Raw genomic sequence first — 230,686 nt, forward strand, 5'->3', positions numbered from 1 at the left:
CCGAACGGGAAGTCATGCCGCTAGGCGCTAACACGCCAGTAAAAATCGACATTCGCGTTATTACAGCAACCCATCGCCATATCGAAGAAATGATTCAGCAAGGGGAATTCCGCGAAGACCTCTATTACCGGCTTAACGGCGCGCAGCTGCGCTTACCCGCATTACGTGAACGCGCCGATAAACTGTATGTTATTCGCCGCGTGTTTGAAGATGTCGCCGCCGAACGCGCCGCGCAAATATCGCCGCGCCTGCGCGCAGATGCTATCAGTGCGCTGCTCGCGTATTCATGGCCCGGCAATATCCGTCAACTTAAAAACGCTCTCGCTTTTGCCCTGGCAACCTCAGAAAGTGACGAAATCACCGTTCACGATCTGCCAGAACAGTGCCTTAGCCAGCGAATTACTCGCCACGAAGCGCCGCAGCTTGTAGCCGATGCCAGTGAATCTCAGACAGGCTCACTTACCCAACTGCTCAAGCAACACCACTGGAATATTAGCGCGGTCGCACGTGAGCTAGGCGTTTCACGGCCTACGGTCTACCGGCAAATGCAGCGCCAGGGAATTGTGCCACCCAACTGGCAGGGCGGTTAGCAAGTCTCTTTATCCACTAGTTGGCCTTGAGGTTTACCCTCACGTACACTTGTTTGAATCTATTTTTAAAACTCGTTTCGACAAGCCGAGGCACTCCCCCATGGCGTTTGATTCTACTTCTTCTTACATCGCAACTGATGCACTCAAACAGGCGGTCAATGCCGCTGTTGTGCTGCAGCGTCCGCTGCTCATTAAAGGCGAACCCGGTACCGGTAAAACACTGCTGGCCGAGGAGCTCGCTGAATCCCTTGGCACTAAGCTGATTACTTGGCACATCAAGTCCAGTACCAAAGCGGCCCAGGGGCTTTATGAGTACGATGCGGTTAGCCGCCTGCGCGATTCCCAACTGGGCGTTGAAGGCGTGGAAAACGTAGGTAACTACATTAAGCCAGGCAAGCTATGGGAAGCGTTTACCGCAGGCGAGCGTGTCGTCCTACTGATTGATGAAATTGACAAAGCGGATATCGAGTTTCCCAACGACCTGCTACAAGAGCTGGATCGTATGGAGTTTCATGTTTATGAAACCGGCGAGACCATTCGTGCCGAACAACGCCCAATTATCGTGATCACCTCGAATAACGAAAAAGAGCTGCCCGACGCCTTCCTACGCCGCTGCTTTTTCCATTACATCGAATTCCCTGATCGCGCGACCATGCAAGCAATTGTGGATGTCCACTTCCCGGATATCGCCCCCAGGCTGGTCGGCGAAGCCTTGGAAGTCTTTTTTGATCTACGCAACGCCCCAGGGCTCAAGAAAAAACCTTCCACCTCGGAGCTGGTGGATTGGTTAAAGCTACTGATGAGTGATGAGCTTGCCCAAGAAGCGCTCTATAACCGCGACCCAGCCAAAGCCCTGCCTCCGATGGCCGGTGCGCTGGTCAAAAACGAGCAGGATACACAATTACTGGAGCGCTTGGCCTTTATGCTGCGTCGCCAGAAAGGCTCAGGCCGTTAAACGATGTTTATCAGCCTGTTCGACACACTAAAACGCGCTGGTGTGCCCGTCTCACTCCGCGAACTACTTGACCTCCATGCGGTGGTTGAACGTGGCGTCGTGTTTGCCGATATGGAAGCGTTTTATCAAGTCGCCCGCACCGTAATGGTCAAAGATGAGCGCTACTTCGACCGCTTCGACCGCGCCTTTGCCGCCTGGTTTAAAGGCATTGAGGATATGGACGCCGCCATTGAGGCGCTGATCCCCGATGAGTGGCTACGCCGGGAGTTTGAGAAACAGCTCAGCGACGAAGAGAAAGCCAAAATTGAATCCCTAGGCGGACTTGAAGAACTGATCGAAACCTTCAAAAAACGGCTCGAAGAGCAGAAAGAGCGCCACGCCGGCGGCAACAAGTGGATTGGCACCGGTGGCACCAGCCCTTTTGGTGCCTACGGCTACAATCCGGAAGGCATTCGTATTGGTCAGGATGGCTCGCGCCACCGCCGCGCCACCAAGGTATGGGACGAACGGCGCTTTCGCGATTACGATGATTCACTTGAACTCGGCACTCGCAATATCAAAATGGCCCTGCGACGGCTACGCAAGTTTGCCCGCCAAGGGGCGCTTGAAGAGTTTGACGTGGACAGCACCATTCGTGAAACCGCTCGCGATGGCGGCTTGTTAAATGTTCAAATGCGTCCAGAGCGCCACAACGCGGTTAAAGTGCTGCTGTTTTTGGACGTTGGCGGCTCCATGGATGACCATATACGCGTCTGCGAAGAGCTGTTTTCAGCCGCGCGTTCAGAGTTCAAGCATCTGGAGCACTACTACTTCCATAATTGCCTGTATGAAGGCGTGTGGAGAAACAACCTGCGCCGGGGCAACGAGCGCATTCCCACCATGGATGTGCTGCACACCTACGGCGCAGATTACCAGGTAGTGATTGTCGGCGACGCCGCTATGTCGCCCTATGAGGTCACTCACTCAGGCGGCAGTGTGGAGCACTTTAACGAAGAGGCGGGTGGCGTGTGGCTTAAACGCCTTTGCGACACCTTTCCCCGTTTGGCGTGGCTAAACCCTATGCCGCCCCGGGCCTGGGAGTACACCTACTCGACTCAGCTAATCCGCGAAATCATCGAAGACCGCATGTATCCGATGACGATGGAAGGTTTAGAAACCGCCATGCGTCAGTTGGCTAAGTAGAGGGCTAAAAAAGCGCGCTCCGCTGGTAATGCGAGGCGCGCTTTCAATACGCTGGGTTAGAATAGCCAGGTCAGTAACGCTTACCAATTACGCCATACGCTTTAGCACATCATGATTAGTTAGCCTGCGGTGCATAACCGCCATTACGATATGGCCGACGATCAGCGCTAACATCGCCCAGCCTAGCTCGCCGTGTAGCAAGCCGCCTAGGTCTACCATCCAATCAATACGCTCACCCTCAAAACCCGGCATTAGATTGACGCCAAAAACATCCAATGCCCGGCCCGAGCCATATTGGCGTATTAAGGCAATCGTGGGCACAGCAACCATTAAGCCGTACAGCGCCAAATGACCTAGTTTTGCCATCACGCTCACTGAAGGCGGACGGCGCGATGCATTGATGAGCGCCCACACAATGCGTAACAAAATAAGCGCCATAAGCATTACGCCCACAGTACGGTGCGTACCCCATAAGAAAGATTCCAGCGCAGTATCTTCCAAAAGCACTCGCGCCGTGGCACCGCTAAACTGCCATAAAAAAAGCAGTGCCATCGCCCAATGCAGCGCCCTACTCACCAAACCATAGCGGGAGTGGGTATCCCTTATCGCTAACGCCATACGCCTTTACCTCTTAAGTAACAGTTAACACACCTATATTTTACTGGGCTAAACACGCAACATCATGACAACACTCAGTATTTTTGTTGCTTAAACTCGAACGTGTTGTTGCAAAAAAAACCGGCAGGTCTATAAAGACTGCCGGTTTTTTTAACAGCTTGTATTAGTGCAGCGTCTTACCTAACTAATCGGTTTTTCCTCCACCTCGACCACCGCATCTTCTTCCACGTGGATAGGCTCATCAGCCTCATCTTCCGCATGGCTTCGCGCACGGTGTTCAATCATAAAGTAGAGAATCACCCCAATTCCCAGCCCCCACGCAGCGCCGTGTGTAGCCAGCACCACACCCATAATGCCAGCGACCCCCATGGCCGTTGCGTTTTTAATCTGCTCTACCGCAACCGCAATACACAAATAACCGGTAATCAGCAAAGTAATCGAGAGCGCAATGGGCAGTACCGGGCGGAAGAGCGTTACCAGCGGCAGTAAGAATAGCGCCAAAAAGCCCACTATCCAGAATACCGACGCCCCCGAATAAATAGTATCCATGGCGCCGCGGCCATACCGGTAGCGCTCAGCAATAGTGGCCATTGCCCCGGTAAAGAGCGGCCCGGCAAGGCCTGGGTAAGGAGCAAACATAGAGTGCATTAGGTTTCGCAAGCCCGTGATCAGGTGAACACGATCAACATTCACTTCGATTTTCTCATCCGGCCGCAAATGATCCACACGCTTGATCAAGCTCTGACCCACAATGATGTCACCAAAGGCAATTATGTAAGCGATGATAGCGGTAGGTATAGCGGTGACCAGTAGATCAATACCCGGCGCACCAATGGTAAACGGCAGGTAGGCCCAGATGCCGCCAAAGTCCGGCACGGCAATGCCCCACTCCACCGTAGGCATCGGGTACTCCGCTACCCCCCAGCCAATCGCCATGGTAATTAACATACCGGGCACCATGCCATAGGCGGCGATATTACGCGCCCAACGGAATTTTTCAGTCAGGTCGCGAAACGAAAGTGAAAACAGGACATACAGGGTAATTAAACCACCAATACCCAGTGAAATAGGCGTTTCATAAAGCCTCCCGCCAACGCTAATTTCGCCACTTATCGCGGCGATACCAGCGCCCAACAAAATGCCCGCCTTGATGGAGTCCGGCACGCTGTTAACCAGCTTCGTACCTAAACGCGTCACCGCCATAAATAGGAAAATCGCCGTGACCATTAGCTGCAGTGCCACCATCGCGCGGATAGCTTCCGGCCCTGGCTCAAACTGACCAATAAACAGCAGTACCACGGGAATAGCGGGCGTAATCCACCCCGCCACAAAAGGCACCCCGAGCAACGGGGGAAGAATAAAACCGATACCACACACCACGACATACGCTAGTGCCACTTCATAGGGCAGCCCTAGATACTGCTCCAAAAGCGGAATCATCCCCAGCCCGATAACAAACATGACCAGCGCCTGAATGGTCTCGGGTATTTCCCAGCGGAAATGGATAAAGGGCAAACGAACTTTGAAGGGGCCAACGGGCCAGTAGGGATGTTCTTCCCCGTATTTACGTTTGAGCAGCACAGCGTTTCCTCACGGTGTCTGGTTATTCATTATTAATATCCTTGAGTATTGTTGTTGTTAGTTGAGTGCTTTTTACTCAGCTATTAATCAAGATAACATTCGACCTTTCGTGCATGGCCCAGCTAAAACGCACCTAATATTGCAGTAACTGCAAAAGCGCAAACCGCTAACAAGGCAGCAAAAACCACTAAAATCGGCTAAAACTTGTTAAGATAACGCTTACATGCAGACAATAGCCCACCGCAAAATGACGTCAACGTAAACGTCATCTTTTAGTCTTATAGGCAAGGCCGCCCTCTTAACGCGGCGGCATTAAATTCAAAACGTGCTGGGAAAGTTATTTAAGCCCGACAGAAAAGCCTCTTTAGCGTCAGAAAATGCGTTGGGGTCATGCTTAAAACGGCGCAAAATTAGCGCTTCGTCCAGATGGAGGGTGGGCACCAGCTCATCACTGCTTTTAGCAGGATGACGCGCGCCTAAACCGATCCGCTTACCTTCACTATCAAACCAGCGTTTAATACCGCACTGCTGGTAAAATGCTTCTTCTTTGTCGCTAGCCACCTCAACACGCAGCGGTGCTTTTAAGCTGAGCTCACTGATTAAGCGCGCTTTAGCGCCTTGTTTAAATTCGCAGGCATGGGTGACGGTCATACCCTGACCTTTTTCATCCAGCACCAGCAGTGCAAGTGCTAGAGGCTTCCCTTCACCGTCAACGCCTGCCAATAAACGTGCAGCCTCTTGGGCAAACAGCACGTTTTTTGTGCCTGTAAATACCACCAACGGCGTTAGCCCTGCCTGCTGACCGTAAACTTCGGCACATAGGGTTGCCAAACTCGCATCGCGCGGGCCGCTCTGACTAATATGAACTACCTTCATTACGCTCTCTCTTTGCGCTTGATCATGACGCCAAAACGACTCTGGCGCGTTTTAAAAGCCCGCCAGCGTAGAGCAAAGCCACCGCCAGCACCACCCTCTTAATAGAAGGGAACCACATTCAACAACCACAGTCGCACTAAAGGCAAAACGGCTATTTTGTCGTTAAGGAGAACGAATGCCACAGTTTAATAACGACCCGACACTGCCTAAGCCCAGCTTTCCAGGAAGCCACATGGTCATTGACGACCATTATGTGTTTATTTCGGGACTTACCGTTGCCGATATTTCTAATGGTCAAGCTGTCCGCGGCAATATTAAAGAGGAAACACAGTTAGTTATGCACGAACTTAAGCGCATGCTGCAGCAAGAAGGCGGCAGCTTAGCGGATGTTTTACGAGTGGATATACATTTAGCAGATTTAAAACAGATCAACGCGCTAGACAGTATCTATGCTGAATTTTTTGAGCCTGGTCGTTACCCCGCGCGCACCTGCACGGAGTCGCCACACCTCTGTGGTGGCAGCGCTGTCGAAATCACCCTAATGGCCACGCGCCAGCGCGATTAACCAGCACCCATCTTTGTGGCTCGTTTAGCTAACATTGAGCATTTTGAGTATCGCGCCTATATCCAAGTGAGCTTCTAGCGTGTCCGCCAAACGATCCAGCTCTTTCTCACGGTGGGCGCGGTAATCGACCTCCACCGTATTTTTTAATCCTAAGTGCGTGAGCAACGCTCGGCAGGCTTCCGGGTGGTCAAACACGCCGTGCACATAGGTACCTAATATCTGGCCGTCGCTACTGATTGCCCCATCCCGATGGCTGCCTAGGTCAAGCAGTGGCTGGTTTAGAGCGGCTCCTTCACTAATCCCATTGTGAATCTCGTAGCCGATCACTGCCGCGTCCTGCCCCACCATCGTGCCACTAACATTGCGTAACTGCTTGCCAGCCACCATTCGCGTGGTCATCGGTAGCAGTCCAAGCCCAGCAACTTTTCCTGGACTGCCTTCTAGCCCTTCTGGATCATCTACCCATTCACCCAGCATTTGGAAGCCACCGCAAATACCCATCACTTTGCCACCATAGCGCAGGTGGCGAGTAATCGCTGCCTCCCAGCCTTGGCGCTTAAGCCATGCCAAGTCGCTGGCCGTACTTTTGCTGCCGGGCAGGAGAATCACATCCGCTGGGGGGATCTGCCGGTCAGGTCCTACAAACGTCAGCGATACCTGCGGGTGCAGGCGCAGTGGGTCGAAATCCGTGTGGTTACTCATGCGCGGTAGCGCGGGAACGATAACGTTGAGGGGCTGGCTTGCCTGCGGGGCCTGAGTTAAACCAATACTATCTTCCGCGTCCAACAGTAACCCCTGCACATAGGGCAGCGTACCCAGTACCGGCTTGTCAGTGCGCGCCTCTAGCCACTCAAGCCCAGGCTCCAGCAGCGCAATATCTCCCCGAAAACGGTTCACGATAAAACCTTTGGTGCGCGCCTGCTCGCTGTCACTTAATAGCGCCAGCGTACCTACGAGCTGAGCAAAGACGCCGCCACGATCAATATCGCCCACCAGCAGTACCGGGCAGTCGGCAGCTTCAGCAAAGCCCATATTGGCGATATCGCCTTTACGTAGGTTGATTTCCGCAGGGCTACCCGCGCCTTCGGCAATAATCACGTCATAGCGCTGCTCTAAGGCCTGCCACGCTGCCATGACGCTCTCTTTCGCTGTGCGCTTAAACGCATGGTAATCCAGTGCATCCATATGGCCATGCACCTTGCCGCGCAGAATCACCTGGGCGCCGCGATCAGTTTCCGGCTTCAGCAGTACCGGGTTCATATCGCTATGGGGAATGACGCCTGCAGCCTGGGCCTGTAGCGCGGTGGAGCGGCCAATCTCGCCGCCATCGCTGGTCACCGCGCTATTCAGGGCCATGTTCTGGGGCTTAAACGAGGCCACCGACATCCCCCTGCGCTTGAGAACACGGCACAGACCCGCCACCACGGTGCTTTTTCCTGCATCCGAGGTGGTGCCTTGAATCATTAGTGTGGTCATAGCGCGCCTATTACCAAGCGTAGATGTAGTTCACCATGGCCGCTGAGTCGCTCGGTGCGCCAGCATCGTGACCAGGGTCTCGGGTATGCAGCATGTTAACCTGCCACTGGCTGTGCTCACTGGTCGAAAACCCATACCCCAATTCGATATCGAGCTGGCGACCTGACGGCTCCAGAGAAGCGCTTCGCGTTTCACGCACAACGCTGCCATCCAAACGACGACCCACCGGCACATCGAAAGTGGCATTCGCGCTATCGATGCGAAGCGGTTGGCGTAGCGTTAACGCCCAGCGTTCAGAACGTGCGCCCTGCCCTTGCCACTGAATGCCCAATGCCATTTGCTGCGCACTAATGTCATCAACGCTGGACAATAAGCCACGTCCTGAGGCACTACCACGGCCCTGCTCAAATTCAGCAAAGCCGCTAATGTTATCAAACTGAGCTTGAACGCTTAGCCCAGCAAAATCCATTTGATTATCGTCGCCAAGGCTAAGGGCGCCACTACCGCTAGCCCCCAGCAGACCCTGCTGCTCTGTCAGCTGGCCAACATAGCTATTGACGCTCAGTCCAGGCATTATTTGCCAAGTAAGCCCCAGACCCGAACGCCGTGCTTGGTAGTCGCTGACAGCATCGTCGCCAGAATCCCCCGCCCAGTGGGATGCCGTCATACTGAGCCGTTGGCCCAGCGCATAGCGGGTTTCGATACCCTCCACCGTATCGAATGCTTGGGTAAGCGCCGACCCCGTTTGAAAAGAGATCATGGGCATCACACCCAGCTCTGCGACATTGCCCATAGGGCTTGGCTGGTTACCTGCAAAGCTAAACGCACTCAATTGAGTATTGCCAAAAGCCCCGTCAAAGCGGCTAGCCAGTAAATCACCGGCAACATTACTGCGGGCGGTGAAGCGGTAATTGCCGTCGATAGCGGTATGCGTCTCAGTAGCAGACGAAGTGGCTTTTGCCATCTGCTGCATCTGCCCGCGCCGCTGCGTGGCCTGTGCGGTGCGCGGCAGCGTATTGCGCCCCAAATCAATGGCGTAATCCCGGCCCAGCGCGTCAAACGCAACCACATTCTCCAGCACACCAGAAGTGGCTATAGAATTGCCATAGGCCTCGGAAAGCTGCAAGAAAGACGCATCGGCCAGCGCCCCGCCCTCTGCCACACGCTGGCTTTGGCTGACCAGTAGATCGCCTTCAGGCGCAAGTGCAGCGTCGATATCAGCAATACCTTGGCCTAAATAGAAGGCACCGCAGTTCAGCGTGCCGCTAGCGCCGCAGTTATTCTGCTGAAACAACGCGCTCTCCTGGCTCGCCGTATCCAACAGTCGCTGGCTAGCCTGCTGAGCCGTTAAATGTGGCCATTGCCCCACAATACCCGCGGCATACTCAGAAATTTGTGCCGCTGAAATCGACGTGCCCTGGGCACCCACCCTTCGGTTGACGAACCCCGTTCCAATGGAGCGTGCCTGCAACCGAGCATCATCTCCTGGATAGCTACTTGAAGGGTGAATTCTGCCATCCGACGTAGTGCCTACCGCGATAAGCATCATCTCGTAAAGCCCAGGCTGGCTTGTGTAAATTGGGTTACCTCGGGTATCAATGGCGCGGCCAGTATTGCCTGCGCTAACGACGTAAATGGCGCCTTTGCCACCGTTAGCATTGACAACACGCTGGTACGAGGTAGCCGAGGTCACCCCATTAAAAGAGAGCCTGGGGTCGCTGGCCTCTAAGCGGCGGGAAAAGCTGGCGTTAATTACTCTGGCACCGCGACTGGCCGCTTCACCAATAGCGTAATCGAGTGCGTTGCTGAAGGTGTTACCTAGGCTATCCTCTACTTTCAGCAGGTCTAAGCGGGCATTACCCAAATTTCCGCTAGTAATCGCGGAGGAAACGGCATTGCCGTGCCATTCATCAAAACCGCTAACATCTGATGTGCCGCTATAGACATCTAAGCTGTCGATCACTCGCTCGCTATTAGTGATAGAGGCGACATCGAACGCACTATCTGCCACCGCCACTCTTACCAAACCAGGCCCAAGCGGTATGGGGAGTTGGCCGGCACTCAGGTTAGGAGAAGAGCCGCCAGGGGTATGCACACCCTGGCTGCTATCGCCACCGCCGCCGCTTGAACCACATCCTGATAATGACAGAGTGCCGAGCGCGATCCCTACCGCCAGGAAGAGAGGGCGGCGCTCAAGCATGAGGGCCACTTAGGTATTCAATGAAAGAAAACATGAGATTCGTTACCAGTTTCGATGCAGGGGATGAGATGCTGAAGCATTAAATACTGATAAAAATAACGAATCAAGTTAATAAAAGTATTAAAATACTCATCAAACAGCACACTTAGTAAAATTAAAAACAGCTGATTAATGTTGTATTTACAAATAAAGCGTCTAATTAAGCTATCGTTTATTCTAACTATTACTTGTCCGATAGTGACGGACCACCTCTTAAAACGATAAGAAAGAATGCCACCCAAAATGCCATATAGCGCTTAAGTAACTTAGGGGTTACGTCTTAGGAGGCCCCTTCGGCACTTGCCAACATCAAGGTCACTCTAAACGGGCCTTATACCGTGTTGAATGGGCACACATCAGCAGACAGATTCAGCATTTTCCGCTAGGGTAGCGGCCCCCACGCTACCAAACGACGATGGATTTCATGCAAGAGTTGCTTAACGACATTGCCACCCAGCTAGCCCTGGAAACCGAGCGGGGCAAAGTAGCGGACTACATCCCACAATTAGCCCATGTCGACCCAAACCAATTTGCCATTAGCTTGGCAACAGTAGATGGCCAGCGCTTCTCTGCGGGCTGCGCCAACACGCCGTTCTCAATCCAGAGTATTTCCAAAGTTTTCACACTCACCATCGCACTGGGCAAATGGGGCGATGGGCTGTGGTCTAAGGTTGGCCGCGAGCCATCTGGCGACCCGTTCAATTCCATTGTGCAGCTTGAACATGAAGGCGGTAAACCGCGTAACCCGTTTATCAACGCCGGGGCCATTGCAGTAGTGGATGCCATTATGATGGGCCACGAACCTAAAGAGACCCTGGCGGAAATATTGAGCTTTGTGCGTTACATTGCTGACGACAACAGTATCTGCTTTGACCATCAAGTCGCCGCTTCGGAAATGCAGCACAAAGACCGCAATGCATCGCTTGCCCACTTTATGAAAGCCTTTGGCCACCTGCGCCACGATGTCGATAAAGTGCTGGGCACCTACTTCCACCAGTGCGCCATCGCCATGAGCTGCGAGCAGCTTGCCCATGCGGGGCTGTTTTTGGCCTCAGATGGCGTCAATCGCCCCAGCAATCTGCGCGTGGTATCACCCCAGCGGGCGCGACGAATTAATTCACTTATGATGATGTGCGGCCACTACGATGCGTCAGGGGAGTTTGCTTTCCGTGTTGGCTTACCTGGCAAAAGCGGCGTAGGCGGCGGCATTTTAGCGGTTGCCCCTGGTCGCGGCTCGTTGGCCGTATGGTCACCGGGGCTGGATAAATTTGGCAATAGTCTGCTAGGCACGCGCGCCCTGGAAATGTTTGTCCAACACACTGGTTGGTCGGTATTTGGGCACTAATTCAGGGTTAGTGCGGTTCAAGCAAGGGGGAGTGCCGGGCCGCTTCCCACGCCTGCACCTGCAGCTTGGTTTCAACGCCCCAACGGTAGCCACCGAGAGCACCGCTTTGTTGAATCACCCGGTGGCAGGGAATCCACAACGCGATGGGGTTAGCGCCCACGGCATTGCCCACCGCACGGGAAGATTTAGGTGCCCCAAGCGCCTGGGCAATATGGGAATAGCTGGCCAGCTGGCCTTCGGGAATGGTAAGCAACGCTCGCCAAACATTAATCTGGAAGTTTGTACCGCTAACGTGCAGCCGTAGCGCCCCCGACGCGGCGCTTTGTTGAGGCTCAAACAGCGCATCCACCACGTGGTGCGTGGCGTCTGGCTGGTGGTTAAGCGAGCTGCGGGGCCAATCGGCGGCTAGTTGGGCTAGCATCTCCTCTTTTGGTGTCGCCGCAAGAAAGCCCATGCGGCAAATACCTCTGGGAGTCGCCGCCACCAACACCTCGCCAAACGGCGTAGGGTGCACGCCATAAGCAATCTCGACGCCCTGCCCTTGACGCTTAAACTCCCCGGGTGTCACCGCCTCCAGCGTGACAAAATGATCGTAAAGCCGCGAGCCGCCGCTTAACCCCAATGCCTGGGCAGTATCGGTAAGGCTCTGGGCAGATGCAATTAGCTGCTTACCCCGCGCCAGCGTCAGCGCCTGCAAAAAGCGCTTAGGGCTCACGCCTGCGTAGCGGCAAAACAGCCGTTGGAAATGGAACGCGCTCAAATGTACCTGCGCCGCCACTGTTTCCAAACTGGGCTGCTGGGTGGCATTCGCCACCATAAAGGCCATGGCTTTCTCGATACGGGCATAGTCTGTCACAGTGAGTCCCCACCTAAACGCAGAGCATGCGCCAAGCTTAACCAGCCACGCCCGCTTGTCCTACCCGAATCTTGCGCAAAAGAGCATCGCTTACTGTTTCAGCGGCAAAATGCCGTACTCCTTCACCGGTTGAATCGCAAAGTTGCTGCGAATATCGCTCACTCCAGGCAAGCGTAGCAGCGTATTGGTTAAAAACGCGTCGTAAGCCGTCAGGCTCGGCACGACCACTTGTAACAAAAAGTCTGATTCACCGGATACCAGGTGAGCGGTGACTACTTCAGGCAGCTTTACCACGGCGTCGCGGAAGGCGTTTGCCTGCTCTTCATGGTGTCGCTCCACCTTAATACCAACAAACACGGTTAACTCTAAGCCAACGCTTCGGCGATCAAGCTCTGCATGGTAGCCGCGAATAATGCCACTCTCTTCCAAGCGCCGCACACGGCGTAAACAAGGAGACGGTGACAAGTTCACCTTCTCTGCTAGCTCTACATTTGTTAAACGCGCATCGCCTTGGAGTAACGCAAGCAGTCGGCGGTCGGTAGCATCCAACTTGCAATTTGGCATATGTGAGTATTTCCATTATTAAAATTGGCACAAAATACTAAAAAATTAATTTTCATGGGTGTAAATGGCAAGAAAATGCTTAGCACTTTAACGTTACCATGAGTCTCTTCTCAAGACGATTTAGCACTCACAGGACGCAGCCATGGAGCTCGGGCTTTTTATCGGCGCTTTAGCCATTGTTTATCTAATTCCCGGCCCTGATATGCTGCTCGTTCTGCATACCAGCAGCACCCTTGGTCGTGGCCACGGGCTGGCTACTGCGCTCGGGCTGGCAATTGCCAGAGGCGCGCATGTCGCCTTGGCAGGGTTAGGATTAGCAGCACTTTTTATTGCGGCTCCGTGGCTATTTGATGTGGTTCGCTACGCCGGTGCCGCCTACTTGGTTTGGCTAGCTTTGCAGCTTATCCGAGCACGGCCTAGCCCCCGTACCAAACAGCACGCAACACTGAACCGCCCCGGTTATTCCGGAGACCGGTTTGTTTGAGTCAGGCAGCTTCACCCGACTCCTCCAGTTGACGATAATACGTCCTTTCTCGTTCTGCTGGTGGAACGTTTCCGATGGGTTCCAGTAGTCGGCGATTGTTGAACCAGTCAACCCACTCCAGCGTGGCATACTCAACGGCACCCAGCCCTCTCCATGGGCCACGATGATGGATCACCTCCGTTTTGAACAAGCCGATTATGGTCTCGGCCAGCGCATTGTCGTAGGAGTCGCCGGTGGTGCCGACTGAGGCATTGATACCCTCGTCAGCCATACGCTCGGTGTAGCGGATCGAGAGATATTGGCTTCCCCTATCACTATGGTGGATCAACCCTTGTCTGTGTTTTCGTGCCCACAGAGCTTGCTCCAGAGCGTCCAGCACCAGTGCCGTTTTCATCGACGTCGCTACACGCCAACCCACGATACAGCGTGCATAAACATCGATAACGAAAGCAACGTAAACGAAGCCAGACCAGGTAGCGACATACGTAAAATCGGCCACCCAAAGCTGATTAGGACGCATGGCCGTAAAGTCGCGTTTCACTAAATCAGGTGCTCGTTTCTGGCCGGGATCACTGATCGTCGTGAAAGGGCGTTGGCCTCGCACTACGCCGCGAATTCCCAGGCGTCGCATGAGTCGTTCTACGGTGCAGCGAGCAATATTAACGCCCTCACGGCGGAGTTGCCGCCAGACCTTACGAGCACCGTAGACGCAGAAATTTTCTTCCCACACTCGCTGAATCTCAGCGGTAAGAAGCGCATCCTGCCGATATCGATCTGCCCGCCGCTCAGGATCGGTCTCAAGTGCCTTGTGGTGGTAATACGTCGATGGGGCGATTGGCAGCTGGCTACAAATCGACTCGACCCCGAACTGAGCACGATGCTCGTCGATAAATGACACCATCAGTTGGGTTTGCGGTCGAGCTCCGCCTGGGCGAAAAAAGCAGCCGCCTTACGGAGAATTTCATTGGCGCGCTTCAATTCGACGTTTTCACGCTCTAGCTGCTTGAGTCGTTCATTTTCAGGCAGGTTAACCGAGCTATCTTCCTGCATGAGTTCTGAGCGTTTGCACCAGGCTCTTAAGGTCTCTGGTGTACAGCCAAACTTGCTGGCAATGGAGCAGATCGCCGCCCACTTGGACGGGTATTCGCCTTGCTGTTCAAGGACTAATCGAACAGCTCGCTCCCGGACTTCTGGGGAATATCGTTTTGGTGAGTTCATAACTCCATCCTCTCAAGATATGGAGTCTCCGGTAAAGCCGGGGCGGTTCAACACCGCTTAAAGGAAGCTATTACATGGCCTTGCGGCGCGGACTGCTGACCAATCTACTGAACCCAAAGTCGCTGCTTTTTTGCTCGGTGCTACTGCCCCAGTTTGTGCATGCAGAACAAGGTGCGGTTGCACTTCAATTCACGCTGCTAGGGGCCATGCTGGTGGGCGTAGGGCTAATATATGACGCGTTTTATGCTTGCATTGGGGCAAAAATGCAGCGCTGGGTTGCAGGCAATCAAAAAAAGCAAAAAATACAGAACTGGGTATTTGGCACGCTGCTAATTGGCTTCGCACTGCGCTTAGCCTCTTAGCAGACCTGCTGTTGAAGGGTCAGCGCTGGCGGCAAGCATTATGTATCGTCTTGTGTATTATTCGACCTTGTCGCTTTATGTGCCTTCATATCTTTAAACGCTTCCATGATATCCATGGGTAGCGGGAAAATAATGGTTGAAGCATTTTTATTGCTCATATCGCTCATGGTTTGCAGGTAACGTAACTGTAGTGCGGCAGAGTTTTCCTGCATCACATTGGCGGCTTCCACTAGCTTTTTGGACGCTTGCAGCTCGCCCTCTGCGTGAATTACTTTGGCGCGACGCTCCCGCTCAGCTTCTGCTTGGCGAGCAATGGCGCGAATCATGCTCTCATCTAGATCGACGTGTTTGATCTCAACGTTCGCGACCTTAATGCCCCATGCTTCGGTCTGGGTGTCGATGATCTCTTGAATGTCATCGTTAAGCTTATCCCGCTCTGAAAGCATTTCATCAAGGTCATGCTTACCCAGCACTGAGCGAAGGGTCGTTTGCGCCAGCTGGCTGGTAGCCTGAGTGAAGTTCTCCACCTGAATAATCGCTTTTTCAGGGTCTACTACACGGAAGTAGAGCACTGCATTCACTTTAACCGTCACGTTATCCTGGGAAATAACGTCTTGCTCTGGAACATCCATGGTAATAACGCGCAAATCCACGACTTCCATTTTCTGAACCCCAGGAATCACGATGACAAGCCCTGGTCCTTTCACCGTTTGAAACCGCCCAAGGAAAAACACAACCCCACGTTTATACTCCGGTAAAATACGAATAGAGGCAGCGAATAGCATCACTACCAACACTACGGGAACCAAATATGAAAGCATCATTGCACACCTCGTCTCGCCGTTGGTTTTGATTAAGAGGGCGTTACATGCACGGTTAGCCCATCAAGCCTTACTACCTTTAAGGTATCGCCTTGCTTAACGGGCACATCACACACCGCATTCCAGCGCTCGCCGTGCAGGCGCACATGGCCCTGAATATTAAAGTCATCTAACGCCACCGCGTGCGCCCCAATCAGCTGTTCTGCCCCACTGTGCACAGGCCTTCTACGCAGTGTGGCAAACCGAGTGAGTGTCCATAGCATCAAACTTGCTGAAAGTAGCGCCACTCCACCGATTAGTGGTAGCGAAATAGCCAAGTATTCAGCATCCATCAGCATGACCGAGCCAAGCACAAAGGCTACAATACCGCCTGCCCCTAATATGCCAAAACTGGGTAGTAGCGCTTCTCCCACCATCAGTATTAGCCCCACCAAGACCAGTGCAAGGCCCGCATAATTGATGGGCAGAACCTGAAAGGCAAAAAGCGCTAATAGCAGCGAAATAACGCCGATGGTGCCGGGAAATAAGCTACCAGGGCTTGAGAGTTCGAAAATCAGCCCGTAAAAACCGATAATCATTAAGAAGTAGGCAATATTAGGATTAGTGATCAATGACAGCAGTTGGGTACGCCAATCAGGGTCAAAGCGCTCAACGATCAGGTTTTCCGTCGCTAATGTGACATCTCCCCGCTTCATCACCACCGTCATACCATCCAACTGCGCGAGCAGGTCGTCGATATCTTTTGCGACAACATCAATTACATTCTGCTCTAGTGCTTGATTAGCAGTGAGATTCACCGCGTCGCGTACCGCTTCTTCCGCCCAATCTGCGTTGCGTCCGTGGCGCTCGGCCAGGCCCCGAATAAAGCTAACGGCGTCCTCCAGTACCTTTCGATCCATCGCACTGCCTTCACGCTCAGACTCTTTTGCATCACCTTCGTCTGTGTCTTCCTCCCCGCTAGCAACGCCAGAGCCAACCATTTGCACTGGCGTTGCCGACCCTAAATGGGTGGCAGGTGCCATGGCCGCCACATGGCTGCCATATAACAAATAGGTGCCAGCACTTGCCGCGCGTGCGCCGCTTGGCGACACATACATAACCACGGGGGTTTCGGAATTGAGCATGGCTTGGATCATGTCACGGGTAGTTTCAACCAGCCCGCCAGGCGTGTTTAACTCAACAATAACCAGATCACTGTTCTGCTCTTGAGCCCGACGAAGGCCACGCCCAAAGTAATCCTTCGTTGCAGGCCCAATGGCACCCTCAATGTTGAGCACCAGTGCCTTACCACCACTATTTTGCGCCATCGCCTGCCATGTAAAAGACGATGTGGCCATGATGACGCCAGCGAGAAGCATCCAGAGCCAGTGCGATTTGAGAGAAAAGGCTTGCATGATCGCTCCTCGCGCTTCGCGCCATCACCTAAGTCTTACAACAGTGACCACTACCACACCGCTTAGTTTCACAAAACCTATACAGCATGTAGGAACCGGAAAGCAGCTGTTAATATCAGAACCTCTTTTTAACGTAGCACCTCTGGGTGGACTCGCCATAAATTAAGTAAAAGTAAGCACTAATTCTTACGCTGTTTATCCTTTTTGAGTGAACCAGACTCTTATACAGAAGTCGTACTACCAGATAAATTCAGATAAGGAACATAATGATGCGCACCACCAACGACCGTTCAACCGAAAGCGACACGAAGCAGACCCACTATCAACCGCGCGGATTTTCTGACCGCATTGCATATCGGTTAGTACGCTTTATGCGCTTTTTTGCAGATGTTTTTTTTGCAGGCCGCTATGGCCATCGAGCGGTAATTTTAGAAACCGTGGCCGCGGTGCCAGGTATGGTAGGAGGCGCCATTCAGCATCTACATGCCCTGCGGCGAATTAAAGATGACGACGGCTGGATTCGTACGCTGCTGGATGAAGCTGAAAATGAGCGTATGCACTTGATGACGTTTATCGAAGTGGCCAAACCTAACCGCTTTGAGCGTTTCATTATTATGTTGGCGCAAGGTATTTTCTTTAACCTGTTTTTCTTGCTTTACCTCTGCTCCAGCAAAACTGCCCACCGGGTAGTGGGTTACTTAGAAGAGGAAGCCGTTTATAGCTACACCGAGTACCTAGAAGGGATTGATCGCGGCGAATACGAAAACATTCCCGCTCCGCAAATTGCTATCGACTACTGGAACTTGCCTCAGGATGCTCGGCTGCGTGAGGTGGTGGTTGCAGTAAGGGCGGATGAAGCAGACCACCGCGACACTAATCATGATTTTGCGGATCAGCTTTCTCAATAACTCTCTCAGTAACTCTCCCAATAGCGCTGTCTAAGCAGTTCTATTTCAATCATTATACTCAGCTGTTTCCACTACTGGTTGAGTTGGCGCCGCTGGATTAGCGGCGCTATTGTATCTTCCGCCACGTCTGCCCTGTCCTTATTCGATATAATAGCCGCTAACGCGCCAAGTGCCGTTTTCAAGGTGGGGCGTTACCACCTCCATAACCCTGGGGTTATTTTCAAAACGTGTTTGAAACGTGAACTCCTTATAGTCCCCTCGTGGAGCACCGGGCATAGACGTATATTGCGATACCCTTACACGGCGTCGCGTTTCCGCTGCACCAAAGTCCCGCCGGGACAGCGAAATAGTGCGCTGAAGCATAGCCGCAGAAAGTGGCGCTTGTAGCAGCGGCGATGCCTCATCCCACGCCTGCTGGTATTCCCCTCTATCTACCGCCGCTAACCATGCCAGCGCAGCCGCTTCGGCCGCCTGCACAGAAGCTTTAGCATAGGCCGGAAGAGTGAGTAATAGCGTTGTAAAACAAAGGGCAAGTAGTTTGCGCATAGCGGGCTCTTGTGGTGACGTTAAGATTACCTACCTGTGAGGTGTTATCGGGAAGTAGCCGGATTTCTTTAGCCGTCGTCCCGCCCTCGCTTCTCAATTCCTACCCGCTCGTTTACTATGCGCCATCCCTTTTATTCCAGCTTCCATCACTAGGCGACCATGTCTGTCAACGCACTTTATACTGATCTTTCTGGCTACTACGATTTGATGTGCGTAGACATCGACTATCAAGCGCAAAGCAACGCCATCCGCAGGCTGCATCAGATATTTGGCAACGGTGGCACCACCCACTTGGATTTAGCCTGTGGTACCGGCCCCCATGTGCGCCATTTTATCGACGCGGGCTATACCAGTAGTGGGCTAGACATTAACCAACCGATGCTGGATATCGCCGCCAAGCGCTGCCCAGAAGCGCACTTCTCGCTGCAAGATATGAGCACCTTTGAGATTAACGAACCCCTCGATCTCATCACCTGCTTTTTGTACTCAATCCATTATAACGATGGTATTGAAAAGCTAACGGCGTGCATTGCCAGCGCCCAACGCGCACTGAACGCAGGCGGCGTCTTCTATTTTAATGCCGTCGATAAAGACAAAATCGACAACGGTTTATGCGTTAAACACACCGCCAAGCAGGCAAACAATACCTTTACCTTTCGCTCTGGCTGGCATTACTGCGGGCACGGAGAAAGACAGTCACTCAGGCTGAGTATCGAAAAAACGAACGATGAAGAGACGCAGGTTTGGAATGACGAGCACCCCATGGTGGCAGTGAGTTTTGCAGAATTAAGCGCCCTATTGGCGCCTTACTTCGAGGTGCATGTGTTTGAGCACAACTACGACACCATCTCGCCGTGGGATAACGCCTCTGGCAATGCGATTTTCGCTTGCGTGAGGCGCTAGCTTTTTAGCACTTTAACTCTCGGCGTTGGGCCGTAGCTGACGCTGAACGCCGAGCAGGAAGTTACGTAGCATTTGGTCTTTGCACTCGCGATAGTTCTTATGGCTGGGCTTCCGGAAAAAAGCGCTTAGCTCGTGACTGCTTAAGGGCAAGCCCACCAGCTCAAAAATCTCTAAAATGTCATCCGCTTTTAAATTCAGCGCAATACGCAGCTTCTGGAACACCATATTATTGTTCAACTGCGCTTCCGGCGCGGGCTGCGGGCCTTCGCGCTTACCCCGCTTAAAGCTGATAAAGCCATTCAGAAACGACGCCAGCTCCCTGTTCTTCATTGTGACAAAGGCGTCATCTTCATCCTTTTTCAGCCAAGCGGTTACTTGCTCTTGTGTCACCTCAACCTCTGCAAGAGCGAAGATATTCACGATGGTGTTATCTTTTAAATCAAAGGTATAGCGAATACGGCGAAAAATATCGTTATTGGTCAAGAGCGAGCCCCTAGTCTTAGGTATGTTCAACACCATCAGCTGTTAGCTGAACCTGTGTCTGTCATCAGTGGTTGGTACATCAAGAAAGCAGTTTAGCCTGCAGTTAACGTTTCAAGCAGTTCATCTATTTCTGCTTTCAATTCGTTGTCTTCAATTCGACGTGCGCTCTCTTTTGCCTCTTGGAGGTTTTTGATAGCCGCGTCTGTTTGGCCCAGCTCCACTTGCAACATTGCCATGGAAAAACCGATGGATGACAGATGGTCTTTCGAATCTATCGCACTGGCTTTTGCTAACGCTTTTTCGTAGAGGGCCAGCGCATCTTCCAGCTCTTCGGTGAAGTCCGCCAAGGTTTCCCACTGCTCTGGGTGATCTTTATCGGTATTTTCATGCTCGCTGCAAATCGCCTGTAGCTCGGCATACAGCGCTTCAAAGGTGGCGCGATCATCTTTGGCGGCGGCCTTCATCAGCTTTTCAGCAAGTTCGTAAACTGCCTTGTATATTTTGGTATTAATCATTAACCACTACCTTTCTCTATTTAAAAAACAGTAACAAGTAAAACAAATCTGCTGAACGCCAACGTTTGTAACACAGTCACTTCACCGCAACCGGCGACATTATACCCCTTAGGGATGGCCCCCGGGGCGGTCATTTATGGCTTTATGGTGGGGGGGGTAATGAGGCCCTTCCTAGGGGTGCTTTTACGCTATACTGCACCACTTTTTATTTTCGACACCCCTTACGACCCTTTGTCAGAGCGTCTAATGCCCTTTTCAAAACTAGGCTTATCCAGCCCACTCGTTCAAGCAATTACTGAACTCGGTTACAAAGCACCCACGCCCATCCAGGAACAAGCGATTCCTGTCATTCTTTCGGGTAAAGACTTAATCGCCACCGCACAAACCGGCACAGGTAAAACCGCTGCCTTTGTGCTGCCACTGCTGGAAAAATTCAGTAAAACAGCCGAACCGCTGCGCGGCAAACGCATTCGTGCGCTGATCCTGGTGCCGACCCGCGAGCTGGCAGTTCAGGTTGAAGCCAGTGTGGCGCAATACTCAAAGCATACCCAACTCACCTCAATGGCCGCGTATGGCGGCGTGGATACCGCGCCGCAAAAAGAGCGCTTAATCGAAGGCGTGGACATTCTGGTCGCCACACCGGGCAGGCTGCTGGATTTGGCGCATCAGCGCGCGCTGCACTTTGATGAACTGCAAGTCATGGTGCTGGACGAAGCGGACAGAATGGTCGACATGGGCTTTGTCGATGATATCCACAAAATCATCGTGCGCCTGCCGGAGAACCGGCAGAACCTATTGTTCACGGCCACCATGACCAACGACGTGCGCGCCATCGCCCACGCGTTTTCAGACAGCAAAATGACCGACTTGGCGGCTGACATTTCCATTACACCCAATGTCCGCGCCGCCGCCACGATCAAACAGTGGCTGATCACGGTCGACAAAGACACCAAGTCCGCCCTGTTGAGCCACTTGATCAACCAGCAAGCGTGGGATCAGGCGCTGATTTTTGTCGAGAAAAAACACAGCGCCGCCAAGCTGGTGGCTCAGCTGGAAAAACGCGGCATCCAAGCGGATTCCATCCATGGCGGCAGAAGCCAGGCCATGCGTGAAAAAGTGTTGGATCAGTTCAAATCGGGCGAACTGAAGTACCTAGTAGCTACGGGCGTCGCCGCTCGGGGACTGGATATTGGTGAACTCAGCCGTGTAGTGAACTACGACTTACCTTTCCAGCCAGAAGAGTACATCCACCGCATTGGCCGCACCGGCCGTGCGGGTGCCTCCGGTGAAGCCATCTCGCTGGTCGATATCAGTGACTTTAAAAACCTGTGCGCAATTGAAAAGCGTTTGAAAAATACAATTGAGCGCAAAGAAATTGAAGGCTTCCCGGTTAAAAAAACCGTGCCCGCGTCTAACTTAAACCACGTCAAAAAAAGCAGCCGTTAAGCGTTAACAAAGAAGCTCACTCTTGTATTCGTTTCAGAGGTGAGCTTCTCCTCTACTCAGCCGGTGAAAAGGCATCCAACAGCTCGGCATTCGTGGGGTATTTCTCCAACAGTGCAAGCAGCTTCTGCGCGCCTTCTATGGGCTTAAGCGGTGTTAACGCTCTGCGCAGTGTGCGTACTTTTTCAGTATCTTTTGCATCGATCAACAGCTCTTCACGGCGGGTGCTGCTTTTGGCAATATCGATCGCCGGGAAAATCCGTTGATTAGCCACGTCCCGTGATAGCACTAGCTCCATATTGCCCGTGCCTTTGAACTCCTCGAAAATCACCTGATCCATACGGCTTCCCGTATCCACCAGCACGGTGGCCAGAATGGTGAGCGAGCCGCCGTTTTCGATTTTTCGCGCCGCGCCAAACAGTTTGCGAGGGATTTCCATCGCCCGGGAATCCAGCCCACCCGACATGGTACGCCCATTGCCCCGCTGCTCGGCATTATGAACCCGCGAAAGCCTTGTGAGTGAATCGATCACGATCATCACATCGTGCCCCTCGCCTGCCTGCTTGCGCGCTGTATCTAGTAGCTGATCGGCCATCCGCACATGGTTCGCGTAGCTTTCATCGGACGACGAGGCATGCACTTCAGCCGACACGCTGCGCTTAAAATCGGTGACTTCTTCCGGGCGCTCATCAATCAGCAAGGCATACAACTTTATATCCGGGTAAGCCTCGGCCACGGCTTGGCAGATATGCTTTAACAGCGTCGTTTTGCCAGAACCCGGCGGTGCCACAATCAACCCCCGCTGCCCCATACCAATGGGCGTGATCAAATCCATCGCCCGCACAGTGCGCGGCTGATCACTCGGCGCTAGATACAGGCGTGGGGAAGGATGGATGGCGGTGCCGTTTAGGAAGCGTGTTATGGGGTCGTTAGAGGATAGGTCTTCGACTTTTTCGGTGGGTTTGGGCTCTGTTGGCCTTTTGGTTTTTAGGCTTAGGGTTTTGCGGGTCATGGTAGGGTGGATTGCCTTTTAAATTTGGGTGTTTGTTGTTGGCCACTCAACAACAGATTTCCCGCAGGTTCTGGAATCGCGAACGTGTAGGGGTGCGGTGGAAAAGTTGGTTGGAAAACAGAGCTAATACGCCAATAATCAATTCCGAGCTAATGGGCGCATTGAGTAGTGGATTACGCTAAGGCTCTCAATAAGGCCTGAATTTCTTTGGTCACAATAAACGAGAATTTTACCGTTGAGCGGTTTATTAACGCCTAAGCCCGAAATCCTCGCGAATGACTTCAGGATGACGAAAAGCAATCTCGATTAACGCCTTGGCTGGCCCAGACGGCTTGCGCCGCCCCTGCTCCCATTCCTGAAGCGTACGCGGAGAAATATGCAACACCTCGGCAAACTCTCGCTGCGTAAGGCCAGTTTTCCCTCTCGCTTCTGCCACCTCATTAGGCTCAACATGGCTAACCCGTGCGGTTTTGCCCGCTTTCATTTCTTTAACTGATTGAAGCAGCTTGTTGCCAAGCTCCTCAGCGCTAAGAAGCATCTCTTTACTCATTTTCCAATACCTCACGAATCGCCTTCAGGATATGCGCGGGTATATTCTCCCGAACGGCCTTCTTGTAGATCACCAACAACCAAATTTCACCATTTGCCAACCGGGTGAAATAGATGACGCGCACGCCACCGCGCTTTCCAGAACCCGCTATCGACCAGCGAACTTTTCTACATCCGCCGCTGCCTGGAATGGGATCACCCACTTCAGGATTAGCCGCCAGCCAGGCGAAGAAGCCAATTCGCTCCTCCGCCGTCCAGATTTTGCTGGCATCCGCTTCGAATGTGGGGGTTTCAATGATGGTGAACATAATTACCAATATACGTCATTGACGGATTTTTGCAACGCTCCCTCTTGATGTATAACGCCTTGCTCACCGGAAAATTAGGAGCGCAGCGAGTAATTTTTCCGAGTGCAGCAAATTGTTATGCATTTTTCTCCCGACAGGCATCAATAAAGAGCTCACCCAACTCTGTGAGAATCGTTGATGTGTCTGTGTCGATTTCAATATCAAAGTCTACAGATGCGTAAGATGAGTCTCGATCACCAATCGGCACTTCTATGCTATGGGTCCCAGCACTTGCCTCATAGACAACCTTAGCCAACCCAAGCCGAATTATATTGGCAATCTCGAACTCTTTAATGTTCTTCTCTGGAATACTTTCTGGCGCTGCAATTTGCCTCCTGAGCATAAATTCCTTGTATTCAAGGGAACGAATCTCTCTTTCCTTTGATCGAGCCGAAGACCTCAACTCCATGGCCTCTGCTGAATAAACCTGCTTCCCGTCTGGTGACAAACTCTGCAGTTTCTGGCTGATTTCATCAACCTCGGATTTAAGTCTGATTTCTATCGCTGACCTATTTTCCAAGAACTCTGACAACTCCCCTTCTAACTCTGACACTCTTCTTTCTTTTTCAATAAGAACCGACTCAAGAAGTTTGAACTCATCACTTGATAACTGACTTAAAATATACGGAAACACGTGATTCTGAATGTTTTGTTGAGAATCAACCATATTTACTAGCAATATTGCCCACTTATCCTGAAGTTCATCATCATCTTCCAAAGATGCATGCTCTAGATATGGGCAGAGAAGCTTCGGAGGAATTGCCTTAACGCTTACGTTGTTCTTCTCGCATACTGCCTTTGCCTTATTCAGAATTCGAACTTGATTATTGAATCTCCAGAGTGAGATTTGATCCTTTATCAGAAGGCCAAGTTCTTCAGCTGGCGGCAAAACAAGCTTGTCAATAAATCCCTTTGCAACATCAATCCCTTTCTCAATAGCTGTAGATGTGACGTCTATTTTTCTTTGATTGCTATCATCGCTCATTTTGCTATCCATAATTGTGCATAACAGTGATTATATAGCCTGCCGCATAACACCATTGAACGTGACTGCGCGTTTATTGATGTTATATAGCCCTCTCAAAATTTTTAAACCACTGTTTTAAAAGGTTACGCTCCTCAATTGGCAGCATACCCAAAATTCGCGTGCCGGCTCGTTTTTACGATTTAATCATACTTTATTGATAAATTTGGCTTAGGTCACGTGATGCTGCAAAAAATATTGAGCTCGCGCAGTTTTTGGCTGCAGGGGAGCATGGGGAAGGGCTCGCACTACAGCGCCCTGCCACCACTACTCCTCCCAGCCGTAGCGGTAAGGAGCTTCCGTATCTTACAACTCACTCCTCACACTCAAAGCTCAATGCCTTTCTGGGCTTTGATGCCTTGGTCTTTGAAAGCGTGTTTGACCACTTTCATTTCGGTGACGGTGTCGGCAAGCTCAATGAGCTGTTGGGGGGCGTAGCGGCCGGTGACGATGGCGTGCTGCATCTCGGGGCGGGCTTGTAGGTCGTCGAGGACTTGGTCTAGGTCGAGGTACTCGTAGCGCAGGGCAATGTTGAGTTCGTCGAGCAGTACCATGTGGTAGCTGTCGTCTTGGAGCATGCGCTTGGCTTGTTCCCAGGCGGCGTTGGCGGCGGCGACGTCGCGTTCGCGGTCTTGGGTGTCCCAGGTGTAGCCTTCGCCCATTACGTGGTAGTCCACGTTGGGCAGGTTGCGGAAGAAGGCTTCTTCGCCGGTGCTGAACGCGCCTTTAATAAACTGCACCACGCCAACCTTCATGCCGTGGCCTAGGGCGCGGGCGAGCATGCCAAAACCGGAGCTGCTTTTGCCTTTGCCGGGGCCTGTGAGCACCAGCAAGATGCCCTGCTCTTTATCGGCGCGGGCAATGCGCTCGTTCATGATTTTTTGCTTGGCCGCCATGCGCTGGGCATGGCGTTCCGGGGTTTTGGCATTTTCGCGCATGGGGTCTCCTTGGGGTGTTCTACGTTTTACGAGCTACGCTTTCAGCACGTAGCGCAGGGTTTCCACGACCTGATCGGTGGTGGTGCACCAGGCTTGTGCTTGGGCGTCGACTTCTTTCAGCGGGTGAACAATCTCTTCACTGTGCAGCGTGATGTAAGGCTTGGCCAGTGCCGCGCAGTAGCCTGCGTCAAAGGCGGCGTTCCACTGCTTGTACTTGTCGCCAAAACGTACAACAACCAAATCCGCCTGTTCAATCATCGTGCGGGTGCGGATGGCGTTCACTTTAGAAGACTGGTGGTCGCGCCAGAAGCCGTTCTCCGGTTTGCCCAGGTGGTCGCCTGCAGCATCAGAGGCGTCGTGATCGGTCACGGGTGCGGTGAAGACTACATCCAGCCCTGCCGCTTCTGCGCCGCGCTGGATCTCTTCACGCCAGTCAGTGTGAATCTCGCCGGAAAGGTATACGTAAAAGCTCATGGTGGCTCCTTAATAGTAAATGTGGGTATTTAGCCGCCCTATCATAGCCCACATACGCTTTATGAAAAAACATTCCAAAAAAATTACTGGGTCGCGATTTGCAGTGTTTGCTCGGTAAAAATATCCGCGACCAGCTTGGGGGCAGAGGGGAAATAGCCGTGGAAGTAGCTGGCTACCAGCGCGCCCTCTCGGTAGATAGGTTCGGCTTCGCTGCCTGCCAGTTTGCGGGTGCGGGCCAGCGGCTGCATGGATGTTTCCAGCAGCGAGTGGTGGTAGGTGTGGCCGCGCAGTTCGCCATTTTGGGTGTGCAGGCTTTGTAGCCCCAGCGCGGTGAGTTTACCGGCCATTTTGGCGGTGCCGGGCAGCAGCCCCATCATCGTGTGGCTTGTGCCTTCGCCATCCACCAACTGCTCTACACAGCTCATTAGCCCGCCGCACTCGGCGAGTATGGGTTTGCCTGCGCGGTGGTGGGCGCTTATCGCGTCGCACATGGGCTGGTTGGCGCTGAAGCGGGCGGCGTGCAGTTCTGGGTAGCCGCCGGGTAGCCATAGGGCATCGCATTCTGGCAGCTTAGTGCCATGGAGTGGTGAGAAGAAGTGCAGCGTCGCGCCCATCTCTTCTAATACATCAAGATTCGCGCGGTAGATAAATGCAAAGGCGTCGTCTTTGGCGATGGCGATACGCACACCGCTTAGGTACTGCGGGGCGGGCGTGGGGGCGTCAGCGCTTAACGTCACTTTTTTGGGTAGGCGGCCTAATCCGGCCTCTTCTAGCACCTTGGCGGCGGCATCTAGCTGGGCGTCCAGGCCGCTGAGTTCGCTGGCTTGAACCAAGCCTAAGTGGCGGTCGGGGATTTTCATGGCATCGTGGCGAGGAATCGCGCCCAGCAGCGCAATGCCTTCCGGCATGCTCTCATCCAGCAGTTTGCCGTGGCCGGGGCTGCCGATACGGTTGGCAATCACTTCGTGAATAGCGAGATCCGGGTGGTAGTTGGCAAGGCCTTGGGCCACCGCGCCGAAGGTTTGCGCCATGCCCCAGGCGTCAATGACCGGCAAAGCGGGGATGCCTGCCAAGATGGCTAAATCAGCGCTGGAGGGCGAACCATCAAACAGCCCCATGGAGCCTTCCACCAAAATCACGTCGGCCTCTTGGGCGGCTTTCGCCAAGCGCCAGCGGCATTCGTGCTCGCCGGTCATCCAGGGGTGAAGCTGATAGACCGGCTGGCCGGAGGCGATCTCTTGCACCATGGGGTCTAGGTAGTCGGGGCCGTGTTTGAACACCCGCACAGTGCGGCCCGCATTACGGTGCAGCCTTGCCAAAGCGGCCGTTACCATGGATTTTCCCTGGCCAGAACCGGGGGCGCTGATTAACGCCGCGTGCGCTTCACCTTGCAACATGACCTTTCCTCTTTTACACACGCTTGTCAACTACAAGCTTTTTGAATTTATCGAGACGTCAGGTGTTACTGAATAGGTACAAACACCGGCGCACCCTCAACCTGTACCGTGGCTAAGCGCTGCTGGTAGAGCCTTTCCAGTGCACTGGGCACCAGCATGGAGTCTCGCCGCCCCCAGCAAGCTTCACCGTTGGGATATAGCAGCAGAATGTGGTCACACCAGCGGGCGGCTAGATTTAAATCATGCAGGCACATCATTACCGCACTCCCCTGGGCGGCCTGCTCCGCCATTAGCGCCATCACCGCGCTTTGGTGATGTAAATCGAGATGGTTGGTGGGTTCGTCTGCCAGCCAAATCTTCGGCGCTTGGGTGAGTACCGTGGCCATCGCCACCCGCTGACGTTCGCCGCCGGAAAGTGTGCTCACCAAACGGTCGCGGAGGTGCGCTACATCTAACCTTTCCAGTGCCGCTTCAGCCTGCGCGTAGTCATCGGCCCCCTCCATCTGCCACAAAGAAAGGTAGGGGTGACGACCAATCAGCGCGGTTTCTAGCACCGTGGCAGGAAAGCCATCCAGGCGCTCTTGAAACACTAAGCCAAGCTCACGGGCGATATGGCGGCGGCGCAGTTGAGTAAGCGGTGATTGATTGAGCAGCACCTGCCCAGCCCGTGGGGCATTCAGCCCTGCCAGCGTGTGCAGCAGCGTGGTTTTACCTGCGCCGTTAGGGCCTAACACGCCCCAAACTTGACCCGGCTCAAGGGTAAGGTTCAGCGCCGTGCCACTTTCGCGATCGGGCACGTCGATGATGAGGTCGCGGGTAGAAAGGTCGCTCATCAGCGGCTCCGGTAGAGCAAAAACAAGAAAGTGGGCACGCCTAATAGCGCGGTAATCACGCCCACGGGCAGCTGTTCCGGTGCAATCATGGTGCGGGCGAGCGTATCCGCCAGCACCAGCAAAGTGCCCCCTGCCAGGGCGCAGGCCGGTAAAATTAAGCGCTGGTCGTTGCCTAGCAGCAGGCGCAGCAGATGCGGCACCACCAAGCCAACAAAGCCAATGCTACCTGCGGTGGTGACCGCTGCCGCCGTGAGTAGGCTGGCAACGATATAGATACCCCACTCCAGCGGGCGCACATCCACCCCCAGCGCGGCCGCCTGCTGTGGGCCGCGGGCCAGCACATTCAAGCTTCGCCCAAGCGGTACAAGCACAATGCAAATCGTTAATAAAAGCAGCAACGGTGGCCACGGGGTGCGGGCGTAGGAGAGATCGCCCATTAGCCAATACAGCATGCCCGGCAGCCGCTCGGCAGGGCTTAGCGCAAGCATCAGGGTAATCACCGCGCCCCAGCCTGCAGCCACCACCACCCCCGTCAGCAGCAGCCGTGAAGGCGTCCAGCCACCGCTGCCGTGGGCAAGGCCAAACACTAAAAACGTCGAAAACAGCGCACCGGCAAACGCCGAGCCGGAAATCAACACGCCGCCCACGCCTGCCAGCATGGCCGCCAACGCGCCAATGGATGCCCCGCCGGAAAGCCCTAACACGTAAGGGTCCGCAAGCGGGTTACGCAACAGCACCTGCATCAACGCCCCCGCCACTGCCAGAAGCCCCCCCACCGCAAAGGCGGAAAGCGCTCTGGGCAGGCGTAAATCAATCACCATGGTGCGCGCCAGTGCGTCGCCCTGCCCTTGAGCCACCGCCCAAAGTTGACCAATGGAAAGCTGCGCACTGCCCACCGCTAAGGCGAACAGCATAGCGGTCATGGCAATCAACACCAGTAGGCCAAGGGGTTGCCACAGGCGCGCGGCCACTATGAGGCCCTGCGCTTCTGGCGGGATTGTTCGAGTTTGTCACACAGAATCTGCACGCCTTCCAGCAAGCGCGGTGTGGGCCGCTGAATGAGGGAGGGCGGTACAAAATAGAGACTCTCTTCTGCAACGGCCGTGAGGTTCGAGTACTGCTCCCAGTGGGTCAGCCAGTGGTGGTTCTCTTCGCCCATGCCCCCGGCAATGATGGCTTCCGGGTTGGCGGCCAGCACGGCCTCGTCGTCCAGCCGTGGCACTAATCGCCGCTGATCGCCAAACACATTCTCGCCGCCGCACAGCTGAACTACCTGGCCAATGAGATGCTCGTCATTAACGCTCATCAATGGTTCATCCCACACTTGGTAGAATGTACGTACTGGCTCGCGTTCAGCGTAGCGTGTGGTTAATTCGGCCATCCCTGCTCTGAACTCATCGGCAACGACCTGCCCGGCGGCTTCGGTGCCCGCTAGGTGCGCTAGGCGCTCAATGGTATCGGCAACGTTTTCCACCGTGCGGGGCTCGATATAAAACACCGGCATACCCAAGGCCTCTAACGTTTCTAACTGCTCGGCGGGGTTACCGGTTACCCAGCCGATGACTAAATCGGGTGCAAGCCCCACTAGGGCTTCTAAATCAATCCGCGTATGGCTCCCCACCGACGCAACCTCTTTAGCTTCTGGGGGGTAGTCGCTGTAGCTCACCACGGCTACAACGTGATCACCTGCGCCTGCGGCGTAGGTGAGTTCCGTTGCCCCTGGGGAAAGCGTGGCAATACGCCGCGCAGCGTTGTGCAGGCATACTTCGCGGTCACGATCATCCACCACGCAGCGTGAATGGTCGTGGCCCTGGGCGGGTATGGTTATGAGCAAAAACGCGAGGCCCAAGGCCCCGCGCATCAACCTACGTTGGCTACTGGCCAAAGTGAACACTTAAGAACCCTGCTCGGCCTGCGTTGATGTAGTCAGCGCCATCAAACGAGCGCGTTGTCACATAGTCTTGATCAAGCGCGTTTTCCAGCGTGACACGGGCGCTCCACAGCGGAGCAAATTGCCACCCTGCGCGAAGATTCACCAGACCATAGCCACTCAAACGGTCTTGGTTTTGCGCATCACGGTACCGGTGATTTTGAGCTACCCAAGAGCCGCCTACCGACCACTCGCCTAGTTCACGATCCGCGTCTAAGCGAATGCTTTGAGAGGCACGGTTCTGCAAACGCTTACCAGTCAGCCGGTTTTCAGGGTCGGTGTAAGTCAGCGCAGCTGCCAGTGTCCAATCGCTGACTTCCACACCAGCGGCCAGCTCTGCTCCACGAATGCGGGTTTCAGGCACGTTAAACTGAAGCCCCTGGCCGGTTATCAAATTATCGATGTCTGTTTGGTAAAGCGCCGCATCCCAAAACCAACTGTCGAACTGGCCACGCACGCCAACTTCAACGGTTTCGGAGGTTTCTGGCTCTAAGTCGGGATTGCCAAACCCAGGCCAATAGAGTTGGTTGAACGTTGGCGCTCTGAAGGCGGTGCCGTAGCTGGCATGCAGCGTGTGCTGGGCATCCAGGTCATAACCCAGCGCCAAGCTGCCGGTCACTTCGTCACCGTAAGCCTCGTTGTCGTCGAAGCGCAGGCTGGCCTGGACAGCAACAGGGGAGAAATCGAGCAGCGCTTGGCTGAAAACAGCCTTGTTATCGCGATCCTCTATGTCATAAGGACCATCCCAAGGCTTGCTCCCTGTGGTACTACCGGCCACACTATCGTTCATATACTCCGCGCCGATTATCAGCTCATGGGCACCCGCGCTAAACGTATTCTCCCAGCGGGCCGTGCGCGTCTGCGTGTCGAGAATAGAGTCATAGGCATAGTTGTCACTCTCATCGCGTGCTTCGCTAAGTGTCAAACGGCTACGCCAATTGTCGGTAATCGGCAACTCACTATAAATACCGGCTACCTGCTGCACATAGTCCGTCGTGGCCAACGAGCCACTTTCGTCATACTCGGTGGTACCACGTGCGCGCAGCGCCAACACGCCAGCTTCAGCTCCGTTATCGAAGGTGTGAGAGACTCGCGCCAGCGCTGAAGTATTGTCGTAGCCTTTGTCGTCACCATCACGGCGCACGGGCTGCCCGTCGGTCGTAAGATGGCTGCCGGAGAAACTGTAACGAGTGCCGCCCTCTCTCCCGCTAATGCCCGCACTTAGCCGCTGGGTATTGAACGAGCCACCGCCTAAGGAGATGCGCGGCTGCGGGCCCTCTTCACGGCCTTCAGGGGTAAAGAGCTGAATCACACCGCCCATGGCATCGGCACCGTAAAGGCTGCCACGGGGGCCACGTACAATTTCAGCGCGGTCGAACATGCGTGGCTCTAAGTATTGCCAAGCGGCACCGCCAGTGGTGGCTGAACGCAGGCGAATGCCGTCAATCAGAAGTACATTTTGCGCGCTGCCAGTGCCGCGGATAAACACGCTGCTGTTTTTACCGAAGCTTCCGTCACTGGAGACATCAACTCCAGGCTGGCCACGAAATAGGTCAGTGATGCTAACAGGGTCTTGGCGGCGCAACGTGGCTTCATCCAGCACGGTGACCGATGAAAGACTCTCATTAGCCGTGCGCGGGGCTAGTGCAGCGGTAACCACGACAGGATTAAGCGAATGGGAGGAAGTTGAAGCTGCCTGCGGCTGGGTTGGCGACTGTGCTTGAACAGCCATAGGTAGCGCAGCCAGCGTAAATGCTGCCAGCGATTGGGCGTGAAGACGGTTTAACATATTGAATCCCTTGCTCACTGTGCTCACCCGCACAGCGTGTTTTTTTGACCGAGCAGGGGGAAACCAAGGGAATATGGGCAGTTTGAAAACCGCCGGCATCACCCTGAGCCGCCCTCCGCGTCTCGGTTTGAAGTGGTTCATTTAGAACCATCACTCTTAGGCCGGTCTCCGGGCTGACAAGCGAAAGGGGCAACTTTACATAAGCGCCGTGTCTTTCCGAACGACCACCTTCCCATGCATTAGCACAGTGGCGTCTTATAGCCGTTCTTATCTCGATCACCGTTGCGGGGGCAGCGTTGGATTTACACAACTCATTGACAGAGCTATGTACACCAACTTCCCGTTTAACTGATGGTGGCAGCCACCATCAGCACCTGAGAGTGCGCGTAAGCTAGCAACTTGCTGGGGGTTGGTCAATTTTACTGCCTAGCCCTTAAGCAGCTGAACTAGGCCGTGCCTCACATACCACACCTGCTCGGCTTGGGCGGCTGCATCTTGATTAAACCAGCCGTTTACATCGCGCAGGCGACGCTGTTCGGGCTGCATAGGCACAATACCTCGCCCCACTTCCGTGGTAATGACAATCAGCGACGCGCCTAGCTCGTGGGCACGCTGGCCTAGCGTGGCTAACTCGCGCTGCCACTGCGAGCGTAAGACATCGTGTTCAGTGGCGTCGAGAACGGAGGCTAGCCACTCAAGCACGCCAGTGATAACCAGCGGCTGTTCAGCTTCCAGCGCTTGATGGCAATCGCTCAAGGGGTGAGCATCATTAAGCCGCCACCAACGCGCTGCAGGAAAACGAGCAGTTACCGTGTCTCGCTTTCCTGCGCAGGCACCGCCGATGAAGAGCTGCATTGCCATTCCCCTGTTCCCAGTGCGTTTTGCTGATAAATAAGCTGCCAGCGTCGGCCTTGGGCTTGATGCACAATGCCATCCCAAAAACCAATCGTTTCAAAACGCCGGCGCAGCTCGCGAATCACACCGCCATGGGTGACGGCGAGAATCTTTTGGTGATTTCCCGCGTGTGCATTGGCGGCAAGGTCGTCGAGCCAGGCATCCAGGCGCGCTCGCAGCTGGCCGGAGGACTCACCGCCAGGAATTTGCAGCTCACCTACGCTATCAATCCAGGCGCGGTAGTGCGGAAGCGCTTTTAATTCGTCGTACACTTTGCCTTCGTAGTCACCAAAATCCAGCTCGCGCAGGCGCGGCTCCAAACTTACCGCCGTGCCCGGCGTTGCCGCCCGAGACCACGAAAGGGTTTGTTGGCAACGCTGTAAATCGCTTGAGTAGATAGCGTCAAAGCGCTCATCGGCAAGCGTATCGCGTAGTGCCAGCAGCCCTGCTTCAGCGTCAGGAAACAGCAGCGGAATATCTTGCTGGCCTTGATAGCGGCGCTCTAAATTCCAGGCGGTGATACCGTGGCGAACTGCCACCAGCTCCACACTAAGATCAATAGCCAAAGCTCTCCTCCTTCAATGGTGGCGCCAACCATATCGCCGTTAATCCCGTTAAACAGTCGCAGCATAAGCCAGCGCATTAGTACCACAAAAGCGATGGCCATTAGCCACATCAACACGACGGCAGGTGCCAACAGCGCAAGCAACGCCAGTGGCAATAGCGCAAACGCGACGTCTTGACCGCGAAGCGACTGCTGCCAGCTCCACGCCAAGCCTTTTTGCTGAGCACAGGGTGTTAGCACCAGTAACGCAACGCCTGCCCAACGCCCTAGCCCGGGCACTATCAAGAGCCACCACAAAGGCGCCTGATAGGCCACCAACGCCCACAGCAGCACCCCCTTCCAAGCGAGCAGAAATACCAGCGCCAGTATTCCAAAGCTGCCGATTTGAGGGTCTTTCATGATCTCCCAGCGACGCGCCAACGGCTGATTACTGCCTAGGGTATCGGCGATATCCATCACACCGTCTAAATGCAGCCCCCCCGAAAGCGCCACCCACACACTTAATATGGCTAGCGCAGTGATAGGTGCAGGCACGTTTTGCATAGCGAACGCTATTAGCGCCAGCACACTGCCTATCAGTAGCCCTACTAGCGGGTAGGCGCGCACGGCCCAGCGTCGGGTGTCGGGTGTCCAGGGAACGGCTATTGGAATCGGAATGCGGGTGAGAAATTGCAGCGCCAGCAAGAGACCTAATAAAGCATTTTTCACCGTGGCAGCTCCTTGTTTTGCTTCCACTCCAGTGCGCAGCCCGCGACGACTTCGAGTACGGAATCCGCCTCTGCCGCTACCCAGCAGTGAGCCCTCTGGAGAAAAGCCAGATAGCGCCAGGTTTCAGCATCGGTGGGCGGCAGCGCTTCGTTGATATCGTTAGAAACAATCACTAAATGCACGCGGCGTGCTCGGGCATCAGCAAGTGTCTCTGCCAGCAGCGCTAAACCCTCCTCTTCGCTTAGCCCGCTGGCATACAAGACCTGGCTGGCCCATAGCGTTAAGCAGTCCAGCAGTACGGCGCCTCCGCTTGGCACGTTGGCAATTGCTTGATCAACCCGTAGCGGCGCCTCTAGGGTTTTCCATTCCACACCCTGCCACTGCGCTTGCCTGGATTGACGGTGACGGGCCACTCGCTCGGCCATCTCGTCGTCGTACACATCGGCGGTGGCTAGGTAGTAACAGGGCGAGTTACTCGCAGCGCTTACTACCTGCTGCTCAGCAATCTCACTTTTGCCGGAGCGCGCCCCGCCGCTAACGAACACAATCATTGAGCACCTTTCTCAACACGCTGATCAACCGCTGATTTGCAGGGGCATCGCGCAGCGCTATTCGCAGCCATTCACCGCTGAGCCCTGAAAAATTGTGGGTGTGGCGCACCAGTACCCCGTGGCGCAGCAAACCTTCAAACAGCGCATCGCTGGTAATCTCCGACCGGCGCTGCTCAATGCCGGGGCGAATAAGAAAGAAACAAGCGTGGCTGGGCACTACGTCCAAACCTAGCTGTGTCAGCGCCTGCTCCATGGCCGGGCGCTCGCTGGTTAGCCACTGCGAGGTGGCGTTGGCGAACGCTTTGTCCGCCAGCAGCGGCGCCACCAATTCAGCCGCAAGGTGGTTAACGCTCCAGGGCGGCTGGTGAATCGCTGCCGTTTGAATCGTCGCCTCACTTCCCAACAAGTAGCCCAGCCGCAGGCCCGGCAAGGTATAAAACTTAGTCATGGAGTGCAGCAGCATCACATGCGGATAGCGCGCCAGCAAGGGTGCCAGGGAAGCCTGTTGTGTGCTGTCGCCTGCCATATCGACAAACGCCTCATCGACCACTACATGACACCCCATTGGCACCGTGCGCTCCAGTAAGGCTTCCATTGCCGAACTCTCAATAAGCGTGGCGGTAGGGTTGTTCGGGCGGCATAAAAACAGCACTTCGATGCCGTCCAGCCCTGCCATTAGCGCGTCTACCTCAAGCGTAAAGTGCGGCGGGCGCAGCGCGATTTCGCTGACGGTAAGCCGGTGGGCGCGGCAGGCGCGGGCATATTCGCCAAAGCTTGGAGTAACAATCGCCGCATGTTTGCCCGCATGCAGCGCGGCGGCCAGAAAAATAGCCTCTGCACCTCCGTTGGTTAGCAATACCTGGTCAGGCTGAAGCTGATGATGGGCGGCGATAGCCTGCCGGGCAGTGGCGTAGTCCGGCGCGGGGTAGCGCTCAAGGCCGTCCAGCTGCTTTGTTAGCCAGCCTCGCACCCAAGCGGGTGGGCCTAGTGGATTGAGGTTGGCGCTAAAGTCTTCCACCGGGTGGTCTGCGGGCAAACCAAAATGCGCTAGCAATGTTTCAGCCTGACCGCCATGCGCGGGCCATGGCGAGCTGATAGATGAAGAGTTGGCCCATGCAAGACCAGGCGCACTCATAACAGCCCTCGAAGAGTAAGCACCAGCACAGTGACGCCAACCGCTAGCAGCATAAACAGCAGCCATGCGCCGTGCATTAAACGTACGGTGGCAGTGATATGCGCTAAGCGCAGCGGCTCAAGGGGTTCACCTAGCGTGGCGCGGTGGGACGCCACGCCCTGGTAGAAATTGGTGCCACCTAACCGCACGCCGAGCAAACGGGCCACCATGGCTTCTGGCCAACCGGCATTGGGGCTTGGGTGGCGCGGCGCATCGCGGCGGGTGCCCTGCATCGCACCCTTCCAGCGTAGGGGTAAAACACCCGAAATACTCAATAGCAGGCCAGCGACCCATAGGCACAACGCGGTTAAGCGCGCGGGAATCCAGTTAGCCACATCGTCCAGCTTGGCAGAGGCAAAGCCAAAATCGCCATAGCGTTGGTTTTTGTAGCCGACCATTGAATCCAGGGTATTCACCGCCTTGTACGCCAGCGCCAGCGGTGCCCCACCGATAAGCGCAAAAAACAGCGGCGCGGTGATGCCATCGACGGTATTTTCCGCCACGGTTTCCACTGTTCCCCGGGTGATTTCCGCTTCATCTAAGCTTTGGGTATCGCGCCCTACAATCATTCCCAGTGCTTGGCCTGCAGCGGGCAAGTCGCCTTTGCTAAGCGGCTCTACCACTGCGCGGGCCGCATCTCCCAGGCCTTTAATCGCCAGCGTCGTGGAAAGCAGCCAAAGTTCGGCAAGCAACGCCAACCCAGGGTGCAGCCTGGCTAACAATACGAGAAGTAACCAGCTAGAAAACCATACACCGCCGACCATCGAAACGGTTAAGAAGGCGCCGCTTAACCTGCGCTGCTGCGCCGTGCCTCGGTTCCAAAGCCGCTCATACCAGCTGATCGCCCGCCCCATCAGCACCACCGGGTGCGGCAACGTGCGCGGGTCGCCAACGATCAAGTCAATAACAATCGCAATGGCAACCAGCCCAACGGTTGAGAGTAATAACAGCGTTAGCACGCTGACGCCCTCTTTTGTGAAAGTGACAGCGACCCCAACGTTGCTTGGTAAACCGCCTGGCCCAGCGCTCGCCCAAGCGGGGTGCCAGATCCGGCATAAGGAGTGGCGTCGCCACGCTGGGTTGCCGCAATGGAGATGCAATCGGTAGAAGTGCCGGTAGCGGGCGTACCGCTGTAAGGATCTGTTACCCCGACCTGCCGGAGCGCCTGCACTTTTGCTTCCGTTACCGACAAACAAGCGTTGACTAACGCGCCATCGGTTAACTGAGCATCTAAGAACGCAAATGTATTGATGGTGCCAACCTTTGGCGCGGCGCGTAGCGCCAAGCGGGGGTCGTCTTGGCTTGGAACGCTAATATCAACGGCATTGCCCACCCCCGCCGTCACCAGCGCCATCACGCCATGGGGTAAGTTACCCAGCGGCAAACTAACTATACAGGCACTGTTTAGCTGAACGGCAGTCATCATGGCTACCGATGTTAGCGGTAAGCCTTGGGCCAATAACCACTGCGCTAAATCTTCGTTTGGCGAGTGGCCATCGTAGTGCTTATCAACGTGGAAATTCGCAAAATGACGCACCCTGCCAAAGCCCTCTCCCACTAACGCACTGCTAAGCACACGCAGCGGCATCGCAGAGGTGATCGCTAGGCAGTGCTCGCTGCGGGCAAGCAATAAAGGCTGGCCAAACGGCAGCGTTTCCAAACGGCTCACTGCGCCGCTTTGTTGCTAACGCCCGCATCGGCAAAAGAGGCCATTTCGCTGAGCATGGCGGCTGCCGCCTGCAGTAGCGGAAAAGCCAGCGCCGCGCCGCTCCCTTCACCAAGGCGCATGCCTAGTGAGAGCAGTGGTTTAGCGTCAAGTGCTTCTAGCGCTGTGGCGTGGCCTGGCTCGTGTGAACGGTGACCAAAGATCAGGTAATCGCGCACTAATGGGCAGAGGCGGCAAGCCGTGAGTGCTGCCACCGTGGCAATAAAGCCATCCACAATCGCGGGGGTGCGATGCGCTGCTGAGGCGAGGTAAGCGCCTGTCATTGCGGCAATCTCAAGGCCGCCCAATTTGGCGAGTACGTCTAGAGGGTCGTCGGCGTTGGCTTGGCGGGCGCTTAGCGCGCGCTCAATCACCGCGACTTTATGCGCTAACTGAGCGCTATTAATGCCGCTGCCGGCCCCGACCACGTGGGCAACGGGTGCGCCGGTCAAGGCCGATAGCATGGCACTACTGGCAGTGGTATTGGCAATCCCCATTTCGCCCACAATCATGCAGCGTGCCCCTGCCTTTTTTGCGCGCTCAACGGCCGCTATGCCATGCTCAATCGCCGCTAAGGCCTGATCGGCGTGCATGGCATCTTCCACCACCATGTTAGCCGTGCCCGCCCGCACTTTCGCCTGGGTAATGCCAGACAGCGTTAACGTAGATGCGACGCCCACATCGACGATTTCCACATCAGCGCCAATTTGTCGCGCAAATACATTAATGGCAGCGCCCCCCTGGGTAAAGTTGGCCACCATTTGCGCGGTGACTTCCTGGGGAAAGGCTGAAACACCCTCGCTGGCCACCCCGTGGTCGGCGGCAAACACCACAATGCGCGGCGGCGTCACGCTGGGTTTAGCCATGCCGGTGATGGCGCTCAATTGAATCGCCAAGGCTTCTAGCTCACCTAAGCTGCCAGGAGGCTTGGTCAGCGTATCTAGGTATGCGCGCGTGTGTTCAGCAGCATCACGGTTAATGGGTTCTATTTGCTTAACGATGGGGTGCATAGCGGCTCCAGAACAACAAAACGGCCCCAGTTACCAAAGAGTAAAAGATCAGCCGTTTAAGGACGCCGAATAGTAACAAAACTGAACCATTTTGGTGGTTTGATTGTTGAGCCTTACTGGTCGGCCTGCCATCCACCCCCTAGCGTTTTAAATAGTGTGGCTGCCGCGGCTAACTGCTCACGCCTTACATCGGCTTGTTCCAGGCGCGCGGAAAGCAAGTTACGCTCGGCATCTAAGCGTTCAAGCTGACTCACCTGGCCCTGCTCATACATCAATACGGCAAGGTCACGGGCGCGCTGTACTGCGCCCATCTGTTCTTCCACCGCTGTGGCCCGTTGGGAGGTAAACTCATAGCTGTATAGAGCGTCACGCACTTCATTAAAGGCCGTCAATACGGTTAGGCGATACTGCCCTTCAGCCTGTTCAACCCGAGCTTCAGCGCCTTCAACACCCGCACGGGTGCGGCCAAAATCAAACAGCGGGCCCATAACAGAAGCACCGCCCCCCCAAGTTCGCGCTGCATCGCTAAATAGATCACCACCACTTGCCGCACTTGTGCCAATAAAAGAGGTTAAGTTAAGCGATGGCAGGCGGTTTGCTTCAGCGACACCTACCTGGGCCGTTGCTGCGATGAGCGACGCTTCAGCCGAGCGAATATCGGGCCGACGCTGAAGTAGCTCAGAGGGCATCACTTGGGGAATTCTTTCCGGATGGGCGATTTCCGCAAGCTGGGTATCACCAGTATCCAGCGCGCTGATTAGTTCTTGGGGCGACATGCCCACTAAAACGCCTAACGCCCCGCGCAACGCCTCCACTTGCCTGGCTAATGCGGGCCGCTCTACGCGCAGTCCCTGTAGCTCGGCTTCTGCTCGCCGAACGTCCAGCTCGCTAATATCGCCATGCTCAAAACGCAGGCGCTGTAAACGATAGGTCTCTTCATAAGAGGCGATGGTTTCATCGAGTAGCTGGCGCTGCGCCTCAGCGCTCTTTAGATTGAAATACGTCGTCACCACATCGCCAATGACACCTATTTCTGCCGCATCTCGGGCAAACTGGCTTTGTTGAAGGGCTGCGGTGGCCGCCTCTCGCTCGTTAGCTAAACGCCCCCACAAATCAATCTCGTACTCTAGGCTAGCGGCTAGCGAGTATTGATTGTTAGTGGAGGTAATTAAATCTTGAATAGGTTCAAAATCAATGGGGAATGCTGCCCCAGGCGTGCGCTCTCGTGTAGCTTCCGCTTGAAAGCCTACGGTCGGAAACTGATCCGCATCTGCAAACCCTAACTGGGCGCGGGCTTCTTGAATGCGCGCCAATTGGATGGTGAGCTCTAGATTATCGTGTGTGGCCCGCGACACTAACTGGTTCAGCGCCGGGTCGTTAAACTGGCGCCACCAGTTGCGCCAATCATCCCGCTCCGTTTGGCTTAAGGTGATGTGCTCAGGCCAGGTATCGGGTAGCGCGATCTCCGGTGCCTGATACTCAGGCCCGAGCGCGCAGCCGCTTAGAATCAGCGCTAACGCCACCCCTAACCAACTGCGCTTTTGGCTACCCTTGCTGGGTGTCGCTTTTGAGATACGTTTTTGCATACTCCGCTGCACGCTCGCCATCCTTAGTGTTAATCATCGTTTTTTTGCATTGGGCTAGTTTAAACTGTGCCGTTTTCAGCGGTCACGTACAGCAAAAAACCAAACGTCTGTTCGAATGTGTTAAGAGTACCTATTATAGTGGGTAGTTTAAACAAGCCGTGGGCTGAAGACCCAGATATCATTAACCCACATTACGACATACCAATGATTAATCGCCTGCAGGGAGGCATTGAATGAGGCCCAACGTATTATGGATAGTATTAATAGCAGCGGTACTGCTTGTCGGCTGCTCCAACGATGAAGCGCCTCCAGAGCCTCCCGTGCAAGTCATTAAGCTGCTTGAAACCGATCAACAGGACTTTTTCCCTAGTCGGCGTTTTATTGGGCGCGTAGAAGCCAAAAGCACCGTTAACCTCGCCTTCCGTGTCGGCGGTCGGATAGAAACCTTTCCTGCCGTCCAAGGAACGACAATTCCCCGCGGTGAACTCATTGCTCAGCTAGACCCTACCGACTACGCATTGCAAGTACGCAGCGCTGAGGCAGAAGTGGAACAAGCGCGTAAGCACCTTAATCGACAGCGCAACCTGTATTCGCACAATGCGGTGTCTGAAACAGTGCTGGACGCAGCACGTGCCGATGCGGAGTTAGCCGAAACGCAGCTGGAAAATGCTAAGCAACAGCTGGCCTACACCACGCTAAATGCGCCTTTTGATGCGCTAGTTACTCGACGCCTGGTAGAAAACCACACGACCGTGCCACCCAACGCAGAGGTGGTACGTATTCAGGACATTTCCGAGCTACGTGTCCGTATCAATGTGCCTGAAGCGCTAATGCAGCACTTGGAGTCAGGTAGCGCCTTCAATATCGAAGCAGAAATTGCCACCTTGCCAGGCGAGCGGATTCCGCTGGTTTATCGTGAACACGTCACTGAACCTGATGTGGTCGCACAAACTTATCAAGTTGAGTTTGCCCCTGCTGACGGCGTTTCACCTATCGCTCTTCCGGGCACCACCGCCACTGTTATTATTGAGTTAGAGGAGGCGCTAACGACCTCCGTGGTCGCAGTACCGAGCAGCGCGCTGGACCACACCGAAGAGGGCGTCTTTAGAGTCTGGGTATATGATCCAGAGACAGGTACAGTTTCCCCCCAGCAAGTCGTCGTGGGTGAAGTTACCAATGACCTTGTGATTATTGTTGCAGGCCTTGCGCCGGGCGTGCCAATAGCAGCCACTGGTGTGCAGTTACTGCGCGACGGCATGCGTGTAAAACCGCTCGAAGCTGCGCTTTAGGAGGCCTTATGAATATCGCTAAGCTGTCCATTGAACGGCCTTTAAACACGTGGCTTATCGTCTTAATTTGCTTTTTTGGTGGCCTGTGGGGCTATAACACCGTCGGCAAACTCGAAGACCCCTCCTTTACCATCCCTAACGCTATTATTAATACGCCCTATCCTGGCGCTACCGCCGCCGAAGTGGAAGATGAGGTTACCGAGCGCCTTGAACGAGCTATCCAGGAAATGGAGCAGATTGACATTATCGAGTCGAAGTCACTGCCTGGACGCTCGGAAATCAAAGTAGAAGTGCACTCTAGCTACCATAGCAATCAGCTACCGCAAATTTGGGATGAGCTGCGTAATAAGATCAACGACGCCCAAGCTGACCTCCCAAGCGGTGTGCTCGGCTCACAAATAAATGACGATTTTGGTGAGGTTTACGGGCTATTTTATGCGGTAACTGCTGATGGTTTTACTACCCGCGAAATTCGCGATATATCAACCTTTTTACAGCGAGAACTGCTAGCTGTACCCGGCGTTGCTAGAGTCACCACCGCTGGCGAGCGTGAAGAAACGATTTACATCGATATATCAAATGAACGCCTCAACACCCTTGGCATTCCAATTGAACAGGTGATCAATACGATTCAAACGGAAAACTCCGTAGAACATGCAGGAAGCCTACGCATTGGCGACCGCCAAGTGCGCTTGGTGGCGCGCAGTGATATTGATAGCACCGCGTTAATGGAAGCCATACGCATAGGCCGCCCTGGTACAACAGAGCAAATCTCGTTAGTCGATATTGCCGACATTTATCGCCAACCAAGCGAACTGCCCAGGCACCTCATTCGCTACAACGGCCAAAGCGCGTTCACTATCGGCATTGCAGGTCTGGCCAACGCAAACATTATTGAAGTAGGTGAAGCCGTTGAAGCTCGCATGGAGGAGCTTAAGAGCAGAATCCCGCTTGGTGTAGAGCTTCACCCCCTTTACGAGCAGCATCATGTGGTTAACGATGCCATTAACGACTTCTTGCTCAACCTGTTGATGTCGGTGGCCATTGTCATTGGCGTGCTGTGTCTCGTCATGGGATGGCGGGTTGGCGTGGTGGTCGGCAGCACCCTGCTGCTTACCGTGCTAGGTACGCTGCTGTTTATGGGCCTGTTGGGCATCGATATGGAGCGGGTGTCACTCGGCGCGTTAATTATTGCCATGGGGATGCTGGTCGATAACTCCATCGTGGTTGCCGAGGGCATGGTCAGCAACATCAAGCGAGGCGAGCGCGCCAAAGAAGCCGCCAGCAAAGCCGCTAACCGTACTCAGCTACCGCTTTTAGGGGCAACGGTGATTGGCATTATGGCGTTTGCTGGCATAGGGCTATCAGACGACGTGACCGGTGAATTTCTTTTCTCACTGTTCATCGTTATTCTAGTTTCTCTGTTATTAAGCTGGCTACTTGCCATTACGGTTACGCCGCTATTTGGCTATTACCTACTGCGCAAAGAAGAAACAAACTCTGACAACGAAGCGAGCCAACAAGAGGACAGCAGTGACGAGGACCCTAGCAAAAGAGAGCTCTATGGCGGCTTGCTTTATCGGGCATACCGAAGGTTGCTCATACTTGCGCTGCGTTTACGCATTATCACGGTCTCTATATTGGTAGTGGTAACGGCTGTTTGTATATGGGCCTTTACGCATCTACCCCAGTCGTTCTTTCCACAGTCAACAACGCCGCTATTTTTAGTCAATGTTGAACTTCCTCAAGGCAGTGATATTCGTGCAACCGCCAATCATGCAGAAGAAATCGAAGCCTATATATTAGAGCAGGAAGGCGTCTCTTCAGTGGCTAGCTTTATTGGTCAGGGCGCAACCCGCTTCATGCTTACGTATGCCCCAGAACTGCCAAATTCCGCTTATATACAGTTGATGGTGCGTACCGAAGACATAGACGTTATACCGGATCTTGATCGCCAGTTTTACCGTGAACTCAACGAAGCGTTTCCTGATGCCCAGGTACGCACGCAGCGCTTACAGTTTGGCCCGGGCGATGGCGCGGATATCGAGGCTCGCTTTCAAGGGCCTTCGCCAAAAATATTGCGCGAGTTAGCAGCAGAGGCCGAACGTCGTATAGCTGCTAGCCCCTACCTAATCGACCCCAGGCATAATTGGCGCCAACAAGAAATGGTGGTAGTACCACACATTAACGAAGAGCGTGCTCGCATTGCGGGCGTATCTCGGGAAGATATTGCACAAGCGCTACAATTTGCCTCATCAGGTGCGCGTGCTGGCACTTACCGTGAAGGCGAACACTTACTGCCTATCGTTGTTCGGCCACCCTTACCCGAACGCGACGACGTAGCGCTACTTCAAGACCGTAATGTGTGGAGCGCCGCTCAACAGCGTTTTATCCCGCTTAGCCAAGTGGTGACCTCCTTTGAGTTACAAAGCGAAGAGGCACTGATACAGCGGCGCAACCGGATCCGCACTTTAACCGTTGGCGCAGACCCAGCAGAAGGCTACACGGCAGCGCAAGCCTTCGATGCCATTCGAGGGGAAATCGAGTCAATTGCCCTGCCACCCGGCTATCGGTTGGAGTGGGGTGGAGAGCATGAAGATTCTGGCGAAGCCCAGGAAGGGTTAGCGCGGCAGCTACCGATAAGTCTGCTAGTAATGCTACTCATCTCAATTCTGCTGTTTGGCAAACTAAAACAACCGCTTATTGTCTGGCTAGTAGTACCAATGTCAGTATGTGGCGTGGTGATCGGCCTGCTGGTCTCGGGCTTACCATTCTCTTTCACAGCGCTTTTGGGCATGCTGAGCCTATCTGGCATGCTAATGAAAAACGCCATTGTGTTAGTGGACGAAATAGATGGGCAGATCAATGAAGGCAAAGCGCGCTTCACTGCGCTGATAGATGCCAGTATCAGCCGTTTACGCCCCGTGTTCCTTGCCGCAGGCACCACTATTTTAGGTATGCTGCCACTGCTTGTAGATGCATTTTTCAACAATATGGCCGTCACTATTATGGGGGGCTTGGCGTTCGCCTCGTTACTTACCCTAGTGGCGGTTCCTACTCTTTATGCCATGCTGTTCAGCATAAAAAGCGACGAAGTAGAGAGCTAAACCACTAAGATGGCCCGCCTAAGCGACGTAAGTGGCTAGGCTGGCCTTTTGCTACCCCTGCCAACAATATGGTAATAAAACTACAATAATGGCTTTTTTTACCTTAAAATATCTCTTAAAGGCTGTTAAATATGTAAGATAACTACAAATCCAGTTTGTCGCCCCCACAGCGCAGAGGTCAATATGCCTGGTTCAACTCCACTTAGCTCAGCACCCGCCACCTTAAATGAGACCGTTGCCGAGGTTACCCAACGCATTCGTGAGCGCTCTGCCGAGCGGCGTGCCCTCTACGAGCGCCGCATGGCCGACCAGCACAAGCGCGGTGTTCACCGCTCTGAGCTCTCCTGCGGCAATCTGGCCCATGGTTTTGCTGCCTGTAGCGCCCAGGAGAAAGACTCCCTGAAGCTGATGAACAGCGCCAACCTGGGGATTATTTCTTCATACAACGACATGTTGTCGGCCCACCAGCCGTTTGAAACCTTCCCGGAAACCATCAAAGCGGCCGCCCGAGCCATGGGTTCTACTGCCCAGTTTGCCGGTGGCGTGCCCGCTATGTGCGACGGCGTAACTCAAGGCCAACCGGGCATGGAACTCTCGCTGTTTTCTCGGGACTTGATCGCCATGGCCGCGGCCGTGGGGCTTTCTCACAATATGTTCGATGCCGCCATTTATCTCGGCGTGTGCGATAAAATTGTGCCTGGCCTATTTATCAGCGCCGCCCGCTTTGGCCATCTGCCCGCCATGTTCGTACCCGCAGGCCCCATGCCCAGCGGCTTGCCCAACAAAGAGAAAGCGCGCATTCGCCAGCTCTACGCCGAAGGCAAAGTAGGCCGCGAGGAGCTGCTGCAGGCGGAGTCCGACTCCTACCACAGCCCTGGCACCTGCACCTTCTACGGCACCGCTAACTCCAACCAGCTAATGATGGAAGTGATGGGCCTGCACCTGCCGGGCACCTCGTTTGTGAACCCCGGCACGGAAATGCGCGAAGCGCTGACCCGCTACGCCACCGAGCAAACCATCCGCAACACCGAACTCGGCGGCGAGTATCGCCCGTTCTACAAGCAGATCGACGAGCGCGCCATTGTGAACGCCGTGGTTGGCCTGCTGGCATCTGGCGGCTCTACCAACCACACCCTTCACCTGATTGCCATGGCGGCAGCGGCGGGTATTACGCTCAACTGGGACGACTTCACAGACCTTTCAGCGGTAACGCCCAGCATCATGAAGGTCTACCCTAACGGTCAGGCGGATATTAACCACTTCCAGGCAGCGGGCGGCATGAGCTACCTGTTCCGCGAGCTACTGGGCGCGGGCCTGCTCCATGGCGACATCCCCACCGTGTTTGGCACCGACCTCACCGCCTACACCCAAGAGCCCTTCCTGGAAGATGGCAAAGTGGTATGGCGTGAAGGCCCGGAAAACAGCCTGGACGAAGAAGTGCTGCGCCCGGTCGCTGCGCCCTTCGCTGCCACGGGCGGCCTCACCGTGATGAAAGGCAACCTGGGCCGTGGCGTGATCAAGGTTTCGGCGGTAGCCGAAGAGCACCGCGTGGTAGAAGCGCCGGTGAAGATCTTTGAAGACCAGAACGAAATGAAAGCGGCGTTTGAGTCGGGCGACCTGGACCGCGACGTGATTGTAGTGGTTCGCTTCCAAGGCCCCAAAGCCAACGGCATGCCCGAGTTGCACAAGCTGACGCCGTTCCTGGGCGTACTTCAGGACCGTGGCTTCAAGGTCGCACTTGTTACCGATGGCCGTATGTCTGGTGCGTCGGGTAAAGTGCCCGCCTCTATCCACATGAGCCCGGAAGCGCTGGACGGCGGCCCGCTGGCCAAACTGCGCGATGGTGACGTGGTTCGCCTGGATGCCAACACCGGCACCCTGGAAGCCAAAGTGGATGCGGCGACCTGGGCCGACAGAGAGCGCGTGGTGGCGAACCTAGACCACTACCACGTTGGCCTGGGCCGTGAGCTGTTCTCGGGCTTCCGCCACCTGGCGATGCGCGGTGAAGAGGGTGCAGGCTCGTTGGGCGGCTTCGAAGCCGACGACCTCGCCCGCCAAGAAGGCCAGATTTTGCAAGAGGACGCCTGATGCGACCGGCACTGATCGGCGATATCGGCGGCACGAATGCTCGCCTGGCGTTGGTCACGCCGGGCGGAGTCACGCCCCACGATATTCTGAATCTGCCCTGCGCCGACTACCCCGGCGTCATTGAAGCGATTCAGGACTACCTTGCCCGTGTAGGCGCAACGGGCGATAACGCCCCGCAAGAAGCCTGCTTGGCATTTGCCTGCCCGGTTCACGCCGAGCGGGTAAAGATGACCAACAACCATTGGGACTTTATGAAAAGCGACGTTCAGCAGGCGCTGAATTTATCGCTATTTAAAGTCATCAATGACTTCACCGCCCAAGCGCTGGGCGTGCCCCACGTGGGCGAAGACAACCTCGTGGAAGTGCAGCCTGGGGCTGCCCAGTCACACTCGACGCGTTTGGTTATTGGCCCCGGCACCGGTCTAGGCGTGGCCGGGGTATTCCCTGGCCAGCACGCCTGGATTCCGCTGCCCACCGAAGGCGGCCACGTCACTTTTGCGCCCACCGATACCACCGAGCGGGCGCTGCTGGATGTATTTCTAAAGCGCTACCAGCGGGTGAGTGTGGAACGCATTCTGTGTGGCCATGGGTTGTTAGAGCTGTACCAAGCCCACTGCACGTTAGAAGGCCAAGTGCCGCGCTGCGAGACGCCTGCAGAAGTTACCCAAGCGGCTAACCAGGGCGACGCCATTGCCACCGCCACCCTGCTGCGCTTTCTGAAAATTCTCGGTGACGTATGCGGCGATGCCACGCTGACCATGGGCGCACGCGGCGGCGTCTACCTCTGCGGCGGCATTCTGCCCCGCCTATTGGAGTGGCTGCCCAAGTGCGAACTGCGCGCAAGCTTTGTTAACAAAGGGCGCATGGGCGCGTACAACGCCGATATCCCGGTGTGGATTGTGACCCACCCCTGGACCGGCCTGCTGGGCGCCGCCGAAGCGCTGCATAATGAAGAAGTCTTTTAACGAATTGGAACACGCCATGGCTGCTGTAACGTTCAACGTGCCGTTTGTGCTCGGCATGATGCGCCTGCATGAAGCGCAAGAGATGCACCAAGCAAGCCATCTGGCCGACTGGATTGAAGCCCGCCTTGAGCAGGGTTTGCACTGGTTCGACCATGCCGACATCTACGGCAACGGAGCATGCGAAACGCTCTTTGGCCAAGCGCTGCGCGCCCGCCCGGCACTGGCTAAGCGGCTAAATGTCGTCACCAAAGCCAGCATCGCCAACGACAACCCGACCCCCGGTTCCGGCAAGGTAAAGCACTACAATGCCAGCCCGGACTACTTAGGCCGCGCCATTGATGATGCGCTGGGCCGCTTGGGCGTTGAACGCCTTGACCACTTTCTGATTCATCGCCCGGACCTGCTGATGGATGCCGCTGCCACGGGGCGCGCGCTGGATGATGCCATCGAGGCAGGCAAAATTGGCGCGGCGGGTATTTCTAACCACCTGCCCAGCCAGTGGCGCAGGCTGCAACGCCATATGCATCATCCGCTTCAGGCCAATCAAATTGAGCTGTCGATTGCCCATAACGCACCGCTGTTTGACGGCAGCTTTGACGACCTGGGGGCCGATGGCCACGCGCCCATGACGTGGTCTCCGCTGGCGGGCGGCCAGTTGATGCAGGGCGAGGTTAGCCGCGTGCTGAACCGTTTAGCAGGCGAGCTGAACAGCACGCCCAGCGCGCTGGCGCTGGCATGGCTGCGTACGCTGCCCAGCCGCCCTGCTCCCGTAGTAGGCAGTATCAAACCAGAGCGTATTGCCGACATGCTGAATGGCCCGGAAACGCTGCCCCGAGAAGCCTGGTATGAACTATTAGAAGCCGCCCGCGGCCACTGCGTCGCTTAGGCCCGCCACCCACTCAACATTGATGCTAATAACGATAAGGAACGACCTATGACGCCGGTGATTGCGTTCGGTGAAGCGTTGATTGATATGCTCTCTAGCCGCCTGGGTGATGCCAAAGGGCCAGAGACGTTCACCCCCTACGCAGGCGGCGCGCCTGCAAATGTGGCGGTGGCCTGCGCACGGCTGAACGTACCTAGCCAGTTCTTGGGCATGGTGGGTGACGATACCTTTGGGCACTTTTTGATTAATGAGCTGAAAAGCCACGGCGTGGATACCCACGGGGTCGTGCTTACCAAAGAGGCCCGCACGGCGCTAGCGTTTGTTTCTAGAGACAGCAGCGGCGAGCGCACCTTTGATTTCTACCGCCCACCCGCGGCCGACCTACTATACCGCCTGGAGCACTTGCCCCACGGCGTGTTTGAGCAGCCTGCCATTGTTCACATGTGCAGCAACAGCCTAACCGACCCAGAGATCGCAGACACCACCCTGGCGATTGCCGCCATGGCCAAGCGGGCGGGCTGCCTAGTGAGTGTGGACGCCAACCTGCGCCACAATTTGTGGGCGGATGGTTCAGCGGACGTATGGCGGGTCACCGAGCTGATCGACAGCGCCGAGCTGGTGAAAGTATCTCTAGAAGAGCTGGACTACCTGCGGGGCGACCTCCCGCAAGACGCGTGGATTGCTCAGCGGCTCGCCGCAGGCGTCAAAGTGGTGGTGATTACCGACGGCCCGAATAATGTGGTGCTCAAAGGCATCGGCATTGACCAAACCGTGACGCCGCCCAGCGTAACGGCAGTGGATACCACCGCCGGTGGCGATGCCTTTATTGGCGGTCTGCTCGCGGAGCTCTCCCGCTACGGCCTAACAGACAACTGGCACCAGGACAGCGCGTTTCTCACCCGCGCGGTAGATATCGCCTGCCGCTGCGGCGCCCACGCGGTCACCCGCCCCGGCGCTTATGCCGCCCTGCCCACCCACGCCGATATTGAAGCCCTGCGCAGCTCGGCAGGCTAGCTCACAGCATCATCGCAAAATGCGCAGCCCTCTTCAAACGTAGGCACTAAAAAGCCCGAGCATGGTGACATGCTCGGGCAAACGTCTTGCGCACACGAACCGATATCAGTGAGGCAAGTGACGAGAGTGCTCTATACGGTGTTACAAATTAGTGGTGGAAACGCTCGGCAGCTTGGCGGGCCAGTTCGCGGATGCCGTCCCAATCTTCGGCTTCAATCATCGCTTTCGGCGTTAGCCAGGAGCCGCCGACACACATTACGTTGGGCAGCGAGAGGTAAGACTCTGCATTATCCACGGAAATGCCGCCAGTGGGGCAGAAGCGCGCTTCAGGAATCGGTGCGCCAAACGCTTTAAGCGCTTTGGCACCGCCGCTGGATTCAGCGGGAAAAAACTTGAAGCGGCGGTAGCCAAACTGCCAGCCGGTCATCAGCTCAGAAATAGTCGATACTCCCGGCAACATCGGCACCGGGCTCTCAACACCGTAGCGGTAAAGCGCTTCAGTGGCACCCGGCGTCACTACGAAATCAGCGCCTACCTGCTCGGCCTGGCGGTACTGCGCAGGCGTGAGCACCGTGCCCATCCCAATACTGGCGCCCGGCAGCGCTTCTTTCATGCGCTTGATGGCTTCTAGGGCACAGTCGGTGCGCAGGGTAATTTCCAAAACGGTCAGACCACCCTCCACCAGAGCACGGCCTAGTGGTACCGCGTCTTCAAGGCGCTCGATGGTAATCACCGGGATCACTTCTGCCTTTAAGCAGATGCTGTCTAGCTCGGCGGTGCGCGTTGAGGGTAGCTGTTTATCGATGGTCATGAGTGAGTCTCCAAGCAATTTATTATTGGCGAAGGCGTCGCATTAGGGCGCCCAATAGATCGCCAACGGGCAAGATAGAAAGGCGCGAATGGGCAGTGTACGTACATCGTCGCCACTCATGGCGTTCGCCAATACGGCACGCTTATTGTCGCCGGTGATATGTAGAATATGGCGCTTCGCCTGATGCAGGCGGGCCGCCGAAAACGTAATGCGCGGCTGCGGCTGGCTCGGGGTGCGCACGGCGACCAGCGGCTCATCGGTGGAGAGCGCCAGGCCCAGCTCTTGGCTATCTGGGAACAGCGAAGCCGTGTGACCATCGCCGCCCATACCTAAAATTACCACGCTCGCAGGCCAGGCAAGTCCTGCGGTAGCTTCTGCCACGGCTGCTACGCCCTCTTCCGGCGTACCGGCATCAGAGGTCAGCGGTACAAACGTAGCCGCCGCTGCGGGGCCTTGCAGCAGGTTGTCGCGCACGAGCTTGGCATTGCTGTCGCTGCTCTGCTCATCCACCCAGCGCTCGTCGGCCAGGGTGATATCTACCCGCGCCCACGCCAGTGGCTTTTGCGCCAGCGCCTTGAAAAACGGCACGGGCGTTGAGCCACCGGAGACCACCAGTAGCGCACGCGCTTGGTGGGAAAGATCGTCGGCCAGGGCCTGATAAACGGCTTCTGCCAGCTGCTCCGCCAGCGCTTGTCGTGTGTTGCTCATATTAATAATCCTCGTACCAGCTGCGGCCATCCTGGGTAATCATGGCAATGGAGGCAACCGGCCCCCAAGAGCCCGCCGGGTAGCGGCGCGGCGGGGTTTCGCGTGTTTTCCAACCACCAATCAGCTGGTCGCACCAGCGCCATGCGTGCTCCACTTCATCCCGGCGTACAAACAGGTACTGCTGGCCTTTCATGACTTCCAGCAACAGACGCTCGTAAGCATCGGGAATACGCGATTTGGGGAAAGCGTTGTTGAAATCCAGGTGCAGCGGCCCTGGGCGCAGGCGCATGCCTTTATCCAGGCCGCTATCCTTGGTGAGCACCTGAAGAGCAATGCCCTCTTCCGGCTGCAGGCGAATAATCAGCTTGTTAGCGGCAATATTGCGCTGATCCGGGTCGAAAATGTAATGAGGCTGCTGACGGAAGTGAATCACGATTTGCGACAGCTTCTCTGGCATCCGCTTGCCGGTACGCAGATAAAACGGCACGCCCGCCCAGCGCCAGTTGGACACTTCGGTTTTCATCGCCACGAAAGTTTCGGTTTGGCTCTGGGTGTTGGCGCCCTCTTCTCCCAAATAGCCCGGCACAGGCTGACCATCACTGGTTCCCGCAATGTACTGGCCACGCACCACGTCGCGGCCAAGCGCTTCGCCGGTAAACGGTTTGAGCGCCTTAAGCACTTTTACCTTCTCATCGCGGATAGCGTCGGCATCTAGATTCGAAGGTGGGTCCATGGCAATCAGGCACAGCAGCTGTAGTAGATGATTCTGCACCATATCGCGCAGCTGGCCCGCATCGTCGAAGTAGCCCCAACGGCCTTCGATGCCGACCTTTTCGGCTACAGTAATCTCGACGTGGGAGATATGGTTCTGGTTCCACTGCGTGCCAAACAGCGGATTGGCAAAGCGCAGGGCGATCAGGTTCTGAACCGTCTCTTTACCCAGGTAGTGGTCAATACGATAGATGCGCGATTCAGGGAAAACAGCGCCAATAGCGTCGTTGATCTGCTCGGATGAGGCCAAGTCATAACCAATCGGCTTTTCAACAATCACGCGGGTGTCGTCATCCAGGCTATTGCTTGCCTGCAAGTTGTGGCAGATATCGCCATAGATGCGCGCCGCGACGGATAGATACACTACCATGGGCTGCTTGGAGCCTTCGCGCCACTGGCGAATGGCGTCGTAGCCATCTACCGTTGCGAAATCGAGCTTCAGGTACTCCAAGCGGTTTAAGAAGCGCTCAAGACTCTCTTTATCCTGCTCGTCTTTTTTCAGGCGCTTTTGCAGTGAACCACTGACCAATTGACGAAACGCAGCAATGTCGTGCTCCTGACGCGCCAGCCCCATGATCCGCGTGTTTTCGGGCATTAAGCCCTCGCGGTCAAGATGATACAGCGCAGGGAACAGCTTGCGCATGGCAAGGTCGCCTAACGCCCCGAACAGCGCTAAATCAATCGCATGACTGGGGTCGCCCAGCGGTGCATGTGACTGGCTCATCTCAACTCCTGTTTATAATTAGGCCATCTAATGTAGTTAGATTACCTAAAATTTATCTGATTAAAGGCATTATACGCAATATATTATGTAATTTTACTACAAAATATTGTCTACTGCCGTCCTTTCCAGACACTGTTTGCCTACAAATTAGCCTCTCCTTCTACCTTTACTCTACGCCCCTGGGATACGCCACCCCTACTCCCCCTAAGGAGGAGGTGACCTTGCACCGAATTAGCGACGCTGGCAGGGAACAAAGCACGTCAGTTTAGAGCGTGCACGACAACAAATTCATAAAAACAACGTCACAATGAGGTATGCACATCATGGCAATGGTTCGTCCGTTTTTCACGCCGCTGCTCGCTGCTACGTTAGCAGCCACCGCAACACTCCCAGCCTTCGCCTTTGAGGATGACCGCTTAACCATCTGGATGGGCGACAATAAAGGCCAAGAAGGCATCCGCACGGTGGCTGAACAGTTTCTCAAAGATACCGGCATTGAAGTAGAGGTGGTGTTCCCTGACAACCTGACCGACCGCTTCCAGCAGGCAGCAGGCAGTGGTCAAGGCCCGGATATCGTGATTTGGGCCCACGACCGCATGGGTGAATGGGCGCAAAGCGGCCTTCTGAAACCTGTGGCCCCCAGCGACTCCTTCCGGGAAGCCTTTTACGACTTTACCTGGGACGCAGCGCTGTGGAATGGCGAGACCTACGGCTACCCCATCTCCGTTGAATCCCTCGGCCTGATCTACAACAAAGCGCTGGTAGAAACGCCCCCCGAAAGCTTTGCCGAACTGATGGAGCTGGATGCCACGCTGGCCCAAGAGGGCAAAAAAGCCATTCTGTTTGATTACAGCGAGCCCTATTACGGCTGGTCCCTGCTCGCGGCCAATGGCGGCTACCCGTTCAAGCAAACCGATAGCGGCTATGACGTGGGTGATATTGGCGTCAACAATGAGGGCGCACTGCAAGGCGCAGAACTGCTAGTCGAGCTGATCGAAAGCGATGTACTCCCCCGTGGCACCGACTACAACCTCATGGACACCCGCTTTAACCGGGGCGAAGTGGCGACCATGATCAGCGGCCCTTGGGCATGGCCTAACCTGGAGCGCAGCGGCATTGATTACGGCGTGGCGCTGCTGCCTAAGGTAGGCGATGAACACGCGAAACCGATGTTTGGTGTGATGACCGCCATGATCAACTCCGCCACCCCCAACGATTTTCTGGCCGTTGAGTTTTTAGAGAACTACCTGCTCAGCGAAGAGGGGATGCGTACCTTCAACAGCGACGGTTCGCTGGGTGCGGTGGCCCATATCGATTACCAAGCCGAGCTGGCGGACAACCCCAACATTGCCGCCACGCTGGAAAACGCCGAAGTAGGCATGCCAATGCCTAATATTCCTGAAATGGGAGCCTTCTGGGCGGCCATGGAGCCCGCGCTGCAGAACATTGGCAGCGGACGTCAATCGCCCCAGGAAGCGCTGGATGCCGCTGCTCGCCGGATGCGCCAGTAGCTCCTCTTTTGCCCTTGCTGCCCGGCGATGTAAGCGCCGGGCAGCCTTCAGGATGTCATCATGTATACCACCAACGCGTCTCGTGGCCTGCCCCGCCACCGCTCTCGCCATCTTACCGAACGCTACACCCGCTGGGCCCTGCGCGCCGTGATAGCGGCCCTGGTTATCGCTCTGCTCTGGCTGGTGCTGGCCTTTCATTTGAACGGGCAGTGGATGTTCGCACTGCTGTTTTTGCTCCTCGGCGGCTCGCTGGGCGTGGTGTTCACCAAGCGTTCGCTGATGAGCCACCGCTATATTTTCCCAGCCGTAGCAGGGCTGGGAGTGTTCGTCATTTTTCCGCTGATCTACACCTTTGGGATCAGCTTCAGCAACTACAGCTCCACCAACCTGCTCTCGGAAGAGCGTGTGCGCAGCCAGTTGATGAGCCAGACCTATCAGGAAGACGATGACGCTTTCGACCTCACGCTTTATGCCGAAGGCGACCTGGTGCGTTTACGGCTGGAAAACGAGCGCCAGCGCTGGATGTCGTCACCGCTGAATCTGGCCAATGTGGAGTCTCGCCAGCTAGGCCTGCAGGCGGCCAGTGACGCTCCCACCGCAGACCCGCTGCCCATGCGCGACATCGTTCAAGCGCGCAGTGCCCTGCAGGGGCTACGCCTGATCACTCCCGAAGGCACCGAGCTGCGCATGGCCGGTATACGCCAGTTTGCGCCCATGCTCGACCGCTACGAGACTCAGGAGGATGGCACGCTATACGACCGCCGAGACGACCGCCTGCTGACACCGGATCACACCATCGGCTTTTTCGTCGCCGACGATGGCCAGCGCATCACTCCGGGCTGGCCGGTCAATGTAGGATTCAGCAACTACACCAAGATTTTTACCGATCCGGATATTCGCGGCCCGTTCATGCAGATTTTCGTGTGGACCTTCGTGTTTGCCGCGCTCACCGTGGTGTTTACCTTGGCGGTTGGCTTTGTGCTGGCGTCGCTGCTGCAGTGGGATCAGCTTAGGGGGAAAGCCGTTTACCGGACGCTGCTGATTCTGCCCTATGCGGTGCCTGCGTTTATTTCTATTTTGATTTTTAAAGGCATGTTCAACCAGCACTTTGGTGAAGTGAACATGATCCTAGATACCCTCTTCGGCGTGCGACCAGAGTGGTTTACCGACCCATGGCTTGCCCGCAGCATGCTGCTGATTGTGAATACCTGGTTAGGCTACCCCTACATGCTGCTGCTCTGCATGGGCTTAATTCAGGCGATTCCCCAGGATTTATACGAAGCCTCGGCGGTGGATGGCGGCGGGCCGCTCACCAACCTGTTCAAAATCACCCTGCCGCTGATTATCAAGCCATTAACGCCGCTGCTGATTGCTGCCTTTGCGTTCAACTTCAACAACTTTGTACTGATTGCGCTGTTAACCGGCGGCAACCCAGATATTTTGGGCGCCAGCACCCCAGCGGGCACCACTGACTTACTGGTGAGCTACACCTACCGCATTGCCTTTCAGGATGCCGGGCAGAACTTTGGCCTAGCGGCCGCTATTGCCACCCTGATTTTCCTTCTGGTGGCGGGCATGTCGTTACTTAATTTGCGCCTTTCCAAAGTGAAGGTTTAGGAGGTTACTGATGGCGATGGTTCAACCCCGCTCCGTTGGCGCGCGCCGCCTGGGGGCACACCTGGCGCTGATCTGCTTTGTGTCGCTGATTGTGTTTCCGCTGCTGCTGGTCATCTCAATTTCATTCCGGGAGGGCAACTTTGCCACCGGCAGCCTCATACCAGAAAACTTCTCGCTAGAGCACTGGTCGCTGGCGCTAGGCATCCCCTGGGAGCGCGCTGATGGCACTATTGTGCAGCCGCCCTTCCCCGTACTGCTGTGGCTGTGGAACTCCATCAAGGTGGCGGTAGTATCATCGGTGCTGATTCTAATGCTCGCCACCACCAGCGCCTACGCGTTTGCCCGCATGCGCTTTAAAGGCAAGGAGCCGCTGTTAAAAGGCATGCTGATTTTTCAGATGTTTCCAGCGGTACTCTCGCTGGTGGCGCTTTACGCCCTGTTCGACCGGCTAGGGCAGTTTGTGAGCTGGCTGGGGATCAATACCCACGGTGCGCTCATTGTGGCCTCGCTCGGCGCGGTGGCGCTGCATATCTGGACGATTAAGGGCTATTTCGAATCCATCGATGGCTCACTTGAGGAGGCTGCCATGGTGGATGGTGCCAGCACTTGGCAGGCGTTTCGCTATATCTTGCTGCCGCTCTCTATCCCGATCTTAATGGTGGTGTTCATCCTGGCGTTTGTGATGAGCATTATGGAGTACCCCATGGCGTCGGTGTTGCTGGTAGATGAGCACAAACTGACACTCGCCGTGGGCGCGCAGCAGTACCTGGCCGACCACAACCAGCGTTGGGGCAATTTTGCTGCTGCTGCGGTGCTTTCTGGCCTGCCTATTACCGTGGCGTTTCTGATCTGCCAGCGCTGGATTATTGGCGGGTTAACGGCTGGGGGCGTCAAAGGGTAAGCTTAACCTACTCCCGCTTCCTCGCTTGGGCACTTTGCTCGTCACCGGCCCTATTGATGGGGCCGGTTTTTATAACCCGTTTTCCCCGCCTTTTACATACCGCCGCACAGTGGGGATATACGCACAGAGATTGGCGTTTAACTCTTTCAAAAAAGGATAAAAAGCACCCCGAGTCAAAATCCAGGGTGCTTTGTCGTGTTTAGTGTGTCGCGTTGCTTATAGCACGCTACTGGCTAACGCCGTCTACTTCAATTTGCCGAGGGCAAGCATTGCCCTGAGTATCAAACAGGTGGCAATGCTGGCCTGACAGCCCTAGGCGCACCGTTTGCCCCTCCTCCAGGTGGGTCAAACCATCTAAGCGCTGGGTTAGCGGCACGTCGATGGCTGCTACCCGCCAATGCGCCAGAGTTTCGTAACCCAGTTTCTCTGCCACCAGCAAGGTGGCATCTAATGTGGCTTCGGCTTGCTCGTTCTTCATAAAATCCTCTGCCCGCAGCCCAAGAGTGGCGCTATCACCTGCTTGCAGCTTTTGGCCATTTACCGCCACTGCCAGCGTTTCACCATTATGAAGTCGCACCACGGTTTGGCGCTCGCCGGGATCGACCACGGTGACCGGGAACGTATTGATACGCGGGGAGCCAATAAACTCCGCTACTTCCAGAGTATTGGGAAAGTGATACAGCGATAGCGGTGCGCCTACCTGGGCAATGCGCCCCTTGGAGAGCAGCACGATGCGATCCGCCAGGGTCATCGCCTCGATCTGATCATGGGTGACATAAATCATGGTGGCGTTTAAGCGCTTATGCAGCGCGGCGATCTGTACCCGCATATCCACGCGCAGCGCTGCATCGAGATTAGAGAGCGGCTCATCAAAGAGAAACACGGCAGGCTCTTTCACCAGCGTACGACCAATGGCCACCCGCTGGCGCTGGCCACCCGAGAGGTCTTTGGGCTTGCGCTCCAGAAGCTCTGTCAAATGCAGCATGTCAGCGGCGTGCTGCACGCGGCGGCGAATTTCCGCTTTGTCGGTACGCGCCAACTTCAGGCCAAACGCCATATTCTCGGCCACGCTCATATGGGGGTAGAGCGCGTAGGATTGGAACACCATGCCGATGTCCCTCTCCTGGGGCGGGATCTCGTTAATCCGCTGGCCATCTAACTGCATATCCCCTTCGGTAATATCCTCGAGCCCTGCAATCATGCGCAACAGCGTGGATTTACCGCAGCCGGAGGGGCCAACAAACACCACGAACTCGCCATCTTCAATGGTGAGGTCGATATCCCGTGAAATCTCAACGCCATCAAAGGATTTACCAATACCACTAAGGGTTAAACGTCCCATGGCGCATCCTCCTGTGTTTGCGGGCAGCGAGCAATGGCCACCCCAAAGGGCGGCAGCGTCAGCGTACCGGCCTGCCATTCACCGTTTAGCCACGCAGGCGCAGCGGCTACTGCTTCTGCGCTCTCGGGAACGGCGCGAGTGATAGGCTGGTCGCTAAAGTTGAGTGCTACCAACAAGCGCGTTTGTTGATAGGTGCGTTCAAAACAGAGCACGTCGTTGCGCACCGGGTGGTAACGCACATCACCTTTGACCAACGCGGGCTGGGTGCGGCGAAACGCTAAAAAAGCACGGTAGGCGTTTAGCAGCGAATCGGCATCCTGCTCTTGCTGATCCACCGCCAAGCTTGCGTGGGAATTGGGTACTGGTAGCCAAGGCGTTGCGCGGCTAAAGCCTGCATGGCGAGCATCTGCTTGCCAGGGGTGTGGGGTGCGGCAGCCATCACGGCCTTTATAGGCGGGCCAGAAGGTAATGCCGGCCGGGTCAACGAGCTGCTCAAAGGTGAGCTGTGCTTCCGGCAGGCCCAGCTCCTCCCCTTGATAGAGACATACGCTGCCCCGCTGGCTGAGCAGAAACACCATATACAGACGCAGCTTATCGAGCTGCCCTTCCGCCTGCCAGCGGGTTGCCAGCCGCGTCACGTCGTGGTTTCCCAGCGCCCAGCAGGGCCAGCCGTCGCCAATGCGCGCTTCCATTTCGGTGAGCGTTTCATGCAGGTAGCCGGGGTTGGCTTTATCGGTCAGCAGGTTAAACGAGTAGCACATGTGCAGGCGCTTGCCGCCCTGGGAGTACTCTGCCATTACGCCGAGGGCGTCGTCATCGCCTACTTCGCCCACGCTGGTGGTGCCAGGGTACTCATCCAGCAGCGCTCGCAGACGCTCTAGAAACACTAGGTTTTCCGGCTGGGTTTTATCGTATTGGTGAAGCTGATAGCCGTAGGGGTTGTCGGGGCGAACGCCCAGGAAGCTCTCGGTCATTTCCTGACGCGGCGGGTTATCTTTTAACTCACCGTGGGTGCAAAAATTCACCGCATCCAACCGAAAGCCATCCACGCCGCGCTCTAACCAAAAGCGCACTTCTTCCAGCATGGCGTCTACCACTGCTGGCGTGCGGAAATTCAGGTCCGGCTGGCTGGCCAGGAAATTATGCAGATAGTACTGGCAGCGGCGGGTATCCCACTGCCAAGCGCTGCCGCCAAACACCGACTGCCAGTTGGTCGGCGGCGCGCCGTCAGGCTTGGGGTCGGCCCACACGTACCAATCGGCTTTGGGGTTATCGCGGCTTTGGCGGCTCTCTTCAAACCAGGCGTGCTGGTCTGAGGAGTGGGACATCACCTGATCAATCGTCACCTTCAGCCCTCGCGCATGGGCCGCCTCGACGAGGCGGTCGAAGTCTTCCAACGTGCCGAACATCGGATCGACATCGCGGTAGTTGCTGATGTCGTAGCCAAAGTCTTTCATCGGTGAGGTGAAAAACGGCGAGAGCCAAATTGCATCGACGTTCAATGAGGCGATGTAGTCGAGCTTCTCAATCACTCCTTTTAAATCGCCAACCCCTTCCCCCGTGCCATCGCTATGGCTATCCATAAAGCTACGGGGATAAATCTGGTAGATCACGGCCCCGCGCCACCAGTCGGCCCCTTGGCTGCCAACGTAGTGAGAAGTAGACGGTGTCTGCATCATGGTGAGTCCTTATCTTTGTTATTGCCGACGGTTTTATAAACGACTGAGTATTACCGATAGAAGGCATGATGCAGGCTGCGGGGGGAGATAAAATCCTCCCCCGGGGGTGGTGCTAGGCGTAGACGCGAGGAGTAGTTGCTGAAGAACCATGGCTAGCCTCACTCCCCCTGTATATGTGCCAACAGCTGACCGGCCAGGGCAATCGCTTCATCCCGGCGGCGAATATTCTGCTTTTGGTAGAGGCTGCGGATGTGGGTTTTGATCGTGGTCGGTGCCACCGACAGCTGTTCGGCGATTTGCTCGTTAGAAAGCCCCGCGTGAATGAGCCCGAGAATTTGCCATTCGCGACGGGTCAGCGGTGACGTGCGGATCAGCTCGGGAACATCCGGCCTTGCCACGATATCGGCAATCACCGTTTCATCCAGCATCAGACGCCGAGCGCTGCCAAAATCCTTTTGTCGGCCTACCAGCGTCAACAGCCGCTCCGCCCTGGCCTGCTCTAAGGCAGGTAGTTCACCGCGGGCCATCAGCCCGGTTAGCAGCGCTCTTAACGGTTTACCCAAACGTAAAAAACTGCCGACCATGGCAGTACGTGACGCCAAGCTTAGCGCTTGCTGCAGATGATGGCGGGCCGCCTCCTCCCTGCCTTGGTGCCAGGCGGCGGCCGCTAAACACAGCTGATTGCGGTTAGCATCGGTCACTAAACCTAAACGCTGGGTGTGTACCTCAAGCGCCTCTAGCAACGTGCGGGCCTCATCAAAATGGCCCAACAGCGTTAACGCCCGGGCGTGGTTGCGCACATTGCACTGGGCAAAGTGGTTGGTGGCACCGTCGGTGATAGGGGCTGGCGCTTCCTGACGCCAGCGCTCCACTGCTTCTAGATCCTGGGTAGAGTGCCACCAGGAAAGCAGCGTGGCATGTGCATTAGCCACCCAGTCGATATGGTAATCGCCTTCAGCGAGGATTTTACGCAGCCGCCGAACATGGTCGGCACACTGAGCCTGGTCGCCTCGGCTTTGCGATACTTTCGCCAACTGGATATGGCACTGCAGCGTCCAACGCTCGCCTTGGTTATCCAGCACGGCAATGCCTTTTAAAGCGGCCTGCTCGGCTTCATCCAGGCGGTGCCACTCCCAGAGCACTTGGCTGCGAATCCGGTAGAGGAATTCCGCCACGGGCAGGTGCTCAAGCTCTGCACGCTCTAAGTGAGCGAAGGCACGCTCTTGAATATCGTAGGCAGCCTGCAAGCGCCCCTGAGCAACCAGGGTCTCTGACTGGTGGCAAAACGACCACAACAATCGCTGATGATCATTGCCCTGTCGGGCCTCTCGCTCCACTTCCCGCACCCGCAGCAACGACTCCTCCAAATGGCCTTGCACAAACCGCGCCTCGCTTAATATAGCGGTGGCCGTTAGTGGCGTTGAGGCTAAATAACGGGCAGGCATGGCCAAGGCCTGCTCGGCGAGCGGCGCGGCCCGCTCGGCATTACCTTGATTGATCGCCAGCTGGGCACGCAGAGTGGCAAATTCGGCATGCAGCCACTGCCACTCCGGGGCTTCCAGCTTTGACTCAATCCAACCAATCACCCGGGCGGTGGTATCAAACTGAAACTGAGCGTGGGACACCCAGCCATACAGCAACGCGAGCTCTGGTCGTTGTGAGAGCGAAAGCTCCCCTATCAGCCCCAGCCCCTGAGCCAAGAGCGCGTAGGCACCGCTTGCCAACAGCGCAGGCCCCTGCGACACCAGCAGGCTGGCCACATCCTCCGGCGCTTCGGCAAGAATGGCTTGGCGCAGCGCCATGACCGGGTCGTTGAGCGCCAGCCACGCCTGGCTGGCACGCCGGTGGAGCGTGCGCTGGGTCGCCAGGCTAAGCTCGTGACGTCGATGGCGCAGGTACTCACCAAACAATCGCTGAAAGCGGTACCACTGGGCGTGGGGGTCGGGGCGCTCAATAAACAGCCCCGCCTGCTCAAAAGCGTCAAACCGCTGGGTCAAACGCTCGCCTTCTAATAAGCGCGCCATTAGCTCCGGCGAGAAACGCTCAAGCACCCCCAGCTGCAGCATCAGCTCACGCTCATCTGACGGGAGCGCCTGGGCAAGCAGTTCATCAAACCAGGCGACGAAATCAGGGTGAGCACCATTTAAGCGCTCGACCAGCGCATCAAAGCCGGCGCGGGTCGTGGTGCGCTCCACCAGCCAGTTGAGCGCCATCACCCAACCGCCGCTGCGGCGTAGCGCGCGCTCCAGACTTACCCGTGTAGGTGGAAAGCTAAGCTGTTCGGCACACAGGGTGTGTGCCTCTTCACTGTCGAATGCCAGGCTATGCAGGTCGATCTCTTCCAGCTCACCGCGCAGCCGCAGGCTGGCAAGCCCCAGTGCCGGGCGTGACCGGCTGGCCAGCGTCAAGGTCAGCCAGGGCGGCTGATGGCGCAGCCAGTGGGCCAGCGCGGTGAGAATCTCGGGGTTGGCAAGATGCTCGAAGCCATCCACGACCAGTCGGCAAGGCGCGTGCTGTTCGGGTAGCTCCGTCAACCAGCGCTCCATGTGGGCAATGCATTCACTGTCATCCCCCGGCGTCAGCGTGACCAAAGGGGCCAACAGAGTGTCCATGGCCGCCTGCCAGTAGGCCAGAAAGCGGTGCGTCTGATTATCCTGCTCGTCCAGCCGCAGCCAGCTTGCCTGCTGCTCCAGGACGGGCAGCCGCTCGGCCAGCAGCGTGGTCTTGCCATAGCCCGGTGGCGCCTGAACCACCAGCAGGCGCACCTGCTCGTTCAACGCGAAGTGGTCGTTCAAACGCGGCCGCGCCACCGTACAGGGAGGTAGCGGCGGCGCCTTCAGTTTTTCCTTGAGCAGCAGCATCGGTGCCTCCCTGGGTCGAGTTTAACGAGCAAAAAGCCCGCGACGGAGCGCGGGCAATCGGCATTGGTGAAACAGGTAAGGAAACCTGCCAGGCATGGTGCGATGGGTTAGAACCAGATTTCGCTCTGCACGCCAAAGCTCCACTGGCCACCGGTAAAGCCATCGTTACCAAACGAGTCTTCCATCGTGTAGCCGTTCAGCTCGGCATCCCAGTCAGTATAGGAGGCGAACAGACGAATTTCAGGACGCTTCCAGAAGCCACCGACATCCGGCTTGAAAGTGGGCGCAATGGTCAGCTTGCCGAAATTGCCGCTGACGGCATTGCGGCCATTGAAGCCATTGGGATCCAGATCCATGTACTGGTAGCTACCCTCGTACTGCATCTCGAAGTTCTGGGTAATCTCGTTGGCCAGACGCACGTTCAGCGTGGCCCAGGAGTAGCTGTCGCCATCGGCAAACCGGTCGTCGCTGACCTCTGCCAGAATCGAGGGCGCAATGCGCCACTGCGGGGCAATGTAGGTGGTACCGTAGACCGCCAGGCGGGTCGCCGTGGCGTCGTCGGTCAGGTCGCCATTGCTACCCAGCCCTTTCACTTCCGCACCCAGCCCTTGGCCGTGCAGCAACGCCGCCTTGAAGTTACCCTCGCCCAGGCCAAAGAAGCTGTCGCCGTGGTACGCCACCATGGTATGCCAGCCACTGTCGGCAGCGGTCTGGCCTACGCCGATGTCGCGCTCGTCGTTGTCGGCGGCCGACATCACGTTCGCCATGACCTGCCAGTTACCGAAGTAGTTGTTGGAGGTCAGGATCAGGTTGTCGGTGTTGCTGCCATCGCCTTCCAGGCCGGGGTTTTCGCGGTTGATGACGTCAAAGTCACTGAAGCTACGGCCATACAGCGAGAAGTTGGACTTCCAGTTATCGGCCAGTTGAATATCGTAGATACCGCCACCGGTACCGGCCAGGAACACGACATCGCTGTCCAGCCAGTGGATATCGAAGTTATCCCGGTCGAAGCGCTTACCCGCCCAGATGGAGGCATTTTCGAAGGCCCCGGTGAAGCTGGGCAGGTCGCTGAACTCGGCATAGGCCTGACGGACGTTGAGGTTGGTATCGTCGCCGACCCAATCGTTGCTGGAGTTGGTGCCAGCGGCCAGCATGGTGGTGTAACGGGCGCGGGCGCCGTTATCGAACTGCATGCGGTAGTTGAGAATGGCTTCGGTGTAGGTATCGGGCTCGTTGCCCAGACGACCCACGGCACCGCCCAGGTTACCAGCTGGGGTCACGTAGGGGCCGCCATCGATGCTCTTGCGATCTTCGCCCAGCAGCAGGCCAGAGCGGGCGTAGACGTTGAACGAGAAGCCCTCTTCACCGCTGGCCTGGCGCTCTACTCGTGCCAAGCGCTCTTCGAGGTCGGCATCGGTGGTGGCGGCCGCTGGGGCGCTGGAAGGCGGTGGCGTGGCTCCCTGCTCGGCCAGATCGGCGCGGCGCTCTGCGGCGTCTGCGCGCTGTTCGGCCGCCGCGATGCGCGCCTCCAGCTCAGCAAAACGCTCTTCGAGGGACAGGTTGGCACTGGCCAAACCGCTCATGCCCAGGCTGGCAGCCGCCACCGCAATGGCCAACGGCGTCTTGAACGCTGTCTTGTGCATTGTATTAAATCCTATTGTTTTTAAACGCGAGGCTCTTGAAAAACGATTGTTTTTAAAGCGCTATTGTTTTGATCGTATTGCCTGCTCCAGGCACTGACTTTCCCTTCACGTACTTTCCCTTGAATGTTGCAAAGCAACTCATTTTTCGAGCCAGCAAGCAACAACCACTAAAACTTAATCGATTAAGTGTTAGTAAACCAACATGCTTTTGCTAATTATCGACCAATGTCTAACCTGCTATTTAGCCTTGGAAAAAACACCCAGCACGGGGTTAGACAAAAGTCGCTATTGAACTTCATGACAACAGACGGCTAACTGGCATCTCAACTTAATCGTTTAAGTTTGCGCTGTCAGCGCCTTGTGACTTCACTCCCATAACAATAAACGTCGAGGAATACCGTTATGAAAAAGACGCTTCTTTCATCTGCGATTGCCCTGGCCAGCCTGGCCAGCGCCAGCGGTGCGGTCCAGGCCGCCGATCTGACCATCTCCTGCGGAGCCGTGGGTGCAGAGCTGACCCTGTGCCAGGAGGGTGTCCGCGCCTGGGAAGAAAAAACCGGCCATCGGGTGGACGTCGTCTCTACGCCCAACTCATCTACCGAGCGCCTGTCACTCTACCAGCAGATTCTCTCGGCCAACTCCAGTGATATCGACGTCATGCAGATCGACGTGGTGTGGCCCGGTCTGCTGGCCAACCACCTGATCGATCTTCGCGAGGTATTGGGTGACGACGCAGACGAAGGCCACTTCGAAACGATCGTGGTCAACAACACCATCGATGACCGGCTGGTCGCCATGCCCTGGTTTACCGATGCAGGCGTGCTTTACTACCGGGAAGACCTGCTGGAAAAGCACGGTCATGACGTTCCGACCACCTGGCAGGCACTCACCGAAACGGCACGCGAGATTCAAGCGGCCGAACGTAACGAAGGCAACAGCCGCATGCAGGGCTTCGTGTTCCAAGGGCGCGCCTATGAAGGGCTGACCGTCAACGCGCTCGAGTGGGTTGCCAGCTTTGGTGGCGGCACCGTGGTCGATAACGACGGCGAAGTGACCATCAACAACGAGCGCGCCGCGCAGGCACTAGACCTTGCCGCCTCTTGGATTGGTGATATTTCCCCAGAAGGCGTGCTGAACTATACCGAAGAGGAAGCCCGCGGGGTTTTCCAGGGCGGTAACGCGGTGTTCATGCGCAACTGGCCCTACGCCTGGGCCCTGGCCCAAAGCGATGACAGCGACGTACGCGGCAAGGTGGGTGTGGTCCAACTGCCGGCCGGTGGTGATGAAGGGCAAAGTGCTGCTGGCCTGGGCGGCTGGAACCTGGCGGTCTCTCGCTATAGCGACAACCCCGAACTGGCCGCTGATCTGGTGGCCTTCCTGACCGGCGAGGAAGAGCAGAAGCGCCGCGCCATTCAGGCGTCCTACAACCCCACCCTGGATGCGCTCTACCAGGACGAGGAAGTGCTGGAAGCGGTGCCCTTCTTCGGCACACTCTACGACACGTTCACCAATGCCGTCGCGCGCCCGTCTGCGCCTACCGGTGATGCCTATGGCCGCGTCAGCAACGCCTTTTTCAGCACCACTCATGACGTGCTTTCCGGCAGCAAGGATGGCGCTCAGGGCGTTGCCGATCTGGAAGGCGAACTGCTGCGCCTGAAGCGTCGTAACTGGTAATTGCGGAGACTCCCATGCCGAGCACTTCTCACCACGACGCGCCCTCCGGGGCGCGTTCCATAGCGCCCCCAAGGCGCCAGCGCGGCACCAAGGTGCGCCGTCAACGGGTCAAGGCGGCCTGGCTGTTCCTGGCCCCCATGCTGATCGCCCTGACCCTGGTGGCTGGCTGGCCGCTCCTGCGCACGTTCTTTTTGAGCTTTACCGATGCATCGCTATCGGACCTGGGCGCGGCCAACCTGATCGGTTTCGAAAACTATCTGGTCTATGAGGACGGTCGCTGGTTCGGCGTACTGGCCGACCCCATCTGGTGGCGCTCGGTCTGGAACACGGTCTACTTCTCGGTGGTATCCGTGTCACTGGAAGTCATCTTCGGCGTTATCGTGGCGCTGATCCTGAATGCCGAATTCAAGGGCCGGGTGATCGTTCGGGCGGCGGTGCTGATCCCCTGGGCCATTCCGACCATCGTCTCTGCCCAGATGTGGGCATGGATGCTCAACGACCAGTTCGGCATCATCAATCATATGTTGATGGCCGTCGGCATCATCGACAACCCGATTGCCTGGACCGCCAGCGCCACCTACTCCATGTGGGCGGTCATCATGGTGGACGTATGGAAAACCATTCCCTTTGTCGCGCTGCTGGTACTGGCCGCGCTGCAGATGCTGCCCAAGGATTGCTACGAAGCCGCCGAAGTGGACGGCATTCATCCGGTACGCGTGTTCTTCAAGGTCACGCTGCCACTGATCACACCCGCGCTGATGGTGGCGGTGATCTTCCGCCTGCTGGATGCGCTGCGCGTGTTCGACGTGATTTACGTACTGACCTCCAACTCCACCAGCACGATGTCGATGTCAGTATACGCCCGCCAGCAGCTGGTCGAGTTTCAGGATGTCGGTTACGGCAGCGCCGCCTCCACGCTGCTGTTCCTGATCATTGCGCTGGCCACCATTGCCTACCTCTATCTGGGCCGCAACAAAATCCAACTGGGAGGTGACTGATGACCACTCGTCAGCTAGCTAAAATAGCCAAACGCGTCGGTTTCTGGGCACTGATTGCGCTCATCATGGTATACGCGGTCTTCCCCTTCTACTACGCTGTGATCACCTCGATCAAACCCTCCAGCGACCTGTTTCGCGTGGAACTGTGGCCCTCCGACTGGAACATGAACAACTACGTTCAAATTTTCAGCCAGACCAGCTTCCTGCGCGCCATCTTCAACTCGATCATTATCGCCTTCAGCGTGGTGTTCATTGCGCTGCTGCTGGGCATTACCGCGTCCTATGCGCTTGGACGAGTGCGTTTTCGCGGCCGCTCCACGGTACTGCTGGTGATCCTCGGGGTTTCCATGTTCCCCCAGGTGGCGGTGCTGTCGGGGCTCTTCGAGGTCATTCGCGCGCTGAACCTTTACAACAACCCGGCGGGCCTGATTCTCAGCTACACCATCTTCACCCTGCCGTTCACCGTCTGGGTGCTGACCACCTTCATGAAACAGCTGCCCATGGAACTGGAAGAGGCCGCGATCATGGATGGTGCCACCCCCTGGGTCACCATCACCAAAGTGTTTTTACCGCTGATGTGGCCCGCCATGGCCACCACCGGACTGCTGGCTTTCATTGCCGCCTGGAACGAGTTCCTGTTCGCACTGACCTTCACGCTCACCGATGCACAGCGCACGGTACCGGTTGCCATCGCGCTGCTGTCTGGCGGTAGTGCCTATGAGCTGCCCTGGGGGCCGATCATGGCGGCTTCTGTGGTAGTCACCGTACCGCTGGTGATTTTGGTGATTATTTTCCAGCGCCGCATTGTGTCGGGCCTGACCGCGGGTGCCGTCAAAGGCTAGTCCACGCGACAAATCTATTGATGAGCTGATGTTGATTCTTCAGCCACTGTTTTTAAGGAACAAATAATGCAAGACAAAATGATGTGGTGGCGCGGCGGCGTTATTTATCAAATCTACCCGCGCAGCTTTCTGGATAGCCGTGGCGACGGCGTTGGCGACCTGAACGGCATCACCGAGAAGCTGGACTACGTGGCATCACTCAACGTGGACGGCATCTGGCTCTCGCCCTTCTTTACCTCGCCGATGCTCGACTTTGGCTATGACGTTAGCAATTACTGCGACGTGGACCCGATGTTTGGCACGCTGGATGATTTCAAAGCGCTACTGAAAAAAGCTCATTCGCTAGGCCTGAAAGTGATGATTGATCAGGTGATCAGCCACACGTCCGATCAGCACCCCTGGTTTAAAGAGAGCCGCCAGGATCGTACCAATCCGAAAGCAGACTGGTTTGTATGGGCAGACCCGAAACCCGATGGCACACCGCCCAACAACTGGCTGTCGATTTTTGGCGGCTCCGCGTGGACCTTTGACTCCCGCCGCCAGCAGTACTACCTGCACAACTTCCTGACCAGCCAGCCGGACGTGAACTTCCACAATCTGGAAGCGCGTCAGGCGCAGCTCGACAACATGCGATTCTGGCTGGATTTGGGCGTCGACGGCTTCCGCTTGGATACGGTCAACTTCTACTTCCACGATGCCGAGCTGCGGGATAACCCGCCAGTACCGAAAGGCGAAGCTAAAACCCTGGGCGCACCAGAAGCGAACCCTTACACTTGGCAGCGCCACGTCTACGATCTCAGCCGCCCAGAGAACCTGGACTTCCTCAAAGACCTGCGCGCGCTGATGGATGAGTATCCCGGCACCACCACCGTGGGCGAAATAGGTGATGACAACCCGCTGGAGCGCATGGCGGAGTACACCGCCGGCGGCGATAAGCTGCACATGGCGTACACCTTCGATTTGCTCAACATGCCCCACTCCGCCAGCTACCTGCGCGAAGTGATTGAGCGCTTCCAACGTTTGGCGGGAGACGCCTGGCCCTGCTGGGCTACCTCCAACCACGACGTGGTGCGCAGCGCCACTCGCTGGGGCTCCGAAGAAGACCCCCACGCCTACCCGAAAGTCATGCTCGCTATGCTGTTCTCGCTGCGCGGTAGCGTGTGCCTTTATCAGGGCGAAGAGCTGGGCCTGCCGGAAGCCGATGTACCCTTTGAACGCATTCAAGACCCCTACGGCAAAGTGCTATGGCCTGAGTTTAAAGGCCGTGACGGCTGCCGCACGCCCATGCCGTGGACCGACGGCGACCAGGGCGGCTTCTCCCCAGTAGAGCCGTGGCTGCCGATGGAAACCCGCCATTTGGATTTGGCCGTTAGCCGCCAGCAAGACGACCCGAATGCCACACTCAATACCGTGCGTGCTCTGCTGGCGTTTCGCAGTAGCCACCCAGCGTTGTTTGATGGTGACTTAACGCTGGTGGATGTGGGTGAGGAACTACTTGGTTTCACCCGTCAAAAAGGCGACGAGACGCTACTGTGTGTCTTCAACCTGACAGGGCAAGAGCAGCACACTACGCTGCCGGTTAACGTTGCCAGCGACCACTCGGTTGCCAACTTTACCGCTGCGCGAGATGGCAGCAAGCTCACCCTGCCTGCGTATCAAGCCGCCTTTATGCAGGTCGCCTAAAGCCGCCCATAATAGTTAATAACGATAGCCGGCCCGCGACGCTCTTGAGGCCGGTAAGGAGTTTCCATGGCAAGTGTTACGCTTGAAAAGGTCAACAAAGTATTTGGCCGAGATCACATTATTAAAGACGTCGATCTCTCCATTGGCGACGGCGAATTTGTAGTATTTGTCGGCCCTTCCGGCTGCGGTAAATCGACTCTGCTGCGCCTGATTGCCGGACTGGAATCCATCAGCGACGGCGATCTCAACATTGGCGGCACCGTGGTCAATGATTTACCGCCACGAGAACGCGGCGTGGGGATGGTATTTCAGTCCTACGCGCTCTACCCGCACATGACTGTTTACGACAACATGGCGTTTGGCCTGAAGCTGGCCAAGACCAACAAAGAGACGGTGCATGAACGGGTAATGAGCACAGCGAAGATCCTTCAGCTAGAAGAGCTCTTACACCGTAAGCCCAAAGCGCTCTCTGGTGGCCAGCGCCAGCGGGTGGCCATGGGCCGCGCCATGGCCCGCGAGCCGCGTATTTTGCTATTTGATGAGCCACTCTCTAACCTGGATGCCTCGCTACGGGTGCAAATGCGTAACGAAATCGCCCGCCTGCATAACCGCCTTGGCTCTACCATGATTTACGTCACCCACGATCAGGTAGAAGCCATGACGCTGGCAGATAAAATCGTCGTACTTAACCGCGGCCATGTGGAGCAAGTGGGCAGCCCTCACGAGCTGTACCAACGCCCAGCCACGAAGTTTGTCGCTGGCTTTATTGGCTCACCCACCATGAACTTCTTACCCGCAAAACTACTCAGCGGCGCCGCTGACGGCTGCCGAGTTAACGTTGCAGGATTAGGTGACGTGACCCTGCCCCAAGCGGGCGACGGCTACGCGCAAGGCAGCTCGCTAACGCTTGGCGTGCGGCCCGAGCATCTGCGTTTGGAAGCGCCGCAGGGAGATAACTGCTTTGATATCGTTAACGTCGAATACCTGGGCAACGAAGTGTACGTTTATCTGGAGCCAAAAGAGGGCACAACGCTGCTGATCCACCGCAGCGAAGCGCCCAGCCAGTGGAAAGAGGGTCAGCAGGTATCACTGGTGCCAGATACCGCGCACGTGCATCTCTTTGACGAGAACGGTGCTGCGCTGATGCTCTCAGACGCTCGCTCAGCCGCTTAACTCGTCACAGAACGACCCATTACGGCCTTGGCGGTGAAGACAACCTTTCATGTGAGGGTAGTCGGCATACCACCAAGGCCGTTATTCTTGTGCGGGACCATTCAATAATTAGCCTGCGCTATAAAAAAGCCTAGGCATTGCACTTTTTCAGTCAACGCTTTTCACCTGTTTAGGAAGCTCCGTGACCGCCCCTCGCCGAATGACTCTAAAGGATCTTGCGCTCGAACTCGGCGTCTCTACCGCGACGATTTCCAACGCGTTTAACCGACCCGACCAGCTCTCCCCGCTGCTGCGTGACCGCATTCTCAAAGAAGCCAAGCGGCTGGGGTATAGCGGCCCCGATGCCAAAGCCCGCAGCCTGCGCACCGGTCGCTCCAGCATTGTGGCGGTGATTCTGGCCGAAAGCCTGACCTACAGCTTGAACGATGCCGTGGCCAGCGAGTTTCTTTCTGGTGTGGCCGAAGTGCTGGATGCTCACGGCCACACCCTGCTGCTGCTACCGGGCCGTGGCCACGCGTCCCAGCCGCCCGGCTCGGCCAACATTGCTGATGGGTTTATCGTTTACGGCCTTATGCCCAACAATAAGCTGCTGGATGAGCTTCCCTCTCAGCGTCCGCTGGTATCGGTGGATTTCGATATTGACGGCTGCCCCACGGTGCATATCGATGACCGCGACGCTAGTTACGATATGGCGATGCACGCGCTAAAACAGCGCCCAAAGCGCCCAGCGATCATCAACCTGCGCTTAACCAAAGAGCAGTGCAACGGCCGCGTGACGAAAGCGCACACGATGCTGCCGGATAGCAGCACCATCAGCCGCGCACGTTTAGACGGGTTTCACGCAGCGCTTAAAGAACATGGCTTCGATACTGGCGAGATCCCGCTGTGGAACATTGAAGAGAACGTGTTTGACGTGTGCTCACCGGTGATTACCGAGATCATCGACTTGCCCGCCGAACAGCGGCCTGACTTACTGCTGTGCATGTCGGATCGAATTGCGCTCACCGCGCTGACGCTGGCCGAGCAGCGGGGCATTCAGGTACCAGGAGAGCTGCGGATTACGGGGTTTGATGGCATTGCGGAAGGGCAATACCGCGCCCCGCGGTTAACCACCGTGCGCCAGGACAGCGCAGGTAAAGGGCGCGTGGCGGCCAACATGATCCTAGGGCGAATACCCAAAACCCAGCAGCTACTCAAAACCGAGCTGCTGCTGGGGGATACCTGCCCTTGAGGAGTGAGCCAAGCGTTATTGAGCAGCTTTCTGCATCGCGATAGCGGTATCTAACATACGGTTGGAGAAGCCCCACTCATTGTCGTACCACGCCATGATTTTCACTAAGCGACCGTTCACACGGGTGTGGTTGGCGTCGAAGGTGGACGAGTGCGCATCGTGATTGAAGTCGATAGACACCAGCGGTTGAGCATTAACGGCCAATACCGGAGAGCTGGCGGCGGCTTTCTCAACAATCGCATTAATCTCTTCCTTGGTGGTATCGCGACCCGCGTTGAACGTTAAATCCACCAGGGAAACGTTAATTACCGGCACGCGCACGGCCAAGCCATCGAACTTACCCGCCAGTTCCGGCAATACCATACCTACGGCTGCCGCCGCGCCGGTTTTGGTCGGAATCATGGAGTGGGTGGCGCTACGCGCACGGTAGGGGTCGGTATGGTAAACGTCCGACAGGTTCTGGTCGTTGGTGTAAGCGTGAACGGTGGTCATTAGGCCATTCTCGATACCGACCGCATCGTTCAGCGCTTTGGCAACAGGGGCTAAGCAGTTGGTGGTGCACGAAGCATTCGATACTACGGTGTGCTCTGCGGTCAGGATGTCGTCATTTACACCGTACACAATGGTGGCATCCGCATCAGGGCTCGGCGCTGAAATCAACACCCGCTTGGCGCCAGCCGCGATGTGCTTAGCCGCTGCATCGCGTTTGGTAAACAGACCAGTACACTCCATGACTAAATCAATGTTCATGGAGGCCCAAGGCAGGTTGGCCGGGTCACGCTCGGAGGAGATCGCAATACGGTCCCCATCCACGCTGATGCTCTCTGCATCATGCTCAACCGCAAACGGAAAGTGCCCATGAACGGTGTCGTGGCGCAGCAGATGAGAATTGAGGGAGGGGTCGCCCAGATCATTAATCGCAACGACCTGCACACGATCACGGTAGCCGTTCTCGTACAGCGCACGCAGCACATTGCGACCAATCCTTCCAAAACCGTTAATGGCAACTCTTATTGTCATGGTAGCACCTCAATCAAGCAGTGGTCGTAGATGGCGTATTCTGTAAAAAAATTACTAAAAATACGTATTTAATCACCTCTAGGCCGATTTAAACCTGCTGCAACCGCCTAAAGAGGCTAAAAACCATCCAATATGTAGTAAAATTACTATATAAAGACTATCTTAGTCCAATACTTAATCAACGATTCATCCGCCCTTTTTCCGGGCTTTGTTCAGCCCATGCTGCTCATCAGGAGTCACTACCATGTCCAACACCCCGCTCCCTGCCCCTCTCCGTCGTACCAAAATCGTCGCCACGCTTGGCCCAGCCAGTGACCGCCCCGGAGTGTTGGAAGCCATGCTAAAAGCGGGCGTGGATGTGGTGCGGCTGAACTTCTCTCACGGCTCCGCTGATGATCATCGCCGCCGTCTCACCGAGGTGCGCGAGATCGCTCAGCGCCTGGGCCGCAGCGTCGCGGCACTCGGTGACCTGCAAGGGCCTAAAATCCGTATTTCCCGCTTTACGGAAGGCGCCATCCACTTAGACATCGGCCAGGCGTTTGTGCTCGATATGTCGATGGATGCCAATAGCGGCACCGCCGAGCGTGTGGGCTGTGACTACAAAGCACTCATCGATGACGTCGCCCCTGGCGACCGTCTGCTGCTGGACGATGGTCGCGTCGTATTGGATGTCACCACTATTGTTGGGCAAGAAGTTCACACCCGAGTTCACGTGGGCGGCAAACTGTCCAACAATAAAGGTATTAATAAGCAGGGCGGCGGCCTGTCTGCACCGGCGCTCACCGATAAAGACAAGCAAGACCTGAAAACAGCGATCGACATTGGCGTGGATTATTTAGCCGTCTCTTTTCCGCGTCACGCCGCCGATATGCAAGAAGCCCGCGCGCTGCTGGGTGACGAAGGCAAAGAGATTGGCCTAGTCGCCAAGCTGGAACGCGCAGAAGCTGTGGCTAATGATGAGACGCTTGATGCCATTATTGAATCCTCAGAAGCAGTGATGGTGGCGCGTGGCGACTTGGGCGTTGAAATTGGTGATGAAGCGCTGATCGGCACGCAAAAACGCATTATCAAGCATGCTCGCTCACTGAATCGCGCGGTGATTACCGCCACACAGATGATGGAATCGATGATTGAGTCGCCGCTGCCCACCCGCGCAGAGGTCTTCGACGTGGCTAACGCCGTACTCGACGCCACCGATGCGGTCATGCTCTCTGCAGAAACGGCAGCGGGCAACTTTCCGGTGGAAACCGTGGAAGCCATGGATCGCGTTTGCTTAGGCGCTGAGCGTGAGCGGGTTGCTCAAGCCTCCGGACACCGCATTCATGAAGGCTTTGAGCGCATTGATGAAACCATCGCACTGTCCGCCATGTACGCGGCTAACCACTTAACGGGCGTACGCGCCATTGCCTGCATGACCTCCACCGGTTACACGCCGCTGATTGCCTCGCGCATTCGCTCAGGCTTACCAATTGTGGGTTTGGCTCACAGCCCCATCGCCCAGCGGCGCATGGCGCTTTATCGCGGTGTGGTCTCGATCCCGTTTGATACCACTCACATGGAGGCCGCCGACGTCAACAAAGAAGCCATTAAGCTGCTGAAGGCACATGGATTGGCACGCCCTGGCGAGCATGTCATCCTTACTCGCGGCGACCATATGAACGCCCACGGCGGCACCAACACCATGAAAGTACTGGCCGTTGACGCCGAATAATTTTTCTTCAGGAGACCCCACCATGACTGACGCCCGCCCTCCCCGCCAAGCCGTGCGCACGCTGCAACCGCGCAAGCGTATTGCGCTGATTGCCCACGATGGCAAAAAAACTGAGATGCTGGAGTGGGCGACGCGCTGGCAAGATACACTGAGCCAGCATACGTTGATTGGTACGGGCACTACCGCCGAGCGGCTTAAAACCGCCCTGGGGCTAGAAGTAGAAGGCTTAATGAGCGGCCCGCTGGGCGGCGACCAGCAGATTGGCGCGCGCATTGCCGAGCAGCAGCTCGACGTGCTGATTTTCTTCTGGGACCCCTTTGCCCCGCAGCCCCACGACCCGGATGTGAAAGCCCTGCTGCGCTTGGCGGCGCTATGGAACGTACCGGTGGCGTGTAACGCCGCAAGCGCCGACTTCCTGCTCTCCTCGCCCTATCTTAGCGAGCGCTACGACATGTCGATTCCCGATGCGGACGCCTGGGCCAAGGCACGCACGGTATAGCCTCCCTGAAACTCTATCGGGTACGCAGGTGACGCGATACCACCTGCTGCCCGCACTGGTAGGTTCCATTCATCGCACCCAGCACGCACTGCAGCGTTAACTCCGCAATTCGATCGTAATCCTGCAACGCAGAATTCACCGGTTGGGGCAGGAAATCTAACAGGCGGTGGTCACCAAAGGTGGCTAACCGCAGCGTCTCTGGCAGCCCACCCTGGGCAAGCAGCTCATCAAACACACCCTCCATAAGCGCGTAGGAGGCCGTCACCAGCGCATCAACCTCACCTACCGCCAAGGCTTGCTTAGCCAGCTCAACGCCCAGATCACGCTCGTAACGCTCGCCGCTAAAGGTGACTGCCTCAACTCCCTGACCTTCTAACGCCGCCAGGAAACCGGCGCGGCGCTCGCGGCTCACCGACAACTCTGGCATGGCATCTAACCAGGCAATGCGCCGCGTTGAACTCGTCATCACCGAACGTGTTAGCGCATAAGCCGCTTCATGATCATTGCTCACCACGCTGGCAAAGCGCTCGGGCGTCAGACCACGGTCCATGCCCACCACGCTCCACCCTTCATCGGCTAAATCCGCGTAAAAGGTGTCGTTTTCGGGCAGGCAGCTCGCGGTAATCAGCACTTCACAGCGCTGGGCGCGCAGCGCTAGGGCCAGCGTGCGCTCGCTGTCTGCGCAGTCGTCAGAACTCACCACCAGCAGCTGATAGCCGCGCTCGCGGGCGCCGCGCTCCAAGCGTTTAGCGAGGCGCGCATAGCTGATGTTTTCCAAATCCGGCACGATCAGGCCAATCAAACGGCTAGCGCCACGGCGCAGCGCAGCGGCCTGGGGGTCAATGTGGTAACGGTGCTGACGCACCACGGCCATGACTTTGTCGATGGTGGCTGAACTAATGCGCCGCTGTTCAGCTTGGCCGTTGATTACATAGCTTGCCGTGGTGCGCGAAACCCCGGCGAGCCGGGCAATATCGGCAAGTGTCATGCTGGTTTCTCCCTAAATGAAGACGGCAGTTTAGCAGCCGTTTTACCCTCTTCAGACAAAAGTCTAAAGAAACAACCCTTGTGCCTAAAAGTGAATCGATTCAGCATAGCCAACTAACCACAGGTGACACGATTCATCCAGCTAACCTTAACGATCTACGACTAACATCTTATGCGCGCACCTTCGCCGCCAATCGCAGACGTTGCTGTTGCCTGACCGCGTTTACAGGAGACCCCTATGTTGACACTCGGCCCCGATGACATCTTGCTCGACCGCCATGCGGACCACTGGCAAGCTGCGCTCGACAGCGCCGCCAACGCGCTAGCGGATGCTGGCTTGGTGGCGGCCGAGTACCGCGACGGCCTCCATGACCGTGAAGCGCAGTCGTCCACTTATCTAGGCAACGCCATTGCGATTCCACATGGCACGCCTGACAGCCGCCGCCATGTAAAGCGTACCGGGGTGCGGGTGCTGCAGTTTCCGCAAGGTGTTGAGTGGCACGATGGCAACACGGTGTACGTACTGGTCACCATTGCAGCGCAAAATGATGAGCATCTGGACATTCTGCGCCAGCTGACCCACGTTCTCGACCGCGATGGTGTAGCCACTAAGCTGGCCAGCGCCAGCTCCGCCGCTGATGTGGCTCGACTGCTATCCAAGCCGACACTGGCACCTCGCCTGGATGCCGATACGCTATGCATTAACTTTCCCGCCCGAGACCCGCAGGAACTGGCCCTAGCGGCGGCAGCGCGGCTACGCCAAAGCGGCTGTGTGGATAACGGCTTTATCAGCGCAGTTGCTGGCACCCAGCCCCAGTGGCTGGGCAAAGGCCTGTGGCTTTCAAGCCACGCCCAAGGTGTCAACCATCCTGCACTAGGTGTAGCGACGCCCGCCGACACCACGCTTGAGCATAGCGGCCACCCGGTTCATGCGCTGTTCTGCCTCGCCGCCAGCGGCGATGCCCACCGGCCGCTGCTTGAGCAGCTCATGGCGGTACTAGAGAACGGCGAAAGCGAGAGCTTTGTAGGCAAAAACAGCGCCCAGCTTCTTGCGGCATTGGCTGGAGAAACCGCCAGCACTCACACCCGGCGCGTGCGCGTATTGAACCCCCACGGCCTGCATGCTCGCCCGGCCAAACAGCTGGTACAGATCGCCCGTGCCCAGCCCATGCCCATTAATGTGCGCCTGGAAGAAGGCAGCGCCACCACCGTCTCTGCCGCCAGCCTGACCAAAGTGATTGGTTTGGGTGCGCGCCGCGGCCAGTGGCTGACTTTCTCCGCCGAGGGCGAACAAGCGAGCGCCGCGCTAGACGCCATGGCCGCCGCCGTCGAAGAGGGCTTGGGTGAAAAAGTCACGCCGTTCGACGGGGGCCGCGATGCCACGCCCGCCGCCAACGCCAGCAAGCCTGCCGTGGAGCCGCTGGCCGCCGATAAACCGCACACCGGCGTGGCAGCCTCGCCAGGGTTAGCGATTGCCCCGGTGTTTGTTATTCGCCCAATGCAGTTTGATTACCCTGAGCATGCCAGCGACCCCACCCAAGAGATCGCACGCTTAGAGGCCGCCCTCAAAGAGGGCGCTGCCCAGCTGCAGGCGCTGGTACACAACGCCCCTGGCGGCGAAGTAGCCGATATTCTCTCCATGCACGAAGAGATGCTCGACGACCCCGAACTGCACCAGGCGGCGATTGACGCCATCCGCGAAGGCCGCTCGGCGCAAGCGGGCTGGTGGGAGGCCATCGACACCGCCGCCCACGCCCAAGAGATGCTGGCCGACCGCCTGCTGGCGGAACGCGCTGCCGACCTGCGCGATGTAGGCCGCCGCGTGCTCGGCGTGCTGTGCGACGTTACCCTGCCCGAGCCGCCCGACCACCCCTATATTCTGGTGATGGACGATATCGGCCCCTCTGATGTGGCCCGCCTAGACACCTCCCGCGTGCGCGGCCTGCTGACCGTTCGCGGCGGCGCGACCGCCCACAGCGCCATCTTGGCACGTGCGCTGGGCATTCCTGCCGTGGTAGGCGCCGGTGAAGCGGTGATGGCGCTGCATAACGGCGGCATGATGATTCTGGATGGCGAGCGCGGCCGGGTGACCTCGCAGCCTTCCGAGGAGCGCCTGCGCCGCGCCGAGCAGCAGCTGCTCGACCAGCAGCAGCGTGAAGCAGATGCCTGGGAGCTGCGCTTTGAGCAAGCGCAAACCCGCGACGGCCACAAGGTGGAGGTGGCTGCCAACCTGGGCAACACTGCCCACGCCACCGATGCGGTAGAGCGCGGCGCGGAAGGGGTCGGCCTGCTGCGCACCGAGTTCCTGTTCATGGCCTACTCCAGCGCTCCGGATCTCGCCACGCAAATTGCCGAATACCGCGAAGCCACCGATGCGCTGAATGGCCGCCCGCTCGTCGCCCGCACCCTCGACGTTGGCGGCGACAAGCCGCTGCCCTACTGGCCGGTGCCCCAGGAAGACAATCCCTTCCTTGGCCTGCGCGGTATTCGCCTAGCGCTAACCCAGCCGGACGTACTGGAAACCCAGATTCGCGCACTGCTGATAGCGGCCGTGGGCAAACCGTTGCGCATCATGCTGCCGATGGTCAAAGATGTGGCCGAGTTCCGCGCCGCGAAGGCGATCTATGACCGCCTGCTGAGCGAAATCGCCCCCCAGCAGCGCGCCACCGACGTACAGCTTGGCGTGATGATTGAGGTGCCCTCAAGCGCCCTATTAGCGCCAACACTCGCCGCAGAAGTCGACTTCTTCTCCGTGGGCACCAACGACTTAACGCAATACACCCTCGCAATTGATCGTGGCCATCCGGAGCTTTCTGCCCAAGCCGATGGCCTGCACCCGGCGGTACTGCGGTTGATTCAAATGACCGTCGAAGCCGCCCACGCACAAGGCAAATGGGTTGGTGTGTGTGGTGAGCTGGCTTCTGATGCCATGGCCGTGCCGGTTCTGGTGGGCTTGGGTGTTGACGAACTCTCCGTCAGCGCACGCCAAATCCCGCTGGTCAAATCCCGCCTGCGCGAGTTTGATCTTGCCCAAGCCCAGGCGAGCGCCCAGTTAGCGCTGAGCAAAGCCACCAGCGATGAAGTCCGCGATGCTCTGGAGGCCAGCTAATGGCAAGAGTCGTCTGTATTACGCTGAACCCAGCGCTAGATCTCGCCTTCAACCTGGATGCGCTGACGCTGGGGCACGTCAACCGCCCCACCGGCGCGCAGCTGGAGGCCGCAGGTAAAGGGGTAAACGTCGCGCGGGTATTGGCAAGCCTGGGCCACGAGGTGGTCGTGAGCGGCTTTTTAGGCGAAGAGAACGACGCCCCTTTCAGCCTCGCCTTCCCCCGTTACGGCGTCGAAGATGCTTTCGTCCGGGTGCCGGGTAACACGCGCATCAACGCAAAACTGGCCGAGCAGAGCGGCCGCGTGACCGACATCAACGGCCCCGGCATGCCCATCGAAGCCACCCATCTGGATGCTTTACGCACCATGTTAAGCAGCCTGTTTGAAAGTAGCGCGCCGCCTCAATCCGTGGTGGTCGCAGGTAGCCTGCCTCCCGGCATCGACCAGTACACGTTTAGCGAGCTGCTCACCTTTCTAAAAGGTTTCGGAGTACCACTCTGGGTAGACACCAGCGGCCCGGCGCTGCTCACGGCGATTGCCGCGCAGCCTGCAGCCGTGAAGCCGAACGAAACTGAGCTGGCCGACTGGGCGGGCAGCGCGCTTGATAGCGACCAGCAGCGCCAAGCGGCTGCCGAGCGGCTGCACGCCAGCGGTATCGAACACGCGCTGATTTCAGCAGGTGCCGAGGGTGTTCTATGGGTGAGCCAGCACGGCACTTGGCAATCCACGCCACCCACCGTCATCGCCACCAATACCGTTTGCGCGGGTGACACCTTTGTGGCGGGCATGCTCCACGGGCTGCTGAGCCACCACTCGCCCGAAGACACGCTTCGCTTCGCCACGGCGCTGTCTGCCGACGCGGTACGCCATGTTGGTGTGGGCACGCCCCACGCCGATGATTTTGACTCACTCCAACAACAGACCCGGGTACGGCGTCTTGACGACACCCACACCGAGGGAGCCACGCGATGAACCTGATTCTGATTACCGCCTGCCCCAGCGGCATGGCGACCACTTTTCTAGCCGCTAAGCGCTTAGAACAAGCGGCCACACGGCTGGGCTGGCACGTCCATGTGGAGATGCACGGCGAGATTGCGCCGCTGCAAGCCGCCAGCGCCGAGCAAATTGCTAACGCCGACTTAATTGTCGTAGCCGCCGACCACGTGCCCGCTCCAGAACGTTTCGAAGGTAAGCGGCTGTTCCAGGCCCCCATTGCCAGCGCCCTGCCCGACCCCAGCGCCTTTTTAAGCCAGGCCAAGCGGGAAACGCCGATTTTCAGCGCTCCGGCAGCCACAGCGGCTACCCAGGCAAGCAGCGCGGGCGGCAAAAAAATTGTCGCCGTCACCGCCTGTCCCACCGGCGTTGCCCATACCTTTATGGCAGCAGAAGCGCTGGCGGAGGCGGGTAAAGCCATGGGACACCAGATTCGCGTGGAAACCCAGGGCTCGGTGGGCGCACAAAACAAACTGAATGAAGAAGAGATCGCCGCCGCCGACGTGGTCGTATTAGCCTGCGATATCGAAGTGGACCCCACTCGTTTTGCGGGAAAACGTATTTATCGTACGTCCACCAGTAACGCCCTGAAAAAGCCACGCCCGACGCTTGAAGCCGCCTTTACCGACGCTGTGGTGGAGCACGGCACCAGCGCCGCCAATGGCGCATCGGCCAAAAAAGGCATGAAAGAGAAAGGCGTCTACAGGCACCTGCTTACTGGTGTTTCCTTTATGCTGCCCATGGTGGTGGCAGGCGGCTTGTTAATTGCCCTCTCGTTCGTGTTCGGTATCGAAGCGTTCCAAGAAGAGGGAACGCTTGCCGCCGCGCTGATGCAAATTGGTGGTGGTACCGCGTTTGCCCTGATGATTCCCGTGCTGGCAGGTTATATCGCCTACTCCATTGCCGACCGCCCTGGTATCGCTCCCGGTATGATTGGCGGCATGCTGGCCGCCAATATTGATGCTGGCTTTATCGGCGGCATTTTGGCCGGTTTCTTGGCAGGCTACGTGGCCTTGGCCGTGACTCGGTACGTTAAGCTGCCCGCGAGCATCGAATCCCTCAAGCCCATTCTGATTATTCCCTTTGTGGCCAGCCTCGTCACAGGCCTGACCATGATCTACGTGATTGGGGAACCCGTGGCCGCCATTATGGCCGCCCTAACCGGCTTCCTCTCCTCTATGGGGTCTACCAATGCGGTGCTACTGGGGATTTTACTGGGTGCCATGATGTGCTTTGACCTAGGTGGCCCAGTGAACAAAGCGGCCTACACCTTTGGCGTGGGCCTGCTCGCATCACAAACCTATGCGCCCATGGCAGCCATTATGGCAGCGGGCATGGTACCGGCCATTGGCATGGGCATTGCGAGCTTCGTGGCGCGCAATAAGTTCTCGGCCCCCGAGCGGGAAGCCGGTAAGGCGTCTTTCGTACTGGGCCTGTGCTTTATTAGTGAAGGGGCGATTCCGTTTGCGGCAAAAGACCCGCTGCGGGTGATTCCCGCGTGTATCGCCGGTGGCGCGGTCACGGGTGCACTCTCCATGCTAGTCGGTGCCAAGCTTATGGCCCCTCATGGCGGCATCTTCGTCCTGCTGATTCCTAATGCGATCACCCCGGCCCTGCTCTACCTGGGTGCCATTGTCGTAGGCTCTCTGATTACGGGCCTTGGCTACGCGTTTATCAAACGTGGTGCCGCACAAGTGGCCGTTGCCAGCTAAACGCTGCACACTGAGGGCGAAATGTTCTTGCCCTTTTGCTTCTGCTTTTATGTTGATTGGGCGGCCATATTAGAGCCGCCCACCCCTTTAGCGTTTTATTCACTACTTTTCTTACAATTAATCGTTTCTAGGTGTTTCAAACAGCTCAACATGTAGTATTTTTACATAAATAATAGCGACGTTACGGGGAGTGTTTTCGCCCTCGCCAGTGATAACGATGTACACCAGATGCAAAAACAACAGGACCGCCCGTTATGTTTCAACTCACTCGCAGTGTCACTTGGCAGGCTCTTGAGCGCCTGCGCGACAAAACGACTCAAGACCGTATCCGAGATTATTTCACCAACGACCCACAGCGCTTTGAAAAAATGAGCCTGCGCGTCGGCGGCCTATTTCTCGATTACTCAAAGCACCACGTTTCTGACGAGGTGCTCGCTAAGCTGATTGAGCTAGCTGACCACTCTGCACTGGTACAGCGACGTGCCCAGATGTTCTCGGGGGACATTATTAACGTCACCGAAAACCGTCCCGTACTTCACACGGCTCTCCGCCATTTAGGCGATGAGCCCGTGTATGTGGATGGCGAAGACGTGATGCCCGAAATTACCCGTACCCGCGAGCAGATCAAAGCGTTCTCCGAAGCGGTGCGTAACGGCGAGTGGAAAGGCTATGACGGCCAGCGCATTAAAGACGTAGTGAATATCGGTATTGGTGGCTCTGATCTAGGCCCCAATATGGCGGTCCGTGCCCTGTTGAAATACCGCCACCCAGAGCTGCACTTCCACTTTGTTTCCAACGTGGACGGCACTCATATTCAGAAGGTGCTATCACGACTCAATCCCGCCACCACGCTCTTTATTGTTTCTACCAAAACCTTCTCCACCCAGGAAACCCTGCTAAACGCCAAGACCGCACGGCGCTGGTTCCTGGAAAACGCCGGAGAAGACGCCGACGTCGGCGCGCACTTTATTGCCGCCTCTACCAACCGCAAAGCGGCGATGGAGTTCGGCATTCGTGAAGAGAACGTGTTCGAGTTCTGGGCCTGGGTAGGCGGCCGCTACTCCATGTGGTCATCCATCGGCTTGCCCATTGCGCTCTCTATTGGCTTTGAAGGCTTTATTGAGCTGCTGGAAGGCGCTCACGAGATGGACCGGCACTTTATCGAAGCGCCCTTCGCCCAGAACATGCCGGTACTGATGGCGCTGATTGGCATTTGGTACATTAACTTTATCGGTGCCGAGACCCAGGCCATCGTGCCCTACGATCAGGCGCTGAACCAGTTGCCTTCCTTCCTGCAGCAATTGGATATGGAGTCTAACGGCAAGTCGGTGGATATTTTCGGTCATCCGGTCAATTACAAAACCGGCCCGATTGTGTGGGGCCAAACCGGCTCTAACGGCCAGCACGCGTTCTTCCAGCTGCTACACCAGGGCACCCGCTATGTGCCCATCGACTTTATCGCCTCGCTCAAGCCGGAACCCGGCGTGGAAGACCACCACTTCGCGCTGCTCACCAATATGCTGGCACAAGCCAACGCCTTTATGGAAGGCAGCCAAGGCGACAGCAAAGAGCTCAGCCAGCTCGACCCCTATAGCTGCCCAGGCAACCGCCCTTCCAGCACGCTGCTACTCGACGAGCTGACGCCGAAAAACCTCGGCGCGCTGATTGCGCTCTACGAACACAAGGTGTTCGTCCAGGGCGTGATTTGGAACATCAATTCGTTCGACCAATGGGGCGTGCAGCTGGGCAAGCGCATCGCCGGAGAGATCAGCGAGCGCATCGACGCCAACGCCGCCGACTTCGATGCTTCTACCCAGGGGCTGCTAGAGCTGGTGCGTGCTCACTTTCCCAGCACGGCGCATCAAACCCAACATGCAGAGCCAGCGAGCAGTGATAAAAAACCGGCGCGGAAGAAGCGCTAGGCTAAAAGGTAAGTAAACACAGCGCCTTGGCAGACTGCCAGGGCGCTTCTGCAATATCTCTTGTCATATTGTACGAGGTGAACGTCATGCAGCATCTTCACCAAGCCATCCAACGCTGCCCGAGAGTTGCGGTATACGGCACGTTAAAGCACGGCCATCGCAATCATCATTGGTTAAACGGCGCTGGCATTCTGGGCCAAGACCATTTAACAGAGATCACTCTTTACGACCTTGGCCCCTACCCAGGCGCTAAGCTCACGCCTTCTACAGGCGTTGTGGTGGAGGTGTATGCCATTAACGCTGATCAGCTAGCGCGGCTCGATGAGCTAGAAGATTACCTGCATCACTCTCCTGCAAAAGGGATGTACGACCGGACGGTGTTAACAACACAGTATGGCGATGCATGGTGCTATATCTACAACCCAACGGTTGATGCAACGTCGTTGATCAAGAGCGGAAAGTGGTAAAACAGTTTAAAGAAGGGCCAGCGCCTCTTCTGTACTCACAATCTCTGCATACTCCCCGTCTAAATTCGCCAGCGACATCGCATGCACCTCATAGGCAGTACGATAGGTGCCGGCGTAATCTCGCTTTGCAAACGTGAAAGTGGCTGTACTGACCGCTTGGTTGCGGTGCTGCGCAAACCTCATATACTGTATTTATGAACATATATGTTGATACTACGTACGAGGTGGCAGATGACATCACTAGATCCCTCTCGCGCGACCGTGCATAAAGGGCGCGGTGCAACCTATGACCCGCATAACCGCTTTGCCCCTACCCACAGCGTGGCGGAGGATGACGGCTGGTGGCAGGAAGAAGCCTCTAGCTCGCTGGCAACAGAAGTACGCGAGGAAGCCAGTAAAAGCGCACTCTCTTGGAACAACTCGCCAGATTTGCCTTTTGATCGTTCGCTTAACCCTTACCGTGGTTGTGAACATGGCTGTGTCTACTGCTATGCGCGCCCCTCCCACGCTTATTGGGATTTTTCGCCAGGGCTGGATTTTGAAACCAAGTTGATCGCCCGCAGCGGGCTGGTGGAACACTTAAAAGAGGAGCTTTGCCACCCTCACTACGTTTGCCGCCCGATAAACCTATCCGGCAATACCGACTGTTATCAGCCGCTAGAGGCCACCTACCAAACCACCCGCCGTTTGCTGGAATTACTGCTGGCTTGCCGCCACCCTGTCACGCTTGTGACAAAAAGCACACTGGTGCTGCGGGATTTGGATCTCTTGGCAGAAATGGCCGAGCATCGCTTAGTGCGGGTATTTGTCAGTTTAACCAGCCTGGATGCCAACCTTAAACGCACGTTAGAACCCCGCGCGGCATCGCCTCAGGCGCGTTTGAAGGTGATCCGACAGCTAAACACAGCGGGCATACCGGTGGGCACGTTGGTGTCACCGATTATTCCGGGGCTTACCGACCACGAAATTGAGCGAATTTTGGAGGCTGCAAGCCGTGCAGGGGCGCGCACCGCCACTTGGATGCTGCTGCGACTCCCCAATGAAGTCGCTCCCCTATTTGAAGCTTGGCTGGAAGCCCACTACCCCGAGCGAGCGGCTAAAGTGATGAGCCTCATTCGCCAGTGCCGAGGCGGCCAGAACTACGACGCGCAGTTTGGTAAGCGCTTTCGCGGTAAAGGGATATTTGCCGACTTGATCGCCCAGCGCTTTAACCGCGCAAGTCGCCAGTGGAACATGCAGAACCGCACCGAACAGGGATTAAACACTCGGGATTTTTGCCCACCCCGGGCACAGGGGGATTTATTCATTTAAGCTAGGCAGCACACTGATTAGTTGCCGCCAAGGAAACCGAATGCCCCCGCTCAGCAAAACCAAGTCGAGTTTTTACCGCCGCTTATATGTGGCACATTTAATTGCGCAAGGTGTCGCGAGCGTGCCCGCCCTTATTGAAGCCACCGGCATGCCAAGGCGTACCGCGCAAGATACCATCACCTCCCTGGCAGAACTGGATATCGAGTGTGTGTTCGAGAAAGGCGAAGGCGAACGGCATAATATTGGCCACTACACCATAAAACACTGGGGCGCCATTGACTCGCATTGGGTAGCCGTTAATGCGGAGCGTTTGGGGCAAGCGCTGGGCTATCGTTAACCTCGTCAGTTTCCGCCCACGCTAGCCTTGCCGCATTGAGTGTAACGCTAAGCGAGCTGGCTGCCATGGCCAGCACGGCCACCAACGGCGGTATCGCCATCACCACCACTAACCCCAGGGCTAAAGTGTTGTAAAGCGCTGAAAACGCAAGATTTTGCACCATTGCCCGACGTGTACGCTTGGCAATGCTTAGTAGCCGCACCACGCCACCCACTCCTGGCGTTAGCAACTGCGCAGCGGCCCCCTCCCGAGCAGCCTCGCTTGCCTGCATAGGGGCAACACCAACTCCTGCGGCAGCCAAACTGAGTGTATCGTTAACACCATCTCCCACGTAGAGCGTAAGGGATGGTAGCGCAGTTAGGAGTTTTGCTTTAGCTTCCGGTGAGCGCTGCGCGTAGCACGCTTCTTTGGGTAGCCCTACCTGCTGACCCAGCCAAGTCACGGGACCTTGGCGGTCACCGCTGATCATCGCCAGCCCATAACCTGAAATTTGTAACTGCTGTATGGTTGCTTGGGCATCAGATACCGGCTGATCAGCTAGGTATAGCGTGGCAAGCCAGCCTTGACTGTCAGCCACTACCACTTGAGAGGCAAAGTCGTAAGTGGGGTCTTGGGCGCGCTCAGGCAAGTCTTGGCCTTGCTGTTCAAGCTGCCCCCCCACCCATGAGGCGCTGCCTAAAGACCACTGCTCACCGTTAGTAAACGTCATTCGCTGACCTTTACCAGGGTACTCTTCTAGCTCCTCTAACTGCGCAACCTTATCGTTTGCATGGCTTTCAGGATTAGTTGCCCAACGCAGCAGGCCGTAAGCGAGTGGATGCTCACTTTGCCTAACGGCGGAACATAACATCTGCTGAAAGTCGGCTTGGTCTTTGGGGTGACGCAGGACAGCATGCAGCACGCTATGCTGACCACGGGTTAGCGTGCCGGTTTTATCAAAAGCGATGGCACGCACGTTGGCGAGAATTTCCAGAGCCGCGGGGTCGCGTAGGGCAACACCTTGCTGCATCGCTTGGCCACTGCCGGCTAGGCTTGCCAGCGGCACCGCAAGGCCTACCGCGCAGGGGCAGGCTACCACTAATACAGAAAGCGCACGCACGGTGGCTTCTTCCCACCCCACCCCAAATAGCAACGCAGCAGGCAGCGTCAAAACCCCAAGCACCAGCGCGGCAGGGCTTAACCAAGCGGCAAACCGTTCGGCTAAGGTTTGTAGTTCGCCCTTTTGGGCCTGAAAGCGGCGCATTTGTTCGCACAGCTTATCTACCCGCCGCTGTCCAACCGGTGCAGTGACCCGAAGTTTAAGGGGAGCTGACCCACTTAAGTAACGGCAGCCCGCATACACCTGCTGGCCCGTAGCAAAGAAGCGCGGCACGCTTTCGCCGGAGAGTGTCGCAGTATCTATCCAACCAGATGTTTCCAGCGTACCGTCCAGGGGAATTGCCTCACCTGGGAGCACGTCTATTTGTGCGTCCAGGGCAATTTCTTCAACGGGTAACCTTACCGGCTGACGATCCTGCCAAACAGTCACCTCCACGCTGGGTAGCGCTAGCGCATCGAATGCCTTTAACCCCCGTTGCCGGCAAAAAGTCTCTACTAGGCGACCAACCAAAAGCAGCACAATCAGCATCACGGCGGTATCAAAATAGACCTCCACTGAGCCACGCCATAAAAGCCCAGTTGAAACCACTACCGCCCCCACAACCCCTAAACTGACCAGCACATCCATACCTGGGCGCTTGGCAAGCAGCGTGCGCCAACCGGCTCGGTAGAATGGCAGACCAGCATAAAGCACCACGGGCAGCGCAAACGCCCCAGAGATCCACGCCACTACACTCTCTATCTGAACAGTGGGCAGCGCACCGGCGTATATCAGCAGTGAAGCCAGCATGGTCCACATGCCAAACACGGAGCCAACGATTAAACGAAGCGTCAGGTAGCGGCTCTCTTGCTCAAGGCGCGCATGGGCATCACCAACCGCCTCCAGCGCGGTTAACCGATAGCCAATTTTTGCCACGTGAGGCGCGAGCACCGCTAGCCGAATAGTGTCGGGCACTCCTTTAATCCACACCGTGGCAGTTGGGTAGTGAACGCTAACCTCTGAAACACCCACCAGGCGTTTTAGCACCCCCTCTACAGCCAGTGCACAGCTGGTACACCACATGCCGTGGAGGGTATAGAGTGGCGCTTCAATGACCTCTTCGCACCGAGGCTGCTCTTTATGCATGGCGCAGCCAAATCCCTAGAGACAAGGGGGCACCCCAATGATAGGCAGCGCGACAAACACAACGCTAAGTGCTGAAAACAGGTATAGCCCCGCAGAAACTGCCGCATTAAATCGCGCTCGCCCATGGTGTTGCTTCACTGCTTGCCAACACCCCCAGGTGAGGGCCACCAGCACGGCAGTGGTCAATAGACTGATCAGCAGTAGCCCTCCATTCAGCAGGGTAAATACCCCCTGGTCCGGCGCGGGCGGCGCAGCTTCACAGGCTACTGCGTGCCCTCCATAAACCGCGACAAACCAGATACACCACAGCGTCAAACCAATCACAAAGTGAAGGGGATGGGTTAAACGCAAACGCTCCATTAGAGTTGTCATAGTGCTTAGCCCCCTATCACACGGGGCAGAACAGCAAGCGCCCCTGCTAACACCCAGAAGGTAACCACGTTATAGCGCCATAGCTGTATCACCACCGCAGGCTCAAAAGGCGCATGAACACCCACATAGCCATAACCCACGCGCAACCCTTGCATCACGGTAAGAATAACCGCTAAGCCGCCGTGAAACAGGACGTAGATAAGACCGACCAGCATGATCGCATCGTGGGTGGTTTGGGTTGGCGATAGGTCGGCGCTGTACAGCGCCCAACCCGTCAAGGCTACCTGCAAGGCACCTAGTGCGCCTGCCAAGTAAAAGCCTGAACCCAAACCAGCATCACGCTGCTGCCGAAGCCCGCGTATTAGTTTTACCATCACGCCATAGCCCGCCAGCACTGCAATACCAGCGCCAGCCAAAATACCTAATGAGAGCGGCGGTACCGCTGGCATGCTCCACTCGGGCGACACTGTCCAGAGATAAAACCAGCCAAATAAATAGGAGAGGAAAAAGGAGCCGTTGGCAATCAAAAAGGTGGCCATCGCCCAGACCCCAGGCCCATCCATGGTACGAGAGTGAAGCGGCGGGTCGCCTGGCGCCACGCCCGCTTCTGGTGCGGCTTTGGGGTGCGCGCCATTTTCCCACGACCAGCGCAGCAGAAACACACCCGCAATCAGCGCAAAGATACCTGCTAACGCGTACACGCGGACTAAGAGGCTAATACATACCACTGCCAGCGCTGCTGCTGCGAATAGCGGCCACCAAGAGTTGCCCGGCAGGTGAATAATTTCACGCACTTTGCCCGTAATGGGGTCGGTACCCCACATTTCCCGCCGACCATGGGAAGCAACCGCCAGAGAGTGTTTACCTTCGGCCATGGTGTAGGGAAGGTTAGGGTCATCCCAAAGGGGGTGACGCGTTTTGATGTTGGGCAGGCTGACAAAATTATAGGCACTTGGTGGCATTGTATTAGCCCACTCAAGCGTGTCGGCACTCCATGGGTTATGCTTGGCAGGCTTACCAAAACGGAAGTGCAGCGCGATATCCAGCAGCACCATGGCAATACCAGCTGACATCACAAAGCTACTAACCGATGAGAGCAGGTTATAAATATCCCATCCCATTCCCGTATCGTAGGTATAAATACGGCGCGGCATGCCCAATAGCCCTGTCCAGTGCATAATCAGGAAAGTACCGTTGAAACCCAGGAAAGTGAGCCAGAACCCCCAGCGGCCTAAATTTTCTGATGGCATACGCCCAGAAAAGAGCGGCAGCCAATAATAAAGCCCAGCAATTAACGGGAAGAACATGCCCCCCACTAGAACGTAGTGCATGTGGGCCACCACAAAGTGGGTATCGTGCACTTGCCAGTTAAACGGAACCAACGCCAGCATAACGCCCGTCAAACCGCCGCAAACAAAGATAATCAAGAAGCCCATTACCCAAAGCATTGGCAGTTTCATTTTGGGCTTGCCTAACCACAGCGTCGCCAGCCAAACAAATACTTGAATGGCGGTGGGCACCGCCACCAACATACTGGCGGCAGAGAAAAATGCCTGTGCAAGCTGGGGTATGCCCACAGTGAACATGTGATGCACCCATAACCCGAAGCTAATAAACCCTGTCACGATAATCGCGAATACCACCCAGCCATAGCCAACAATCGGCCGCCCGGCAAATACCGGGATGAGCGTGGAAACAATGCCCGCCGCGGGCAGGAAGATGATGTAAACCTCAGGGTGGCCAAAAAGCCAGAACAGGTGTTGCCATAAGATAGGATCACCGCCGGCCGCCACTTCAAAAAATGGCATGCCCACGGCACGCTCAAGTTCAAGCAATACACTGGCTAAGATTAACGGTGGAAACCCCACCACAATCATTAACGCCATAGCGAGGATATACCAAGCAAATAGCGGCATTTTATGCAGCGCCATCCCCTGGGTTCGGGTACGCAGGATAGAAACGACAATTTCAACCCCTGCCGACAGCGCAGAGATCTCTACAAAGGTGATGCCCAACAGCCAGAAGTCTGAGCCTAAGCCTGGGGAAAATTCGCTGCTACTCAACGGGGTGTACATAAACCAGCCGCTGGACGGCGCCATCTCCAAAACAAGGCTAGACATAAGGATGATGCCGCCAAACAGGTAGCACCAATAGCCTAACGAGGTCAGCCTTGGGCAGACCAAATCTCGCGCGCCGATCATCTTGGGAATCATATAAATCGCCAGCCCTTCCAACATGGGGATAGCGAACAGGAACATCATCACCGTGCCATGCATGGTGGTAACTTGGTTATAGATGTCCGGCGACATGAAGTCTTGATCAGGCATCGCAAGCTGGGTGCGTATAAGCATGGCAAGAATGCCACCCATCAAGAAAAACACCATCCCCGTGACCATAAAACGTAGGCCCAAGGTGGTGTGATTCACAATCGTTAGTGCTTTAAGCCCTTTTGGATTGCCCCAAATGTCGTGTAGGTCATCGTGTAGCTGCTGGGGGTCATGCTCAATGGCTTTATCGTTGACTGTGCTCATGGGCTCAAGGTCTCCAACCAAGCACCAAGGGCATCCAAGGTGTCCGTTTCTATATCGTCATGGGATGGCATCCTATTCCCAGGCTTTAGCGATTGGTGATATTTTAACCACCGACTCACTGCGCCCTCCTCCATAGCCATAACGCCCGCCCCCACCGTCGCGCGGCTGCCCATATCAGATAAGTTCGGTCCCGTCGTAGCACTACTGATGCCAGCTATCTGATGGCAGCTGGCACAATGGGTCATAAAAGCATCGCGCGCGTCATCGTGGCTGGCGTCGGCGGTGGCCACCGCACTAAGCTGCTCTTCTTGGCGCTCCGCTAACCAAGCGTCGTACTCCTCTCTAGGAAGTGCTTCAACAAATAGGTGCATATGCGCATGTCCAACGCCACAAAACTCCGCACACTGAGCGCCAAAAACAGCGGGGATATTGGCTTCTAGACGGATTCTATTCACCCTACCGGGGATCATGTCCACCTTGCCGCCCAGGCGTGGTATCCAGAAGGCGTGAATCACGTCCGCACCGGTCACATGGAAATCAACCGGCTCGCCTACGGGCATGACCAGATGGTTCGCGGTTACCACCTCCCCACCTTCAGCGTTGGGATAGCGCACTTCGAACCACCACTGGTGACCAATCACTTCAATGACTTCCGCTGAATCGTCAATCGCCAGCATGCGCTGCCCGGCAGGTACGCCAAACGCCAACAGTGCGATAATGCTGGTCACGGGCAGCACGATACCACCGCCTAGAATCCAGCGGCGAGCAATGCGCCGCTCCTCAACCGGGGTACGCGTTACCTCCCGGGGCTTAAAAGCGTAAAGCCATAGCGCCGTCACGGCGACAAGCACAACCGTTCCGAAACTCAGCATGATCCACCAAATCAGCGCCACATCACGTGCAGCTTGCCCAGCGGGGTCTAGAATAGATTTATCACCTGCACAACCAGCGGTTAAGCCAGCAGCGGCGAGCACTGTCACTAACGCTATTTGGTTGACCCGTTGGCGCGATACGCGTTGAATATTCCGTGAGGCCGTGTAGCAGTTGCGTTCCCTCATTTGCTATTTCCCTTTGTCTGCCCACAGGAAGTGACCATGGCACCAACTCCCCAACGATCGATAAAAAGCCGAGCTTCTCTGGCTGGCCACCCATTGCATCCTGTAATGATCCACTTTCCTGTAGCCGCCTTGATGGCACTGGTAGCAAGCGACCTGGCTTACTGGTACACCAACGACCCCTTTTGGCTGCGTAGCGGCCTTTGGCTGGCGGGCGTAGGCGCTTTTGGTGGCTGGATAGCGTCTATCGCAGGAATCATTGACCTGGTAACCGTTGCCCGCATCCGCCGACTTATCACCGGCTGGAGCCATGCGATTGTGGCGGTTGTAATGCTCTCGCTGGCGTCGTTTAACTGGCTGCTGCGGCTTAATGAACCCAGCGCCATTCTGCCCTGGGGCCTGGCCGTATCGCTGCTCACTGCCGCACTTATTGCGCTGGCTGGCTGGTTGGGAGGCCAACTGGTGTACGAGCACGCAGTAGGCGTGGATGTTGATTAGCAGCCAAGAAGGCGCACTAAGACTTTTCATAAACACTTAACTCCAGTCCAAGGGCTTGGCCAACACAAACCCCAGTACTGCTAAAATACCCGCCACCGCTAGCAACAATGCAAGCAGCGTGGCGGATTTCACACCTTTATGGATTCCCAGCTCCAAGCGTAAAATTAGCCAGCCAAAGCAGCCGTGGGCAGCCACCATCGCCACCACAGCGCCAAGTTTTAGAATTAACCAGCCGCCTAACAACCCATGCAACAGAAATAGCAGCGTGCCCGAAGCAATCGCTGCAAGCGCTGCTGGCGTCGCTACCGAATTGTAGAAAAACCGCGGCATCGGCGGAGCGCCTTGAGCAAAGCCAGCATCTTTACGAAGCTGAAGTGCCTGGCTAAGCAGCGCCGGCAAATACAGAAGTGAGCCGCACCAGATAACCAGCGCGGCAATGTGGAGCAGTTTTAGCCAGGGCATTGCGGCTTCCTTGCGTTGCATTGGGCAGGGATATTTTTACACCATTAACCTTAGTCAACCCAAGCCACTCTGGCTAGCCGTTTAACGCACCGTAATTTCGTAACCTGTGAATTTCCGTAGATTAATAACGCCTGTATCAAACATCAAATACTGCCCTTTCACCCCCTGTAGCACACCTTCAACCAGAGGCTTCTTATCAAAATTATGCGAGACTACCTTGCGAGGGAAAGTGTCGACGGGGTAATGAAAGTGCAGCGGCTTTTCATCCAACGTGCGAATGGCTCCGGCTCCGTGAATCTCACGCAGCTGGGCTAACCCATCAGCCAGCTGCTGAAAAAGCTGGTCGCGCTCTGCGGCTAAATCTAGCGTTTCCACCTCACCCTTGAGCATCGCGCGCCAATTAGTGCGATCAGCCACCCGCTCTTTAAACAGCATTTCGACAAGGCCAGACTGTTGACGCGTATCCACTTCCAGTATGGGTAGCGCTTGAATGGCTCCCTGATCTAACCAACGGGTGGGCATTTGAGTTTTGCGGGTAATACCCACCTTCAGCCCTGATGAGTTTGCCAAATAGACAATATGCGGCTGGAAGCAGTGCTTTTCACCCCACTCAGGCTCACGGCAAGTGCCTAGGTGATAGTGGCAGGTTTCCGGCTTCATAATGCACGTATCGCACTGCGCCAAGCGTTTAAAGCAGGGGTAACAGTGGCCTTGGGCAAAGCTTTTTTTAGTCGCCCGTCCACAGTGAGTGCAAGCAATCGCGCCGCTCCAGGTAAGGCTGAGCCGCTCCCCAATCAACGTATTGAGCAAAAGACGCTGCTCGCCTGCCCGCAAGTGGTAAACCACTGAATCGTCTGGGCTAGCAGGCAGTGCCGCTGCCATTTTAGTTAAGCAACCCTGGGCAGTGGGTGGTTGAGCATTCAGTGACTGGGAAGAGAACAGACTGTCAGTCACGCGTGGCATCCCGGGCTAGTCCTGCCATTTCAGGGGTAACGCCAGCGCCCGTCGCACCCGCCCCGCAGGTGCGGTGCTCAAGGTAGCCAACACGGTTCTCTTCAGGCACATTATTTTCAACCTCAAAACGCATTACTGCTTCCAGGCAAAGCTCTGTCTGTTCTGGCGTTAGGCGACGGCCATCAGGCCATTTACGCAGCGAAACCGCCTGCTTAAGGCTCTCATAAATTGCGGGGGTCATTTGGTTGATCATACGATCAAAAGTCATATCGCTCATCGCAAGCTCCTCGCTCAGCGTTTTCTTCGTTTGGATGAATAATACCAGCCTGACGCCAGCCCCACGAGCAGTCCACCCAAGTGCGCTTCATTGGCAACATTGCCAAAACCTACGCTTCCCGCGACATCCATCATGGTGAACACCATCCAACCCAGCATAAATACCACAAGCATTTGCGGCACAAAAAAGCCGCTACGTGGCACACGGCGGGACATCAGCCATACATGGGCAAGCAGTGCGTAAACAACGCCAGACATGCCGCCAAACAGAACGGTGCCGGTAACATATTGGGCTAAATTGGCTCCAATACCAGCCACCAGAAGCAGCAGTAACATGGTGCGGCTACCTTGAAGCTGCTCAATTTGGCGGCCGAAGTACCACACCCACATCAGGTTGAATATCAGGTGCATCCAGCCAAAATGCAAAAACGCTGGCGACAACAACCGCCATACCTGCCCAGAAGCAAGCGTGTCGCCAAGTGAGCCGTACACTAGTTGCCCACCCGATACGCCCACCGGCACGATGGTGAGCGCCACGATCAGTAGGTCACCAAAAACGCCGGTTAACGCAAAGATGAGCACGCTTATACCGATCATTAAGGCGGTGACGGGTAACTGGCGGATTATCGCAAAAATATTGCGTGACGCAGGTGGACGGGCTTTGGGGGCATCAACAATTAGCGTTTCTCCCCGCTCCCAACGCGCTACTAGGCTCGTTAACTCCGTGTGCTGGCGTGGGTCAGCGACCCACAGCAGCTGTCCATCGGCTTCATCAGTAATGCGGTGCCCAATGCGGTAGTGCCACAATGCCTTACGCAGCTCGCTGGTATCTGCACCTAGGGGTAAAAGCGTTACTGGATGCATGGCGACTTCCTTATTTGCATTTAGGTATTCCCAGCGTCTGCAATCGGTTTGGCCAGCGTACAAACAAAAAAAAACCGGCGGAGGGGGCCGCCGGGTAAAAAGCAAGGGATCATTCAAGGGAACACTTACTCTGATAGCCGGCAACAGGGTTAGTTCAGCAGTTTTGCAAAAAATATGTAACCGTATGTATACTTTGTTATCTTTACTTAATCAAAATCGATTTCCCACGGCTTAGGTAGCGCCCGCTCCTCTTTAGGCACTTGAATCCAAACGAAATGATCAGCGTTCAACGTTTCTTCACCACTCCAACGATAAGCCACTAATCGTCCGTATTTTACTGCACTATAATCCAGGCAGGCGATATTATTAGTGGGCAGCGCTGGAATTCCCTCGCACCAGTAGTGGCCAATAAACAGTGGCGGCTTTTCAGGCCCGTAGTAGCTTAGCCGCTCACGTTCCTGGGGCGTTAAGCTTCGAGACTCCAAGTTTCCAGGTAGGTTATCGGGTTGAAAAACCACGTCCCCCCACTGCTGAGGGTTAGCTGACCAAAAGTGCGCACGAAAACTCTGCCGTGTAAACCCATCCCCTGAGTGAATGGCCACGCCCGGGGGGAGCGGTATATGGGTGCCGCGGGTCAAGCGATCCAGTATCCGAAATGCTTGGGTGGAGGGGTCGGTGGATTCAACTAAGAAGCGGCTGTCCATTCGGGCATCCGGAGCACGCGCTGTTAGCTGGCTAATTAGCTCGTCATCCCAGCAGGCATGCACAACTCGAATACCGTCTAGCTCTAAAAATAGAGGGATCGTTTTGAACCACGCCAGCGTGTCTTCCCACTCGTTGGTGTAGTCCCTATATTGGGCCAGGGTGTCTTCAATAATTCGGTTATGCCGTGGCGTATGCTCCCGTAGCCAGCGCCGGTTACCCCCCGGAGGAGCCGGATGTGTGTAGGCCAGAGCGTTATATTCGTGATTACCCATCACGATGTGTGCTTCGCCCTCCTCCACCATCCGCCGAGCAATAGTCACCGCTAGGCGAATACGCGGGCCGCGATCAATCAAATCACCCAGGAAAATAACCTTTCTGCGCGGGTGGCGGTATACCCCACCGCGCTGGTGATAGCCTAGTTTTTCCAGCAAGGCCGCCAGGGTGGCGCCACAGCCGTGCACATCACCAATTAAATCGTAACCCTCCATACTCAATCCCCTAACCGATGGCTCCAGCCAAGCTTGCTGCGCAGCACTTCATAAAAGTTGTGTCCAATGGGATGCACCAACTGAACACGCTCTGGCTTACGCTTAATCACCAATACATCATCAGGCTTAGCCACTGCTCGGGTTTGTCCGTCGCAGCTAATATGGGGGTAGGAGTGATTAGTTTCACCAATATGTATGCGTATTTCACTGGCAGCATCAATCACGATGGGGCGGCTTGAAAGCGTATGGGGAAACATGGGCACTAGCGTTACCACATCCAGCTTGGGGTGCATAATCGGCCCACCGCCAGAAAGTGCATAAGCGGTAGAGCCGGTAGGCGTGGCGATAATCAGGCCGTCACTACGCTGGCTATAAACAAACTGACCGTCAATAAACAGCTCAAACTCAATCATGCGCACTGCTTTGCCAGGATGCACCACTACTTCATTAAGCGCATCGCCATTACCTACCGCAACACCGTTACGGTAGAGCACCGCGTCCAACAAGAAGCGCTCTTCAACCTCAAACTCCCCCGCCAGTACTTCTCCTACCCGGGTTTCAAGCTCAGACGGTGAAATATCGGTCAGAAAGCCTAAACGCCCACGGTTCACGCCTAAAATCAGCGTACCGCTGCGGCAGAGGGTACGAGCAGCGCCTAATAAACTGCCGTCTCCACCGACCACAATCACTAAGTCACACAGCTCACCCAGCATGCGGCGGCTGGCTTCTGGCTGACCGTGGTCTGGAACAACCGTGGCGGTACGATCTTCAATCAGCACTTTGTAGCCGTGAGAAACTAAGTAAGTAACCAGGCGCGTTAGCGAGTCAACCACCCCATTACTGCCAAGGCGGCCGATTAAACCAATCGTTTTGAACGGCTTACCCTTTCGCGCAAAATCCACTGGTGCAATATGTATCGACGGAGTATCAGGCATGGGCGGCTCTCGCTAGCATCAGCCGACATTATGTAGAGTCGGGCGGTATCGAGCAAATAAGTCGCCTGCCGGCTTTCTGAAGTAACAGGGTCATTATGCTGCGGCTGGGGTTCTACGCTTTAGCCACCATTGATTGAGCCAAAGCGAAGCCATCATGATCACCGCGCCTAAAATAAGCTTGGCAATATCGGCATCGCGATTCCAGATCACGAGATTGACCACCAAACCTGCTGGCACCAGCGCATTGTTCATCACTGCCAGCGTGCCGGCATCCACCTTAGCAGCTCCTTGGTTCCAAGCGAAATAACCAACGCCTGAGGCTACGAGGCCTAGCCAAGCCAATACCCCCCACTGAACGAACGTCGTTGGTAAGGCAGCGGTATTACCAAACAGCAGGAAGGCAGGCAGGGCAATCACCATAGCACCGACAAAGAACCAGCCAAACACGCTATGCCAAGGCAGCGTGGGCGGAAGGTCGGCGGCCAAGCGCCGATACCCAACCTGCCCAATGGCAAAACAGAGGTTAGCGCCCTGTACTACCAAAAATCCTACCCAAAAACCGCTGTCCACACCGTCGTAGCGGATCACACCAGCACCCAGTACGGCCAGCACGGCGGTAACGAGATAGATAGGAGTGAAGCGGCCAAACATAAGATCATCCAGCAGCGCTATATAGACAGGCGTAAAGATGGTAAATAGCAGTACCTCAGGCACTGATAGCAGCAAAAATGACTGATAAAAGAACACATACATAACACCCAACTGCACAGCGCCTAGGGCCATGAGCGCCAAGCGCTGCTTGCCACGAAGCAAGCTGGGGCGCAAAAAGGGAAGGAACACCAGCATAGCCAGGGTAACCCTTACCAAAACAGCGAAATAACTATCTACCTGGCCCGCCAGGTAAACACCAATTAACGAGAATGAGAACGCCCAAAGCGCCGTCACTCCGACAAGGTAGCCCATCGTAAACCTCTTTGTGTATAAAAGTTGACAGTAATTATACGCCTATCAAACACGCTGCCAATGGGCAAATCTGGCTTAATACCCTTTCAACCCTTCTTTTATCGCTGTTTTAACCAGCCAAGTGCATAAATAACCCCAGGCACCCACGCCAATAGTGTTAATAAAAGTGCCATCGTCACACGCTTTCCCCCTCCCCCGGTCAATCCAACCGCAAGAGGTGGCAGCAGTACCGCCAGCGCACTATAGGCAATCTGCAGCGAGGCAGGTTCTGAGACAGGCTGGGGATTCACTGACGCTTTGGGCTTAACAGCCGCCCTTTGCTGAGAGGTTGGCATTGTCGATGAGGGGGGTGTGGGTGGGATAAAGTGTTCTACGGACGATTGAGCAAGTTCCGCTTGCTCCCTCTCCCGCGCCAGCGCTTTACGGTGGGCTTCCTTATCGATTTTCTGCTCTAAGGTATCAGCCCCTTCTGCCAGGTCATCATGATGGCGCTCCCAATCCTGCCAGTCGTGAGGAGTGCCAGACTTAGGGCGTTGACTCCCCGCCCCACGGGCACGCTCCCAGGCTTTCTCCTCCAAGGTGTTAGGCCGCTCTTGGTCGCGATCAAGACCAACGCCTTGGCGATTAAGATACTCACGTGCGTCCATTTCAGACTCCTTACACCCGTTAAAAAGAACAAAAGCGTTGAAAAACAGCTTAGGAGGAGCAACGCAGAACCCGTTAAATCTCCTACAGTATGAAAAGCGTTGGCCCGTTTTGTTTCCGAAAAGTGATTCACTCTCTTAAACAAACTGGCAGGCGATGCACCTTCCCATCATGGGTTGAATAGCATGTCGTAAGGAGTGCCACCATGAATAAGAAGACCCCCGATACTGTTCGCGATATTATGTCTCGTGACTGCTATCGTGTCTCGCCCGAGACCTCGATTACCACGCTCGCACAGGGATTAGCCCTTCACCGCTTGCCCGGTGCGCCCGTCGTGGACGCCTCTGACCAGTTAATTGGCTTTATCTCAGAGCAAGACGTGCTCGGTCGCGTATTAGACAGTATTTACCATGATGATGAGGCGCCTCTGGTTCGCGAATTAATGCGCCAGGAAGTGCTTACCACGACACCGAATAAGAGTATCACTGATCTAGCCCAGGAAATGATGGGGGCCAAACCAAAGATTTATCCCGTCGTTGAGCAGCGGCGGTTAGTGGGTACGGTCACCCGCCGGGATATTTTAATCGCCTTACTGACGATTCGTCGCCATTGAGCACAACCTGACCTTTTATGACTCAATAAGCGCTTATCAAGTTAAACGTTAACCAAAAAAAACCGCTGCTTAATTTAATAAGCAGCGGAAGCAAGGGATCGAAAACAATAGCCAGAACAACACTATTAGCGACTGCTATCACTATGTTGCCTGTACACTCTCAGACACTTTGCTCAGAAAAAGTTCGCAAAACCGCAAAATTTTCGTCTCTCCAAGTGCAGGCGTATACTAGCCGTCACTATCACCGGAAATTATAGGGAGCTAAACATGGCGCTTTATTTGCTGGTGCTAGGGGTCTGCTTACTGGTTATAGGCTGCGTTTTTCTAGCACTAATATCGGTGGGAACGCCTCGTTACCGCACCGAGCCCAAAGATTTAATAGCACTGTTTGATAAAGCACTAGAGAGCCAAGTCAGTGAAACTGAGTGGAATACCATTATCGGCTACCCCATTAGGCACGATGAGTACCTAGACAGCATACGTCGCCGGGCCATGCATTTAATGGATACCCATGGGCGGCGTTGGCAAATTGCCCAAGGGAAATCGTTGCTTAACCAAGAAGGCCATGCGGAGCTTACCGTGCTGCGCGATCATCTAGCCGCCCATACAGCACTGCGAGAGTCTCAGCAACGTTAAGCGCTGGTTTACGCCATAGCCCGTAATAGTCACGAGGAGATCATTATGCCTGGCAGCACTATTCGGCACATCCCGTTGGAAAGTGCCACTAAGCACCACTCCCATGATTTCCATCAAATCGTGATTACGCTGTGTGGCTCTTCAGAATTTGAAATTGAGGGGCTAGGCGGGCGCGTGAACGCTTTTTCAGGCTGTATCGTGCCTGCTAACCATGAGCACTACTACTCGGGCCATGGCCATAACCGCCAGCTTATTCTCGATTTACCAGAAGATGCCCCCGCACTCACCGGTGAGCATCGTGAACTAGTCGCCCTTTTTGATGCTCCGCGTTTTTTCGCCTTGGATAATCCACTTCGCCACTATTTAGCATTTGTCGAGAGCGAGCTGACCCATGGCTTTGACACGCCATCCACCTCTTTCCAACAAGACCGCCTTGCTGCCACGTTATTAGGCTCATTAAAAGCCCGCCTGGGCTCAACTCCTAGCGCTGCCCAGCGCCGCCTTGATCTTGACCTAATCGATCGTTTTATTCGCCAACATTTGGCCGACGAGCTACGCGTGGCCGATTTAGCCAAACTTGCCTGCTTGAGCGAAGCACATTTTTCAGAACGCTTTCGCGCCCAAACGGGCCTTTCACCCTGGCAGTACGTAAAAAGACAGCGCTTAAATGCCGCTAGGCAACTTATTGTTCAAAGCCGGCTCCCGCTGACCGATATTGCCATTCAAACCGGTTTTGCCAACCAAAGCGCGCTCTCTCACGCGTTTCGGCGCAGCTATGGCTTATCGCCCCGTAAATTGCGCCAGGGGGCTACTACGCCGATTGCCTCTCACCCTTCATCATCATTTTCTACTATTTTGCCTACTCCCTTACAGCCGTGAAGCATAGCCGTTGAAGAGTCGTTGGAAAGCCCTAAGAAACTAAACTAAAGTCTAAACAACATCCATCTTGCCGTGAAATTGACACGTTTTGCCATGAAAACGACATACACCCAAGGACGGGGCGTTCTACATTCGGGCGTTAGCTTGGGCACTATGCCCTGCCATCTACTGATCTAGTGCAGAATCAAGGGGGCCTCAATGCTCAATGCCAAAAAAATGCGTGATCCTGCCATCTGGCAAACCGACCTTGATATGTTGATGCAGCGTGTTAGCGACCACTACATCGTGGATGAAGACGCGTTTGTTGGCGAACTGATCAAGGTACTGGATGCCGATCGCGAAGATTTCGCACGCATTGAGACTAATACCGCAGCGCTGGTGCGCGATGTGCGCAAGATGGATACCGCCGTCGACACGATCGACGAACTATTGCAGCAGTACAGCCTGGATACCCACGAAGGCCTGATGTTGATGTGTCTTGCGGAAGCCATGCTGCGTATTCCTGACAAAGCCACCGCTGATGCGCTGATTGAAGATAAGCTTGGCCCGGCTGATTGGCAGTCGCATGTAGGTAAAAGCGAATCTTGGATGGTCAATGCCTCTACCTGGGGCTTACTAATGACCGGCCGCGTGCTTAAGCTTGACCACCCTAAAGAGGGCCAACCGGCTCACTTTATTAATCGCATGGTCAACCGCCTGGGCGAACCCGTTATTCGTCGGGCTATGTACGAAGCAATGAAAATCATGGGCAAGCAGTTTGTCCTGGGGCGCGACATTAATGAAGCCCTGAAGCGCTCCAAACCTCTGTTTAATAAAGGCTACACCTACTCCTACGATATGCTGGGTGAAGCGGCCCGCACCCGCGATGATGCCAAACGCTATTTTGATGACTACGCGCGCGCTATCGAGCAAGTCGGTAAAACCTGTAAATCATTAAGTGATAAGACCCCAGCGCCATCGGTTTCTATTAAGCTTTCCGCCCTACATCCACGCTATGAGTTTGGCCGTCGCGAGCAGGTGCTGGCAGAGCTGGTTGATACCGTCATCACGCTGGTTACCAAAGCGCGTGAGTTGGATGTTGCGGTCACCATTGATGCCGAAGAAGTGGATCGCCTAGAGCTATCCCTTGAGGTTTTCCGCGCGGTGTATTCAAGCAGTGCTGTAAAAGGCTGGGGCCACTTTGGTCTGGTTGTCCAAGCTTACTCCAAGCGGGCCTTGCCAGTTCTTCACTATATTAATCGCTTAGCGGATGAGCAGGGCGACGAGATCCCACTGCGCTTGGTGAAAGGCGCCTACTGGGATAGCGAAATAAAAGAGTCTCAACAGCTTGGCGTTGACGGTTACCCGGTATTTACCCGTAAAGCATGTACGGACGTGGCTTATCTAGCATGTGCTCAGTTCCTGCTGTCGAGCGACACCCAGGGGCGTATCTTTCCTCAGTTTGCTACACATAACGCCCATACCGTTACGACCATTCTTGAATTAGCGAACCACGACAGCCGTCCATTTGAATTCCAACGCCTGCACGGCATGGGTGAAGCGCTCTATGACGCCGCCCTTGAGCGTGCGCCGAAAGGCACTTACTGCCGCATTTACGCCCCGGTAGGCGCCCATAAAGACCTACTTCCCTACTTAGTACGGCGCCTACTTGAAAACGGCGCGAACTCCTCCTTCGTCCACCAAATTGTGGACCCGGATGTGCCGGTAGAATCGCTTTGCCAGCACCCCATTGAGACACTGCGCCAGCAAAAAACGCTCTACAACAAGCGTATTCCGCTACCTAAGGATATTTTTGGCCCGAAACGCCGAAACTCCCGCGGGATTAACCTCAATATCCGCAGCCATTACTACCCGATTAAGGAGAAAATGGCTGAGTTTATGGACAAACAGTATGCGGCCAAGCCGCTGCTGGCATTCGAAGTCAATGACGACGCTGCTAACACTCACAGCGTGACGGTACCATTTGATCGCAGACAAACCGTAGGTAGCGTGCAATGGACCAGTAAAGAGCAAGCAGCGAAAGCCCTAGACGCAGCTTGGGAAGCCTTCCCCCGCTGGGATGCGACACCGGTTGCTGAGCGTGCTGCGATTCTGCGCCGCTTGGGCGACCTGATGGAAGAGCACATGGCCGAGCTGATGACGCTCTGCTCCCGCGAAGGCGGCAAACTGCTCACTGATGGCGTGGATGAAATTAAAGAAGCTGTTGATTTCTGCCGCTACTATGCGATGCGCGCTGAAGAGTCGTTTGGCGAAACCATTGAACTGCCTGGCCCCACCGGTGAATCCAACCGTCTAATGATGGGGGGTAAAGGGGTATTTGCCGCCATTAGCCCCTGGAACTTCCCAGTCGCCATCTTCTGTGGGCAAATCGTTGCAGCGGCGGTTGCTGGCAATACCGTATTGGCAAAACCCGCAGAGCAAACCTCAATTGTCGCCCACCGGGTGATTGAGCTGCTTTACGAAGCGGGTATGCCACGCGACGTGGTGCAGCTACTGCCTGGCGACGGCCCCACCGTCGGTAGCGTGTTGACCTCCGACCCGCGTATCACCGGCGTAGTATTTACGGGTGGCACCGACACAGCACAAATTATCAATCGCGCCCTCGCTGCACGTGAAAACGCACCACTGCCAACGCTGATTGCTGAAACCGGCGGCATGAATGCCATGATTGTCGATTCCACCGCCCTACCCGAGCAGGTGGTCGTCGACGTGATTCAGTCGGCGTTTCAAAGTGCCGGGCAGCGCTGCTCAGCACTTCGCGTCCTTTACCTGCAGGATGACGTTGCCGACCGCGTTATCGACATCTTAAAAGGCGCCATGAACGAACTGCACATAGGCGACCCTCGCGACTTGGGCACCGACGTGGGGCCAGTGATTGATGAAGATGCCCGTAAAAGCCTGCTTGCCCATATCGAAAAATTAAAAGGTGAGAATCGCTTAGTCGCTGAAACACCCATGGCGGCAGAGCACACCCAACACGGTACCTTTGTCGCGCCGGTTGCGTTTACGATTGACAGCATCAACGCCCTTACCCAGGAACAGTTCGGCCCAGTGCTGCACATTGTGCGGTACAAGGCCAGCGAGCTTAAACGTGTGATTGACGACATTAATGGCCGGGGTTATGGACTAACATTTGGGGTACATAGCCGTAACGAATCATTTGCCGCTGAAATAGCGCAGAAAATTCGTGTAGGTAATGTGTACATCAACCGTAATATCATCGGCGCAGTGGTTGGCGTTCAACCCTTCGGTGGTCAAGGGCTTTCCGGCACCGGCCCAAAAGCCGGTGGCCCGCACTATCTGCAGCGCTTTATTACCGAAAAAACCATTACGAACAACACCGCCGCCCTAGGTGGCAACGCGTCGCTGCTGGCGCTAGGCGATGAGTGATCGGCTCATCAATACTTCTAACCTGAACTCCTGAAAAGGAACCGTCTCATGGTTGAAAATAATAGAGCGATTGCCTTCACATTCACGGCCTACCCAGGCCGTGTACTAGGCACAGGGAACATTGCACACAAGCAAAACCACAACCTTTCTGACCACCTTCTTAGCAGGCGCTCTTCGGGGCCAGTAACGTGAAAGAGATAAAGGGTTAACAAAAAAAGACGGCGTTCTTACCGAGCGATACCCGGTAAACACGCTAAACCTGTCGGAGCTAGGGTTGTACGAAAAGTCGGCTAACGCGGGTATTTTTCGACAAAGCCTAGGTCCGTTCTGACGAACTGGAGAAGTTTCATGGCTACTGGTGTTTGGATTAGCTTATTGGGTTACTTTGCGCTAATGATCGCCATAGGCGTTTACGCTATGCGCAAATCTACGTCTTCCTCTGAAGATTACATGCTGGGTGGCCGAACCCTCAGCCCCCAAGTGGCGGCCCTCTCGGCCGGCGCTTCGGACATGAGTGGCTGGTTGCTCCTAGGCTTACCCGGCGCAATGTTTGTCTCTGGCTTGGGGTCGGCCTGGATTGGTATCGGCCTGCTGGTAGGTGCACTCTTCAACTGGATATTGGTCGCACCACGCCTGCGTGAACAGACGATTCACTACGGTAATGCAATTACCATTCCTGCTTTTCTAGCGAACCGTTTCCCAACGCGCGCGCTGGCTCTGCGCACAGTATCAGCTATTGTTATTGTGATCTTTTTCGCCGTGTATACCGCGTCAGGCCTAGTGGCAGGCGGCAAGCTGTTTGAAAGCGCGTTTTCCGGCATATACAACTTCGGTGATATGAGCAACTACGGTATGGGTGTCATGATTACACTCGGCGTGGTGCTTATTTACACCGTTGTTGGCGGCTTCCTAGCCGTGAGCATGACGGATTTCGTGCAGGGCTGCATCATGATGCTGGCATTGGTGATCATGCCTGCAGTAGTTCTATTTGGCGAAGGTGGCGGCGGTTTCTCTCAAGCGTCAGAAACACTCAATAGCGTAGATCCCACGCTGCTATCTTGGACATCAGGACTGACCTTCATAGGGTGGCTGTCTGCCGTTACCTGGGGGCTTGGCTATTTTGGGCAGCCGCATATCATTGTGCGCTTCATGGCTATTCGCTCGCAAAAAGACGTGCCTGTTGCCCGTAATATTGGTATGGCCTGGATGCTTGTCTCGCTAATTGGTGCCGTTTCTCTGGGTATCTTTGGCCGTGCCTTCGCCATTCGTAATGGGTTAGATGTTCAGGATCCAGAAACAATCTTCATTATTTTGGCGGACTTGCTGTTCCATCCATTGATCACCGGCTTCCTCTATGCTGCTCTGCTGGCTGCCGTGATGAGCACGATCTCTAGCCAACTGCTTGTATCATCGTCATCGCTGACCGAGGACTTCTATCGCTTGTTCCTGCACAAAAAAGCGACTGAGCAGCAGTGTGTGGCTGTCGGCCGTGTTTGCGTGGTTCTTGTGGGCGTGGTTGCCGCTATTATCGCTTCTGACGAAGACTCTCAAGTACTGGGGCTGGTCAGTAACGCCTGGGCAGGCTTTGGCGCGGCGTTTGGGCCTCTGATCATTCTGTCGCTCATGTGGTCACGTACAAACGGTGCAGGCGCCCTTGCAGGCATGGTAGTGGGTGCTGTCACCGTCATGCTCTGGATTACCTTGGGTTGGAACGGTGAGTTCATGGGTGGCCCGGGTGTATACGAGATCATTCCAGGCTTCATCGCGTCCTTCATCGCCATCCTAGTGGTGAGCAACATGACTGACGACGCTGGTGAATATCAGCATATTGATCGCTAGTAACACGCCGTGAGGCGCAGAGCGTAGAGCGCATTCAACGTATCGAGAGGGCTCCCGCGGGAGCCCTCTCGTGTAGCAAGGAGAGACCCTGTATGAACGAAGCCAATCATCACCTGCAGAGCGACGTGAGTGAACTACGCTCCCGCATTCGCAGCAACTACGACGCCAATGAGGCAGATGTGTTGCACGGGCTTATTGAGCGTATCAAGCTGTCGGAGGACGACCGCAAAAAGGTCGCCGCCATTGGTGCCAAGTACGTAGAGCGTGTGCGTAAGGAAAGATCTCCTTCAATGATGGAGGCATTCCTGGCCGAGTACGGACTCTCAACCACCGAGGGCGTCGGCCTGATGTGTCTGGCAGAAGCGCTGCTGCGTGTGCCCGACGCGGAAACCATTGACGACCTGATCCACGACAAGATCGAGCCCTCTGACTGGGGCGCCCACCTAGGCAAGTCCTCCTCCTCAATGGTCAATGCTTCAACCTGGGCACTGCTATTAACCGGCAAGGTGCTGAGTGAAGACCCCAAAGGTCCTACGCGGGCACTACGCGGGCTGGTACGCCGCATGGGCGAACCGGTGGTGCGTAAGGCGGTTGGCCAGTCTATGAAGATTCTTGGCCGCCAGTTCGTGCTCGGCCAGACCATCGAAGAAGGTATGAAGAACGCCCGCGAACTGGAGAAACAGGGCTACACCTACTCCTACGACATGCTAGGTGAAGCAGCGCGTACCGATGAGGACGCCATCCGCTATCACCAGGCCTATGCCAAAGCGATCACCGCCATTGCAGAGCAAGCCAAGGGCGATGTGCGCGGCAGCCCCGGCATCTCGGTAAAGCTCTCTGCGCTGCATCCACGCTACGAATACACCCACCGCGATACGGTAATGGCGGAACTGGTGCCGCGCGCCAAAGAGTTGGTGCAGCAGGCCGCCAAGGCCAATATCGGCTTCAATATCGACGCCGAAGAACAAGACCGTCTGGACCTCTCTCTCGATGTGATTGAGGCACTAATGTCAGACCCAAGCCTAGATGGATGGGATGGCTTCGGCGTCGTGGTGCAGGCCTATGGCCGCCGCGCCGCACCCGTGATTGAAGCACTTTACGAACTGTCCGAACGCTTTAACCGCAAGATTATGGTACGCTTGGTGAAAGGCGCTTACTGGGATACTGAGATTAAGCTGTCCCAAGAGATGGGCGTGAAGACCTTCCCGGTCTTCACGCGCAAGGTCAATACCGACGTCAGCTACATGGCCTGCGCCCAAATGCTGCTCGACCGTCGCGACCGCATCTACCCGCAGTTCGCTACGCACAACGCCCATACCTGTGCCGCTATAGCACAGATGGCAGGCAGCGACAAAGACAGCTACGAGTTTCAGCGCCTGCATGGCATGGGCGAATCGCTGCACCACATCGTTAAAGAGACAGAAGGCACACACTGCCGCATTTACGCCCCGGTCGGCGCGCACCGCGACCTGCTGGCCTACTTGGTACGCCGCCTGCTAGAGAACGGGGCAAACTCCTCGTTCGTTAACCAGGTGGTAGATAGCTCTATTCCGCCCAGTGACGTCTCAAAGGATCCGATTGAAGGGTTTAAGCAGCTCGGCAACGATGTTTCAAGCCCGCTGATTCGCCAGCCCGGCGAGCTGTTCGCGCCGGACCGCAAGAACTCAAAGGGCTATCGTATCAACGAACCCGCCTCGATCCTGCCACTGCTCAACGCCCGCGAAGCGTTTGCAGATACCACCTGGACAGCTGGCCCTATGCTGGTGGGCAATCCCGCCCCTCAAGGCCCGGCGCGAGATGCCCACTCCCCTGCCGACGGCAAGCGTGTGATTGGCAAGGTGCATGAGGCCACCCCAGAAGAGGTCGCCACTGCGCTTGACGCCGCCGAGGAAGGCTTCCGCGAATGGTCGGCGCGCCCCGTGGCCGAGCGTGCGGAGATACTGCGCCGTACCGCCGACCTCTACGAGGAGCACATCGCCGAGCTCACCGTGATCACTACACGAGAAGCTGGCAAAATGATGTTCGACGGCATCGCAGAAGTGCGTGAGGCCGTGGATTTCCTACGCTACTACGCCAACGAAGGCGAGCGCCTGGAAGCAGAAGAGCCCGGCAGCGCCCGTGGTATCTTCGTGTGTATCAGCCCGTGGAACTTCCCGTTGGCAATTACGACTGGCCAGATCGCAGCAGCCTTGGTGGCTGGAAACGCGGTGCTTGCCAAGCCCGCCGAGCAAACGCCGCTAATCGCCGCCCGTGCGGTAGAGCTAATGCGTGAAGCGGGTCTGCCGGAAGCAGCACTGCAGTTGCTGCCAGGCGACGGCCCAACGGTGGGCGGCCCGCTGACCAGCGATCCGCGTATTGCGGGTGTCTGTTTCACCGGCTCGACTCCAGTGGCACAGATCATCCACAAAGCCCTGGCGGAGAATGCAGGCCCCGACGCTGTGTTGATCGCTGAGACCGGTGGCCTCAACTCCATGATTGTGGACTCCACGGCGCTGACCGAGCAGGCGGTGCGCGACATCCTGATCTCCTCCTTCCAGTCGGCCGGTCAGCGCTGTTCGGCGCTACGTATGCTGTATGTTCAGGAAGAGGCCCGCGACCGGTTGCTCAACATGCTCTATGGCGCCATGGACTCACTTACCATTGGCGACCCCTGGAATACTGACACCGACGTATCACCCGTGATCGACGCCGACGCCCAGGCCGAGATAAGCGAATACGTAGCCGCCCACGAGAAAGCGGGCAAGGTGCTGAAGAAGCTCTCCGCGCCAACCACCGGCACCTTCGTTACCCCCGCGGTAATTGAGGTTGGGGGCATCGAAGATCTCGAGCGTGAAATCTTCGGCCCGGTGCTGCACGTAGCTACCTTCAAGGCGCGGGATATCGACAAGGTCGTCGACGATATCAATGCCAAGGGTTACGGGCTGACTTTCGGACTGCACACCCGCATTGATGACCGCGTGCAACAGATCGTCGAGCGTATCCATGTTGGCAACGTCTACGTCAACCGCAATCAGATTGGTGCCATCGTTGGCTCTCAACCGTTTGGCGGCGAAGGCCTTTCCGGCACTGGCCCCAAAGCAGGCGGGCCGCTCTATATCACGCGTTTCCGCCGCACTGCCGCCGCTGAGCACAGCGACGCGCCCCAGGGAGATGCCGTGACGCTTCAAGCGCTGCAGGCCGCCTTCGACGGGTTAGATTCACGCAACTGGGCGGTGCGCCCCAATCGAATTGAGGTACTGCGCAAAGCGCTCGCTGGCAAAGGCGGCGTGATCCGCAAGGCGCTGGCTGAAACGGCAGCGTTGGATATGACGCCGCAGACACTGCCGGGGCCGACGGGGGAAAGCAACCGTTTGGCGATGTATCCAAAGGGAGTGATTCTGTGCCTAGGGCCGACCCTGGATATCGCCATTGCCCAGGCTGCTCAAGCCCTCGGCACAGGCTGTGCAGCCATCGTCGTCGCGCCAGGCGCGGCTCAAGTAGTTCAACCGCTGATTGATGCAGGCGCACCCGTGGCCGGGCTTGATGGGAGTGTCTCCGCCGCAACGCTGAGCGAGATCAAAGGCATTGCGGCGGTCGCTGCCGCTGGCGCCAGCGATTGGCCGCGTGAGCTGCTGGTTGCCCTGGCGAAACGCGAAGGAGCCATCATACCGCTTGAGACCCAGACCATCGCACCGGATCGTTTTGTGGTGGAGCGTCATCTGTGCATCGACACGACCGCAGCGGGCGGCAACGCTAGCCTGCTGGCTACGGCCGAATAGGCCCGTCAGCTTTCATTTTTGCAGCTGAGCTGCGGATGAACATCAACATATTGTTCGCTAATCGAGCGCGGATTCCGCACTTAAATTAGCTAAACGATCGATTGATCCTGAGGCCTTCCCGTCTGTTGCGGGAGGGTCTCATTGATGTCAGTGACGCCCGTTTACTTGTGGCGACCTCTCCAGGCTTTCCAAACATCGACCACCAGCCTAACTAACAGCTTCAGCAAAGACTCCCCACAGGCTATTCAAGCCCGCTCGCAGAACTAATTAGGTAGTTTTTGTAATACTTCTTAGCGCTCATTGCCCTAGGTCAATAACTGCTCTGCTACGAGTCGATAAACTTCTTATTAAGATGTGACCCATTAATGAAGTGACTTAATCCGCTAGGAGCAACGCTATGCGCCACCGTACTGTACCTACCCTACTTGCCGCTGGCCTCGCGGCAGCTACACTGGCTACCAGCAGCCAAGCCTTCGCCTATGGCGCCGGTGATTTCTTTACCCGTGTGGGCGTGGCGCAGGTGACTCCGAAAAGTGATAACGGCTCACTAGCAGGAGGCGCCTTCTCGGTCGACGTCCAGGACAAAACTGATTTTGCTTTTACTCTGGGCTATCGCTTCCACGATAAAATCGGCGTGGAACTTCTCGCGGCACTGCCGTTTAAGCACGACATCGAGCTGAATGGCGACAACCTAGCCTCAACGAAACACTTACCACCCACCTTAACGGTTCAGTACTACCCGTTGGGTGGAACCAATGCACGAGTACAGCCTTATGCGGGTGTTGGTATCAACTATACGCACTTCTCTGATGAGAGCCTTGCGATTGGCGATCTGGATTTAAGCAGCTCCTGGGGGGCCGCAGGCCAGTTGGGCATTGACCTGTTAATCGATGATAACTGGGCGCTCAACGCTGCGGCTTGGTACATCGATATTGATACAGACGCAACAATTAATGGCGAGGCTGCTGGCACCGTAGAGATCGACCCGGTCGTCATCATGGCAGGCATTAGCTACCGTTTTTAACGAGTGCGCCACTAGCGTTTAATACGCTAGTGGTAACATCGTTGACACCTAACTGCTGTAAAAAAAGCCCAGCTCGCGCTAGCGTGAACTGGGTTTTTTTCATTGGGTTCAATAATCAAAGGTCAAGTTAATTTTCAGTGACTAAGCGGTCAACCTTTTCAACCGCACGTACTACCAATATCTGGTCACTGGCACGCACCTTCTCTTGGATTAAATACGCGGCCATCGCCGGCGCTATCTCACATTTAGCCGGCATGGCGGCCTTGGCTTCAATCAGTGCGTTGAGCCGGGCAATGAACACAAAACGAACCCACTGGGGCAACGACATCGTGTCGATACAAAAGGGTTCCTGGCTAGCAAATGCATCTGCTGCAGGAGTAGGCATACGCCATAAGTTGGCGGCCTTCATCGAGGCTTCAAGCTCGAGAAGCGCGGTTTGAAGCTGTTGATGGACGCTCATAAATACCTTAGGAATCATCGTGAACATTGAACACTCTGCTCACTATTATCCCAACTCTGTGAGTAACTTGCCACTCGCTTACCGGTAAAAAGAGTTTATTCACAGACTCACAGAAAACCTGCAAGAGGCTGTGGATAAACTATGGAAAGGTGTCGCAGCCGCTACTCCCATGGGGCTTTAGCAAAGTTGCTCAAACTTTAACCACTTGCGGCAAATCGCGGCGATTTTTCTGTCCTGACGGCTGACACTGCTAGAACAGCAAGGTAGAGTGCACGCTTGCAATGTGGAAGGATGTTATGCAACCAATTCAATCCCTTGATGATTTTTTTACCCGCAGCGGTGCTGACGTTTCGCTATTCCACATGGGACGGCGGGTCACTCCCTGCCCCCGGGAAACGCTTCGCGCTTTCGAAAGCGGTGACCAGGCTTGGCCAGAGCCTTGGCAGCACCAGGCGCGTTTGGGTATCGTTTTTCGTTTAGGCGATATGCCAGAGCCTGCTATTTGGTTTTTAGCTCTACCGTTGGATGAGCAAGGCATGCTCTCGCCAGCGCAGCGAGATGGGTTCATCAACCGTCTGTTGGAAACCTTAGGCCGTAATGTAGCGACTGTTGGCACTAAGGCGTTTGAGCGTAAACAAACGGCAGACGTGGATCATTTAATGAAGGATAATCCTCTCGCTTTTACGCCTGACATAACCTTTCAGGCGATGCTAAACGCTCGTGCAACGTTTGCCTTAGGGTTACCCGCCAGCCAGCACCTGGAACCGGTTGAAGCTTACTTCAGCAATCAGCAGGCTATTGACTGGCAAGCATTAGGACTGCAGGGTGTTGCCGACTATGTGGTGCGCATGGAAACCACCGAGGCTGACGCACTGGCGCTTCGGCTGACCACCCTGCCCACCGGCGTTGTTCATTCGTTATGTTACTGTTTAGAACATCAGACGTTCTCTGAAGCGTTAGTATCGGCGCTTGTTAGCCGCGGTGAAATAGCCGCACAAGAAGGCGATATAGAGACGCTAAGCGCCTGTATACGCGCAGTGGGTAGTGCCAATGAAACACACGCTGGCGAGTGGTACAGCAGCTTATTAGAAGACAAAGCAGCCGGTGGGCCGGATGTATTAGCCGCCATTGCAGGCCGCGGCTGGCAATATCTTGAAGATGGTCAGCGTTTACCGCTTTTTCTACAGCGCTTAGCGGAGGATGAACGCACCGACTTTGCTGCTGTGGTAAGAGACATCGCCTTAATACCTCGTCTACGCTTACCGGTGATGATGGCGCTGCGCGATGCGTCACCGGGATCAGCTATACAACAGCGATTAGCCAACATGTTGCCCCGCACTTAACCCGCGGGCGACGTTTTAATGGATTACCCGCAAGGAGTGAGCCGTGAAGGAATTACCCTATCAGGCCAAGGCAGTCATCGGCCGTCGCGAGATGGTGACGTTACCTGAGCTAGGGCTTCACCTCTGCTGCAAAGCCGACACCGGCGCGCGAACGTCTGCGCTCCATGCCGAAGAGATTGAAACCCACGAAGATGCTGAAGGCCAACTATGGGTGAGCTTTATTACCCACAGTGGAGGCCCGGAAACGCCGGCTCACCGCTATCGCCTTCACTTGCACGACCGGCGCCGGATAACCAGCTCTAATGGCCACAGCGAATGGCGCTATGTTATTCGCACCCCAATGCAGATGGGCGATTTAAATTTCCCTGTTGAACTGACACTGACTGACCGTAGCAATATGCGCCACGCGATGCTGCTAGGTCGCCGCGCCATGCGCCGCCTGCTCGTTGCACCCGGTGCCGCATTTTTACACGGTGAACCGTAACTTTTTATATTCGCCTTTTGCTAGGCTTGGAGCCCCCTTCATGCATATCGCTTTGCTATCACGCAATCGCAATTTGTACTCTACCCGCCGCCTGGTCGAAGCGGCAGAGCAGCGTGGTCATACCGCTCGCGTAGTGGACACACTGCGTTGCTACATGAGCATTACTTCGCATCACCCATCGATTCACTATAAAGGTGAAGAGATCGAGCATTTTGATGCCGTTATTCCCCGCATAGGCGCATCGGTCACGTTTTACGGCTGTGCCCTCCTGCGTCAGTTTGAAATGATGGGCACCTACGTTCTTAATGATAACGTCTCGATTACCCGCTCACGGGATAAGCTGCGCTCGCTGCAGCTACTTTCCCGTAAAGGCTTAGGTCTACCGATTACTGGCTTTGCCCACTCCCCCGACGATATCCCTGATTTGATCACCATGGTAAAAGGCGCACCGCTGGTGATTAAACTGCTAGAAGGTACGCAGGGAATTGGCGTAGTACTGGCGGAGACCAATCAGGCGGCTGAATCGGTGGTTCAAGCCTTTATGGGCATGAAAGCCAACATCATGGTGCAGGAATACATTAAAGAAGCGCGCGGCGCTGACATTCGCTGTTTCGTGATTGGCGATAAGGTTGTCGCTTCGATGAAGCGCCAAGCAGCGGATGGTGAATTCCGTTCTAACCTCCATCGAGGCGGCACCGCTAGCGTGATTCGTATTACCCCCGAAGAGCGCTCAACCGCTATTCGTGCGGCTAAAGCCATGGGACTGCGTGTCGCGGGGGTTGATTTATTGCGCTCTAATCACGGCCCAGTGATTATGGAAGTCAACTCATCCCCCGGCCTACAAGGTATTGAGAGCGCTACCGGCAAGGATATTGCGGGTATGATCATTGAGCACATTGAAAAAAATGCCACTCCTGTGCGTAAAGCACCGCCCAAGCCTAAAGGTTAAGGACAAAACGAAAAAATAATCGCCTTTGGGGGTGGCAAATCAGAGCGCCCACCCCCACAATCTGCGTCACCGAAGGAGGTAGACGCTCATGTTTCTCGACAATCGCCAAGTGGCGATGGATAGCGTGCTGGAAGCGCTGGCCGATAGTATTGATTATTTCCAGGACAATATCGAACGCCTGCGCCCGTCGCTACGTGACGCGCTGAAACCGCACTATACTGAGCGGTTAAAGCAGATGCGGACGCTCCAGGAACTCGCCCGTGCGCATCTGAAAATGCTGCCCAGGGATGCCGACGTGGAGCGCGATGACTTTTTATGGCTCTGGAGCCGTCTTAAAAGCTTCGTTGGTAACGATAGCCAAGTTTTAATCAATGAGCTGTTGGAACAAGAGCGTGTCCTTATGCAAGCCCTTTCAACGCTATTTACCCACCCACTGCCCGATCCCATCGAGCCGATTGTGGAAGAGTGCATGCAGGGCTGCCGCAAATTGATACGCGAGCTGTATAGCTTGCAGAAACGTAAGACGCGTCGTTAATAACGCTAACGACCACCGATGGTAGGCGGGTAATAACGACGAATAAGGTCAGCCGCGGCCTCTGAACGTTCGCTGCTATTGTTTGGCTGAGCATGTTCTGACCGGCTATCCTCGTCTGTATCTGCCCCTGTCTTATCATCTGCAAGATACAGCTCGATAGGCTCTGGCGGGCCAAGAAAGTAAGGCTCTCTGCCCCAGATATAAAGATCCCCAAGGGTGGCCACCCTCGCCACCCATTCGCGCAGGATTAAACGCCACTCCCCCGCCACCCGCTCCTCTTCAGCGACGCACCCTGTGACCTCCATACCCAGCGCGCGGGCAATAAAAATTGCGCGTGGCAAGTGCCAACTCTGGGTCACCAGCAGCGCTTCGTTAAGCTGGAACACATCTCGAGAGCGCACTAAAGTGTCATAGGTACTAAAGCCAGCAAAATCCATTGTCATCTGAGAAGCAGGCACGCCACGCCGGTAAAGCTCGCGCCACATAGCGCGAGGCTCATTATACGCCTGCGTGCGGTTATCCCCCGAGAGCAGTAGATGACTCACCCGCTGCTCTTCGATTAAGCGCGCTGAGGTGCGCATACGGGCATAGAAATGCGGATTTCTTAAGCCGCTTCGCGTCCAGTGCGAGGTGCCAAATACAATCGCGAGATTATTGGGTCGGCACTCTTCGAGGTGACTATCGATGTAACGGGCGGTGCTGGCAACAACCCAGAGATTGCCAGCTATAAATAGCAATGTCGCCAGCAGCAACAAAGCAGCCAGCGACATAAACAAACGCTTGATAAATACTAATAAGGTGCTGTACATCCCGCTCCCCAGCCGGGGTTAGAACATGCCGAGCTCAAGCTTGGCCTCATCGCTCATCATGTCACGGCTCCAGGGAGGACTGAAAACAATCTCAGTGTGCACCTTATTGATTTGCGGTGCGCCTAAAATTTTATTGCGTGCATCAGCGGCTATCACATCCCCCATACCACAGCCTGGGGCGGTCAGCGTCATTCGGATGGTGACCATACGCTCACCGCTGATTAATCGCTCAAGGCGGCAGCCATACACGAGCCCCAGGTCAACAATATTAACCGGTATCTCAGGGTCGAAACAGGTGCGAAGCTGTTCCCATACAAATGCCTCAATTTCGTCGTCACTAGCACTTTCAGGCAGCGTGGGCCGTGGTAACGGCTCTAGTCCCAACGCATCTAAGTTGCGCCCCTCAATCAGGTAGAGCCTACCTTCAAAGCCCACGCTCACCGTACTGCCCTTGGCTTGCATGACGCTCACTATACTGTCTTCAGCCAAGGTATCCGTTTTACCAAACGGAATAGCTATGGCCTCAACATCACGCTGGAGCGGCAATTTCTGGCCTCGTTCGAGACTGGCAACTTGCTCGATATCCATAAATGTCCTTTAGTAACCGCCCTTAACGTACCATGCCAATGACACGATTAAGCGCTGCGACAAATATATCCACCTCTTCGAGGGTATTATACGCAGCAAACGACGCACGACACGTGGCTTCCACGCCAAAATGATGCAAAAGCGGTTGGGCGCAGTGGTGACCAGTGCGAATAGCCACGCCTAACTGATCAATTAGCAGACCTATATCCTGAGAATGGGCACCCTCGACCACAAAGGAGAGCACCCCTGCTTTATGCGGGGCAGTGCCTAAAATACGCAGCCCCTCCACCTGGCCAACTGCTTGGGTGGCATGATCTAACAATACGCCCTCCCAGGCACTAATCGCCGCAACGCCCACGCTTTCCATCCACTCAAGCGCACGGCCTAAGGCAATCACTTCGGCGATGGCGGGCGTGCCTGCTTCAAACTTATGAGGGATCTCAGCGAACGTTGTACCGACATCGAAGGAGACCGTTTTAATCATCTCTCCGCCGCCCTGCCAGGGTGGCATAGCGTCTAAGAGTGCTTTTTTGCCATAGAGCACGCCAACACCGGTGGGGCCGTACACCTTATGACCCGAGAACGCGTAGAAATCAGCATCGATATCTTGCACGTCTACCTGCTGGTGGGGCGTTGCCTGGGCGCCGTCGACCAAGATCAGCGCACCGTGCTGATGGGCAAGCGCTGCCATCTCTTTCACCGGGTTAATCGTACCCAGCGCATTGGAGACGTGATTCACCGCCACCAGCTTGGTGCGCTCGCTAAGCAGCGCGCGGTAAGCCGCCATATCCAAAGCACCCTGGGCATCAACAGGAATCACTTTAATAGTGAAACCCCGCTCAGCCGCTAGAAGTTGCCAGGGTACGATGTTGGAGTGATGCTCTAGCAGCGAAATCAGCACCTCGTCACCTGCGGCCAACGCAGTGCGCCCCCAGCTTTGCGCCACTAGATTGATCGCTTCGGTGGTGCCCCGAGTGAAGATAATTTGACGCGCATCTTCCGCATTGAGAAAAGCCTTCACCCGGTGGCGAGTACCCTCAAACGCCGCCGTGGCTTCATCCGCAAGGGTGTGCAGGCCACGGTGAATATTAGCGTTGTAACGCGAATAGTAGTCGTTAAACACCTCAATAACTTGTCGAGGCGTTTGGCTAGTCGCTGCGTTATCGAAATAAATCAGCGGCTTGCCATGCACTTCCCGGCTCAATATTGGAAAGTCTTCACGCAACGCGGCTACATCAAAGGGGGCGCTTGTACGAGCTAACGGTTTCTCAATCACGGAATAGGGCATCGATAGCTCCTTAATTAATCGTTGAGCGAAACGGCCGCTTCCACCAAGCCTGCTAAGTTAAAGCGCTCTGGCAATTTACCCGCCACAGCCAGTTCAACCCGCTCGGCAATCACGTCAAGCGCTACTTGCTCAAGCACTTCCCCGGCAAACGCTAAGGTCAACAGGCCTCTGGCAGTTGCCTCATCAATACCACGGGTACGCAGCGCATAGATCGCCTCTTCGTCTAGCTGACCTGTGGTAGTGCCGTGGGAGCACTTCACGTCGTCAGCGTAGATTTCAAGCTCGGGCTTGGCGTCGATCCGTGCACGGTCAGAAAGCAGCAGGTTCTGATTGCTCTGGAAACCTTCAATCTTCTGGCTATCGCGCTTCACGTAAACTTTGCCATTAAAGACGCCGTGAGCACGGTCATCGAGAATGCCTTTATAGTTCTCATTGGAGAACGTTAGTGGCGCATTGTGGTTCACCTTGGTGTGATTATCCACATGCTGGCGGCCCTGGCCGAAAAACAGGCCATAAAAATTGGTTTCCGCACCCTGACCGTTCAGATCACTGATAAGGTCATTGCGAACTAATGCACCACCCAGGTTCAGATTGTATGAGCTGTAGCGAGTATCGCGGTTTTGCTCAACATGGATACTTGCCACGTGCATATCACCCAGGGGTGCTTCCTGCAGCTTGTAGTGGTTCAGAATCGCGCCGCGATCAAGCATAAGCTCGGCTACTACGTTGGTGAAATTAGCCGCATCGGCTTCACCGGCGTAGTGCTCAATGATCGTTGCTTCGCTGCGTCCTGCCGCTTCTACCAAAATGCGCGGGTGGCACATAACGGGCGAGCCAGCGCGAGATAGAAACTGGAGCAAGATAGGTTTTTCTACCACGGTGCCCGGGGCAATACGAACCACGGCACCCTCTTCCGTAAACGCCGTGTTAAGCGCTGCGAACGCGGAGAAATCAACCCCAGTCAAACGGCCCAGCGGCCCACCAACAGCTTCGTGGTTCTCGCTCAGCGCTTTGGAAAGTGGCATTACCTGAACGCTACTCGGCAGTGCTTCCAAATCCGATAGTGCCGACGAAAATACGCCATCCACAAAGGTCAGCCGATAGGCATCTAGCGGGAGTGTTAGCGTGGCGGCAGTCGCCTGGGAGAACTCTGCGTTATCTGCTAAGGCAAAGTTACCCTGGGCGATAGTGCGAACGTCGGTATATTTCCACTCTTCATCGCGACGGGTAGGAAAACCCAGGGCTTCAAAGCGCGCGGCACCGGCTTGACGGCGCGCAGCGATCCAAGTGGGCTCCGCGCCGCGCTGTTGGCTACGCACTTTAAGCGTGTCCAAAAACGTTTGCGTATCGCTCATGCCACAGACTCCTCAATACCTTCGTAACCGTTAGATTCCAGCTGCTTGGCAAGCTCAGCGTCACCGGTTTTAACAATGCGCCCATCGACCAGGACATGCACTTTGTCAGGCACGATGTAATCAAGCAGGCGCTGGTAGTGGGTCACCAAAAGAATGGCTCGCTCTGCGCCGCGCAGGCTGTTTACGCCGTCTGCGACAACTTTCATGGCATCGATATCAAGGCCTGAGTCAATCTCGTCCAGCATGGCAAGCTTTGGCTGAAGCACCAGCATTTGCAGAATTTCGTTACGCTTTTTCTCGCCGCCAGAGAAGCCTTCATTCACGGCACGCTGTAGAAAGCTGGCATCCATTTTCATGTAGCCAAGCTTCTCTTTTACCAGCTTCATAAATTCGGGGGCAGGCATTTCGCCTTCGCCGCGGGCCACGCGCTGAGCATTGAGGGCAGACTTCAGTAGGTAGATATTTTTCACCCCTGGGATTTCCACCGGGTACTGAAAGCCAAGTAACAACCCCGCCTGGGCGCGCTCTTCAATTTCCATTTCCAGCACGTCTTTACCGTCAAAGGTAATGGTGCCCTGGGTCACTTCGTAGCCGTCTTTACCGGCAATCACCGCCGACAGCGTGGATTTACCGGCGCCGTTAGGGCCCATAATGGCGTGTACTTCACCTGCATTGATGGTGAGCGTGAGGCCTTTGAGGATTTCTTTACCATCGACGGTGACGTGTAAATCATTAACTTGCAACATAGTAATCGCCTTATAAATTCTTTCGGGTCGCTGTCGCGACGCGCTTAAATAATTTGCATTGAACGGAATCGGTTATCCCACTGCGCCTTCCAGCGTCACACTGAGTAAAGCTTCAGCTTCAACCGCGAATTCCATCGGCAACTCTTGGAATACATCTTTACAGAAACCATTAACAATCATGCTGACCGCATCTTCCTCAGAGATACCGCGACTCTGGCAGTAGAAAAGCTGGTCTTCACCGATTTTTGAAGTGGTCGCTTCGTGCTCGATGGTCGCGGTGCTGTTGGCAATTTCTTGGTAGGGGAAGGTGTGTGCGCCGCATTTGTCGCCGATCAGCAGCGAATCACACTGGGTGAAATTTCGAGCACCCTTGGCACGAGGACCAATTTTAACCAAGCCACGGTAGGACTGATTGCTTCTGCCCGCTGAAATACCTTTGGAAACAATGTAAGAACGGGTGCCTTCACCAATATGAATCATTTTGGTGCCCGTATCCGCCTGCTGGCGACCATTCGTCACCGCGACGGAGTAAAACTCACCAATGCTGTCTTTACCGCGCAGTACGCAGGAGGGGTATTTCCACGTAATCGCCGAACCGGTTTCTACTTGAGTCCAGCTAATACGTGAGCGATCGCCGCGGCAGTCGCCACGCTTGGTCACGAAATTATAGATACCGCCTTTACCGTTTTCATCACCGGGGTACCAGTTCTGAACCGTGGAATACTTGATGTAAGCATCATCCAGCGCCACGAGCTCTACCACTGCGGCGTGGAGTTGGTTTTCATCGCGCATCGGCGCAGTACAGCCTTCCAGGTAAGAGACCTGCGCGCGGCTTTCGCAAATAATCAGCGTGCGCTCAAATTGACCGGTGTTGGCAGCATTGATACGGAAGTAGGTCGATAGCTCCATTGGGCATTTCACGCCTTCAGGCACGAATACAAATGAGCCATCGGTGAATACCGCAGAGTTCAACGCAGCGAAGTAGTTATCAGCCACCGGCACAACCGTACCCAGGTACTGCTTAATCAGCTCAGGGTAATCACGGATCGCTTCTGAAATAGAACAGAAAATAACGCCCGCTTCAGCCAGCTCTTTTTTGAACGTAGTGGTTACTGAAACCGAGTCAAAAACCGCATCAACGGCAACCCCCGCCAGCGCCGCACGCTCATGGAGCGGGATACCCAGCTTCTCATAGGTTTCAAGCAGCTTGGGATCAACCTCGTCCAAACTTTGGGGACGGTCTTCAGGGCGTTTGGGCGCACTGAAATAGGAAATTGACTGGTAGTCGATGGGTGGGTAATCCAGGTGTGCCCAGGAAGGCGACTCCATCTTTAACCACTGACGATACGCGTCTAGGCGCCACTCCAGCATCCACTCCGGTTCACCTTTCTTATTCGAAATAAAGGCGATGGTGTTTTCATCCAGGCCAGGTGGCAGGGTGTCGCTTTCAATATCTGTTACAAAACCATCTTTGTATTCGCGACGAACCAACTGTTCCATTTCTTCGCTTGCCATGGTGATACCCTCCGGGGCAGTTGGGTGGCGAGGCTAGCTCACCGTCAATGAGTAATAAAGTATGCTTGCTGCGCTTACTAAGCAGAAGCAGCTGAAAGATTGATAGTTTGAATAGGTAGCTGAACGGGTAATTTTATGGGCGTAGTGTCCGCCAAGTGCGCCAGTGTTACGCTCTCAAGCAGCGTTCGAATAGCGAGCGATACACGCTGCCAGTTGTCTGCCACCCCGCAGGTAGCCGCTAGCTCGCACTCGCCTTCTGCTTGGCTGCACTCGGTCATCGCCACCGGCCCTTCAATAGCTGAAATGATTTCAGCTGCCGTGATGTGCGATGCCGGGCGTGCTAACCGGTAACCGCCTTGGGCACCTCGCTGGGACTCCAACAAACCGGCTTTCACCAGCATTTTGAGCGTTTTGCTAACCGTTGGGTGAGGAAGCTGCACCGCCTCTGCCAAACCAGCCGCTGTATGCGAGCCATGGGGATAGCGGGCAATTTGCGCCATTACCACCGCTGCATAATCTGTCAGCCGAGAAAGCTTAAGCATGTGAACTCCCGTTCGCCGTCATATTTGGCTTAGCCGTTAATTGAGTACCATTTTAGTCCTGTATAAATTTGATGTGAAGCCCTAGAGCAAAATCGTTATCAATTTGTGCAAAATATCAGCACGTTCGACCCTAATCGCATCAAAAACAACAATCATTATCATTTAAAAAAGCTATTACTGACGTCTTCGGTTTACACCGATGCACAACGCCTGATAGCGTCATGTATGATAAATGTCGTAATTGCGTTGGGCATTGAGAGATGAAGAGGAGGCATTATGGATTCGGCGGTTAACAATATGGTAAGCGCATCAATGGCGTTGCAGCAGGTACAGGTCGCACAGCAGGCTCAGCTCAGCGTTTTTAAAGATGCGCTTGATGGTCAGGCAGCGCATATCACAGCGCTAATGGACACTATTTCGTTGGAGCCGCAGTTAGCAACAAGTGGCAGCGTGGGCACGCTCATTAATACCACTGCTTAAGCAGTTTTTTGGCAGTTGAATCTGGTAGATAAACACAAAATAGCCCCTTGCGTTAAGGGGCTATTTTTATGTACTTACACACTATATTTTCAGGCTCTCAACGTGCCAATCAAATATTTAGTATTAAGCTTTTTTAACAAATTCTGACTTCAGTTTCATTGGGCCTATGCCATCAACTTTACAGTCAATATCGTGATCTCCATCGACTAACCTGATGCTTTTCACCTTAGTACCCACTTTAACGACCAGCGAACTACCCTTCACCTTTAGATCTTTAATCACCGTCACACTGTCACCATCGGCAAGTAAGTTACCGTTGGCATCGCGAACACCAGCATCTATGTCTTCTGCACCCTCTTCTGCCACTTTCGACCACTCGTTGCCACACTCTGGGCAAACGTACTGCAGGCCATCGTCGTAGGTAAACTCTGAGGCACAGGCAGGACAGTTAGGTAAATCACTCATGTAAGGCTCCAGCGCGAAGAAAGCGATGGAGCCTACACGGCTTAAGCAAAATGCTCCAGCCAAGAGCTTCAATCACTCCCTATGAAAAGTACCGACCAAACGATTCATGCCTAGCAGGTTCGGCTCAACTTCTTTAAGCAGTTCAGCCAACGTTAACCCTTCTGGCAAGTTGGTTTGGTGATCCAATGCCAGCACCCAGAAGTAGTACAGGTGCGGGCCATGGCCTTCGGGTGGCATGGGGCCGCCATAACCCTGATTACCAAAATCGTTGGTACCCGCTGTGCCCACCGCCGTTTTCTCAGTTAGCTCAACCAAGTCACCCGGCAAGTTATACAACACCCAATGAACAAAGCCGTAGCTACCCTCTTTAACTAATGGTGCATCTGGGTCATGGCAGATCACCGCAAATCCTTTGGTACCTTCTGGCGCGCCCTGCCAAGCCAGCGCTGGTGAGATATCGTCTCCGGCGCCAGTATATTGAGCGGGAATCGCCTGATGATTCCCAAACGAACTGCTAGTGACCTGCATTGAGGATAGTGCAAATGCCATGTTGCTCTCCTTTATTGCCAATGTCGTGACCGTCGTTAGCGCTATTGAATGTAGCCAAGGTACTAGGGGGAATCCAGTTGGGCGGCGTGCCGCTGCCACCACTGCCGGGCAATCTGAGTATTTTGGGCATTTCCAGCAGGGTCTAAGGTGGTTGTCAATTGGACATAGTCACCCCGAGTCCTGGCCATCAACAGCGTGTCTTGAGTCGCTAACTGAAGTGCATAAAGCGCCAGCATTAGCTCATACTCATCCTGTGTATTGAGTCGTGCAAACAACAAGGGAACGGCTGGCTTGCCAATTTCCCCTAGCCGCTCAGCGGCGATGTACCACGTGCGGGGGTTATCACGATCTCCGTAACTGGATACAAAACGCCTGTCTGCCAATCGGCTAACATAGTAAGCCGCTTCTTCTTCGGGGCTTATAAACAGAGGCGGTACCCAATCTGTGGCTGACGCCGTGCCTGAATGGCTTGGCTGACCCAGCGCAGAGTGTGGTGATTCCGGCGACACGGGTTCGGCTAACGGCTCAGAAGGCTGTTGCCCGGAGGTGGCGGACTGCCCTGCACACCCCGCTAACCCAGCCACCAACATGCATGCCCCCATAAGCCTCATCCATTTAGCCTGTTGCTTCATCGTTCAATTCCCTGTTAAGTCTCTACACTTATTCAGACCAGCGCCCTTCCCGCTTTAAGCGCCGCTGCACCCACCGATCATAATACCAGCGCAGCCCCGCTTTAATCCCAGGCAAACCTATGAGCCAGGCAATGGGGCGAAAAAGGGGAATGCGCGCCATCAGCAGTTGATAGGCCTCTATTCCTTCGATGATACACCCATCGGCTTTTTCAACATGCAACGAACGCAGCGCCGCCTCTGGCGCCACCCCTTTTTCACGTAACGCCTGCTGATGCTCAGTCACATCGCACCACTTGATATCCTTGGCACGCTTGCCTGCCCAGCGCTCAAATCGGGCGCGGTCTTTACGGCAGCCGGGGCAAATACCATCGTAGTAGACGTTGATAAACGCATGATTAGGCATATAGGCTCTCGTTAAGGCTGTGCCTAATAGTGTGGCACTTCCGCCACGCGACGCAACTCAGCAGGTTTGACCATGAAACGTCTATTAATCATTGCCCATGCGCCTTCAGATAACACCCAAAAAATGCATCAAGCTGTTATCAGTGGCGCGTCTGATTCCAGAATAGAAAATGTGGAAGTGGTCTCTCTTAGTCCGCTTGAAACACAGCCAGAGCATATTAACTCAGCCCACGCCATCATACTGGGGACAACCGAAAACCTGGGGTATATGGCAGGCTTGATGAAGGATGTGTTCGATCGATGCTACTACCCATGCTTGGAGAAAAACGAAGGGCTACCGTTCGCCTTTTATGTGCGAGCCGGTCATGATGGCACGGGAACCCGCCGCGCGATTGAGGGTATTACCACGGGAATGCGCTGGCGATTAGTGCAAGACCCTCTTATCTGTAAGGGTGACTTTCAAGCAGCTTTTCTTGACCAGTGTGAAGAGCTAGGAATGTCGATGGCTGCTAGCCTCGAAGCTGGCATTATCTGAGCAAAATGGAAACATACGTCTAAATTTAACGTTTAGTGTCGATAACCACATTGTATAACGCTGATAAGCCTGCCTTACTGTAAAAAAGCATTGCGCGCTCGTTGCAGCAGCAACTGACGATACGTCCAACGCCATTGCTAATATCCAACGCATGTATTTCAGGTAGCTATTATGCATAAAGTCATCGCTTTTTATGACGATCGCGTACTGGCTCACGAGCCTAACATTGACGCAGATTTTTTACCGGAGCGGATTGATAAGCGCATTCGTCACCTCCTGGCAGGACTGCCTATTCCATGGAAATATCCCGAGCACCCTGGCCGCTTAAAGGCCATACAACTGCTACTTGAGAAAGCACCCATTAAGGGCCTGAAAATCGAAGGCGGAAAAGCCGCCACTGCTGAACAATTAGCCCGTGTCCACACTACCTCCTATTTAAGCGACATTTTTAGCTTAAGGGGCAAAAATGCTTGGCTGGATGTGGATACCACGGCGGTGTCACCCGGCAGTGTTGATGCCGCCGAGGTCGCCGCAGGAACCGCGATTGCCGCCGTAGAAGCCGTTATGGAGAAACGCACCCAGAGTGCGTTCGCCCTCATTCGCCCGCCCGGCCATCATGCCGAGCCCGTACGTGCCCGGGGGTTTTGCTTATTTAATAACGTTGCTGTTGCTGCGGCCCATGCACGCAGCGCTTTAGGCTGTGAGAGAGTGCTGATTATTGATTGGGATGCCCATCACGGTAACGGTACACAGGATATCTTTTGGGCCGACCCTGACGTGATGTTTTTCGATATACACCGCGCTGCCCCCTTCTATCCAGGCTCAGGCCACCTGGAAGAGGTCGGTGCTGGTCTAGGGGAAGGCACGACCATCAATGTGCCGCTACCCGCCGGGGCCGGGGATGAAGCTTACCTCAAAGCGTTTCGCGATATTCTGGCGCCAGCGGCTGCGTGGTTTAAACCCGATATTATTTTAGTCTCAGCGGGCTTTGACCCGCACTGGCACGATTTAGCACTGAATGTTTCCTACGAGGGGTTTGGCGCCCTAACGGGGGCCCTACAACAGTTAGCCGACCAGCACTGTGAGGGCCGCTTGGTGTTTGTACTGGAGGGTGGCTATAACCTGGAATCGCTGGCCAACGGCACCCGAGCAGTACTTGCCGTCTTAGCGGGTAATACCGTGCCTGTCCCCGATACCTGCGGTATTGCGGAAGTCCAAGCGGCCGCTGACTTTCATCGTAATGCGTTTCAAACGAAATAACCGAGCGGCAATAAAAAACGGCACCCTTACTTAGGTGCCGTTTTTGTTGGAAAACGCCGTGTTTATTTCAAACGTTCAAACACGGTCGCTACCCCTTGCCCCATACCGATACACATAGTGGCAAGGCCAAGAGTAGTGTCGCGCTGCTGCATAACATTAAGCAGCGTGGTGCAAATGCGCGAGCCAGAACAGCCCAGCGGGTGGCCCAGAGCAATGGCACCACCATGCAGGTTAACTTTTTCGTCCATGGCATCAAGGAAGCCCAGGTCTTTCAGGACCGGTAAGCCTTGAGCCGCAAACGCTTCGTTAAGCTCAACGGTTTGAATATCCGCAGCCGATAACCCTGCCGCTTTCAGCGCTTTCTTAGACGCAGGCACTGGGCCGTAACCCATGATGGAAGCATCACAACCAGCCACACCCGTTGAGAGCACTTTCGCAATCGGCTCAAGCCCCAGGGCTTGGGCACGCTCGTAGCTCATTACGGCCATGGCTGACGCCCCTACCGACAGCGCCGATGACGTGCCAGCGGTAACGGTACCATTGCGCGGGTCAAATACTGGTTTGAGATTTGCCATAGACTCCAGGCTCGCCTCAGGACGAATAACTTCGTCGTTTTTAACCAGTACTTTAAAGCCGCGTTGGTCATGACCTTCGACGCCAATAATTTCGTTATCGAAGTAACCCTTCTCCATCGCTGCCTGGGCACGCTGGTGAGAACGCACGCCAAACTTATCCTGATCTTCACGCGAAATGCCGTGCATCTTACCCAGCAGCTCAGCGGTCAGGCCCATCATCATCGCGGCTTTTGCAGCGTGCTTACTGGCGGCAGGGTTAACATCAACGCCGTGAGCCATGGGCACGTGCTCCATGTGCTCTACCCCACCAATCACGTAAAAGTCGCCCATGCCTGCTTTAATATTGGCAGCGGCGATGTGCAGCGCGGTCATTGAGGAGCCGCACAAACGGTTTACGGTCTGCGCAGGCACCGAACGCGGAATGCCGGTCATAATCGCGGCATTACGAGCGATGTTCATGGACTGCTCAAGGGTCTGGTTAACGCAGCCCCAAATCACATCATCCACTTCGGACGGGTCTAGGTTGGCGTTGCGAGCAAACAGTGCCTGCATCACCGCAGCGGACAGGTTCTCAGCGCGTACATTACGGAACGCGCCGTTTTTAGCTTTCGCCATGGCGGTACGTACACCGTCAACCACCACGATATCTCTTGGGTTCAAACTCATCATCTATCTCCTATGCGTGGTGGTTAGGCCTGGTTGCCAGCGTAAAATTGCTCATTATTTTGAGCCATCTGGCGCAACTTCTCAGTCGGCGCATACAGCGGGCCTAACTCATCCGCAAGGTTTTCAGCCAGCTTCACAAACTCAGCAACGCCCATCGCATCGATGTAGCGTAGCGCGCCGCCGCGGAAGGGAGGGAAACCAATACCGTAGATCAACGCCATATCAGCTTCAGCAGGCGTCTCAACAATGCCATCTTCCAAGCAGCGAACGGTTTCCAGGCAAAGCGGTACCATCATGCGAGCAATGATGTCTTCATCAGTAAACTCTTTCTGCTCTTTGACGACGTCTTTGACCAGCGCGTAGGCCTGCTCGTCGGTGACTTTCTTCGGCTTGCCTTTCTTGTCTTCCTCGTAGGCGTAGAAGCCTTTATCGTTTTTCTGGCCCAGGCGCTTGTTGTCGTACATCACCTGAATAGCAGTTTTGCCATCCCGTGCCATACGATCGGGGAAGCCCTCAGCCATCACTTCGTTAGCGTGAACAGCAGTATCTAAACCTACGACGTCCAGCAGATAAGCGGGGCCCATGGGCCAACCGAACTTCTCCATTACCTTATCAACACGCTGGAAGTCAGCCCCTTGCTCCACCAGGAAGCTGAAACCACCGAAGTAAGGGAACAGTACGCGGTTAACCAGGAAGCCAGGGCAGTCGTTAACTACGATGGGGGTTTTGCCCATGGCACGCGCATAAGCAACCGTTGCCGCCACAGCAGCGTCTGAGGTCTTCTCGCCGCGGATAACTTCAACTAGCGGCATACGGTGTACCGGGTTGAAGAAGTGCATGCCGCAGAAGTTTTCAGGACGCTTAAGGTTTTTCGCCAGACGATTGATGGAAATCGTCGAGGTGTTAGACGTCAGAATGGTATTTTCGCTGACTAGGCCTTCCACTTCGGTCAGTACAGCGTCTTTGACGTTGGGGTTTTCAACCACGGCTTCAACCACTAGGTCGACGCTGTCGAAATCACCGTAAGAGAGCGTAGGACGAATATTGGTCAGCTTCTCGGCCATCTGCTCGACCGTCATCTTTTTACGCTCAACCTGCTTGGAGAACAGTTTACGCGCTTCTTTCAGGCCCAGCTCAATCGCTTCCTCATTGATGTCTTTCATTACAATGGGTGTGCCTTTACTGGCGCTTTGGTAGGCAATACCACCGCCCATAATACCCGCACCAAGCACTGCCGTTTGCTTAACCGGCTGCGACTGTTTCTCGTATTTGCTGCCTTTCTTCTTAACCACTTGGTCGTTAAGGAACAGACCCACCAAGTTAAAGGCAACGCTGCTCAGCGCTAGCTTGGCAAAGGCTTTTGCCTCAATAGCTTGAGCACGGGCACGGGTTTCACCTGCGCCTTTTTGGATAACTTTGATTGACTCTACCGGCGCTGGGTAGTGGGGGCCAGCCTTACCGGCTACAAACCCTTTGGCGGTTTCAAACGCCATCATTTGCTCAATTGCGTTGAGGTTGAGCGGCGCTTTCTTTTCATCACGGCGCGCTTGGTAATCAAGCTCACCGGCATTGGCACGGTCAAGTATGTCTAGCGCGGCTTCTTCGAGAAGCTCGTGGGCCACAACCGCATCCACTGCGCCAACCTTAAGCGCAGCGTTAGCACGGTTTTCCGTACCACCCGCAATCCATTCGATAGCGTTATCAGCACCAATCAGGCGAGGTAAGCGAACACAGCCACCCCAGCCAGGCAAGATGCCAAGTTTGGTCTCAGGCAAGCCAATTTTGGCTTTTTCACTCATTACCCGGAAGTCGGTGGTCAGCAGCACTTCACAACCGCCACCTAACGCTAACCCATTGATCGCCGTGACGGTGGGGAAAGGCAGGTCTTCAATGGCGTTGAAGATATCGTGTACCTTGAGGTTCATCTCAACCAGGTACTCTTCGCCTTTATCAAATAGGCTATGGAACTCAGTAATATCGGCACCGACGATGAACGCCTCTTTGCCACTACTGATGACTAAGCCCTGTAAACCGCTTTCGCCTTGAAGCGCTTTAACGGCTTCCCCCAGCTCGGCGACTACACCGCTAGAAAGTTTATTGACGGACTCACCTTTCAAATCGAAAGTGAGTTTTGCGATGTCATTGCCACCTTGGGTATCACGACGCTCCACCGTGATGGCATTGCCTTGATAGATCATCCGCGCTCTCTCCACAAGTTCGGGCCGGCGCCTTGTTTCGGGCCTGCCTCGCATTTCATACGGTCGTTTGATTGCATAAGCTTGGTTGAGTTACTCAAGAACGTCAAGCCCTGACTTTCGGCTAACATGCTTAGCGGCTATTAACATGGCTAGCGGCTATGACTCAGCGTGGCGTGCGACGTTCAGTAGAAAAGCCTCGCCTTAACGCTAGATAACCTGACACCATGCGATGTTCGCTCTAAACCTAACACCATCATGCTGTTTTACTGTGAGTCACCCTGCTATGAGCGCCCTGCTTACCCCTTCGCGTATAACCTCTCTACAAAATCGCGTTGAGCGCTTGGTCGAGCGCTTTAAACCATGGAGCTGGCTGTGGCCGCCAATGGCTTTTGCGGCAGGCCTGGGCAGTTTTTTCCTTGTTGACCGCCAGCAGTGGCTGGGGGTGGTATTGGCGCTAGGGCTTCTCTTCGCTTGGCTGCTGCTACTTTCAGAAGGCTTAATTAGCCGTTGGCTTGCAAAGCGCGGGCACCCCACGTTGCCCCAGGGCGTCACTACGTTTATCGCCCAAATGATTCACCAAGAAACGCTCTTCTTTACCCTACCGTTCATTTTAATCACTACCGTGTGGAATAGCGGTCAAACGTTATTTGCCGCACTGGTAGTTGGCATGGCGGCGTTATCGATCATTGATCCGCTCTACTACAAGCTAGCGGGTCGCTGGCGTAGCCTCTACTTTATTTTTCATGCCCAGTGCGTCTTTTTGGTCGTCCTAGTGATTTTGCCGATCATGTTTCACCTCACGACCCGCCAAAGCCTGCTATTGGCGCTTGTAATAACCGTACTCGTGGCACTGCCTAGCTTTTGGCATTTACTGAACAAGCGTTCGCTAAAGCACTGGTGCCTATTTTTTGGGCTAACGATGGTGCTAGCGTATGCCGCATGGTTTGGTCGTATTTGGGTGCCGCCTGCAAGCCTATGGATGACCAGTAGCGCGCTGTCACCGGCCTTCAACGTTCAACAGCGCCAGCCGCAAGGCTCTATTGCGCTTACACCACAGGCATTACAAGCCAACGGCCTATATGTTTATACCGCCATACGGGCGCCCCGGGGCTTAAGCGAAACGATCTACCATGCGTGGCACCACAACGGAACGCTTATCGATCTGGTGGAGCTTTCAATTAATGGGGGGCGTGAACAGGGCTACCGGGCCTGGAGCCATAAACTCAATTTCCCCGCAGACCCCTCGGGTAACTGGCGCATCGACATCATGACCGATGGCGGGCAGCGGTTAGGCTTACTTCGCTTTAACGTATCAGATGCCCCGGGTGAGGCCTCTATTGCCGACGGCCATATTAACCCCAGCGGTTTAAGCGGCCTCAATTTACGCCGTTTTATTCCTGGAAGAAGTAGCGACGTCGAGTCGTCAAGCGGGAACTGAATAACAGAACACCTTGCATTCAGCGGTTCAGCTAATGACAATTCCTCTACTTACACTTACTGGTAGCCAATTGCTATGCCGTCATCCATTGGTTTTCGTCTCGCCCGCTTGCCGCACTTGTGGCGCTCTATCATCGACCGCAGGCTAGCCCCACTGGGGCTAACACAAACCCGCTGGGTCACGCTTTACCATCTTTGGAAACTTGGGGAAGGCAACCCTCAGTGCGATCTTGCCCGTGCGATTGGGGTTGAAGCCCCTTCATTAGTGCGCACCCTTGGCCAGTTGGAAGAGCAAGGCTTGGTAGAGCGCCGCGCCTGCGATAATGATCGCCGCAGTAAACGCATCTACCTGACCCCGGCGGCCATGCCGCTGCTTGAGCAAATAGACAGCGTCGTTCAAGAAGCACGCAAAGAGATGCTGGCAGGGCTGGGTGAAAATGAGCTGGAAAAACTAGATGGGTGGCTTGGGCTAATTGAGTCTAACGGGCTTGCCATACAAGCACGGGACCAAGGCCCCCCCAGCGAATAAACGATGAATAGCGCCGCGACTAGCCGCTACGTACTAAAAGCGGCGCTCTGGGTGTTGAGTGCCTAATGGCTTACTAACGGGTTTGTCAGATAGCCCGCCGAGTGCATTTTTCAGCTGGTTAAAGTCATCTAAGTAGGTGCTAAATCGCTCGGCGTTTTGAGACTCCCACCACCATAGGGTAAGCGAGCGCGGAGTAGATTCGATAACTAGCGCATCTTGGGGCAAGCGCTCCAACAGTGCCTTGAAGGGTTCGGTGGCGTTATCGGGTAGCGTTCGTAACGGCGCGATGCGCCACCGCCACCCAGCGTGATAAAGCTCAAGTGCTTCGCTGGCACTTCCCTCCCTTAGCAAAACAAATGTCGGCCCAGGCGCATCCTGCGGATAGTACCAGCGGTATGCAGGCATGGTGCCGCGAAAATGATGCAACGGGGGCTTATCCATTTTAATGGTCACCCCTTGTTTTCTGGCGCTATCACGCAGGGCCATCTGGCGCTTCTGCTTAGGGCTTGGCTTAAGCCACATTACCGGCGCGATCACGAACATCAATATCAAAACGATGATTAACCATTCCATTCTAACCCCACCCTTTTCGGACAAAATGCGTTAGCTATCTGAAAAAACCATGATACAGGTCGTTGTTAAGAGAGCCTTTGAAGCCTAAAGTAAAGAGCATCTAACAAAGTTTCTTCTTTGTTACTTATCGCTAAAGGAGAACAGCCATGAGCTATCGCCACATTCTAGTAGCCGTTGATTTAACCAAAGACTCGCACAAGATTTTAGAGCGTGCTGTGGCTATCGCCGAGCGTAACCAAGACGCTAAAATTTCCATCATGCATACGCTTGAGCCCCTGGGCTTCGCTTACGGCGGCGATATCCCCATGGACCTTACCAGCATTCAAGACCAGTTAGACGAGCACGCTAAAAAACGCCTTGCTGAAATTGCATCGCCGCATATTTCTCAAGCCAATCAACATGTCGTGGTCGGCATGCCAGACACTGAAATCCACCGCTTTGCCGAAGAGCACGATGTTGATTTAATCGTGGTAGGTTCACACGGTCGGCATGGGTTTGCCCTGCTACTTGGCTCCACATCCACTGGCGTTCTGCACGGTGCTCAGTGCGATGTACTTGCGGTGCGTGTGGGTAAAAAAGGCGAAAAGAGCGACGAATAAACTGTTAGCGCTCAAAAGTCAGTTACAAGGCGCCCATTATGGGCGCCTTGTTTGTTGTTCGACACTATTCGCCGTTAGCCATGGCCTCTAGCTCCATCCAGCGCTCCATAGCCACTTCCAGCGCTTGCTGCACGCCTTCCAGCTGTTGCAGCTTGGCGGTCACGCTACTGGCGTCCTGCTGGTAAAAATCAGGATTGCCTATTTCTTGCTCTAATGCCTCAACCTCACTTTCCAGCCGCTCTATTTCACCAGGCAACGTATCTAGTTCCCGCTGCAGTTTGTAGGAGAGTTTAACGGCTTTCTTAGCAGGCTCGACAATCGGCGGCTCAGGCGTTTTTTCCACCGCTTTGCTGGTCGGTTCGGTATTCTGGCGCGCTGCGCCATCCCAGGGTGCAGGTGGCAACTTGCCCCCTTGGCGAATCCAATCCGTGTAGCCACCGACGTACTCCCGCACACAACCCTCACCCTCGAAGGCCAACATGCTGGTGACAACGTTATCCATAAACGTCCGGTCGTGGGAAACCAACAGCAGCGTGCCGTCAAAGTCCAGCAGCAGCTCTTCAAGCAGCTCCAATGTTTCCATATCCAAGTCGTTGGTCGGCTCATCCAGCACCAGCACATTGGCAGGCTGCGTAAACAACTTGGCCAGTAGGAGCCGATTGGATTCACCGCCGGAAAGTGCTTTCACCGGTTGGCGCACACGGTCCGGTGTGAACAGGAAGTCCTGAAGGTAGCTCATCACGTGGCGATCTTTCCCGCCAACGCTGACCCGATCGCTGCCTTGGGCAACGTTATCGTAAACGGTTTTTTCCAGCTCCAGGCCAGCACGCAGCTGATCGAAGTAGGCCACCTGCAAATTGGTGCCCAACTGGACGCTACCCTCGGTTGGCGCAAGCTCGCCTAGCAAAATTTTCAGCAGCGTGGTTTTACCAGCGCCGTTGCGGCCTAAGAAGCCAATGCGGTCGCCGCGCATTGCTTCAAGGTTTACATCACGCAGGATAACCTCGTTTCCAAACCGTTGCGTGACACCTTTCAGTTCGACTACCCGCTTACCGGTGCGCTCGCCGCTATCCACCGTGAGATTGGCCGTACCTTGGCGTTCGCGGCGCTGGCTACGTTCCAATCGCATTTGTTCCAGCTCACGCACTCGGCCTTCGTTACGGGTACGACGCGCCTTGACGCCCTGACGGATCCAAACCTCTTCCTGAGCCAGCTTCTTATCAAACAGCGCGTTTTCTCGGGCTTCTACTTCCAGCTCGTGCTGCTTACGCTCTTGATATCCAGCGTAGGTACCCGGGTAACGACCCAACTTTCCTCGGTCTAGCTCAAGGATATTGGTCGCCAATTTAGATAAAAAAGCCCGGTCGTGGGTAATCAGCAATACCGCGCCGTTAAAGGCTAACAGTTGCTCTTCCAGCCACGCGATGGTGTCTAGGTCCAGGTGGTTGGTAGGCTCATCCAGCAGCAACAGGTCAGGCTCTGAAACCAGCGCACGCGCCAACGCAACGCGGCGCCGCCAACCGCCGGAAAGCGCGCTCATTTCAGCTTCAGGCGGCAGCCCTAAGCGGGTGAGAACGACATCGATACTCTGATGAAATGACCAGCCGTCAATAGCCTCAATGCGGGTTTGCAGCTTGGCCATGCGATTCATATCAGGGTCGGGCTCATTGATTAAGTGCTGATATTCAGACAGCAGCTCCCCGGCCTCGGGCAACCCTTGGGCGACCATATCAAAAATAGTCATACCGGAGGATTCTGGTAGCTCCTGGGCCAGCACGCCGATTTTCAAACCCGGAGCGCGCCAAATCGAGCCATCATCGGCTTGAATATCACCTGCCACCAATTTCAACAACGTTGACTTACCGGTGCCGTTGCGCCCGACCAGCGCTAGCCGCTCGCCTTTTTCAACCGTTAGGTCGGCGCGGTTAAGTAGTACTTGGGTGCCATAGGCGAGTTGCAGCTGTTCGAGTCGTAACAAGGTCACGCAGTATCCTCCTTCGTCGTGAGGCGCACAGTGTAACGCATGCACTGCATAAGAGGGGCAACCTTGTAGAGGCGAAGATCACATCGTGCTAACGTCGTGTCAATATTCGATAATCATTACGTAGCGTCTGGGACGTTATGAGGGCAGGTGTGCAGTGACAGTGACTGTTTCGATGCACTTCGTGAACGAGCTGCTTTATGGCTTACCGGGCAGCGTGCAGTCTCAAAACCGCTATTTAGAACAGGCGGGAATTTCTCCTTTTTTATTAAGCGCGCCCAACGGGCGGGTCACTGTTGAACAATTTGCTGAGCTTTATCGGCTTATCGCCCTTGAGTTAGACGATGAGACACCGCGTTTTTTTTCACGCCCGCTGCGCTGCGGCACCCTGAAGCTACTCTGTTTAAGCTTGTTAGATGCCCCCACGCTGCACGTCGCCTTGCACCGCTATACACAGTTTTTCAGAATTATGCTGGACGATTTCAGTTACGCTTTTTCTGTTAACAATGGCGTGGCACGCATGGCGTTAGTTGAACATGCTGCTCTACCGGGTAGCCGCATTCTAGTTCATGAGCTAATGCTGAAACTGTTCCACGGCATTGCTTCGTGGATGATCGCCCGCAAGATTCCCCCTGTCTTAATGGAGTGTAATTACGCGCCGCCCTCCTATAACGCCGACTACCTCTATTTCTATCCTGGTAAGGTGCGCTTTAATCAACCCCAAACCGCCATGTCGTTTGATCAATCGCTATTAAATCACCCTATCCGCCAAACCAAACAGCACTTAGGCGCGTTTTTACAGCGCGCCCCGGCCGACTGGTTTTATGTCTCGTTTGAAGAGCAGCTGTTAACTCACCGGGTGCGCGAACATCTAAGGCGACATTTACCTGCGGCGGCCAACGTTGCCCATGTTGCCGACGCGCTGCATATGTCGGTGCGCACGTTGTCACGCCGACTAAAATTGGAAGGCACGCATTTCCAAGCGGTAAAAGATGAATTTCGCCGCGATTATGCGGTTCAGGCTTTAACCCGCAGTGCTCAGCCGCTTACCTCTATTGCCGATACGCTCGGGTTTGAAGACTTAGCCTGCTTTAGCCGCGCATTTAAACAGTGGACCGGTAATTCGCCCGCCGCCTATCGAAAAGCGCGTGCGGCGAGCGTCAAACAGTAATTCCTTATATTTTTCCCTTATATTTCTGTTCGAATGCGCTTTTTATCCAGTTTGCCGACGCTGGTTTTAGGGATTTCATCAACCATACGGATAAGCGATGGAATGCCCCAGCGGTTGATAGCGCCCTGCTCGACGAACTGCTCCATAAAGGCTTGCACCTCCTCTGCCGTGGGCGGGTTCTTCAGATCGCTGGGCACCACTAACGCAGCCGGGCGCTCACCCCATTTATCATCGGCAACGCCAATCACAGCCACCTCAGCAACGCCTGGGCACTGGCTGATATAGCTTTCCAGCTCAAGCGATGAGAGCCACTCCCCGCCGGTCTTAATAACATCTTTAATGCGGTCACTAATGGCTAAGAAGCCGTGCTCGTCAATGGAGCCCACATCGCCTGTATGTAGCCAACCATCACGCCATAACTCTTCGCTGCGCTTTTCTTCTTTGTAGTAGGCCTGAGTGAGCCAGGGTGCTTGGGCACGTACTTCGCCGACACTTTCACCATCATGGGGTAGCGGTTTGCCGTCGGTATCAACCACTTGTAACTTAACCAAGGGCACTGGTAGGCCAGCCTTGCAGCGCCAAGGAAGCTGGGTATCGAAGTCCGCCTCACCCACCTCACGGGGCAGAATATCCGCTGTAAGCAGCGGGCATGTTTCCGACATGCCGTAGGCGCTGCGCGTATCAATACCCAGCGACCAAGCGCGACTGGCCAACGCCTGGGTTAGCGCGCTGCCCCCTACCAGCACTTTCCAGCCACTTAGGTCTACTTTTTTCGACGCAATCGCATCCGCACTGACCACCATATTCAGCAGCGTGGGAACGCAGTGAGAAAAATCGACCTTTTCACTAACCAGCAGCTTGACCAGCATCTCGGGCTCGTATTTGCCCGGGTACACCTGGGTGGCCCCCATCAGTGTGGCGGTATAGGGCACGCCCCATGCATGCACATGGAACATTGGCGTGATGGGCATGTAGACCTTGTCACGATTGAGCAGCTCAAAGCCCGGTGCCTGGAAGGTACTGGCTTCACCCAGGGTATGCAGCACTAACTGTCGATGCGTAAAAAACACCCCTTTGGGATTACCGGTAGTGCCTGTGGTGTAAAACAGCGTGGCCACGGCATTTTCATCAAAGATAGGGAAATCGTAATGACTGGGTTGCTCACTTAATAACGCCTCAAACTCCCCCACCAGAGGTAACGACGTGTTGACGTCTCTCGCCTCCTCCTGGCACAGCATGTAACCGTGAATATTGGGTAACTTATCCGCTAGAGGCTCAAGCAGTGGCACAAAGTCTTCGTGCACCAGTACGAACACATCTTCGGCGTGCTCCATGGTGTACAGAATCTGCTCGGGCGCTAAGCGCACGTTCACCGTGTGTAGCACAGCGCCAATCATGGGAATGGCGAAGAAGCATTCAAGGTAACGGTGGCTGTCCCAATCCAGAACGGCCACCACATCCCCTGCTTTTACGCCCTTTGCCGTTAGCGTATGGGCAAGCTGATGCACCCGTTCACGAAAACGTCGGTAATCGTGGCGGCACTGGTCGCGATAAACAATTTGATTGTTACCCGCCATACGCACGCCTGACTCAAGCAAGTCGCCGATTAACAGTGGAGAATTAGTCGCGGAAGGCGTTGGAGGAATAATCTTGGGCGTTATCGTCGACATAAATACTCACCTTTTTGATTGTGTTGGCAAAATTAACCTATGCGTTCAAGAAGTAACCTTTACGCCTGAGCCCAGAATCACCAGCGCTCAATCAACAGTGCAATGCCCTGCCCACCGCCGATACACAGCGTCACTAGACCAAAACGGCCCCCGGTACGCTCTAATTCATGCAAGGCTTTTAAGATTAAGATAGCGCCTGTGGCACCTACCGGATGACCCAGCGCCACCGCACCGCCGTTAGGATTCAATTTTTCTAGTGGGAAACCCAGGGTGCCGGCAACGGCCATTGCTTGAGCCGCAAAGGCTTCATTGGACTCAATGACATCGATATCGTTGATGTGCAGCCCCGCTTGCTGAAGGCAGCACTTAACGGCGGGTATTGGCCCCAGCCCCATCAGCGAAGGCTCTACACCGGCCGTTGTAGCCACCCGCAGCCGTGCACGCGGGGTTAAGCCACGCGCCTTGGCTTCCTCTGCGTGGGCCAGCACTAACGACGCCGCACCATCATTAATACCGGAGGCGTTACCCGCCGTCACGATCCCATCTTTCTTGAACGCCGGCTTTAGACGAGCTAAATCGCTAAGTTCGACGCCTTCACGCACATGCTCGTCGCGTTTAAAGGAGATCGTCTGTTTGCCTTGGGCAACCTCAACGGCCACGATTTGCTCATCAAAGCGCCCTTCGGCAATCGCTCGGGCCGCCTTGTGGTGGCTATCGACGGCAAACTGATCCAGCTGCTCGCGGGTTAAGCCATACTGCTTAGCGATATTTTCTGCTGTCATCCCCATGTGCCCACTGCCAAACGGGTCGCTGAGAATGCCTAGGGTAAGATCCTGAATATTGGCATCCCCCATGCGTATTCCATTACGCGCCTGGGGTGGCAGCACATAGGCACCTCGTGACATGGACTCTGCCCCACCCGCTAGCGCCAGACGACTATCGCCCAGTGCAATTTGCTGGGCAGCCGACACCACGGCTTGCACACCGGAACCACACAGCCGGTTCACGTTAAAGGCGCCCGCTTCTTTGGGAGCACCGGCATTCAATGCAATGTGCCGCGCAAGATAGGCATCCTGGGGGCCGGTGGTAATAATGTGCCCATACACCGAGTGGTCAATATCCTCGCCCGCAACGCCCGCTCGACGAAGCGCTTCCTGAGCAGTAATCGTCCCTAGTTCAAAAGGCGCCAGCGATGAGAGTGTCCCCCCAAATCCTCCAATGGCAGTGCGGGCACCGCCCAAAATGACAACGCTATCCAGTTGCATGTGAACTCCTTAATCATGGCGCCCGGCTGAGGGATTATGCGACTTTTCCCAGCAGCGAACGCGCGACAACTTCTTTCATAATTTCCGAACTGCCTGCATAAATAGTTTGTACGCGGGCGTCCAAGTAAAAGCGTGAAATGGGGTATTCATGGGTATAGCCATAACCACCAAACAGCTGAAGACAACGATCAACAGCACGGCACTGGAGCTCGCTAAGCTGTAGTTTTAGGATAGCTGCATCCGTGCTGGTCATCGTGCCATGGCGGTACTTATCGACACATTGGTCAAAATACGCCCGCGCCATGTCTAGCTGCGCTTTTATTTCAGCCAGCGTAAAGCGGGTATTTTGGAAATCAGCCACCCGCTGGCCGAAAGCGTGGCGCTGGGTTACGTAATCAAGCGTCAACGCGAGCGCCCCTTCAACGGCACCCAACGCTTGGGCGCCAACCCCTAACCGCTCCCGGGGCAGCTCTTGCATCAAGTAACGAAAACCCGCGCCTTCTTCGCCCAATAAGGCGCTGTGTGGCAACAACAATTGGTCAAACGCCAGTTCTGCCGTGTCGCTGGCATGCTGGCCAATTTTCTTGATCGGCTTACCCCGCGAAAAACCAGGTAACGTCGTGTCTACCAAAAATAGTGATACCCCTTTCGCCCCTGCACTGGGGTCGGTTTTCGCACAAACGATCACTAGGTCGGCTACTTGGCCATTGGTAATGAACAGTTTGCTGCCGTTAAGCACCCAGCCATCAACGGTTTTATTAGCGCGCGTTTTCATCGCCGCTAAGTCGCTTCCGGCGTGGGGCTCGCTCATGGCGATAGCCCCCAGACATTCCCCTAGGGCCATGGCGGGCAACCACGCCTCACGCTGCTCGTTGGTGCCTAGGTTTTGAAGATAGGGCATCACAATGTTGGCGTGGATATTGTAAGCACTGGCTAACCCGCCAAAACCTTGGCGGGATATTTCCTCAAGTGCCAGCTGGGTAATGGCAATATCAGCGCCAGCGCCACCCCAGGTGTCATCAAGATCAATCCCTAATAACCCGGCAGCCCCTAGCGCTCTCCAGAGTGAACGGGGTATTTCTCCAGCCTCCTCCCACTGCTGGTAAAAAGGGGCGACTTCTTGCGCCAAACAGCGCGAAATCATGGCATGAAACAGCTCGTTGGTCTGGGCGTCCATGCTTAATCCTTAAGGTCTTGACGAAGGTGACGTTTGAGGATTTTACCTGCCGTGCTTTTGGGCAGTGTGTCGGCAAACACCACGCGCTTAGGCACTTTATAGGGGGCTATTAAGCTTTTCGCATGGTGAATCAGCTCATCTTCGCTAACCTTTTGACCCTCTTTCACCACAACGACCGCGGTAATTGCCTCTATCCATTTCTCATCGGGTAGGCCAACCACCGCCACCTCAGATATAGCCGTATGCTTGAAAAGGGCTTCTTCCACTTCGCGGCTCGCTACCAGTACGCCGCCGGTATTGATAACGTCTTTAATCCGATCAACCACATACAGGTAGCCTGCTTCGTCGAAATAGCCCACGTCGCCGGAGTGGAACCAATCGCTCTGAAAGGCCTCGGCGGTCATATCAGGCTTATCCCAGTAACCTGTCATTAACTGAGGCGAGCGGTGAACAATCTCCCCATGTTCGCCAGGCGCCACATCGTTCATATCTAAATCGACGATGCGAGTTTCCACGGTGAGGATAGGCCGCCCTGCTGAGGCTGGGCGTTCGGCATGCTCTTCTGGACGCAACACCGTGGCTAAAGGGGCAATCTCGCTCTGCCCATAGCAGTTATAAAGCCCTACCCCATGAAAGCGCTGCTGCATCTCTTCCAACACGGGCACCGGCATAATGGAGGCCCCGTAATACGCTTTTTTAAGGCTGGTTAAATCAAACTGATCAAATGTCGCGTGACGCAGCAGGCTGATCCAGACGGTTGGCGGTGCAAAAAACGAGGCGATGTTATGCTCTGAAATCGCAGCGAGACAGCTCTCTGGAAGCGGTGCTTCAAGTAGATAAACGGGGGCACCCAGCAGCAGGGCGGGCATTAAAAAAACATGCATCTGCGCCGAATGGTAAAGCGGCAAAGCAGCCAACATCGCGTCGTCACTGTTTATATCCAGCTCAACCATGCAGGCCATGTATTCAGCCATTAATGCCTGATGACTCATCATCGCGGCTTTGGGTGCTGCGGTGGTTCCCGAGGTGTAAAGCAGTTGGGCTAAGCTACTTCCTTCTAGCGCCACATCGGGCTCATGGGATGCTTGAGAAGTTCGTGCACAGGTCAGCACGTCAAAGTCTGTTGGGCCGCCTTCGTCAGCGGCGTACAGGGTTCCCGCTAGAGTTAAACCCAAACCTTGTGTCGCTTCAGCGACTTTATCGGCTAGCACAGTATCGCTGAGCAGCCCTTTCGCCCCCGACTGCTCCAGGATATAGCGCAGTTCTTCGCTGCTAAGCGCAAAGTTAATGGGGACATGCACAAGCCCGGCCTTGGTGGCGGCCAGCCAAGCAATCACGTAGGCGTCTGAGTTCTTGCCGTATACCGCCAACCGGTCCCCTGGCGAAAGCCCTGCCTCCAGCAGGCCATTGGCGACTTGGTTAGCAGCGTTATTGAGCGCTTGATAATTCCATGCCCGCTCACCAAAGGTAAGCGCTGGCCGCTGTGCGTACTTGCGAGCGCTGCGATTTAACGCAGCGCCGATGGTATTGCGGTGGATTAAATGCGTGTTCGACATGCCAAGTCCTTATTAGTGTTGTGCTTGATTGGCAGGGCGTTAGCTATTAACGAGCGGGCAAACGCTTTCAGATAGCGGCCGAAACGCTTCTTCGGCGGGAATAGTGCGCACCACTCGGAAAAGGTCATTTTCGTCTGCAGACTCATCCGGCGATTTCACCTCAACTAGATACATGTCGTGCACCATCCGGCCATCTTCACGGATGTAGCCGTTGGTGGCGAAAATATCGTTAATCGGGGTGTCGGCCATCTGTTGGCGAACTGTTTGGGTATCGTCTGTACCCGTGGCTTCAATCGCTTCTAAATAATGAAGGGTACTAGAGTAGAGGCCCGCGTGAACCATCGTTGGCATACTGCCAGTACGCTCGCGGAAGCGCTCTGCCCAGGCACGCGTTTCTTCGTTTAAATCGTAGTACCAGGCTTTTGTGAACTGCAGCCCCTGGGCATTTTCCAGACCGATACTGCGTATGTCAGTGCTGAACAGCACCATGCCCGCTAAAATTTGGCCCGCTTGCGTAATACCAAACTCCCCAGCTGTTTGAACGGCATTAATGGTATCGCCGCCGGCATTATTTAAGGCAATGACGTCAGCGCCAGACGCTTGGGCCTGAAGCATAAAAGAGGAGAAATCATTATTGGGGAATGGGTGTCGCGCGCGTCCTACTACGGTGCCACCATTTTCGGTAACCACACGCTCCACATCGGCCTCAAGGGCGTGGCCAAACGAGTAGTCGGCGCTTAACAGATACCAGTTCTTGTAGCCTTCATCGGTAATCGCTTTTGCCGTACCGTTGGACATAGCCCAGGTATCATAGACCCAGTGGATATGGTTAGGGGAGCAGTGCTCGTTAGTCACCCCAGAAGATACCGCGCCATTCACCAGGCCCAATTTATCCGCGTCTTCTAAAAGCCTAACAGCCGCCAATGTGACCGATGATGCCACTAAGCCTGTGACCATATCGACATTGCGCTCATCAATCCATTCGCGCACAACGCTTGATCCTACATCCGGGCTATTACGATCATCGGCACTGAAAACCACAATGTTGGCGCCGTGCACGCTGCCACCCACATCTTCAATCGCCATCTCAATGGCATCTTGCCCTAGAGGGCCAATGGGATCTCGATAAACACCTGACATATCAGCTAGGTAGCCAATTCGAATTTCATTATCCGAAATACCATTACTGGCAAAAGCGCTTGGGGCAACGCTAGCAGCAAGCAGGGCAGCCGATAGCGTAGACAGCGTGAAAGTTCGTGATAGTCGCATAGTTATTAACCTGTCTATTGTTGTTATTGGGTAGGCCTTAATGGCGCTTTAGGCCGTGGCTCTTATTCATAGTAAGAGTAAAAATCGCTTATCTGTTTACCTATCAAGCCAGTTTTTTTGCAATTCGTGCCATTCGTAGCCGCAATCGACTGTCATGCTCCATTAGTCGATACCGCTTACCAGCGTTACAATAGGGTTTTGCCGTTGAGTAGGAGCAAGGTGTGGGCACACCCTATACGGATGAATTTTTACCCGACGCGCTGCAATTTCGTCCCGATACGCCGCTGGTGGATATTGGCGCAAACCTGACCCACGAGAGCTTTCAGCGTGACCTTGGTGATGTCATTGCCAGAGCGAAAGCAGCCAATGTGACTGCGCTGATTGTTACCGGCACGGATATCGAACATGCCGAACAAGCAGTTGCTATGGCGCAACAGTTTAAAGGCGTATACGCAACCGCAGGGGTTCACCCTCATGACGCCAAAGGCTGGAACAGCGATGTAGCGAACCAACTGAAAGCGCTTCACGGGCAGCCTGAAGTTGTCGCTGTTGGTGAGTGCGGGCTAGACTTTAACCGCAACTTTTCGACACCTCAGGCGCAAGAGCGAGCCTTTGAAGCTCAGTTAGGTTTAGCCGTTGAAAGCGGTTTGCCACTTTTCTTGCATGAGCGCGATGCGGGCCAACGCATGAAAGAGATGCTGCGCAGCTGGCGCGATGATATCAGCCAAGCAGTTATTCACTGCTTTACCGCTGACCGCGCAACGCTACATGGCTACCTTGACCTTGACCTTCACATTGGTTTAACCGGCTGGATTTGCGACGAACGTCGAGGCCACTCCCTTCGCTCGCTGGTTAACGATATTCCCCTTGAGCGTTTGATGGTGGAAACCGACTGCCCTTATCTGCTGCCCCGCAACCTTCCTGCAAAATTGAAAGGGCGCCGACACGAGCCAGCCCTGCTACCCTGGATTGTAAAAGAAATTGCCCTTTGGCATAACGTAAGCGAAACAGAGCTAGGCGAGGCAACCACCCGCACGGCTCAGCGTTTTTTCCGCATTGACGCAGCATCTTAATAGGAGTGATAGCGTGGCTGATTATCCAGGATTTATTGCCATTGAGACGGGCGACGAAGATGGCTTGCCACTGGTTATTGCCTGGTCACTGCCCGATGGTCGTATCAAGCAAACGCTGATTCAACCTGATGACAGCTGGATCACAGAAGATACCAATGTAATGGGCGCATATAGTATTGAAGAGCTTGAGAGCTTGGGTGTCAGCCCATTGGATGTGATTCGTGAACTAGAAACCGACTACTTCTCGCAGACGTTGTATACCAGCGACAACGGTGACGATGAAGCAGCCATAGCCCGGCTATTTGATACATACGGCCTTGACCCCTTTGTCGAGCTTGCCCCCGCTAAAGTGCTTTATGACTCGATCAGTGCTAATGAGTGGCATCGGCTACGCAATGAAACATTTAATGATCTAGGCCTTGAGCCCATGCGACCAGAAGATGAAATAGCCGTCATGCTTTCCTTACATCAGCGGCTTACTGAGCAAGATTAAACCGGGCAGGCCGCGTTAGTACTTAATGCTTTTCGCCCCTGCTCAACAGCCATGCTGAGCGTGTCTGAACATTGATAGTAGCGCGTCAACGCAACATAAAAGGCGTTGGCGCGGGTGGGAAGCCCCTCGTCCTGATAGCGCCGAGCCCGAGCAGCTACCTTATGTGAAAACTGCTCACGGTCCACGGCTACCTCCCCCCCGAGATTATCGACGCTGACATGAAACGTGCGGCCGCAGGCATGGGTAAACAGCCGCTCAAGCGCTTGGGGCGCAATTTCGGCTTGCTCGAATGCCTGCTGCTGCTCGGCATTTCGCCCATCAGGTAAATACCAGTAGCCGTAATCTTCCAATTGCCGCCGCCGATTGCCTGCAATACACCAATGGCTTATTTCATGCAGAGCACTGGCAAAATAGCCGCGGGCAAAAATAACCTGGTGGAATGGCGTATCAGGCGTTGCTGGCAGGTAAAGCGGCTCGTCACCGCCTTTTACAAGCCGTGTCATATAGCTCTCTGCAAAAACGCCATCAAATAGCGCCACTATATCGTTCAGCGTCCAACGCCCTTCGTTATGAGTTGTCATGGTGTCACTTTAGCTATCGATTTTGAGCAGTATATCCCAGCGTAACCCGCACACTAAAGTAGTGTGCTGACCCAAGTGAAGACGGAAAAGATTAGCAACTCCTGCTAATCTATCGGCTTTTCCTGGGCCACTTAACTTACTAGGAGCCTGACCTTGGGCGGCTTTGCTAAACAGATCAAATCAACCTATTGGCCAGAAACCCGCATGCTGGTAGCGCTAGCGCTACCCATTTGCGGCGCCCAGCTAGCCCAAGCGGGCATGAGCGTGGTCGATGTGATGATGACTGGGCGTTACAACGCCACTTCCCTGGCGGCAGTATCAGTAGGTTCAAGCCTATGGATGCCACTCATGCTATTTATGACCGGCACGCTGATGGGGCTAACACCGATTGTGGCGCATCTTTTAGGTGGCCAGCGCAATGACGACATTCGCCCTGCCGTGCATCAAGCGCTCTGGGTGGCGCTCGTATTAGGCATCATTGCCGCTCTGTTACTCTGGTTTTCGGTAATGCCCATTTTCGAAGCGATGGATGTACCTAGCGCAGTGGCTAGAGAATCCGCTGCGTATCTTTCTGCGGTGGCCTTTGGCATGCCTGGCATTGCGCTCTTCCAAGCACTTAGGGCCTTCTCAGACGGCATGAACCATACCCGGCCAGCCCTATGGATCAGCTTGGTAGGGCTTACGGTTAATATTCCCAGTAACTACGTATTGATCTATGGCGGCGATGGCCTAACAAATCTCTTAGGTGATTGGCTTCCTAGCACCGTTCAGCAATTACCAGCCCTCGGCGCTTTTGGCTGTGGCATCGCCACAGCCCTTTCGATGTGGACAATGGCGCTCGCGATGGCCTATTACACGCGCCGTGGCCGCACCTACCGCAGTGTCTCATTATGGAAGCAGTTAACGCCGCCTAACCTGGCAGGTATTCGTGAGCTGGTCGTTGTGGGCGTGCCCATTGGGGTCGCTATTTTTGTCGAAGTAACGCTTTTCACTCTTATCGCGCTCTTCATTGCCAGTTTTGGCGAAGTCACCGTGGGAGCCCACCAAATCGCCCTGAGCTATACCACCATTCTCTTTATGCTCCCGATGTCACTCAGCATGGCTCTCACAGTTCGCGTAGGTAATACACTTGGTCGGCAGCGCTTAGCACTAGCCCGTAAAGTCGCCTGGAACGGCATCGTAATCAGCGTAATCGTAGCGATTATCAACAGCTCCCTGATATGGATTACGGCGGAACCGGTAATTTCACTCTACACCTCAAATCCTGACGTTAAGGCACTGGCCCTTACCATCATCGCACTAGCGGTCATTTTCCAACTGTCAGATTCACTACAGGTTAACTTAGCAGGCGCGCTTAGGGGCTATAAAGATACTCGGATCGTGATGATTATTACGGTACTTTCCTACTGGATTGTCGGCCTAGGGGGCGGCCACTGGCTTGGAACTCACGGTATGGGGGGAGTGTCTGAACCACTGGGTGTACATGGTTACTGGATAGGCTTAATCGCAGGGCTCAGCACTGCCGCTGTTTTACTTGGGTGGCGATTAAAGTGGATCAGCCAAAAGGAGTAACCCCTATGACGCCCTTTGGTGCTAAAAACTTTCTAGCCGCACTATCGGTAACCTCCCTGCTAGCAGGGTGCGGCAACAATGATGCCGAGCAACCCTGGGTTGCTTACCATGAGAAGTTGGCCACTGATCTCAACATTTCATCTATTGAGCGCTCCTCTCCACGTAACATTGGTGCCTTTCCTGATCGCCAAAATAGGCAAATCGATGTGCCTGAAATGCGTGAAAGCATGCTTAATATCTATGCCCTAAGGGAGTGTCAAATCACCTCGCTCGTTGCCGCACGCAATAATCAATTAGGACGAGTTGCGCCCCCAAGCCAGCAGTGGCTTTACGAACGTACCCTCTGGCAGCGCCTTAGCGGTTGCTGGAAAACTGAGGCAGTTAGTGAGTTAAGCGATGAAAACCGAGCACGCCTGGAAACGCTCACTTTACAGAAAACCGCTCAGCTACCTGCGGTGAGCTGGAATGCCATCTTCGAATCCTCCGAATGGGAAAAGAGCTTTTCAAGAGCCAGCCACCCCTTAAGTTCAGGAGGTGTAGCAGACCTTTCTCAATACCTAGCTTCCATTGAGTACTTGCACCAAATGGTAGTGAATCAGTTTAGTCTTGAGTGGCAACAGGACTCCTCCACCCTCGAACACCACCTTAAAACACTTCAAGAACGCCCCTTAACGGGAGAGCTATTACGTACACTGCTTCTCGCTGAGCAGCGTTTGAGTGAGGCTAATATCGTGCTTTCAGAACAAGCGCTATCTACTGATACCTGTTTAAGCTCCTGGGAGGCCACTTGGCTTACCACCCTTGAGCAACAGGCTGAGCAGTGGCTTATAGCTGTCAATCAACTGATTGATACTCATGACGTCTCCCCACCTGAGGCCGTTGTGGAGTATCAAAATACGTGGCTTTCATTGAGCAACCCCAGCGCACCCTGGCAGCAATTTCAAACCGCAAAAACTACCCATAATCAGCTCAGAAGCCGCTTTCCAGTATGCAGTATCACGTAAAAAACACGCTACCCTCTTAACCTTATGGTAAACCTGTGCTATTGGTGAACTACGTGGTGAGCAAAAAACTCACCAATGTCGAGACCACGCAGCACAAGGAGGGACACCATGGGCGCATCCCAGTCACCCCACTCTGCCCAGGTCATCGACCTGGATACCGTGCGTCAGCATCATCAGGCGCAAAAATGTTTGATTCGTCTAGCACCTGAGCTAGATGGGTTAGAGATGGTTTACCAGCTCGCTGCGAGTCCCGACACCTACTATGGCCTGCCGATATTGGCATGGGGCCTCCGCAAAGACGGTAGCGTGGTTGGACTAGTGCCCTGGATGGAATCACTGGCGGCTTGCCACGATTTAGACAGCCATGAAAGTGGCCTATTTATCGGTTATCGTGATCCCGAAACCGAAGAGATATTCGAACTCCCTCCCGACCATAAATATGACGAACTAACGGCGGCGGCAAGCTATTTTGAATACGAAGCTTCAGAAGAGGTTTCACTTATTCAGCAACTCCCTGACACCTTAGGCACCCATGCTTTATGCATGAACCACTCTAATGCCCCTTGGCACATGAAAGCCGTTTACGGATGGCGCCTCTACAGCGATGGCAGCGTAGAAGCTTTACTGGCCGATGAGCAGAAGGCCACCATGACGCCAATCTTACTTGGCGATAGGTGCCTGTATGAAGCGCATTTGCGCCATCAAAAGGTGTACTTCTTTCAGCGGCATATCGCCAACCAAATTATGGAAGAGGATCCCGCCACACTAGATGCATTAGCCATGATGGTTGTTCCTCACGGGGAAGCCGATTAAATCAACGGCTTGGCGAGGCTATCCACCATTAGTCGGCACTGGCCTCGCTAAACTCCACAGACTTAAGCTAAACGGATAAAGTAGAAATAGTGGCCAGTTTCCTCGCGCTGCGATAACAGCTCGTGCCCTAGAAACTGACAAAATTTAGGGACATCTCGAGTTGTAGCGGGGTCGGTTGCTATCACTTTAAGCACTTGTCCTGACGCCATGTCGCGCACTTGGTTATGCATCAGCATAATAGGCTCAGGGCAGTAAAGCCCGGTGGTATCCAGCGATGTGTCAAACGCTTGCGTGTCGTCGGTATTAACAGTCATTTATATTCTCGGTTAGGAATCCACAGTATGATAAAAGTAATCATTGAAAGGCGTATTATGCCCGGCCTGGAAGAAGAATTTGAGCAAGCTGCACGCGAAGCCATGCGCGTTTCCCTTGGGGTAAGAGGGTTTGTCGGTGGAGAAACACTGGTAGAGCTTGGCCATACTGATCGGCGCCTAATGATTACCAAATGGCGTGATCTACGCGCTTGGAAAGAGTGGCATGCAAGCGAAGCCCGCGCAGACGCCATGCAGCGTATTTTACCGCTATTAACCGAAGATGAAACCATTCGGGTATACGAGCCGGGCTACTAAAGTCCTCGGCTCGCTTGACCAGTCATTAATTAATTAACCTTACGTGAACCGTCACCTCTTCCCGATCATGGTAGAGGTGACGACAGGAAATGTTAGCCCGCACCCCCGCTTCCGCCAACGTCTCTTCCAACGATGTTAAGCAGCGAGTCACCTCATCCCAGCGCTTTTTCATGGGTAACTTAAGATTAAAAATCGCCTCGCGACACCACTTACGCGTTAGCCACCGCTCCACCATTGCCAGCACGCGTACAGGTTTATCAACAATATCGCATACCAGCCAATCAAGCCGCTGAGGGGGCTCCCAGCTAAAGCCATCCTCTTTAAGATGATCAATCTGCCCAGTCGCCATTAGCGATTTATCCATCGGCCCATTATCGATGGCGTAAACATACATACCCCGCTGAACCAGCTGCCAGGTCCAACCACCTGGGGCTGCCCCTAAATCTGCTGCCTGCATATGTGCCGAGAGCCGGTCATCCCACTGCTCACGAGGAATAAACTCATGCCACGCCTCTTCTAGCTTAAGCGTTGAGCGGCTAGGCGCTCGAGAAGGGAAGCGCAAGCGACGGATGCCGTTAATCAGTTCACTCCGATTATCGGGGAAGCTCATGCCCAGTTGAACGCGATCGCCATCGGTCCAAAAAATATGCAACCGACGCCCCCCGGCTTTACCGCGCAGAGCACCACGTTTTTTTAGCATGCTTTGCAACGGCTTAGTCAGCGCTTTAATCAAGCCTGCCAATGCTTTTCCATCATTGGTATCGGGAGTTTCATGCCAAATTTCTTCAAAGCTCCACCGACTTGCCTTCACTTGATCCAGAATAGCGGTCAAGCGATCTTCCCTAGAGAGTGTTAGCGCTGGCAGCGCAGCTAGGCTTTGGCGTGCAAAAATAAGCCGCTTAAATGCAGCCTGGCGGTGCACGTCATTGATCGGCTCTCCATCTAAACGTGTCAAACTCACCCACCCCTCCCCCTGCGCAGGCTCACAGGAGACACCTTGCTGTTTAGCGTGGTGCTGCATTTCTGACAGCGCATCGCCTTCAAAACCTGGTCGGCAGTAAACCAGCCACGACGTGGGTACCGTTTCACTCACCTATTCACCTCAATGTTTACCTAATAAAATTGAAATAGTTATCTAACTGATTATTAAAGCGCATCATAGCACTTATCTAGCAGGGGTTATTTTGTTTAGCGCATAGCAAAAAGCCCCGAACACAGTGTGCTCGGGGCTTTTCTTAATAAGTGCCTGACGATGACCTACTCTCGCATGGGGAGACCCCACACTACCATCGGCGCTAAGCGGTTTCACTGCTGAGTTCGGCAAGGGATCAGGTGGTTCACGCTCGCTATGGTCGTCAGGCGTAACTGGCGATGTATATCATGCTGATGTCGTCGATGACGTGTTTTGTGATCGTCTCTTGTCAGCAAGCGCCTTGGCTTGCTGCTGCGTATCCGGTTCTCGTTATTACTACGACCAGACCCCTTGGGTGTTATAGGGTCAAGCCTCACGGGCCATTAGTACACGTTAGCTCAACGCCTTGCAGCGCTTCCACACCGTGCCTATCAACCAGCTGGTCTCGCTGGGCCCTTTAGGAGGATCAAGTCCTCGGGGATGTCTCATCTTGAAGGGGGCTTCCCGCTTAGATGCTTTCAGCGGTTATCCTGTCCGACCATAGCTACCCGGCAATGCCACTGGCGTGACAACCGGAACACCAGAGGGTCGTCCACTCCGGTCCTCTCGTACTAGGAGCAGCTCTTCTCAAACATCCAACGCCCACGGCAGATAGGGACCGAACTGTCTCACGACGTTCTAAACCCAGCTCGCGTACCACTTTAAATGGCGAACAGCCATACCCTTGGGACCGACTTCAGCCCCAGGATGTGATGAGCCGACATCGAGGTGCCAAACACCGCCGTCGATGTGAACTCTTGGGCGGTATCAGCCTGTTATCCCCGGAGTACCTTTTATCCGTTGAGCGATGGCCCTTCCATACAGAACCACCGGATCACTAGAACCTGCTTTCGCACCTGCTCGACGTGTCTGTCTCGCAGTCAAGCACCCTTATGCTCTTGCACTCACTGCACGATGTCCGACCGTGCTGAGGGTACCTTCGTGCTCCTCCGTTACTCTTTGGGAGGAGACCGCCCCAGTCAAACTACCCACCACACACTGTCCTCGATCCGGATAACGGACCTGAGTGAGAACGCCAATGATGCCAGGCTGGTATTTCAAGGTTGGCTCCACCCGAACTGGCGTCCGGGTTTCAAAGCCTCCCAGCTATCCTACACAGGCAACATCAGCGTCCAGTGTGAAGCTATAGTAAAGGTTCACGGGGTCTTTCCGTCTAGCCGCGGGTACACCGCATCTTCACGGCGATTTCAATTTCACTGAGTCTCGGGTGGAGACAGCGTGGCCATCATTACGCCATTCGTGCAGGTCGGAACTTACCCGACAAGGAATTTCGCTACCTTAGGACCGTTATAGTTACGGCCGCCGTTTACCGGGGCTTCAATCAAGAGCTTCGGCCGAAGCCTAACACCATCATTTAACCTTCCGGCACCGGGCAGGCGTCACACCCTATACGTCCTCTTACGAGTTAGCAGAGTGCTGTGTTTTTACTAAACAGTTGCAGCCACCTGGTATCTTCGACCGGTTCGGGCTTAGAGAGCAAGTCTCATCACCCTACGCCGGCGTGCCTTCTCCCGAAGTTACGGCACCATTTTGCCTAGTTCCTTCACCCGAGTTCTCTCAAGCGCCTTGGGATTCTCACCCTGACCACCTGTGTCGGTTTGGGGTACGGTCGCACATGATCTGAAGCTTAGAGGCTTTTCCTGGAAGCGTGGCATCAGTGACTTCCTGACCGTGGTCAGTTCATCTCGTGTCTCGGCTTTAAGGTGCCGGATTTTCCTAGCACCTCGGCCTACTCACTTTCACCAGGACAACCAACGCCTGGCTCACCTAGCCTTCTCCGTCCCCCCATCGCAATCATGTCCGGTACGGGAATATTGACCCGTTTCCCATCGACTACGCCTTTCGGCCTCGCCTTAGGGGCCGACTCACTCTGCTCCGATTAGCGTCGAACAGAAACCCTTGGTCTTCCGGCGAGGGAGTTTTTCACTCCCTTTATCGTTACTCATGTCAGCATTCGCACTCGTGATACCTCCAGCGAACTTCTCAATTCACCTTCATCGGCTTACACGACGCTCCTCTACCGCGCATTCCTAAGAATGCACCCGTAGCTTCGGTACCTGGTTTAGCCCCGTTACATCTTCCGCGCAGGCCGACTCGACTAGTGAGCTATTACGCTTTCTTTAAAGGATGGCTGCTTCTAAGCCAACCTCCTAGCTGTCTGAGCCTTCCCACATCGTTTCCCACTTAACCAGGATTTGGGGACCTTAGCTGACGGTCTGGGTTGTTTCCCTTTTCACGACGGACGTTAGCACCCGCCGTGTGTCTCCCACGCTGATACTCACCGGTATTCGGAGTTTGCCTCGGGTTGGTAAGTCGGGATGACCCCCTAGCCGAAACAGTGCTCTACCCCCGGCGGTAATACGTGAGGCGCTACCTAAATAGCTTTCGAGGAGAACCAGCTATCTCCGAGCTTGATTAGCCTTTCACTCCGATCCACAAGTCATCCAAATCTTTTTCAACAGATCCTGGTTCGGGCCTCCAGTTGATGTTACTCAACCTTCACCCTGCTCATGGATAGATCGCTCGGTTTCGGGTCTATATCCAGCGACTGTGTCGCCCAGTTAAGACTCGGTTTCCCTACGGCTCCCCTAAACGGTTAACCTCGCCACTGAATATAAGTCGCTGACCCATTATACAAAAGGTACGCAGTCACAGAACAAGTCTGCTCCTACTGCTTGTACGCACACGGTTTCAGGATCTATTTCACTCCCCTCTCCGGGGTTCTTTTCGCCTTTCCCTCACGGTACTGGTTCACTATCGGTCAGCCAGGAGTATTTAGCCTTGGAGGATGGTCCCCCCGTCTTCAGTCAAGGTTTCTCGTGCCCCGACCTACTCGATTTCACATGATCAGATTTTCGACTACGGGGCTATCACCCGCTACGGCCGCGCTTCCCAGCGCGTTCGTCTAATCAGTCACATGCTTAAGGGCTGGTCCCCGTTCGCTCGCCGCTACTAGGGGAATCTCGGTTGATTTCTTTTCCTCAGGGTACTTAGATGTTTCAGTTCCCCTGGTTCGCCTCTTACGCCTATATATTCAGCGTAAGATACTCATCTTATGATGAGTGGGTTTCCCCATTCAGAAATGCCCGGGTCAAAGGTTGTTTGCCACCTCGCCGAGCCTTATCGCAGGCTACCACGTCTTTCATCGCCTCTGGCTGCCTAGGCATCCACCGTGTGCGCTTAATTGCTTGACCCTATAACCCGAAGGAGTCTGGATTTCGCAATAATAACGATTGCCGGATACGCTTGAGACGTATCACAAAACAATTACGTATAAACACTTCTACGAAGCGTTTATGTCAGCATGATATACATTGTTAAAGAGCGACTGCTATAAGCAGTGATAAACGGGTCGTGTTTTCAACGTTAAACGAAAAAGAAAGGTCTAAAAGAAAGGTCTTTTCTTCTTTTTTAAGGTGAAAGAGCGTTTATCACTGCTCATCAACAGCATTCTGATCAGGTAATTCATTGTGAGCGCTTACCGCGAGGAGTGATGCATCGTTTAAGGAGGTGATCCAGCCGCAGGTTCCCCTACGGCTACCTTGTTACGACTTCACCCCAGTCATGAACCACACCGTGGTGATCGCCCTCTTGCGTTAGGCTAACCACTTCTGGTGCAGTCCACTCCCATGGTGTGACGGGCGGTGTGTACAAGGCCCGGGAACGTATTCACCGTGACATTCTGATTCACGATTACTAGCGATTCCGACTTCACGGAGTCGAGTTGCAGACTCCGATCCGGACTGAGACCGGCTTTTCGGGATTAGCGCACTCTCGCGAGTTGGCAACCCTTTGTACCGGCCATTGTAGCACGTGTGTAGCCCTACTCGTAAGGGCCATGATGACTTGACGTCGTCCCCACCTTCCTCCGGTTTGTCACCGGCAGTCTCCTTAGAGTTCCCACCATTACGTGCTGGCAAATAAGGACAAGGGTTGCGCTCGTTACGGGACTTAACCCAACATTTCACAACACGAGCTGACGACAGCCATGCAGCACCTGTCTCTGCGTTCCCGAAGGCACCAAGTGATCTCTCACAAGTTCGCAGGATGTCAAGAGTAGGTAAGGTTCTTCGCGTTGCATCGAATTAAACCACATGCTCCACCGCTTGTGCGGGCCCCCGTCAATTCATTTGAGTTTTAACCTTGCGGCCGTACTCCCCAGGCGGTCGACTTATCGCGTTAACTTCGCCACAAAGTGCGCTAGGCACCCAACGGCTGGTCGACATCGTTTACGGCGTGGACTACCAGGGTATCTAATCCTGTTTGCTACCCACGCTTTCGCACCTCAGTGTCAGTGTCAGTCCAGAAGGCCGCCTTCGCCACTGGTATTCCTCCCGATCTCTACGCATTTCACCGCTACACCGGGAATTCTACCTTCCTCTCCTGCACTCTAGCTTGACAGTTCCGGATGCCGTTCCCAGGTTGAGCCCGGGGCTTTCACAACCGGCTTATCAAGCCACCTACGCGCGCTTTACGCCCAGTAATTCCGATTAACGCTTGCACCCTCCGTATTACCGCGGCTGCTGGCACGGAGTTAGCCGGTGCTTCTTCTGCGAGTGATGTCTTTCCTAGGGGGTATTAACCCCTAGGCGTTCTTCCTCGCTGAAAGTGCTTTACAACCCGAGGGCCTTCTTCACACACGCGGCATGGCTGGATCAGGCTTTCGCCCATTGTCCAATATTCCCCACTGCTGCCTCCCGTAGGAGTTCGGGCCGTGTCTCAGTCCCGATGTGGCTGATCATCCTCTCAGACCAGCTACGGATCGTTGCCTTGGTGAGCCATTACCTCACCAACTAGCTAATCCGACATAGGCTCATCCAATAGCGGGAGCCGGAGCCCCCTTTCTCCCGTAGGACGTATGCGGTATTAGCCTGGGTTTCCCCAGGTTATCCCCCACTATCGGGCAGATTCCTATGCATTACTCACCCGTCCGCCGCTCGTCAGCATCTAGCAAGCTAGATCTGTTACCGCTCGACTTGCATGTGTTAGGCCTGCCGCCAGCGTTCAATCTGAGCCATGATCAAACTCTTCAGTTTAAAATCATTGTGATGCTTACTCGTTGCTTAAGGACTAGCCGAAAGCAACAAAAGCGCATCAAACTTGGCTCAAGGTTCAAACGAATTCATTCAAACTTACGTTTTCATGACCGCTTGCCTTGATATTTGGTGATTTATCACCCTCATCGGCAAGCGCCCACATGAATTACCTGATCAAATTGTTAAAGAGCGTTTCGCTAATAACTGGCTTGCCGTTGAATTGGCTTGCCTCAGCGAGGAAGGCGTATTCTACGCATTTCCTGGTGGTTGTCAACCGCTATTTTCAATGACTGGATTCAGCGAACGAGGCGAGCCATACAACCGCTCTAACCTACTGACAAACCGAAGGTTTTCACCTTCATTCACCGCTGGTAACGCTTGGCGTCCCCGGCAGCGGATGCGTACTTTACGGATTCGCCGCCGTCTTGGCAAGGGCTTTTAGAAAATAAGCTGAAATAAAAAAGCGGCAGACAATATTCAAGAACGACGCTTAAGAACGACGCTCAAAAACAATGCCTACCGCAAACCACCGATCAGAACGCCTGACCAGAGAGTGCTCAGTTACCGATGTAAATGTTTGCCTACTCAAAGCAGCCCACAAAACACCGGCTGATAAACGTTAAATTGGCCCAAGGAAACCGCTAAATTTCAAAGCCCAGGCCAAAGTCATTACTGGAGATAGCCATTAAACTGCCCGCACCTGATTGAATCATCTGCGCATGGGCTTTAGTGCGCGGCAACAGACGCTGGTAGTAGAAGCGTGCGGTACTCATCTTTGCCGCGTAAAACGCTTTGTCTTCACCCTCTAAAGAAGAGGAGGCTGTTTTAGCGGCAAGGGCAAACAGGTAGGCCAATGTGACATAGCCTGAGTACATCAGGTAATCAACGCTTGCTGCGCCTACTTCCTCACGATCCTGCATCGCCTTCATGCCCACGCCCATCGTCAGCTCGCCCCACTCGGCATTTAGCTTGGCTAACGGCTCGACAAACTCTTTAAGGGCCGGATTGTCCGCCTCGGTCTTGCAGAACTTATGAATCTCTTTGGTGAACACTTTAAGCGTCTCACCCTGACTCATCAGCACTTTACGACCCAGCAGATCCAATGCCTGAATACCCGTGGTACCTTCATAGAGGCGTGTAATGCGGGCATCGCGCACTAGCTGCTCCATGCCCCACTCTTTAATGAAGCCGTGACCACCAAATACCTGGACGCCCTCATTAGTGCACTCAAAACCAACTTCAGTGAGGAAGGCTTTAACAATAGGAGTTAATAGACCCAGCAACGTCTCGGCACGATCACGCTCTTCACCCGGCTGCCCATGCTCAACGGTATCGAGCATTTGCGCGGTGTAGAGCACCAGCATACGTCCGCCCTCAGAAAAGGCTTTCTGGGTAAGGAGCATGCGACGCACATCGGGATGCACGATAATCGGGTCTGCTGCTTTTTCTGGCGCCTTAGCACCAGACAACGCACGCATTTGCAGGCGATCGCGAGCGTAGCTTAGTGAGTTCTGGAAACTGGCCTCCATCAGACCTAGCCCCTGGATCCCCACCCCAAGACGAGCAGCGTTCATCATGGTGAACATGCACGCCAGGCCTTTATTAGGCGGCCCCACTAAGTAGCCGATGGCGCTATCAAAGTTCATGACACAGGTAGCGTTACCGTGAATACCCATTTTGTGCTCAAGGGAGCCGCAGCTGACACCGTTGCGCTCACCAGGATTATTCTGAGCATCGGGAAGGAACTTCGGTACCACAAACAGAGAAATGCCTTTTGAACCTTCGGGTGCGTCAGGAAGCTTAGCCAGCACAAGGTGGACAATGTTTTCAGCTAGGTTGTGATCACCAGCTGATATAAAAATTTTAGTGCCGGTAATTGTGTAGGCATCGTTATCAGCGGGGACAGCACGCGTTTTGATTAGCCCAAGGTCGGTACCGCAGTGCGGCTCGGTAAGGCACATAGTGCCTGTCCAGACACCTTCCACAAGCTTGGTTAGGTACGTTGCTTTTTGCTCATCCGTACCGTGGTGCCTAAGAGCATCAGCGGCACCGTGAGAAAGCCCTGGATACATACCCCATGCCAAATTAGTGGCACAAATCATTTCAGAGAGCATCATAGCCAACGAGTGGGGCAAGCCTTGGCCACCCTGCTCTGGATCAGCCGCTAAGCTAGGCCAGCCGCCTTCTACGTACTGCTGATAAGCCTCTTTAAAACCGTTGGGCGCTTTAACTTCGCCACCCTCTAACAAGCACCCCTCTTCATCACCACTTTGGTTAAGCGGTAATAGCACCTCACGGGCAAAGCGCGCACCCTCTTCCAAAATAGCATTCACTACATCCGGAGAGGCATCATCACCGTTTTTCAGTGCTGCATAATGGGCGGGGTAATCAAACATTTCGTCTGCAACGAAACGTATATCACGCAGGGGTGCCTGATAGCTGGGCATATCACTTCTCCTAAACAAGGGGGTTGAAAGCAACTTGAAACCTTAATAACAACAAGCCTCAAAAACCGCTTTCAAACACATGTTTGAAAGTTAGCGCGCGCGCCCCACATAGTCAAGCGGTCGTTTGAATTTAACCCCTAAACCCCCTACAACTTTGGTAGCACCATATTTAACCGGTTGATAATAAAAAAGAAAAGCCTGCCAACAGAGCGCTGGCAGGCTTTAAAACGGCTTAAGAACCGATAAAAACTATTGCATGCGTATACCACCGTCTAACCGAATAACCTCCCCATTCAGCATCGGGTTGGTGATGATCTGCTCGGCAAGCTGAGCAAATTCGTCAGGTTTACCTAACCGTTTGGGGAAAGGCACCGCCGCTGCCAACGATTTTGCTGCTTCTTCAGGGATTTCACTCATCATCGGTGTTTCAAAAACACCCGGCGCAATTGCCATCACCCGTATAGCGTGGCGCGAAAGCTCTCTTGCCGCAGGTAGGCTCATCCCTACTACGCCCGCTTTAGAAGCACTATACGCACACTGACCCACCTGGCCATCAAACGCGGCTACGGAAGCTGTATTAATAATAACACCGCGCTCACCGCTCTCATTGGGCGTGTTTTGAGCCATAGCGGCCGCAGCCAATCGCATTACGTTAAACGTACCCACCAAATTAATATTGATGGTTTTCGCATAGTCTTCTAGATTTGCAGGGTTTCCTTCTCGGTCAACCAGCTTGGCCACGCTTACGACGCCAGCGCAGTGAATAACACCCGAAAGCCCGCTTTCGCCGCCTAGCGCCACTGCTTCGTCTACCGCCTTCTGCATCTGGTCAGCAGACGTAATGTCAGCCAAACAAGCCTTGGCCCCTTTGCCTAGTCGCTCAGCATGGGCATTAACACTATCACTTAAATCACACAGCACGACGCTTGCCCCAGCGGCCACCAGACGCTCCGCAGTGGCTGACCCAAGGCCGGACGCCGCCCCGGTAATTAAAAACGTACGATCCTTTACCTGCATTACGCATTTCCTTCTAATTATTTATCGGCCTGCGTTTGCTCAGCAGCCTGAGCACGAAGTTTAAAGCGCTGAATTTTGCCGCTGGGTGTTTTAGGTAGCTCATCGACAAACTCGATCACCCGGGGAAAGGCGTGGGTCGATAACCGATCACGCACTTGCTGTCGAATCTCCTCGGCTAGGGAGTCACTCGCCTCATACCCCTCACGCAGCACGATAAAAGACTTAATCACCTCACCGCGGATTTCATCAGGCTGCCCAACCGCCGCTGACTCAGCCACTGCAGGGTGGGTCATCACGCTGTTTTCCACATCCGTGGGGCCAACCCGATATCCAGCGGTGGTAATGATGTCGTCATCGCGCCCCGCGAACTGAAACGAGCCGTCTTCATTACGGATAACGACATCCCCCGTCAGGTAGTAACCGTTCACAAAGGGATCTTTTTCTTGCCAGGTGTAACCCTGAAAGAAGTGCGCCGGTGAGTTTGCGATATCGACCGCTAGCACCCCCGGCTCACCCGCGGGGAGCTCGTTATATTCAGCGTCTAAAATGGCCAGCCGGTAGCCCGGCATTGGCACGCCCATCGCCCCTACATGCTTGGGATGATCAAGGGAGTGGTGGTTATTACAGGTCATACCGGTTTCGGTTTGACCATAATGATCCATCACCGGGCAACCTAAGGACTTTTCAACCCAGGTGACGACTTCGGTATTAAGAGGCTCACCGGCAGAGCTAGCCGCGCGAAGCTCCAGCGTCTCATGAGCATTATCAAACAGTCCTGATGCTTTCATTAGGCGGTAAGCGGTAGGTGCAGCCGCAAAGTTGGTAATATGGTGGCGCTTCATAAACGCCAAGGCTCCCTCCGCACTGAAGCCCGCCTCGCAGAAATGCGTAGTAACACCTAGCAGTAACGGTCCGGCAATGGCGTAGTAAAGCCCGTATGCCCAGCCGGGGTCTGCCATATTCCAAAAACGGTCGTCTTCGCGAAGGTCAACGGCAAGCTCCATATACAGAGCAAAGGCCGTCATACCCGAAAGCGGCACCGCCACGCCCTTTGGCTTGCCCACCGTGCCCGAGGTAAACATCTGCAGAAAAGGTTTTTCAGGAGCAAGTCGAGGCGGCTTATCGCTCATTGACGTATGCGTCAACGCAGTCTGCCAATCATGGTCATTAGCGTGCTCATTGGTGGCCCCGCCCACGGCTAGCACAGGTGGACGCTGGCTTAGCCCATCAAACTTATAGCGGTTAACGTGATCAGTAATCACCAGCTTGGTATCGGCACGGCCCAAGCGGTAATCCACCGCATCAGGGCCAAATGCGGTAAACAGCGGCTGATAGACCGCACCGATTCTCCATGTAGCTAGCACTGCCACAAGCAGAGCCCCAGAGCGCGGTAGCATACACGCGATACGATCGCCCTCACCCAACCCCTGAGAGAGAAACCACCCAGCAAGCTTACTACTCTGCTCATCTAGCTCTGCATAGCTTAGCGTGTGCGTGCGCCCGTGAGTGTCCTCGTGAACAAGGGCTAAGACGTCTCCTCGCCCGGCGCGCACGTGCCGCCCACAGCAGGCTTCAAAGGCATTAAAATGACCATCTTGCTGGTCATCTAGCCTGGCAATCATGTCATCGACCGAAAAGCTTTCCAGGAATGTCGAGTATGTTGGTAATGAGGCTGATGGTGCTGTCATGGTGGCTCTCTTATGTTGTTAGTCGTGAGCAGTTGTTCGCAAACAGACAGGCCAGGGTTCCAGTTTTACGCGTTATTATTGTCCGTTTACGTTAACGGAAACCTTGCAATTAAACTAACGCTAAAAGCATTTGCGCAGGAGCGCAAGCAATCAGCGTCGTAAACAGGTTAGACGTTGGTCGACTGGAAGTGTATTAATCGCCGTTTATGCGTTTTACCGCTTAACGCGCCGTAATCATCGCGACCAATTCATCCGCTAAATCATCGGGTGTACGCGGGCCGGCAGGGTCGTACCAGCGCACCGTCCAGTTCAGCGCTCCTAAAATAAACCGAGAAACAAAGAAGCGGTCGCCATGGATAAGCCCCACTGCTAGCGCTTCGTCAATCACTTCAACCCATAGCTCCTCATAGGCATCACGCAGATGGCTCAAATGTGCCCGTGAATCAGCGTCTAAGCGCCGCCACTCAAATAACGCCACAACGTGTGCATTACGGTCAGCAAAAAGCGTTTCCAAATGGGCCCTTGCCATGGCATGTAAGCGCGCCTCGGGGTCATCCTCGCACTGCTTAAGGGCCGCTTTAGCGATGATTAACGCATTTTGCGTTCCCTCTTCTATCACCGCGGCGAGGATTTCTTGCTTATCCTTAAAATGATGAAACAGGCTGCCAGACTTGATACCCATTTCTTGTGCCAGCATACGCACCGTAGTGCGATCAAAGCCCTCTTGGACGAATAGCTGAGCCGCTAAACGTGTCAATTCCTTGCGGCGGGGAGATGCATTCATTACATTCATGTCACTCACACTAGCGCTTGCTTGGTTAGTGGGGAGAAGACCACAGCCCCGCTAATGGGTCAACGCACCGCTTAGCACTTAGTTAATTATTCAAATGCAAGACAACCATAATAATGCTGTTAGGAGATGAACAAATGAGCAATGCCACCGAGGTTGTATTTTTATCTGCTACCCGCACACCCATGGGCGGCATGATGGGTAGCCTATCAAGTATGACGGCCCCAGAGCTTGCGGCAGTGGCGATACGAGCCGCCATAGAACGAGCAGGCATCGAAGCATCCGCTATCGAAGAGGGCATCATGGGGTGTGTACTGCCCGCCGGTGTAAAACAAGGGCCAGCCCGCCAAGCCATGCGACAGGCCGGCATTCCCGACGCTAATGGCGCAACCACTATCAATAAACTATGTGGTTCTGGCATGAAAGCCACCATGCTAGCCCACGATTTGATCAAAGCGGGCACCGGAGAAGTGCTTCTAGCAGGCGGCATGGAGTCCATGTCCAACGCCCCCCACGTACTTACTAAAGCGCGTGGCGGTTACCGTTTAGGGCATGGCGAACTAAAAGATCACATGTTCCTGGATGGCCTAGAAGATGCCGAAACCGGCAAATTGATGGGCGTTTTCGCCCAGGATGTGGCAACTGAGCGCGGCTACACCCGCGAACGGTTAGATGATTTCGCGATTGCCTCTCTTGAACGTGCAATGGACGCCACCAACAGTGGCCACTTAAATGCCGAAATGGCACCGGTCACAGTAACCACCCGCCAAGGTGAAACGCTGGTCGAGCATGACGAACAGCCCTTCCAAGCCAAGCTGGATAAAATCCGCCAGCTGCGCCCAGCGTTTGCCAAAGACGGCACCATTACTGCCGCCAACGCCAGCTCAATTTCCGACGGCGCATCAGCCCTTATTTTGGCCAGCCACGAAGCCGCTAAGCGCCATGGCGTGAAGCCGCTGGCTAAAATGCTCGGCCATACCACCCACTCCCGCCACCCAAGCGAATTTACCATTGCGCCAGTAGGGGCGATTGAAAAGCTGATGAAAAAGCTTGGCTGGGGCGTTAACGACGTTGATCTCTTTGAGATTAACGAAGCATTCGCGGTCGTTACGCTGATGGCCATGGATGACCTTGGTTTGCCTCACGATAAAGTAAATGTGTTTGGAGGCGCTTGCGCCCAGGGGCATCCGATTGGCTCAACAGGTTCACGCGTGATTGCAACGCTTATCCACGCCCTACACACGAAGGGCGGCAAACGCGGCATTGCCAGCCTTTGCATTGGCGGTGGCGAAGCCACAGCGGTTGCTGTTGAGCTGATCGACTAAGCCCGTATGCGTGGTGCGCTACTCAGCGCGCCACGCTATCATTAAGTTAATGCCAGATATCGACGTTTCGTTCACTACTTGTTCACTACGGGTAAGCGGTATTAGGAGGCTATATGTTCCCTCATGTCATGATTGCCATGGACTTTTCACCCGCTTGGCCGCTTTTAGAACAACGCTTAATTCGCCTGCGCTCCAAAGGTGTTAAGCGCGTTAGTCTTGTTCATATTATTAGCCCCAAAAGTGCAACGCCCTCTACGGAGCAAAATATTGAACAACTTTACGCACAGCTACTTGTTCACGCCCAGCCGCTCAACGATTTAGGCCTGGACATCACGTATCATGTAGACGCTGGTAAGCCCAGCGAGCTGCTGGCGGACTACGCCGAACACCATGACGTGGACTTAATTCTCATTGGCTGCCAAGGACAAGGACGCTGGCAAGAAATGTTACTTGGCAGCACTGCACTTAACCTCGCCCACCTCACTCGCGTACCGCTATGGCTAGAGCCAGTCACTAACGTAAAGCATGGCAGCAGCTATACGACGGTCGTGCTCGCCACGGATATGTCTGCCGCAGCGAGTAAAGCCGAACGCCTTTTTCATAGTTTGGCACTCCACTTTCAGCATCGCGTTGCCATTATCGCTGAAAGTCTACTCGAAACCGATGGGTACGGATTTGAAGAGGCGCAGCTACACCTAACCGCTCTGGCAGCTCGCATCCCCAAACTTGATACCGTCATTGTTGCTGGCGAGTTTAAACAGGCCATCATTAACGAGGCCAACGCTTGGCATGCTGATCTCATTATCGTGGGTCAACAGGGTCATAGCCGGTTACGTGAACGTCTGCTAGGCAGCACCGCTAAGGCACTGCTAGAAGGCGCTGCTTGCCCCGTGATTCTGGTACCTTCCCAGCCTACTTAAGCATAACACTGCTACCCCCCAGCAATTGCGAGCCGCCTAGTCCTTTAGTGTTCCTAGCCACATAAGGCGCAGTCGACACGGCGGCTTGTTAATCGAGTCTTTTTGGTCGACTATCAATATATGGTAAATCATATATCATAGAGACTAATGAATACATTGGCCTAACTAGGAGCTTCTATGACTTTGCTAAATGATTTACCTAACGTAGCCCCCAACATCTTCACTGTGCCTAACCATGAAACGCTGATGCTTCCGCCTAGCGACCAGCCAGCACCAAAGATTTTGCTGCTTTACGGCTCTCTGCGTGAACGCTCTTTCAGCCGATTAGCCGTTGCAGAAGCCGCTAGACTACTCAATGCAATGGGAGCTGACACAACGATTTTTGACCCACGCGGTTTACCCTTGCCCGATGCGGAAGATGCAAGCCACCCTAAAGTGGATGAGCTGCGTACACTGGCGCAGTGGGCCGATGGCATGGTGTGGTGCTCACCTGAACGCCACGGCGCGATGACCGGCATTATGAAAGCACAAATTGACTGGATTCCTCTGGCACTAGGCGGCGTTCGCCCTACTCAGGGTAAAACCCTTGCCGTGATGCAAGTGTGCGGCGGCTCCCAGTCATTCAACACGGTAAATCAGCTGCGTATTTTAGGCCGCTGGATGCGCATGGTGACGATTCCCAACCAGTCGTCAGTGCCCAAAGCTTTTATGGAGTTCGACGACAACGGCCGAATGAAACCTTCGCCGTTTTATGACCGCATTGTGGATGTCATGGAAGAACTGGTGAAATTCACCCTGCTGGTTCGTGAGCGCAGTGATCTGCTAACCGACCGCTACTCTGAACGTAAAGAGAGCGCCGAAGACGTCTCCAAGCGCGTCAACCAACGCGCCATTTAATCAGGGAGTGATTTTATGACAACCCAGAACAACGCCTCCCCCTCTAGCGCCGATATGGGGCTATTTGAACGCTACCTTTCCATATGGGTAGCGATTGCCATTGTCGCTGGAATTGCACTTGGGCAGTTCGCCCCTGCCGTACCAGAGGTGCTATCACGGTTTGAGTATGCCCAGGTCTCTATACCCATTGCGGTATTAATCTGGGCGATGATTTTCCCCATGATGGCGCAGATTGACTTCAGTGCTATCGCAGGGGTACGCCGCCAGCCAAAAGGCCTGACCATTACCACCACGGTCAACTGGCTGATCAAGCCGTTTACGATGTTTGCGCTTGCATGGCTATTTTTCATGGTGATATTCAAGCCCTTCATTCCTGAAGAGCTGGCCAGCCAATATCTAGCGGGCGCCATACTTCTGGGGGCAGCGCCTTGTACAGCGATGGTATTTGTATGGAGCTACCTAACCCGAGGTGACGCGGCCTACACCCTTGTTCAAGTGGCGTTGAATGACTTGATTATGCTGTTTGCCTTTGCACCGCTGGTGGTTTTTTTACTCGGCATTTCGAACATCCAGGTACCTTGGGACACGGTTATTTTATCCGTGGTGCTGTACATCGTGATTCCGCTTGCGGCGGGCTATTTCACCCGTAAAACACTGATCGCGAAGTATGGCACTGAATGGTACGACAACGTGTTTATGAAACGTGTCGGCCCCATTACGCCGATTGGGTTGATTATCACGCTGGTGCTACTCTTCGCCTTCCAGGGCGAAGTGATTCTGAACAATCCGCTGCATATCGTATTGATCGCCATTCCGCTGATTATTCAAACGTTTTTAATCTTCTTTATCGCCTATGGCTGGGCCAAAGCGTGGCGCGTGCCGCATAACATCGCGGCCCCCGGCGCCATGATCGGTGCCAGCAACTTTTTTGAATTGGCGGTCGCAGCAGCCATTGCGCTGTTTGGCCTACAGTCAGGTGCCGCGCTCGCTACAGTCGTTGGTGTCCTCGTCGAAGTACCGCTGATGCTCGCGCTGGTGCGCATTGCTAACAAAACCCGCCAGCATTTTCCCGAAAACACATAACAAGGAGCGTTACCTATGGCGCATTATCTTATTTTTCTTGGCTCAACACGCACTTCTACGCCGCCTGCCCCTGCTCGCTTAGGCGAACGGGTAGCAAAAGCCTGTGAGCGTTTGCTCTCTTCACTGCCTGATACCACGGCAGAAATTATTGATCCGCTGACACTATCGCTACCCGCAGCATTCAAGCCGCATTTTGCCTATGCAAAAAAAGAGGTTCCCGATGACCTCGAAGCCCTTGCCGGCAAAATTGAACAAGCCGATGGCTACGTGATGATCAGCCCAGAATATAATCACTCCATGAGCCCGGCGCTGAGCCATTTACTAAATCATTTTGGCGCGTCCCTGTTTGCGTTTAAGCCCAGCGCCATCGTCACTTACTCCATGGGGCAATGGGGAGGCGCACGCGCTGCAGTGGGTATGCGCACCTTTCTATCGGAATTGGGTTGTTTACCCGTATCTGCAATGATCCATATCCCTAAAGCGCAAGAAGCGCTGAATGACGATGGGCAATTTGCTCAGGAACAGGAACGCTGGGAAAGTTATTTTGGCCGTACATTGGGGCAATTAACCTGGTGGGCAGACGCAGCCAAAGCGCACAAAGCCGAACAAGACCCCAAAACGCTATCACCAGCGTTTAAACAATCGCCTGCTCAGCGCAATGCCCCGCGGGACTAGTACGCTTAACAACGGCCTATTGGCAACTATAAATCCCAGTAGGCCTTAATAAACGCGCTCAGACTAGGTTTTGTACGAAAAGTTGGCTCGCAAGCAACGGTCGATGCACGCCACGAATACCATCGCCTTAAAGCTACTTGCCAGCTTTTCATAGCGTGTGGCGATCCGGCGACATTCTTTAAGCCAGCTAAAGCAGCGTTCTATCACATTCCGTTGCCGATATTTCGGTTTATCGAACCGTCTAGGTAGCCCAGGCCGGGTTCTTCGGTGCATATTGCGCTGAGCAATCACGGGTTTCATGCCGTGCCTGTCGCAATAATGACGCAGCTCATCGCTGTCGTATCCTTTGTCAGCCACCACATAGCGACTACGTTTGCGAGGACGCCCGACGCCACCTGGTAGATGAATGCTCTCTAATGTCGCAACGAAGTGACGAGAATCTGCCTCTTGACCAGGAGACAGTGTGAACGCCAGTGGCCAGCCATGACGATCACAAACCAAATGAATTTTGGTTGTTAAACCGCCGCGGCTACGGCCGAGCGCGTGGTCTAGCGGTTCTGTTGAACCCCCTTTTTACCGCCTCCAGCGGCAGCGCGTGTGGCTCGCACGGAAGTGGCATCGATCATCCACGTGTCTAGATCCATAAGCCCATCTTCACGTAACTTAAGCTGCAAGCGAGAAAGTACCGCTTCAAAGGTGCCGTCATCACGCCACTTGCGGAACCGGTCATAAACCGTCGACCAAGGACCATATCGCTCGGGTAAATCACGCCATTTAGCACCAGAGCACAGTACCCAGAAGACACCATTGAGCATTTTCCGGTCATCCCGCCTGGGTCTGCCCATGGTTTGAGGAGGAGCCACGATATCTTCGATCTGTGCCCAGCCGTCATCAGAAATCTCGTAACGTCCGACCATTGTTTTCCCCTATGCTGCTTTTGCATAGGTAAAGTTAGCAGATAAGGCTTTTCGTACAAAACCTAAAACAACGTGCGGGGTGAGCCATGAAGGATGTCATTGATATCGATAGCAACGCCGCCGACTTCATCAAACAACAAGGCGGCGTCGTCACCGTCCGCCTTTCCCCTCGCCACGGCTGCTGCGGTGGCCTCGCAAACCTGGCGGTGGCTGAAACGCGGCGGCCAGATGATGTCCATGACTATCAGCACCATACTCAAGATGGTATTTCGATCTATATTGCCCCCGAACTGGCTGCTCAGGGACTGCGCATTGGTGTCGAAGGCTGGTGGAAGTTGCGCCACCTGTATGTGGATGGTGTCGCTATTCAATAAGCTTGCAGCATTACGCTATCAGCCAAACTAATTTGGACAACATATGCACATCCACATATTATTATAAGAATATTCTTTTCAGACCTATGCGAGGTACCACATGCCGGAACCTAGCTCTCCATTACCTTCCTTTGCCGGCCGCCTGCTTTACCTCGCCAAGGAGAACCCCCATCAAGTGCGCTGGCTTGCAGCTGTCGTAGGAATTTTCCTGCTGATCTACTTCCTGCCCGCCGGAACAGCTCGCTTCGATAATGCCGTGCTGGAGGGAGTCCGGCTGACACACTGGTATGCGCAAGAGCACGTCATTCTCTGCCTACTGCCGGCTTTTCTGATCGCTGGTGCAATGGCAGCCTACCTAAGCGAAGGCGCCGTGATGCGCTACCTGGGACCAAACGCCTCCAAACCGGTCGCCTTTGGTATGGCCTCGGTTTCTGGCACGCTACTGGCCGTTTGCTCTTGCACCGTACTGCCGCTTTTTGGGGGTATTTATCGCCGAGGCGCAGGCCTGGGGCCTGCCATTGCTTTTCTCTATTCAGGGCCCGCTATCAACATTATGGCGATTGTCGTGACCGCCAAAGTGCTGGGCTTTGAGCTGGGGTTAGCCAGGGCCATCGGCGCGATTATATTCGCCGTGGTCATTGGCGTCATCATGCACCTTATGTACCGTCGTGAAGAGCAGGCTCGTGTAACCAAAAACAGCCGCGGCTTCAGCGGTGAACTTTCCCGCCCCCTAGGCCAAATCGGCGTATTTTTTGGACTCATGGTGGGCATTTTGGTATTCGCCAACTGGGCTGCAGCCGACAGCGCTGCCTGGATGACCATTTATGCCTACAAGTGGCATATCACTGCCTTACTCTCCGGACTTTTCGCTCTGCTACTGATTCGCCGCTGGAACTGGCCGCTACACCAAGTAGCGGTGTTGGCAAGTGCCGTCGCCGCCGCTGCTTTACTAGTGCCAAGCGTGCCTGAGCTGGCGTTCGTGACCGGTATTATTGGCCTTATGCTGATTGCCACCCTGCGTGACGAAGACCGCGAGTGGGCAGAGCAGAGCTGGGAATTCACCAAACTGATTGTGCCACTGCTGCTGGTTGGGGTATTTGTGGCTGGGCTGTTACTAGGCCGCCCAGGAGAAGAAGGCCTGATTCCCTCAGAATGGGTAGTCCTGGCGGTAGGTGATAACGGCTTACGCTCGACCTTTCTCGCCTCGCTGTTGGGCGGCTTTATGTATTTCTCGACCCTTACAGAAGTACCTATCGTCCAGGGGCTGATCGGGAACGGTATGGGCAAAGGGCCTGCGCTGGCACTGCTGTTGGCAGGACCAGCACTGTCGCTACCCAACATGCTAGTCATTCGAACTATTATAGGCACGCAGAAAACCCTTGTTTACTGTGCACTTGTCGTCGTGATGGCAACATTTTCAGGTTATCTATACGGCCAGTTATGGCCTTGAGAAAAACTAAATCTGTCTTTTTTGTTGTAAACCTAAAGGAGTGATTTTATGAAACTCAAGATATACGGCAGCGGCTGCAAGAAGTGCCAGCAACTTACCGACAACGCAAAGCAAGCCGCCAATGCTCTCGGCCTAACGGTGGAAATCGAGAAAATTACTGATGTGAACGCCATTATTGATGAAGGCATCATGCGCACACCTGCGCTGGGAATCGATGACGAGGTAGTGATCGAAGGTAAAGTAGCCAGCGTCGAGGAGATTCAGAAGCTACTCTCAGCATAAGGCGTCGATGACACAGCCCTATTGGCTAGTCACGCGAATACATAGCAACACCAGCGTCGCGCCCAGCATTAACAGGGCTGTAAGCCACAGCGCACTGGCACCACTTTGCTCTATCAGCAGGCCAAACAGCAGGGGTGCGAGTGCTTGAGACGCACGCGCCGGGGCAATAATCAGCCCTTGCCGACGCCCAAATCCTTTGGGGCCAAATAACGCCAGCGGTAATGTACCAGACGCAATGGTCATCATGCCGTTACCTGCGCCGTGCAGTAACGCAAAACCGGCAGCGGGCATACCAACGGCCGTTAACAATGCTGCGCCTAACGGGTGCAGCGTGGTGGCCACGCGTGCGGCTACCAGCGGGTGCAAATGGCGAAGCAGCGCAAACTCACCCACCCTTGCCGCCACCTGGGCAGGACCCACTAAGGCAGCGGCGGCCACTGCCACCGAAAGCGATACGCCGGTTTCCTGCAAAAGTCTAGGCAGATGAGCCGCCATCGCCGTTGAGACAAACCAGCCCGCGGCAAACACATAGGCTAATAACATCATCGCCAAGCGAGGACGCTCCGGCGACGGTGCCGATTTGTCGTCATCTTGCTGGGCCGCACTATCAGTTGCTTTGGGCAGGCGAGTATTCAGTGGCAGGCCTATTAAGATATGCAGCATGGCCCAGACGCCGCAGGCTGTACGCCAACCGAGTTCATTTTCCAGCCAGGCTGTGAGCGGCCAACCTACCGTGCTGGCAAATCCAGCGACCAACGTGACACCGGTAATCGATGCCCTGGCTTGACGCCCTAATAATCGGCCTAAGGTGGCAAAAGCAGCATCGTATAGCCCCATCGCCATCCCAATCCCCATCACCAGCCAAGCAAGGATTAGCGAGGGCAACCCCTGAGACACGGCCATTATGCCAAGGCCCAGTGCCATTACCCCGTTTGAGGCCATCAACACGCCTCGCCCGCCTTGCCTGTCGATCCATCGACCAACGCTAGGCCCGAGCATCGCTGTTAGCAGCAAAGCCGCTGAGAACGCGCCAAATACCCAGCCGGTTGAGATACCTAACTCTTGTGCTATCGGCACTGCAAGAATGGCGGGCAAATAATAGCTTGAGGCCCAGGAAAGGGTTTGTGCACTGCCTAAGGTGAGCGTTAAACCAAACCTGGGCGAACGAATCATGCGACTTGTCTAGGCAGTGCCAGTGCCATCACTGCACTGGCCGCCACTAAGGCCGCTGATACCCAAAGACAAGCGCTCAATCCGTAAGCCATATACAACCAGCCTGACAGCAAGGTTCCTACCAAACGCCCCATGGCATTGGCCATATAGTAAAAACCGACATCCATTGAGACGCCATCAGCACGGGCGTAGTGAACGATGAGATAGCTATGCCAGCTAGAGTTAATCGCAAATAGCACACCAAACGCTAAAAGCCCAACCACCAGCCAGCCCACCTGCGCCAGCGGCAGCATCGCCAGGGCAATCGCCAACACTGCCAAAGCAGCTGCCCAGCCTGCGGTTAGCGCACGGGCATCCCCTTTAATCAACCGAGTCAGCTTAGGTGCCTGGGTTTGTACGCCGCCATAGCCAATAATCCACGCTGCCAGCAATCCGCCTACCGTCCAGTGGGTCCAGCCATGCTGGTCATATAAAAACACCGGCAACGCTACTACGAACCAGACATCCCTTGAAGCAAACAAGCAAAAGCGCGCCGCCGAAAGCACATTAATGGCACGGGATTTCGAAAAAATCTCCGAAAACTTGGGCTTTACCTTCTGGCGCCCTAAATCTGCCTTTAAGCGCCACAGAGAGATTAATAATACCGCGCCAAGCATCACCGCCATGGCAATGACCGCACCACGGAAACCAATCAGCGTTAACAGCACCCCACCAACGAAAAAGCCGAGGCCTTTCAGTGCGTTTTTAGAGCCGGTCAGCATCGCTACCCAGCGGTAAAGCGCGCTATTGGCGTTGGCGCTCTCTTTAGGTACCAGCACTTTGACGGCACTTTTAGCACTCATTTTGTTTAAGTCTTTGGCGATGCCGGACAGCGCCTGCGCCGCCATCACCCACACCACCGTGAGCATCCCAGCAGGCACCATGAGCATTCCGAGCGCCACGATCTGCAGCCCTAGTCCCACGTTCATCGTGCGATTCAAGCCCAACCGCGCGCCGAGCCAGCCGCCAATAAGGTTAGTCACCACGCCGAAGGCTTCGTAAAATAAAAATAGCATGGCGATTTGCAGCGGCGAGTAACCTAGCTGGTGAAAATACATCACTACCAACATGCGCAGCGCGCCATCGGTAATGGTAAATGCCCAGTAGTTGCCGGTGATCAGCATGTATTGGCGCACCTCGAAAGGTAGCGCCTTAATACGGGCCTGCATATTCAGCAAGGGTGAATCAGCCACGGCTCACCTGCTCAGTGCCGACCATCAGCGCCAGCTCAGCCGTGCGGTTGGCGTAACCCCACTCGTTGTCATACCAAGCGTAAAGCTTAAGCTGAGTACCATTGACCACCATGGTGGAGAGCGCATCGATAATGGAGCTGCGTGGATCGGTGCGATAATCAATCGATACCAGTGGGCGATCTTCGTAACCTAAAACCCCCTTCAGGGCGCCTTCTGCCGCATCTTTCAGCGCTTGGTTCACTTCCTCAACAGTCACGTCCTTTTCTAGCTCAAACACCATATCGGTGAGCGATGCGTTAGCCAGCGGTACGCGAATCGCATGACCATTCAGCTTGCCTTCCAGTTCAGGGAAAATTGCAGTGATCGCTTTCGCGGAGCCCGTTGTTGTTGGTATTAAGCTCATGCCACAGGCGCGGGCACGGCGTAGATCTTTATGCGGGGCGTCTAGAATGGTTTGGGTATTGGTAATGTCGTGTACCGTGGTCATTGAGCCATGGCGAATACCAAAGGTTTCTTGAATCACTTTCACCACGGGCGCCAAGCAATTGGTGGTGCAACTGGCAGCGGTCACAATCTTATGCTGTGCAGGGTCGTAAAGATGGTCATTAACGCCTACTACCACGTTCAGCACACTCGCTTCTTTTATAGGTGCGCTGACCACCACCCGGGCAACGCCTTGATCCAGGTAGGCCTGAAGTTTTTCAGTGGTTTTTATCTTGCCCGAGCACTCAATGACCACATCGCAGCCAGACCAATCGCTGTCGGTAATCCTTGTATTAGCGCTAAAGGCGACAGAGTTACCATCCAAGACAATTCCATCGCTGGAAGCGGTAATCCCTTTGCCTGGCGACCAGTGACCGTGTACTGAGTCAAACTCTAATAAGTGGGCAAACGTTGCCGCATCACCGCCTGGATCATTAATGCGAATCAGCTCAACGGCCCCTGCTTCAACCTCAGCCCACAGGCTGCGCAGCGCCAAGCGTCCAATACGACCAAACCCGTTAATACCGATACGTAATACCATGAATAAACTCTCCTAAACAGGTGCGTTCTAGATTACTTTTTATATGCGATAAATCATATGTGTGCAGTTAAAAAAATACCAACAGGCTTGCCATTGGGTAGGCTAGCCTGTTGGTAATGTATCGCTAGCCGTAACGGCCCGTAATGTAGTCTTCGGTTTGCTTTTTGTCGGGTTCGGTAAAGACTTTATTGGTTTCACCAAACTCGACTAAATCACCCATATACATAAACGCGGTGTAGTCAGAAACACGCGCCGCTTGCTGCATATTGTGAGTAACAATCAATATAGTGTATTTCTCTTTGAGCTCGCTCATAAGCTCTTCAATTTTGAGCGTCGAAATAGGATCCAGTGCAGAAGCAGGCTCATCAAGCAGCAGCACTTCTGGCTCAATGGCAATGGCACGCGCAATTACGAGGCGCTGCTGCTGACCACCTGAAAGGCCAAAAGCGTTATCGTTGAGTCGATCCTTCACCTCATCCCATAACGCTGCGCCTTTAAGCGATTGTTCAACGATGTCATCGAGTACAGAACGATTATTAATGCCCTGCAGCCGCAGCCCGTAAGCGACATTTTCATAGATCGATTTAGGGAAAGGGTTGGGCTTTTGAAATACCATGCCTACCTTGCGACGCAGTTCAGCAACGTCAACGCTACGATCATAAATATCATTGCCGTCTAAAAGAATTTTGCCTTCTATCCGGCAAATATCGACAAGATCGTTCATCCGGTTGAAACAACGCAGCAAGGTAGATTTTCCACAGCCGGAAGGCCCAATAAAGGCGGTTACTTTCTTGTGTAAAATATCCATGTTGACGCCTTTTAGCGCCTGATCTTTGCCATAAAATAAATTGAGATCGCGTACTTTAAACGTAATATCTCGGTTGGTCATGGCGTGATCTTTGGTAGTGGCAATTGCTTCAAGCGTCATCTTAAATCCTCTTTACATCCTTTGGGGTCTAACGCCCAGACGAATAGGGTATTTGGGTGATTATTTAATCTGAAGCCGCACGGAATTTTTCGCGCAGACGGTTCCGGATACTAATAGCGGCCAAGTTCAGCACGATAATAAGTATCACCAGTACCAACGCCGTTGCGTATACCAATGGGCGGGCTGCTTCCACATTGGGGCTTTGGAAACCAACATCATAAATATGGAAACCCAAATGCATAATCTGACGGTCTAAATGTAGGAATGGGAAGCTACCATCAACCGGCAATGTAGGTGCCAACTTCACCACCCCCACCAGCATCAACGGAGCTACTTCGCCAGCTGCGCGGGCAATCGCCAAAATCATGCCCGTCATCATGGCAGGTGTTGCAATAGGGACCACTACCCGCCACAGCGTTTCTGACTTAGTTGCCCCAAGCGCTAACGATCCTTGACGAATATTGACAGGAATTCGCGAAAGCCCCTCTTCAGTCGAGACGATCACGACAGGCAAGGTTAACAGTGCCAAGGTGAGGGACACCCAGATAAGCGCTGGCGAACCAAAGGTTGGACTTGGTAAACGGTCTGAGTAAAACAGCTGATCAATAGACCCGCCAAGTGTGTAGATGAAGAAACCAAGACCAAATACACCGTAAACAATGGACGGAACGCCCGCTAGGTTATATACAGAAATCCGAATTAACCGCAGCAACGGTCCCTGATGAGCGTACTCACGCAAATATATAGCCGCTAGAACACCAAAGGGGCTAACGATCAGCGACATCAATAACACCATCGTCACGGTGCCGAAAATGGCCGGGAAGATCCCTCCAGCGGTGTTAGCTTCACGAGGTTCACCGCTTATAAATTTCCAAAATTCTTGAGCATATTCGACCACTTTTTGCGGGAAAGACAGGCTATTAGGCTGCACTGCATGCACAATATCGCCCAAGCGGATTTGCACTTCCTGCCCGCCTACGACGCTCGCGACCAGCGTATCTCTGTTTAACGCATTGCGCAGCGCGCTTATCTCAACCTGTAAATCCTGAAATGCAGATTGAAGTTCTGCTTGGCGAGCAGAAATATTTTCCAATTCAATCGCTAATGCATCGGCAGCGATATCGGGGTTACGCTGAAGAGCACGCTGTCTAATACGCAGTTGCTCCATTTCCGCACTTATAATACCGACGTCATTTCGCTCAATCTGGCGCAATTCCCGGTAGAGGTTATTGCTCCGGGCAATACGCTCTTGCAGCGCATCCCACAGCCCTTCGCCTTCGGCAATCACTTCGCCATTTTCTAAAACTCTTAGCGGGAAGCCAATGAAATCGCCCCATTCACGGCGCTCAATGCGCATAGCGTCAACCGGTGCTTGCCACTCACTCATTTGCAGCTCGGCGTACCAGGCGAAATCTTGCCCCGTCACATCCCGGTTACCCTGCTTAATCAAATGACGTACTACAATGTCGTCATTTTCCAGCTCAGGAGGAACCGCAATACCTGCATCACGGGCGACCGGAACCGGAATCGATTCAGAGCGAACATGCTCGCCCAGTATCATTTGGCCAATACCAAGCTCCGGGTCGCCTACTTGAAATTCGACTATTTCTGTTGGGTAAAAGTGGCTGAGACCTCGCACTGCAATCAAGCCAATTAACCCCAGCACCATAATCACTGATATAGCGACTGCGCCACCGTTCAACCAAATCCAGGGGGCACCGCTTTTCCACCATGATTTCATCACTGTCTCCTGGAATTAAAGGTTGCCGTAACGCTTACGAAGGCGCTGACGCACCAGTTCAGCTAACGTATTCAAGATAAAAGTCATCGCTAGTAGCGTTAGTGCGGCTAAGAACAGCACCCGGAAGTGGCTTGACCCTACTGCAGATTCCGTCAACTCAACCGCGATGTTGGCAGATAACGTGCGCATGCCTTCAAATATGTTGAAGTTCATTACCGGGCTGTTACCGGTTGCCATTAACACGATCATGGTTTCACCTACCGCGCGCCCAAAGCCCATCATCACAGCGGAGAACATACCGATACTGGCCGTTGGCAACACCACGCCCACCACCGTTTGCCAGCGCGTCGCACCTAGCGCCAACGACCCTTGGGTCAGGTGTTTCGGCACATTGAAGACGGCGTCCTCAGCGATAGAGAAAATCGTTGGTATTACCGCAAAGCCCATCGCGATACCTACTACCAGTGCGTTGCGTTGGTCATAGTTAAAGCCGTTGTCCGTTAACCACTGGCGAAGGCTACCGTCGAAGAAGGCGATTTCCACATAGGGGCTAATAGATACACAGAACCAACCCACTAAAATAATAACGGGCGCTAGCAATACGGCTTCCCAACCATCAGGGATGCGGTTTCTAACATTAGATGGCAGTCGGCTCCATGCGAATGCAAACGCGAGCATGGCAATCGGCATCAGTATAAGAATGCCAAAAACAGCGGGGAGTCTATTTTCGATAAAGGGTGCCAACCAAAGACCTGCCAAAAAGCCCAAAATTACCGTTGGTAATGCTTCCATTACCTCGATGGTTGGTTTTACCTTGCCGCGCAATTTAGGCGACATGAAGTAAGCCGTATAAATAGCCCCCATTAGGCCCAACGGTGTGGCAAACAGCATGGCGTAAAAGGCAGCCTTCAAAGTACCGACGGTTAACGGCATAAGGCTCATCTTTGGCTCAAACTCATCACCACCCGCGGTGGACTGCCATACATAGCGCGGCTCACTACTGCCTTCGTACCACACCTTGCGCCAGAGTGAGGTGAAGGAGATACCTGGGTGACGGTTGCTTACGCTTGCCATCTCTAGCAGATTATTCTCATCGACCAAGAGCGCCGTTGAGTTCACAGGGGATATGGCAATGCGGGTCAGCGGCCCATCCATCTTCGTGCTTTTATACACATCTGCCGACGCGGTGGCGTGATGAATACCTAAGTTACCTGCCTCATCGCCTACCAGAAATCCGCGGCGAGCATATTCAGCCTCGATATAAGTAATAGGTGCGTCGTAGCGAGCGAAGTCGCGTATATGCATTAAATCGTGCTGATTTTGACTATTGCGAACGGGAAAGTATTGGCGCACTTGACCATCGCTGGTACCTGCAATAATGGACACCGTGCCATTCAGATACGCCATTTCCGATACGTAGCCGTCATCTGTGACCTTAACCGCTCCGCGATACTCGGGATTATTGAGATTGCCAATATCGTAGTGGTGTATATAGCCGCTGTTATCTGACACGTAGAGGTGTCGGTAACGGTTGTCGATGAGGATTTGACGCGCCTCACCTTCAATTCCAGGTAGCTCTGCTGATGTCTGCTCAATGGTCACAGCGCCCGTCATTACATTTTCGCGCACATCAAAAGAGGTAACTTGTAATGTTCCGTCCTCTAAAGCTGCTGCGGCATAAATGCCGCGGCTACTCATTTGTAACCCGAGCACGCGAATGCTGCGCTCCTCCTCATCAATGGTGATGGGGTCTTCACCTAGCGGAAATTCAAGCACCGGCTCTATTAAACGCTGATTCTCAGGGTATGAAATATTGTAATCCACCACACCCAAGGTTATCTGGCCGTTATCGTAGCCGTAAGCAAAGCTGCGAGTAGTGGCGAACCCTTTCGCAAAGGTGGTTTGCTCAGCGTTTTCAGGACGGGCCATATCAAAGCTTGTGCGGACTGCGCCATCTTCAAGCTCAAAAAATGTGATTCGGCCCGTATTTGAGAAGCTAGCGCCAAGCTCGTCGTAGCGGTCTACCACTAAGTGCTCTAAGGATTCACCCTCTTCAATACCAGGCGCTTGATAGGTTTGCTGCGTCTCTACTTTTGCAGAGGCAAATAGCGGAAAAACTTCCGAAAAAAGGTAAACAAAAATCATCCCTAAAGCGATAACCACCCCGATACCGGCGGCACCTATGCCGTATCGAGAAAAGCTATCTTTGAACATGCGTCTTCGCCTACGTTTTTCGCGCTCTTCAGGGGTGGGCAAAAGCGAGCCACGTCGTTTCAGCGTCGATAATTGGGAAATGTCATTCATAATGGATTGGCAATTCCGGGCAAGTGGAAAGGTACGCTGAGAGTATCCAGCTAACGTGACAAATTGATGACAAGCACTTCATACGGCGCAGATCCCATAAAAAAACCGGGGGTGCAAAGCACCCCCGGCTATTAGATGGTAATCACTTGTTAATCTAGGCCAAGTTCTGCACGAACACGGCTAGCAATTGTTTCTGGAAGCGGGATATAGCCATCGCGCGCTGTCACTTCCTGTCCTTGCTGTGAAAGCACCATGCGCAGGAACTCAGCTTGCTGCGGCGCTAAATCTTCGTTGGGGTGCTTATTTACATAAACGAACAGCTGACGCGCTAATGGGTACTGTTCTTGATCAACTTCAAAGGCTTCTTCACCTTCGTCGCGAGCAACCGGTATAGCACGCACCTGAGAAGTGATGTAGCCGATACCAGAATAACCAATACCATTGATTGACTCACTCACACCTTGAACAACGGAAGCTGATCCAGGCTGCTCATTGATGGAGTCTTTGAAGTCACCGCCGCACAGTGCGTTTTCAGCAAAGAAACCGTAGGTACCAGAGACAGCGTTACGGCTGTAAAGGGTAAAGTCGCGATTCTCCCAGCTACCATCTAGACCCAGCTGACCCCAGCGAGTGATATCATCTGAGTAGCCACAGCGGCGGGTACTAGAGAAAATGGCATCAATTTGCGGGAGTGTGATGCTTTCAATCGGGTTGTCTTGGTTGACATACATTGCCAAGGCATCGATAGCAACCGGCACCATGGTGGGCGGGTAACCATGACGCTCTTCAAACGCCTGAATTTCATTAGTACGCATTGCACGGCTCATTGGGCCAAACTGCGCAGTTCCTTCGGTCAGTGCAGTCGGCGCTGTACCAGAGCCCGCACCTTGAATCTGGATATTAACGTTGGGATAGAAGTTAGCAAATTCTTCTGCCCACAGGGTCATCAGGTTGTTAAGCGTGTCTGAACCGATACTGCTCATGTTGCCTGTGATACCGCTCACTGCTTCATATTCTGGCAGGTTAGGATCAACTGCTAAAGCATGAGTTGAGATCAGTGACGTACCAATAACAGCAGCGGCTAGAGCTTTAAGTTTCATACGAGTCTCCTGGGGGTCAGTAACAGCTTGTGTACTCGATCTTTGTTTGCCGACCGATGGTTGTCACTATAAAAGCGGCTTATGACACTTCGGTGACATACCCCCAGGTTGTTCATGAAACTTTTATGACTATAAACAGGGCATGAGTCGTCAGATCAGCAGACCCAGGGCGGCTAAGGTACATAGCGCAAGCGAGGCGCCCTGAAGCATACGCTTATCTAAACGATGAGCAATGGCATCCGCTAGAGTATTACCCACTAACACCGCCGGTAGGAAAGTGAGCGCCAACTTAAAATGCCAGACGCTCACCAAACCGGCGAGGGCTAACGTGGTAAGAGTTAAGAACGACGTTAAAATAAAGAAAGCGGCGAGATTTCCGCGCATGCGGTCCGGCGAAAAACCGTGCATCAGCAGTACAATAGGTGGGCCGCCTATGGCGGCAACAGTGCCAAATATGCCGGAGAGCACGCCTGCGATAAACAGTGAAATACGATTAACCGGTAGTTTAAAGCGAAAAAGTGTGACCAGTACGGCAAAGAGTACAATCGCGGCAATCAGCTTTTCCAGCACGACCATTGGCGCAGCTAACAGCAACCAGATCCCTAATGCATTGCCCGGTAAACGGCCAATTAAGGCCACACCTATCGCGTCTAAGCTCACCTCGTGCCAGTAGTGGCGCACCATCATTAAAGAAACGGTCAACCCAAACAGCACCAGTATTACCGGCACTAACCGGGGCTCTAACATCAAAAGTAACGGCGCGCCAACAACCGCTAGGCCAAAACCGGTAGCGCGCTGTACAAATGCGCCAAGCAGCAGCACGGCTGAACAGGCTAGCCATACGCCTAATGGCATTTCGATCCACGGCAGTAAGCTACTCATTTGCACCATGCATCACTGACCACTTTCCATTGCGGGTGTTTTGGTTAATTGTCTAACGCCAATATTACCTAGCAACGCAGCCCCTAGCATGGTGAGTACCATTGGCCACAAGTGCTCTACTTGAAATAGCCCTACCAGCACCCCAGCAAGCGCCCCGCAGCTAAACTGAATACCCCCCAATAGCGCCGTCGCCGTTGCGCTGATATGGCCAAAGTGGTCTAGCAGCGAGGCAATTGCGTTGGGGGTAATTAAGCCGATCATCCCAGTGAACAGCATCACCAGCGGCACAACCACATAAATCGAGGCCACATTCAACGCCGTTGCCGCAACAAGCCCCGCCGCTGCAATAAACTGAATAACGAGACCCAAGCGTAAATTTTGTTGGGGAGTACGTTTGCGCAAAAGATGAATATTTACGCGATTAGATAGCGCGATCATGACGACATTCACACCAAACACTAACGGGTACACCCCCGGCGATAAGCCGAAATACTCTAAATAGAGAAACGGAGACGCGGTGATAAACGCAAATAGCCCGGCAAAGGATGCCGCTACGGCACAGATGTAGCCCATGGCTTCACGATGGCGCAACACGCTCGCATAGTTGCGCACTACTTGGTGGGGCGAAGCTGCGGGTAGGCTGGTGTCGCGGGTCTCGGGTAGCCGGGTGCCTAACAGCCAGAGCAAAAAACCTGCGTACACTGCCAAAAACACGAAGATCAGCCACCAACCAGCAATATAGAGCAGCACGCTGCCCACCGCCGGGGCTATCAACGGCGCCAGCATCATAATCATCGCCATGGTAGACATCACCTTAGCGGCTTCACGCCCGCTAAAGCAGTCCCGCACGATGGCGGCAGAGTTCACCACACAGGCCCCACCCCCCAATGCTTGAATAAACCGCCAAAGCAGCAGCGAACTTAAGCTATCCACCGTGGTGATCATCAAACTGGCGAGCATAAAGACCACTAGTCCGCTAAGCAGTACCGGCTTTCGCCCGTAGCGATCCGACACTGGCCCAAAACAGAGCTGTCCAATCGCAAAACCGAATAAAAACATGCTAATTGAAAGTTCAGTATGGTGAATACTGGCATTAATATTTTCGGCCAGAATGCCCATCGCGGGCAGATACGCATCAATAGCAAAGGGTGCAAGCGCGGTATTGGCTGCAACCAATAGCGCTACCCTGCGTGGATTCAGCTCCATGGTGGTCCTTGGTATAAAACTGCTGCTAGAGAATAAAGATAGGCCGCTAATTATAATCGATTTGAATTGGTTTGTCGGTCTCTGTTCGCCGTGCTCGCCCCTTGCTAAAGTACCTTAACGACAACGCAAGGAGCTACGCATGGCCACTAGCCTACTGACCCAGTTAAAAGAGATGACCACCGTGGTCGCTGATACCGGCGATCTTGAGGCTATTCGCCGTTTTCAGCCGCAGGATGCCACCACTAACCCATCGCTCATTCTCCAAGCAGCGCAACAAGAGGAGCGCCGTGCACGCTTAGCCGAAATAGCCAAAGAGAGTACTGACCTTGATGACGCCGCTGAACGCGTGGCGGTCGATATCGGCAGCGAAATTAGCAAGCTGGTGCCCGGCTATGTCTCCACGGAGGTGAGTGCACGCCTCTCGTTTGACCGGGAAGCCACCATTGCTAAAGCCCACTCGCTGATTGAACGCTATGCCAAGCACGGCGTCGGCGCAGAGCGCATTTTAATTAAGATGGCCTCAACCTGGGAGGGCATTCAGGCAGCGCGTCAGCTTGAGCGCGACGGTATTCGCACTAATCTAACGTTGCTGTTCGGCTTTGCCCAAGCCCAGGCGTGTGCTGATGCCGGCGCCACGCTGATTTCGCCATTCGTAGGTCGCATTCTGGATTGGCACAAAGCGAAAGACCCCAACGCTGATTTCAGCGGGGCCAATGACCCCGGCGTACAGTCGGTTAAGCGTATTTACGAATATTACAAGGGCCACGGCTACCCCACCATTGTGATGGGAGCAAGCTTTCGTAATATAGGTGAAATAGAGGCACTGGCTGGCTGTGACCGGCTGACAATCTCCCCTGCTCTGCTTAATGAACTCGACAAAGCCCAAGGTGAACTGCCCCGTCAATTGACACCTTTGGGCGCCAGCAGCTCATCTAATGAAGCGTTGACGCAGGCAGATTTTCGCTGGGCAATGAATGAAGATGAGATGGCCAGTGACAAACTTGCCGAAGGTATCCGCAAATTTATGGCCGACCAGCGCAAGCTTGAAGAGCTGTTAAGCACCCTGCGCAGCAGCTAATAAACGCGCGCCCAAACGCACCTGTTTACCCCTCGCCTTTATACGAACATCCCCCCTATGAATAGTGATCCATAGGGGGAATGTGTTCGCTTAAGGGAAAAGCGCTTATCAAAATGGCGGTGAGTGGCGTGCCAGAAAACAAACCAACCAACCGTGATTAAGAGACGTTAAAACGCAGCCGTGTCTTGTGCTTCAAGCATTTCCACCAACGGTTGAAATTGCTCACGGTTATGCTCATTCATATGCATAAGAATTCGATGCGCCTCCAAGATTCTATCGCGAAGGCCCTTTTCATCAGCTGGCACTTCGGGTAATTCCTCTAGCACATTGTTTAACGGCGCCTCCGGCTGCAAGGGCGCTTCCATTAATGAAAAAAAACGTGCAAACCCCATCACATCCAGCATTTGGCGAACATCAGGATTGTCGGCAATAATGGTTGGCGGCTGTTCTAAACGCCCTTTCACCGCCATCGCCACTTTGGCAAGAAAGCCCAACGCCGTTGAGTCCACATTAGTGGCTTCACGCAAGTCAATCATTACCGCCTGCAACCCTGGGGTTTCGGCAAGACGCTGTGCTTGAGTATCAAGCGTTGCGCATAGCGTTAGACGCACATCGCCACACAGTTTTAAAACAAAAACACCGGAGTCGAACGCCGCCTTAATACGGCCTTCTTCAATCAGCATGACCAAATCCGCTCACCATCATGATTGTTAGATCATCGGGCAAAGCATCGCGGTCTTGGTTCGCCTCATTGTCTGCATCTCCTTCTAACAGGAGCACATTCATTTGGGCTAGCCGGTCGCGCAACTGCTCAAGCGTGACACTTTCGCTTACTAATTGCTCAAGCTCCTTGAGCCGCGTGTCGAGCGTTTTACCCGGCAAGCATTCCAATATCCCATCTGAACATAGCCATAGCTGAAACTCAGAGGGTAGTGCACAGCTGAGTGAAGGATACTCCACATCAGGGAAAAGACCTACTGGCATCCCCTCCCCGGCTAAGCGCACAAGAGAACCGTTCGTTACCAATAATGGCATAGGCAGCTGCGCCCCGAGCGAATAGTGCAGAGTCTTGTCCTCATGGTCAATAACCCCCACGAATAAGGTCGCGTGCTTGCCGATGTCAGTATCCTGCAATTCCCGGTTCAAGGCCGCCAGCCAGTTAGGGGCCAGCTGCTCAGGCTGCTGCCCATCCCACTCGCTAAGCCACCGATTACACAGGTATTTTAACAACACCGTAACAAACGCAGAGGACGCGCCGTGCCCCGACACATCAGCAAAATAGAAGGTGCTATAGCGTTCGTTGTAGCGCTGGTAATCAAGAAAATCGCCTGACAAATAGAGCGAAGGAGCAAACCAGTAATCGTAATAGACCCCGTTAATTACTTTAGGATGAGTAGGCAAAAGGCGCCGCTGAATATGCCCGCCGCTCTGCTGATCCATGCGGAGTAAGGCCAAATGCGTCTCAAGGCTATCATTGAGCTCTGCTAAACGCTCCCGATCACGGTCGCGCTCTAACGCAAGCTCGTGCAGCTCTATTGCTTTCCGAATCATGCGCCGCAGGAGTTCTGCATGACGCAGTGGATGGACAATATAATCCACTAACCCTACATCAATCGCTTTAATTAGATCGGCATCTTGTCGGGTATCGCTGACCACTAGCGTAGGCAACCGGAGGATTAGTTTCGACCACTGCTGACGCGGCACCGCACGTGCATGCGCCACAATCAGTGAGGTTCCTGCAGGCAAGTACTCGATATTGTCTGCTGCAAACACCGACATACCGTCACAGGTAACCGCTTGTGCCAGCGCGTCGCGTTCTGGCCCTGGCTCATCAATTACCGCGATCAACTGTTTGGAATGATCCATGTTAAGCCTCAATCGGCGAAATCGTCGTCACCAAACTCAAAATCGTCCATGGCGAAAGGGTCATCACCTAATTCGCCATCGTTAATCAAGAATTGACGGCGCTGCAAATAAGCATCGCGAATAAATCGGTAGCGATCTCCACGAATAAGCTCTTCTTGGTCTAATAGACCTGCGCGGATATCCACAATATTAAGCGCCAATAAGCTAACCTCTACAACATCATCCTCTATATACAACAACGGATTAGTCGCTATATCAGCGGGTAGACCTGCAGTGTCCCTTAACGTACTGGGGCCTAACAGCGGCAGCATTAAGTAACGCGAATCTTCCCACCCCCACACCGCCAGCGTTTGGCCGAAGTCTTCTTGATCAGCGGTAATTTGCATGTGAGTTGCGTAATCCAACAAACCACCTACACCAAACGTTGAATTAATCAAAAACCGTGAGGTAGCTAAACCAGCATTAGCGGGCTTGCCCTGTAAGAGACTGTTAATCGCGGTACGCACTTCCCCCAGGTTGGAGAAAAAATTACCTACCCCTGTTTGCACCGGTTCAGGCGTGACATTGCGATAACCTGTCGCCACCGGCTTGAGCGCATAGCGATCCAGCACGTCGTTAAAGGCAAATACACGACGATTAAAGCCTTCCCATGGGTCTTCTGGATGGGCTTCCTCTGCCATAGTTGCGCTGGTACTGGCGCAACCCCCCATGCCTAGCGTGGCTAGCAGCAATATAGGCAGCAATCCCTGTCGCACGCGGCTACCAGGCGCTTGCTTGGCTAACAACCTCAGCATGATAATTCCTCTCTCAACGTTTTAACGCCCCTTTTGTCACCGCTCTTTCTCGAGCCTTTTTACTAACACCTCTACGACGAAGCGTGAGCCTATAGGCGATTACTGGCGGCGAATAACCACGCTACCGGCGCTGTAGCCTGCACCAAACGAACAAATAACGCCAATATCACCGGATGCAAAGTTGTCGCGATGAAGGTGAAAGGCAATGATCGAACCTGCCGAACTGGTATTTGCGTAACGATCCAGAATGATTGGCGCTTGCTCTTCGCTGGGATCCCGACCCAGCACTTTTCGCGCAATGAGGTCGTTCATATGGCGATTAGCCTGATGTAACCACATTCGCGTTAAGTCGCTGCCAGCAAGTTCTAACGAAGCCAGATGATCAGTGATTAACTGCGCCACCATCGGGCAGACCTCTCTGAATACCCGTCGGCCCTCTTGTACAAACAGCTTATCTAGAGCCAATGGGTCACTATCGGTAATGCGGTTCAAAAAGCCAGCGTTGTTACGGATGGCGTTCGAGAACTTGGTTACTAGCCGAGTACCGAGAATTTCATAGCGCAGCTCAGCTACTGCACTTGCACTATGTTCCAGCACCATTGCAGTACACGCATCGCCAAAAATAAAGTGGCTATCACGGTCTGTGAAATTTAGATGCGCTGAGCAAATTTCAGGATTAACCACCAGGGCTCGTTTGACGCTGCCAGAGGCAATTGCATTGGCTGCCATTTCAAGCGCAAACGTAGCTGAGCTGCAGGCGACATTCATATCAAAGCCATAGCCACTCGTGCCTAATGCTTGCTGAACCTCTACCGCCACCGCCGGGTAGGCACGCTCTAGATTAGAGCACGCAACAATGACCAGTTCGATATCACTTGGCGTCACTTGGGCTGCCGCCAATGCTTGGCGCGCTGCATTAGTCGCCATCTCGCACTGAATTGATGACTCGTCATTATTACGTTGAGGCAGTTTAGGCCGCATACGCTCAGGGTCAAGAATACCGGAGGCGTCTAACACATAGCGGCTTTTAATGCCGGATGCTTTTTCAATAAACTCGCTACTGGAGTGGGCTAGCGGCGGCTGCTCCCCACGCGCAATGGCATCAGCATTATGAGTATTCTGGTTATCTACCCAGGCATTAAATGCGGCGACCAGCGCCTCATTATCAATGGCGTGTTCCGGCGTATAAAGCCCTGTACCGGTTATCACCACATTTGTCATGCAACTCTCCTTAAAGCAGCCTGCGATCTCTGGCTGTCGGCGACCGTAAGCGCAAGCTTACTAGTATATTACTGTGTGCGTAAAAAGCGCGCTGTACCAGCCGGGTTCTAAACGCTAGTTATCTCTTCCCAGCGTTTTTCAAGACGCTTTACTGATACCGGTAGTTTAGTGCCCAACTGCTGAGCAAATAACGAGACCCTAAGCTCTTGAATCCACCAGCCAAACGCCACTAGCGCTGGGTCTTCTACGTCGCCCCGGCGCTCGCTTTTGCGACGCGCGTCAAAACGCGCTTCTAGTGCTTGGACATCGTGCATCATCATTTGGTCGCGTCCGCGTTCACGGGCTGCTTTTTCGAGTCGAATTAGCGCAGCTTCCGTATAACGCGGGTACTCTACAAGCCACTCGCCCGAATCACGAATGAAGCCAGGATAAACCAACCGTTGCATCTGAGTGCTAACATCACTGTAGACCAGCGCTAACGCGAAGTTTAGCTTGCCTTTGAGCACTTTACTCACCGCCAGATGGCCCTTTAGAGCAGCCTCCACTGTTTTAAGAAGCGCGCCTGCATGGTCGAGAAGCACTGCGTCAGTCGCGTTTAAACGCTCTTCAAGGGCACTGGCTGAACGGGGCAAGGGGTGCTGCGCCACCACCTGAGTAAAAACCGCCAGCAGTAGATCATCGATTAAGGCTTGCTTGCTACCCACTTTGGCAAATAGCAGTGCGCATTTCTCCACATCCGGCAAGCGCTTAATAGCCTTTACCTGCTCCGGCCGGTTCGCGATTGCCAGCCGGGCAACACCTTCTTGGTGGGCCGCTGCCGCTTTCGCAGGGTGGTCGAAAAGCGCTACCCTGAAGTCCTCATCGGCTGCCACTAATGCTGGATAGGCTTCAACACGAATACCTGCCTGGGTAGTCACTCGTGATTCGGGCAGTGGCTCGTCAGGCAAGCCGTCCAGCGCTGGCGCTTGGCTGGCTTGTTCTGAGAGCGCTTGAGCACCCGCGCTAGCCGCAGCTTCAAAGCGTTTTTCAAGCGCTCGCAGGTCGCGCCCCTGGCCCAACAACTCGCCTGAGTGATCTACCACACGTACATTCATTATTAGGTGTGGCTCAAGTAAGTCTAACCGCCAATCATCGGCATGCACCCGGGTACCGGAGCGCCGTCGAATAAACTCAGCCAGTGCTTCGGTTAGCGGGCGCTGGTCAGGCACCAGCATCTCCAGCGCGGCATCTACCCAATCGGGTATCGGTACGACTTGCCGTCGAATGCTTTTAGGTAGCGACTTAAGCAGTGCAATACACTTTTCACGCAGTAACCCAGGCACCAGCCACTCTAAGGCGTGCACGGGTAACTGGGGCAGCATGGCAGCGGGTACAGTAATGGTGACTCCATCGTCATCAGCTTCAGGGTCGAAGTGGTAACTCACCGGGTAAGCCACCCCTGCCAGGATGAGATGATCCGGGTAGTGAGACTGCGTAATATCTTCCGCTTGCCGCGCCTTAAGCGCCTCAATATCGAATTTCAGCAGCCCAGGGTCTTGGCGCTCGGCTTGCTTGCGCCAGTGTTCAAACCCTTTGCCGTTAACAACATCCTCTGGCAAGCGCTCATCATAAAACGCAAATAGCGTCTCTTCGTCCACTAGGATATCGCGACGACGGGCACGATCCTCCAGCGCCTCGACCTCCTCAATCAGTGCGCGGTTGTGGATGAAAAATTCGCCCTTGGTTTGAAACTCACCCTCTACCAGCGCCCGGCGTATAAACAACTCACGCGACTCCTGGGGGGCAATGGGGCCGTAATGCACTCGGCGGCGGGCCACAATGGGCAGCCCAAATAGGGCCACCTGCTCAAAGGCAACCACCTGTGCCCGCTTCATTTCCCAATGGGGCTCGCTGTAGCTTCGCTTCACAAGGTGCTCGGCCTGGGGTTCAATCCAAAGCGGATCAATTTTAGCGACCGTGCGTGCAAATAGCTTGGTGGTTTCCACTAGCTCAAACGCCATCAACCACTTGGGCGTTTTCTTGGCAAGCCCGGAACCTGGGTGAATCATCAACTTGCGATTACGCGCCCCAAGGTATTCGCGGTTTTCTAACAAGGTAGCAACGTTAGATAACAGACCCGAAAGCAGTGTCTGGTGCAGCTTGCCAGACGTTTTACGGCGCATTTGCCGCGCCTGCTCTTCGCTTTCGTTCTCGTCATTGGGCAGCGGGGCAGGCACCTCGATATCCATATCACGCAGCAGTTGGCGCAGTTGCCGGAAGGTGTCATGCCATTCGCGCACACGCAGGTAATTGATGTAGTGATCACGGCACCAACGGCGTAACTGGTTGCCGGAAAGCGCCTCTCGGGCACTCTCAATGCCGTGCCATAAGTTTAACAGCGCGACAAAATCAGAATCAGGGTCGTGCCAGCGCTGATGGGCTTGATCAGCGGCTTGGCGCTTATCCGCCGGGCGGTCGCGGGGGTCTTGGATAGCCAGCGCAGAGACAACAATCAGTACATCGCGCAGGCTGCCTCGCTCAGCACCCGCCAACACCATTCTCGCTAGCCGGGGGTCAATGGGCAGTTTGGCGAGTTTGCGCCCCAACGGGCTAAGGCGCTGCTGCTCGTCTACCGCGCCCAACTCAAACAACAGGCGAAAGCCATCCTTGATAAAACGACTATCTGGTGGGTCAACAAACGGAAAATCTTCAATATGGCCAAGCTTCAGCGCCAGCATTGATAGAATCACAGAGGCTAAGTTAGTGCGCTGAATTTCAGGGTCGGTAAACGCAGGCCGTGAGAGAAAATCCTCTTCATCGTAAAGCCGTATACAGGCCCCTTCAGCCACCCGCCCACAGCGCCCTTTACGTTGGTTGGCGCTGGCTTGGCTGATGGGTTCTACAGGCAACCGCTGAATTTTTGACCGATAGCTATAGCGGCTGATACGGACTAAGCCAGGGTCGATCACATAGCGGATACCAGGCACCGTTAGCGAGGTTTCGGCCACGTTGGTCGCCAACACAATACGCCGCCCGCGATGAGGCGCGAACACTCGGTTCTGCTCTTCATTTGAGAGCCGCGCGTAGAGCGGCAATATTTCGGTGCCTTTTAAGTCGGCACGCCGCAAAGTATCGGCGGTCTCACGGATCTCCCGCTCGCCGGGTAGAAATACCAGCACATCGCGGGGGCCATGCAGCCAGCCTTTTTCACGCTCAATAACATCAATTTCTTGTACCGCGTGAAGTATGCCTTCTTGCAGCGTACGGTCCTCTTCATCCTCCTCATCCCGCACCAGCGGACGGTAAAACACGTCGACAGGGAACGTTCGCCCGGAAACCTCCACCACAGGCGCCGGCGTAGCAGCACGACCTTCAGAGCTTGCAACCACGCTGCCAAAGTGAGCCGCAAAACGCGTTACATCAATGGTTGCAGAGGTGATGATGACTTTAAGATCAGGGCGCTGAGGCAGTAACCGTTTAAGATAACCGAGCAGAAAATCGATGTTTAAGCTGCGCTCATGAGCCTCATCAATAATCAGCGTGTCGTAGCGCAGCAACAGTGGATCGTGCTGGGTTTCGGCTAACAAAATACCGTCGGTCATCAGCTTAACCAGCGTATTGGGCGTGCTTTGGTCAGTAAAGCGCACCTGATAGCCCACCTGCTCACCCAGCGGTACGTTAAGTTCCTCTGCCAAACGAGTAGCAACACTGCGAGCAGCCAACCGACGTGGCTGCGTATGGCCAATTAACCCACGGCGACCACGCCCTAGTTCTAAACATATTTTAGGTAACTGGGTGGTTTTACCCGACCCCGTCTCCCCCGCCACTACCACCACTTGGTGGTCGCGAATGGCGTTGAGGATATCTTCCCGCCGCTCTACAACGGGCAGCTCGGCGGGGTAATTCAATACCACTGGCTGGGCTTCGCGCTGTTGAAATAGGAGTCTCGCCTTATCTAAATCCCGCTGTACATCATATAAACCACGGTCAATGGGCTTATTTTCCCGTAGCCGGCGCTTTAAACCAGCGACACGACGCTCGAGACGCTGGGCATCACGCAACATCAAATGGCTCAACGCCTCGTTTAGCGCGGTGAGTTGCTGGGCATCTGTGCGGGGGGAGTGCGTGTCGGTGGTCACGTTTGGCTTGGCTTCCATCACATTAAAAAAATCGGCCCACTCTTTGAGTAGGCCGACTATTGTAACGCCTTCAGCAACGTGACGCCTAACAGCGGCTGCGCACGCGCTCATTACAAGCTTAACAGCGGTTAGCTTGCATTGGTTTCCTCATCCCGCAACTGACGACGCAGTACTTTACCCACGTTGGTTTTGGGTAACTCATCACGGAACTCAACGTACTTTGGTACTTTGTAGCCGGTCAGCTCTTTCTTACACCAGCTACGCAGGGTTTCCGCATCGAGTTGACTATTTTTCGAAACGACGAATAACTTGATTGCTTCGCCGGCGTTCTCATCGGGCACCCCTACCGCGGCGGTTTCTAGCACATCGGGATGAGCAGCAACGACGTCTTCGATTTCATTAGGGTAGACATTGAAACCTGAGACGAGAATCATATCTTTTTTGCGGTCGACAATGCGGATGTAACCATCCTCTTGAAGGACGGCGATGTCACCCGTGTGGAACCAGCCATCTTCATCAATTGAATTGCGCGTCTCTTCCTCGCGTTGCCAATAGCCTTTCATTACCTGAGGGCCTTGAACGCAAAGCTCGCCTGGCTCACCTAGTGCGACCTCATTGCCATCGGCATCCACCGCTTTCACCGATGTGCCAGCCACAGGCTTACCGATACTCCCCAACTGAATAGCATTCGTTGGGTTAAAGCTCACGATGGGTGATGTTTCTGTTAATCCATAGCCTTCTGCAATTGGGCAACCGGTGGTTTCTTCCCACCGCTGGGCAGCCGCCTTTGTCAGCGCCATACCGCCTGAAATAGTCAGCTTGAGCTTGGAAAAGTCTAACTGCTTAAAGTCATCCCGATTACACAGCGCATTGAACAACGTGTTCAAACCGATAAACCCGGTAAAGGGCAACCCTTTCAACTCTTTAACAAAACTAGGCAGGTCGCGGGGGTTAGTAATCAGCAGCGAATGATTACCGGTTTCCATTAGGAACAAGCAGTTAACAGTAAAGGTGTAGATGTGATAGACCGGCAGCGGTGCCACGACAAGCTCTTCACCGTCCGTAAGATGCTCACCAATGGCCGTGCGTGCCTGGAGCATATTCGCGATAAGATTGCAGTGAGTCAGCATCGCGCCTTTGGGCATGCCCGTCGTACCACCGGTGTACTGAAGTGCGGCCAAATCATTCTGAGTGCGGCTTACGTCAATGTGGCTGAGAGAGGCGCCTTTTTTCAGAGCATCGCGGAAGCCAATAGCGCTGGGTATCGAGTAGGCAGGCACCATTTTCTTAACGTGCTTAACCACGGCGTTGATTAGCCAGCGCTTGGGCACATCATGGAGATCTGCAAGCTGAGTTACCAACACGTGCTTGATATCGGTCTTATCGAGCACCTTCTCCAGTTTATCAGCCATATTGGCCAAAATAACAATGGCCTTGGCGTTGGAGTCTTTAAATTGGTGCGCCATTTCCCGCTCAGTGTAAAGCGGGTTGGTATTAACAACGACTAAACCTGCTCTCAGTGCACCAAATACAGCCACAGGGAACTGGAGAACGTTAGGCAGTTGAATGGCAATCCGGTCGCCAGGCTCAAGGTCCGTTTCATGCTGCAACCATGCAGCAAAGTCCGCCGAAAGGCGATCAAGGTCGGCAAAAGTGAGCGTTTTTCCCATGCAGGTAAACGCCGGCTTGTCTTTAAAGCGCTTTACCGCCGTATGAAAAACGTCAGTGACTGAATCATATTGATCCAACCCTTCAAGCGCTGGGCCACGTAAAATGGGGGCGTTGGCGTATTCGCTCATGGGGCAATCTCCGCTATCCGTGTCGATGGTATAACCGACCTTGTTATTGTCGCGAGGTCAAAGGGCCAACGATATACGACGAGCACCCCGCTGTAAAACGATCGATTGAAACTTACGTTTCAACTTTAGCTTATAGCCCTGTGCGTTAATCAGCAGCGCGGCCACTGATTTATCTGCTATTACTACTGTAGCGATTGTTACAGTTATGGACAGTAACGAGCTTGAATTTCTCCTTCTCGCCAAACCAAAAGCTCGCCTGGCAACATCCGCTCCCACGCTTCATTTTGGGTCAGCGGCTCAGTCGCCATCACTGATACAACATCATTTGGGGTGGTGTGCTCAATAAAGTTTACGGTGATTTCCGCATCAGAAAGCTCCGCTTCTCCAAAGGGCGCACGGCGAGTGATGTGAGCAAGTTTTGTTGAGCAGTAACAGTAAAGATAGGCGCCGTCAGAAAGCAGCAAATTAAATACACCTAACCCGCGAAGCTGCTCGCAGAGCATATGTAAACGCTCCCAAACACGCTCAGCGGCTGCCGGTGGCGTAGGAAAAGCGCGTCGCAACTCCCCCATTAGCCAGCAAAAAGCATGTTCGCTGTCGGTCGTACCGACAGGGGTATAAACGCCCAAAGGTAGCTGCTGCCAATCGTTTAACTGCCCATTATGGGCGTAGCACCAGGGGCGCCCCCACATTTCCCGGGTAAAGGGGTGGGTGTTAGCAAGGCGTACGCCACCCACGTTAGCCTGGCGAATATGGCTGATCACCACATTAGATTTGATGGGGTAATCACAAATTAATCGGGCAATGGGTGAATCCACAGAAGGGTGTGGGTCTCGAAATTCGCGATACCCTCCCTCCTCGTAGAACGCTATACCCCAACCGTCACGGTGGGGGCCGGTGCCCCCACCACGGTGTAAAAAACCTGAAAAGCTAAAGCAGATATCCGTGGGAACGTTGGCGCTCATGCCCAGCAACTCACACATTAAGAGGCTCCTTGAGGGCCGGGCCGGCCATTAGTTAATCACCGGTTCGCGGCGGCGGTTAGGCATAGGGTCCTCTTCCACCTCACGCGACTGTGGGGCTTCATCAATATTGTGTGGGCGACGCCACCACCAAAGCGCTATGCCCACACAAGCGCCCAGCGCCATACCTAAAATCAACCATAAAAGCCCACCACGCAGCCCTGCGGCGCTACCTTCTAAAACGCCCACCGCCGAGACCATTGCCGCTGGGGCCAAGCCCGTGTAGAACTCGCCCTCTTCAACCAACGGCAAACGAAAGCTGGCAGGCATCCACATTGCACCCGCCACTATCCATGTCAACACTAACCGCGGCAGGCGCGGCAACCACGCTAATGCAAAGTACACGGCTACAAGTACCAGCAGTGAAAGGCCGTAATAACTTAGCCACATCAGTGACATTGAGTTCGCAAACAGCATAATACCCCTCATGTGGGTGGACTCACCCGACGTTGATTTCCCGTTATGGTACCTATCAATTTATGAAAGCACAGCCCGGCGTTAACCAAGGCTCACCCATTGCGCGCTATTATCGCGCCAATGATCCACAATGGCACTGGTTAGAAGCGCGCGAAGCGCCAGAAGTGGCCGAGTTTTTATATGCCGCCAATCAGCAGCATGGCGAATGGTTTGCGCCGCTAGCGCCGCTGGCAGATACACTTTATGAAAGCCATTTAGCCCGCCGCGAACTTGCCATCACCAGCCTTGAGACAGCGCTAGACCACTTTACGTTCTGGAGTGAAACCGGCGCAGAGGATGACTACCCGTGCTGGTGGCGCCACCCAAACGGCCAACCACAAAAGCGCGAACTGTTTTTAGATGTCAGGGAACGCGCGGCCGGCCATCCTTTTTATGACATGGGCGACATGGCACTTTCGCCCGATGAGCAGTGGCTCGCATGGACTGAAGACACTCAGGGAGGTGAGCGCTTTACGCTATGGCTAAAAGCGCTGCCTAACGGCGAGCCGAAACAGCTATTGAGCGACATTGGCCCTAGCCTCTGCTGGGCAGAAGACCAAACAGTGCTCGGCGCCACGCTGCTTTTTACCCGTTTTGACGACACCCAGCGCCCGGATAGTCTTTGGCGGCTATGGGTTCCCTTCACCGCGCTAGATCAATTGCCAGAACCCACACTGGTTATCCGCGAAGAAGATCCTGAGTTTTGGCTAGGAGTTGGCAAAACTCGTTCTAGAGAGTGGCTGCTGATTGATAGTGGCTCCAAGGACACCACGGAAATTGCCATTCTCCCCGCCGCTAACCCTGCAGCTACACTAGCATATCTACATACCCGCCAACCCGGCATTGAAGTCAGTGTTGATCACCGCCCCGGCGTCTTCTACCGGTTGCAAAATCAAACCGGCCCCCACTTTCAACTCGACTACCTGGCGGAAGAGCAGCTCGGTAAAGACACCGCTTCGTGGCAGGCGTTAATTCACCATCGAGATGACGCTACGTTAGAAGGGGTCGATGCATTTGCATGGGGCCTTATAGTGGCTGAGCGTAGTCATCGCGACGCACAGGTAGTGCTGCGACGCCTGGTACTAGATGAACATCAAGAAGCGCGCGTGGATGACTATATTGCGCTACCTGAAACACCTTGTTCACAGCTGCTGGAGGACTCGCCGCACTTTGATACACAGGAGGTAAGGTTAAGGGAAGAGTCGTTCACCCAGCCGCCCAGCTGGTTTTCGCTAGATCTAAAAAGCGGCACGCGCACGCTGCTCAAACGTGTTGCGGTGTTTGGCAACCTCTCACCGGAACAGCTGGTTTGCCGTCGCTTATGGGCCACTAGCAATGATGGCGAGGAGGTTCCTGTATCGGTGGTTATGCGTGCAGATTTAGCTGACCAAGCGCTGCCAACACTGCTTTATGGCTATGGCGCTTACGGTGAGGCGTTAGACCCTTGGTTCTCCATCGCCCGGCTAGAGCTTCTGGAACGCGGCGTGGCTTTTGCCGTTGCTCATGTGCGTGGTGGTGGAGAACGCGGCGAACCCTGGTACCTACAGGGCAAAATGGCGCATAAAGAGAATAGCTTTAATGATTTTCTAGCTGCGCGGGAGCTGCTGGTATCGAAAGGAGTGAGTGCCCCCCAGCGCATAGCCGCCTGTGGTGCTAGCGCGGGTGGGCTGCTAGTGGGCACTTGCCTCAATCGTTCCCCCCATGCGTTCTGCGCGGCAGTGCTCGACGTACCGTTCCTAGATGTACTGCGCACCATGCAAAACCCGGCGCTACCGCTCACCACCGCTGAATACAGCGAATGGGGCAATCCCGAGGAGCCAGAAGTAGAGCAGCGCATTTCTAGCTATTCGCCTATCGACAATATCACTCAGCAACGCTATCCGGCGCTATGGATCGAAGGCAGCTGGTTTGACACGCGGGTGAGCTACTGGGAGCCGGCCAAATTCTACGCCCGTGTTTCTCAGGCTCAACAAGGTGAAGCTCCCATTTTATTACATACCGACATGAGTAGCGGCCACGGGGGTGCCTCCGGTCGATTCAAAGCCTGGCGAGACACTGCCCGCCAAGATGCTTTTATTCTTTGGGCGCTAGGACTTGCTCCGAACGTGACCGATTAAATAAGCAATAAGCCCCGCCCTGCCAGCGAATAGCAGGCTCAGGGGCTTTTTTACAGCATGCACATCAACACTCGATTTTATGGAAATGCTTTCCATAAAGTGATTTTTGCGCCATACTGCCACTTAGCGACATATACCAACGTCTAATTGCTAGACCGGTTATCCACTAAGTGAACATCAGGAGAGCAGTATGAAAAACCAGGAACAGTTTCTTACTATATGGGATGCGCCTTTAAAAGCCTCTACCCGCCCACAACCGAAGGCTAGCAGCGCACAAAAGTCCGCTACTCCTGTTAAAGAAGCCTTTTTGACAATTTGGGATAGCGCTACGCGTAAACCGGCTGTTTAAAACCGTTCGCGAGGCGCATTGGTTAGAACACGGGTGGTCAAGATGAATGTAAGGATCACATGGGAAGAACAGCGATTATGTGCTCCTCTAAACGCCGCTCAGGCACTTCATCTTGAGAAACGGCAAAACCGCGCACGCTAATGCCTTTTCTGTGCACCCGCTCAGCATCGTTGCTGAGTAACGGGTGCCAGCCAGCCAGCTTGCGTCCTTCGGCAACTCGTCGATAGCCACAGGTCTGCGGTAGCCAGGTAAACTCTTTAACCAGCGCAGGGGTTAACTGAGTACAGTCAGGCACGCTGTCAAAACGGTTCGCATAGTCGCTACACTGGCAGCTCTGGATATCCAACAAGCGGCAAGCAACGTTTAAAATAGCCAGCTCTTGCGTTTCGTCATCATGTAGCTTTAACAGACAACACTGCCCACAGCCATCACACAGCGCTTCCCACTCTTGGGGCGTGAGTTCATCAAGGGCGTATTTTTCCCAAAAGCGTTCGCGCATTGTGGGCTGCATTGGTAGTACCTTTCTAAGTAATCGTTTATATCACTTACCTGACGTGCCAGGGTGGCCCAGCGTGTCTGTGCACTCTGCCCATAGCGTATCAAAATCGTCTTTCAACCAGCGGTAATTTTCATTAAGCCAGGGGACTAATTCAGCCAAGCGATTGGGCCCTGATAAGCGTTTACCAACGCCTGCTATCGCTCGGCAGGTAAAGTCGAAATCCGCATAGCCCCTCAGCCAATCATGCTCCACTAATAGCGGCATCATTGTCGCGAGACGGTTAGGAGCAGGTCTGGCCGAAAGTAGCTGATAACAGCGCTCCACCAGAACCTCGTAATCGTCATCACCGAGCTGCCGCCGAGCTAAAAAGTGATCCCAGACAATATCCAGGGCGATGCCCACATAACGCCGCTGAAGATGCGGCGCCTGCTGCTTGGCGTTTAATACGCTAGGGTGAGCATCTACCCAGGCATCGACCCGACGATGATGACGAATCCCACTCGCTACTGCTTCAGGCCAAGCGCGCAGATCGCCCCCCTTCACACCATCAGCAATTAAATTGCCATACAGAAATGCGTCATTGCCGCGATGGGCAAGCCAAGCGTGGGCGAGAAAATTCATTGCTGGCGATTAACGTGGGCGCGATGAACATCCAATAAGTAAGCTTCTTTGGCCGGGGGTGTTTGCAGATAAAACCCCTTCTCATTAATCGATGCCATGATGTCTACTGCGCTGGCACGCGCTAGCGCCTTATCAGCGGTTAAGATCATCGTAAACACCGCAATGGGCTTGCCAAAGGTTTCCATCAGTAGCTCAGGAACCGGTTCTAGTCCTTTTCGCTTATCAACATAAAGATACATCTCTTCTTTACGCGAGCTTTTAAACACTTCACAGAGAATCTTTTCGCTCACTGGGAGGCCTCCTTCAAGGCGTGGAGTAAGCCTTCAGTTAAACAGTCATCGCGCCAACCACGTAAGGGTGCTGGCGACTCACCGGCGAGCTGCTGCATAACCATCGCTTCAATATCACGACGACGCAGCAGCAGCTCAGGTGCAATGCCTAGCGCTACCGCTTTATCGGTGACTACCTTTTTAACGGCTTTAAAACGCCGCTTAAACTCAGGCTGCATGGGGTCTGGCCACGGCGCTGGAAGGTCACCTTCATCACAATGGTGGGCCTGTTTTAATAAAGCGAGCAGTGCATCACCCTCTTTTTTAACCAACATGGGTTTCACACCCTCAACATCCGCCAGCTCATAGCGATTTTTAGGCATCGCTTCCGCTATTGCGAACAAGAGCTTATCGCTGATTAGCCAGTTACGCGGCAAATCCCGACGGCGGGTTTCACCTTCACGCCATATTGTCATCACACGGTAGGCTTCTAGCTGACGCGGTGAGAGGCGCCAAAGCTGGCGGTGGCGGGTGAACCACTGCCCATCGCTTTCTACGCTCCTACCCGCTTGCTCAATCAGCGTCGCGCACTCTTCTTTCAGCCAGGAGAGCCGCCCCAGCTCCTCAAGCTTTTCTGCCTGTAGCGACCACACTTTAAGCAGATAGATCACGTCAAGCGCCGCGTACTCACACTGAGAGGGCGTCAATGGGCGCACTAACCAGTTGGAGCGCGTTTCCTCTTTGGGCAGCGTCTCCCCCATCCACAGCTCTACCAGCTTCTGATACCCCATGCCGGGGGTTTCACCCAAAAACGCCTGCGCCACCTGGGTATCCGCCAGCGGCGATGGGAGCACGCCTGCCCAGTGCTGAAAAACCTCCAGATCTTCACTGCACGCATGCAGCAGTTTCACTGCATCGTTTTGCAATAACTGGCGAAATGCCGCGGTGCAGGGAGTCGTCAGCGGATCCACCAAGTAGGCCTGCTCTCCAGCGGTAAACTGAAGCAGTGCAGGTACCGGAAAAAAGGTATTTTCTCGGAAAAATTCGGTATCTAAGGCGATGACTGGTGCAGCCGCCACTTGTGCGCAGGCCGCATCAAGCGCTTCGGCGTTATCAATCCATTGATATAAAGGGGCAGTTAAAGAGGACAAGAGACACTTCCAGGTTGGTACAACCGCCGTAGCGCTTGCATTTTATTGTGGTCAATCGCTGGCGAAGGGTTGCCGACCATTGAATGCGCGGCTCAGAGTACCGCCATCCACGTACTCAAGCTCACCACCCATAGGTACACCGTAAGCCAATCGGGAGAATTTAACGCCGTAGTGTGCTAGCTGTGACGCGATATAGTGTGCAGTAGCTTCACCCTCAACCGTGGGATTCGTTGCTAGCACGACTTCGCTTATAGCACCTTCCGCTACTCGCGCTTCCAACAAGTCTAAGCCAATGGCATCAGGCCCAATTCCATCAAGAGGAGACAGGTGGCCATGTAGCACAAAATAGCGCCCCTGAAACCCTCCGGCTTCTTCGATGGCAAGCTGGTCAGCGGGTGACTCAACCACACACAACAACGCATCATCACGCCGAGCACTTTGGCACAGAGCACAGATATCCGCTTCTGTCAGGGTACGGCAGCGCTGACAATACCCCACCTCTTCGATGGCCTGCTGAATGATGGAAGCCAGCCGCTGTCCACCTGGACGCTCTCGCTCTAGCAGGTGCATAGCCATACGTTGGGCCGTTTTCGGCCCAACACCTGGCAGCACACGAAACGCGTCCATGAGCTGCTCCACCAGCGGAGAAAATCGCATAGCTTAAAACGGCATCTTAAAACCGGGCGGCAAGTTCAGGCCGGCGGTTGCTTCTTCCATTTTAGCCTTTGAACTAATTTCGACTTTACGCACAGCGTCGTTTACTGCAGCGGCCAGCAAATCTTCCAAAAGCTCTTTGTCTTCTTCCAGTACGCTAGGATCAATGGTCACGTTGCTAACGTCGTGGCGGCCATTCATGGTGACCTTCACCATACCGGCACCCGCCTCCCCCTGAACTTCAGCTTTAGCAACTTCCTCTTGAACCTGCTGCATTTTTTCCTGCATCTCTTGGGCTTGCTTCATTATGTTGCCCATTCCACCTTTAAACATGTGGCTATCTCCTGAAAGGTCTAAAAAATATGCATAGCAAGTCAAACAGCCGGACTAGGAACGCACGTCAGACGCTGGCTTAACGGTTGACTCTACAAGCGTTGCCCCAAATGCTTGCTGAAGCTTCTGTATATTGGGGTCGCGGTGCAGTAGATCAACAGCCAAAGCATGGCGCTCTTTGTGTAACCGCTCTTCTTGCTGACGCGGCGTTTCCACGTCAGCCGCCAGTTCAGCTACCGTAAATTCAATACGACGGGGTACGCCCTGCGCTTTAAGCGCTTTCTCGATGCGAGTCTGATGTACCTCCGCCTTCATCGCGGCCTGCCCTGGATCTAGCCGAAGCACGAGGGTGTGACCATCATCGCTTTCGACTTGGCAGTGCGCCGCTAAATTACGCGTAAGGCCTCCCAAGCCTAGCGCATTAAATCGAGCCAGCCACTGATGGTGGTCAAGCACGCTATCAGCCTGAGGGACAGGTGACTCTGGTGCTGGCGAAGCCTGCGCCACCGGCATCGGCATCGGCTCTGGCTCTGGCTCTGGCTCTGGCTCTGGCTCTGGCTCTGGCTCTGGCTCTGGCTCTGGAGAGAGCATAGCGGCGCTTTCTACTTCATCAAGCGACCAGGGCGGGGCTTGCTCACTTTTATCAACGGGAGGTTCAGGCGTTGGCGCCTCCTGCACAACGGCCTGAGCAGGCGGACTAGCCTGCACTACTGCCGGTGCAGGTTCAGGCTTTTTTGACGATGCTGGTTCACCCATTGACGCTGGTTGCAATGCTGACCCATTAGTGCCTTCCGCTGGTTCTGGGCGTAACGGCAACGGCGTACGGGGAGGCTTAGGCACCCCTTGGGGGCGAAACGCCAGCATACGCAGCAGTGTCATTTCTAAGGCACTGCGTAGGTCAGGGGCATGCACCATATCGCCCCGTCCTTGAATACCAATTTGGTAATAGAGCTGAATATCTTCAGCGGTAAAGCGGCCTGCCAACTGCTGAATAAGCGCGCGGTCACCGTGGCTGTTATCTACCGCATCGGGCACCATTTGCGCCACCGCCAAGCGGTGCAAAATGGCGCTTAGTTCATCAAGCACTGCCGCGAAATCAGGCCCTTGCTCTGAAAGCTGCGCGACTTCTGCCAGTAACCGCTGCACATCTACATCCGCCAGCGCCTCTACCAATGCTAGGACATGCCGGTGGTCCAACGTACCCAGCATGGCGGCTACATCAGCATGACGCACCGCGCCTTGGCCAAAGGCAATGGCTTGATCCGTCAGGCTCATAGCATCACGCATTGAGCCCTCGGCCGCTTTACCTAACAGCCACAACGCACTCTCATCAAACGCCACGCCCTCTTCACCCAGCACATAGGTTAGATGCTCAACCACGCGCTCGGGGGGCATATGCTTTAAGGTAAACTGCAAACAGCGCGACAGCACAGTGGCAGGTAACTTTTGCGGGTCGGTAGTCGCCAACAAAAACTTGACGTGGGGCGGTGGCTCTTCAAGCGTTTTCAGCAGTGCGTTAAAGCTGCTGGTAGAGAGCATGTGTACTTCGTCAATTAAGTACACTTTGTAGCGCCCTTGAGTGGGCGCGTACTGAACGTTATCCAGCAGTTCGCGAGTGTCTTCGACTTTCGTGCGTGACGCTGCATCGACTTCGATTAGGTCAACAAAGCGGCCTTCGTCAATCGCTTTGCAGCTGTCGCACTGGCCACAAGGGGTTGACGTGATGCCTTCATCACCTCGCCCATTGGCAGTGCAATTAAGGCACTTAGCCAAGATACGCGCCAATGTGGTTTTACCCACACCGCGAGTACCTGTAAATAGGTAGGCATGATGTAAGCGGCCTTGATCAAGGGCATTGACCAAGGCACGTTGAACATGGGCCTGACCCACAAGCTCGTGGAATGTACGCGGCCGCCATTTGCGGGCCAGAACCTGATAGCTCATTGAGCAAAACTTCCTTTGGCGGGCTGACTGTCTATGCGTGACGAAACACCATTCTAGCGGCTGGGCTTACGCCCGCCAACCGCACAGCCCTTAGGCACGGCGTTACATTATGCGTTATCGCCACTCTCGGCAGCACCCGCACGCTGAGCAGCCTCTTTCACTAACTTCTCAAGCTCGCCATTTTGATGCATCTCTATGACGATATCGCAGCCGCCCACTAACTCACCTTCCACCCACAGCTGCGGAAACGTCGGCCAGTTAGCAATTTTTGGCAGCTCAGCGCGAATATCTGGGTTATCCAAGATATTTACAAACGCAAAACGCTCGCCACAGCTCATCAGTGCCTGAACAGTTTGTGCGGAAAAACCGCACTGGGGTAGCTGCGGAGAACCTTTCATGTAGATAAGAATCGGGTTTTCGCTAATTTGGCGCTGAATATTTTCGGCTGTCGTGCTCATCGTATGCTCCTAAAACAATAATGTGATCCAAGCCAGTTTACGCAATTCGCTCACCGGCTTTAACCCTACGGCCAAGTGTTGCTCCCCTTGCTGTGCTAGCCAATACTTGAGCAAACTACTCAGCCATATCTTGTAGAGGCCATTCTACGCATGCTGCTCGCGTTGCGCATCCCCTGCCGCATCGCTAGGATAGGGTTTTTGCGCGGAGAGAAGCCACCATGGCGACACGCCATTTCCTTACCTTGCTGGATTTATCACCCGATGAGTTGGCGTATTTAATTCAGCGTGCCATCAAAATCAAAACCGATTTGAAAGCCAACGGCCCTGTCTATACGCCGCTGCCTAACCGCACGCTGGCGATGATTTTCGAAAAATCGTCCACCCGTACCCGCGTCTCATTTGAAACGGGCATGGCGCAGTTTGGTGGTCACGCGCTGTTTCTCTCTCCCCGCGACACCCAGTTGGGCCGTGGCGAACCAATCGAAGACACCGCTCGCGTGCTTTCAGAGATGGTCGATGCAGTCATGATCCGTACGTTTTCTCACGCAGGCTTGGAAACCTACGCCAGCGCCAGCAGCGTGCCGGTGATCAACGCCTTGAGCGACGACTATCACCCCTGCCAGCTGTTAGCAGACGTTATGACCTGGACCGAGCTGCGTGGAAGCGTGCAAGACCGCACAGCGGTATGGATAGGCGACGGCAACAACATGTGCCATTCGTGGATTAACGCGGCACGCCAATTTGGCTTTCAACTGCGCATTTGCTGCCCCAAAGGGTATGAACCCCGCGCCGATATTATGGCCGCTGCCGGTGACTGCATCACACTACTCCATGACCCACAAGCCGCCGCCAAGGATGCCGATCTAATCACCACCGATGTGTGGGCTTCCATGGGGCAAGAGGAAGAACAGGCCAAACGCGAAGCAGATTTTGCTGGTTTCCAGGTCACCGAGGCAATGCTCGACACCGCCAAATCAGATGCCCTGTTTTTACACTGCCTACCTGCTCACCGGGGTGAAGAGATTAGCCATACGCTGCTTGACGATCCACGCGCCGTGGTTTGGCAAGAAGCGGGTAATCGACTGCATGCCCAAAAAGCACTGATAGAGTTCTTGCTACTTGGCAAAGTTAACGATTAGCAAAAAACTACCGTAAACCTGCAGTGACGGTTTGACCAAGCAAAGTGCCTCAAACCATTGATACATAGGCACTGCAGGTATAAAAACTGACAGATATAAAAATATGACAGACATAAAAAAACGCCTCGCTAGTGTCAGCGAGGCGTTTTTTATGAATCTTGGTGGAGCCTAGCGGGATCGAACCGCTGACCTCAACACTGCCAGTGTTGCGCTCTCCCAGCTGAGCTAAGGCCCCACATACTGCCGTTGCAGCAGCGGAGCAGATACTAGGCTAGAAGCTGCCCACCGTCAAGACAAAGCTTAGACAATCATGTTCTAATTCTCCTTTGCCAGGAGCTGTGGCACTCTATGCTTCAACATACAGGGCGAGCGCCCGTGTCCAAGAAGATTTCCATGCAGGAGACTGCCTTTTGATCAACGTTTTAATCGCCGATGATCACCACCTGGTGAGAACCAGTATTGCGCACCTGCTGAACGAAGAAGCCGACATTAAGGTCGTCGGCGAAGTTGTCGATGGCGAAAACGCCGTTACTCAGTGTCGCGCAATGAAACCTGATATTGTACTTATGGACATACGCATGCCTGGCATTGGCGGGCTGGAAGCCACGCGGCGTATCCATCGCACCTTAGTAGATATCAAAGTTATTATTCTGACCGCCCACATGGAAGATAGCGTGCTGCGGCGAATGCTAGAGGCAGGCGCTTCGGGCTTTTTGAGCAAAGGTGCTGATGCGGCAGAAATGACCGATGCCATTCGCCAGGTTTTTCATGGGCGCCGCTATGTGAGCCAAGAGATTGCCCAACGCCTAGCACTCTCTCACTTTACGGACGAAGATAATCCGTTTAGCCAGCTATCGCACCGCGAGTTGCAAATCGCCCTGATGATCGTTAATTGCCAGCGCGTTCAGGATATCTCCGATAGGCTACATTTAAGTCCGAAAACCGTTAATACCTACCGATATCGGCTATTTGATAAGCTACAGGTTGCCACTGACGTTGAGCTAACCCATCTCGCCCTGCGCCACGGGCTAGTTGAGGGCTTTGACCCAAGCCTGGGATAGCCCTACCATCGCAGACTCTGCCGTCTTGAAGCGCCGACACCCAGTTATGACTTTTGATGCCAAGCAGTTTCTGAGTTCTGTAAGTACCTCTCCGGGTGTTTACAGAATGCTAGATGAGGAGCAAAACACCCTCTATGTCGGCAAAGCCAAGCGTTTAAAAGCGCGTCTTGCCAGCTATTTCCGTGGTCAGCTGAACACCAAAACTCAGGCAATGGTCGGACGAATTGCCGATATTCAAATTACCGTTACCCGCAGCGAAACCGAAGCACTACTGCTGGAACAAACGCTGATCAAAGAGCTGCGGCCGCCCTATAACATCCTATTGAGGGATGATAAGTCCTACCCCTTTGTATTTGTGACCGACCGCCACTCTTATCCTGCGCTTGAGTATAAGCGAGCACGTCAGCGGCGTGACGACGGCCGCTACTTAGGACCCTACCCTAGCAGCGGCGCGGTGCGAGAAAGCCTAGCCCTCATGCAGAAAATTTTTCGCATACGCAACTGTGAGGATAGCGTTTTTGCCCACCGGTCGCGCCCCTGCCTCCAGTTCCAAATCCAGCGCTGCAGCGCCCCCTGTGTAGGCTACATCTCTCAGGAAGAGTACCGCCGCGACGTCGAGCACGCGGTTATGTGCCTGGAAGGCAAAAGCGAGCACGTCACACAAGCGCTCACTGCCGAAATGGAAACTGCCAGCCACGCACTAAATTTTGAAGAAGCTGCCCGCTTACGTGATCAAATACAGCAGCTTAGGCAACTGCAGCAGCGTCAGTTTGTCGATAATGAAAGCGGCGATGCCGATATCTTTGCACTGGCCCAGCGGCCGGGCGCACTGGGAGTATCCGTGCTTAGCGTGCGGGATGGGCGCCTGCTTGGCGCACGACACCACATGCCTAAAAATGACCTGGACCTGCCACCGGAAATGCTACTCACCGAGGTCGTTAGCCAATACTATTTTGGCCAACCCCATAATGTGCCCAGCGAAGTGATCACCAGCCACCCGCTTGAAGACAGCAGCCTGATCGCAAGCGCATTATCCCAGCAAGCAGGTAAGCGCATACGCGTTGCCAGCCAGGTACGCGGCCATCGCGCCCAGTGGCAACATTTGGCCATGACTAATGCGGAGCAGCAGCTTGCTTCTCAGTTGGCTAACAGAACTCAGCTCACCCAACGCTTTGAAGCGCTGCAAAAAGCGCTAGCGCTCGATAACATTCCCGAGCGCCTTGAGTGCTTCGATATTAGCCACAGCCACGGCGAAGCGACAGTCGCCTCCTGCGTGGTATTTGACCATCAAGGGCCGCGTAAAAGCGATTATCGTCATTTCCGCATCGAAGGGGTGGCAGCAGGGGATGACTACGCCGCCATGCAGCAGGCGCTAACCCGGCGCCTTAAACGTGTAAAAAGCGGCGAAGCCATCGCCCCAGATATTTTGATTGTTGATGGCGGCAAAGGGCAGCTAAATATGGCACGCAGTGTACTAACTGACCTGGAAGTAACGGATATTATTTTACTCGGCGTTGCCAAAGGCACTACGCGTAAAGCGGGACTTGAAACTCTGTTTTTAGAAACCACCGACAACCCTTTACCGCTGGACCCCGCCTCGCCCGCCCTGCATTTGATCCAGCACATTCGGGACGAGTCGCACCGCTTTGCCATCGCCGGACACCGCGCTCAGCGGGATAAAGCGCGACGCACATCGACGCTACAAGACATTCCTGGCATTGGCCCTAAACGCAGGCGTGAGCTACTGCGGTTTTTTGGTGGTCTACAGGGCGTACAGAAGGCTAGCCGCGATGAACTATCCCGAGTGCCCGGCATTAACGCTGCTCTTGCAGAAACAATTTACAATGCGCTTAATGGATAAACCGACGCTTAACATGGATGCTGTTAGCCAAGGGGGATAGAATACTTCCTCAGCAAGCACTCCATCTTTCATGACTCTCCGGCAAGGATCGCGCCCTGCGATGAATATACCCAACATACTGACACTGGCAAGAATCGTCTTCATCCCGCTAATGGTAGTGCTTTTTTATCTACCGTTCAGCTGGAGCATGCCGCTTGCAGCAGGACTGTTTGCCTTGGCAGCAGTAACCGACTGGCTAGATGGCTACCTAGCTCGTCGCTGGAACCAGTCAACGCCGTTTGGCGCTTTCCTGGACCCCGTGGCCGACAAACTCATGGTGGCAGTGGCGCTTGCGCTGCTTATCGAACGCTTCGACACCCTGATATTAACCCTACCTGCGCTGGTCATCATTGGCCGCGAGATCGTCATTTCAGCACTACGTGAATGGATGGCGGAAATGGGCAAACGCGGCATGGTGGCAGTCTCTTGGATCGGAAAACTCAAAACCACGCTGCAAATGGTGGCCATCCTTATTTTATTAGCCTTTCCGCCAGGGCACGAGATCGCCTTATTCGGCGTCGTGGTGCTTTATGCAGCGGCTATTTTGACCCTTTGGTCGATGATTCAGTACCTAAAGTCTGCATGGCCACACCTCAGCCGCTCAATGTAAAAAAGAGAGTATCTGTTTGTGCTTGCTGATAAATTCATTGATTGACAAGCTCGCCCTGGTGCGTATAATTCGCCCTCGAGTCGAGCGGGAATAGCTCAGTGGTAGAGCATCGCCTTGCCAAGGCGAGGGTCGGGAGTTCGAATCTCCTTTCCCGCTCCAACTTGGATAGCGTGGTAAAGCAAGAGAGGGTCGTGAGCTGGAACGCCAGTCCGATCGATCTCCTTTCCCGCTCCAACGACTTGTTAGGCTGGATGGCAGAGTGGTTATGCAGCGGACTGCAACTCCGTGTACGCCGGTTCGATTCCGACTCCAGCCTCCATTTTCAGTGTAGCGGCAGACCTTGTCTTCGATACACTGCCCGGATGGCGAAATTGGTAGACGCAAGAGACTTAAAATCTCTCGGAGGTAACTCCGTGCCGGTTCAAGTCCGGCTCCGGGCACCATTTATTAGTTAAACGAACTAAGCTGCGAGATCAATTGATCTACGCGGCTTTTTTGTTTGCGCAATACTTATCCATCCCGAGACTAGCGTGCGATTTTTTATTCGCACACATCGCCAAGCGATTATGGTCACGCTATGATGCCTGCCTTATTACCGCACAGCGCTTGATCGTGAGAAAAAGGAGCGGGCCCATGAGCACGCCAACATCCGACGTACTAATCATCGGCGGCGGCGTCGCCGGTTTAACCCTGGCGCTTGAGGTTGCAGACCACCTCTCAGTGACGCTAGTGCGTCCAGCGGTTGATGACCAAGGTGCCAGCCGGTGGGCACAGGGGGGCATTGCTGCCGTACTGTCCCCCGACGACGATCTTGAAGCCCATGTGCGTGATACGTTAGTTGCTGGCGACGGGCTATGCAATGAAGAGGCGGTAAGGCACACGGTTACCCACGGCCCAGACGCTATTCAATGGCTAATTGATAACGGCGTACCGTTTACTCCCGATCCCGACCCCGCCGCTCGCTACCCTTACCATCTTACTAGAGAGGGTGGCCACAATGCCCGGCGCATTATCCATGCAGATGACGCCACGGGACGCGCTGTTGTCGATACGCTGCTGAACAAAGTCAGCGCCCACCCGAACATCACCCAGCGCAGTGACCTAACGGTTTTAAACCTGCTCAGCGATGAAACTGGCCAGTGCATTGGCGCCACGGGGACAGACACACAGCAGCGCTACAAAACACTCCTAGCCCGGCACACAGTGTTAGCTACTGGCGGCTCCAGCGGGCTTTACCGCCACACAACCACGCCCTCTCCCAGCAGCGGTGAAGGCATGATAATGGCAGCCGAGCTCGGTGCCGTGCTGATGAACCTTGAGTTCCAGCAGTTTCACCCTACCTGTTTATTCGACCCAGAAGGCCCCGCTTTTTTAATCAGCGAAGCTGTGCGCGGTGAAGGTGGCCATTTATTAAATGAAGCGGGTCATCGGTTCATGCCCGACATTGACCCACGCGCAGAACTTGCCCCTCGCGATGTAGTGGCTCGGGCGATCGACGCAGAAATCCAGCAAAGCGGCCAAGGGCATGTATGGCTCGATATTCGTCATCTTGGTGAGACGGCTATTGCCCATCACTTCCCAACGATTTTAGCCCATTGCGCCACCCGCGGACTGGACATTACCCGCCAACCGATCCCCGTTGTGCCAGCTGCGCACTATAGCTGTGGCGGCGTCGCAACCGATCACAAAGGCGCCACCCACGTAGCGAACCTGTATGCCATTGGCGAAACCGCCTGTACCGGCCTACACGGCGCAAACCGCATGGCAAGCAATTCACTCTTAGAGTGCTTAGTATACGCGCGAAGCTGTGCGCAGCATTTACTTGCCCAGCCCAACACCCCCCTGCCGAGTGATAAAGGGAACGCTGCAAAAACCAGCCACAAGGCTGGCATTATTGATGTTGAAAAACTTCTTATACTGCGCAGCGCCATGCGCGAAGTGATGAGCCACTACGTATCGATTGTGCGTAGCAATCAAAGCCTTGCTACAGCGCGAGAAAAGCTCGTCGAAATTGAGCTAGAACTAGAAGAGTTTCTTGCCAGTACGCTAAGCAATGAGGACGAGAGGCGTGCGCACCCTGAGAGCATACGCTTCAAGCAGTCCTTGAAGCTTGCCCAGCTAACCGTATTAGCGGCTCTGCAGCGTCAGGAGTCTCGAGGGCTACACTACTCAACCGACTGGCCTGGACAGCAGAGTAATTCCACTGCATCTAGGCTCACCTTGCAGCAGTTAACGACCTGCCCGGTGACATAATCGGCGCAGCTCCCGGTGGCTATGGGCTGGCAAGCTATCAGGCCATAGCCACACCCTCTGCGGCCCTAAGTGAAGTCCAAGCAGCCACGGGCCAATATAATCGCAGCGCACCGGCCGCTCTTCACCCAGTTCTCCATTTCCCAGCAGCCAACGCCCAGAAAGCTGAGCACCACTCTTTACCAACTGCAAATCACCGCTGGGCTGCGCCTGATACTGGCGCCAAACCAAATACGCTACGCATAGCACCAATACAGCCACCCATCCTATGGGCACTACCCAGCTCAATACCATACAAAGCCCTAACGCCAACGTTGCATGGCATGCGCTTTGACACTTAGAGCGTGCGATAGGCAGAGTTATCGGTGGTTTCAGCATGTTCAACAATCATTTGTACCAATCGACGCAGTGCAGGATCCTCAGGCCATTCACGGTGCATCAACCACACAAACAGGTCTTGATCCTCTTCTTCGATTAACCGCTCATACGCTAATTGATCATCCTCACTGAGCGTATCAAAGCGTTTTTCAAGGAAAGGAATAAGTAGCAGATCCAGCTCCCACATACCGCGGCGAGAGTGCCAGTAAAGTCGCTTGCGAAGTATTGCTGCTGGTGAAGTATCGTCGCTCAACGTCAGCCTCTCGGGATAGATGAAATGAAATGCCAGTATACCTAAGCCACAGGGTCGCGCCAGCGGCAACCTTCGCCTATGCTGTAATTCAGTTACACACTAATTAACCTAGTACCTTGTTTTATCTGAATTGTTTTATATCGGCATGCGCAGTATGCTGGATTCGATGTTATCGAGGTCGCAAGCATCAACGCGCCATATAAGTTCGCAGGGAGCCAACCGATGACCAAATCTGAATTAATCGAACAAATCGCAATGCGGCAACCGGAGCTATCCGCTAAAGAAGTAGAAACGGCGGTGCGTATTATCTTGGATGATATGACGGACGCTTTAGCTAGCGGCGGACGTGTGGAGATCCGCGGCTTTGGCAGCTTTTCGCTGCACTACCGGGAACCACGCGTAGGGCGTAACCCTAAAACCGGCGACCCTGTCGATTTAGAGGGTAAATATGTCCCTCACTTTAAGCCGGGTAAGGAGCTACGCGAGCAGGTAGATGCAAGCCGTGCACTGGGCTACTAGCCGAGCGGCGCGTGCTCTTACATGCATATCAGACCTTCTGCGGGATGACGTCGCTTCCAGACTCAGACACAATAGCATCACCTTGAACGTCACAGACTAGGAAACTCTCATGCGTTGGATAAAAGGGCTGATTCTGGCCGTCATTTTGCTGGTTGTGCTGCTGGTTGGCATTCTGTTTGCCGTCAACAACCAGCAAACCGTCGCCTTAAATCTCATTTGGTTAGAACTGCCGCCAGTCTCTCTTTCTGTATGGCTGCTGGCAACGTTAGCCTGTGGTGTCATCCTAGGCATGCTCGCTATGCTAGGTGTTTATGTACGGCTGAAGGCACGGCTGGCACGCAGCGAAAGGCACAGCAAGCAGCAGCGCAAAGAGCTGGACCGTTTACGTACCCAGGAGCTAAAGGAAGTGGCGTAAATGTTTGATCTCGCGCTGCTGGGTGTACTATTGGCAGCCATCGCCATTGGTTTTGGCCTGGGATACCGACACGCCTCCCTCCGCAAGCAGCGCACGCCAGACTCGCGCGCTCCCGACATATCGCGCGAGTACTTCGTCGGGCTGAACTATCTTCTGAATGAGCAGCCTGACGAAGCAATCAATACCTTTATCCATGCACTGGAAGTTAACAGTGATACCGTGGGCACTCACATTGCCTTAGGCAAGCTGTTTCGGGCACGCGGCGAAGCCGACAAAGCCGTCAGTATTCACCAAAATTTACTTGCTCGCCCAGCACTCTCTGCGTCTACCAACCAGCATATTCAGTTCGAACTAGCCCGTGATTTTATGGCGCTAGGCGTCCATGACCGCGCGCAGCGTTTGCTAAGCGACCTTTTAGAAAACGCTGTTAATTCTCCTTACCATCAAGAAGCCAAACGCTTACTGATCGATATACTAGAACGTGAGAAAGGGTGGCAGTCTGCACTGGATATTGCTCAGCCTCTCCTAAAGCAACAGCCCGGCATGCGCCGACCGGCAGCTCATTGGTTATGCGAACTGGCTTTAGAAGAAATTCAACAGTCCAGCCGTGCGCTGGCTCGAAAACACTTAAAAAAAGCGCTGCAACTAGACGAGCGCTGCGTTCGCGCCACCCTTCTTTTAGCTGAGTTAGAAATGGAAAACGGGCACTACCGTCGCGCCATTGACGGCCTTGAACGCATACCTCGCCAAGATATTGCTCATATCCCCACGATGCTGCCGGCTCTCCAGCGCGCCTATGAGCGCAATAACGACTTACATGGCTTTGAGACCCAGCTCTACCAACTGCTTGGCCAGGCACCTTATACCAGTGTGATTATCACGCTGGGCGAGCTAATTCATCACCGCGAAGGTGTTGATAGCGCGATAGAGCGCACCGGAGAATGGCTTCGTGAAGCCCCTAGCCTAGGCGGGCTTGATTACTTGGTCGATCTCTATTTGGAAAGCCAACGCCTTAGCGGTAAAACCCCACCCGATACGCGGTTACTGCTTTTAAAGCATCATACCGAGGCACTTATGGAAGGCAGGCCTCGTCACCGCTGCCGACGCTGTGGATTTACCAGCGACAGCCTAATATGGCAGTGCCCCAGCTGCCGCCGATGGGGCACTATCAAGCCTATTACTGGCATCGAAGGCGAATAGCGCAAGACTCAAACAAGCATCAAGAAGCCGCCAACTCCGCTTCAATGGCCGCCAGCGCCGCCATAGGGTCCTCGGCTTGGGTAACTGGCCGCCCCACTACCAAATGGGTGCTACCTACCCGCATCGCCTCAGAAGGCGTCATAATCCGCTGTTGATCGTTCGCAGCAGCAAAGCTCGGTCGAATACCAGGGGTTACTTTCAAAAACTCAGCACCACACTGCGCTTTAATCTGAGCAGCCTCCTGTGCAGAACAAACCACTCCGTTTAAGCCGCTTTGCTGGGTGAGCGCTGCTAATCGCATAACCTGATCCTGCGGCGTGGCCGCCACCCCTGCCTCATGTAAATCCTCAGCCTGCATACTGGTCAATACAGTCACTGCAATTAGATGCGTTGATAGGTTGTGGTCTATTAAGCGTTTAGCAGCAGCCTCCATCATGCGGCGGCCCCCTGAGGCATGCACATTAACCATCCAAACACCCTGCTCAGCCGCCGCTTGCACCGCGCCTGCGACCGTATTGGGAATATCGTGAAATTTCAGGTCAAGAAACACTTCAAACCCACGTCCATGCAGCGCTTCCAGCACAGCTGGGCCGCTGCGCGTAAATAACTCTTTACCCACTTTTACACGGCAGCGCGAAGGATCTAACTGATCGGCCATGCATAAAGCAGCATCTAGGGAGGGGTAATCAAGGGCGATAATCAAGGGAGAATCAGTAGCCACGGGCGTACTCCATGTTCATTTTGGCGCATTGTAACAGCCCAACCAGCCTTGCTGTGTAAGCGATTTGCTCATAACCCGTAGCAAAATGCTTACAAAAACAGTCGTACATGGCTTACAGCATTTTCATGATGAAGCGCTTAAGTTTACCAAGGCGGCGTCTTAATAAAACTTCACCGCTTAAAACACATGGCCGCAATGCTATTTCCAGGCAAGCAGCATGCCTTAGTGAAAAGCGCATAGGCGGCCCAACCAACAACTCAAAGGATGCTAATCCATGCAAACAACGTTAAAAGGATTGCTAACGGCACTGCTGCTTAGCCTCAGTTTAGGCCTATCAGGTGCCGCCCTAGCCCAAGCAGTGGCACCCATCAATGTAAATACCGCAGATGAAGAGCTACTGGCTGAGCTTCCGGGCGTAGGCCCAAGCCGTGCGGCTGCCATTATTGAAGAGCGGGAAACCAACGGCGCATTTGAAAACGCGGATGACCTAACCCGCGTTAACGGCATTGGCCCCGCCACTGTTGATCGTATGCGCGACCAAGTAGCCTTTGACGAGTAGTCACTTTTAACACGTAGTAACGGTTGACGAATAAAGCAACACTTTCAACCGCTTGACGGCCATCGTCGAGCGGTTGAAAGTAATAACATAGATAGCGTAAAAGCGTCTGATCAACACCGTGATGAGTCAGGGGCTTTTAAAACGTATCACCCGGGATACGCACCTTACCTTCCATTAATACCCGCGCGCTTCGGCTCATAACGGCTTGATCAATCTGCCATCGCCCTTCAACAAAGCTTGCCTTTGCTCCAACTCGCAGGGAACCCGATGGATGCCCGAATGTGACAGCCTCCCGCTCAGTGCCGCCTGCCGCCAGATTCACCAACGTCCCCTGAATAGCCGCCGCCGCACCAATCGCCACCGCTGCAGTGCCCATCATCGCGTGATGTAATTTACCCATTGAAAGCGCCCGCACCACTAAATCAATATTTTTCGCATCAACGGCTTTGCCGCTGGAAGACGTGTAACTGGCGGCGGGAGCCACAAACGCCACTTTCGGTGTGTGCTGCCGGTTTGATGCTTCCTCAACGCTCTTAATTAACCCCATACGTACGGCACCGTGAGCGCGAATAGTCTCGAACATAGCCAGCGCGTTGGCATCGCTATTAATTGCTTCTTGCAGTTCACAGCCGGTATAGCCAATATCCTGGGCGTTGATAAACACTGTCGGAATACCCGCATTAATCAGCGTTGCCTTTAGAACGCCTACCCCAGGTACTTCTAAGTCGTCGACTAAATTACCCGTTGGGAAAATCGCTCCTTCACCATCAGCGGGATCCATAAAAGCCACGGGGATCTCAGCGGCGGGAAAGGTGACGCCATCTAACTCAAAATCACCGGTTTCCTGTACTTGGCCATTAACAATCGGCACTTGAGACACAATCGTTTTACCGATGTTGACCTGCCAAATACGCACTTCAGCCATCCCATTTTCTGGCACCCTGGCCGGGTCTACCAAACCGTTAGCTATCGCGTATGGCCCAACGGCTGCGGATAAGTTACCGCAGTTGCCGCTCCAATCTACAAAGGGTTTATCAATCGATACTTGACCAAACAGATAATCGACATCGTGATCCGACGACTCACTTTTGGAAAGAATCACGGTCTTACTCGTGCTGGACGTCGCCCCGCCCATGCCATCAACCTGTTTTTCGTAGGGGTCTGGACTGCCGATCACACGCATTAACAGCTTATCTCGGGCTTCACCGGGAACCTGGGCTGCTTCAGGCAAATCGCTCAGCGTGAAAAAAACCCCTTTGCTGGTACCACCACGCATATAGGTGGCAGGAATACTGATTTGTGCAGCATGAGACATAAATAACACTCCCTAACCTTTTTCAATGATTATTCTTAATGACTGCGCTCAATAACCATACTCAATAACAATATGCCGAAAAAAGAGCCCGGCGCTTAGCGTCGGGCTCTTTGGGTGCTCGCCTTGGCGCTAAAGGTTAACGCCTGCTTGGCTACGCCGTGGTGGATTCAAGAAAATCCTGGGCGAAACGCTGCAATACCCCACCGGCAGAGTAGATCGTGACCTCTTCGGCAGTATCAATGCGGCAGATCACCGGCACACGCTCAGTCGTACCACTCTGACGATGAATCACCAATGTTAGCTTGGCACGTGGCTGCGGCTGGCCTTCTACGTCGAAGACTTCCGTACCGTCCAGCGCTAGGGTTTTCCGTGTGGTGCCCTCTTCAAACTGCAGCGGCATCACCCCCATACCAATTAGGTTGGTACGGTGAATACGCTCAAACCCTTCAGCCACAATGGCTTCAACACCCGCCAGCGCAACGCCTTTCGCCGCCCAGTCACGGGAGGAGCCTTGACCATAATCAGCGCCGGCAATGATGATTAGCGGCTGCTTACGCGCCATGTAGGTTTCAATTGCTTCCCACATACGCGTTACAGTGCCTTCCGGCTCAACACGCGCCAACGACCCCTGCACAACATTGCCCTGCTCGTCATGCACCATTTCATTAAACAGCTTGGGGTTCGCCAAGGTCGCCCTCTGGGCGGTTAAATGGTCGCCGCGATGGGTCGCGTAGGAGTTAAAGTCCTCCTCTGGCAGGCCCATTTTGTGCAGATACTCGCCTGCCGCACTGTCCATCATAATTGCGTTAGAAGGCGACAAATGATCCGTGGTGATGTTGTCAGGCAAAATCGCCAGTGGGCGCATGCCTTTCAAGTCACGCTCGGCAGCCATATTGCCTTCCCAGTAGGGTGGGCGACGAATATAGGTGCTCTGAGGCCGCCAGTCGTATAACGGGCTTACCTGGTTACGGGCGCTCTTATCGAGATCAAACATCGGAATATAGGTTTGACGGAACTGCTCCGGTTTCACCGAGGCTTTAACGATGGCATCGATTTCACTATCGTCGGGCCAGATATCTTTCAGCGTGACAGGATTGCCATCTTGGTCGGTACCCAGCACGTCTTTCTCGATATCAAAACGGATAGTCCCCGCAATCGCATAGGCCACCACAAGTGGCGGTGAAGCCAAAAATGCCTGTTTGGCATAGGGGTGAATGCGCCCGTCAAAGTTACGGTTACCGGAAAGTACCGCCGTAGCATAAAGATCCCGGTCGATAATCTCTTCCTGAATCGTCGGATCTAAAGCGCCAGACATACCGTTACAGGTCGTACAAGCGTAACCCACCACACCAAAGCCAAGGTTTTCCAGCTCATCCATCAGTTTGGCTTCTTCAAGATACATCTTGACGGTTTTCGAACCCGGCGCTAGCGACGACTTCACCCACGGCTTGCGGGTTAACCCTAAGCGGTTGGCATTGCGGGCGATTAAGCCTGCTGCCACCATGTTCCGTGGGTTAGAGGTATTCGTGCAGCTGGTAATAGCAGCAATAATGACCGCGCCATCGGGCATTTTACCCGCCTGCTCGTCGGCCCGTGCTTTATCCAGGTCGATCGCAATACCGCGCTGGGCAAGTTCCGAGGTGGGCAAGTGCGCGTGAGGGTTTGAAGGCCCTGCCAAGGTACGGGTAACGCTTGAAAGGTCAAAGCGCAGTATCCGACCGTACTCGGCCGTTTTGAGGCTATCTGCCCACAGCCCGGTGTGCCTGGCATAGGCCTCGACAAGCGCTACCTGCTCATCTTCACGCCCTGTAAGCTTGAGGTACTCAATGGTTTGATTGTCGATGTAAAACATCGCCGCCGTAGCACCGTACTCTGGCGTCATGTTGGAGATGGTCGCGCGGTCACCTACGGTCAGCGCATCGGCGCCCTCGCCATAAAACTCCAGGTACGCCCCCACAACGCGCTCTTTGCGCAGGAATTCGGTAATCGCAAGCACCATATCGGTGCTGGTAATACCCGGCTGCAGTTTGCCAGAGAGCTCCACACCGACGATATCCGGTAGGCGCATCATTGAGGCACGCCCCAGCATGACGCTTTCCGCTTCAAGGCCACCAACGCCAACGGAAATCACACCTAACGCATCGACCATAGGCGTGTGGCTATCGGTGCCTACGCAGGTATCTGGGTAAGCAATACGCATGCCCTTTTCATCGGGGCGGCACTGCACTACCGGCGACATTTTCTCCAGATTGATCTGGTGCATAATGCCGTTGCCCGGAGGAATCACATCGACGTTCTCAAAAGCCACTTTGGTCCAGTTAATGAAATGGAAGCGGTCGTCGTTACGGCGATCTTCTACTTGGCGATTTTTGTCGAAGGCATCTTTTTCAAAACCAGCGTGCTCAACAGCCAGTGAGTGGTCAACGATCAGCTGCGTGGGCACTACTGGGTTAACTTTAGCGGGGTCGCCGCCTTTTTCAGCGATAGCATCGCGCAGGCCAGCAAGATCAACCAATGCAGTTTGGCCAAGAATGTCGTGACACACTACCCGCGCCGGATACCAAGGGAAATCCAGATCCTGTTTACGCTCTATAAGCTGCTTCAGCGCATCGGTGAGCAGCGCTGGGTCACAGCGGCGCACCAGCTGCTCGGCCAACACCCTGGAAGTATAGGGCAGCGCTGCGTAGGCACCAGGCTTGATGTCTTCAACGGCTTGGCGCGCATCGAAGAAATCTACCGGAGCACCTTCTGCCGTCACGCTCGGCAGAGGCTTGCGATAATTCGTGTTCATAGCGTCTCTCACTTAGTCACGGCCCGCTAACGTTAGTCACGCGCGTCGATAGGTACCCACTCGCTCTTCTCAGGGCCAGTGTAGTCGGCGCTGGGGCGAATAATGCGGTTGTTAGCACGCTGCTCGAACACGTGCGCCGCCCAACCTGTTAGACGAGACATCACGAAAATCGGCGTAAACAGTTTGGTTGGAATATCCATGAAGTGGTAAGCACTGGCGTGGAAGAAGTCCGCGTTACAGAAAAGCTTCTTCTCACGCCACATGACTTCTTCACAGCGCACAGAAACGGGGTACAACACGCTGTCACCTACGTCGTCCGCGAGCTTCTTCGACCACTCTTTGATGATTTCATTACGTGGGTCAGACTCGCGATAAATCGCATGGCCAAAGCCCATGATTTTCTCTTTGCGCTCAAGCATTCCGAGCATTTCACGCTCAGCTTCTTCCGGCGACGCCCAGTTCTCGATCATCGCCATGGCCGCTTCATTGGCACCGCCGTGTAGCGGGCCGCGCAGCGAACCAATCGCGCCAGTCACGCAGGAGTGCATGTCCGAAAGCGTGGATGCGCAGACCCGTGCGGTAAAGGTTGATGCGTTAAATTCGTGCTCTGCATAAAGGATCAGCGAGACATTCATAACCCGCGCATGCAGCTCAGAAGCAGGTTCACCGCGCAGCATATGCAGGAAGTGACCGCCTACCGAGGCATCGTCGGTTTCAGTCTCAATGCGCACGCCATCGTGACTAAAGCGATACCAGTAACAAATAATAGAAGGCAGCACCGCCAGCAAACGATCAGAGACATCCTGCTGCTGGTCAAAGCTCTCTTCTGTTTCCAGATTACCCAGCATGGAAGCGCCGGTGCGCATTACATCCATTGGGTGGGCATCTTTAGGAATTTGCTCTAGCACGGTTTTTAGCGCTTCTGGCAAGCCACGCAGGCTTTTCAGCTTAGTAATATAGTCATCCAACTCCGCCTGATTAGGCAGCTTGCCTTTCAAGAGCAGGTAAGCCACTTCTTCAAATTTCGCCTTCTCCGCCAGCTCTTTGATGTCAAAACCACGGTAGGTTAATCCAGAACCTGTTTTACCCACCGTACACAGCGCGGTACTACCGGCACTTTGACCACGCAGCCCTGCACTGTTTTGAGGTTTATCAGCCATGTCGTGTCTCCTGTTAACTCTTTTATATGTTTTAAATTTGAATAGGTGCGTTAACGACTATTACGCATCTTTTTGCTCGGCGAATAACGCGTCGAGCTTCTGTTCGAAATCGTGGTAATTCAAAAAGTCGTACAGCTCATCGCGGGTCTGCATAATGTCGACCACCTCTTTTTGGTGACCGTTATCCAGAATGCTCTGGTAAACCTGCAGAGCGGCAGCATTCATCGCGCGGAAGGCGGAAAGCGGATAGAGCACCATGCGGCAGCCAACGTCGCCTAACTCCTGCTGAGAGAATAGCGGCGTCGCGCCAAATTCAGTGATGTTGGCCAGGATTGGCGCATTCACGCGCGAACAGAACGCACGATAATCATCCAGGGTGTGCACGGCTTCGGCGAAGATGGCGTCTGCCCCTGCTTCCACGCAGGCATTAGCACGCTCGATAGCAGCGTCTAAGCCCTCTTTCTGAAACGCATCGGTACGGGCAATCAGATAAAAATCGGGGTCTAACTTGGCATCAGCGGCGGCCTTGATGCGGTCAACCATTTCCTGTTGGGACACAATAGCTTTATTGGGGCGGTGGCCGCAGCGCTTTTGAGCTACTTGATCTTCCAGGTGAACGGCAGCCACGCCTGCGCGCTGCATCTCTTTAACGGTACGCGAAATATTAAAAGCGCCGCCCCAACCGGTGTCGATATCCACCAGCAGCGGAAGGTCCGTAGCACCGCAAATACGATGTGCATCTTCCACCACGTCGTTCATGCTGGTCATACCCAAATCAGGTAAGCCAAAAGAAGCGTTAGCCACACCACCGCCCGACAGATAAATCGCTTGATGCCCCACCCGCTCGGCCATCATCGCGGTATACGCGTTAATCGTGCCTAAAATCGGTAATGGACGGTTTGCTTCAAGCGCAGCACGAAAGCGAGCACCGGGTGACAGAGTAGAACCAGAGAGAGTGTGAGACATGGGCGTTGTTTCCTTTAGCATTCGACCCCAGAGGCTTAGCTAGCCTGCGCGTCGTTGGTTTTTATCAAGACAGTGATCAAGACTGCTGGTCAAGAATGGCGGCGTAGCGGTCAGCAACATTTGCGCGTGAAGCGCTGACATGGCGACGCATGAGCAGCTCGGCAAGCTCGGCATCCCCTGCTTCAATGGCATCCACAATACGGTGGTGCTCCACAAAGGCGCGCTGAGGACGCGTGCCGCTTGCACTAAATTGAGTACGGTAAAGACGAACCAAATAGTAGAGATCATCACAGAGCAGGTTCATCAGCATCTTATTGTGGCTGCCCTGAACGATGCAGTAATGGAAATCAAGGTCGCCTTCACGCTGGTAGTAAGCCTCGCCTCGCTTGAGATCGGCCTGGCCTTCATGGAGGGCTAATACTTCGCGCAGCCCCTTTATCTCTTCGGCAGACATATGCTCAGCGGCCAAGCGTGCCGCCATGCTTTCTAACGCTTCACGCACGTCAAACAGCTCTAAAAGCTCTTTCATGGAAAGCTTAACAACCCGCGCACCTACATGGGGCACGCGTTCGATTAGGCGGTGCGCTTCTAAGCGGCGCATGGCTTCACGCAACGGCCCACGTGAAATGCCGTACGTTTTAGACAGCCCCGGCTCGGTGATTTTGCTTCCCGGCGCCAGCTCACCACGCACAATAGCGTCTTGTAGCTGATGGAAAACCCTCTCAGCCAAGGTGCGCACTTCCGGCGACACCTGTTCAGCGGGTTTATCAGCAAGCTGATGTGAAGGAGAAACGAATAGGGTCATGTGTAATTGTCGACAATTAGTGAATAGGGGAACTTTAGCTCGTCATTTTTGTGCCGTCAACCAGGCAAAATGCCCGACGTTATTCGTCTTTCGTTGCAAACAACAAGTAAAATAAACTTAAGCTGTCAACAATCATACAGTAATCCTAATGCCTTTAAATGAAAGCGTGAGAAAGGCGTCGACGCATTTAACTGGTGTGCATGATTAACGACCCCTAAAATATGTCGCCCTTGTACCGGCCTGGCATTTGCATCATGACAACGGCGTTAACCATCAAAGCCCTGCCTTATTCACCTGACCCACTGGCGCTGTTTGCTCGTTTGCGAAAGCGCCCCGGCGCAGTGCTGCTCGATAGCGGCCGTCCGGTAGCCACCGGGCGTTATGACATACTGAGCAGCGACCCGCTGGCAACGCTTGAAATTACGCCAAGCGGCCATTCGATGTTCAACTCTACCCAGCTCCAGCTGCCCGCTACGTTTAACGACATGAATAGCAATACGGCAGGCTGCACCACCGCCCTGCAAGAGTGGATGCTAGCGCAGCTGCCCGGCACCCATGAAGAGAGCGAGCTGCCCTTCCTAGGCGGACTGATAGGCTACTGGAGCTACGATTTAGGCCGTAATAATCTAGCCACCCCTAGCCAGCATGCCAGTGCCACTGCGCTACCGTTGGCACGTCTTGGCCTATACGACTGGTGCATAACCATTGATCATGAGCGCCAACAAACATGGTTGGTAGCCCCCCCATTACGGCAACAGCAGGTCACCGAATGGCTCACACACCCCCTTGTAGAGGATGACGAACACTTTTATTTAACCAGCCCTTTTCGAGCAGAGCTCAGCCAAGCTGATTACACCGAACGCTTTCATGCCGTTCAGCGCTATATACGCGCAGGGGATTGCTATCAAATCAACTTGGCCCAGCGCTTTTCAGCCAGCTACCAAGGGGATGAGTGGCAGGCTTACCAGCGGCTGAGGAAGGCGACGCCTACACCCTTCTCGGGATTTATGGCGTGGAAAAACCAAGCGGTGCTGTCTCTCTCGCCAGAGCGCTTTATTCAGTGTAGAGACGGCCTGGTAGAAACTCGCCCGATTAAAGGCACGCGCCCCAGAGGCAGTACGCAAGAGGAAGACCGTGCGCTGGCTGAAGAGCTCCTCAGCAGCAGCAAAGACCGCGCCGAAAACGTCATGATTGTGGATTTATTGCGCAATGACTTAGGCCGCGTGTGCACCCCTGGCACTATCCGCGTACCGCAACTCTGCCAGCTAGAGAGCTACCCTAACGTGCACCACCTGGTCAGCGTGGTGCAGGGCCAGCTTGCCGAAAATCACTCGCCTTTATCACTACTTACGGCGGCGTCTCCAGGCGGCTCGATTACCGGCGCTCCTAAAATACGTGCCATGCAGATTATCGACGAGCTTGAACCCTGCCAGCGCAGTGTCTATTGCGGCAGCTTAGGTTATTTAGACACCCGGGGCAGCATGGATACCTCTATTGCGATACGCACAATGGTGGCAGACGCCGGTACGCTACACGTATGGGCCGGCGGCGGCCTCGTGGCCGACTCGAAAGCCAAGGAGGAGTACGCAGAAACGCTGGATAAAATTCGTCACCTGATAGGCGCTTTGGAATAAAAAACCAGCCACTTAAATCAAAAAGAAATATAAAAGCCTAACCAAACGGTATTGGGGAGAAAGGCCCACCCTTTGTTAGTCTAGCGCTAACAGCAGAGGTTTAATGGCACGTTTTTACAGACCATTTATTAAAGGGAGGCTGCATGTCCTCGGTACTTGACGACATTAACCGCGATTTTGCCAATAACCCTCAGGGCCTAATTGAGTGGGCTTTTAGCCAAGGCAGTCGCCCCATTTGCACCACCAATTTTCGTCCGTTCGAAGCGGTCATTTTGCACATGGTGACCCAGGTGCGCCCCGACACCCCAATTGTGTGGATGGACAGCGGCTACAACACCGATGCCACCTATCAATTTGCCGATGCATTAATCCAGCGCCTTAGCCTGAATATGGTGAGCTTTTTACCGACACGTACCCGCGCGCACCGGGAAGCGTTAGAAGGGCCAATGCCCGGCATTGACGACCCGCGCCATGCAGGCTTCACCCAAGAAGTGAAGATTGAGCCGTTTGAGCGCGCACTGAGAGAAATGCAGCCTGATGTGTGGTTCACCGCGCTACGGGCCGAAGACACCCCTGAGCGCGCTAAAATGCAGGTCGCTAGTCGCAACAGCGATGGCCTATTAAAAGTCGCTCCACTGCTTCAGTGGACTGCGAAAGATATGTATGAATACTTACAAGCCCATGATCTACCAAACAATTTCGACTATTTCGACCCCACTAAGGTGGAAGAGAAACGGGAATGTGGGCTGCATCTACAGCATTAACGTTAAAGTACGTCTGCAAGAGTAGAGAGCGAAAAAAATGCGTGCGCCCAGGCTTTTAGCCTGGGCGCACTTGCTTCACTAGGCCTAATGCTCTGGAAGCTCGACACCTTCAAACAGCGCCTGCTCATAGCGGGGGCCAGCCAGTAGCGCCTCATCGACTCGCTCGCGGGTTAAGTGCGGTGCAAACCGCGCCAAAAAGTCATACATATAGCCGCGCATAAAGGTGCCACGACGTATGCCAATTTTAGTGGTTGAACTAGCAAATAGATGGCTGGCATCCAGGGCTACTAGGTCACTATCCAACGCCGAGTCAACCGCCATATGGGCGACAATACCCACTCCCATACCCAGGCGCACATAGGTTTTTATAACATCCGCATCTGCTGCGGTAAGCACCACGTTAGGCGTTAAGCCCTTCGCTTTAAAGGCGTCATCCAGCTGCGAACGGCCGGTAAAACCAAAGACATAAGTGACCAGCGGATGCTCGGCCAAGGCTTCCAAAGTAAGCGGCCCTTTGAGCAAGGCAAGAGGGTGCTCTTTTGGCACCAGCACACAGCGATTCCAACGGTAGCAAGGTAGCAGCACCAAATCGGTAAAAAGCTCCAGCGACTCTGTCGCTATGGCAAAATCCGCTAAGCCTTCGCTCACCATCTGGGCAATTTGTTTAGGCGTACCCTGCTGCATGTGTAGCGCAACTTCCGGGTACTTTTGGGTAAATTCGCTAATAATGGGCGGCAGTGCGTAACGCGCTTGGGTATGCGTTGTAGCAATGGCTAAACTGCCACGGCGCTCGTCGCTATGCTCTTGTGCTACCTGCTTAATATTTTCACTTAGCTTAAGCACTTGCCCAGCAAGCTCAATAATCGACTGCCCAGCAGGCGTGACGCGGGTTAAGTGTTTACCGCTGCGGGCAAAAATCTCAACGCCCAACTCATCCTCTAACAAACGTATTTGTTTGGAAATACCCGGCTGAGAGGTAAACAGACTCTGGGCAGTGGCCGAAACGTTCAGATTGTGTCGGTTGACTTCCCAGATATAGCGAAGTTGCTGTAGCTTCATATCCTCACCTGATTATCTATGCAGGAAGCACGCTAAAGCGCATCCTCGCGCCGCTATGGGTTTGTGCTTTTCTCGAAGCGCTTGTACCCACTCGCCTCAAGAGCACTAATATGAATAAAAAAACATTCTATAATTCACTTATAGTATAAAAAATAGCGTCCATGAGCATCTTTTAATTTTCCCTACCCCACACCGAGCCATCGTAGTAAATTTGCCAGTATCCTCCGCGCCCGCTAACATCTGCCCACTTGGCGCGGTGAGAGTGCGCTAACAAACCGCGTAAAGACCGTTGCTCCACTTGAGGCAACGTAACAGCAAGAGCAACGCAAACGGGAGAATCAAATGGCTACTAATATTGATGTCACCAACGCCAATTTCGAGCAAGAAGTTCTTAACGCCGAACAGCCTGTCCTGCTGAAATTCTGGGCCCCCTGGTGCGGCCCCTGTAAAGTAATGGCGCCTGTCGTTGATGAGGTGGCTGCTGAGCGTGGCGACAATATTAAAGTGGTAAGCGTGAACGTAGACGACGCGCCAGAAATTGCTGCCGAGCAAGGCGTGCGCGGCGTACCAACGGTAATGCTGTTTAAGTCAGGCACCAAAGTGGCTTCCCTCGTGGGCGCACAGTCCAAGTCACAGCTGACTCAATTCATCGACCAAAACGCCTAATCTCGCTAAACGCGGCGTTTCATCAGCAGAAACGACGTTTTATGCGTAGATCACGTTTAGCTACCGTCGACCTTGTTGACGGTAGTTAGACTTCACGCTTGGAAGGTGGCTTGCGCGCATCTTCCAGCCGTATATCCTTTATTCGACGCTTTCCCGGCCCTAAAAGATGCGCAATCCAGCGTGTTTGTGGGTGGCTGTCGAGTGCAATTTTAAGCGTCATGGTTAACACCACCGATAACAGCATACCGGCAGCGCCAAAGATCCACCCCCACACCACCAGTGAAAGAAACGCCACAAACGTCGAAAGCCCTAGCGCTTGGCCCATTACCCGTGGCTCAATCAGGTTACCTAGAATAAAGTTGATCGCTAAATAAGCTGAGGCTAGCAATAGCGCCTGAAATACGCCGCCATCCTGTGCGACCAGCAATAGAAGCACCGGAGGGATAGCCGCTAATGCCGAGCCGATGTTAGGAATAAAGTTAAGCGCAAAGGCCAGCACGCCCCATAGCAGCGGAAAGTCTACACCTACTAATAAACAGGAGAGCCACACTAGCACTGCTGTGGCCAGACTAATCATCGTTTTAACCGCCAGATAACGCTTCAGCGTTAAGCTAAACTCGCTAAAACGTTTCAAGCTAGGCGCCGGATTTTCCAGTGCCCGAGACACTTTATCTCGAAAGTTTAGCGTCTCAAAGAGCATAAAAATGACCAGCAGCGCAACAATACTGGCTTGCATAAATAGACTGCCAAGCTCGCCCAGGACTTTAGGTACCCAAGAATCCCCCTCTTCCATGTTGAATAGCTGACCAAGTTGATCAGGGTTAATCGCCATGCCGTGGGCAGCCAACGTATTAAGCAGATCCCAATAGTGCTCATTAAGACGCTCCTCAATCTCCGGCAACGCCTCCACAAAGGTGCCGAAGCTATTGACCACCAGCAGGCCGATAAGTGAAATAAACCCCAACAGCACCAACAGAATAATGCACGCCGCAGCGCGTACATTAACCCCCCAGCGGTTTAGCCACTGCACAGGCGACGTACACACTACGGCAATGAATACCGCGAGCAAGAGAGGCACCAGCAGGTCTGCACCCACCTTCATACCTGCAATAATGACCACCAACGCCGCAATAGCTAAGGTAGCGTTTAAAGGGATACTGCGATAATCCTCATCCGACAACTTCGACATAACTCTATCCTTAGCGTGTTATCCCTACATAATGGCTGCTAGCGGCACATTGCACAAACTGCCCCACACCCAAACCATGCAAACAATAAGCAACTGTTTTTTGGCAACTCTTAGTCAGTGAACTTTATCCCGTCACTCACTTCCAACCAGCGTCACATTCGCAATTATTTTTCATACCGCTAGGCAAATGCCTCGCTTGCAAGGAAGTTAGCTATGAATAGTCTATCGAATCACCTACAACGGTTACGCTATGGCGTTCTCGGCAGCGCATTACTCGCACTGCTCGCAGCCCCGGCGGTTCAAGCAGCATCATCAACACCGCCTAGCCTGTTTGTTCAGGCCCAATCGTGGGTTGAGGTAGCACCCGACAAAGCAACGCTTAATGCGCGTCTGTGGGAGAACACCCCTGCCGTCTCTTCGCTTGAAGAGACCGACAGTGACGCGCTAAGCGAGGCCCGCGAACGGCTTGAAAACCGCGCCAGTCAGTTAATTGAGGCCATGGAGGCGATTGGCATTGAACAGCGCGCCATCAACGCAGGCTCGCTTAATGTTTATCCAGATCGCGTTGCTGGCCCACGCAATGAAAATGGTGAACACGACACGCTTACGCGCACGCGTTTAGAGCGCCCGTTTAGCGTTGAGCTGACCGAGTTAGACCAGTTGGGCGAGGTGTTTGACGCGCTGATTAGCGCAGGCGTGAACGCTCTGGATGGCGTTCAATTTGACCTGCAAGACCGCGATGCTGCCACTGATGAAGCGCTGTCCAAGGCGCTGGAAAAGGCCCGCCACAAAGCAGAATTGATGGCGAGCACCCTAGAGACTGAACTGGGTCACGTGCAGCGTATTGAAGAAACCCAGTCGCCTATTTTCCAACCCCGCATGATGGCCATGCGTGCCGAAAGCGACGCAATGGGCAGCGGTTCAGCCAGCGACTACCGCCCCGGCACCATTCGTATTGATGCCGAGGTTAACGTCCAGTGGTTGCTTAAAGCGCAAGACACTCAAGACCACCCAGATAGGGCTGAAGCGGCGCAGGAATAGTCACCGAGCCATCCGCCTGCTGGTGGTTTTCAAGCACCGCCAGCAGGCAACGCCCTACCGCTAAACCTGAACCGTTCAAAGTATGCAGTAGCTGAGGTTTCTTGGCATCCGGATGACGGAAGCGGGCCTGCATACGCCGTGCTTGAAAGTCTTCGCAGTTAGATACAGACGAAATTTCCCGGTAGGTCTCCTGGCTAGGCAGCCACACTTCCAGATCATAGGTTTTCGCCGCGCCGAAGCCCATATCGCCCGTACACAGCGTCACTACACGGTACGGCAACGCCAGCGCCTGCAGAATGGCTTCAGCATGGCCACGCATCTCTTCCAGAGCCTCATAGCTCTTCTCTGGCTCCACGATCTGTACCATTTCGACTTTATCGAACTGGTGCTGTCGGATCATACCGCGGGTATCACGGCCATGGGAGCCTGCTTCAGAACGAAAACAAGGCGTGTGAGCGGTAAGCTTCATCGGCAGTGCTGCCTGCTCAACGATTTCATCACGCACAAAGTTTGTTAGCGGCACTTCAGAGGTGGGAATCAAGTGGTATTCCCGCTCATCATTGAGCTTAAACAGATCTTCGCCAAATTTTGGCAGTTGGCCGGTGCCCATCAGCGAATCGCGATTCACCATATAGGGCACATAGCACTCTTCGTAGCCGTGCTGCAGGGTTTGGGTATCCAGCATGAACTGCGCCAGCGCACGATGCAGGCGCGCAATCGGCCCCCGCATTACCGCAAAACGCGCGCCGGTTAACTTGGCCGCCAGCTCGAAGTCTAGATAACCGGACTTTTTGCCCAAATCGACGTGATCCAGCACTTCAAAATCGAACTCACGGGGTGTACCCCAGCGGTGCAGTTCAACGTTATCGTCTTCGCTTTTGCCTTCTGGAACACTTTCATGGGGCACGTTAGGAATACCGCTAATAACGTCATCCCACTCTTCCTGCACCTCAGCCAGCTCGCGCTTGGCAGCGTCCAAGCGCTCGCCCAAGTCACTCACTTCATCCAGCAGCGGCTGAATATCTTCACCGTTAGCCTTTGCCTTACCAATCGTTTTGGAACGCATATTGCGCTCGTTTTGCAGCTGCTCGGTCTGGGTTTGCAACTCACGGCGTCGGGACTCCAGCGCCTGCAATGCCGCTTTATCGAGTACGAAGCCCCGCCGGGCCAGTTGTTGCGCAGTTGCATCAAGATCACCGCGCAGCAGTTTCGGATCGAGCATGAGTTATCCCTTGGCCAGAAATCAGTGAAACACGGCGCACACCGCCCGTGACAAAGAGGCCTATTGTAGGCAAAAGCGCGGCGGGGAGCCATGGCTGCCTTGATGGGAAGTGATGGCTTACATGATGTAAACATGTTGCTCTGACGTAAGACCGTGGAGCAAAGCTGAGGTAGTTAGATAATTAATCATCCTGCAGCATGCTAATGACACCCTATACGCCTGTCTTTTTTGCTCATTCGCTTCAGGAAACAGGTAAGTCGCGCCTCACCCTGGGCAAAAAGATAGATACAGTCCGCCGATGCATAGGCTGCCTTTTATACAGCAGGCGCTTTTTTATAGCCTGCCGCTAAACTGCTAGCATGTTGTCCATACTTCTTAATTATGCGACCTCTTATGCCGACTGCTTTTGACCAAACACTCGCCGCCATCGATGCCCTGCATGGTGAAGATCCTCGCTCTACGACACTGGGCGATGGCACTTCATTGCCCCAAGAGCTTGCCTATGCCCAGCGCATGAGCCGCTGGCTAGAGAGAGTACACAACGCCCCCCATGACGTATTGCGCCTTGCAGTACGCGCACAGCACCTACAGCGCTGGCTAGTTCCGCGTGAGGAGTACTCTGAAGGGCGCATAGGGTATTTAACCTGGCGGCGCGACCAGGGTGAGCGCGCAGGCGATACCACGGCTAAGTTAATGCGTGACGCAGGCTATAGCGACGCAGACGCCGAACGCGCAACGGCGATTATTCGCAAGAAAGGCCTCGGCCGCGACCCAGATGTCCAGGCGCTGGAAGATTGCGCTTGCTTGGTATTTTTAGAAAACCACTTTGCCGATTTCTCACGCAAAATTGACCATGACCACATGGTACGCATTGTGCAAAAAACCTGGGGCAAGATGTCGCCCGAGGCCCACAAAATCGCCCTCACGCTGCCAATGTCTGACGCCTCCGCCGCACTGGTGAAAGAAGCGTTAGAAAGCGCATAAACCTTGTCACCAAGATGCAGAGTAGCGGTGGCTGCGGTAAAGTAGCGCTATTTCCTATCCGCTTCCAGCAGTGACGGCCCGACCAACTATGATTGCATCCTTGGATACGCGCACGGCTCCTTTTAAGCGCTTGAGCAGCCATTACGTGCGTTTTCTTGAAGCCCTGCGTGCACGCGGCTTTGAAGGCGAGATTACCCCCGACTATGCCAACCGCACCGTGCTGGCAACGGATAACTCGATTTACCAGCGCCTGCCCCAAGCTGCGGTGTTCCCCAAGCATGCCGAAGATCTTGAGCGCCTAGCCAAGTTGGTTGCTGAGCTGCCCCACCGCGACATCGTGTTAACACCTCGGGGCGGCGGCACCGGCACCAACGGTCAATCACTAACGGACGGCATTGTGGTGGACGTTTCCCGCCATATGAACCAGATTTTAGAGATTGACGTGAACGCCCGGCGAGTACGCGTTCAAGCGGGCGTGGTGAAAGACCAGCTCAACGCCGCACTCAAGCCCCACGGGCTATTTTTTGCCCCGGAACTTTCAACCTCTAACCGTGCAACCATTGGCGGAATGATCTCCACCGATGCCAGCGGCCAGGGGAGCTGCGAGTACGGCAAAACCCGCGATCACGTATTGGAGCTGGATACAGTTTTGCTGGGTGGTCAGCACTTGCACAGCCGCCCGTTAACCTCGGATGAAGAGCGGGCTGAGTGCCAGCAGGACGGTATTCTCGGCCGCGTGCATACCACTGCTGCCACAATTATCGACCAACAGCGCGAGCTGATTAAGGCGAAATTCCCGCCGCTCAACCGCTGTTTAACGGGCTACGACTTGGCTCACCTGCGAGCAGCGGAAGGTCAGTTAAATTTAAACAGCCTACTGTGTGGCTCGGAAGGCTCGCTAGGCTTTTTGAATGAAGCAGTACTCAACGTGCTGCCAATTCCCAAGCACTCTATGCTGGTGAATGTGCGTTACCCAAGCTTTATGGATGCACTGCGCGATGCCAAAGCTTTAATGAGCGCCAGCGCACGCCCCACCTCAATCGAAACCATCGACGACACCGTTCTACAACTGGCTATGCAGGACTTTGTATGGGATAGCGTAGCTGAGTTCTTCCCCGCCACCGGCAGCACGCCGATTCGCGGCATTAACCTGATTGAGTTTAATGACGACGATGAAAGCGCCCTTGCAGCGCGTGTGCGGGCGTTCACTGAACATTTGAGTCAAGACCCTACCGTAGAGCGCTTAGGCTACACACTGGCCGAAGGACGAGCGCAGATCCAAAAAGTCTACGCCATGCGTAAACGCTCGGTGGGGCTACTGGGGAACGTGCAGGGCGAAAAACGCCCGATTGCATTTGTAGAAGATACCGCCGTGCCGCCAGAGCACCTGGCGGACTTTATCACTGAGTTTCGCGCTGCCTTGGACGCCCGAAAGCTCTCCTACGGGATGTTTGGCCATGTGGATGCGGGCGTACTGCACGTACGCCCAGCGCTGGATATGAAAGACCCCGCACAGGAAAAGCTGATTCGTGAAATTTCTGATGAAGTAGCCGCCCTTACCCAGAAGTACGGCGGACTTTTGTGGGGGGAGCACGGTAAAGGGGTTCGCTCTGAATACGGCCCCAAATTCTTTGGTGAACTGTACCCTAGCCTTCAGCGAGTAAAAGCCGCCTTTGATCCGCATAACCAGCTGAACCCCGGCAAGATTGCATCTCCCGCTGAACACCAGGAACTGATCGCTAAAGACAGCGACCCTGATTTGTTAACGGTTGATGGCGTACCGATGCGCGGTCAGCTTGATCGCACGATTGACGAGCGGGCGTGGCAGGCTTACGACGCGGCGGTCTACTGCAACGGCAACGGTGCCTGTTACAACTACGATGTTGACGACCCCATGTGCCCTTCCTGGAAGGCCACCCGCGACCGTGTGCATTCGCCTAAAGGCCGCGCCAGCCTGATTCGGGAGTGGCTGCGCTTGCAGTCCCAGGCGGGTATCGATGTGGTGGAAGAGTCGCGCAAGAAAAAGGCCGAGCGCAGCTGGGGCTTTGTTAAAAGCTTCCCTAAACGTGTCATGAACACCGTTAGCAAACAGCAACACCACGACTACTCCCACCAAGTGTATGACGCCATGGCGGGTTGTTTGGCGTGTAAATCCTGTGCGGGCCAGTGCCCGATTAAGGTCAACGTACCGCAGTTCCGCTCGCAGTTTTTAGAGGTCTACCATGGCCGCTATTTACGCCCACTGCGGGATTACCTGATCGGCGGCACCGAGGTTATGCTGCCCACATTGGCCAAAATCGCGCCGCTGTATAACGCATTGCTTGGCCAGCGCTGGGTGGAAAAGCTGATGAGCAAGGGCCTGGGGGTTAGCGACTCCCCGTTGCTCTCCCGTGCCAGTGTGAAGAAACAGCTAAAGGCTTGGGGCGTGTCGGAAGCCACACCAACGTCGCTTGCGCTACTCACAGAGCAGCAGCGGGCCAACAGCGTGATTATCGTTCAAGACGCGTTCACGACGCACTTTGAAGCCACACTCGTGATGGACGTGGTAGAGCTACTGTCGCGGCTGAATCTACGGGTGTTTGTGATGCCGTTTTCTGCCAATGGCAAACCGCTGCAGGTGCAGGGCTTTTTGGGCGCCTTCGAGCGCACGGCAGAAAAACAGGCCAAACGGTTGCGGTCATTGGCAGAGTTCGAGGTGCCCATGGTAGGGATCGACCCCGCCATGACACTGGCCTACCGTCAGGAGTACGTCAAAGCCTTAGGTACCGAGCAGGTACCC

Annotated in this window: 201 protein-coding genes, 4 tRNA genes, 3 rRNA genes, 3 pseudogenes and 1 other annotated feature (2 of these 212 cut by a window edge); of the genes and pseudogenes, 87 read left to right on the forward strand and 124 right to left on the reverse strand. The window is 54.6% G+C overall.

Annotation, left to right across the window (positions count from 1 at the left end; translation table 11 throughout):
- From BB497_14010 to BB497_14020, 3 genes are all read left to right on the forward strand, one after another.
- Positions 1 to 590, forward strand: the final stretch of a protein-coding gene (locus BB497_14010; protein ID AVI63744.1) for a transcriptional regulator. The gene continues 1,417 nt to the left of window position 1, outside the view; the window shows 590 of its 2,007 coding nt (coding positions 1,418-2,007); its start codon lies off the left edge, out of view; the stop codon is at positions 588 to 590.
- 100 nt (positions 591 to 690) lie between these two features.
- Positions 691 to 1,545 (forward strand): AAA family ATPase, encoded by an 855-nt coding sequence (locus tag BB497_14015; protein ID AVI63745.1) that lies wholly within the window; start codon positions 691 to 693, stop codon positions 1,543 to 1,545.
- A 3-nt stretch (positions 1,546 to 1,548) separates the two neighbouring features.
- Positions 1,549 to 2,727 carry a hypothetical protein gene (locus BB497_14020; protein AVI63746.1) on the forward strand — a complete coding sequence of 393 codons (1,179 nt, stop codon included), beginning with the start codon at positions 1,549 to 1,551 and terminating at the stop codon, positions 2,725 to 2,727.
- A gap of 87 nt (positions 2,728 to 2,814) precedes the next feature.
- On the opposite strand, the gene BB497_14025 is transcribed toward BB497_14020, so the two are convergent.
- The 3 genes from BB497_14025 to BB497_14035 all read right to left on the reverse strand — a co-directional run bounded on the left by BB497_14025 (position 2,815) and on the right by BB497_14035 (position 5,802).
- On the reverse strand, positions 2,815 to 3,345 hold the full coding sequence (locus BB497_14025) for a cytochrome B (GenBank protein AVI63747.1): 531 nt from the start codon (positions 3,343 to 3,345) through the stop codon (positions 2,815 to 2,817).
- Between the two features lie 180 nt (positions 3,346 to 3,525).
- Positions 3,526 to 4,926, reverse strand: a complete 1,401-nt coding sequence (locus BB497_14030) for a xanthine/uracil/vitamin C permease (protein ID AVI63748.1) — start codon at positions 4,924 to 4,926, stop codon at positions 3,526 to 3,528.
- 318 nt (positions 4,927 to 5,244) lie between these two features.
- Positions 5,245 to 5,802 (reverse strand): hypothetical protein, encoded by a 558-nt coding sequence (locus BB497_14035; GenBank protein AVI63749.1) that lies wholly within the window; start codon positions 5,800 to 5,802, stop codon positions 5,245 to 5,247.
- Positions 5,803 to 5,977: 175 nt separating this feature from the next.
- Here BB497_14035 and BB497_14040 point away from each other — a divergent pair, with 175 nt between their 5' ends.
- Positions 5,978 to 6,367 carry a translation initiation inhibitor gene (locus BB497_14040; GenBank protein AVI63750.1) on the forward strand — a complete coding sequence of 130 codons (390 nt, stop codon included), beginning with the start codon at positions 5,978 to 5,980 and terminating at the stop codon, positions 6,365 to 6,367.
- Positions 6,368 to 6,391: 24 nt separating this feature from the next.
- On the opposite strand, the gene BB497_14045 is transcribed toward BB497_14040, so the two are convergent.
- A complete protein-coding gene (locus BB497_14045; GenBank protein AVI63751.1) occupies positions 6,392 to 7,843 on the reverse strand; it encodes a cobyric acid synthase CobQ in 1,452 nt (483 codons plus the stop codon).
- Positions 7,844 to 7,853: 10 nt separating this feature from the next.
- Positions 7,854 to 10,043, reverse strand: coding sequence for a peptidase S8 (locus BB497_14050; protein ID AVI63752.1), 2,190 nt, complete (start codon positions 10,041 to 10,043; stop codon positions 7,854 to 7,856).
- A 463-nt stretch (positions 10,044 to 10,506) separates the two neighbouring features.
- Between BB497_14050 and BB497_14055 the strand changes: the two genes are divergently transcribed.
- The gene (locus BB497_14055) at positions 10,507 to 11,427 is read left to right on the forward strand and encodes a glutaminase (protein ID AVI63753.1); all 921 of its coding nucleotides are present in this window, start codon (positions 10,507 to 10,509) and stop codon (positions 11,425 to 11,427) included.
- 7 nt (positions 11,428 to 11,434) lie between these two features.
- Here the strand turns inward: BB497_14055 and BB497_14060 are convergent, their stop codons facing one another.
- Positions 11,435 to 12,283 carry a 6-O-methylguanine DNA methyltransferase gene (locus tag BB497_14060; protein ID AVI63754.1) on the reverse strand — a complete coding sequence of 283 codons (849 nt, stop codon included), beginning with the start codon at positions 12,281 to 12,283 and terminating at the stop codon, positions 11,435 to 11,437.
- Between the two features lie 90 nt (positions 12,284 to 12,373).
- On the reverse strand, positions 12,374 to 12,847 hold the full coding sequence (locus BB497_14065) for an AsnC family transcriptional regulator (protein AVI63755.1): 474 nt from the start codon (positions 12,845 to 12,847) through the stop codon (positions 12,374 to 12,376).
- A gap of 142 nt (positions 12,848 to 12,989) precedes the next feature.
- On the opposite strand from BB497_14065, the pseudogene BB497_14070 reads away from it, so the two are divergent.
- Positions 12,990 to 13,283 (forward strand): annotated as a pseudogene (locus BB497_14070) (hypothetical protein).
- Between the two features lie 49 nt (positions 13,284 to 13,332).
- On the opposite strand, the gene BB497_14075 reads toward BB497_14070, so the two are convergent.
- Entirely contained in the window at positions 13,333 to 14,232 is a 900-nt protein-coding gene (locus BB497_14075) for a transposase (GenBank protein AVI63756.1), read from the reverse strand.
- Entirely contained in the window at positions 14,232 to 14,549 is a 318-nt protein-coding gene (locus BB497_14080; GenBank protein AVI63757.1) for a transposase, read from the reverse strand. Before BB497_14080 ends, BB497_14075 begins: the two co-directional genes overlap by 1 nt.
- 56 nt (positions 14,550 to 14,605) lie before the next feature.
- On the opposite strand from BB497_14080, the pseudogene BB497_14085 reads away from it, so the two are divergent.
- A pseudogene (locus tag BB497_14085) lies at positions 14,606 to 14,911 on the forward strand (lysine transporter LysE).
- Positions 14,912 to 14,949: 38 nt separating this feature from the next.
- On the opposite strand, the gene BB497_14090 reads toward BB497_14085, so the two are convergent.
- On the reverse strand, positions 14,950 to 15,735 hold the full coding sequence (locus BB497_14090; GenBank protein AVI63758.1) for a hypothetical protein: 786 nt from the start codon (positions 15,733 to 15,735) through the stop codon (positions 14,950 to 14,952).
- A 29-nt stretch (positions 15,736 to 15,764) separates the two neighbouring features.
- On the reverse strand, positions 15,765 to 17,126 hold the full coding sequence (locus tag BB497_14095) for a serine protease (GenBank protein AVI63759.1): 1,362 nt from the start codon (positions 17,124 to 17,126) through the stop codon (positions 15,765 to 15,767).
- A 269-nt stretch (positions 17,127 to 17,395) separates the two neighbouring features.
- On the opposite strand from BB497_14095, the gene BB497_14100 reads away from it, so the two are divergent.
- Positions 17,396 to 18,034, forward strand: coding sequence for an oxidase (locus BB497_14100; GenBank protein ID AVI63760.1), 639 nt, complete (start codon positions 17,396 to 17,398; stop codon positions 18,032 to 18,034).
- Between the two features lie 138 nt (positions 18,035 to 18,172).
- Here the strand turns inward: BB497_14100 and BB497_14105 are convergent, their stop codons facing one another.
- On the reverse strand, positions 18,173 to 18,580 hold the full coding sequence (locus BB497_14105) for a hypothetical protein (protein AVI63761.1): 408 nt from the start codon (positions 18,578 to 18,580) through the stop codon (positions 18,173 to 18,175).
- A gap of 159 nt (positions 18,581 to 18,739) precedes the next feature.
- Here BB497_14105 and BB497_14110 point away from each other — a divergent pair, with 159 nt between their 5' ends.
- Positions 18,740 to 19,483 carry an SAM-dependent methyltransferase gene (locus BB497_14110; GenBank protein ID AVI63762.1) on the forward strand — a complete coding sequence of 248 codons (744 nt, stop codon included), beginning with the start codon at positions 18,740 to 18,742 and terminating at the stop codon, positions 19,481 to 19,483.
- Between the two features lie 12 nt (positions 19,484 to 19,495).
- Here the strand turns inward: BB497_14110 and BB497_14115 are convergent, their stop codons facing one another.
- Both BB497_14115 and BB497_14120 read right to left on the reverse strand, forming a co-directional pair.
- Positions 19,496 to 19,966 (reverse strand): hypothetical protein, encoded by a 471-nt coding sequence (locus BB497_14115; protein AVI63763.1) that lies wholly within the window; start codon positions 19,964 to 19,966, stop codon positions 19,496 to 19,498.
- Between the two features lie 92 nt (positions 19,967 to 20,058).
- The gene (locus BB497_14120) at positions 20,059 to 20,481 is read right to left on the reverse strand and encodes a Replicative DNA helicase (protein AVI63764.1); all 423 of its coding nucleotides are present in this window, start codon (positions 20,479 to 20,481) and stop codon (positions 20,059 to 20,061) included.
- A gap of 246 nt (positions 20,482 to 20,727) precedes the next feature.
- On the opposite strand from BB497_14120, the gene BB497_14125 reads away from it, so the two are divergent.
- A complete protein-coding gene (locus BB497_14125) occupies positions 20,728 to 21,927 on the forward strand; it encodes a DEAD/DEAH box helicase (protein AVI64360.1) in 1,200 nt (399 codons plus the stop codon).
- Between the two features lie 52 nt (positions 21,928 to 21,979).
- On the opposite strand, the gene BB497_14130 is transcribed toward BB497_14125, so the two are convergent.
- From BB497_14130 to BB497_14225, 20 genes are all read right to left on the reverse strand, one after another.
- The gene (locus BB497_14130; GenBank protein AVI63765.1) at positions 21,980 to 22,936 is read right to left on the reverse strand and encodes a transcription termination factor Rho; all 957 of its coding nucleotides are present in this window, start codon (positions 22,934 to 22,936) and stop codon (positions 21,980 to 21,982) included.
- A gap of 247 nt (positions 22,937 to 23,183) precedes the next feature.
- On the reverse strand, positions 23,184 to 23,486 hold the full coding sequence (locus tag BB497_14135) for a transcriptional regulator (protein ID AVI63766.1): 303 nt from the start codon (positions 23,484 to 23,486) through the stop codon (positions 23,184 to 23,186).
- Complete coding sequence (locus BB497_14140; protein ID AVI64361.1) at positions 23,479 to 23,793, reverse strand: transcriptional regulator; 315 nt, start codon at positions 23,791 to 23,793, stop codon at positions 23,479 to 23,481. Before BB497_14140 ends, BB497_14135 begins: the two co-directional genes overlap by 8 nt.
- Before the next feature lie 115 nt (positions 23,794 to 23,908).
- On the reverse strand, positions 23,909 to 24,817 hold the full coding sequence (locus BB497_14145) for a hypothetical protein (GenBank protein AVI63767.1): 909 nt from the start codon (positions 24,815 to 24,817) through the stop codon (positions 23,909 to 23,911).
- A gap of 365 nt (positions 24,818 to 25,182) precedes the next feature.
- Positions 25,183 to 25,794, reverse strand: coding sequence for a cob(I)yrinic acid a,c-diamide adenosyltransferase (locus BB497_14150; protein ID AVI63768.1), 612 nt, complete (start codon positions 25,792 to 25,794; stop codon positions 25,183 to 25,185).
- 33 nt (positions 25,795 to 25,827) lie between these two features.
- A complete protein-coding gene (locus BB497_14155; GenBank protein AVI63769.1) occupies positions 25,828 to 26,268 on the reverse strand; it encodes a hypothetical protein in 441 nt (146 codons plus the stop codon).
- 83 nt (positions 26,269 to 26,351) lie between these two features.
- Positions 26,352 to 27,665, reverse strand: a complete 1,314-nt coding sequence (locus tag BB497_14160; protein ID AVI63770.1) for a cobyrinic acid a,c-diamide synthase — start codon at positions 27,663 to 27,665, stop codon at positions 26,352 to 26,354.
- 65 nt (positions 27,666 to 27,730) lie between these two features.
- Positions 27,731 to 28,498: an ABC transporter gene (locus BB497_14165; protein ID AVI63771.1), complete on the reverse strand. Its 768-nt coding sequence runs from the start codon at positions 28,496 to 28,498 to the stop codon at positions 27,731 to 27,733.
- A complete protein-coding gene (locus tag BB497_14170; protein ID AVI64362.1) occupies positions 28,498 to 29,457 on the reverse strand; it encodes an ABC transporter permease in 960 nt (319 codons plus the stop codon). The genes BB497_14165 and BB497_14170 overlap by 1 nt, the downstream gene beginning before the upstream one ends.
- An 11-nt stretch (positions 29,458 to 29,468) precedes the next feature.
- Complete coding sequence (locus tag BB497_14175) at positions 29,469 to 30,359, reverse strand: cobalamin-binding protein (GenBank protein ID AVI63772.1); 891 nt, start codon at positions 30,357 to 30,359, stop codon at positions 29,469 to 29,471.
- Positions 30,360 to 30,372: 13 nt separating this feature from the next.
- Positions 30,373 to 32,217, reverse strand: coding sequence for a TonB-dependent receptor (locus tag BB497_14180; GenBank protein AVI63773.1), 1,845 nt, complete (start codon positions 32,215 to 32,217; stop codon positions 30,373 to 30,375).
- Between the two features lie 141 nt (positions 32,218 to 32,358).
- Positions 32,359 to 32,610 (reverse strand) — a binding site (cobalamin riboswitch).
- A gap of 33 nt (positions 32,611 to 32,643) precedes the next feature.
- A complete protein-coding gene (locus BB497_14185) occupies positions 32,644 to 33,072 on the reverse strand; it encodes an adenosylcobinamide kinase (protein AVI63774.1) in 429 nt (142 codons plus the stop codon).
- On the reverse strand, positions 33,024 to 33,677 hold the full coding sequence (locus BB497_14190) for a phosphoglycerate mutase (GenBank protein AVI63775.1): 654 nt from the start codon (positions 33,675 to 33,677) through the stop codon (positions 33,024 to 33,026). Before BB497_14190 ends, BB497_14185 begins: the two co-directional genes overlap by 49 nt.
- Positions 33,614 to 34,384, reverse strand: a complete 771-nt coding sequence (locus tag BB497_14195; GenBank protein AVI63776.1) for a cobalamin 5'-phosphate synthase — start codon at positions 34,382 to 34,384, stop codon at positions 33,614 to 33,616. The genes BB497_14190 and BB497_14195 overlap by 64 nt, the downstream gene beginning before the upstream one ends.
- Complete coding sequence (locus tag BB497_14200; protein AVI63777.1) at positions 34,381 to 34,935, reverse strand: adenosylcobinamide kinase; 555 nt, start codon at positions 34,933 to 34,935, stop codon at positions 34,381 to 34,383. Before BB497_14200 ends, BB497_14195 begins: the two co-directional genes overlap by 4 nt.
- Entirely contained in the window at positions 34,919 to 36,070 is a 1,152-nt protein-coding gene (locus BB497_14205; GenBank protein AVI63778.1) for a threonine-phosphate decarboxylase, read from the reverse strand. The genes BB497_14200 and BB497_14205 overlap by 17 nt, the downstream gene beginning before the upstream one ends.
- Complete coding sequence (locus BB497_14210) at positions 36,067 to 37,059, reverse strand: cobalamin biosynthesis protein CobD (protein AVI64363.1); 993 nt, start codon at positions 37,057 to 37,059, stop codon at positions 36,067 to 36,069. Before BB497_14210 ends, BB497_14205 begins: the two co-directional genes overlap by 4 nt.
- A gap of 2 nt (positions 37,060 to 37,061) precedes the next feature.
- Positions 37,062 to 37,778: a hypothetical protein gene (locus BB497_14215; protein ID AVI63779.1), complete on the reverse strand. Its 717-nt coding sequence runs from the start codon at positions 37,776 to 37,778 to the stop codon at positions 37,062 to 37,064.
- On the reverse strand, positions 37,775 to 38,824 hold the full coding sequence (locus BB497_14220) for a nicotinate-nucleotide--dimethylbenzimidazole phosphoribosyltransferase (protein ID AVI63780.1): 1,050 nt from the start codon (positions 38,822 to 38,824) through the stop codon (positions 37,775 to 37,777). Before BB497_14220 ends, BB497_14215 begins: the two co-directional genes overlap by 4 nt.
- 113 nt (positions 38,825 to 38,937) lie before the next feature.
- Positions 38,938 to 40,410 (reverse strand): RND transporter, encoded by a 1,473-nt coding sequence (locus BB497_14225; GenBank protein ID AVI63781.1) that lies wholly within the window; start codon positions 40,408 to 40,410, stop codon positions 38,938 to 38,940.
- Positions 40,411 to 40,643: 233 nt separating this feature from the next.
- Between BB497_14225 and BB497_14230 the strand changes: the two genes are divergently transcribed.
- From BB497_14230 to BB497_14255, 6 genes are all read left to right on the forward strand, one after another.
- Positions 40,644 to 41,699, forward strand: a complete 1,056-nt coding sequence (locus BB497_14230; protein AVI63782.1) for an efflux transporter periplasmic adaptor subunit — start codon at positions 40,644 to 40,646, stop codon at positions 41,697 to 41,699.
- An 8-nt stretch (positions 41,700 to 41,707) separates the two neighbouring features.
- Positions 41,708 to 44,806, forward strand: coding sequence for a multidrug transporter AcrB (locus BB497_14235; GenBank protein ID AVI63783.1), 3,099 nt, complete (start codon positions 41,708 to 41,710; stop codon positions 44,804 to 44,806).
- 183 nt (positions 44,807 to 44,989) lie between these two features.
- Complete coding sequence (locus BB497_14240) at positions 44,990 to 46,894, forward strand: phosphogluconate dehydratase (GenBank protein ID AVI63784.1); 1,905 nt, start codon at positions 44,990 to 44,992, stop codon at positions 46,892 to 46,894.
- Positions 46,894 to 47,859, forward strand: a complete 966-nt coding sequence (locus tag BB497_14245; protein AVI63785.1) for a glucokinase — start codon at positions 46,894 to 46,896, stop codon at positions 47,857 to 47,859. The genes BB497_14240 and BB497_14245 overlap by 1 nt, the downstream gene beginning before the upstream one ends.
- A 16-nt stretch (positions 47,860 to 47,875) precedes the next feature.
- Positions 47,876 to 48,745, forward strand: coding sequence for an aldo/keto reductase (locus BB497_14250; GenBank protein AVI63786.1), 870 nt, complete (start codon positions 47,876 to 47,878; stop codon positions 48,743 to 48,745).
- A gap of 48 nt (positions 48,746 to 48,793) precedes the next feature.
- Entirely contained in the window at positions 48,794 to 49,759 is a 966-nt protein-coding gene (locus tag BB497_14255) for a carbohydrate kinase (GenBank protein AVI63787.1), read from the forward strand.
- A 148-nt stretch (positions 49,760 to 49,907) separates the two neighbouring features.
- Here the strand turns inward: BB497_14255 and BB497_14260 are convergent, their stop codons facing one another.
- Genes BB497_14260 through BB497_14270 form a run of 3 tightly spaced genes read right to left on the reverse strand, consistent with a single transcriptional unit; the run spans position 49,908 to position 52,773 of the window.
- Positions 49,908 to 50,570: a keto-deoxy-phosphogluconate aldolase gene (locus BB497_14260; protein AVI63788.1), complete on the reverse strand. Its 663-nt coding sequence runs from the start codon at positions 50,568 to 50,570 to the stop codon at positions 49,908 to 49,910.
- A gap of 42 nt (positions 50,571 to 50,612) precedes the next feature.
- On the reverse strand, positions 50,613 to 51,278 hold the full coding sequence (locus tag BB497_14265; GenBank protein ID AVI63789.1) for a 6-phosphogluconolactonase: 666 nt from the start codon (positions 51,276 to 51,278) through the stop codon (positions 50,613 to 50,615).
- 1 nt (position 51,279) lies between these two features.
- Complete coding sequence (locus tag BB497_14270) at positions 51,280 to 52,773, reverse strand: glucose-6-phosphate dehydrogenase (GenBank protein ID AVI63790.1); 1,494 nt, start codon at positions 52,771 to 52,773, stop codon at positions 51,280 to 51,282.
- A 323-nt stretch (positions 52,774 to 53,096) separates the two neighbouring features.
- Here BB497_14270 and BB497_14275 point away from each other — a divergent pair, with 323 nt between their 5' ends.
- Genes BB497_14275 through malG form a run of 3 tightly spaced genes read left to right on the forward strand, consistent with a single transcriptional unit; the run spans position 53,097 to position 56,802 of the window.
- The gene (locus tag BB497_14275; protein AVI63791.1) at positions 53,097 to 54,284 is read left to right on the forward strand and encodes a maltose ABC transporter substrate-binding protein MalE; all 1,188 of its coding nucleotides are present in this window, start codon (positions 53,097 to 53,099) and stop codon (positions 54,282 to 54,284) included.
- 60 nt (positions 54,285 to 54,344) lie between these two features.
- Entirely contained in the window at positions 54,345 to 55,901 is a 1,557-nt protein-coding gene (malF, locus tag BB497_14280; protein ID AVI63792.1) for a maltose transporter, read from the forward strand.
- A 10-nt stretch (positions 55,902 to 55,911) separates the two neighbouring features.
- Positions 55,912 to 56,802: a maltose transporter permease gene (gene malG / locus BB497_14285; GenBank protein ID AVI63793.1), complete on the forward strand. Its 891-nt coding sequence runs from the start codon at positions 55,912 to 55,914 to the stop codon at positions 56,800 to 56,802.
- A gap of 226 nt (positions 56,803 to 57,028) precedes the next feature.
- On the opposite strand, the gene BB497_14290 is transcribed toward malG, so the two are convergent.
- From BB497_14290 to BB497_14305, 4 genes are all read right to left on the reverse strand, one after another.
- On the reverse strand, positions 57,029 to 58,144 hold the full coding sequence (locus tag BB497_14290; protein AVI63794.1) for an ABC transporter: 1,116 nt from the start codon (positions 58,142 to 58,144) through the stop codon (positions 57,029 to 57,031).
- Complete coding sequence (locus tag BB497_14295; protein ID AVI63795.1) at positions 58,132 to 59,823, reverse strand: alpha-glucosidase; 1,692 nt, start codon at positions 59,821 to 59,823, stop codon at positions 58,132 to 58,134. The genes BB497_14290 and BB497_14295 overlap by 13 nt, the downstream gene beginning before the upstream one ends.
- A gap of 158 nt (positions 59,824 to 59,981) precedes the next feature.
- Positions 59,982 to 62,684, reverse strand: coding sequence for a helix-turn-helix transcriptional regulator (locus BB497_14300; GenBank protein AVI63796.1), 2,703 nt, complete (start codon positions 62,682 to 62,684; stop codon positions 59,982 to 59,984).
- Between the two features lie 107 nt (positions 62,685 to 62,791).
- Positions 62,792 to 64,327 carry a porin gene (locus BB497_14305; GenBank protein ID AVI63797.1) on the reverse strand — a complete coding sequence of 512 codons (1,536 nt, stop codon included), beginning with the start codon at positions 64,325 to 64,327 and terminating at the stop codon, positions 62,792 to 62,794.
- A gap of 402 nt (positions 64,328 to 64,729) precedes the next feature.
- Between BB497_14305 and BB497_14310 the strand changes: the two genes are divergently transcribed.
- The 6 genes from BB497_14310 (at position 64,730) to BB497_14335 (ending at position 71,928) form a co-directional block, all read left to right on the forward strand.
- Complete coding sequence (locus BB497_14310; GenBank protein AVI63798.1) at positions 64,730 to 66,001, forward strand: ABC transporter substrate-binding protein; 1,272 nt, start codon at positions 64,730 to 64,732, stop codon at positions 65,999 to 66,001.
- A 14-nt stretch (positions 66,002 to 66,015) separates the two neighbouring features.
- Positions 66,016 to 66,999 (forward strand): ABC transporter permease, encoded by a 984-nt coding sequence (locus BB497_14315; GenBank protein ID AVI63799.1) that lies wholly within the window; start codon positions 66,016 to 66,018, stop codon positions 66,997 to 66,999.
- A complete protein-coding gene (locus tag BB497_14320) occupies positions 66,999 to 67,841 on the forward strand; it encodes a sugar ABC transporter permease (protein AVI63800.1) in 843 nt (280 codons plus the stop codon). The genes BB497_14315 and BB497_14320 overlap by 1 nt, the downstream gene beginning before the upstream one ends.
- A gap of 66 nt (positions 67,842 to 67,907) precedes the next feature.
- Positions 67,908 to 69,524, forward strand: a complete 1,617-nt coding sequence (locus BB497_14325) for an alpha-glucosidase (GenBank protein ID AVI63801.1) — start codon at positions 67,908 to 67,910, stop codon at positions 69,522 to 69,524.
- 66 nt (positions 69,525 to 69,590) lie between these two features.
- A complete protein-coding gene (locus tag BB497_14330; protein ID AVI63802.1) occupies positions 69,591 to 70,697 on the forward strand; it encodes an ABC transporter in 1,107 nt (368 codons plus the stop codon).
- Between the two features lie 199 nt (positions 70,698 to 70,896).
- A complete protein-coding gene (locus BB497_14335; GenBank protein ID AVI63803.1) occupies positions 70,897 to 71,928 on the forward strand; it encodes a LacI family transcriptional regulator in 1,032 nt (343 codons plus the stop codon).
- A gap of 15 nt (positions 71,929 to 71,943) precedes the next feature.
- Here the strand turns inward: BB497_14335 and BB497_14340 are convergent, their stop codons facing one another.
- Complete coding sequence (locus BB497_14340) at positions 71,944 to 72,948, reverse strand: type I glyceraldehyde-3-phosphate dehydrogenase (GenBank protein AVI63804.1); 1,005 nt, start codon at positions 72,946 to 72,948, stop codon at positions 71,944 to 71,946.
- Between the two features lie 244 nt (positions 72,949 to 73,192).
- Between BB497_14340 and BB497_14345 the strand changes: the two genes are divergently transcribed.
- Together BB497_14345 and BB497_14350 are read left to right on the forward strand one after the other, a co-directional pair.
- Positions 73,193 to 74,659 carry a pyruvate kinase gene (locus BB497_14345; protein AVI63805.1) on the forward strand — a complete coding sequence of 489 codons (1,467 nt, stop codon included), beginning with the start codon at positions 73,193 to 73,195 and terminating at the stop codon, positions 74,657 to 74,659.
- A gap of 22 nt (positions 74,660 to 74,681) precedes the next feature.
- A complete protein-coding gene (locus BB497_14350) occupies positions 74,682 to 75,158 on the forward strand; it encodes a methylglyoxal synthase (protein ID AVI63806.1) in 477 nt (158 codons plus the stop codon).
- Between the two features lie 13 nt (positions 75,159 to 75,171).
- Here the strand turns inward: BB497_14350 and BB497_14355 are convergent, their stop codons facing one another.
- A complete protein-coding gene (locus BB497_14355) occupies positions 75,172 to 76,146 on the reverse strand; it encodes a DNA-binding transcriptional regulator FruR (GenBank protein ID AVI63807.1) in 975 nt (324 codons plus the stop codon).
- Between the two features lie 237 nt (positions 76,147 to 76,383).
- Between BB497_14355 and BB497_14360 the strand changes: the two genes are divergently transcribed.
- The 7 genes from BB497_14360 (at position 76,384) to BB497_14390 (ending at position 85,995) form a co-directional block, all read left to right on the forward strand.
- Positions 76,384 to 79,254, forward strand: a complete 2,871-nt coding sequence (locus BB497_14360) for a phosphoenolpyruvate--protein phosphotransferase (GenBank protein AVI63808.1) — start codon at positions 76,384 to 76,386, stop codon at positions 79,252 to 79,254.
- Positions 79,254 to 80,225: a 1-phosphofructokinase gene (locus BB497_14365; GenBank protein AVI63809.1), complete on the forward strand. Its 972-nt coding sequence runs from the start codon at positions 79,254 to 79,256 to the stop codon at positions 80,223 to 80,225. The genes BB497_14360 and BB497_14365 overlap by 1 nt, the downstream gene beginning before the upstream one ends.
- Positions 80,222 to 81,958 carry a PTS fructose transporter subunit IIBC gene (locus BB497_14370; protein AVI63810.1) on the forward strand — a complete coding sequence of 579 codons (1,737 nt, stop codon included), beginning with the start codon at positions 80,222 to 80,224 and terminating at the stop codon, positions 81,956 to 81,958. Before BB497_14365 ends, BB497_14370 begins: the two co-directional genes overlap by 4 nt.
- A 254-nt stretch (positions 81,959 to 82,212) precedes the next feature.
- On the forward strand, positions 82,213 to 83,880 hold the full coding sequence (locus BB497_14375) for a glucose-6-phosphate isomerase (GenBank protein AVI63811.1): 1,668 nt from the start codon (positions 82,213 to 82,215) through the stop codon (positions 83,878 to 83,880).
- An 86-nt stretch (positions 83,881 to 83,966) separates the two neighbouring features.
- Positions 83,967 to 84,347 carry a hypothetical protein gene (locus BB497_14380; GenBank protein AVI63812.1) on the forward strand — a complete coding sequence of 127 codons (381 nt, stop codon included), beginning with the start codon at positions 83,967 to 83,969 and terminating at the stop codon, positions 84,345 to 84,347.
- A gap of 231 nt (positions 84,348 to 84,578) precedes the next feature.
- The gene (locus BB497_14385; protein AVI63813.1) at positions 84,579 to 85,658 is read left to right on the forward strand and encodes a radical SAM protein; all 1,080 of its coding nucleotides are present in this window, start codon (positions 84,579 to 84,581) and stop codon (positions 85,656 to 85,658) included.
- A 40-nt stretch (positions 85,659 to 85,698) separates the two neighbouring features.
- The gene (locus BB497_14390; protein AVI63814.1) at positions 85,699 to 85,995 is read left to right on the forward strand and encodes a hypothetical protein; all 297 of its coding nucleotides are present in this window, start codon (positions 85,699 to 85,701) and stop codon (positions 85,993 to 85,995) included.
- Here the strand turns inward: BB497_14390 and BB497_14395 are convergent.
- Genes BB497_14395 through BB497_14410 form a run of 4 tightly spaced genes read right to left on the reverse strand, consistent with a single transcriptional unit; the run spans position 85,955 to position 92,180 of the window.
- Complete coding sequence (locus BB497_14395; protein ID AVI63815.1) at positions 85,955 to 88,219, reverse strand: ATPase P; 2,265 nt, start codon at positions 88,217 to 88,219, stop codon at positions 85,955 to 85,957. The genes BB497_14390 and BB497_14395 overlap by 41 nt on opposite strands.
- Positions 88,220 to 88,234: 15 nt before the next feature.
- Entirely contained in the window at positions 88,235 to 88,591 is a 357-nt protein-coding gene (locus BB497_14400) for a hypothetical protein (protein AVI63816.1), read from the reverse strand.
- A gap of 5 nt (positions 88,592 to 88,596) precedes the next feature.
- Positions 88,597 to 91,122, reverse strand: a complete 2,526-nt coding sequence (locus BB497_14405) for a cytochrome c oxidase subunit I (GenBank protein ID AVI63817.1) — start codon at positions 91,120 to 91,122, stop codon at positions 88,597 to 88,599.
- On the reverse strand, positions 91,119 to 92,180 hold the full coding sequence (locus BB497_14410) for a cytochrome c oxidase subunit II (protein AVI63818.1): 1,062 nt from the start codon (positions 92,178 to 92,180) through the stop codon (positions 91,119 to 91,121). The genes BB497_14405 and BB497_14410 overlap by 4 nt, the downstream gene beginning before the upstream one ends.
- A 36-nt stretch (positions 92,181 to 92,216) precedes the next feature.
- Between BB497_14410 and BB497_14415 the strand changes: the two genes are divergently transcribed.
- The gene (locus tag BB497_14415) at positions 92,217 to 92,675 is read left to right on the forward strand and encodes a hypothetical protein (GenBank protein AVI63819.1); all 459 of its coding nucleotides are present in this window, start codon (positions 92,217 to 92,219) and stop codon (positions 92,673 to 92,675) included.
- A gap of 36 nt (positions 92,676 to 92,711) precedes the next feature.
- Here BB497_14415 and BB497_14420 read toward each other — a convergent pair whose 3' ends face one another.
- The 8 genes from BB497_14420 to BB497_14455 all read right to left on the reverse strand — a co-directional run bounded on the left by BB497_14420 (position 92,712) and on the right by BB497_14455 (position 98,969).
- Complete coding sequence (locus BB497_14420; GenBank protein AVI63820.1) at positions 92,712 to 93,137, reverse strand: hypothetical protein; 426 nt, start codon at positions 93,135 to 93,137, stop codon at positions 92,712 to 92,714.
- Positions 93,138 to 93,218: 81 nt separating this feature from the next.
- Entirely contained in the window at positions 93,219 to 94,100 is an 882-nt protein-coding gene (locus BB497_14425) for a hypothetical protein (protein AVI63821.1), read from the reverse strand.
- Positions 94,084 to 94,368: a hypothetical protein gene (locus tag BB497_14430; GenBank protein ID AVI63822.1), complete on the reverse strand. Its 285-nt coding sequence runs from the start codon at positions 94,366 to 94,368 to the stop codon at positions 94,084 to 94,086. Before BB497_14430 ends, BB497_14425 begins: the two co-directional genes overlap by 17 nt.
- Positions 94,369 to 94,382: 14 nt before the next feature.
- Positions 94,383 to 95,231 carry a rhomboid family intramembrane serine protease gene (locus BB497_14435; GenBank protein ID AVI63823.1) on the reverse strand — a complete coding sequence of 283 codons (849 nt, stop codon included), beginning with the start codon at positions 95,229 to 95,231 and terminating at the stop codon, positions 94,383 to 94,385.
- Between the two features lie 206 nt (positions 95,232 to 95,437).
- Positions 95,438 to 96,424, reverse strand: a complete 987-nt coding sequence (locus BB497_14440) for a serine/threonine protein phosphatase (GenBank protein ID AVI63824.1) — start codon at positions 96,422 to 96,424, stop codon at positions 95,438 to 95,440.
- A 2-nt stretch (positions 96,425 to 96,426) separates the two neighbouring features.
- Positions 96,427 to 97,359, reverse strand: a complete 933-nt coding sequence (locus BB497_14445) for an NAD kinase (GenBank protein AVI63825.1) — start codon at positions 97,357 to 97,359, stop codon at positions 96,427 to 96,429.
- A gap of 93 nt (positions 97,360 to 97,452) precedes the next feature.
- Positions 97,453 to 98,322, reverse strand: coding sequence for a hypothetical protein (locus tag BB497_14450; GenBank protein AVI63826.1), 870 nt, complete (start codon positions 98,320 to 98,322; stop codon positions 97,453 to 97,455).
- Positions 98,323 to 98,420: 98 nt separating this feature from the next.
- On the reverse strand, positions 98,421 to 98,969 hold the full coding sequence (locus BB497_14455; protein ID AVI63827.1) for a hypothetical protein: 549 nt from the start codon (positions 98,967 to 98,969) through the stop codon (positions 98,421 to 98,423).
- Positions 98,970 to 99,172: 203 nt separating this feature from the next.
- Here BB497_14455 and BB497_14460 point away from each other — a divergent pair, with 203 nt between their 5' ends.
- The 7 genes from BB497_14460 to BB497_14490 all read left to right on the forward strand — a co-directional run bounded on the left by BB497_14460 (position 99,173) and on the right by BB497_14490 (position 111,106).
- A complete protein-coding gene (locus BB497_14460; GenBank protein AVI63828.1) occupies positions 99,173 to 99,580 on the forward strand; it encodes a histidine kinase in 408 nt (135 codons plus the stop codon).
- Between the two features lie 267 nt (positions 99,581 to 99,847).
- Positions 99,848 to 100,216, forward strand: a complete 369-nt coding sequence (locus BB497_14465) for a hypothetical protein (GenBank protein AVI63829.1) — start codon at positions 99,848 to 99,850, stop codon at positions 100,214 to 100,216.
- Positions 100,217 to 100,261: 45 nt separating this feature from the next.
- Entirely contained in the window at positions 100,262 to 101,095 is an 834-nt protein-coding gene (locus tag BB497_14470; protein AVI63830.1) for an AraC family transcriptional regulator, read from the forward strand.
- A 198-nt stretch (positions 101,096 to 101,293) separates the two neighbouring features.
- On the forward strand, positions 101,294 to 104,485 hold the full coding sequence (locus tag BB497_14475; protein AVI63831.1) for a bifunctional proline dehydrogenase/L-glutamate gamma-semialdehyde dehydrogenase: 3,192 nt from the start codon (positions 101,294 to 101,296) through the stop codon (positions 104,483 to 104,485).
- Between the two features lie 348 nt (positions 104,486 to 104,833).
- Positions 104,834 to 106,324, forward strand: a complete 1,491-nt coding sequence (locus BB497_14480) for a sodium/proline symporter (GenBank protein ID AVI63832.1) — start codon at positions 104,834 to 104,836, stop codon at positions 106,322 to 106,324.
- A gap of 92 nt (positions 106,325 to 106,416) precedes the next feature.
- Positions 106,417 to 110,082 carry a bifunctional proline dehydrogenase/L-glutamate gamma-semialdehyde dehydrogenase gene (locus tag BB497_14485; GenBank protein AVI63833.1) on the forward strand — a complete coding sequence of 1,222 codons (3,666 nt, stop codon included), beginning with the start codon at positions 106,417 to 106,419 and terminating at the stop codon, positions 110,080 to 110,082.
- 397 nt (positions 110,083 to 110,479) lie between these two features.
- Positions 110,480 to 111,106 (forward strand): hypothetical protein, encoded by a 627-nt coding sequence (locus tag BB497_14490; GenBank protein ID AVI63834.1) that lies wholly within the window; start codon positions 110,480 to 110,482, stop codon positions 111,104 to 111,106.
- Positions 111,107 to 111,233: 127 nt separating this feature from the next.
- Here the strand turns inward: BB497_14490 and BB497_14495 are convergent, their stop codons facing one another.
- Entirely contained in the window at positions 111,234 to 111,566 is a 333-nt protein-coding gene (locus BB497_14495) for a hypothetical protein (GenBank protein ID AVI64364.1), read from the reverse strand.
- Positions 111,567 to 111,862: 296 nt separating this feature from the next.
- Here BB497_14495 and BB497_14500 point away from each other — a divergent pair, with 296 nt between their 5' ends.
- From BB497_14500 to BB497_14515, 4 genes are all read left to right on the forward strand, one after another.
- A complete protein-coding gene (locus tag BB497_14500) occupies positions 111,863 to 112,909 on the forward strand; it encodes a hypothetical protein (protein ID AVI63835.1) in 1,047 nt (348 codons plus the stop codon).
- Positions 112,910 to 112,952: 43 nt separating this feature from the next.
- Entirely contained in the window at positions 112,953 to 113,393 is a 441-nt protein-coding gene (locus BB497_14505; protein ID AVI63836.1) for an ATP-dependent zinc protease, read from the forward strand.
- Positions 113,394 to 113,433: 40 nt separating this feature from the next.
- Positions 113,434 to 114,342: a ribosomal protein S6 modification protein gene (locus BB497_14510; GenBank protein AVI63837.1), complete on the forward strand. Its 909-nt coding sequence runs from the start codon at positions 113,434 to 113,436 to the stop codon at positions 114,340 to 114,342.
- An 88-nt stretch (positions 114,343 to 114,430) separates the two neighbouring features.
- Entirely contained in the window at positions 114,431 to 114,877 is a 447-nt protein-coding gene (locus tag BB497_14515) for a hypothetical protein (GenBank protein AVI63838.1), read from the forward strand.
- Between the two features lie 149 nt (positions 114,878 to 115,026).
- Here the strand turns inward: BB497_14515 and BB497_14520 are convergent.
- From BB497_14520 to BB497_14550, 7 genes and pseudogenes are all read right to left on the reverse strand, one after another.
- A pseudogene (locus tag BB497_14520) lies at positions 115,027 to 115,686 on the reverse strand (sanA-like protein).
- Between the two features lie 18 nt (positions 115,687 to 115,704).
- On the reverse strand, positions 115,705 to 116,274 hold the full coding sequence (locus BB497_14525) for a putative Fe-S cluster assembly protein SufT (protein AVI63839.1): 570 nt from the start codon (positions 116,272 to 116,274) through the stop codon (positions 115,705 to 115,707).
- A 22-nt stretch (positions 116,275 to 116,296) separates the two neighbouring features.
- Positions 116,297 to 117,562, reverse strand: a complete 1,266-nt coding sequence (locus tag BB497_14530; protein AVI63840.1) for a cysteine sulfinate desulfinase — start codon at positions 117,560 to 117,562, stop codon at positions 116,297 to 116,299.
- A 14-nt stretch (positions 117,563 to 117,576) separates the two neighbouring features.
- The gene (locus BB497_14535; protein ID AVI63841.1) at positions 117,577 to 118,917 is read right to left on the reverse strand and encodes a Fe-S cluster assembly protein SufD; all 1,341 of its coding nucleotides are present in this window, start codon (positions 118,915 to 118,917) and stop codon (positions 117,577 to 117,579) included.
- The gene (locus BB497_14540; protein ID AVI63842.1) at positions 118,914 to 119,663 is read right to left on the reverse strand and encodes a Fe-S cluster assembly ATPase SufC; all 750 of its coding nucleotides are present in this window, start codon (positions 119,661 to 119,663) and stop codon (positions 118,914 to 118,916) included. The genes BB497_14535 and BB497_14540 overlap by 4 nt, the downstream gene beginning before the upstream one ends.
- Positions 119,664 to 119,735: 72 nt before the next feature.
- Positions 119,736 to 121,178, reverse strand: a complete 1,443-nt coding sequence (locus tag BB497_14545) for a Fe-S cluster assembly protein SufB (protein ID AVI63843.1) — start codon at positions 121,176 to 121,178, stop codon at positions 119,736 to 119,738.
- 77 nt (positions 121,179 to 121,255) lie between these two features.
- Positions 121,256 to 121,720: an SUF system Fe-S cluster assembly regulator gene (locus tag BB497_14550; GenBank protein AVI63844.1), complete on the reverse strand. Its 465-nt coding sequence runs from the start codon at positions 121,718 to 121,720 to the stop codon at positions 121,256 to 121,258.
- Between the two features lie 276 nt (positions 121,721 to 121,996).
- On the opposite strand from BB497_14550, the gene BB497_14555 reads away from it, so the two are divergent.
- A complete protein-coding gene (locus tag BB497_14555; protein ID AVI63845.1) occupies positions 121,997 to 122,200 on the forward strand; it encodes a hypothetical protein in 204 nt (67 codons plus the stop codon).
- A 123-nt stretch (positions 122,201 to 122,323) separates the two neighbouring features.
- On the opposite strand, the gene BB497_14560 is transcribed toward BB497_14555, so the two are convergent.
- From BB497_14560 to BB497_14575, 4 genes are all read right to left on the reverse strand, one after another.
- On the reverse strand, positions 122,324 to 122,665 hold the full coding sequence (locus BB497_14560; GenBank protein AVI63846.1) for an alkylphosphonate utilization protein: 342 nt from the start codon (positions 122,663 to 122,665) through the stop codon (positions 122,324 to 122,326).
- Positions 122,666 to 122,737: 72 nt separating this feature from the next.
- Positions 122,738 to 123,214, reverse strand: coding sequence for a phospholipid-binding protein (locus BB497_14565; protein ID AVI63847.1), 477 nt, complete (start codon positions 123,212 to 123,214; stop codon positions 122,738 to 122,740).
- A 62-nt stretch (positions 123,215 to 123,276) separates the two neighbouring features.
- Positions 123,277 to 123,723, reverse strand: a complete 447-nt coding sequence (locus BB497_14570; GenBank protein AVI64365.1) for a hypothetical protein — start codon at positions 123,721 to 123,723, stop codon at positions 123,277 to 123,279.
- A gap of 151 nt (positions 123,724 to 123,874) precedes the next feature.
- Complete coding sequence (locus tag BB497_14575) at positions 123,875 to 124,249, reverse strand: thiol-disulfide oxidoreductase (protein AVI63848.1); 375 nt, start codon at positions 124,247 to 124,249, stop codon at positions 123,875 to 123,877.
- Between the two features lie 72 nt (positions 124,250 to 124,321).
- On the opposite strand from BB497_14575, the gene BB497_14580 reads away from it, so the two are divergent.
- Entirely contained in the window at positions 124,322 to 124,783 is a 462-nt protein-coding gene (locus BB497_14580) for a flavodoxin (GenBank protein ID AVI63849.1), read from the forward strand.
- Between the two features lie 171 nt (positions 124,784 to 124,954).
- Positions 124,955 to 126,043, forward strand: coding sequence for a histone deacetylase (locus tag BB497_14585; protein AVI63850.1), 1,089 nt, complete (start codon positions 124,955 to 124,957; stop codon positions 126,041 to 126,043).
- Between the two features lie 62 nt (positions 126,044 to 126,105).
- Here BB497_14585 and fadA read toward each other — a convergent pair whose 3' ends face one another.
- Together fadA and BB497_14595 are read right to left on the reverse strand one after the other, a co-directional pair.
- Positions 126,106 to 127,287, reverse strand: coding sequence for a 3-ketoacyl-CoA thiolase (fadA, locus tag BB497_14590; protein ID AVI63851.1), 1,182 nt, complete (start codon positions 127,285 to 127,287; stop codon positions 126,106 to 126,108).
- 20 nt (positions 127,288 to 127,307) lie between these two features.
- On the reverse strand, positions 127,308 to 129,482 hold the full coding sequence (locus tag BB497_14595; GenBank protein ID AVI63852.1) for a multifunctional fatty acid oxidation complex subunit alpha: 2,175 nt from the start codon (positions 129,480 to 129,482) through the stop codon (positions 127,308 to 127,310).
- A 283-nt stretch (positions 129,483 to 129,765) separates the two neighbouring features.
- Here BB497_14595 and BB497_14600 point away from each other — a divergent pair, with 283 nt between their 5' ends.
- Together BB497_14600 and BB497_14605 are read left to right on the forward strand one after the other, a co-directional pair.
- Complete coding sequence (locus BB497_14600) at positions 129,766 to 130,920, forward strand: hypothetical protein (GenBank protein AVI63853.1); 1,155 nt, start codon at positions 129,766 to 129,768, stop codon at positions 130,918 to 130,920.
- 75 nt (positions 130,921 to 130,995) lie between these two features.
- The gene (locus BB497_14605) at positions 130,996 to 131,448 is read left to right on the forward strand and encodes a transcriptional regulator (GenBank protein AVI63854.1); all 453 of its coding nucleotides are present in this window, start codon (positions 130,996 to 130,998) and stop codon (positions 131,446 to 131,448) included.
- 33 nt (positions 131,449 to 131,481) lie between these two features.
- Here the strand turns inward: BB497_14605 and BB497_14610 are convergent, their stop codons facing one another.
- Complete coding sequence (locus BB497_14610) at positions 131,482 to 132,021, reverse strand: hypothetical protein (GenBank protein AVI63855.1); 540 nt, start codon at positions 132,019 to 132,021, stop codon at positions 131,482 to 131,484.
- A 146-nt stretch (positions 132,022 to 132,167) separates the two neighbouring features.
- Here BB497_14610 and BB497_14615 point away from each other — a divergent pair, with 146 nt between their 5' ends.
- Positions 132,168 to 132,620, forward strand: coding sequence for a universal stress protein UspA (locus tag BB497_14615; GenBank protein ID AVI63856.1), 453 nt, complete (start codon positions 132,168 to 132,170; stop codon positions 132,618 to 132,620).
- Positions 132,621 to 132,684: 64 nt separating this feature from the next.
- Here BB497_14615 and BB497_14620 read toward each other — a convergent pair whose 3' ends face one another.
- Positions 132,685 to 134,604 carry an ABC transporter ATP-binding protein gene (locus BB497_14620; GenBank protein AVI63857.1) on the reverse strand — a complete coding sequence of 640 codons (1,920 nt, stop codon included), beginning with the start codon at positions 134,602 to 134,604 and terminating at the stop codon, positions 132,685 to 132,687.
- Positions 134,605 to 134,776: 172 nt separating this feature from the next.
- Here BB497_14620 and BB497_14625 point away from each other — a divergent pair, with 172 nt between their 5' ends.
- Positions 134,777 to 135,772, forward strand: coding sequence for an AraC family transcriptional regulator (locus BB497_14625; protein ID AVI63858.1), 996 nt, complete (start codon positions 134,777 to 134,779; stop codon positions 135,770 to 135,772).
- 17 nt (positions 135,773 to 135,789) lie between these two features.
- On the opposite strand, the gene BB497_14630 is transcribed toward BB497_14625, so the two are convergent.
- From BB497_14630 to BB497_14650, 5 genes are all read right to left on the reverse strand, one after another.
- A complete protein-coding gene (locus tag BB497_14630; GenBank protein AVI63859.1) occupies positions 135,790 to 137,442 on the reverse strand; it encodes a long-chain fatty acid--CoA ligase in 1,653 nt (550 codons plus the stop codon).
- A gap of 77 nt (positions 137,443 to 137,519) precedes the next feature.
- Positions 137,520 to 138,707: an acetyl-CoA acetyltransferase gene (locus BB497_14635; GenBank protein AVI63860.1), complete on the reverse strand. Its 1,188-nt coding sequence runs from the start codon at positions 138,705 to 138,707 to the stop codon at positions 137,520 to 137,522.
- A 34-nt stretch (positions 138,708 to 138,741) separates the two neighbouring features.
- Complete coding sequence (locus tag BB497_14640; GenBank protein AVI63861.1) at positions 138,742 to 139,884, reverse strand: acyl-CoA dehydrogenase; 1,143 nt, start codon at positions 139,882 to 139,884, stop codon at positions 138,742 to 138,744.
- Between the two features lie 2 nt (positions 139,885 to 139,886).
- On the reverse strand, positions 139,887 to 141,440 hold the full coding sequence (locus tag BB497_14645; protein ID AVI63862.1) for an acyl-CoA synthetase: 1,554 nt from the start codon (positions 141,438 to 141,440) through the stop codon (positions 139,887 to 139,889).
- 39 nt (positions 141,441 to 141,479) lie between these two features.
- Entirely contained in the window at positions 141,480 to 142,709 is a 1,230-nt protein-coding gene (locus tag BB497_14650; protein AVI63863.1) for an ABC transporter permease, read from the reverse strand.
- A gap of 221 nt (positions 142,710 to 142,930) precedes the next feature.
- Here BB497_14650 and BB497_14655 point away from each other — a divergent pair, with 221 nt between their 5' ends.
- Positions 142,931 to 143,782: a hydrolase TatD gene (locus BB497_14655; protein ID AVI63864.1), complete on the forward strand. Its 852-nt coding sequence runs from the start codon at positions 142,931 to 142,933 to the stop codon at positions 143,780 to 143,782.
- Between the two features lie 13 nt (positions 143,783 to 143,795).
- Complete coding sequence (locus BB497_14660; protein ID AVI63865.1) at positions 143,796 to 144,275, forward strand: hypothetical protein; 480 nt, start codon at positions 143,796 to 143,798, stop codon at positions 144,273 to 144,275.
- Here BB497_14660 and BB497_14665 read toward each other — a convergent pair.
- On the reverse strand, positions 144,272 to 144,856 hold the full coding sequence (locus BB497_14665; protein AVI63866.1) for a transporting ATPase: 585 nt from the start codon (positions 144,854 to 144,856) through the stop codon (positions 144,272 to 144,274). The two genes, BB497_14660 and BB497_14665, sit on opposite strands and share 4 nt — an antisense overlap.
- A gap of 153 nt (positions 144,857 to 145,009) precedes the next feature.
- On the opposite strand from BB497_14665, the gene BB497_14670 reads away from it, so the two are divergent.
- The 3 genes from BB497_14670 to BB497_14680 all read left to right on the forward strand — a co-directional run bounded on the left by BB497_14670 (position 145,010) and on the right by BB497_14680 (position 148,245).
- Positions 145,010 to 146,428 carry an MATE family efflux transporter gene (locus BB497_14670; GenBank protein ID AVI63867.1) on the forward strand — a complete coding sequence of 473 codons (1,419 nt, stop codon included), beginning with the start codon at positions 145,010 to 145,012 and terminating at the stop codon, positions 146,426 to 146,428.
- A 5-nt stretch (positions 146,429 to 146,433) separates the two neighbouring features.
- Positions 146,434 to 147,432 (forward strand): hypothetical protein, encoded by a 999-nt coding sequence (locus BB497_14675; GenBank protein ID AVI63868.1) that lies wholly within the window; start codon positions 146,434 to 146,436, stop codon positions 147,430 to 147,432.
- A gap of 108 nt (positions 147,433 to 147,540) precedes the next feature.
- Positions 147,541 to 148,245, forward strand: coding sequence for a hypothetical protein (locus tag BB497_14680; protein ID AVI63869.1), 705 nt, complete (start codon positions 147,541 to 147,543; stop codon positions 148,243 to 148,245).
- Between the two features lie 62 nt (positions 148,246 to 148,307).
- Here the strand turns inward: BB497_14680 and BB497_14685 are convergent, their stop codons facing one another.
- Positions 148,308 to 148,559, reverse strand: a complete 252-nt coding sequence (locus BB497_14685; protein AVI63870.1) for a tRNA 2-thiouridine(34) synthase TusA — start codon at positions 148,557 to 148,559, stop codon at positions 148,308 to 148,310.
- A 27-nt stretch (positions 148,560 to 148,586) separates the two neighbouring features.
- Between BB497_14685 and BB497_14690 the strand changes: the two genes are divergently transcribed.
- Positions 148,587 to 148,874, forward strand: a complete 288-nt coding sequence (locus BB497_14690; GenBank protein ID AVI63871.1) for a hypothetical protein — start codon at positions 148,587 to 148,589, stop codon at positions 148,872 to 148,874.
- Between the two features lie 25 nt (positions 148,875 to 148,899).
- Here BB497_14690 and BB497_14695 read toward each other — a convergent pair whose 3' ends face one another.
- The 8 genes from BB497_14695 to BB497_14730 form a co-directional block, all read right to left on the reverse strand.
- On the reverse strand, positions 148,900 to 149,967 hold the full coding sequence (locus tag BB497_14695) for a 23S rRNA (cytidine(2498)-2'-O)-methyltransferase RlmM (GenBank protein ID AVI63872.1): 1,068 nt from the start codon (positions 149,965 to 149,967) through the stop codon (positions 148,900 to 148,902).
- Between the two features lie 151 nt (positions 149,968 to 150,118).
- A 5S ribosomal RNA gene (gene rrf / locus BB497_14700) occupies positions 150,119 to 150,234 on the reverse strand.
- Between the two features lie 118 nt (positions 150,235 to 150,352).
- Positions 150,353 to 153,267: ribosomal RNA gene (locus BB497_14705) — 23S ribosomal RNA — on the reverse strand.
- Positions 153,268 to 153,564: 297 nt separating this feature from the next.
- A 16S ribosomal RNA gene (locus tag BB497_14710) occupies positions 153,565 to 155,102 on the reverse strand.
- Together the 16S, 23S and 5S rRNA genes form the textbook arrangement of a ribosomal RNA operon.
- 641 nt (positions 155,103 to 155,743) lie before the next feature.
- Positions 155,744 to 157,549, reverse strand: a complete 1,806-nt coding sequence (locus BB497_14715; protein ID AVI63873.1) for an acyl-CoA dehydrogenase — start codon at positions 157,547 to 157,549, stop codon at positions 155,744 to 155,746.
- Between the two features lie 249 nt (positions 157,550 to 157,798).
- Positions 157,799 to 158,566 carry a 3-hydroxy-2-methylbutyryl-CoA dehydrogenase gene (locus BB497_14720; protein AVI63874.1) on the reverse strand — a complete coding sequence of 256 codons (768 nt, stop codon included), beginning with the start codon at positions 158,564 to 158,566 and terminating at the stop codon, positions 157,799 to 157,801.
- Positions 158,567 to 158,583: 17 nt separating this feature from the next.
- Positions 158,584 to 160,254 carry an AMP-binding protein gene (locus BB497_14725; GenBank protein ID AVI63875.1) on the reverse strand — a complete coding sequence of 557 codons (1,671 nt, stop codon included), beginning with the start codon at positions 160,252 to 160,254 and terminating at the stop codon, positions 158,584 to 158,586.
- Positions 160,255 to 160,474: 220 nt separating this feature from the next.
- A complete protein-coding gene (locus BB497_14730; GenBank protein ID AVI63876.1) occupies positions 160,475 to 161,038 on the reverse strand; it encodes a TetR family transcriptional regulator in 564 nt (187 codons plus the stop codon).
- Between the two features lie 143 nt (positions 161,039 to 161,181).
- On the opposite strand from BB497_14730, the gene BB497_14735 reads away from it, so the two are divergent.
- The 5 genes from BB497_14735 (at position 161,182) to BB497_14755 (ending at position 165,944) form a co-directional block, all read left to right on the forward strand.
- Entirely contained in the window at positions 161,182 to 162,369 is a 1,188-nt protein-coding gene (locus tag BB497_14735; protein AVI63877.1) for an acetyl-CoA acetyltransferase, read from the forward strand.
- 113 nt (positions 162,370 to 162,482) lie between these two features.
- A complete protein-coding gene (locus tag BB497_14740; GenBank protein AVI63878.1) occupies positions 162,483 to 163,289 on the forward strand; it encodes a hypothetical protein in 807 nt (268 codons plus the stop codon).
- Positions 163,290 to 163,466: 177 nt separating this feature from the next.
- On the forward strand, positions 163,467 to 164,186 hold the full coding sequence (locus BB497_14745; GenBank protein ID AVI63879.1) for an arsenical resistance protein ArsH1: 720 nt from the start codon (positions 163,467 to 163,469) through the stop codon (positions 164,184 to 164,186).
- 15 nt (positions 164,187 to 164,201) lie between these two features.
- The gene (locus tag BB497_14750) at positions 164,202 to 165,269 is read left to right on the forward strand and encodes an Arsenite efflux pump ACR3 family: arc3 (GenBank protein ID AVI63880.1); all 1,068 of its coding nucleotides are present in this window, start codon (positions 164,202 to 164,204) and stop codon (positions 165,267 to 165,269) included.
- Between the two features lie 15 nt (positions 165,270 to 165,284).
- Entirely contained in the window at positions 165,285 to 165,944 is a 660-nt protein-coding gene (locus BB497_14755; GenBank protein ID AVI63881.1) for an arsenical resistance protein ArsH2, read from the forward strand.
- 548 nt (positions 165,945 to 166,492) lie between these two features.
- On the opposite strand, the gene BB497_14760 is transcribed toward BB497_14755, so the two are convergent.
- Entirely contained in the window at positions 166,493 to 166,861 is a 369-nt protein-coding gene (locus BB497_14760) for a transposase (GenBank protein ID AVI63882.1), read from the reverse strand.
- Between the two features lie 86 nt (positions 166,862 to 166,947).
- On the opposite strand from BB497_14760, the gene BB497_14765 reads away from it, so the two are divergent.
- The 3 genes from BB497_14765 to BB497_14775 all read left to right on the forward strand — a co-directional run bounded on the left by BB497_14765 (position 166,948) and on the right by BB497_14775 (position 168,967).
- Positions 166,948 to 167,235: a hypothetical protein gene (locus BB497_14765; protein ID AVI63883.1), complete on the forward strand. Its 288-nt coding sequence runs from the start codon at positions 166,948 to 166,950 to the stop codon at positions 167,233 to 167,235.
- A gap of 100 nt (positions 167,236 to 167,335) precedes the next feature.
- Positions 167,336 to 168,685 carry a permease gene (locus BB497_14770; protein ID AVI63884.1) on the forward strand — a complete coding sequence of 450 codons (1,350 nt, stop codon included), beginning with the start codon at positions 167,336 to 167,338 and terminating at the stop codon, positions 168,683 to 168,685.
- Positions 168,686 to 168,733: 48 nt separating this feature from the next.
- The gene (locus tag BB497_14775; protein ID AVI63885.1) at positions 168,734 to 168,967 is read left to right on the forward strand and encodes a redox-active disulfide protein 2; all 234 of its coding nucleotides are present in this window, start codon (positions 168,734 to 168,736) and stop codon (positions 168,965 to 168,967) included.
- Positions 168,968 to 168,985: 18 nt separating this feature from the next.
- Here the strand turns inward: BB497_14775 and BB497_14780 are convergent, their stop codons facing one another.
- From BB497_14780 to BB497_14820, 9 genes are all read right to left on the reverse strand, one after another.
- Positions 168,986 to 170,140, reverse strand: a complete 1,155-nt coding sequence (locus BB497_14780) for a hypothetical protein (GenBank protein AVI63886.1) — start codon at positions 170,138 to 170,140, stop codon at positions 168,986 to 168,988.
- Positions 170,137 to 171,348 (reverse strand): MFS transporter permease, encoded by a 1,212-nt coding sequence (locus tag BB497_14785; protein ID AVI64366.1) that lies wholly within the window; start codon positions 171,346 to 171,348, stop codon positions 170,137 to 170,139. Before BB497_14785 ends, BB497_14780 begins: the two co-directional genes overlap by 4 nt.
- A 16-nt stretch (positions 171,349 to 171,364) precedes the next feature.
- Complete coding sequence (locus BB497_14790) at positions 171,365 to 172,396, reverse strand: type I glyceraldehyde-3-phosphate dehydrogenase (GenBank protein AVI63887.1); 1,032 nt, start codon at positions 172,394 to 172,396, stop codon at positions 171,365 to 171,367.
- Positions 172,397 to 172,520: 124 nt separating this feature from the next.
- Entirely contained in the window at positions 172,521 to 173,309 is a 789-nt protein-coding gene (locus BB497_14795) for a phosphate ABC transporter ATP-binding protein (protein AVI64367.1), read from the reverse strand.
- Positions 173,310 to 173,388: 79 nt separating this feature from the next.
- Positions 173,389 to 175,065, reverse strand: a complete 1,677-nt coding sequence (locus tag BB497_14800; protein AVI63888.1) for a phosphate ABC transporter, permease protein PstA — start codon at positions 175,063 to 175,065, stop codon at positions 173,389 to 173,391.
- Between the two features lie 15 nt (positions 175,066 to 175,080).
- Complete coding sequence (locus BB497_14805; protein ID AVI63889.1) at positions 175,081 to 177,369, reverse strand: phosphate ABC transporter permease; 2,289 nt, start codon at positions 177,367 to 177,369, stop codon at positions 175,081 to 175,083.
- A gap of 149 nt (positions 177,370 to 177,518) precedes the next feature.
- Positions 177,519 to 178,439 carry a phosphate-binding protein gene (locus tag BB497_14810; protein ID AVI64368.1) on the reverse strand — a complete coding sequence of 307 codons (921 nt, stop codon included), beginning with the start codon at positions 178,437 to 178,439 and terminating at the stop codon, positions 177,519 to 177,521.
- 180 nt (positions 178,440 to 178,619) lie between these two features.
- Entirely contained in the window at positions 178,620 to 179,351 is a 732-nt protein-coding gene (locus BB497_14815) for a hypothetical protein (GenBank protein ID AVI64369.1), read from the reverse strand.
- 12 nt (positions 179,352 to 179,363) lie between these two features.
- A complete protein-coding gene (locus tag BB497_14820; GenBank protein AVI63890.1) occupies positions 179,364 to 180,557 on the reverse strand; it encodes a Bcr/CflA family drug resistance efflux transporter in 1,194 nt (397 codons plus the stop codon).
- A gap of 139 nt (positions 180,558 to 180,696) precedes the next feature.
- Between BB497_14820 and BB497_14825 the strand changes: the two genes are divergently transcribed.
- Entirely contained in the window at positions 180,697 to 181,635 is a 939-nt protein-coding gene (locus BB497_14825; GenBank protein AVI63891.1) for a transaldolase, read from the forward strand.
- Positions 181,636 to 181,802: 167 nt separating this feature from the next.
- Here BB497_14825 and BB497_14830 read toward each other — a convergent pair whose 3' ends face one another.
- From BB497_14830 to BB497_14865, 8 genes are all read right to left on the reverse strand, one after another.
- On the reverse strand, positions 181,803 to 182,318 hold the full coding sequence (locus tag BB497_14830; protein AVI63892.1) for an anti-anti-sigma factor: 516 nt from the start codon (positions 182,316 to 182,318) through the stop codon (positions 181,803 to 181,805).
- Positions 182,308 to 183,501 carry a serine/threonine protein phosphatase gene (locus BB497_14835; protein AVI63893.1) on the reverse strand — a complete coding sequence of 398 codons (1,194 nt, stop codon included), beginning with the start codon at positions 183,499 to 183,501 and terminating at the stop codon, positions 182,308 to 182,310. Before BB497_14835 ends, BB497_14830 begins: the two co-directional genes overlap by 11 nt.
- A gap of 8 nt (positions 183,502 to 183,509) precedes the next feature.
- Positions 183,510 to 184,295: an ABC transporter gene (locus tag BB497_14840; GenBank protein AVI63894.1), complete on the reverse strand. Its 786-nt coding sequence runs from the start codon at positions 184,293 to 184,295 to the stop codon at positions 183,510 to 183,512.
- A gap of 99 nt (positions 184,296 to 184,394) precedes the next feature.
- Complete coding sequence (locus tag BB497_14845) at positions 184,395 to 185,516, reverse strand: beta-ketoacyl-ACP synthase III (GenBank protein AVI63895.1); 1,122 nt, start codon at positions 185,514 to 185,516, stop codon at positions 184,395 to 184,397.
- A 107-nt stretch (positions 185,517 to 185,623) separates the two neighbouring features.
- Positions 185,624 to 189,652: an ATP-dependent RNA helicase HrpA gene (locus BB497_14850; protein ID AVI64370.1), complete on the reverse strand. Its 4,029-nt coding sequence runs from the start codon at positions 189,650 to 189,652 to the stop codon at positions 185,624 to 185,626.
- Between the two features lie 110 nt (positions 189,653 to 189,762).
- Positions 189,763 to 191,433: a long-chain fatty acid--CoA ligase gene (locus BB497_14855; GenBank protein ID AVI63896.1), complete on the reverse strand. Its 1,671-nt coding sequence runs from the start codon at positions 191,431 to 191,433 to the stop codon at positions 189,763 to 189,765.
- A gap of 203 nt (positions 191,434 to 191,636) precedes the next feature.
- Positions 191,637 to 192,416 (reverse strand): class II glutamine amidotransferase, encoded by a 780-nt coding sequence (locus BB497_14860; protein AVI63897.1) that lies wholly within the window; start codon positions 192,414 to 192,416, stop codon positions 191,637 to 191,639.
- A gap of 30 nt (positions 192,417 to 192,446) precedes the next feature.
- Positions 192,447 to 192,872: a hypothetical protein gene (locus tag BB497_14865; protein ID AVI63898.1), complete on the reverse strand. Its 426-nt coding sequence runs from the start codon at positions 192,870 to 192,872 to the stop codon at positions 192,447 to 192,449.
- A 62-nt stretch (positions 192,873 to 192,934) separates the two neighbouring features.
- Here BB497_14865 and BB497_14870 point away from each other — a divergent pair, with 62 nt between their 5' ends.
- Complete coding sequence (locus BB497_14870; protein AVI63899.1) at positions 192,935 to 195,028, forward strand: peptidase S9; 2,094 nt, start codon at positions 192,935 to 192,937, stop codon at positions 195,026 to 195,028.
- 404 nt (positions 195,029 to 195,432) lie between these two features.
- On the opposite strand, the gene BB497_14875 is transcribed toward BB497_14870, so the two are convergent.
- The 8 genes from BB497_14875 to BB497_14910 form a co-directional block, all read right to left on the reverse strand.
- Positions 195,433 to 195,888, reverse strand: coding sequence for a hypothetical protein (locus tag BB497_14875; protein AVI63900.1), 456 nt, complete (start codon positions 195,886 to 195,888; stop codon positions 195,433 to 195,435).
- 30 nt (positions 195,889 to 195,918) lie between these two features.
- Positions 195,919 to 196,497 carry an ACP phosphodiesterase gene (locus BB497_14880; GenBank protein AVI63901.1) on the reverse strand — a complete coding sequence of 193 codons (579 nt, stop codon included), beginning with the start codon at positions 196,495 to 196,497 and terminating at the stop codon, positions 195,919 to 195,921.
- The gene (locus BB497_14885) at positions 196,494 to 196,787 is read right to left on the reverse strand and encodes a hypothetical protein (GenBank protein AVI63902.1); all 294 of its coding nucleotides are present in this window, start codon (positions 196,785 to 196,787) and stop codon (positions 196,494 to 196,496) included. The genes BB497_14880 and BB497_14885 overlap by 4 nt, the downstream gene beginning before the upstream one ends.
- Positions 196,784 to 197,917, reverse strand: a complete 1,134-nt coding sequence (locus BB497_14890) for a ribonuclease D (GenBank protein ID AVI63903.1) — start codon at positions 197,915 to 197,917, stop codon at positions 196,784 to 196,786. The genes BB497_14885 and BB497_14890 overlap by 4 nt, the downstream gene beginning before the upstream one ends.
- A gap of 51 nt (positions 197,918 to 197,968) precedes the next feature.
- Entirely contained in the window at positions 197,969 to 198,574 is a 606-nt protein-coding gene (locus BB497_14895) for a recombination protein RecR (GenBank protein AVI63904.1), read from the reverse strand.
- A gap of 3 nt (positions 198,575 to 198,577) precedes the next feature.
- Positions 198,578 to 198,904 carry a nucleoid-associated protein gene (locus BB497_14900; protein ID AVI63905.1) on the reverse strand — a complete coding sequence of 109 codons (327 nt, stop codon included), beginning with the start codon at positions 198,902 to 198,904 and terminating at the stop codon, positions 198,578 to 198,580.
- Between the two features lie 54 nt (positions 198,905 to 198,958).
- Positions 198,959 to 200,848 (reverse strand): hypothetical protein, encoded by a 1,890-nt coding sequence (locus BB497_14905; GenBank protein AVI63906.1) that lies wholly within the window; start codon positions 200,846 to 200,848, stop codon positions 198,959 to 198,961.
- 107 nt (positions 200,849 to 200,955) lie between these two features.
- Positions 200,956 to 201,306: a monothiol glutaredoxin, Grx4 family gene (locus BB497_14910; protein ID AVI63907.1), complete on the reverse strand. Its 351-nt coding sequence runs from the start codon at positions 201,304 to 201,306 to the stop codon at positions 200,956 to 200,958.
- 218 nt (positions 201,307 to 201,524) lie between these two features.
- Between BB497_14910 and BB497_14915 the strand changes: the two genes are divergently transcribed.
- A complete protein-coding gene (locus BB497_14915; protein AVI63908.1) occupies positions 201,525 to 202,445 on the forward strand; it encodes an ornithine carbamoyltransferase in 921 nt (306 codons plus the stop codon).
- 159 nt (positions 202,446 to 202,604) lie between these two features.
- Here the strand turns inward: BB497_14915 and BB497_14920 are convergent.
- Positions 202,605 to 202,680 (reverse strand) — tRNA-Ala (locus BB497_14920).
- A 175-nt stretch (positions 202,681 to 202,855) separates the two neighbouring features.
- Here BB497_14920 and sirA point away from each other — a divergent pair.
- The 7 genes from sirA to BB497_14955 all read left to right on the forward strand — a co-directional run bounded on the left by sirA (position 202,856) and on the right by BB497_14955 (position 208,269).
- A complete protein-coding gene (gene sirA, locus BB497_14925; GenBank protein ID AVI63909.1) occupies positions 202,856 to 203,506 on the forward strand; it encodes a two-component system response regulator UvrY in 651 nt (216 codons plus the stop codon).
- Positions 203,507 to 203,552: 46 nt separating this feature from the next.
- Entirely contained in the window at positions 203,553 to 205,367 is a 1,815-nt protein-coding gene (locus BB497_14930) for an excinuclease ABC subunit C (GenBank protein ID AVI63910.1), read from the forward strand.
- Positions 205,368 to 205,467: 100 nt separating this feature from the next.
- A complete protein-coding gene (locus tag BB497_14935; GenBank protein AVI63911.1) occupies positions 205,468 to 206,016 on the forward strand; it encodes a CDP-diacylglycerol--glycerol-3-phosphate 3-phosphatidyltransferase in 549 nt (182 codons plus the stop codon).
- Positions 206,017 to 206,100: 84 nt separating this feature from the next.
- Positions 206,101 to 206,175: transfer RNA gene (locus tag BB497_14940), tRNA-Gly, on the forward strand.
- Positions 206,176 to 206,261: 86 nt separating this feature from the next.
- Positions 206,262 to 206,335, forward strand: a tRNA-Cys gene (locus tag BB497_14945).
- 37 nt (positions 206,336 to 206,372) lie between these two features.
- Positions 206,373 to 206,459: transfer RNA gene (locus tag BB497_14950), tRNA-Leu, on the forward strand.
- Positions 206,460 to 206,649: 190 nt separating this feature from the next.
- Positions 206,650 to 208,269 carry an L-aspartate oxidase gene (locus tag BB497_14955; GenBank protein AVI63912.1) on the forward strand — a complete coding sequence of 540 codons (1,620 nt, stop codon included), beginning with the start codon at positions 206,650 to 206,652 and terminating at the stop codon, positions 208,267 to 208,269.
- Here BB497_14955 and BB497_14960 read toward each other — a convergent pair.
- Both BB497_14960 and BB497_14965 read right to left on the reverse strand, forming a co-directional pair.
- The gene (locus BB497_14960) at positions 208,246 to 208,515 is read right to left on the reverse strand and encodes a hypothetical protein (GenBank protein AVI64371.1); all 270 of its coding nucleotides are present in this window, start codon (positions 208,513 to 208,515) and stop codon (positions 208,246 to 208,248) included. The genes BB497_14955 and BB497_14960 overlap by 24 nt on opposite strands.
- A gap of 88 nt (positions 208,516 to 208,603) precedes the next feature.
- On the reverse strand, positions 208,604 to 208,897 hold the full coding sequence (locus tag BB497_14965; GenBank protein ID AVI64372.1) for a hypothetical protein: 294 nt from the start codon (positions 208,895 to 208,897) through the stop codon (positions 208,604 to 208,606).
- 222 nt (positions 208,898 to 209,119) lie between these two features.
- Here BB497_14965 and BB497_14970 point away from each other — a divergent pair, with 222 nt between their 5' ends.
- From BB497_14970 to BB497_14980, 3 genes are all read left to right on the forward strand, one after another.
- Positions 209,120 to 209,416, forward strand: a complete 297-nt coding sequence (locus tag BB497_14970) for an integration host factor subunit beta (GenBank protein ID AVI63913.1) — start codon at positions 209,120 to 209,122, stop codon at positions 209,414 to 209,416.
- A 109-nt stretch (positions 209,417 to 209,525) separates the two neighbouring features.
- Positions 209,526 to 209,831, forward strand: coding sequence for a hypothetical protein (locus BB497_14975; protein ID AVI63914.1), 306 nt, complete (start codon positions 209,526 to 209,528; stop codon positions 209,829 to 209,831).
- On the forward strand, positions 209,832 to 211,031 hold the full coding sequence (locus tag BB497_14980; GenBank protein ID AVI63915.1) for a lipopolysaccharide assembly protein LapB: 1,200 nt from the start codon (positions 209,832 to 209,834) through the stop codon (positions 211,029 to 211,031). It abuts the gene before it with no gap.
- A 19-nt stretch (positions 211,032 to 211,050) separates the two neighbouring features.
- Here the strand turns inward: BB497_14980 and BB497_14985 are convergent, their stop codons facing one another.
- Positions 211,051 to 211,752 carry an orotidine 5'-phosphate decarboxylase gene (locus BB497_14985; protein ID AVI63916.1) on the reverse strand — a complete coding sequence of 234 codons (702 nt, stop codon included), beginning with the start codon at positions 211,750 to 211,752 and terminating at the stop codon, positions 211,051 to 211,053.
- A gap of 274 nt (positions 211,753 to 212,026) precedes the next feature.
- On the opposite strand from BB497_14985, the gene BB497_14990 reads away from it, so the two are divergent.
- Positions 212,027 to 212,311, forward strand: a complete 285-nt coding sequence (locus tag BB497_14990) for a competence protein ComEA (protein AVI63917.1) — start codon at positions 212,027 to 212,029, stop codon at positions 212,309 to 212,311.
- 136 nt (positions 212,312 to 212,447) lie between these two features.
- Here the strand turns inward: BB497_14990 and BB497_14995 are convergent, their stop codons facing one another.
- From BB497_14995 to BB497_15015, 5 genes are all read right to left on the reverse strand, one after another.
- A complete protein-coding gene (locus BB497_14995) occupies positions 212,448 to 213,626 on the reverse strand; it encodes a putative methylaconitate Delta-isomerase PrpF (GenBank protein AVI63918.1) in 1,179 nt (392 codons plus the stop codon).
- A gap of 151 nt (positions 213,627 to 213,777) precedes the next feature.
- Positions 213,778 to 216,417 carry a Fe/S-dependent 2-methylisocitrate dehydratase AcnD gene (locus tag BB497_15000; GenBank protein AVI63919.1) on the reverse strand — a complete coding sequence of 880 codons (2,640 nt, stop codon included), beginning with the start codon at positions 216,415 to 216,417 and terminating at the stop codon, positions 213,778 to 213,780.
- 32 nt (positions 216,418 to 216,449) lie between these two features.
- Positions 216,450 to 217,577 carry a 2-methylcitrate synthase gene (locus BB497_15005; GenBank protein ID AVI63920.1) on the reverse strand — a complete coding sequence of 376 codons (1,128 nt, stop codon included), beginning with the start codon at positions 217,575 to 217,577 and terminating at the stop codon, positions 216,450 to 216,452.
- A 60-nt stretch (positions 217,578 to 217,637) separates the two neighbouring features.
- Entirely contained in the window at positions 217,638 to 218,543 is a 906-nt protein-coding gene (locus tag BB497_15010) for a methylisocitrate lyase (GenBank protein AVI63921.1), read from the reverse strand.
- Positions 218,544 to 218,619: 76 nt separating this feature from the next.
- Positions 218,620 to 219,348 (reverse strand): GntR family transcriptional regulator, encoded by a 729-nt coding sequence (locus tag BB497_15015; GenBank protein AVI63922.1) that lies wholly within the window; start codon positions 219,346 to 219,348, stop codon positions 218,620 to 218,622.
- 254 nt (positions 219,349 to 219,602) lie between these two features.
- On the opposite strand from BB497_15015, the gene BB497_15020 reads away from it, so the two are divergent.
- Complete coding sequence (locus tag BB497_15020; protein ID AVI63923.1) at positions 219,603 to 220,982, forward strand: aminodeoxychorismate synthase, component I; 1,380 nt, start codon at positions 219,603 to 219,605, stop codon at positions 220,980 to 220,982.
- Between the two features lie 143 nt (positions 220,983 to 221,125).
- Positions 221,126 to 221,746, forward strand: a complete 621-nt coding sequence (locus BB497_15025) for a phosphoadenylylsulfate reductase (GenBank protein AVI63924.1) — start codon at positions 221,126 to 221,128, stop codon at positions 221,744 to 221,746.
- An 84-nt stretch (positions 221,747 to 221,830) separates the two neighbouring features.
- Here BB497_15025 and BB497_15030 read toward each other — a convergent pair whose 3' ends face one another.
- Positions 221,831 to 222,805 (reverse strand): transcriptional regulator CysB, encoded by a 975-nt coding sequence (locus BB497_15030; protein AVI63925.1) that lies wholly within the window; start codon positions 222,803 to 222,805, stop codon positions 221,831 to 221,833.
- Between the two features lie 342 nt (positions 222,806 to 223,147).
- Between BB497_15030 and BB497_15035 the strand changes: the two genes are divergently transcribed.
- Entirely contained in the window at positions 223,148 to 223,471 is a 324-nt protein-coding gene (locus BB497_15035; protein AVI63926.1) for a thioredoxin, read from the forward strand.
- 85 nt (positions 223,472 to 223,556) lie between these two features.
- Here BB497_15035 and BB497_15040 read toward each other — a convergent pair whose 3' ends face one another.
- Positions 223,557 to 224,660 (reverse strand): AI-2E family transporter, encoded by a 1,104-nt coding sequence (locus tag BB497_15040; GenBank protein ID AVI63927.1) that lies wholly within the window; start codon positions 224,658 to 224,660, stop codon positions 223,557 to 223,559.
- A gap of 213 nt (positions 224,661 to 224,873) precedes the next feature.
- On the opposite strand from BB497_15040, the gene BB497_15045 reads away from it, so the two are divergent.
- Positions 224,874 to 225,701: a hypothetical protein gene (locus tag BB497_15045; protein ID AVI63928.1), complete on the forward strand. Its 828-nt coding sequence runs from the start codon at positions 224,874 to 224,876 to the stop codon at positions 225,699 to 225,701.
- Here BB497_15045 and BB497_15050 read toward each other — a convergent pair.
- Positions 225,646 to 226,923: a serine--tRNA ligase gene (locus tag BB497_15050; GenBank protein AVI63929.1), complete on the reverse strand. Its 1,278-nt coding sequence runs from the start codon at positions 226,921 to 226,923 to the stop codon at positions 225,646 to 225,648. The genes BB497_15045 and BB497_15050 overlap by 56 nt on opposite strands.
- 393 nt (positions 226,924 to 227,316) lie before the next feature.
- On the opposite strand from BB497_15050, the gene BB497_15055 reads away from it, so the two are divergent.
- Both BB497_15055 and BB497_15060 read left to right on the forward strand, forming a co-directional pair.
- Positions 227,317 to 227,907, forward strand: coding sequence for a hypothetical protein (locus tag BB497_15055; protein ID AVI63930.1), 591 nt, complete (start codon positions 227,317 to 227,319; stop codon positions 227,905 to 227,907).
- 88 nt (positions 227,908 to 227,995) lie between these two features.
- Positions 227,996 to 230,686: the 5' portion of an FAD-linked oxidase gene (locus BB497_15060; GenBank protein ID AVI63931.1), read on the forward strand. 411 nt of this gene lie beyond the right edge of the window; only the first 2,691 of its 3,102 coding nucleotides appear in the window; its start codon is at positions 227,996 to 227,998; its stop codon lies beyond the right edge, outside the window.

This window comes from Halomonas sp. GFAJ-1, assembly GCA_002966495.1.
In the GTDB taxonomy this organism is placed as follows: Bacteria; Pseudomonadota; Gammaproteobacteria; order Pseudomonadales; family Halomonadaceae; genus Vreelandella.

Coding starts and splice junctions, on each gene's coding strand:
- BB497_14015 (AVI63745.1), top strand. CDS start 691: ATGGCGTTTGATTCTACTTCTTCTTACATCGCAACTGATGCACTCAAA.
- BB497_14020 (AVI63746.1), top strand. CDS start 1,549: ATGTTTATCAGCCTGTTCGACACACTAAAACGCGCTGGTGTGCCCGTC.
- BB497_14025 (AVI63747.1), bottom strand. CDS start 3,345: ATGGCGTTAGCGATAAGGGATACCCACTCCCGCTATGGTTTGGTGAGT.
- BB497_14035 (AVI63749.1), bottom strand. CDS start 5,802: ATGAAGGTAGTTCATATTAGTCAGAGCGGCCCGCGCGATGCGAGTTTG.
- BB497_14040 (AVI63750.1), top strand. CDS start 5,978: ATGCCACAGTTTAATAACGACCCGACACTGCCTAAGCCCAGCTTTCCA.
- BB497_14045 (AVI63751.1), bottom strand. CDS start 7,843: ATGACCACACTAATGATTCAAGGCACCACCTCGGATGCAGGAAAAAGC.
- BB497_14050 (AVI63752.1), bottom strand. CDS start 10,043: ATGCTTGAGCGCCGCCCTCTCTTCCTGGCGGTAGGGATCGCGCTCGGC.
- BB497_14055 (AVI63753.1), top strand. CDS start 10,507: ATGCAAGAGTTGCTTAACGACATTGCCACCCAGCTAGCCCTGGAAACC.
- BB497_14065 (AVI63755.1), bottom strand. CDS start 12,847: ATGCCAAATTGCAAGTTGGATGCTACCGACCGCCGACTGCTTGCGTTA.
- BB497_14075 (AVI63756.1), bottom strand. CDS start 14,232: ATGGTGTCATTTATCGACGAGCATCGTGCTCAGTTCGGGGTCGAGTCG.
- BB497_14080 (AVI63757.1), bottom strand. CDS start 14,549: ATGAACTCACCAAAACGATATTCCCCAGAAGTCCGGGAGCGAGCTGTT.
- BB497_14090 (AVI63758.1), bottom strand. CDS start 15,735: ATGATGCTTTCATATTTGGTTCCCGTAGTGTTGGTAGTGATGCTATTC.
- BB497_14095 (AVI63759.1), bottom strand. CDS start 17,126: ATGCAAGCCTTTTCTCTCAAATCGCACTGGCTCTGGATGCTTCTCGCT.
- BB497_14100 (AVI63760.1), top strand. CDS start 17,396: ATGCGCACCACCAACGACCGTTCAACCGAAAGCGACACGAAGCAGACC.
- BB497_14105 (AVI63761.1), bottom strand. CDS start 18,580: ATGCGCAAACTACTTGCCCTTTGTTTTACAACGCTATTACTCACTCTT.
- BB497_14110 (AVI63762.1), top strand. CDS start 18,740: ATGTCTGTCAACGCACTTTATACTGATCTTTCTGGCTACTACGATTTG.
- BB497_14120 (AVI63764.1), bottom strand. CDS start 20,481: ATGATTAATACCAAAATATACAAGGCAGTTTACGAACTTGCTGAAAAG.
- BB497_14125 (AVI64360.1), top strand. CDS start 20,728: ATGCCCTTTTCAAAACTAGGCTTATCCAGCCCACTCGTTCAAGCAATT.
- BB497_14130 (AVI63765.1), bottom strand. CDS start 22,936: ATGACCCGCAAAACCCTAAGCCTAAAAACCAAAAGGCCAACAGAGCCC.
- BB497_14135 (AVI63766.1), bottom strand. CDS start 23,486: ATGAGTAAAGAGATGCTTCTTAGCGCTGAGGAGCTTGGCAACAAGCTG.
- BB497_14140 (AVI64361.1), bottom strand. CDS start 23,793: ATGTTCACCATCATTGAAACCCCCACATTCGAAGCGGATGCCAGCAAA.
- BB497_14145 (AVI63767.1), bottom strand. CDS start 24,817: ATGAGCGATGATAGCAATCAAAGAAAAATAGACGTCACATCTACAGCT.
- BB497_14150 (AVI63768.1), bottom strand. CDS start 25,794: ATGCGCGAAAATGCCAAAACCCCGGAACGCCATGCCCAGCGCATGGCG.
- BB497_14155 (AVI63769.1), bottom strand. CDS start 26,268: ATGAGCTTTTACGTATACCTTTCCGGCGAGATTCACACTGACTGGCGT.
- BB497_14160 (AVI63770.1), bottom strand. CDS start 27,665: ATGTTGCAAGGTGAAGCGCACGCGGCGTTAATCAGCGCCCCCGGTTCT.
- BB497_14165 (AVI63771.1), bottom strand. CDS start 28,498: ATGAGCGACCTTTCTACCCGCGACCTCATCATCGACGTGCCCGATCGC.
- BB497_14175 (AVI63772.1), bottom strand. CDS start 30,359: ATGCGCGGGGCCTTGGGCCTCGCGTTTTTGCTCATAACCATACCCGCC.
- BB497_14180 (AVI63773.1), bottom strand. CDS start 32,217: ATGTTAAACCGTCTTCACGCCCAATCGCTGGCAGCATTTACGCTGGCT.
- BB497_14185 (AVI63774.1), bottom strand. CDS start 33,072: ATGCAGCTCTTCATCGGCGGTGCCTGCGCAGGAAAGCGAGACACGGTA.
- BB497_14200 (AVI63777.1), bottom strand. CDS start 34,935: ATGATTGTGTTCGTTAGCGGCGGGGCGCGCTCCGGCAAAAGTGAGATT.
- BB497_14205 (AVI63778.1), bottom strand. CDS start 36,070: ATGAGTGCGCCTGGTCTTGCATGGGCCAACTCTTCATCTATCAGCTCG.
- BB497_14220 (AVI63780.1), bottom strand. CDS start 38,824: ATGCACCCCATCGTTAAGCAAATAGAACCCATTAACCGTGATGCTGCT.
- BB497_14225 (AVI63781.1), bottom strand. CDS start 40,410: ATGCAAAAACGTATCTCAAAAGCGACACCCAGCAAGGGTAGCCAAAAG.
- BB497_14230 (AVI63782.1), top strand. CDS start 40,644: ATGAGGCCCAACGTATTATGGATAGTATTAATAGCAGCGGTACTGCTT.
- BB497_14235 (AVI63783.1), top strand. CDS start 41,708: ATGAATATCGCTAAGCTGTCCATTGAACGGCCTTTAAACACGTGGCTT.
- BB497_14240 (AVI63784.1), top strand. CDS start 44,990: ATGCCTGGTTCAACTCCACTTAGCTCAGCACCCGCCACCTTAAATGAG.
- BB497_14245 (AVI63785.1), top strand. CDS start 46,894: ATGCGACCGGCACTGATCGGCGATATCGGCGGCACGAATGCTCGCCTG.
- BB497_14250 (AVI63786.1), top strand. CDS start 47,876: ATGGCTGCTGTAACGTTCAACGTGCCGTTTGTGCTCGGCATGATGCGC.
- BB497_14255 (AVI63787.1), top strand. CDS start 48,794: ATGACGCCGGTGATTGCGTTCGGTGAAGCGTTGATTGATATGCTCTCT.
- BB497_14260 (AVI63788.1), bottom strand. CDS start 50,570: ATGACCATCGATAAACAGCTACCCTCAACGCGCACCGCCGAGCTAGAC.
- BB497_14265 (AVI63789.1), bottom strand. CDS start 51,278: ATGAGCAACACACGACAAGCGCTGGCGGAGCAGCTGGCAGAAGCCGTT.
- BB497_14270 (AVI63790.1), bottom strand. CDS start 52,773: ATGAGCCAGTCACATGCACCGCTGGGCGACCCCAGTCATGCGATTGAT.
- BB497_14275 (AVI63791.1), top strand. CDS start 53,097: ATGGCAATGGTTCGTCCGTTTTTCACGCCGCTGCTCGCTGCTACGTTA.
- malF (AVI63792.1), top strand. CDS start 54,345: ATGTATACCACCAACGCGTCTCGTGGCCTGCCCCGCCACCGCTCTCGC.
- malG (AVI63793.1), top strand. CDS start 55,912: ATGGCGATGGTTCAACCCCGCTCCGTTGGCGCGCGCCGCCTGGGGGCA.
- BB497_14290 (AVI63794.1), bottom strand. CDS start 58,144: ATGGGACGTTTAACCCTTAGTGGTATTGGTAAATCCTTTGATGGCGTT.
- BB497_14295 (AVI63795.1), bottom strand. CDS start 59,823: ATGATGCAGACACCGTCTACTTCTCACTACGTTGGCAGCCAAGGGGCC.
- BB497_14300 (AVI63796.1), bottom strand. CDS start 62,684: ATGCTGCTGCTCAAGGAAAAACTGAAGGCGCCGCCGCTACCTCCCTGT.
- BB497_14305 (AVI63797.1), bottom strand. CDS start 64,327: ATGCACAAGACAGCGTTCAAGACGCCGTTGGCCATTGCGGTGGCGGCT.
- BB497_14310 (AVI63798.1), top strand. CDS start 64,730: ATGAAAAAGACGCTTCTTTCATCTGCGATTGCCCTGGCCAGCCTGGCC.
- BB497_14315 (AVI63799.1), top strand. CDS start 66,016: ATGCCGAGCACTTCTCACCACGACGCGCCCTCCGGGGCGCGTTCCATA.
- BB497_14320 (AVI63800.1), top strand. CDS start 66,999: ATGACCACTCGTCAGCTAGCTAAAATAGCCAAACGCGTCGGTTTCTGG.
- BB497_14325 (AVI63801.1), top strand. CDS start 67,908: ATGCAAGACAAAATGATGTGGTGGCGCGGCGGCGTTATTTATCAAATC.
- BB497_14330 (AVI63802.1), top strand. CDS start 69,591: ATGGCAAGTGTTACGCTTGAAAAGGTCAACAAAGTATTTGGCCGAGAT.
- BB497_14335 (AVI63803.1), top strand. CDS start 70,897: ATGACTCTAAAGGATCTTGCGCTCGAACTCGGCGTCTCTACCGCGACG.
- BB497_14340 (AVI63804.1), bottom strand. CDS start 72,948: ATGACAATAAGAGTTGCCATTAACGGTTTTGGAAGGATTGGTCGCAAT.
- BB497_14345 (AVI63805.1), top strand. CDS start 73,193: ATGTCCAACACCCCGCTCCCTGCCCCTCTCCGTCGTACCAAAATCGTC.
- BB497_14350 (AVI63806.1), top strand. CDS start 74,682: ATGACTGACGCCCGCCCTCCCCGCCAAGCCGTGCGCACGCTGCAACCG.
- BB497_14355 (AVI63807.1), bottom strand. CDS start 76,146: ATGACACTTGCCGATATTGCCCGGCTCGCCGGGGTTTCGCGCACCACG.
- BB497_14360 (AVI63808.1), top strand. CDS start 76,384: ATGTTGACACTCGGCCCCGATGACATCTTGCTCGACCGCCATGCGGAC.
- BB497_14365 (AVI63809.1), top strand. CDS start 79,254: ATGGCAAGAGTCGTCTGTATTACGCTGAACCCAGCGCTAGATCTCGCC.
- BB497_14370 (AVI63810.1), top strand. CDS start 80,222: ATGAACCTGATTCTGATTACCGCCTGCCCCAGCGGCATGGCGACCACT.
- BB497_14375 (AVI63811.1), top strand. CDS start 82,213: ATGTTTCAACTCACTCGCAGTGTCACTTGGCAGGCTCTTGAGCGCCTG.
- BB497_14380 (AVI63812.1), top strand. CDS start 83,967: ATGCAGCATCTTCACCAAGCCATCCAACGCTGCCCGAGAGTTGCGGTA.
- BB497_14385 (AVI63813.1), top strand. CDS start 84,579: ATGACATCACTAGATCCCTCTCGCGCGACCGTGCATAAAGGGCGCGGT.
- BB497_14390 (AVI63814.1), top strand. CDS start 85,699: ATGCCCCCGCTCAGCAAAACCAAGTCGAGTTTTTACCGCCGCTTATAT.
- BB497_14395 (AVI63815.1), bottom strand. CDS start 88,219: ATGCATAAAGAGCAGCCTCGGTGCGAAGAGGTCATTGAAGCGCCACTC.
- BB497_14400 (AVI63816.1), bottom strand. CDS start 88,591: ATGACAACTCTAATGGAGCGTTTGCGTTTAACCCATCCCCTTCACTTT.
- BB497_14405 (AVI63817.1), bottom strand. CDS start 91,122: ATGAGCACAGTCAACGATAAAGCCATTGAGCATGACCCCCAGCAGCTA.
- BB497_14410 (AVI63818.1), bottom strand. CDS start 92,180: ATGAGGGAACGCAACTGCTACACGGCCTCACGGAATATTCAACGCGTA.
- BB497_14415 (AVI63819.1), top strand. CDS start 92,217: ATGGCACCAACTCCCCAACGATCGATAAAAAGCCGAGCTTCTCTGGCT.
- BB497_14420 (AVI63820.1), bottom strand. CDS start 93,137: ATGCCCTGGCTAAAACTGCTCCACATTGCCGCGCTGGTTATCTGGTGC.
- BB497_14425 (AVI63821.1), bottom strand. CDS start 94,100: ATGCCACGCGTGACTGACAGTCTGTTCTCTTCCCAGTCACTGAATGCT.
- BB497_14430 (AVI63822.1), bottom strand. CDS start 94,368: ATGAGCGATATGACTTTTGATCGTATGATCAACCAAATGACCCCCGCA.
- BB497_14435 (AVI63823.1), bottom strand. CDS start 95,231: ATGCATCCAGTAACGCTTTTACCCCTAGGTGCAGATACCAGCGAGCTG.
- BB497_14440 (AVI63824.1), bottom strand. CDS start 96,424: ATGGAGGGTTACGATTTAATTGGTGATGTGCACGGCTGTGGCGCCACC.
- BB497_14445 (AVI63825.1), bottom strand. CDS start 97,359: ATGCCTGATACTCCGTCGATACATATTGCACCAGTGGATTTTGCGCGA.
- BB497_14450 (AVI63826.1), bottom strand. CDS start 98,322: ATGGGCTACCTTGTCGGAGTGACGGCGCTTTGGGCGTTCTCATTCTCG.
- BB497_14455 (AVI63827.1), bottom strand. CDS start 98,969: ATGGACGCACGTGAGTATCTTAATCGCCAAGGCGTTGGTCTTGATCGC.
- BB497_14460 (AVI63828.1), top strand. CDS start 99,173: ATGAATAAGAAGACCCCCGATACTGTTCGCGATATTATGTCTCGTGAC.
- BB497_14465 (AVI63829.1), top strand. CDS start 99,848: ATGGCGCTTTATTTGCTGGTGCTAGGGGTCTGCTTACTGGTTATAGGC.
- BB497_14470 (AVI63830.1), top strand. CDS start 100,262: ATGCCTGGCAGCACTATTCGGCACATCCCGTTGGAAAGTGCCACTAAG.
- BB497_14475 (AVI63831.1), top strand. CDS start 101,294: ATGCTCAATGCCAAAAAAATGCGTGATCCTGCCATCTGGCAAACCGAC.
- BB497_14480 (AVI63832.1), top strand. CDS start 104,834: ATGGCTACTGGTGTTTGGATTAGCTTATTGGGTTACTTTGCGCTAATG.
- BB497_14485 (AVI63833.1), top strand. CDS start 106,417: ATGAACGAAGCCAATCATCACCTGCAGAGCGACGTGAGTGAACTACGC.
- BB497_14490 (AVI63834.1), top strand. CDS start 110,480: ATGCGCCACCGTACTGTACCTACCCTACTTGCCGCTGGCCTCGCGGCA.
- BB497_14495 (AVI64364.1), bottom strand. CDS start 111,566: ATGAGCGTCCATCAACAGCTTCAAACCGCGCTTCTCGAGCTTGAAGCC.
- BB497_14500 (AVI63835.1), top strand. CDS start 111,863: ATGCAACCAATTCAATCCCTTGATGATTTTTTTACCCGCAGCGGTGCT.
- BB497_14510 (AVI63837.1), top strand. CDS start 113,434: ATGCATATCGCTTTGCTATCACGCAATCGCAATTTGTACTCTACCCGC.
- BB497_14515 (AVI63838.1), top strand. CDS start 114,431: ATGTTTCTCGACAATCGCCAAGTGGCGATGGATAGCGTGCTGGAAGCG.
- BB497_14525 (AVI63839.1), bottom strand. CDS start 116,274: ATGGATATCGAGCAAGTTGCCAGTCTCGAACGAGGCCAGAAATTGCCG.
- BB497_14530 (AVI63840.1), bottom strand. CDS start 117,562: ATGCCCTATTCCGTGATTGAGAAACCGTTAGCTCGTACAAGCGCCCCC.
- BB497_14535 (AVI63841.1), bottom strand. CDS start 118,917: ATGAGCGATACGCAAACGTTTTTGGACACGCTTAAAGTGCGTAGCCAA.
- BB497_14540 (AVI63842.1), bottom strand. CDS start 119,663: ATGTTGCAAGTTAATGATTTACACGTCACCGTCGATGGTAAAGAAATC.
- BB497_14545 (AVI63843.1), bottom strand. CDS start 121,178: ATGGCAAGCGAAGAAATGGAACAGTTGGTTCGTCGCGAATACAAAGAT.
- BB497_14550 (AVI63844.1), bottom strand. CDS start 121,720: ATGCTTAAGCTTTCTCGGCTGACAGATTATGCAGCGGTGGTAATGGCG.
- BB497_14555 (AVI63845.1), top strand. CDS start 121,997: ATGGATTCGGCGGTTAACAATATGGTAAGCGCATCAATGGCGTTGCAG.
- BB497_14560 (AVI63846.1), bottom strand. CDS start 122,665: ATGAGTGATTTACCTAACTGTCCTGCCTGTGCCTCAGAGTTTACCTAC.
- BB497_14565 (AVI63847.1), bottom strand. CDS start 123,214: ATGGCATTTGCACTATCCTCAATGCAGGTCACTAGCAGTTCGTTTGGG.
- BB497_14575 (AVI63848.1), bottom strand. CDS start 124,249: ATGCCTAATCATGCGTTTATCAACGTCTACTACGATGGTATTTGCCCC.
- BB497_14580 (AVI63849.1), top strand. CDS start 124,322: ATGAAACGTCTATTAATCATTGCCCATGCGCCTTCAGATAACACCCAA.
- BB497_14585 (AVI63850.1), top strand. CDS start 124,955: ATGCATAAAGTCATCGCTTTTTATGACGATCGCGTACTGGCTCACGAG.
- fadA (AVI63851.1), bottom strand. CDS start 127,287: ATGATGAGTTTGAACCCAAGAGATATCGTGGTGGTTGACGGTGTACGT.
- BB497_14595 (AVI63852.1), bottom strand. CDS start 129,482: ATGATCTATCAAGGCAATGCCATCACGGTGGAGCGTCGTGATACCCAA.
- BB497_14600 (AVI63853.1), top strand. CDS start 129,766: ATGAGCGCCCTGCTTACCCCTTCGCGTATAACCTCTCTACAAAATCGC.
- BB497_14605 (AVI63854.1), top strand. CDS start 130,996: ATGCCGTCATCCATTGGTTTTCGTCTCGCCCGCTTGCCGCACTTGTGG.
- BB497_14610 (AVI63855.1), bottom strand. CDS start 132,021: ATGGAATGGTTAATCATCGTTTTGATATTGATGTTCGTGATCGCGCCG.
- BB497_14615 (AVI63856.1), top strand. CDS start 132,168: ATGAGCTATCGCCACATTCTAGTAGCCGTTGATTTAACCAAAGACTCG.
- BB497_14625 (AVI63858.1), top strand. CDS start 134,777: ATGCACTTCGTGAACGAGCTGCTTTATGGCTTACCGGGCAGCGTGCAG.
- BB497_14630 (AVI63859.1), bottom strand. CDS start 137,442: ATGTCGACGATAACGCCCAAGATTATTCCTCCAACGCCTTCCGCGACT.
- BB497_14635 (AVI63860.1), bottom strand. CDS start 138,707: ATGCAACTGGATAGCGTTGTCATTTTGGGCGGTGCCCGCACTGCCATT.
- BB497_14640 (AVI63861.1), bottom strand. CDS start 139,884: ATGGACGCCCAGACCAACGAGCTGTTTCATGCCATGATTTCGCGCTGT.
- BB497_14645 (AVI63862.1), bottom strand. CDS start 141,440: ATGTCGAACACGCATTTAATCCACCGCAATACCATCGGCGCTGCGTTA.
- BB497_14650 (AVI63863.1), bottom strand. CDS start 142,709: ATGCGACTATCACGAACTTTCACGCTGTCTACGCTATCGGCTGCCCTG.
- BB497_14665 (AVI63866.1), bottom strand. CDS start 144,856: ATGACAACTCATAACGAAGGGCGTTGGACGCTGAACGATATAGTGGCG.
- BB497_14675 (AVI63868.1), top strand. CDS start 146,434: ATGACGCCCTTTGGTGCTAAAAACTTTCTAGCCGCACTATCGGTAACC.
- BB497_14680 (AVI63869.1), top strand. CDS start 147,541: ATGGGCGCATCCCAGTCACCCCACTCTGCCCAGGTCATCGACCTGGAT.
- BB497_14685 (AVI63870.1), bottom strand. CDS start 148,559: ATGACTGTTAATACCGACGACACGCAAGCGTTTGACACATCGCTGGAT.
- BB497_14690 (AVI63871.1), top strand. CDS start 148,587: ATGATAAAAGTAATCATTGAAAGGCGTATTATGCCCGGCCTGGAAGAA.
- BB497_14715 (AVI63873.1), bottom strand. CDS start 157,549: ATGCCCAGCTATCAGGCACCCCTGCGTGATATACGTTTCGTTGCAGAC.
- BB497_14720 (AVI63874.1), bottom strand. CDS start 158,566: ATGCAGGTAAAGGATCGTACGTTTTTAATTACCGGGGCGGCGTCCGGC.
- BB497_14725 (AVI63875.1), bottom strand. CDS start 160,254: ATGACAGCACCATCAGCCTCATTACCAACATACTCGACATTCCTGGAA.
- BB497_14730 (AVI63876.1), bottom strand. CDS start 161,038: ATGAATGCATCTCCCCGCCGCAAGGAATTGACACGTTTAGCGGCTCAG.
- BB497_14735 (AVI63877.1), top strand. CDS start 161,182: ATGAGCAATGCCACCGAGGTTGTATTTTTATCTGCTACCCGCACACCC.
- BB497_14740 (AVI63878.1), top strand. CDS start 162,483: ATGTTCCCTCATGTCATGATTGCCATGGACTTTTCACCCGCTTGGCCG.
- BB497_14745 (AVI63879.1), top strand. CDS start 163,467: ATGACTTTGCTAAATGATTTACCTAACGTAGCCCCCAACATCTTCACT.
- BB497_14750 (AVI63880.1), top strand. CDS start 164,202: ATGACAACCCAGAACAACGCCTCCCCCTCTAGCGCCGATATGGGGCTA.
- BB497_14755 (AVI63881.1), top strand. CDS start 165,285: ATGGCGCATTATCTTATTTTTCTTGGCTCAACACGCACTTCTACGCCG.
- BB497_14760 (AVI63882.1), bottom strand. CDS start 166,861: ATGGTCGGACGTTACGAGATTTCTGATGACGGCTGGGCACAGATCGAA.
- BB497_14765 (AVI63883.1), top strand. CDS start 166,948: ATGAAGGATGTCATTGATATCGATAGCAACGCCGCCGACTTCATCAAA.
- BB497_14770 (AVI63884.1), top strand. CDS start 167,336: ATGCCGGAACCTAGCTCTCCATTACCTTCCTTTGCCGGCCGCCTGCTT.
- BB497_14775 (AVI63885.1), top strand. CDS start 168,734: ATGAAACTCAAGATATACGGCAGCGGCTGCAAGAAGTGCCAGCAACTT.
- BB497_14780 (AVI63886.1), bottom strand. CDS start 170,140: ATGATTCGTTCGCCCAGGTTTGGTTTAACGCTCACCTTAGGCAGTGCA.
- BB497_14785 (AVI64366.1), bottom strand. CDS start 171,348: ATGCAGGCCCGTATTAAGGCGCTACCTTTCGAGGTGCGCCAATACATG.
- BB497_14790 (AVI63887.1), bottom strand. CDS start 172,396: ATGGTATTACGTATCGGTATTAACGGGTTTGGTCGTATTGGACGCTTG.
- BB497_14800 (AVI63888.1), bottom strand. CDS start 175,065: ATGAAATCATGGTGGAAAAGCGGTGCCCCCTGGATTTGGTTGAACGGT.
- BB497_14805 (AVI63889.1), bottom strand. CDS start 177,369: ATGAATGACATTTCCCAATTATCGACGCTGAAACGACGTGGCTCGCTT.
- BB497_14815 (AVI64369.1), bottom strand. CDS start 179,351: ATGAGTAGCTTACTGCCGTGGATCGAAATGCCATTAGGCGTATGGCTA.
- BB497_14820 (AVI63890.1), bottom strand. CDS start 180,557: ATGGAGCTGAATCCACGCAGGGTAGCGCTATTGGTTGCAGCCAATACC.
- BB497_14825 (AVI63891.1), top strand. CDS start 180,697: ATGGCCACTAGCCTACTGACCCAGTTAAAAGAGATGACCACCGTGGTC.
- BB497_14830 (AVI63892.1), bottom strand. CDS start 182,318: ATGCTGATTGAAGAAGGCCGTATTAAGGCGGCGTTCGACTCCGGTGTT.
- BB497_14835 (AVI63893.1), bottom strand. CDS start 183,501: ATGGATCATTCCAAACAGTTGATCGCGGTAATTGATGAGCCAGGGCCA.
- BB497_14840 (AVI63894.1), bottom strand. CDS start 184,295: ATGCTGAGGTTGTTAGCCAAGCAAGCGCCTGGTAGCCGCGTGCGACAG.
- BB497_14845 (AVI63895.1), bottom strand. CDS start 185,516: ATGACAAATGTGGTGATAACCGGTACAGGGCTTTATACGCCGGAACAC.
- BB497_14850 (AVI64370.1), bottom strand. CDS start 189,652: ATGGAAGCCAAGCCAAACGTGACCACCGACACGCACTCCCCCCGCACA.
- BB497_14855 (AVI63896.1), bottom strand. CDS start 191,433: ATGAGCGAATACGCCAACGCCCCCATTTTACGTGGCCCAGCGCTTGAA.
- BB497_14860 (AVI63897.1), bottom strand. CDS start 192,416: ATGTGTGAGTTGCTGGGCATGAGCGCCAACGTTCCCACGGATATCTGC.
- BB497_14865 (AVI63898.1), bottom strand. CDS start 192,872: ATGCTGTTTGCGAACTCAATGTCACTGATGTGGCTAAGTTATTACGGC.
- BB497_14870 (AVI63899.1), top strand. CDS start 192,935: ATGAAAGCACAGCCCGGCGTTAACCAAGGCTCACCCATTGCGCGCTAT.
- BB497_14875 (AVI63900.1), bottom strand. CDS start 195,888: ATGCAGCCCACAATGCGCGAACGCTTTTGGGAAAAATACGCCCTTGAT.
- BB497_14880 (AVI63901.1), bottom strand. CDS start 196,497: ATGAATTTTCTCGCCCACGCTTGGCTTGCCCATCGCGGCAATGACGCA.
- BB497_14895 (AVI63904.1), bottom strand. CDS start 198,574: ATGCGATTTTCTCCGCTGGTGGAGCAGCTCATGGACGCGTTTCGTGTG.
- BB497_14900 (AVI63905.1), bottom strand. CDS start 198,904: ATGTTTAAAGGTGGAATGGGCAACATAATGAAGCAAGCCCAAGAGATG.
- BB497_14905 (AVI63906.1), bottom strand. CDS start 200,848: ATGAGCTATCAGGTTCTGGCCCGCAAATGGCGGCCGCGTACATTCCAC.
- BB497_14910 (AVI63907.1), bottom strand. CDS start 201,306: ATGAGCACGACAGCCGAAAATATTCAGCGCCAAATTAGCGAAAACCCG.
- BB497_14915 (AVI63908.1), top strand. CDS start 201,525: ATGGCGACACGCCATTTCCTTACCTTGCTGGATTTATCACCCGATGAG.
- BB497_14930 (AVI63910.1), top strand. CDS start 203,553: ATGACTTTTGATGCCAAGCAGTTTCTGAGTTCTGTAAGTACCTCTCCG.
- BB497_14935 (AVI63911.1), top strand. CDS start 205,468: ATGAATATACCCAACATACTGACACTGGCAAGAATCGTCTTCATCCCG.
- BB497_14955 (AVI63912.1), top strand. CDS start 206,650: ATGAGCACGCCAACATCCGACGTACTAATCATCGGCGGCGGCGTCGCC.
- BB497_14970 (AVI63913.1), top strand. CDS start 209,120: ATGACCAAATCTGAATTAATCGAACAAATCGCAATGCGGCAACCGGAG.
- BB497_14975 (AVI63914.1), top strand. CDS start 209,526: ATGCGTTGGATAAAAGGGCTGATTCTGGCCGTCATTTTGCTGGTTGTG.
- BB497_14980 (AVI63915.1), top strand. CDS start 209,832: ATGTTTGATCTCGCGCTGCTGGGTGTACTATTGGCAGCCATCGCCATT.
- BB497_14990 (AVI63917.1), top strand. CDS start 212,027: ATGCAAACAACGTTAAAAGGATTGCTAACGGCACTGCTGCTTAGCCTC.
- BB497_14995 (AVI63918.1), bottom strand. CDS start 213,626: ATGTCTCATGCTGCACAAATCAGTATTCCTGCCACCTATATGCGTGGT.
- BB497_15000 (AVI63919.1), bottom strand. CDS start 216,417: ATGAACACGAATTATCGCAAGCCTCTGCCGAGCGTGACGGCAGAAGGT.
- BB497_15005 (AVI63920.1), bottom strand. CDS start 217,577: ATGGCTGATAAACCTCAAAACAGTGCAGGGCTGCGTGGTCAAAGTGCC.
- BB497_15010 (AVI63921.1), bottom strand. CDS start 218,543: ATGTCTCACACTCTCTCTGGTTCTACTCTGTCACCCGGTGCTCGCTTT.
- BB497_15015 (AVI63922.1), bottom strand. CDS start 219,348: ATGACCCTATTCGTTTCTCCTTCACATCAGCTTGCTGATAAACCCGCT.
- BB497_15020 (AVI63923.1), top strand. CDS start 219,603: ATGACAACGGCGTTAACCATCAAAGCCCTGCCTTATTCACCTGACCCA.
- BB497_15025 (AVI63924.1), top strand. CDS start 221,126: ATGTCCTCGGTACTTGACGACATTAACCGCGATTTTGCCAATAACCCT.
- BB497_15030 (AVI63925.1), bottom strand. CDS start 222,805: ATGAAGCTACAGCAACTTCGCTATATCTGGGAAGTCAACCGACACAAT.
- BB497_15035 (AVI63926.1), top strand. CDS start 223,148: ATGGCTACTAATATTGATGTCACCAACGCCAATTTCGAGCAAGAAGTT.
- BB497_15040 (AVI63927.1), bottom strand. CDS start 224,660: ATGTCGAAGTTGTCGGATGAGGATTATCGCAGTATCCCTTTAAACGCT.
- BB497_15045 (AVI63928.1), top strand. CDS start 224,874: ATGAATAGTCTATCGAATCACCTACAACGGTTACGCTATGGCGTTCTC.
- BB497_15050 (AVI63929.1), bottom strand. CDS start 226,923: ATGCTCGATCCGAAACTGCTGCGCGGTGATCTTGATGCAACTGCGCAA.
- BB497_15055 (AVI63930.1), top strand. CDS start 227,317: ATGCCGACTGCTTTTGACCAAACACTCGCCGCCATCGATGCCCTGCAT.